We start from the raw sequence: 230,686 nt of genomic DNA, 5'->3' as shown, positions 1-230,686 counted from the left end.
GATGACCTCGTCGAGGTGGTCGAGCGCGATGAGCAACCCTTCTAAGATATGGGCTCTTTTTTCCGCTTCCGCCAGTTCAAACCTGGTGCGGCGCACAACAACTTCGTGGCGATGTTCCACAAAGTGATAGATCATATCTTTGAGGTTGAGCAACATCGGACGCCCATGCACGAGTGCAATGTTATTCACACTGAATGAAGTCTGTAGCGCCGTATACTTGTATAGATTATTTAACACGATAGACGCATTCGCATCCCGCTTGATGTCGTAAACAATGCGCATGCCGTGTCGATCGGATTCATCACGGATTTCGGATATTCCTTCCAATTTTTTCTCATTGACCAGGTCGGCTGTACGCTTGATCATGTCCGACTTGTTCACTTGGTACGGGATCTCCGTGACGATGATTTGTTCGCGGCCGCTTTTTGTGGTTTCGATTTCCGCTTTTGCCCGCATGACAATACGCCCGCGACCGGTTTGGAACGCCTCCTGAACACCCGCATGGCCGTAGATAATCGCGCCCGTCGGAAAATCAGGAGCTTTGATATACTGCATTAATTCAGCTATCTCAATATCACGATTATCGATATAAGCAACGATGCCATCCACCACTTCGGATAGGTTGTGCGGTGCCATGTTTGTGGCCATGCCGACAGCGATACCCGATGCTCCGTTGACCAGCAGGTTGGGGATGCGCGTAGGCAGCACCGTCGGCTCCTCGAGCGAGTCGTCAAAGTTGAGCTGGTAATCGATGGTATCTTTATTAATGTCTGAGAGCAGCTCTTCGGCAATTTTTTTCAGCCGGGCCTCCGTATAACGCATGGCCGCCGGGGGATCACCGTCAACAGACCCGTAATTTCCTTGTCCATCAACCAACGGATACCGCAAGCTCCATTCCTGCGCCATACGTACCATCGTGTCATATACCGATGAATCGCCATGTGGGTGGTACTTACCCAGTACATCACCGACGATACGTGCTGATTTTTTGTATGGTTTGCCGCTGGTTACACCCAGATCGAGCATGCCATACAGCACGCGGCGGTGTACGGGCTTCAACCCATCCCGCACATCAGGCAAGGCGCGGGAGACGATGACAGACATTGAATAATCAATGTATGCCGACTTCATTTGATCTTCGATATTAATGGGAATGATCCGGTCGTCTGCCGGAAGGAGGTTGTTGTCGTTTTCTGTTTCTTCAGCCATTATACGTTTCCAATTCTAGAATCACTAAGCGCAACAAGAATAAGCAGATTAGCTTATTGCGCATGCGAAATTAAGAATTTTTTGGCGAAACCGGCACGATAAAAATAATCATTGCCCTGGACGTACAGCGAAAACTTTAATCAGCGGAGATTTGACGTGCGCACTCCGGAAGGGACTTGTCGTCACTGTTTACATGTTTAATTTTAATGTATTGATAATAAAGTTTTTATGTTATGAGTCAAAATCGATAGTTTGTTTGTCAGCGGTAGCTGGCCACTGCTTGTTGGCAGCAATACCGTTTTTGAAAACCGGCAGGAATGCTTAGCTTTGCCGCCGTTTTCTTTTTGTTGCAATCCGGAAGTTTTATTTAATTTAAGCTGAAATGGAAATGGATACTATCGCCAATTCTTCAAACATGATTTACCAATGGACATATGAGAAGCTACTTGCGTGGGGAGTTCCCGACGCACAAGCTAACCTGATCAATCTATTTTTACTGCTTACGTTGCTACTGATTTTTCTGGGGATTGTTGATTTTGTTGTCCGTAAAGTTTTGGTTAATGTGTTAACGAAGGCTGCGAGCCGATCGGCCACGAAGTTTGATGATTATCTGGTGCGCAACAAGGCGTTGGTTCACTTTGCGCGGCTTATTCCGCTCATCGTGTCCATAAACTTCATCCCGGTGGTGTTTTCCGGTTTTCCGACATGGATTGATCCGGTGCGGAAATTTGTCGATATCCTGCTCGTCATCGGCTGGGTGATGTTGCTTCGGGCGCTGTTTCGTTCCGTGCGCGACCATCTGCGTACTAAGCGGGGCTTTCACGATAAACCGCTGGACAGCTACCTGCAGGTGATCAACATCTTTATGTTTTTCATTGCGGGTATTATTATATTTTCGATGGTAACGGGAAAATCTCCATGGGCTTTTTTGGGCGCCTTGGGTGCAGCCTCAGCCATTTTGATGTTGGTATTCAAAGATACTATCCTTGGATTTGTGGCAAGTATACAGGTCTCCACCAATGATATGGTGCGTGTAGGCGACTGGATTGAGATGCCCAAATATGGGGCGGACGGCGATGTGATCGAAATCAACCTGAATACGGTAAAAGTCCAGAACTGGGACAAGACCATTACCACCATTCCGACCTATTATTTAATTACCGATTCGTTCAAAAATTGGCGGGGCATGCAAAATGCAGGCGGGCGGCGCATCAAACGTGCCATCAACGTCAAGATATCGTCCATTCGTTATCTTACGTCCGATGAAATCGACCGGTTAAAGAAAATCCAGTTATTGAAGCCCTACATTGAGGAGAGGCAGGAAGAAATCGATCGATACAACGAGCAGACCCAAGCTGATCGTACGATGCCCGTAAATGGCCGTAATATGACGAATGTGGGACTGTTTCGCCAATATATCAATCGGTATACCCAAAGTCATCCACAAATACGCCAGGATATGACACTGCTTGTGCGCCAATTGCAGCCTACGGAGCACGGCCTGCCGATAGAGTTGTACATGTTTACAGCAGATACGCGCTGGGCGATTTACGAGGGCATTATGTCGGATATTTTCGACCACTTGCTGGCGGCGATTAAGTACTTTGAGCTGGAAGTGTTCGAAGCGCCGGCATCTGATGACATTCGCAGTCTGCGGCTTTCGGCATTAGCGCCTTACAACGGCGATACGCCGGCCTGATCGTTCAGCGGTCGCGTGCGTCGTTGATGACACGTATTACCTCATCGATCACGGATTTTGCAGTCTCCCGCATCTTTGGATTGCCGTCAAAATCGGCGTCTAACGTTACCGTCTTGCTTTTTTCCTTATAGTTAAACTGGAGGTAAAACCGTGGCACAGGCCTTTCTGTATTGTTTTGCGGCGATTGCGATACCGGGGACGTCATATCTTCCGGGAGATTCCAGAATCCCAACTGGGCCGCCTTGCCATGAAGGTGGCGCATGTCGTCTTCCCGGAGCCGTACCGTGTCTGTCACCAATGAATCGCTTCTATTTAGGTATTGATAAACTCCTGATTGTGAGTCAAAGCGATTGACGAGGCTGTCACCTTCGCCATATTTAAGCACGATGGATTCAAAATCGGAAAACCGATAGGGTGCATTCCGGATCATCTGGCTGTAGTAGACATAACAATATAACGCGAAGGGCACGATGATGCATATAGCGAGAAAAATCCGTTTATTATGTTCGCTCATGGAAATTGAATATGGCGGCAAAAGTACATAAAAATCCGTTATTCCACTAATCCCGCCCGTTTGAGCAATGCGTCAGGTACAGGCTTGCGCCCCCTGAACTGGATATAAAGCGTCATGGGATCGATTGTACCGCCGCTGCTGAGCAACGCCTTGAATTTAGCCGCCGTTTCGGGGTTGAAGATACCGGTTTCCTTGAAGTATGAAAACGCGTCGGCATCGAGCACTTCAGCCCATTTGTAGGAATAATAACCAGCGGAATATCCCCCAGCAAAGATGTGGGAAAAAGATGTGCTTTGTGCGGTGCCGGGGACATCCGGATAAAGTAGGGTGTCGCGTACGGTATCTTTCTCGAATCGCTCGATCGGCGTATCGTTGTCGAGTTTACCGGTATGGTAAGCCATGTCCAGCAAGCCGAAACCGAGTTGGCGTACAGTCTGGTAGCCTTCCATGAAGTTCGCGGCGGCCACGATTTTGTCAATTTCTTGCTCCGGCAGTGGATCGCCGGTTTGGTAATGACGGGCAAAGGAGCGAAGGAAGTCCTTTTCGTAGCAATAGTTTTCCATAAATTGCGAAGGCAGTTCCACGAAATCCCAGTAGACGTTGGTACCCGAGAGGCTTTCAAAGGTCGTGTCGGCAAGTATGCCATGCAGTGCATGCCCGAATTCGTGGAAGAGCGTAGTCACCTCGCTGAAGGTAAGCAAGGACGGCACTTCGCCCACGGGGCGGGCGAAGTTGCATACTATGGAAATGTGCGGTCGCACCTGTTGGCCATTTTCTTTCCACTGGCCACGGAAGGCGGTCATCCAGGCGCCTGCGCGCTTGCCTTCCCGGGGATGCCAATCGGTATATAGCAGGGCCTTATGGAGGCCGTTTTCCAGCACTTCGTATACCGTCACTTCCGGGTGATACGTAGGGATGTCCGTGCGTAGTTCAAAGACCAGGCCGTACAGCCTGCTTGCCGCATCGAAGGCAGCCTCCAACACCTGCGGAAGCGGGAAGTACGGTTTCAGCGCCTCCTCCGATAGCTTAAACGTGGCTTCCCGTAATTTTTCGGCGTAATAGGCATGGTCGTAAGGCATGAGGGAGGAAATACCATCCGTTTCAGCCAGTGCTTGCAGTTTCGCTACCTCTTGCAGCGCCCGGGGTTTGGCTTTTTGCAGCAGATCTTGCAAAAAGTCCAGTACAAGGGCAGGAGAGGAAGCCATGCGTTCCTGGAGGACGAAGTCTGCATGGGTACCGAAGCCGAGCAGTTTGGCCCGGCGGTCGCGCAGTGTGACAATGTCGCGTACGATGCCCTCATTGTTATATTCGTTGGGTTTCAGCGCGCGGGTAGCCGAAGCCAAGTAAAGCTCCCGCCGAAGATCGCGGTTGGCTGCATATTTCATAAATGGCACGAAGCTGGGGAAATGGAGCGTGAATACCCACCCGTCAAGCCCGCGTTTTTCTGCATCCGATTTGGCAGCAGCCACAATGGAATCGGGCAACCCCGCCAGTTGCGCCTGATCCTGAATATGTAGCTGATACGCATTGGTCTCTTGCAGCACATGCTGCGAGAACTTCATGGTCAATGTCGCAAGCTGCTGATCGATTTCGCGCAGCTTTTCCTTATCTTCCGCCGATAATAGTGCACCATTGCGTGCAAAGCTCTTGTACGTTTTATCCAAAAGCCGAACTTCCTCCGGCGTTAATGTCGATTCGTCAGCCTCGTCATGCACCTGTTTCACGCGCTGGAACAGTCCGCTGTTGAGCATGATGTCGTTGCTATACGCGGCCAGTATGGGCGATAGCTCCTGTGCAAGTTGCTGGATGTCGTCATTGGTTTCCGCGGCATCAAGATTAAAAAACGTAGCTGACGCCACGTTAAGCCGCTTACCAGCGTATTCCATTGCGGCAATGGTGTTGGCAAAGTCCGGTGGCGCCGGGTTGCTGACGATGGCATCGATTTCCTGCTTGGCCTCTTCAATAAGCTGGAGGACAGCCGGCTTGAAATGTTCGGGTTTCAAGGATTCAAAGGGTACGCTATCGAAGGGAGTGCCGAAAGGCTTCAACAAAGGATTGTCCATGGAATCTTCAAATTTATGAAGCACCGGCTACGCCGGTGGCGATTATAGCAGCCAAACTTAGCGAAATTATCCTTTATATGCAACGCGATTAAATGGTAACCGTGTGAAGCCCCTTAACGCGTTGCATCTTTTGGCGTGGGCCTTTTTTTGGGAACGCCCTGTACGGCCTGTGCCGTTAAGGGATCCTCGGGCCAGGCATGCTTGGGGTAACGTCTTTTTAATTCCTTTCTTACTTCAAAGTAAGCAGTCTTCCAGAAACTGCGTAGATCGCCAGTGACCTGCACGGGTTTGAAGCCTGGCGATAAGAGATGCAGCACGACGGCGGTACGCCCATCATTTACTTTGGGCGTATCCATCATGCCGAACACCTCCTGCAACCGTACCGCCAATACAGGCGGCTCCCCAAGGGCCGAGTAACGCAGCTTAGCGGCTGAGCCGCTCGGCACGGTGATGCTGGTGGGGGTTAGGCGATCCAATGCCTGTTGTTGTTCGTATTCAAGGCTGTGGTGCAGCATGTGGAGTACGTCCAGCTTTTTCAGTTCGTCGGCTTTAAGGATACCCTGGAGATAAGGACTTAGCCATTGTTCGGGGCGGTGGAGCAGGCTTGCGGTGGATACATCCGGCCAGTCTTCGTGAGGTCGCCATTGGCGGAGGCTAAGCACGCGGTTTTGCCACTGCAGCACCGCGTCGGTCCAATTGAGTAGTTGTGTTCCTTCGCTGCGGATGGCATCGCAAAGTATGCTGGTCATGGACGCACTGTCGGCTACGGCTATGGGTGAGGAGGCCAGTGTAACGCTGCCGATTCGATGGTCGCGGGTGGCAATGATGCCTCCCTTTTGTGTATTCCAGAACATGCGTTCCGTTATTTGGGCGAAGGGGAATAGGTCAGCCGGATTGAGCGGGGACGCCAAAAATACTTTGCCCAATCCGTCGCGCGCATCGAGCAGCGCGATAGCGAGCCAAGGCTCAAGGGCCAAGTCGTCGCCCGATGGTATAACGGCCTGTTTGCCGTTGGCCAAATGATAAGTACCCTTGCCGTCATCCCTGGCCTTGGCAATGCGCTCGGGGTAGGCCCGCGCCAAAAGGATACCGGTATGATAGCTGTCTACGAGGCCATTATCTTCGTGAGTGCCGAGCAGTTTTCGATAAGAACGGGCGATCTTCTCGATATTATCCAGGCGTCTGCTTTGTTTGGTATACGCCCGGTGCTTGCGCAGCGTATCGATACGGAGGTTAATGTCGGTGCCGGCTTCGCGGCCAAGCGGATCACGCTCGTCGAGCAGTGCGGCGATATCGGTAGCGAGGCCGGACATGCCAAGGCGCTTGCCTTCAAGCAACATATGCGCAATGCGGGGATGGCACGGCAAGGCATGGACTGCCTTGCCGTGGAGGGTGACTTTCCCGCCGTCAATTGCACCCAATCCGTGCAGCAGATCACGCGCCTGGACGACGGCTGGCGGTGGCGGCGGCGTAAGCCAGTCGAGCTGATTAAGATCATGTACGCCCCATTGGGCGGTATCAAGCAAAAGAGACGTAAGGTCCGCTTCCAGAATTTCGGGTGTCCGGTAGGCGGCCATGCGCTGTTCGGTAGCTGCGGTCCACATGCGGTAACAGGTGCCCGGCCCCAGCCTGCCTGCACGGCCGGTACGCTGATTAGCCGCATCAACGGAAATACGTGCGGTCTTGAGGCGTGACAGCCCCGAAGGCGGGTCAAACACCATGGTACGCGTATAGCCACAGTCGACCACGACAGTGATACCTTCTATGGTTAGACTGGTCTCCGCAATGGCGGTGGCCAGCACAATTTTCCGTTTTCCGTTTCGGTTAGGTTGGATCGCCGCATGCTGTTCAGCCAATGAAAGTTGTCCGTAAAGCGGATGAATGGCTGCACCGACGGGGTTGGTGAGCAGCAACTGCTCACAGGCGCGGATCTCGGCTTCACCCGGCAGGAAAGCAAGGATGTCGCCCTGTTGCTCCCGAAGGGCACGGAGAATGGTGCGGGCACACTGGGTAGGTAGTTCACGTAAATCCGGCTCTTCCGTATGAATGATGTCAACGGGATAAAGCCGTCCCTGGCTTTCCACAACCGGTGCATGGAGGAGCGCAGCGAGTTGGCTGGTATCTAATGTCGCCGACATCACGAGCAATCGAAGATCCGCGCGAAGCACCTGCTGGCTTTCGCGGCAAAGTACCATGGACAGATCGGTGTGCAGTCTTCGCTCATGAAATTCATCGAAGATGACAATACCGACGTCCTCCAGCGCATTGTCCTGGTGCAGCATACGGGTGAGGATACCCTCGGTGACCACCTCGATGCGTGTGCGGGCAGACGTCTGGTTTTCGAAGCGCACACGGTAGCCTACGGTCTCACCGGCCTTTTCGCCCAATAAGGACGCCATACGGTGGGCGATGCTGCTCGCGGCTAGCCGGCGTGGTTCAAGCATGACGATTTTTCGTCCGGCTAACCAAGGTTCATCCAAAAGAGACAACGGTATAATGGTGCTTTTTCCCGCTCCCGGCGGTGTGCTGAGGATGAGGGTGTTCTGTGTAGCGAGGTGTTGCCTCACCTGCGGGATCGCCGCTACAATAGGGAGGTGGACCTGTGTCAAATCAAAACGTGCTGCCATGCCCGGCAAAGATAGGAAAAGGATATCTTTGCAGCATGCTTGAGTTCCAGGAGTCGCATGTTTTCACATTTCGCAATCAGCTGATGGATCAGCTTTCGGGAGGGACCGCAGCGTCAGTGATCGATCGCGGCCTTTGGACGGATTTTCCGGCGGCGCCTACGGTGCAGCCAAACATGTTGAACGTGGATGCTGGGACATTCACCTGCTGCATGGGCGACGGCCCGACGGCCACGGTGAAGGTTGTGCAAGAACATGGGCAGGTAACATTGTCCAGCGATACGACCGGTTTGCCCGACCGGTTGACCCCGGCGGAAGCTGCCGTGTTAATCACCATTCTGCGGAGGGAGGAATTTGGTGTGTTTTTCAGGCCGTTGCTCCGCCATCGAAAGCTGCGGCAGGCAGCCATTGCCTATGGACTGGAGCATGAACCGGATCTCGAGCGATACCTGATGCCGGTATTTTCAGACGGGCGGCTGATTATCCGGCCACGTTTAGCGGGATTGTTGCCGCTCACGTCGCCCAGGTTGCGGATGCTAAGTGACCAGGCGGAGCTGTACCAGCACCAACCCCACCGGCAGCCCGTCAGCACACCACCTGCCGACAGGCTCGCCGTCGTTATCAGTCGCCATAAATATTATCGGAATCCGATAGTGGAACTCATTGACACTGAACTAACCAAATCCGGCAGGCTAAAGTCTCCCTTTACTCGAATCGATCCACTCAAGCTGGCCACAGCCGCCACAAGTGCCGATGAAGCCAAATTCTATGCGGCGATAGCACAACTCCAGCAGGTACAGGAAGGGGTCCGTACAACATGGGATTTGAAGGCTCTGCAAATTATCGTTGAAAACGGCCGTAATTGCCGGTTTTATTACCATGACGAACAGTTTAGCGAGAATTTTTCTTCCAAATCACTTATGCCGGTGAAAACAGCGCTGTTGCACGGCGCAATGAGACTGTCAGTGCGGACCGAAGGTGTGTGCTACGCGCTGACGGGCGCCATAACCCTCGCAGAAAAATCATATCCCCTGCAAGCACTGCCGTTGAAGTTCAGCTATTTTCTTCAATCTGACGATAACATATTGTATCTATTGGACCATCCGCTCTTGTGCACTGTGACAGTGCTGCTGAAGGAAAGCGGAGGCAAACTGCTCATCCATGCCAGCAAATTCCGGGATTTCCAGCGATTGTTGGATAAGCTGGCTGACAGCATTTGCGTGGAATACCCCGACGTCAAACAAGGCACGGCGGAGCAACTTGCCGAAACTGGCCTCGGGGCACCGTTGGAACGGGTGATTTACCTGTCGGACTTCGGCGATCAGGTGATGGTTATCCCCGTTGTGCGCTACGGCGATGCGGAGGTGGCGATTCGTACCGAGAAACAGTTGAAGGCGATGGACGGGAAAGGGAATGATTTTTTGGTGCCGAGGGATAGCGATTTTGAACAGACCTTCATTGAGTTGCTGGTCAAGCAGCATCCGCATTTTGCCGAACAGCTGGATAATCAGCTTTATTATTTTTATTTGCATAAGAAATACTTTCTTGAAGAAGAATGGTTTCTGCCTGTATTCGACACGTGGTATGAAGCAGGAATCCAGGTTTTTGGATTTAATGAGTTGACAAACAATAAGCTAAACCCAAATAAAGTAACGGTTGATATCAAAATCATTAGCGGTTTAAATTGGTTCAATGCCACGCATCTGGTGCGTTTCGGAAAGAAAAAGGCGTCGCTAAAAAAAATTCAGGCGGCGCTGCGCAACAAGAGCAAATATGTGGCCCTGGATGACGGCACGGTGGGGATCCTGCCGAAGGAGTGGCAGGAAAAATTCAGGCAATATTTCCTTGCAGGGAAAGTAGTCGATGACGAAACCATCCGTTTTGCCAGCGCTAACTTCGAGACCGTGGCGACACTTTACGACACATCGATGTTTGACGAAAAAGCAAACGAGGAAATAAAGATGTTGCGTGAACGGATAGCCGATCTTGGATCGGCACAACCGGTGGCCGAGCCCCGTAGCTTGACCGTTCGTCTCCGTCCGTACCAACGACAAGGCCTGAATTGGCTCGGCTTTTTAGACAGCGTTAATTTCGGTGGTATACTGGCAGATGAAATGGGATTGGGCAAGACCGTGCAGGTTATTGCTTTTATGCTGTCACAGCGGGAAGCCGGCCGTATCGGCACGGACCTTGTTGTGGTCCCTGCGACGTTGATTTTCAATTGGCAGCGGGAGCTGGCCAATTTGGCACCTTCATTGACGTTGCTGACATTGTACGGCGCCGGCCGCGCCAAGTCAATCGAAGCTATCGGACGGCATGATGTGGTGCTGACGTCCTACACGACACTGTTGGCTGACATTCGTTTCTTGAAAAATTTCGCTTTCAACTCCATATACCTGGATGAATCACAGAACATCAAGAATCCCGATTCGCAACGGCATAAGGCCGCCAAGCTGTTGCAAGCGCGCAACCGGATAGCCATCAGTGGAACTCCATTTGAAAACAGCTCATTTGACCTGTATGGGCAATTATCATTTGCTTGTCCGGGGTTGTTGGGTGACAAGCGGTATTTTCGGGATGTATATGGCAAGCCTATAGACCAATTCAAGAACCAGAAACGCCGGAAGGAACTCCAGCGGAAAATACAGCCGTTTATCTTGCGGCGCACGAAACAGGACGTTGCGTCGGACCTGCCCGAGAAGGTCTCGGTGATACTGTACGCCGAAATGGGCGATCAACAACGCAAGATATATGATGCATATGAAAAGGAATTCCGGGACTTTGTATCAGCTCTTTCCGGAGAGGAACTGGATGTCAGCCCAATGCATGTGCTTCGCGGATTGACCCGGCTCCGCCAAATCTGTAATTCGCCGGCATTGTTGCCCGATGGGATGTTAAATACCGCTGTATCAGCCAAAATCGCAGTACTGAAAGAACAGATCCAAGACAAGGCCCCCTACCACAAAATAGTGGTTTTCTCACAGTTTGTGGCGATGCTGCACCTGATTGCGCGTATGCTGGATGATATCGGAGTACGTTATGTAAGCCTTACCGGTAGCACACGTATGCGTGAACAAGTCGTCAACGCGTTTCAAGAAGATCCAGCGATACGCGTTTTTCTCATAAGCCTTAAGGCCGGAGGAACAGGCTTAAACCTCACCGCTGCCGAAGTGGTGTATCTGGTGGATCCATGGTGGAATCCCGCCGTGGAAAACCAAGCCATCGATCGGGTGCACCGCATCGGACAAGATAAGAAGGTGACGGCCTATCGGCTGGTGACACCGGCGACAGTAGAGGAAAAGGTGCTGCAATTGCAAGCTACTAAACGTGCGTTGGCAGATGGCTTGGTAGGTAGCGATGCGCCATTTTTCAGGACATTGGATAAAGACCAGCTATTGGGACTGCTGTAGGTCATCGATAGCATGATCTCATGCGTGCGGCCCGGTAGGTGGCCGCCTTATCTACCGTACGGCTATCCGTTTATCGCGGAATACCAACAGAAACAACACGGCCAAAGCCAAGGCGTAACCCGAAAATGTGAACCAGATACTTGGCCAGTCTCGTATTCCTTCCGTGGTAAAGTGGTCGACTACCCAGCCGCTACCATATCCGCCGACGATAGCGCCGAAGCCATTGGTCATAATCATAAATACCCCCTGTGCGCTGGAACGGATTTTCGGTTCGGCGACTTTCTCGACATACAGCGAACCGGAAATGTTGAAGAAATCAAAAGCCATCCCATAGATAATCATCGATAATATCAGGAGATAAAGCTTGTCATCGGGATTGCCGAGGCCGAAAAGGGCGAAGCGGAGTACCCAGGCGAAGATGCTAAACAGAATCACGTTCCGGATACCAAACCGCGTCAAAAAGAAGGGGATCAGCAAAATAAAAAATGTTTCGGAAATCTGGGATATAGACAACAAAAGGTTGGGATGCTGTACGCCAAACGAATCGGGATAGGTGGTCTTAAAATCATCGAGGAACGGGCCGCCGAAGGCGTTGGTTATTTGTAACGCTGCGCCGAGCAACAGCGAAAAAATAAAAAACAAGGCTGTATCCCTGTGTTTAAACAAGACAAACGCATCCAGGCCCAGTGAAGATGCGAGCGATTTTTTACGGGTCTCATCAAGGAAAGGTGGGGACGGCGGTACGGTGAATGCATAGCAGCCTAAAAAAATGCCTGCACCTGCAGCTTGATAGAGCTGGAACGTGCTTTTGGTCCAGCCCATGAAATCGACCGTCCACATGGCTACAATAAACCCTACCGTGCCCCATACACGGATGGGAGGGAAGGCTTTGACCACATCGTATCCCTTGCGGGTCAAAACGTTGTAACATACGGAGTTGGACAAGGCGAGGGTAGGCATGTAAAACAGCGAGTTGACCAGCATTAAGGAATAGAACATTTGAAAATCGGTCACACGGGTGGCCGCAATGAGCGCCCCTGCGCTGATGAAATGCGAAACAGCAAATACGCGCTCGGCATTGATCCATCGGTCGGCCACGATGCCCAGCAACCCCGGCATGAACACAGACGCAATACCCATCGTTGAATAAACTGACCCGATTTGCAGACCGGAGAATCCCAATTGGGTACTCATATAGCCACCGAGGGAAATGAGCCAAGAACCCCATACAAAGAATTGCAGGAAGTTCATGACGATGAGTCGGATTTTTATTGACATGTCATTGTTAGGTTAACGACGACTGAGGACAAGAAACCTCGTCGTGTTAAGACGATTTCCTTCGGGTGATTTCATCCCGGATACGGGCTGCCTTTTCATACATTTCCTCTGCCAATGCCTTCGATAGCGTTTCTTGCAGTTGATCATCGGTCATCGATGCAAACGAAGAGGTTTCTTTCGAAGCCATGATCTCCGGATCATTGGCACCCGATGACTCAATATTTTCAAGGAATACAAAATCATTGCCCTCGATGACGATGCCTGCAGAAGCCAGGATGAATTCGTAGGTATATACCGGTGCCTTGAACCGCACGGCCAATGCGATTGCATCCGATGTCCGAGCGTCTATCTCAGTTTGCTTATGGCCGTCATTGAAGATGATTTTGGCATAAAAGATGCCATCCACTAAGTTGTAGATAATCACTTCATCGATACGGATGTGATAGGTTTCGGCAAATGTTTTGAATAGATCGTGGGTTAATGGCCTGCTGGGCGTCATCTTTTCGATTTCGATGGCGATGGCTTGTGCTTCAAATCCACCGATGATGATTGGTAGACGGCGGCGGCCCGAGACTTCTCCCAAAACCAATGCATAGGCTCCCGATTGGGTTTGACTGTAGGATAAACCGACGATATCTAATTTAATCTTTTTCATGCCTGATTCGATGCACAATCACAAAGATGCGAATTGTTATTGAAAAATTCCGCTTCCTTTATTCATTTCTGCTATAAAATTAGCGGTATCCATGGCAAATCCCATCCATTAATGGCCTTTATAAGCCTTGATGGCCGCTGTAAGCTTGGGTATCACCTCAAAGGCATCGCCGACGATGCCGTAATCAGCTACTTTGAAGAACGGCGCCTCGGGGTCCTTGTTGATGACTACGATGGTCTTTGAAGCACTGATCCCTGCTAAATGCTGAATGGCGCCAGATATCCCGATGGCGATATACAGATTGGGGCTTACTGTGATGCCGGTTTGGCCGACATGCTCCGAATGGGGGCGCCAACCGGCGTCCGACACCGGTTTCGAGCAGGCGGTGGCGGCACCAAGTGCGTCTGCAAGTTCCTCGATCATCCCCCAGTTTTCGGGGCCTTTGAGACCACGGCCTGCGGAGACCACGATTTCGGCCTCGGGCAGTGATACTTTATCCGTGATGCGGACAATTTCTTCGACGATAGTCGCCAAGTCGCGTTCCTCGATAGGTGGGCTAAACGTCTCGATCTGGGGGGTGCCCCCTGTTTCCCGTGCCTCGAAAGCATTGATATTGAGTGAAATAACCTTTTTATCGGAAATCAGCTCGGTAAAGGCGAAAGCTTTACCTGAAAAAGCAGTTTTCTTAACCGTCAGTTTATTTTCTTCGACAACGGGCAGTTCCACTGCCCCGTCAGCTAACCCGGCACCGAGCTTGGCAGCTATCCGGGGTGCTAAGCCTTTTCCGCTGAAAGAATTGGAAACAATCACCAGGTCCGCATTGGCGTGATTGGCGGCTGCTGCTACGACGGACGCGTATGCTTGATTGATAAATCGGTTGAGTTGCTCTGACGACACATGCAACACGGTCGTTGCGCCGTAATGACCAAGAGACGCCAGCTCGGATGTGGATATATCACCGATGGTTACCGCTGTAACCAATGTATTCGTGATATCAGCAATGGCCTTGGCGTAGGAGACTGCTTCGTATGCAGATTTTTTGAATGTGCCATTGGCATGTTCGGCATATACTAAAATTGACATGTTCGCTATATTCGTGTTCTACAAGTTCATACAATGGTTAAATCACCCGGGCTTTGTGACGAAGCAGATCAACCAGTTTGTCGATGTCTCCAGCGTCCACCCATGTAACCGTACCCCTGGGCTCAGGAGTCTCGTACCGGACAATGCTCGACAGCACAGGGACATCCACCGGTTCGACGATTGCCAATGGCTTGGTGCGGGCGCTCATGATACCGCGCATGTTTGGGATACGGGGCTCGGCAACGCCTTCGGCCGTGCCCGCAATCAGGGGAAGCGGGATAGACAGCACTTCTTTGCCGCCTTCGATTTCCTGTTCGACGGTGGCCATACCGCCGTTTATCTCAATTTTCTTCGCTATGGACACCGAGGGTATACCCAGGAGCTCCCCGACAAATGCGGTTACCTGTGCGCCGTTGTAGTCGATGGATTCGCTGCCGGTCAGAATCAGATCGAACGATCTGCTTTTGGCATAACTGGCTATTTGATGAGCTACAAACCACCCGTCACGGGGTGCGGCATCGATACGGACAGCCTCATCCGCACCGGTGGCCAGCGCTTTTCTGATGGTTGCTTCGGTACCCGCTTCGCCAACATTGAGAACGGTCACCGTGCCTTTACCCCCTTCGGCCAGGCCGATCGCTTTCGATAACGCGATCTCATCATACGGATTGATGATATATTGAATTCCGCTCGTGTTGAGTGAGGTATTGCCGTCGGAAAAGGTAATTTTCGAGGTCGTATCCGGAACGTTACTGATGCATACTAATATGTTCATAACACTGGTTTTCTACAAACATCGACAAACTTTTGCTTTTATACAAGCGGAAGGATGGCGCTCCACACGGGAAGTACCGTGAAAAGTCGTAAGTTTGTGGCTTAAATAGTACGTTGATGAGCGAACGATTACAGCAGTTGATTGGTTTCCTCGTGGAGAGTCCGTCTGATCCTTTCCTTAAATATGCGCTGGCCACTGAATATCTAAAATTGGGGCAAGTCGATAATGCACTTTGGTATTATGAGGAGTTGCTGGACAAACATCCCGATTATGTGGGAACCTACTACCATTTAGCTAAATTATATGAGGCCTTGGAAAGAAAAGCAGATGCCATAGCCGTCTATGAAAAGGGCATGCAGGCGGCGGAAAGTAAGCGCGACCTGCATGCCCTGTCCGAATTGCGGGCTGCTTTTCATGCTGCAACCGGTATGGATGACGGTGACGACGAATAACTACACCGTTCCAGGGTTGCTAACGTCCGCCGGGGAATCATGTTTTCTTTTGTGATTGCGATCGGCAAAGCTTTCTTTGTCCATGTCGATTACCTGTTCGGCTTCTGCCACCACTTCGTTTTCATCCTTTGCCTTTTTTGCTGATGGCTTGTCGTTCCTGTTGTTGCTTGGAACGTTCTCCGTTACTTGATTTTTCCTATCCATGATTGCTCTCCTTTCTATGTTTTATTACTAAAAGGACAACAGCCGGTAGCTGCCAATGTTTGGAGAAATTGGGAATTATCTGACGTACGAAGCCGGACGCCGTTATGCTTTTTCCAGGCAGAGTTCGCGTAGTTTGCCCACCACGAAATCAATTTCCTGACGGGTGTTGTTTTTGCAGAACGAGAACCGGACGCAGGGCCGTTTGGCGTCAGACCCTATAGCGTTGAGCACATGCGAACCGATGTCCGAACCCGAACTGCACGCGCTTCCGCCGGAGGCGGAAATACCCGAAATGTCGAGGTTGAATAACATCATATCCGCAATGTCGGTACAGGGAAATGAAACGTTAAGCACCGTATACAGACTGTTTTGGGGACTGATGTCTCCATTGAAACGAATGTCCGGAATGGACGCTTTCAGCTGAGCGATCATGTAATCCTTTAATCCTTGAATGTATTGGCGGTGTTCGTCGATGTGTGCATAGGCGAGCTCAAGCGCTTTGGCCAATCCGACGATGCCATAGACATTTTCGGTGCCTCCACGCATATTGCGTTCTTGTGCCCCGCCATAAATGAAAGGCTTGATTTTCGTGTTGTGATTTACATAAAGAAATCCGACACCTTTCGGGCCATGGAATTTATGCGCAGCGCCCGTCACGAAATCGATCTGCAACTTCGCCAGGTCATGCACATAGTGCCCCATGGTTTGCACCGTATCCGAATGGAAAAGCGCATTGTATTGTTTACAGAGTGCCGACACGTACTCGATGTCTGTCAAGGTGCCAATTTCGTTATTGGCATGCATCAACGATACAAATGAACGCGGGCTTTCGCTCAATAATTTTTCCAATTGGTGGAGGTCTACACGCCCTTGCTGATCAACGTTAAGCAGGGTGAGGCGGATAACGCCGCTTTTTTGCAATTCTTCCAGTGTGTGTAATACCGCATGATGCTCCAACGGGGAGGTGATGGCGTGGGTGATGCCATGATCGATAATGCCGCGTACGATGGCCGTATTGTCGGCCTCGGTGCCTCCTGATGTGAAAAAAATCTCGGCGGGGGCCACGTTTAGCAATCTTGCTACCGTCTTACGTGCCTGTTCGACGATGGCCTTTACCTGCCTGCCATGCGCATGGATGGACGAAGGATTACCATAATACTTTTCCATCGTTTCCACCATGGCGCTGAGGACTTCAGGGTCGAGCGCCGTGGTGGCTGCATTGTCTAAATATACTTGCATGGTGCAAAGGTAAGCAACAAAAGTAAAATTTTTTGAAATGTTTTCATGACCTATTCGTCTATATAAACAGACAGCGAGAAGCTATTACGGTAATGTGCCGAAAATGACTCAGGAAAAACAAAGCAAAATCACAGCGACCATAACGTCCCATCGAAACGGGTTGCTTGGCTTTATCCGGAAATATGTAAATAATGACGCTGATGCAGAGGACATCTTGCAGGACGTGTGGTATCAGCTGAGTGCGGTAATTAACACGCGGCCGGTTGAACAAATGGGGGCGTGGCTTTACCGCGTAGCAAGAAATAAAATTATCGATAAACGGCGAAAAAAATCGGAAGTGCCGCTGAAATACCAAGCGAATGGGGAAGAGGATGCCGTGCAGGCTGTGGGTTCCATGGTTACCGATAGCAATCCGGAGACCGCTTATCGCGAACGTGTGATCTGGCAGCGGTTTTATGCCGCCTTGGATGAGTTGCCTCCGGCACAACGGGATGTATTCGTGTGGCATGAACTGGAGTGTATTCCTTTCGCGGAGATCGCCGAATTCACCGGCGAACCCGTTGGCAAACTGGTGTCGCGGAAGCACCACGCGGTGTTGCACTTGAGGAAACAGCTGAAAATTTTTTATGATGAATTAATTGATTGATAAGTAAACATGGAAAAGTTATTTAAAAGTAAAATGCGGTTTGTATTGATCCCGATTATGGCTGCTGCGTTCGTGATATTGGTGGGTTATTTGGTGATGATGTTATGGAACTATACGTTGCCTGCCTTATTGGGGGTAAACACGATAACATTTTGGCAGGCCGTGGCCTTGTTTTTCCTCTGTAAAATTTTATTCGGCTTCGGCGGAGACGGGGCGAAGGGGGGGAGAGGCCGATGGAAGAAAAAGGACGATCACGGCGCTTTCAGTCCGATGACCGAGGCAGATAAAAGCCGCTTTGGGGCATATATGCGCTGGAAAGCATGTGGCTGGAAGCATGAGGCCGATGAGCAGGAACAAAAGGGCGACGTGTAACGCCATAACTAAACAGGAATACGATGAATGAAGTATTTATTTTCAAAACCAGTGTGGACACCCCTGCGCATGTGGAGCGAGTTGCGTCATTATTCCGGTCGATCGATGCCATCAGGCAATGGAGTTTTGACCTGGAAGACTGTGATCGGATTCTTCGTGTGGTGGCCTTAGATTTTGAGCCCGAGGCGGTTGTGCAACTGCTGATGACCGCAGGCATAAGCTGCGAGCATATGGAATACGAATTATAGCGGAGTAACTAACGCGGCAGCATGGGGGTAGAATCGGAAATAATGTTTACCTTTGCGTCGCAATGGAAATCAAACAACCGGAGAAAGAAGATTATAGTTTTTGGACACGGTATAAACGTTTTGCCGGAAATGAAATTCTGCTATATGTGATCATGGTGGTTGGTATTCTGTTGGGTATTATGCTATTTAACTGATTTCAATTAATCACTTGTCTATACCTAAAAGCACTCCGCAAAACAACTTTATCATGAATCTCAAATTAAACCGTCCACTGGCATTTTTTGACTTGGAGACAACGGGCGTCAATGTGTCTGCAGACCGCATTGTGGAAATCTCCATCCTCAAGGTTTTTCCAGATGGCAGTGAAGAGGTAAAAACGCTTAAAATTAATCCCGGAATTCCTATACCGATGGAATCGTCTTTGTTTCACGGTATTTATGATAAAGATATCCAGGACGCCCCGGTTTTTAAGGAAGTGGCTCAAGAATTAGCCGACTTTATCGGAGACTCGGATTTGGCAGGATACAACTCCAATAAGTTTGACATTCCGATGCTCATGGAAGAGTTTATCCGCGCGGGCGTTGATTTTTCATTGGAGGGACGGCACTTCGTCGACGTGCAAAACATCTTCCATCAAATGGAGCAGCGCACGTTGAAGGCGGCTTACCGCTTCTATTGCAATTGTGAACTGAATAATGCCCACAGTGCCGAAAACGATGTAAAGGCTACCTACGAAGTGTTGAAATCACAATTGGATCGATACCAAGGCATGGAATGGGAAGATAAGCTTGGCAATAAATGCGTACCGGTGGTCAACGATGTCGAAGCGCTGCACCGGTTTACGAACCTAACCCGACCAGTGGATTTTGCGGGACGGATGGTCTTCAATGAACAAGGTGAAGAAGTGTTCAACTTCGGCAAACACAAAGGGCGCACCGTCGAAGAGGTATTCGCCATTGAACCCAGTTATTATTCATGGATGATGCAGGGCGATTTTCCATTGTATACAAAAAAATGTTTGGATGCGATATGGCAGCGATTTCGGGCAAAGCAAAAGGAACAACGTGCTGTCACAAATAAATCGGAGAACCAACCGAAGCCCGCTCCCGGTACCGCACAGCCTAAGCAGGAGAAACGTGACCATGCACAACAGCATCATCAACGCCCTAAACAAAAGCCTGGCCCCATAACCGCTGACATGTTGAAAAGCCTGCAAGAGAAGTTTGGGAAATGACAAACGCATGTTGAATTAGCCGGGATAAACCTGTATTTTTGCATGTCAAAAAAACGACCATGTTACAAGAAAACGAATACATAAAATGCCTAATTATCGGTTCGGGCCCTGCGGGATATACAGCGGCTATTTATGCTGCCCGAGCTGATCTGAAACCTGTTCTCTATACGGGTATAGTGCCGGGCGGCCAGCTTACGCAAACGACTGACGTGGAAAACTTCCCCGGTTATCCCGATGGCGTACAAGGTACCCAAATGATGGAAGATTTCAGGAAACAAGCCGAGCGCTTTGGTACCGATATACGTTTTGGATACATTACGTCCGTGGAGTTTTCGAATGATGTACACCGCGTGGTGGTCGATGGAGAAAAAACCGTAACGGCGGAAACCGTTATCATCGCTACGGGCGCTACGGCCAAGTGGTTGGGGCTTGAAAGTGAACAAAAATACAACGGCTTTGGTGTATCGGCCTGTGCGGTCTGTGATGGGTTCTTTTTCCGGGGACAGGACGTCGCCATTGTAGGGGCCGGAGACACCGCGGCCGAGGAAGCGACTTATTTGGCGAAGCTTGCCAATAAGGTACATATGCTCGTGCGCAGAGATGAATTCCGGGCTTCAAAAGCTATGCAGCATCGCGTCTTGAACACGCCAAATATCGAAATACATTACAACACCGAGGCGAAGGAAATCATCGGAGATGGCCAGAGCGTCACTGGTGTACTGGTATATCATAACCAAACATTGGAAGAGCGGCTGCTTCCGGTAACCGGGTTCTTTGTAGCCATCGGCCATAAACCGAATACCGAACTCTTTAAGGGAATCCTGGATATGGATACCAATGGTTACCTGATCACCCAACCGGGTAGTACACGAACGAATATCGAGGGCGTATTCGCTTGCGGCGATGTACAGGATCACATCTATCGCCAAGCGGTCACAGCTGCGGGAACAGGCTGTATGGCTGCACTGGAAGCTGAACGCTACCTTGCGGCCAAAGAACATGCCATCGTATAGCCTGTAGCCTATCGCGCATTAATGTATGCGTGTTCCATATTCAAGCCACTTGGACCAGCTGGGCTCATATATGTGAATTTTGGTGGTTTGTACATTATTCCTGTTGTACACCGGATTGCGCTGGTTTACCCATTCGTATATGCCGCCGAATAGGTTATATACATGCTGGTACCCCGCTTTTCTTAGCTTTTCGCCGATACGCTCGCCGCGATTGCCGATTGCGCAATAAACAACGATGGTGTCGGTCTTTGGAATATTATATATTTTGCGCATATCGAACCATACGTAACCGACATGCTGCGCATGCCTCATATGGCTCACCTCGTACTCTTCCTGCTCCCGTGCATCCAGGATAACGATACCTTGTTTCATCATTGCCTTTAGCTCGCTTACCGTCACTGTCGGAACGGTATGCCGATAAACACGGTTCAGCTGATCGGCAAATCCCGGATTAGCTGTTGAATCCTGCTGCACATTTCCGACGATCAGCCCCGCCCAGGTAACGAACTGCCAGATCATTTTCCAGGAGAAAAATCCAGAATAGCTGTACTCATATCCTGTATAACCGTATCGGCCAACGTAGCCGCAAGGATACTTGAACCGATTGCCGATCGATATCCTCCCGCGCAATGCACGACAATAGGGCGGGTAGCCGGGATAAGATGGGCTTGCGAGCGAAGTTCGTTCAAGGGTATATTAATGGATTCATTAAAAATCGGATTGGACGACACCTCATGGCGATTGCGGATATCCACAATGGTGTAATCCTGTTGGTGGTCTATAAAATGCTCCTTGTTAAACGGGGTGGTCTGCGCTGCTCCATCGGTAATTGCCAGTAGTCCCTTCACCTGCTGCTCGTAACCAATCTTGGCAACCTTCTCGAGAAGCGTCCGCAGCTGCTGGCGGTCCCCACCCAATAAGTAAAACACTTCATTTGGTTGGACAATCGTGCCCAGCCATGTTTCAAATCGCAGTCCGTCCGGTATGTTGATGCTACCGGGTAAATGCCCGGCACGGTATTGATCCTGCGGCCGGCCGTCAACGATAAGGATACCCGCGCTAATTTCAGCAGGGCTGTTGAGCAAGGGAGCCGCTTCAATGCTTGCCTCGAATGCAGGAGCACCTTTCTTGTTGAGCATCACGTCGTATTCAAAGTAGCCCGGAACGAACGGCTGCTGTTCGATAATTAATGCTACAAACTCATCTTCACTCATCGGTTGCAGGGCATAGTTGTGATGGATCTCCCGCCCAACGGAACTGGTCAGATCGTCGCCCATATTTTTGCCGCAAAGGGAGCCGGGGCCATGCGCTGGGTAAACCAGCACGTCAGCCGGCAGCGTCATCAGCTTCTCCCGAGTGGAACGGTATAGCTGTTTGGCCAATGCCACCGCTTTCGCAGTGATGTTTCCCACATTTTCTCGTAAATCAGGCCGCCCTACGTCGCCGACGAATAGCGTATCGCCCGTAAATATTGCGTGAGGTTTATCATTTTCGTCAACGAGCAAAATGCAAATGCTGTCGGGCGAATGCCCAGGTGTATTGATGGCCCGTAATACTAACTTGCCAAGCGCAAGCTGGTCGCCGTCGTCAAAAGGAACGTGCGGATACTCCGCGCCGACTAGCTTGCTGGTATAAAGGGTTGCTCCCGTGAGTTGATGCAGTTCCAGATGTCCACTGACAAAATCAGCATGCGGATGGGTTTCAATGACGGCAACGATTGTTGCTTGATGCTCCGCGGCATAATCCAAATAGGACTTTGGGTTGCGTGCCGGGTCGATTAAAGCCATCTGACCCTCGCTTATGATGGCATAAGAAGCTTGTGCCAACCCTTTGTCGTAAAATTGATGTATATGCATAAGGCATAAATTAGGCTACAAAGATAGGGAAAATGTTTTGGCAGAAAATTAATTCGTAACTTGGCATCATGCGGCAGATCATTTATGTATGCTATGCCTTGGTTGTATGCAGCTTGCTGACGAATCATACAAACGGGCAGGAGAGGGGCGCATTCGGCGAGCGGGAAGCCAAAGGTAGTCTCAGCTATGACGAGATCAAGGAGGCTTCCGGGCTCGTCGCTTCGGTACGGAATCCGGGGAATTTCTGGACCCACAATGACAGCGGCGATCATGCAAGGATATTCCTCATAAACGATTCGGCACAGCTTAAGAAGACATGCTACCTGAAAGGCGTTGTGGCCCGCGACTGGGAGGATATCGGCATCATGAGACGGCATGGAACGAATTATATCATCGTCGGCGATATCGGCGATAATAAAGCGCAATATCCTTACGTTGCCGTACATATCTTTGAAGAACCCAAGGTGACGGTCCGTTCGCCGGTGGTGGATACGATACCGCCAACAGGTATATGCTCCATCATACTGAAATACGAAGACGGTCCACGAGACGCCGAATCGTTATTTTTTGATCCTCAAGACGAACGCCTGTACATTATCAGTAAACGGGAGCTTTCCGTAGGTGTCTATTATACGGATCTGCCATCCGGCCCTGTAGATACACTGGTACTGAAGAAGGCAGGTAACTTGCCACTCACCTTTGCCACTTCGGCTGCCATCAGTGCAGACGGGCAGGAACTTTTGGTCAAAAATCTGGTGGCGGTATTTTATTGGAAACGAAAACCCGGTGAGACCATACCGGACATGTTGAAGAGGCCTGCGGTAACGTTGCCGTATATTCCTGAACCACAAGGTGAGGCCATCGCGTTTTCCCGCGAAGGAGACGGTTACTATACGTTGAGCGAAAGACCTTTGGGCATGGCCGCAATCTTATATTTTTATAAACGGTTATAGCAATCAAACAGGAATCTTGTTTTTGCTAATGTGTTGGTTTAGATATTCTTATAATATATTTTTAAAAAAATATGACTTTTCCGAATAAATTAATTGGCAAGTTAGGCCATTTTCCATATTTTTATGGCGCAAACTGACTCGTTATAAACTTAAAAAAAGTCCTGATTGTTCAACAATCGGGACTTTTACGTTTATAAATCGTGTCGTCGTCATGCAGGCTGCGCCAGGTCTGCTTGTCTGGAACCGATATCACCCCTACGTATTTCGGTTACCGGTTAACTCCTGCTGCTGCCTCAATTGGTTGACGTTGTTTTTTGCCGCAAAGTCATCCGTTTTTTCTGCAAAGCTGTTCAGTAATTCGGTAATTGCGTCCGAATTTTCGGCCGTGCGTTGATAAATATCGGGTAGTACCCTTTCGAGGCGGCTATCTCCCAATTCGATGTTGTCAACCTCTATCTTGCCTATTTTTTCCAAAACCGCCTGTTGGCTTCGTTTTAAATCTTCCAACTCGCGGACAATTTTCTCCATCAGTTCAAATTTTTTCAACTTATCCATCATGTCTTTTTTATGATATTAAACAGGGGAAAATGAAAAAAGTTTTGATTAAACTAACTAATTAGTTATATTGCAAAGGTTTTAGTTATAGAAATCCGAGCGATTGAGTCGTCGGAAGGTTTATTAGTTAACGAATGTATCTGATGAGAAGTACCACCCATGTTGTTGCGGCAATTGGCATCTGGCTGTTGGGAATGATGGAAACGGCCGTTGGTCAGCAGTTGGATAATAACAAATTGGTTGAGTTCTATCAAGCTCGCCGATATGCTGATGCTGCTGAATACCTGCTAAGTTTTTATCCGGACAGCATCGCTGAACCTGCTGTATTAAGTCGGTTGGGCTATTGCTACCTTATGGCCGGAGACTACATCCATGCGGAACGGTATTATCGGCAGTTGCACATGTTGGATAGCCTGGATGTTTCGGTATTGCTGAATTTAGCCGCTATCAATGTGCAGCGGGGACAATACCCCTCGGCGGTTGGCTATTACGATCGTGTTGTAGCGATAGATACCAATCATGTAGGGGCTTATCATGCGCTCGCTGGCCTGATGAGGAGGCAAGGAAATTTCGATTTGACCTATGCGAATCTCAAGCGGGCAAATCAGATACAACCGGCGAACAGTGATATTGCCTACGATTTCGCCAGATTGTGTATGGATTTGGAGCGCTATCATGAAGCCGATACGGTTTTGCAGGAAGCGCTGAAGGCCGACCCGCAGCATGGTACGCTGTTACTTGGCAAGCTGCTGGTGGCTGATAAGCTCAAGCGATACGGGGAGATGGTGGAGCTGGGAAAACAGCTGGTGGCCCTCGGTGATGAAAGCCAGCAAGTGCTGGGCCTGTTGGCTAAGGGGTATTTCCATCGGGACGATTTTAATGGCTGTATTGAAACCTATAACCGGTTGCTTGCGCTTCACGATCGGATGGGCGAAATTGATTATTATTACCTGGCCATGGCGCATAAGGCCTTGAAACACTATAAGGAGGCGTTGGCGTGTATGGATAACGTATTGGAACTCGCCATTTCGCCCAACACGGCATTTTATTATGGACGCAAGGCCGACCTACACGATTTGGCCAACCAGCCGTCTGCATCCGCATCGAGCTACCTGCGCAGCTTTCACTTTAGCGTCATTCCTATACATTATTACAGCCTTGCGGTGCTTTATGATCGTAAGCTCAACGATACGCGCAATGCGCTGCGGTACTACCGCCTATACCTGAAACAGAACCCGCCCCCAGAAGAAAGCCGGTATGTAGATTATGTACAAAAAAGACTTGAAGAGCTGGCGCAAAAAAGGACGCAATGACGTCAAAGTACCGGCGTGACTGCCAACATGGCCATCGACAGGCTCCGTTCGTAACAATACGGTCACGGTTTGCATAAGTTCGCCGTTACTGTTATATTTGATTTCACGTATCAAATAAAGCGGTGCCGACTCATTAACTTCCTGCTTATGAAACTCCACATAAATGGCAATGAATATGATATCGATACGCCGGAGAATACCAGTTTACTGGATGTCTTACGGATACACCTGAAACTTACGGGCAGTAAATATGGCTGCGGAGAGGGAATATGCGGGGCGTGCCGGGTGCTCATTGATGGGCATGCTACGGCGTCATGTATTACGCCCGTCGGTAGCGTTCAGCACAAAGAAGTGGTCACGATCGAAGGGTTGGCGAAAGACGGCCGGCTCCATCCGGTGCAGCAAGCTTTCCTGGATGAAGACGCCTTTCAATGTGCTTATTGTACGTCCGGAATGATTATTTCGGCAGTCGCTTTAACCAATAAAAATCCTAAGCCAAGCCGGCAGGAGATTATTGATGCCATGCAAATAAACATCTGCCGTTGCTGCGCTTATCCGCGCATCATCGAGGCCATAAGTAACGTTTAGCAAAAGAAGATCCCATGGACAAATTGACCATGACAACCATGGAAAACTCCATACGATATCCGGAAGAAACGCCGGACCGGTTAAGGATAGCCACTTCCAGTAAGGTCGTTACCAGGCGAAATTTTTTTCGTCTGCTTGGTGGTGGCATCGCGGTCGCCCTATCCCAGTCATGCGTATACGGTCGGTCGGACGCGCCACCGGTGAGCGAGCAGTTGGCCGCAGATGAAAACACCATTGCTGCCTGGATACATATCCATGAAGATGGCAGCGTGTCCGTGTTTACCGGCAAAGTAGAGGTGGGCCAGAATATCCGGACGTCGTTGGCGCAGGTGGTGGCCGAAGAACTCGCTGTACCTATACAACACATAGCGCTCATTATGGGCGATACATCACTGACACCTTACGATGCCGGCACCTTCGGCAGTCGCACGACACCCTATATGGGCCCGCAACTGCGCAAAGCCGCCGCGTCCCTCCGGGAAGCGCTGCTGGAAAAAGCAGCAAAAGCATTGAAAGTGCCCGCCACGGCATTGCGGGCGGAAGCCGGAAAAATTGTGGATGGCTCATCGGGCAAAACGTTGGCGTATGGGACCCTCACCCGTGGGGAGAAGTTGCTGATACCGATAAATGAAGCGGTAACGCTGACCGCAGCTGAGCAATGGACAGTGGCAGGCACGTCGATCCCTAAAATAAACGGGCGGGACTTCGTTACGGGCAAACACCAATATACGTCGGATATGGTACTGCCCGATATGGTCTATGGGAAAATACTCCGACCTCCCGCCTATGGGGCGACGCTGGCTGCCGTGGATGTAACAAAGGCAAAAGCGATGCCCGATGTAACGGTTGTCCAAACAGCTGATTTTATTGGCGTGACAGCCCCGGATCCGCAAACCGCAGCCAATGCATTAGCCCGTATAGCAGCGCAATGGAATACCACGCCGCAACCGTCAAAAGCGGAACTCTTCGCTTACCTCAAAGACAATGCACGGCACGGTGGGGGGGATGAAGACGATCGACAGGAGGCCCGCCGTTTATTTGAGGCTTCAACACACCGGTTGGAACATCGGGTGGAAGTGCAGTATATCGCGCATGTACCCTTGGAACCCCGGGCCGCCATAGCGGAATGGAACGACGGCCAGTTGACGGTATGGACTGGCACACAACGGCCTTTTGGGGTACAGGAAGAGCTTGCAGGGGCGTTTTCCCTGGCCAAGGAACAGGTGCGGGTGATTATGCCTGATACGGGTTCGGCTTATGGTGGCAAGCATAGTGGTGAGGCCGCCCTGGAAGCGGCACGGCTGGCCAAAGTAGTAGGCAAACCGGTGAAAATCGTTTGGACCCGCGAAGAGGAGTTCAAGTGGGCCTATTTCCGGCCGGCTGGGCTCATCGAGGTGGCTGCCGCATTGAAGGACGATGGCACCATTGCTTCATGGGAATTCCATAATTATAATTCAGGCAACGCAGGCATCGATCTCCCTTATGAGGCGGGCGTGAAGCACATCCGGTACCATCCATCGCGGACGCCGCTTAGGCAGGGGTCATATCGGGCATTGGCCGCTACGGCCAATGTATTTGCCATCGAATGCATGGTGGATGACTTGGCAAGGCTATTGCAACGCGATCCACTGGAGTTCCGGTTAAGTCAATTGACCGATGTACGCATGCGCGGCGTATTGACGGCGGCTGCGGATCGATTTGGCTGGGGAGGGAAGAAGGCTCCGGGACATGGTTTCGGCATAGCTTGCGGCTTCGTCAAAAATTCTTATATCGCTACGTGTGCGGAAGTGGCCTATGGACAGGCCAACGGACAATTGGAGGTCGTACGGTTGGTGGCTGCCTATGACTGCGGAGCCATCGTCAATCCCAAACACCTCGAAAATCAGGTGCTTGGCGCCATTTTGCAGGGACTTGGCGGTGCATTGTTCGAAGCCATCGATTTTAAGGATGGTCGCATCTTGAACCCGACATTGTCTACTTATCGCGTGCCGCGCTTTGCTGATATTCCTCCGCTGGATATTGTGCTGATTGATCAAAAAGACATTCCGTCGGCGGGGGCGGGCGAGACGCCTATCGTCGGGACTGCGCCTGCTATACGTAATGCCATCGCCGACGCAACGGGCGTCAGGCTGCATCAGCTGCCCTTGATTCCCCAAGGATTAAAAATGAACTAACTAAACAACTCATATGACAACAATACAGTTAACCGTCAACAGAAAGGCATACGAAGTGGATGTAGACCCGCAAATGCCGTTACTGTGGGTACTTCGGGACGTCATCGGTCTTACGGGAACAAAGTTCGGATGTGGTATCGCGCAATGCGGCGCCTGCACGGTACATATCGACGATGCAGCGGTGCGTTCATGTGCTATCCCTGTAGAAAGTGCCGCTAATCAGTCGATTACGACCATCGAAGGTCTTTCAGCGGATGGCAGCCACCCCGTGCAGCGGGCATGGGAACAGATCGATGTCCCTCAATGTGGTTATTGCCAGGCGGGACAAATCATGACCGCGGTGGCGCTTTTGAAAAAAAATCCAAATCCAACAGATGAGGCGATCAATGAATCCATGACCAACATTTGCCGTTGCGGCACCTACAATCGCATCAAGAAAGCGATTAAATTGGCTGCCGAAGGGGCTTAATGCCGGAAGGACTCATGCAATTCATGGATTAACCATCACTAAACAGTATATAAAATGAATACGCAACAACATACCGTAAGTAGGAGGGATTTTATACGGATCAGTGCTTTTGCCGGGGGAGGGCTGGTATTGGGCTTTAAACTCTTTTCTTCGTGTGGGCCGCAGCAGGAAGCCGGCGTGATATACGAACTGAACGCATTTGTGAAAATAGACACCAATGGTGAGGTTACCCTGATGAACCCCAATCCGGAAATTGGCCAGGGGGTAAAGACCGCCTTGCCGATGCTGGTAGCTGAGGAGCTGGATGTCGATTGGCAGGGTGTCAAGGTCGAACAAGCCGGATTGGATACCGGCAAATATCGCCGGCAAATCGCCGGTGGCAGCGGCTCAGTCCGCGATAGCTGGGAGTCTTTCCGCAAAGCGGGAGCTACCGCGCGGCAGATGCTCATCAACGCGGCAGCGGCCACGTGGGATGTTGCACCCGGGGACTGCACGACCGAAAAGGGGCAGGTCATCCACCATGATTCGGGAAGGAAACTTGGCTATGGTGAGCTCGTGGAGCGGGCCGCGACGCTGGAAGTGCCGGAGGATGTACCTGTCAAACCTATCGCATCTTTTGCCATCATCGGCCAATGGATTCCGAATGTCGACAATAGCGCCATCGTGACCGGACAATACAAATATGGCATCGATACCAAACGCGAAGGGATGAGATACGCCGCACTGGTGCGGCCACCCGCTTTTGGCCAGACACTCAAAGCCTATGATGATACCGAAGCGTTGCAGCAGCAAGGTGTAGAGCGTGTACTTCGGATCGATAACAAGATAGCCGTATTGGGCCGGTCTACTTGGGAAGTGATGCAAGGAGCGAAGAAAATTAAGGCTGAATGGGAAGACGGCGAGCAGATGGAAAGCACGGCAGACTACCAACGCAAGTTCCGGGAAATCGTGGCAAGGCGCCCGGCCGGTGATCCCCAACGGAAGGATGGTGATGTGCAGCAAGCTTACAACAATGCGGCTAAGGTCTTCGAGGCGGTCTATGAAGCGCCGTTCCTTGCACACAACACCATGGAGCCGATGAATTTTTATGCTGACGTACGTGCCGATGGCGTGGAGCTTTACGGACCGATACAGACGCCGGAGCGGACACGGGCCACGGTGGCCAAGCTTGTGGATGTACCGGAAGAGAAGGTCACGGTGATGATGACCCGTATGGGAGGGGGATTCGGCCGGCGGCTCATGTCTGACTTTGTAGAAGAGGCTGCCCTGGTATCCAAAACGGCGGGGGTACCAGTAAACCTCATTTGGTCGCGGGAGGACGATATGGGGGGCGGCTATTACCGACCAATGTGTACATATCGGTATAAGGCCGCCGTGGATGCCGACGGCCGGCTTATTGCATGGCAACATCAGTCTGTCGGTACAACAGGTAACCCGGCCCGGGCAGGTAGCTTCCCCGCCGGCGCTGTACCTAACCTGCAGGTGGATGCGCAGGAGTATAAAACACCGGTGACCACTGCTCCTTGGCGAGGCCCCATCCATAACTTTATTGCCTTTTCGGAACAGTCATTTTTTGATGAAGTCGCCCATGCCATTGGGAAAGATCCGGTGACTTTCCGGCTGGAGGTGCTCGAACAGGCCAAGCAACAGCCTGCCGGTGAGCTGGAGTACGATCCGGACCGCTTTGCTGGCGTCATCAAAAAGGCAGCAGCGATGGCCGGGTGGGGTACACCTAAAGGACCGAACATATTCCAGGGCGTTGCAGCGCAATATTCGTTCAACTCCTACGTGGCACAGGTAGCCGAAGTGGAAAAACGTGACGATGGGAAGTTGAAGATCAAGAGAATATACTGTGCGGTCGATTGTGGCATTGTCGTCAATAAAAGCGGTGCTGAAAATGTGGTGGAAGGCGGTATCATAGACGGCATTGGCCATGCGATGTATCCCGAACTGACGCTGACACGGGGTAAGCCGGACCAGCTGAATTTCAATACCTATCGGATGATTCGCATGGCGGAGGTCCCGGAAATTGAGATCCAGTTTATCGAAAGTGACATCGATCCGACAGGATTGGGTGAGCCGGGATTGCCTCCGGCTGGACCCGCCGTTGCCAACGCGGCCTATGCCGCTACTGGCGTGCGCCTTCGGACGCAACCATTTGTCAAGAGTGGATTATTTGCCTGAAATGGGACGACGGCCTATATATTTGGATTACAACGCAACGACTCCTTGCGACCCACGAGTGGTGGAGGCCATGCTGCCCTACTTTACCGAGCAATACGGCAATGCTGCAAGTGCCGATCATCGCTATGGATGGCAGGCTAAGCAGGCCGTTGAAGATGCCCGGGAGCAAGTTGCCCGGCTGATTAGCGCCCGCCCGCAAGATCTGGTCTTTACCTCGGGAGCTACCGAGTCCATCAACTTGGCACTCAAAGGGATTGCCGAAGCGAATGCCGGGCGAGATAGTCACATTGTCACTTGTAAGACGGAGCATAAAGCAGTTTTGGATACGTGTGCGTACTTGGAGACAAAAGGCTGCCGGGTTACTTATCTTGAGGTGGATAGGCAGGGAAGAATCGATATCAAAGCGCTGGAAGCTTCCATCGGCGACGATACCATCTGTATCGCGCTCATGTATGCCAACAACGAGACAGGGGTTATTCATCCTGTTAAGCTTATCGGGGCCATTGCCCGGAAACATGGCGTGCCCTTTCTCTGCGATGCCACGCAAGCCGTCGGCAAAATACCGGTGCACGCCGGAGCGGATGCCATCGATCTCTTGGTTTGTTCGGCCCACAAGCTGTACGGACCTAAGGGGATCGGGGCGCTCGTCGTTCGGAACGCCGAACTGCGGGCACACGTCCTGCCCCAGCAGCATGGAGGCGACCATGAAGGGGGACTCCGCAGTGGCACGTTAAATATCCCCGGCATTGTTGGCTTTGGCAAGGCCGCTGAGCTATGCCGTTATGAAATGGCGGCGGCTGCTACGGCAATGCAACAACTTCGCGATAGGCTGGAATACAGGTTGCGGAACAATGTCCCGCACGTAATGATCAATGGGCATGCGGATCGATTGCCCCACGTAAGCAACCTGTTGTTGCCCCGGGGTGATGCAGAACAACTGTTGCTTTCCTTGTCTCCATACCTGGCTTTGAGCAGGGGAAGCGCCTGCTCCGGTCTGGTTCGGCGACCGTCACACGTGCTGAAAGCGATGGGGCTGAGCGATGGTGAGGCAAGTCGTACCATCCGCATTAGTTTGGGTCGGTTTACCGGTGCGGAAGAGGTAGACGAAGCCGCGGATCGGCTTGCCCACGCTGTCCTGGAGGCAGAAACGGTTGCCGATTAAAATTTTGGAGAAGGGTAGTAAGAGCGATGAAAGAAATCAAGCAGATTATAGCAGCCTTCGAAACGGCTTGTAAACAGCAACAAAAAGCAGCATTGGCAACTGTCGTGCATATCGAGGGTTCTTCCTACCGCAGTGCAGGTGCACGCATGTTGATTACCGAAGACGGTAGGCTTACCGGGGCGATTAGTGGAGGTTGCCTTGAAGGGGACGCGCTCCGCAAAGCATTGCTTGTGATGATGGATGAGCACCCCATGCTGGTCACTTATGACACTTCGGACGAAGGCGGCTCTGTGTTGGGCGTCGGACTGGGGTGCGATGGGATTATCCGGGTACTGATTGAGCCGCTAACCAGCCACATTGAAGAAACACCTATTTCGTTATTGAAGCGCGTGGCGGCAAGCCGCCAGCCATCGACCCTGGTCACGTTTTTTACGCCGGACGATAAAAGGAATGGCAGACAAGGCACTACCATCGCAGCGACCGAGAAAGGTATCCATACATCGGGCAGTACATCGCTCGTGCCATGCGAGCGCATAAGTAAGGATATGCAGTGCGTGCTGGCGGCACAACACACCGCTTTCATTGCCTATGAGTCCGAGCAAGAGGGGGGAACCGCTATTCTCGCCTGTATCGAATATGTGGCGCCGCCGCCAGCTTTAGTTATAGCCGGGGCGGGCAACGATGTGTTGCCGCTCGCCCGGTTGGCTGAACTTTTGGGATGGGAGCTTACTTTGACAGACGGCCGGCCTAATTATGCAAATACCGGTCGTTTTCCGGACTGCCAAGTCATCGTGTCGGGACCGGAGCAAGCGTTGCAGAACGTACGCATCGACGAGCGGACTGCTGTTGTGTTAATGTCGCACAATTATGCCTATGACAAAGCGATATTCAAGGCGGTGGTTGGCAGCCTTGCAGGCTACGTTGGGATATTAGGCCCTGTAAAAAAACGGCAACGGATGCTGGACGAGTTGGAAGAAGAAGGGATTGTCATTCCCCAAGACAGACGGACACAAGTCTACGGCCCGGTTGGATTGGATATCGGCGCGGAAACGTCCGAGGAAATCGCCCTGGCTGTGGTAGCGGAAATAAAGGCCGTATTCGCCGGCCGGCGTGGCAGCCATCTCCGGGATTTGACAGGCAGGATACACCAACGGCAATCCCGCATTAATCCGTCCTTGCAAACCTATGGTGTGCTCCTGCTGGCGGCTGGTGAATCTAAACGGATGGGAACACCCAAACAGCAATTGCGCTATCAAGAGCGCACGTTGCTGCAACATGCCGTCAGCGCAGCGTTGGAGGCCGGAGTAGGAAGCACAACTGTGGTTTTAGGATCCGAAGCGGCAGCAACGGCAAAACAGTTGGCGGATATCAGCGTAGACACCGTGGTAAATAACGACTACGCCGAGGGGATGGCTACCTCGCTGGTATGCGGTGTGCGACACGTCATGACCCACCATCCTCACGTGGCACATCTTATCGTTATGTTGTGCGACCAACCATATGTAGACGCAGCACATCTCCGAGCGTTGATAAACCAGCAGCGACTGACCGCGGCGCCGATTACGGCCAGCTACTACGAGGGAAGGAAAGGTGTTCCCGCGCTCTTTCATCAATCAGTCTTTCCGCTATTGTTGGCGCTTAACGGAGACACAGGAGCTAAACATGTGATTGAAAGCTTCGGCGATGAAGTGGCCATTGTGGCATTCCCGCTGGGGGCGGTGGATGTAGATACCCGGGACGCCTATAACAAACTATTTGCCAACGTATGATTAACTTACGCTGAATCATGATACTGGATACATACGATCGAAATCATACATACCTGCGTATATCACTCACTGATTTGTGTAATCTACGTTGTTTCTACTGCATGCCCGATGAAAATTACGATTTCATGCCAACGCGCCATCTCATGCAACCGGCGGAGATTGAAGCGATTGCTGCCGTATTTGTCGGTCTGGGGGTGACCAAAATTCGACTCACCGGTGGTGAGCCCTTGGCCAGACGCGATTTTGATGATATTTTGATGCGCCTTTCGTTATTGCCGGTTGAACTGACACTGACAACAAATGCTACACTGCTTCATCGGCACCTCGATACCTTGCAATTGGCTGGAGTGCGTAGTCTCAACATCAGTCTGGATACATTATCTGCCGAGCGGTTCTTTCAACTTACCCGTAGGGATAAATTCAGCCAGACGATGCGTAATATCCGGACGGCTATTGATCGCGGATTCCATGTAAAAATCAATACCGTGGTCATGAATGGCGTGAATGCCGATGAAGTACTTGGTTTTGTGGCATGGACGAAAGACGATCCGATCGATGTACGGTTCATTGAATTTATGCCGTTTGAAGGCAACAGATGGACCGGCGACCAGGTCTTTCCAAAACAGGAAATCATGAATCTCATCACCGAGCAGTATCATGCCGTACCTCTTCGCCACGACCCCCATGCAACAAGCCAACCTTACCAGGTACCGGGTCACCAGGGCACGTTTGCTATCATCAGTACAATGAGTGCACCTTTCTGCTCGGGGTGTAATCGCATGCGGCTCACTGCAGACGGCAAAATGAAAAACTGCTTATTTTCGAAAACCGAAAGCGATTTACTTTCGGCCTTACGTAGCGGCAAACCGCTGGAGCAATTCATACGCAAAAACATCTTAGGGAAAGCCGAGCGACTTGGCGGTCAATTTGGGGATATACCCTTCAAAGACTTGCCGGGTGACAAACTTGTCAACCGGAGTATGATTAGTATCGGGGGATAACGACAGACGATGAGCGATCAAATTATTTCAGTATCTGAGGCTAAGACCATCTTAGCACACCAAAACTTCCATGCAAAGACGGCATGCAAGGCGCTGCCTGAAGCCGTTGGGCGCGTGCTGGCGGAAAACGTTTGTGCACAAGTAGACGTGCCGGCCTTTGACCAGTCATCGATGGACGGCTACGCGTTTGCCTATAACGAATGGAAGCCCCGCGATCCGTTGGTTGTGATCCGTGAAGTGCCAGCCGGCATGGCCGACCGGATAGCGATAGGGCAGGGCCAGGCCGCACGCATCTTCACAGGTGCTCCGCTGCCGGAAGGCGCAGACACAGTGGTCATGCAGGAACGTGCCGAAGTGATCGGTGGTCAGCTGCATATTAATCAAGCGGATATAAAGCGGGGTGACCATGTCCGGATCCGAGGTGCCGAAATCAACGCGGGAGAAGTTGCATTGGCACACGGAACGCCGCTTAGCGCTGCAGCTGTGGGTTTCCTTGCGGGAGTGGGGTGCGATAGGGTAACTGTTTATGAACCACCGGTTGTTGCATTGATTATTACGGGTGACGAACTGAAACAACCGGGTGAAACCTTATCACATGGTCAAGTATACGAAGCATCTTCGTCGATGCTGCGGGCGGCACTGGCTCAGATGGGAATCACGGATGTATCAGTTCAGTATACGGCGGACACTTTTGAAGCGACAGCCGAAGCGCTGGCCATCGCTTTGCAGGTATCGGATGTGGTCTTGCTTACTGGCGGGGTGAGTGTAGGTGAATACGATTTTGTGGTGAGAGCGGCTAAGCACTGCGGTATAACACAATTGTTCCATCGCGTTAAACAACGGCCGGGGAAACCGCTTTTCGCGGGTCGGAAAAACAACAAACCGGTGTTTGGATTGCCGGGGAACCCATCGTCCGTATTGACCTGTTTCTATCAATACGTATGGCCGGTGCTGCGCAGGCTTACAGGGCATAACGATTTATTGACGGTTTTGCAAGTGCCGCTGGCCGCAGCGTATAAAAAAAACAACCAGCTTACGCATTTTCTCAAGGGCTTGTACCGAGATGGATATGTGGCCATCCTCCCAGCCCAGGAATCCTATCGGATGCGTACGTTTGCCGTTGCCAACTGCTTTGTCGTACTCGACGAAACGGAACGGCATTATGAAGCGAATGAGAAAGTCGATATACACCTGTTGCCCCATTATGGATAATATACTTTGGTTTTATCTATTGCTTTTTTGTGTAGCATTTTTGTATTCGTCTGTCGGTCACGGTGGTGCCAGCGGTTATTTAGCGCTTATGGCGTTGTTCGGTGCGACGCCGGAAATCATGAAACCTACTGCGTTATTACTTAATCTCTTTGTTTCGTTGACTTCGTTTATTTTTTATTACCGGGGGCATTACTTCAATCGCAAGCTGTTCATCCCGCTGGCACTGGCTTCCGTGCCAATGGCATTCGTGGGGGGGAGCCTGGCGCTACATTCGGATGCTTATAAGAAGATGCTTGGTATATTCCTGCTGATACCTGTTGTCCGCTTCTTGTTTTTTAGCGACATCAAGGTGGACGGTACGGCCAACCCCAAGACCGTATGGTTGTTGCTCGTCGGCGCCACAATCGGTTTGCTTTCAGGAATACTGGGTATCGGCGGTGGTATCATCCTGTCTCCTGTTTTGTTATTGCTGGCTTGGGCGGACCAGAAGCAAGCTGCAGCCATCAGCGCTTTGTTTATTTTCGCCAATTCGCTTTCGGGCCTGGCAGGACAGCTTAACCAAGGTGTTTCCTTCGATTCGGACATGGCGGCATATGTAGTGATTGCTTTTTCGGGTGGACTGTTGGGATCGTATTTCGGAGCCTTGCGTTTTCAGCAGCGAACGATAAAATTTTTATTGGCCATGGTATTGGCTGTGGCTTCATTTAAGTTATTTTTACCGAATGTATGGTGAGTAATACGTTATCAGTACAGTTTTTCGGGCAGCTGATCGAGCTTACGGGCTGTTCAAACGTGGGCGCACCACAGGTGGATGATACAGATGAGCTTTTGCGGTGGCTTTACACGCGATATCCGGCGCTCCAAAAGGCTACCTATGTAATCGCCGTGGACCGGAAAATCGTTCGCCAAAATACGCGGCTCGCTACGCACGCCGAGATAGCCTTCTTACCGCCTTTTTCGGGTGGTTAGGTTAGGAGAAGTGGCGCATGACGGCGCGTGCATCTTATCAAAGTAATGATATAACAACATGGGAGTAACTGCAAAACCGATTTTTGTGCAAGGCGCTATTCCGGCTACGATGGTTGCCCAATGCGTCCAACAATACGCCGCTGAAACGACGGTGGGGGCGTACTCCTGTTTTATCGGTCAGGTACGGGCAGACGTTGTTGGAGGGAAGTCGGTAACAGCCATTGAATATACAGCGTATACGGCTATGGTTGACGAGCAGCTGGAGGCGATTGCCGTTGACGTCTGCCAGCGCTATGCACTGAATGGAATCGTGGTGAAGCATAGCTTGGGCACCGTTTTGGCGGGTGAAATTTGTCTCTTTGTACTTGCGGCCGCGGGCCATCGCCGTCCGGCCATGGACGCGTGCGGGGAGCTTGTGGAGCGTATAAAGAGTGAACTGCCTATCTGGGGCAAAGAGCACTTTGCAGGCGAAGAATACCAATGGAAGACAAATCAATAACATGGTAAACATTACGCACAAAACGACGACGCTCCGCCAGGCAATTGCGCTGGCGACCGTGAAAGTCTCGAATGCGGAAACAATCCGGGCAGTACAGGAGCGAAGCGTACCGAAAGGAGATGTACTTGAATTTTCCCGTGCAGCCGGCCTGTTGGCTATCAAAAAAACCAGCGATGTGGTCCCTGATTGCCATCCGTTGCCCATTGAATATGCAGCTATCACCTACCGCATGGAGGACCAGTTGATAGAAATCCGGGTTGAAGTGCATACCATTTACAAAACAGGCGTGGAGGTCGAAGCTATGCATGGGGCAATGATAACAGCGCTTACGCTGTATGATATGCTGAAGCCCATTGATAAAGAACTGGAAATAAAGTCCGTAAGGCTTGAAAGTAAACGCGGGGGCAAGTCGGATCATAAGGTGGCCGTACTGCCTGGCTTCAAGTGTGCGGTGGTGATTTGCTCCGACCGCATTTCGGCGGGACTTGAAACCGATGTGTCGGGGAAGGTGCTGGTCGATATGCTGCAACAATGGGAGATAGCGCCCAGCGAATTTACCGTTGTGCCGGACGAAGTGAGCCAAATCCAGGAGACAGCAATGCGTCTACATGCGCAAGGATATGACCTTGTCCTTTTCAGTGGGGGGACAGGATTATCCGTCCGTGACGTCACTCCCGAAGCGATTAAGCCTTTGCTTGATCAAGAAATACCCGGCGTGATGGAAGCTGCCCGGCGTTATGGCCAAGAGCGCACGGCACTGGCCATGTTATCGCGGGGGATAGCTGGGTTTATGGGAGACACGTTGATTATCACCTTACCCGGTTCTCCGAAGGGCGTACGCGAAACCATGGACGCAATATTCCCGGCTATCTTGCATGTGTTCAAGATACGTAAGGGCGGAGGACATTGAAATATTCATTATTCCGTGTTGTGATATGCTGAAAAACTCTTACTTTTGCATCCCGGTATTACGGAGAGGTGTCAGAGTGGTCGAACGAGCACGCCTGGAAAGTGTGTATACGTGTTGAGCGTATCGCGGGTTCGAATCCCGCCCTCTCCGCAACAAAGGAATCCTTTCTATCAAAACCCTATAAACAGCGCGTTTATAGGGTTTTTTCTTTTATAAGCCTTCCTGATCATTCAATAATTCCCTGTTCTAGCGAGACCCTAAAAATGGTTGGTTTAGGGTCTCGCTAAGCGCGCGGACTATCTTCATCATCACAGGGATTTCAAAGACCTGATCATGATCGTCGATACTATCCGTCTTTCTTTGATGCTGCTCCCGGCATTAAAGAAGGGGTTTTACTTGAAGTCGGATATATCGTCTTGGGCGTTGAAAAAGGCGGATAACGCGTTTCGGAAAATCTTTGAGCAAGATTTGGAAAATAGCTGGCGCGGGCTTTTTCAGAAGAAGGCTTTAACAGGTCGGCCAAGCGTGCTTGAGCAAATCCCGTCAAGGCGTTCTTAAAATCTTTTCCATTTTCCGCCCTTTTGCCAGTTCATCCACTAGCTTGTCCAAATATCTCGTTTTTTTTGTCAATGGATTTTCGATTTCTTCTATTCGATAACCGCAGATTACACCTGTAATGAGATGAGCATTGGGATTCAATGTTGCTTGCTCAAAGAATGTTTCAAACGTTGCGTTCTCATCGATAAGCGCTTGTAGTTTTCTTTCTTCAAAACCTGTCAGCCATTCAATGACCTGATGCAGTTCTTCTTTGGTTCTGCCCTTACTTTCTACCTTTGTGACGTAATGCGGATACACGGATGCAAACGTCATTTTAGCTATACGCTCATTGTGTTTATCGCTTGTGTTCATTGCCTTTCTTATTAGGTGTTTGACCGTTATGCTGGCGGCCGGCATTTTCTCTGTATAGGTCGAGTGATATCTCCCTTAATGGGGTTCCTCCGTCAATAAATAGTTTTCCGTCTTCCTTCAGCGCTTTTGCAATATTTGTCAACGATTGCTTTTCAATTTCGGGGTGTCGCCCATCCAATGCTCCGACTCGTATTGCAACAGCTATGTGGAATAATTCTTCGTTGGGTTCAAGCTCAAACCTTTCTATGGCAACTCGCTTAAAGGAAAGTTTACCGGTTTCTATTTCAGCTTGAGAGCCTGTTATAGCTTGTTGTATAGCCTTTGCGGAGCGGTCAATGGCAAGAATATGTCCATTGCCGATTCGCCTTGAAATTTCCCTCGCCATTCCACCTGAGCCGCAACCGATTTCCAAAATCCTGATCTCGTCTGTCAAGGGCAATGCATCAACAATGCTGGCGAGCCGTCCGGATAATTTTGTCTTCATGCGTTTGCTTTGGGACACCTTGGATACTTATACAAAAGTAAAAAAGGATTAATGAATTATGCAATAAAAACGGTGTCATATACCTCGTTGATTTGCTTTATCCAATGTTCAAGCCGGGTATCCGTAGCACGGTCTGCTTTATCGAGGAAAAAATGCCGTTTAACTGTAAGCCCACAGTACGCGTATATACCGGTATCGGAGGTGAGAGACAGTGCTCTATCCATGCCAATGGCTTCATATTCAGCCTGCGACTTGCCGTGTGTGTTGATGATCACCGCAGCTTTTTCAGTAAGTAACCCTTTTTGAATGCCCTGGTCATAACGGTAAGCGAAACCATAGCTGAATACGCGATCGATGTAGCCCTTGATGATGGCCGGCAGGCCCGTCCACCAAATGGGGTGAATGATGGTGATACAATCAGCCCATTGAATAAATTCCTGCTCTTTTCTGACATCATCGGCCACCTTTCCTGCGCGTTGCCCTTCCATATCCTGTAGGGATAGCACCGGATTGAAATCTAGTCTGTACAAGTCCCTGACCTTAATATCGTGTCCGTTTTTCGACAGATGCAAAGCGAGTTTTTGTGTTAACCTCCCGTTTAAGCTCTGCGGATGGGGGTGGGCGTAAATGATTAAATGTCTCATAATGTTACTTATTTGTTTGAGACAAAGTTAGTGCGCCATTATCCGCGTAAATTGTAAGAAAACGAAATCAGCTCATTGGATTGCAAATATCCTGCTGGAATTCCAAGTACTTCACCGGGGTCATATTGAGGTAATACTTAAAGTCGTGAATCAGTTGACTTTGATCATAATAACCACATTCGTCGATGACTTCAAACCAATCCATTCTGGAGTGGTTCGTTGCAATCACTTGTATCCGTTCGATGACACTCAAAAATCGCCGATACCGGTTTAGTTCTTTAGCTGAATAGCCGAAATGCTTTTTATGGTGGAGCTGAATATTCCTTTCAGTCTGGGTTTGCTCATTGGCAACTGCTTTAATCGGGTCCAGGTTTTGTTTGTTGAAATTTGCTAACCGCTCGGCAATAATATTGCGCCGGCCCAGGTAAGGTTTACAAAAGTCAAGCATATAATCCACACGGCGCATTACTTCGGGTATTTGATTGAGTTCGGCCCATAGCGCCGTAAAACAGTTTTCCTCCAACAGCTCATCGGGATGCAACAATGGTCTTTCGCCGATTGAAGCGGTACCGAAGAAACGATAAAAACCGTCATGTTTAAAATTGGCGACTAATATGCTGGATTGCGGAAATAACGCGTAATCAAATGCCTTTTTTATCGGGCCCAAAACCAGGCATTTGTCCACTTCGAGCGGAGTGTTTTGCTGCGTTCGCAGCAATGCATTTTTGCCAAAACAGAAAACTAAAATAGTTTGATAGGATGGCAGCAACGTTCTGGCGACGACTTCATCCGTATTATTTTCGGCAAAATAAAAATGGGAAAACACGTCTGCATAGGCTGTCGGAACAGCGATTCTAACGCTGGAGTATGCCGCTTCAGTGTCCGCAATCCGTTGTTCAGCTTGATTTCTCATTATCCCAAATCTGATATACAAAAGTACGATTTGCAAATCCCAACCCCATAGCTTATCTTAACAACATTTCTCGGTTATCCCGTTATAACCGGATATGCTGCATTTTAATACAAAAACAATGTCATATCTATTGTATCTGCCGAAAAAGGGAAAGCCTGATACGCGAAAACAGCTGATCTTGGCTGCCGACATTGGTGGCACCAAGACGAGCTTGGGTTTGTTTGAAGTGCAACGCGAAAAGCTTTCGCTTTTGCGTGAGGCCACTTTCCCATCCGGGGAACATCTTACATTTGAAGCGCTTTTTGAAACATTCCGGGCCGATAGCCAGCGTGTACCGTCCATGTTATCCATCGGTGTTGCAGGTCCTGTTTTAGACAACAGGGTGAAGCTGACGAATTTGCAGTGGGAGCTCGACGGCAGCCGTTTGGAGCGCGATCTCGGCGTTGAGCGTGTTGTGCTTATCAACGACTTGGAAGCTACAGCCTATGGGTTGGCTGGATTGGCGCAAGAAGATATCGCTACGATATATGACAATGGATCGACGAATTCGGGCAATATGACCATTTTGGCTCCCGGCACCGGATTAGGGGAGGCGGGTATTTTCTGGGATGGCGAGGCGCACCGACCATTTGCAACGGAAGGCGGGCACTGCGAATTTGCGCCCCGAACGGAATTCGATATCGAACTGTGGACTCACCTGAAAGCGGAGCTCAATATCGTAAGTTGGGAGCACGTTGTGTCGGGTTCGGGTATTTACCGGATTTACCGCTTTCTGCGCGACATAAAGGGCCGTAAAGAACCTGCCTGGCTAACGGAAAATTTTAAGCATAACCGTGACCCGGCCGCTGTAATTAGTCATGCGGCTATGCGTGAGCTGGATGGTACTTGCATCATGGCAATGGAGTTATTTGTAGGCTATATGGCACGGGAAGCCGCTAACCTGGTGTTGAAGCATAAAGCAATGGGAGGACTCCTGCTGGGCGGCGGTATACCACCCAGGATCTACCCATTGCTGCGTAGAGAGCTGTTCCGGCAACAATTTATTCAGAATTCGCGCATGACTGAACTGTTACAAAGCGTATCCATAAAAACGATATTGAATAGCAAGGCTGCGCTAATCGGGGCAGCCTATTATGGTGCGTACGGATAACGCTTTCTACGTACAGTATACGCATCAAATACGCGTAATAAAACACGTTAATTTATCAAAACATCTGGGGGTAAATGTTGTTTATCGAAAAACACGGACCCGCTTCATCATACGCAAGTTATCTATGCTTATAAAAACCAAAGGTATACCATTCCGCTACATGTTTAATAAAGTTAAACTCGAAGTAGCGGTAGTCTTTATTGTCGGTTTGATCTTCAACACCTTTACCTACCTCTTGTCGGACCGTTTACCTGAGATGCCATTAGGTGTACCGGCGTTTTTGGGTACCGCGATCTCCATTTTACTTTCCTTCAAGATGAACCAGTCTTATGAACGGTGGTGGGAGGCGCGGAAAATCTGGGGATCCATCGTAAACGATTCGCGGACCTTGGTCATACAACTGCAGAGCTACTTGACCGCCGAGCATCAGGCTGTCATTACTGAAATCGGACACCGGCAAATCGCTTGGTGCTATGCATTGGGTGATTCGTTACGTGGGCTGAATCCATTGACACGCGATACCGGATGCCTGCGGCAAGAAGATATTGCAAAGCTATCAAACCACCAAAATAAAGCCCTTGCCCTTACACAGCAACAAGCATACGCTATCAAGGAACTGGCCAATCGAGGTGCACTGGATGTGTTTTGTCGTGTACAACTTGATAAGACACTCGTTCGCCTGGTAGATTCGATGGGACGAGCAGAGCGTATTAACACAACGGTATTCCCGGTCACATACCGGTTGTTCTTGCATGCGGCGATCTATCTCTTCCTCATCACCTTGTCGATTGCGATACAGGATGTCCACGCACTATTTGAGATTCCACTATTGGTATTGATTGCTGCCTTGTTTTTCCTGGCGGAAAAGACTGCATACAATCTACAAGATCCGTTCAGGAACCGTCCGAGCGATATTCCGATGACGGCAATTGCACGTACTATTGAAATCAATATCCGGCAGTTGCTTGGTGAGGATACATGGCCGGAACCGGCAAAACCCAAAACGTTTTTTATCCTTTAATTCCCATTCCTTAAGAATGCTCGTAATTGCGTATCAATAAAATTAGCCGAACTTGAAGATGAGTAAAGCCGATCTGTATCAAGGATACAGCGGCTAAACCACGGCAGGCATGGTGTCTTTACGTTCGCCGATCTGCTGTCGCCACATTGCGTAATACAATCCTTTTGCATCGAGCAGTCTGGCGTGGTTACCTGCTTCTATAATTTGCCCTTTTTCCAGTACAAAGATGCGATCGGCATGCATGATAGTCGATAAGCGGTGAGCAATCATAATCGTAATGTGCTGCCGCTCTGCCGTGATACGGCGTATGGTATTGGAAATTTCCTCCTCTGTGATGGAGTCAAGTGCCGAGGTCGCTTCGTCAAAAATCATGAGGTGAGGCCGCCGCAATAAGGCCCGTGCGATGGAGAGTCGCTGCCGTTCGCCGCCGGACAGCTTCAGCCCGCCCTCACCGATTACGGTATCCAACCCATTATCTGCCCGAGCGAGTATGTTTTGTCCCGCAGCTTTATGCATTACATCCATGATCTGCTCATCCGTAGCAGCCGGATTCACGAAGAGCAGGTTTTCCCGTATGGTGCCTGAAAATAACTGCGTATCCTGCGTCACTAGACCTATCTGGTGACGAAACTCATCAAAGTCTATGCGGTCGCCCCTAAAATCATTATAGAAAATATGGCCATTGCTGGGCTGATAAAGGCCCACCAATAATTTGACCAACGTCGTCTTGCCCGCGCCGGAGGGACCAACGAAAGCAATGGTTTCTCCCCGTTGCACCTCAAAAGAAATTCCCTCCAATGCCGATCGGTTGGCGGACTGGTGTTGAAAGTGCACGTTGTCAAACCGCAGACTGGTGATGGCGTTGATCTTTTCCGGATTCGTGGGCTGAAATTCCGGCTTTCGGCTGAATAGTTTTTGAAGGTTGTGCAGGGAGGCTTCTGCCTCGCGGTATGACAGGATAATGTTGCCAAGTTCCTGCAATGGGCCAAAAATGAAGAAGGAATAAAACTGCATCATCATCATTTGACCTACGGTGATTTGGTCCCTGAACACAAAAAACAATAAGGCAAACATGATGCATTGCTGTAGGAAATTTACAAAAGTGCCCTGCACAAAGCTGACGGCCCGTACGCTTTTCACCTTCCGTAGCTCCAGTTGTAGGATTTTCATGGTGGTGGTATTGAGCCGGCGAATTTCCTGTTGAGTAAGTCCTAAGCTTTTTACCAGCTCGATATTGCGCAGCGATTCGGTGGTCGAGCCAGCCAATGCGTTTGTCTCACTTAAGATATTTTTCTGGATAAATTTGATTTTCCTGCTTAGGTAGCTGGTAAGGAAAGCCAGGGTCACTGCGCCTATGAGGTAAATTAACGGTAGTGAAGGGCTCAGGCGAAAAGCGACAATAACTACGAAAACAATGCCCACCAGCGTAGCAAACAGTACATTTACAAAGTTGGTAATAAATTTTTCGCAATCTGCTCTTACTTTTTGTAATACGGATAATGTTTCGCCGCTACGCTGATCTTCGAAATCCTGGAAAGGCAGCCGCAACGCATGGCGCAGTCCGTCGGTATATAAGCGCGCGCCGAATTTTTGGATGATGACATTGACCACGTAATCCTGAAAAGCCTTGGCGATGCGCGAAACCATAGCAACGCCGATGATCAGGAGCAGCCCAATCGTTATACCGGAAAAAAACGCCGAATCGGCACCCTGTGCGCGGAAATCGGCCGCCTTATTGGCATAGGGGTCAATGATTAAGTTACCCAGGATATACGGGTTGAGTAAGGAAAAGACTTGGTTAATGGCGGCTAACAACAAGGCTAAGAAGATTAAACCTTTGTACCTGCTTAAATAGGATAGTAATAGTTTCATTGCTTATCATACCGGCGCGCAGCACGCAGCGTCCGTTTGATATGCCGTGCAATTTTGTAGCCATTTTTCCGGTTTGGCAGTCTAGATGGCCTGCTTGCGGTGGAAGCCGCTTCATTTTTACGGGCGTCAGACAAACAACGGCCGTTTTGTCACGTTGTGCGCACATATATAGGCCAATGTTGCGACGACATCTTTTGGTTCAGGGAATTTCAGATGTCACTTGCTTTGGTTCCAATAAATCTTCAGGTTGTGAGTTGAACGGCCAAATGCGATGATGTCCGGCTTGCCATCGCCGTCCATATCGGCAATTTGCAGGCCCTCGCAGGCGATACCGCCACGGTCTATCCAATAGACATCCATTGCTTCCCAATAGTGGTTGAATGGCACGTATAACTTGATCCCAAAATGGCCGTTCGCATTTGGTTTTCTCCATCCGACCACAACCTGGTCTCTTTTTAAATCCAAAAAGTCTGCCATTCCCAATCCGCGGCCTTCATTGATTTGCCGGTCGATTACTATCCGTCCTATTTTATTGTATACCAATACACTGTCGGTAAGCTTAGGGGTATACACCGTTGCCATACTTGCACAAAATGGTTCAATAGCGGCAAAGACATGCGTATTCCGGCTAGCCGTGCTACCGATGCGCACCCCACTAATCTGTCGTCCGCGCGCTAACCAATCAGCCGAGTTGCGCATCCAGCGTCCATCCTTAAAGGAAAATCCCATCATGCCACTATCGCCACAGACATAAAAGACCTCCCTGTCTCCATAGTCGTACACGTCCAAATGACTCGCTAAAGGCATGGGTTGCCAGATGGTCCGATGCCCCCATGACGTCGTTGGATCCGCTGGCTTTTGGTATGCCACAATATTTGCGGATCGGCCTTGGTTGTCCGTGCCGTCCCCGCCGTATATGGGCAACACGACCAACTGATAAGAGCTGTCACCCGTCTTAACCCAACTTATCCGGTTTGCAGAAGATCTATGGCAAAGCTTTAACGGAGACCATAACCGTGTCGGATCGCCTGGCCGGATTAGGTAATGCACAGCGCCTGAACTTACAGCCACGTCTACTTTTCCGTCCCCGTCTATATCACGGGCAGCAATACAGACGTTGTCGGATTGGATGATATCGTCCGCCATGACAAAGCGCTTCCAATCGCCATTGCGGTACCAGACCAACTGCGATTTGTCGGCCAGTAGGATATCTGGTCGGCCGTCGCCGTCTACATCGCCAACCGCTAAGCTAAGTCCAGCGTTGATCTGATCGTCGATAGTTTCAGCGGTAAAGTGGGGTTCTTTGTTGAATAAGAAAGAGACACTAAAAGCGGCAAGCAAAGAAGGATAAAAAAACATAACGGATGAATTTGATGTTCCATCATGCGCCATGCGGCACATCGATGTATCTCGCCATAAAAATAAAAAAAGCCAGCAATGGTTTCCGATCGAATTGTCGCGTAATGCGTTGAACCGGTTGGACTGATGCTCAATTTGACCTCGGGATAGGCAATATAATTTTTAGAAAAAGCGTAATTGCTCCTTATTTTCTTTCTATTTTAGCCGTCAAGTAAGCCAACGACTACGTTTATGACAAATTTTAAGAATGTGAGGGGCAGTTTGGTAACTATCGTATACCTGGTTGTATCTGCTTGGTCCGTCTTCGCACAAGACCAGGTAGGCCATGCCAAATACGAGCTGATCCGGGAAACGATTAACTTTTTGGCAACGGACAAAGCGGTTTCGCAAGATACCAGCTTCGACATATCCTGTGAGACCTTGGATTACGACTGCTTCACGGACCAGCTGGCCAGTAAACCCATAGCGGGCATTGAACGATGGTATGCGAGTTGGCGTGCCATGAGGGTCACTGATGAAGCTGGATTGGTAGCCTTGCGGGATCAGGTGTTTGCGGATATTTTTGAACGGCCCGGGAAAAGCTATCGGAAGCAGCTACCAGGCTATGAGGCATATGTGGCTCGGGTCGAGCGGTTGATGCATCCCGCCGTCGAAGAAACACCCATGGAGCAAATCGCCGTGGATACCAGTCAGGAATCACTCCCCGGTACTGACGAATTACTCCAAACCAATCCTGAGCAATTTGCCAGTCGTAACGACAACACTAAAACAGACAATAACATGATAGCTTACCTCGCCCTCGCTATTGGAATCATAGCATTGGTCATTGCTGCCTTATCCGTATTCAAGAAAAAAGATCAGCAATCGACCGCTGATTTTCGTGCATTACACGAGCGGCTGGATGCGTTAACCACAGAAATGAAACACTTGGAGCAAAAAGTAACGGACGCCCAGATTAAGGAAGCCGTGTCCAGTTTAACCGAGATCATGGAGGCGATAGAAAAACGAGTAGTCGACTTGGAAAATCGCCATAACCCTAAACCATAGCGGACGGTCGCGGCAACCAGGGGGGCTACATCAATAGATGTCAAGAAACCTAAAAATGCATTCGTTGTATACGCATAGCATTGCCAATAGCCAGTAATGCTACGCCTACGTCTGCAAAGACGGCTTCCCACATATTGGCGTGACCACCGGCACCGAGGATAAGTACAGCAGCTTTCACAGCGAAGGCCATCGTAATGTTTTGCCAGATAATGCGGCGCGTGGCTTTGCTAATGTGGACGGCTAACGGAATCTTGCCGGGCCGGTCGTCTTGAATGACCACGTCAGCAGTTTCGATCGCTGCGTCACTGCCAAGCCCGCCCATAGCTATACCTACATCGCTTAGTGCGATAGCGGGAGCATCGTTGATTCCATCACCGACAAAAGCGATACGGGAGTTGATCGATCGCATTTCATTGATTTTATTGACTTTATCTTCCGGCAACAAGTCGCCGTATGCAAGTATGTCCAATGTGCCGGCCACGGCTTGCACCACGCTGGAACGGTCTCCACTGAGCATGGTAAGCGTAATCCCAAGTGCTTTCAGCCGGTTGACCGCTTCCGTCGCATCGGGCTTAATTTCATCTGCGATGATAAGGTAACCAACGAAACGGCCATCATAGCCTATTGCCACGATGGTGTGGGGAATACCGCTCGTTTCAACCTCATGTACGATCCCGGCCCGGTCGAGCAGTCTTAAATTTCCCACGACGAGCTTCTTGCCCGCCACCATCGCCGTCAACCCATAGCCAGGAATTTCCACTACCTGCTCCAAAGGAATGGTGTGATCGGCCTCACCTACAAAGGCATGAATAGCCGTTGCTACGGGATGGGTACTATGGCTTTCCAACGCATTGACCAAGGCAAGGATTTCCTTGCGATCGTACCCATCAACGATGACTGCTTCTTGGACGCGGAATACCCCCTTAGTGAGCGTGCCCGTCTTATCCAGCACAACCTGTTTCACACCGGCCAGCGCATCAAGGACGTTGCCTCCTTTAAACAGGATGCCGTGCCGGCTTGCTGCCCCAATCCCGCCAAAATAGCCGAGCGGGATGGAGATAACGAGTGCGCAGGGACACGAAATAACGAGAAAGACCAGTGCGCGGTACAACCAATCGCTGAAGACATAATCGGCTACGAACAGCGCGGGAGCAACAGCAATAGAGGCAGCCAATACGACAACGATGGGCGTATATACTTTTGCAAATTTACGGATAAACAACTCGGTAGGAGCCTTCTGAGTTGCCGCATGCTGTACCAGCTCAATAATTTTGCTGAGCTTGCTGTCGGCATACGCAGTAGTGACACGGACTTGTGCCACGGTGTTTAGATTGATCATACCGGCCAATACAGCATCACCTTTAACCTTGGTGTCCGGTTTGCTTTCGCCGGTGAGTGCGATGGTATTGAAGGAAGCGTGTTGCGACAGCAACTGGCCGTCCAACGCGAGCTTTTCGCCCGGCTTCAGCTGAATCGTCTGCCCAACGGCCGTTTGCCGCGCCATGATGGTACGGGGGCGGCCGTCTTCAAGAATGGTCACCTGTTCCGGGCGCTGGTCAAGCAAAGCCTTGATGTTTCCCTTAGCCCGCCGCACGGCGAGGCTCTGTAAGTTTTCGCCAATGGTATAAAATAGCATGACTGCTACGCCCTCTGGATATTCGCCAATAGAGAAAGCGCCAATCGTAGCAATGGTCATTAAGGTGAATTCGGAGAAAAGCTCTTTTTTAACGAAGGCCTTGAACATTTCGATAATGACCGGGAGGCCAACAGGGAAGTAGGCAAGCGCATAATAAATCAATCGTATCCAACCATCAAAAAAACGAGGTGCCGGTATCCAGCTATTATCAAAGGCAAGCCCTAAGAGTAATAACACCAAGCTAACGATGGCCGGACGGAACATCATTATTACGTTCGAGATAGCAACATGCTGATCGCGGGCGAGTTCGTGTGTATGACCGTGGTCAGCGGCGACCGCAGTCTGCCTTTGTTCTTCCATCGTGCAGCAGGCCTTATGACCATGCTCATCATAAGTGTGCACATGGTTTGGATCGGTGTTAATCATTTGCTTACTTGCTCATACACGCTATATCATCAAAGATACGGAAAAACTGGTATTATGCTAGTAGTTGCGCGATAGTTTGGTACCCCATCCAAGCCATCAGGACGACCGTGGCTAGTCCAAAAACACTGAGCCATAGCGGCTGCTTGTACCCGCCCACAATCGCTGGGCGATAGGCTGCTATGAGCATCACAGCAAGTGATACCGGCAGAATCAAGCCGTTGAAAGCGCCCGCCACAATAAGTGTCTTGACCGGCTGGCCAACGGCGAGGTACACGGCGCAACAAACCACAATGAAAGCGATGATAATCAGTCTATTCCATTGCGTGATGCGCGGATGGAAGCTCCGAATAAAAGACACTGAGGTATAAGCAGAACCTACTACTGAGGTAATCGCGGCTGACCACATAACCAAGCCGAATAATTTATGGCCGACTTCGCCGCTCGCGAGCTTAAACACGGCAGCCGGCGGGTTGGTGGGATCCAGAACTGCACCAGCGTGAATGACCCCGAGTGTAGCGATAAATAACAAGATACGCATCAGCGAGGCAATGCCGATGGCACTGAGGGCTCCGCGGTTAACAGCCCGCAGATGGCGATCGCCCCCGATCCCCGCATCCAGAAGCCGATGGGCACCGGCAAACGTAATATAACCGCCCACTGTGCCGCCAACTATGGTCAGTAGAGCTTTAAAACTGAACGTCTTCGGAAAAATAGACTGAACCAACACTTCATGCATGGCCGGTCTACTTCGATAAGCAATATAGAGCGTTAGCGCGATCATCAGCATGCCCAGTAGTTTGGCTAGCCAGTCCATCGCTTTTCCGGCCTCTCGATAAATGAATATTGCAATCGCAATACCTGCACTAATGATGGAGCCATGTGCCACATCCAGTCCGAGGAGCACATTCAATCCCAGGCCAGCCCCCGCGACATTACCGATATTGAAGGCCATTCCGCCGAGAAATACGAGGATAGCTATCGCGTAGCCCAGCCCGGGCAATACCTGATTGGCAACCTGCTGGGCTGGTTGGTTGGCTACGGTAATGATTCGCCAGATATTCAGTTGGGCTGCGGCATCAATCAAGATGGACAGCAAGATGATGCAAGCAAAGCTTGCACCAAGCTGGGCAGTAAACACTGCGGTCTGCGTGAGGAATCCGGGGCCAATTGCCGAAGTAGCCATTAGGAAGGAGGCTCCCAATAAAACACTCCAATTGTATTTGCTCATGATACGAAAGGTGCTTTAACGGCAATACCATCCTGTAAGAACGCGTGATATACGACTCTGGCCAATGCGATGGCATGTGGTGTATCGCCATGAATGCAAAGGGTGTCTACTTTTTCGAGTAGCGTGAAGGCTTGTTTAAGGGCCTGTAGCGTATCTGTAATTAACGCACCGGGACGAGACCGCGGTGTAAGCAAACCATCAGCTTCGTATGTTCTATCCATAAAACCTTCCGTGGCCACGCGTATCCCTTTTGTCTGTGCTGCGTCTACCATTGCACTACCAGCGAGCGCATAAAGCACTAAATTACTGTCAAATTCATAGATAGCCGATACCAGTGCTTCAGCTAAATTTATGTCTCGTGCCGCCATGTTGTACAATGCACCGTGTGGTTTAACATGATGAAGGGTAGCTCCGGCCGCCTTAGTGAAGCCAGATAACGCGCCGATTTGGTAAAGGGTGATTTGATACACTTCATCGGGCGAAATAGGCCTTTCCTGCCTGCCAAAGTTATCGACGTCCGGCAATCCAGGATGGGCACCAATGGCCACGCCTCGCAGAAGCGCTTGTTGGACAGTCAACTGCATGCGTAATGGATCCCCGGCATGGAAACCGCAAGCGATATTCGCCGAGGAGGCATAAGCAAGCAACAATTCGTCCATCACGTTGGACTGGCTCCCCGGAGTTTCGCCTATGTCACAGTTTAAGTCTATCGTAGTCATTTGAATGCAACAGGTAGGTTGGCTGCCAGCGCAGCAGCCAACTTATTTAATTGATCCGCTTGGCGGATATATAGCTTCTCCGCTTCAGCGCGGCTGATTTCCCGAAAATAGATGGTGTCGCCGGGCTTCAGCTGGGCACACAGCGGCATATCCACCGCCGCCACCTGCGCAATTCGGGGGTATCCGCCAGATGTCTGGCAATCTGCCATCAATACGATCAGGTTGCCATCGCCGGTTACTTGGATGGTACCGGGGGCCACAGCTGAAGAAAGCAGTTCCCGGTCGACAAACCGTTGTATTGGCGGCCCGTTTAGCTGGTAACCCATCCGATTGCAAGCTGTGCTGACCGTGTAAGGAGCGGATAGGAAATCCACGACAGATTTTCCGCCGAACCAAGTAAATTCATGCGCGGGGACTACCCGCACGGTATGGCGATCTTTGGGTAATAACAGCGGGCGGGCGATAGCCCACTTGGGATAGTTGATGATCTGCCCTTCCAGCCTACGGTACAGTTCCACCGCAATGTCAGTAAGTTCACGGCGTGCTTCCAACGCGTCACCATTCCGTAGCAATCGTCCCTGGTAGCCACCAATGGCCGCTGTTATGTAGGTGCTCCTGCTTCCTAATACCTCCGGGACGTCCCATCCACCCGCTACGGCAAGATAGCTGCGGCAGCCATGGGCATCATTGATGAGACGAATGGTTGTACCCGATGGAACAAACAGGGGCCTATCTGCCGGCAACATTCCGGACCCCACTTTAAGGATAGCACCGCCGCCAGAATAGGCTAATAGTGCCGGTTGGTTGGTTTGGAATGCCGCATGTCCATAGGTAAACTCAATAACAGCCTCGTTTTCAAGATTGCCAACCGCTAAGTTGGCAATTCGGGCCGCCAACCGATCCATGGCCCCTGAAATGGGCACGCCCTGCGACAGGTATTCCCAGCGCCCCATGTCCTGTACGCTACTCATGATGCCAGCTTTAAGTATACGGATGCCCATAGTGTTTGTTGTAAAGTTTAAACTGGCGAGGCGTGATGGCTTGGAAAGCGACCGTGTCGCCTGCTTTCAACAAAGCGGGCGGCGTGCAATGGGCATCAAAAAGGCGAAGTGGCGTGCGGCCGATGATGTGCCAACCTCCCGGTGTGTCCAGTGAATATATGCCCGTTTGTTTTCCGGCGATACCTACGGATCCCGCAGGAACCATAGCGCGGGGAGTGGGTCTGCGGGGCGTTGCCAAACGCTCGGGCATTCCTCCCAAATAGGTGAACCCAGGCGTAAATCCTATCAGATGTACTTGATAGCTTGCCGTACAATGCAACTCGATGAGTTCTTCGGAAGTCATGCCATGCTGATTGGCTACCGCTTCCAAATCCGGGCCGTATACGCCTCCGTAACAAACCGGAATGCTGATTGGCTGGGATTTGGCCCGCACAGAATTATCCACCTCATCAGTGAGCTTGTTCAGGTAATCGGACACGCGCTCAAAACAATGAATACCGGCAAGATTGGGTGACCGAATAACCACCATGGGATCAAAAAAAACGCTTAATGTCGTGTAAGCAGGCACTGAGGCACGGAATCCATCGAATGGATTGCTGTGCAACAGCATGTTAAAGGCTGTGATGCGCGTTAAGTGGTCGGCCCGCAACTCTTCACCGAAATCAAGTGTAACCGCATATTCACTCAACGCGTAGATGAAGAACGCACTGGTTTTTTTTTGATATGCATCCATCCGTTCCTGATAAATTAATCAATAATAGGAAAAATTAATAAGCGGTCAAAGGGCAGTCGCCTTAAATCAATAAAATAAGCGTAGCTATTACCGTCAAGCAGATCATGAGTCGCTTAAATTGCTGTTCAGGTATTACCTTGACCATTTGGATACCGATGAAGCCGCCCAAAACAATGAAGGGTAATGCAGTCAAATCAAGCAAAAAGCCGGCGGTGGTGATGTTGTCCCAGACGAATAGCTGCAATGGGATTTTGAGGTAGTTCAATATCATGATGAACCATGCGCCCGTAGCGACAAAGGCGAATTTCGGCAGGCGCATAGCAAGCAGGTAGACGGTAAGTATAGGGCCTGCGGCATTGCCAATCATCGTGGAAAATCCAAGCGCAAGTCCAATAAAAGGAGCGAACCACCGTGAAGTCGTGAGGAGTTCGAGCTTTTCCGTGCGGCTGGACGCGAACATGGTGCCGATTCCCAGCAGAATGCATCCAGCCATCATTACCCGGAATCCCGATTCGGGGACAACATGCCCCAGCACCAATGCGGTCATCAAGCCCAGTAGTGCCCAGGGCATGGGTCCGAAAACCAATTCTCGATGGAATTTCTTGCGATAGTAAATGACGGCCAATAAGTCGGCCATGCACAACATCGGCAGTACGACTCCGGTCGAGTTTTTGGCGCCAAAAAGTAATGCGAAAACCGGCACTGTGAGCGTACCGATATTAGGTAGGCCTGTCTTGGACATGCCGATAAGCAGGGCGCAACAAAAAAAAACGACCCATTCCGGTCCTTGCAACAGGCCGGAAAAATCAGGCATGGCGGGGGGTCAGCAGTTGCTTGATGTGATCGATGCTGATATCGTGATAATCGCTGATATAATACCGGCAGGGGGGAAGTTGTTCCTTCGTATGCGAAGTGAGCACTCCAACCACATTGGCACCGGCATTGATAGCCGCGGATACGCCGGAAAAGGAATCCTCGAAAATGACGCAGTTTGCCGGCGATACGCCAAGGTTGCTGGCAGATTTCAAATAGATCTCAGGATCGGGTTTGTGTGCCGTGACATCCTCACTCGCTAATATTGATTCCATTTGGAATTCGAAGCCCAATCCGTCCATAATCAAATCGAGGTTGGCCCTTGGAGCCGATGTGGCTACACCTGTACGGAAGCCTTCGGCCTTAAGTGCTGCAAGGAACGTTAGGAATCCATCGATAGGTTTGACCTGAGTCTTGTAAATTTCACGGAAAAGCCCTTCTTTTTCTTGTTCCAAGCGGATAAATTCGTCACCTTCAATGACACGCTTGAAGAAGTAGTTCATGATATAGCTGTTGTGCTTGCCATACATATGATCTTCAAATTCCTGCTCGGTGTAAGGAACACGATATTTGTCAAAAAATTGCTTGAATGCCTCCGTGTGGTAAGGATTGGTATGGGCAATAACCCCATCCATGTCAAAAATGACCGCATAATTATCCATGCCGCAAAGGTAGGTTTTTAATATGTAAACGTCAATCCACCGCCTGTCGGCTTCTCCGTATAATGCAACGGCGAAGCCCAGCAGCAGAGCAACGCAAGGAATAATCCCGTTTTCATGATGGTCAATGAATTAAGCGGTCAGTGGCTCCGCCTTGAATCCTGCTTTGCCGACTGCCGCAATAATCACTTCTTCCGTTGCCGTATCCGCAGCTACAGTCAATACCTTATCAGGATTGTTGATGTCTACTTGCCATTTTCCTTCACCAACAGCTTGATTAAGGGATGGGGTCACGGCCGCCACGCAGCCTCCGCAGTGGATAGTTGTCTTGAATTTGAGTTGTTCGTTCATGATATGTGTTTTTTTGTGTTAACTCCATTTCAGCCGCAGGCTATTGCTCACCACGCTGACACTGCTGAGTGCCATGGCAGCCCCGGCAATCATCGGATCCAGCAAAAAACCATTGATAGGATAGAGGATCCCTGCAGCAATGGGAATACCGATGACATTATATATAAACGCCCAAAAGAGGTTTTGTTTGATCGTCCGTACCGTTTTTCGCGAAAGCTGAATAGCTTGCGATATCTTAGTGAGATCGTTGGATATGATAGTCATCTTGGCTACATCCATGGCGATATCACTTCCTTTACCCATAGCAATGCTTACATCGGCTTGTGCCAGGGCATTGCTGTCGTTGATGCCGTCGCCTACCATACCCACTACTTTGCCCTGGTTTTGCAGCTCCTTAACGAAATCAGCCTTTTCTGCAGGCAATACGTTTGCCCGGTAATTGGCGATGCCGATTTGCCGAGCTACCGCTTGTGCGGTTCGTTCATTGTCGCCAGTCAGCATATAAACGTCGATATCTGCCGCTTGCAGGCTGCGGACAGCTTCGCTGGAGGTGGTTTTTATGCTGTCGGCAATGGCAATCGCCGCGAGTAGCATGGTATTATCGGCAAAATAAATGACGGTATGGGCGAGTTCCAACTGTTTGTTTATCCACGGCTCGGCCTCCGGGCCGACGATGATTTCGCTCCGTTGCAGCAGCCCTATATTACCGATCGAATATGTTTTTCCCGCGTAAGTGCCATATACCCCTTGCCCTGGCATGTTCGTTATCCCTAAACCATTCAGAAATACCGCCTGCTCATGAAAAGCGGCAACCACAGCATCAGCTAAAGGGTGCTCCGATGACTTCTCGATGCTGTACAGAATATTGCGCAGTTCATCTGTTTCTTGCACAAACCATTGCTGCGCTATCACCTCTGGTTTGCCCTCGGTGATGGTGCCGGTCTTATCCAGTATGATGGCATCAAGCTTTTTGGCCTGCTCAAGGCTTTCGGCATCCTTGATTAAGATGCCTTGTTCCGCTCCCTTACCCATGCCCACCATAATGGCAGTAGGGGTAGCCAAGCCCAGCGCACATGGACATGCAATAACCAACACGGTGACCAATGCCAAAAGACCATGTGTGAAACCCTGTTGACCGTCGAGTATCATCCATAAGCCAAAGCTCAGGACAGCGATGCCAATCACAATAGGTACGAATATACCTGCTATCTGGTCGACCAGCTTTTGTACGGGAGCTTTACTGCCCTGCGCGTCCTGTACCAACTTAATAATTTGGCCAAGGAGTGTTTCACTACCTACCTTTTCGGTTTGAAACTGGAAGCTTCCTTTTTGATTGATGGTGCCGGCAAAGACGATGGATCCGGCTTGTTTGGCCACCGGAACCGGCTCGCCACTAATCATGCTTTCATCCACATAAGAGTAGCCGGAGATCACGGTGCCGTCTACAGCAATTTTTTCGCCGGGTTTCACCAAAAGGATGTCGCCGACCTTCACTGTAGCGAGGGGGACTTCCATTTGATGACCGCTATGGTGCACGACCGTTACCATTTTGGGCTGCAGCCCCATTAACTTCTTAATAGCTGATGACGTGTTTCCCTTGGCCCGATCTTCCAACAGTTTGCCAAGCAGGATAAAGGTAATGACCACTCCCGCTGTTTCATAATACGTATGCGCATGCAGCCCGCGGCTGTGCCAGAAATCGGGAAACAACATGTTAAACACACTGAATAGGTAGGCTACCCCTGTGCTTAGTGCCACCAATGTGTCCATGTTGGCGGATCGGTGCTTGGCCTGTCTGTAGGCTCCGACGAAAAACTGCCTTCCAAAAATAAAAACGATGGGCGTAGCCAGCAGCCACATTACATAAGTTGCCCATCCTTGATTCATCAGCACCGGTGTCATACCGATAATAGCCAAGGGAATGGCCAATATGACAGCACTGACTGTGCGCTTTTTCAGCGATTTGAAATGGGACAGCCGCAGCATCTCCAGCGTATCAACGACTTCCTCCGTTTTTTCCACCACCAAATCATAGCCAGCGGACTGCACGGCCGCTTTCAACTGCTGCTCATTTGTGACGCCGGGAATGTATTCTACTTGCGCGGTGGCGTTGGCATAGTTTACCGAAGCGGTAATCACGCCGGGCTGCGCAGCAAGGATGGTCTCCGTACTGTTGGCACAAGAAGCACAGGATAGATTAAGCACGGGAAATGTCTTTTTCGTTGACGGGACGCCGTAACCAAGATCCCGGATTTTCTTCACGGCTTGCGGTATCAAGGGCGCGACGTTGTCGGCAACGATGACCGCGCGCTTATTGTTCAACTCCACGTGATGGCGGTCGATATTCGGCAATTCGGCCAGACCATTGTCTACAATCATCGCGCAGTGCTCACTGCTGACGTCTTCCAGTGGTAAATATATGGTGTTTTTTGAGTTTTCCATGCTATTTATTGATGTAAACAAATATCGGCACGCGAAGCAGGATAAGGTTTACATAATGATGGAAAAAGTTTATACTTTAAGGTTTTATGAACAGTAGAGGCTTGATGTTAGCACCAATTAACAAATAACAATTGAATTAATGTTACATTTGGCATCGATGCTGTATCAAAACACAGCTTAACGTCATTGACATTAAAGTTTTTGTATATGTCTTTTTACCAACGATTTACCTATGCTGTGACGGTGTCATTGCTTTTGTCGCTTTCACAGGCTACCGCATTGGGCACATGCCAATTTTCGCCATCGGACAGTCTACGGCTGACGGATACGCTTCCTATGGACACCGGTGTCATACGAGGGGAACTTCCCAATGGCCTGGTATATTATATACGCCATAACGAAGAGCCCAAGGATCGCGTTGTCATGTATCTCGCTACCAGGGTCGGATCGATAGTCGAAAATGAGAACGAGCGGGGGTTAGCGCATTTCCTGGAGCATATGCAATTCAACGGAACCAAGCATTTTCCAAAAAATGAATTGATAGATTACCTACAACGGGCGGGCGTGCGCTTCGGGTCGGATCTGAATGCCTATACCTCGTTCGACGAAACGGTTTATCAATTGCCCATTCCTTCGGATGACCCAGAGCTACTTAAAAACGGATTACAGGTGATGCGCGACTGGGCACAGGATGCCCTGCTTGATGGGGAAGAGATAGACAAGGAACGTGGTGTGGTGCTTAATGAAATGCTGGGTGACCGGGGAGCACAGCAGCGCATGCGCGACCAGTATTTTCCGATGATTCTTAACCACTCGCGTTATGCCGAACGTCTACCTATAGGGACAAAAGAAATTATCGAGGGGTTTGATCACGAAACGTTGCGTGCTTTTCATCGGAAGTGGTACCGGCCCGAACTGCAAGCGTTGATCATCGTAGGTGATATCGATGTAGCAGTCATCGAAGCTCAAATCAAGACGTTGTTTAGCGATCTTAAAAATCCAGCGGATGCCCCTGAGCGTAGCGAGTATAGTATTCCACTTCGGGGAGAAAACCAATTCATGGCCGTGACGGACCCTGAAATGACGCAAACCGTAGTGCAAATTATTGTCAAGCACCCCGAAACCAAAGTGAAAACGGTGAACGACTACCGGACCCAACTCACCAAATCCCTTTTCAATCAGATGACAAGTGCACGTTTTGCAGAGCTCACCAGACAGGCCGACCCGCCATTCATACAGGGAGGGGGCAGCATAGGTGGGTTCCTGCGTGGGTTGGATGCCTTTACAATGTATGTCGCCTCCAAACCGGGCGAAGTTAAACGGGGTTTTGAGGCGGTGGTCACCGAGTTTGAGCGTATCAAGCGGCATGGATTCACCGCTACTGAATTGGAACGGGCAAAAAGTAATTTCGTGGCCAGTATTGAATCGGCTTATGCTGAACGAGATAAACGTAAATCCGAAAGCTATGTAGACAGCTATCTCAATCATTTCCTTGAAGGCGAGAACGTATTGAGCAATGAATACCGCTACCAATTAAGCAAGCAACTTATTGGTACCATCATGTTGGATGAGGTGAACCGGATAGGCAAGCTATATTATGTAGACCACAACCGCGACGTGCTTATTATGGCGCCGGATAAAGACAAAGACAGTCTGCCCGATGAGAAAGCGGTAGATAGCTGGTTTAATACGCTAAAAGCTAAGGATATCGCGCCCTATGACGACAATGTGCAGGATGAACCCTTGCTGGAACAGCAACCACAGGGCGGAACGGTGATTAAACGGGTGGACCGGCCTGACTTGGGTATGGTTGAGCTTACGTTGAGCAACGGTATAACCGTTGTGCTGAAACCCACGGATTTTAAAAATGACGAAATTCATTTCGCTGCTTTCAGTCCCGGCGGGACGGCCTTGTATAATGAAAAGGACTTCCTCTCGGCGACCTATGCCGCTACCATAGTAGGGGGAAGCGGTCTCGGACCGTATGATGCCACCCAGCTAATGAAGTTCCTTAGCGGCAAGAAAGTGTCCGTAAGACCATATATCGCCGAACGTTATGAAGGGTTCAATGCTTCAAGTGGAAAAAAGGACCTGCATACGGCCTTTGAGCTAATTTATGCCTATTTCACTGTACCCCGGCTGGACATCGACGTATTCCAAGGTTATATGCAGCGCATCAAGGCGTCGCTTGCCAATCGGCTGGATGATCCGGATGCGGTATTTGCCGATACGATAAACGCTGTTTTATACAATAATAATATCCGGCGGACCAGCATGACCGTTGAGCAGGTCGATCTGATTAATCCCGAAAGGGCGTATGAAATTTATAAAGAGCGTTTTGCCGATGCTTCGGACTTCACAGTCACTGTTGTGGGGAGCTTTACCGAAGATGAAATCGTACCTTTGGTATCACAATACCTGGGTGGGTTGCCGGCCATAAACAGAAAAGAGGAAGCTCCTGATTTAGGCATCTACCCACCGAAAAAAGGCTTACAACGTACCGTATACCGGGGTAAAGAGCCGAAGTCGAGTGTAAGGTTGTATTATTTCGGGAATTACGACTATTCGGAGGACGAGAACTTGCAGATGGACGCTTTGGAAAGTATCCTCAACGTCAAGCTGACCGAGCGACTCCGGGAAGCCGAAAGCGGCGTTTACGGTGTTTCTGTCAATGCCTCTTACGCCAAATCCCCCCGTTATCGATATTCATTCGGCATAGGTTACGGTACTAATCCGGATATGGTAGAACCACTGATGACTTCTGCCATGGATGAAATTAACACTATTAAACAATCGGGTCCAACACAGACGGATATTGATAAATTTGTCAGCGAACAGCGACGTGTGCTGGAGGTACAGTTGCGGGAAAACGGCTTTTGGTTAGGTCACTTGTCCGGTTCGTATCAAAACGGCGAAGACCCGGCGTATATTTTGAAGTACCTGGATGAGCTTCGTAAGGTGACGGTAGAAAGTGTGAAGGCCGTAGCCAACAAGTATCTCGTGGAGGACCACTTATTTAAGTTTGTGCTGATGCCGGAAGCGCAATGACCCGGAATACTTCAAAAAAGAAGCGCGTCCTGAGTTCAAGACGCGCTTCCTTATGCGGCAATTGATAAAAATCAAGTTAACCTAAGTAGGATTTTAGAATCCGGCTACGGGAGGTATGGCGGAGCCGTTGCAATGCTTTGTCTTTGATCTGGCGTACACGTTCGCGTGTCAGGTTAAATTTCTCACCAATTTCTTCCAATGAAAGCTGGTGATTGGAACCGAGGCCAAAAAACAGGACAATGATCTCACGTTCCCGTTCGGTCAGGGTGGCCAGCGATCGCTTGATTTCCTCAGAGAGCGATTCGTCAATCAGCGTACTGTCCGTATCCGGGTCGGTGTTTTCCAATACGTCGAGCAAGGTATTTTCCTCGCCCTGAACAAACGGAGCATCCATGGATACATGACGTCCGGAATTGCTCAGTGTATCCGACACTTTGTCTACCGTAGTTTCCAAAATATCTGCCAATTCTTCAGGTGACGGTTCGCGTTCATATTCCTGCTCCAATTTGGAGAATGCTTTGCTTATCTTGCTTAGCGACCCCACCTGATTCAAAGGCAAACGCACAATACGCGACTGCTCGGCAATAGCCTGTAAAATGGATTGTCTAATCCACCATACGGCATACGAGATGAATTTGAATCCCTTAGTCTCATCAAAGCGTTTAGCCGCTTTAATCAGGCCGAGATTGCCCTCGTTAATTAAGTCTCCAAGGGTAAGTCCCTGATTTTGGTATTGCTTGGCCACAGAGACCACAAAACGCAAGTTTGTTTTTGTCAGTCGCTCGAGAGCCGCTTGGTCACCTTCCCTGATTTTTTGGGCGAGGATAACCTCCTCCTCGGCTGTAATCAAGTCTACTTTACCAATTTCATGCAAGTACTTGTCCAGCGACTGGGACTCACGGTTGGTAATGGATTGTGTAATTTTGAGCTGTCTCATTAACTATTAAGTACCTTCCTTTCTAAAAAGTTTGCGAAAATACGATTTTCTAATCATATAAACTGATTTTTTTGGAAAAAGTTGTCTGATTTAGAGGAAATTATCGGATTTTCTTGCAGTAATTTTAGTAACAAAAAGTGTTCCAAACAAATGGATGTCTGCACAAGCTGACATCCATTTGTTTTCACATAAAATATTGGTTTTCTGAAATTTAAGTATTTGATTGTGTGTTTGAGGGTACAGATCACACCTCAATTATGAGATAATTGTGACAGAGGAAGGGCGATATCCCCGTAAAAAATCCACAACGTCCATTCTCTTCTTTCCTTCTATTTGGAGCTCCTGAATGGCGATATAGCCGTCATTACAAGCAAATTTCAAGAATGAGGTTCCATCGGTAACATAGGTTCCTGGCGGATGTGCTATTGCGGTTTTTTCCTTCGTTGCTTTGAAGACTTTTAATGCCTTTCCGTCCAAAAAGGTATAAGCTGCAGGATACGGACTAAGGCCCCTAATTAGGTTATACACGTCATCCACCGGCCGCCTCCAATCTATTTCGCAATCCCCCTTGAAAATCTTGGGGGCATGTTTAAGCTCGGTATCGGCAATCAGCGTATTTTGTGGCGTGGCGTTAGCTTTGCCACCGGCGATGGCTCTGACTGTTTTTGTCAACAATTCAGCACCAATGACCATCAATTTGTCATGCAGGTCTCCTGCGGTGTCATCCGGTGCGATGCGTACTTTCTCTTGAAACAGGATATGGCCGGTGTCAATTTCGTGTTGCAAAAGGAATGTACTGACTCCGCTTTCGGTCTCACCGTTAATAATCGCATGGTTAATAGGCGCCGCCCCGCGGTATTGGGGCAGTAGGGAGGCATGCAGGTTAATGGTGCCTAAGGGGGGCATAGCCCACACCACTTCAGGTAACATACGGAAGGCCACCACAACCTGTAAGTCGGCATTAAATTCGCGCAGTCCAGCCAAAAAATTCAAATCCCTGAGTTTTAAAGGCTGCAGAACAGGTATTCCGCGGGATTCGGCATAATGCTTCACAGCAGATTGTTGTAGTTTTTGCCCCCGGCCTGCCGGTTTATCCGGCGCCGTTACCACCGCTACGACATCTTCTCCGGCATTAAGCAATGCTTCGAGGGACGCTACCGCAAACTGCGGAGTACCCATAAATATGATGCGCATGAATTTTTGTTTTTAGTAATTTGTTATCTTTGCAAAAGTACAAATTATATCGAGAGCGGATTGAATTTCCCATATTTTTTAGCACGAAGAATTGCGATAAGCGGTAAACAGACCTTCTCAAAGCTTATTGTACGTGTGGCCATCGGGGCAATCGCTCTGGGCGTAGCGGCCATGATGCTGGCAATTGCTGTGCTGAAGGGATTTAAGGGCGAGGTGACGGCCAAACAACGTGGTTTCTTTGGGGACGTCACGTTGAGCAGATACGATTTGAATGTCTCTTATGAGCCTGCTCCATTCAGGCTTAGCGATGCCGAAACTCAGGCATTAAAGGCCATACCCGGCGTCTCTTCGCTTCAGTACTATGCGACCAAAGCCGGTATCATCAATGTTAACGATGAAGTTGAAGGCGTGCTGTTCAAAGGCATTGATGCCGTGTATGACCAAGGCTTTTTAAAGGATGTATTGGTAGCAGGGCGCGCCATCGACTTTGCAGACACCACCAAGGCAGTGGGCCAAATCATGATCTCACAGTATACGGCAGATAGGCTGCAATTGGCCGTGGGGGATGACTTCATCATGTACTTTATCCAAGAGCCTGTCAGGAAGCGGAAATTCCAGATAGTAGGTATTTTTCACACGGGCGTGGAGGAGCTGGACAAGACTTACGTGGTTGGCTCCCTTTCGCTAATCAGAAGGCTGAACAATTGGAGTGACGATGAGGTGGGCGGCTATGAGGTGTCCATTTCCGACTTTGATAGCTTATATGAGCTTACGGACAAAATACAGGATCTGCTGCCTATCCAAGTAGATGCAATCAATGTAAGGGATCAATTGCCGGAAATCTTCCAGTGGCTAGATTTACTGGATGTCAATACGGTGATTATTTTGATACTGATGATGGTGGTGGCCGTAGTCAATATGGTATCGGCGCTGTTGATCATCATCTTGGAACGTACACCGATGATAGGCATTTTAAAGGCGCTGGGATATACCAACGGTGGCATCCGGAAAGTCTTTTTGTACCAAGCTGCCTATTTGATAGGGGTGGGGCTTTTTATCGGCAATGCGCTGGGTGGCGGCTTGTATTTCTTTCAGCAGCAAACCCGTTATTTTAAGTTGGATGAGGCCTCTTATTATGTATCCTACATTCCCCTTAGGATCGATGCGCTCGAAATCATTGTGCTGAATATAGGCATCGTCGTTATCGCGTTGGCTGTTTTGCTTATTCCTTCCTATCTTATCAGCAGAATCAGTCCGATAAAAGCAATCCAATTCCAATAAATGAAAGTGTGCCTGTTAAACATGGCCGATTTTATTATCTTTGAGGCTGATTTAACAGAACGACGAGACATAATGATGTGCTAAAATCTAATCTATGGCTAAAAACTTTTTCGATCATTTAAGCCATGTATTTGAGACACCGTTGAGCAACCCGGTGCTTATTTTTGCCCTTATCCTTTTTATTATCCTGTTGTCGCCCATTTTGCTGCGCTGGATTAAGGTCCCCGGTATTATCGGCCTTATTCTTTCGGGCGTGGCAATCGGCCCGCATGGCTTAAATTTGCTCGAAAAAAACTCTGCGGTTGATCTATTTTCAACCATCGGTCTCCTGTATATCATGTTTATCGCCGGTCTTGAGCTGGACATGAACGAGTTCCGGAAGACCCGACATAAAAGTGTCTTGTTTGGCCTTTTTACTTTCGCGATCCCCATTGCCATCGGTTATCCGGTATGTTATTACATCCTTGAATATGATATGCTAGCCAGCATCATGATATCCAGCATGTTTGCTACACATACATTAGTTGCTTATCCGGTTGTAAATAGTTATGGCATATCAAAAAACGAGGCAGTAGCTATCACTATCGGAGGCACGATTCTTACCGATACCGCCGTGTTGATTATCCTTGCAGTCATCATTGGCGCATCCCAGGGACAGCTTGACAGGCAATTCTGGATGACGTTGGGCGTCTCGTTTGCGATTTTCCTGCTGATTATGTTTGGAATCATACCCCGCGTAGCCAAGTGGTTTTTCCAGAAAGTGGAGGGTGAAAAGACAGCCCATTATATCTTCGTGCTTTCTGTGGTGTTCTTTGCGGCTTTCTTAGCCGAAATCGCGGGGCTGGAACATATTATCGGGGCGTTTGTGGCTGGCCTGGCACTCAACAAACTCATTCCTCATTCGTCGGCATTAATGAATAGGATTGAATTTATCGGCAACGCTATATTCATACCCTTTTTTTTAATCAGTGTGGGCATGATCGTAGATGTAAGTGTACTGCTCAATGGGCCAGCGGCATTGTTCATTGCCGCGACGCTGACCATAGTAGCCATTTTCAGCAAATGGATTGCGGCATGGTTTACGCAACTTGTCTTCGGCTACACACCATCTCAACGACAGGTTATTTTTGGGCTCAGCAGTGCGCATGCTGCGGCTACTTTGGCAGTCATCATGGTAGGCTTCCGGTATGAAATTATTGATGAAAATGTACTCAATGGGACTATCGTGCTCATTTTGATTACGTGCATCGTGGCTTCGCTGGCGACGGAGTCTGCGTCTAAGAAAGTGGTACTTGCAGGCGATCAGGATGAGGTAACTAATGAAAAAAACATCGCAAGAGAAGAACAGCTGATGTTGCCGATCGCAAATCTGAACAACATGGAATCCTTGCTGGACTTCGCTACGCTTATTAAGAGCAACTATTCGCCGCATCCCATCACGGTATTAACCGTTGTACCTAGTAACGATATGGCCGAACAGAATCTGCAACGTGCAAGAAAAAACCTGGATTCGACGGCAAAATATGCCTCGGGAAGCGAAACAGAAGTAAACATGATGGCTACCATCGACCACAACGTTGCTAATGGTATCAGCAGGGCTGCCCGTGAAATAGGGGCCGACGGGATTTTATTGGGATGGCCCAGTAAACCGGGTATTATCGAAAAGATGGTTGGTGAAAAGACCGAAAGCATTCTTAACCAAACCGATACCAACTTGTTTATGTGCCATTTGGACAAACCAATGGTTACACAAAAGCGAATCTTGGCTTTTTGTCCGCCTCTCTCCGAATCGGAGCTTGGCTTTGATTACTGCATGGAGAAAGTACTCCTCCTTTCGCAAGAGCTTACGATCCCCATTCTTTACGTCTGTGATGAGCGTACGCAGCATGCCATTGCTGAGTATATAAAACGAAACAAAAATAGCACTCGGGTGTTGTTTTCTGATTACGATGAATGGGATAATCTCTCCGGGCTGAGGAAGTTTGTCAAAGAAAATGATATCATTGTGTTTTTTTCGGCAAGACAGGGAGAGATGTCTTATCGTCATTCATTTGACGGAATTCCGAAAAAATTGGGCAAGGTATATGCGCAGTATAACCGTATATTAGTATTCCCGAGCAGGCGAGCGGGGTATTCGCTTGACGAGTATGAAGATGTGGCCACAGCCCCATTACTACAGCGAATCGGAAGGGGTATTGGCAACATGTTTACGAAAGACTAAGATTTGATGCCATGACGGAACGCAAAATCACAAAAAACGCTGATGGGACGCTCCGCGTGCCAGACGAGGTCGTCATACCGTTTATCGTGGGGGATGGCATCGAACCCGATATCTGGCGTGCCGCGGTAAGGGTATTCGATGCTGCCGTGGAAAAAGCTTATCACGGTGTACGCCGCATAACCTGGAAAGAAGTGTTGGCAGGTGAAAAAGCCTTTCAGCTTACGGGCGAATGGTTGCCGCAGGAAACTATCAACACGCTCCAGGAATACCTGGTAGGTATAAAAGGCCCTTTAACCACGCCAATTGGGGGCGGTATACGTTCGCTCAATGTGGCAATACGAAAAGCGCTAGATCTTTACGTATGCCAACGGCCGACCCGCTGGTTTGAAGGGGTGCCTTCTCCCGTAAGATACCCTGAATATGTGAATATGGTGATCTTCAGGGAGAATACCGAAGATATTTACACCGGAATCGAATTTCCGGCGCACTCGGAAGAAGGAACGCGCCTAAAAGAGTTTCTTCAGCGTGAAATGGCTGTGGATTATGATCTCACGCCCGATACCGCCATTGGGATAAAAACGGTTTCTGAAAACGGTTCAAAGCGATTGGTCAGGGCAGCAATTGAACATGCAATCCGCAACGACCTCCCATCCGTCACTTTGGTTCATAAGGGAAATATTATGAAATATACCGAGGGCGCGTTTAAAAGCTGGGGTTATGACGTGGCTGAAACTGAGTTTGCAGCCCGGACTTACACGTGGAGGCAATGGGAAAAAACGAAGGCAGCCAACGGCGAGCATGAAGCCAATGACGAATTGAAGCATGCCGAAAGGAAGGGGAAGGTCATCATAAAAGACATCATCGCCGATAATTTTTTACAGCAAATTTTATTAAATCCAAGAGATTATGCCGTAATTGCTACCTTAAATCTGAACGGTGATTATATTTCGGATGCATTAGCAGCCATCGTGGGAGGAATTGGCATTGCGCCGGGTGCAAACATTAATTATCAAACTGGCCATGCGGTATTTGAAGCGACGCATGGCACCGCCCCCCGCTTTGCGGACACAGATAGCTTGAACCCCTCTTCGGTGATACTCAGCGGTGCAATGTTATTCGAATACATCGGCTGGAATGAAGTGGCTTCATTGATTACCGATGCCTTACAGATGACCATATTACAGCAAACGGTCACCGTAGATTTTTTTGATCATATGACAGCGGGAAAGCTACTAAAAACGAGTGAGTTTGCGACAGCAATCATTGATAAAATAAAATCGGGCTTTGACCGTTCGATATACTAAGGTACTAAGACAAGACATTCAACTTTTTAATCATTTGCTCCATGGCCAATATTTTGTTGGTAGAAGATGATACCACATTTGCTGCTATACTTGAAAATTTCTTGAAGAAAAAAGGATTTGAGGTGGTGGTAAAGTATAGCGTAAAAAGTGGCATCGAGGCACTTAAGCACGATTCGTTCCATTTGATCTTATTGGACTACCGATTGGGTGATGGCATCGGGTTAGATGTCGTGGAGGCACTCCACGCAGAAGGAAAGATCATTCCCTCCATAATCATGACCAGCTTCAATGATGTACGGACTGCTGTAAAGGCTATTCGCCAGGGGGTTTTTGACTACATCACCAAGCCGGTCAACCCTGACGAACTGCTGATGGTGGTAAATGAGGCGCTGGAAGGCAAATCCACTGAAAAAGAACCTGCTGTTATGCGAAGCCGGATAGCAGGCATCACCGGCAATACGATGGCCGATTTCGTGGAAGGCACCAGCGCTGCCGCCCGAAAGCTCCATGAATACATTGCCCTGGTGGCACCAACCGACATGTCTGTACTGATTCGTGGGGAAAGTGGTACTGGGAAAGAATATGTAGCACGGTCCATTCACCAACGGAGCATGAGGGCCGACAAGCCGTTTATCTCCATTGATTGTGGCACGCTTTCCAAAGAACTGGCTTCCAGCGAACTTTTTGGTCACATTAAGGGATCGTTTACCGGTGCGCTGAATGACAAAACTGGCCAGTTTGTGGAGGCGTCAGGAGGCACACTGTTTCTAGACGAAATAGGCAATCTGTCCTATGATGTACAGGTCAAGTTGCTTCGCGCTCTCCAAGAAAAGGTTATACAGCCGGTGGGCGCAAATAAAACAATCAATGTAGACGTCCGGGTTATAGCGGCAACGAATGAAGACTTGCTCGGGTCAGGCAAATTCCGGGAAGATCTGTACCACCGGATCAATGAATTTGAAATTATTGTCCCCGCCCTTCGGGATCGCCGGGCTGATTTTCAGCAATTTGTGGACTTTTTTATCAAAAAAGCAAATGAAGAGCTTGGCAGGGGGGTGGTGGAACTGTCTGAAGAAGTGAAGGATATTTTTCATAATTACGATTGGCCCGGAAACCTCCGGGAATTAAAAAATGTGATTAAACGCATGGTGCTGCTTTCGCCAGGAGCGAAAGCAGAAGTAGCTGCACTGCCCGAAGAAATGGTATTCGCCATAAAAAATCCGGCTGTATCAACGGAGACGATACCTACAACCGACACCCCGGACCTCCGCTTACATAGCGAAGCACACGAGCGCAAATTAATTTTGGATGTACTGCAGAAAGCGAAATACAACAAAAGCAAAGCTGCCCAGATGCTCAATATCGACCGCAAAACCTTGTATAACAAGATGGAAAAGTATGGAATCGAATAATGCCGTGTGATGGTGTAGATTCGGTCATACGGTTCAGCCCTGTTGAATTATTCGCAATTATTCCAAGAATATATTGAATGAATTTCAATAAATAATTATTATTTTTGCGGCCAATTAAATAAGAAACCTTTCAATTTAGCTAAAAATGAAACATAATTTTGGAGCGGGACCATGCATATTGCCGCAGGAGGTTTTCCAAGAGGCCTCCCAGGCAATATTGAACTTCAACGATACCGGATTATCCATTTTGGAAATATCACATCGCAGCAAGGAATTTGAAGCCGTGGTAGCCGAAACCGAACGGTTGGTGCGCGAACTGCTTGCTGTACCGCAAGGCTACTCCATCCTTTTTTTGCAGGGAGGAGCGAGCATGCAATTTGCCATGGTGCCGCTAAACCTGTTGCCTGAAGGAGGCAAGGCGGCTTATTTGGATACCGGAACTTGGGCAAGTAAGGCTATTAAAGAGGCAAAAAAGGTAGGTGATGTTGCTGTTGTCGCCTCGTCAGCAGATGCTAATTACAACTACATTCCCAAGGCGTACGAGATACCCGTCGATGCCGCTTATTTTCACTATACGTCGAACAACACAATTTTCGGAACGGAAATTTTCGAAACACCAATAAGTACGGCACCGCTCGTATGTGATATGTCTTCGGATATCCTTAGCCGGAAAATAAACGTCGCCGACTATGGCCTCATTTATGCAGGTGCCCAGAAAAATATGGGACCGGCAGGGGTGACCCTAGTGATCGTGAAAGACGACTTGTTGGGTAAAACAGGGCGTACCTTACCGACTATTTTTGATTACCAACCTCATATCGCTGCGGGCTCCATGTATAATACGCCCCCCGTATTCTCGATTTATGTATCTATGCTCAACCTGCGTTGGCTGAAAAGCAAGGGAGGGGTCGAAGTGATCGAACAGGAGAACATCATTAAGGCACGTACGCTTTATGACGAAATTGACCGGAATCCGTTGTTTAGGGGAACGGCTGTACCGGAAGATCGCTCACGGATGAATGTCACGTTTGTAATGGAGGACAAGGTACATGAAGACGCATTCTTAGCGTTGGCTAAAGAACGCGGCTTAGTAGGGCTTAAAGGTCACCGGAGCGTTGGCGGTTTCCGGGCTTCCATATACAACGCGTTGAGTATCACTGGTGTTAATGCACTGGTCGATGCCATGCAGGAATTTGAAGAAAAAAATAAATAGTTGTAACTGTAAGCTATCGCCCGCCGCTTATCGTAGGCAGGCGAGCTTCGTCGCGGATAAAAAAGCAAATATATAGATGAAAATACTAGCAAACGACGGAATAGACCCCCTTGGCAAGCTACTGCTTGAAAAGGCAGGGTTCACCGTAGATACGAATCATATACCACAAGAGGAGCTCCCTTTAAAACTACCTGCATACGACGCTATTACGGTACGCAGTGCAACGAAAGTGCGCCAAGCGCTAATTGATGTGTGTCCAAACCTGAAATTGATTGGAAGGGGAGGAGTAGGGATGGACAATATCGATGTCGATTATGCCCTTGCCAAGGGAATTGCCGTGGTGAATACGCCAGCGGCCTCCTCATTGTCCGTGGCCGAATTGGTGTTTGCGCATTTATTGGGCGGTGTGCGGTTCCTTTATGATGCACAGCGCAAAATGCCTCTTGAGGGAGATACCAATTTTGGTGGGCTTAAAAAGGCGTATGCGAAAGGTGTCGAACTGCGCGGAAAAACGTTGGGTATCGTTGGGTTCGGACGAATCGGCAAAGAGACAGCCAAGGTCGGACTGGGATTGGGAATGGACGTGATGGTAAGTGACCTGTTTGAAGTTCCTGCGGCGCTCCCGCTAACCTTGTCTGGAGGCATTACCGTGGACGTGCCTATCAAACAGGTTGCACTTGCCGAGTTATTGCAAAATGCTGATTTCATTTCATTGCATGTGCCCTTCACCGATAAACCGATTATTGGAAAGGACGAATTTGAGCTGTTGAAGCCCGGGGTCGGCCTTGTCAATGCTTCACGCGGCGGTGTGATCGACGAGTTGGCACTTATCGATGCGCTCAATAGTGGAAAAGTAGCCTTTGCAGGCTTGGATGTGTTCGAAAACGAGCCCACACCCCGTAAGGAATTATTGACAAATCCCCGGGTATCGCTGACCCCCCATATCGGGGCAGCAACTAATGAGGCGCAGGAGCGTATTGGCGAGGAATTGGCCAACTTAATCATCCAGACCCTAAAAAAATAATTTCAAAGCGTTATGGTGGCATGAAGGGGCATTTAGCTATCTTTGTGCCTTTATTTTTTTATAATGAAAGTATTAAAATTCGGAGGAACATCTGTAGGGAGCGCCGAGCGCATGAAGGCACTCCTTGATATCATCGATACGCGGGAACGCCAAATCGTTGTGCTGTCGGCTGTTGCTGGCACCACCAATGCCTTGGTCGAAATAGCCCAAGCTTTCACAGCAGGCGATAAGAGTCAGGCCGCAGCGCTTATCCATGAACTCCGCAATAAATACAGTGCATTGATTTCCGAGCTTTTTACTACTGAAGAAGGGCTTCAAAACGGGAAAGAACTAATCGAATATCACTTTAACCTTATCGATTCTTTTTCCAGCCATCTGTTTACTCCCATTGAGGAGAAAATTATTCTGGCACAAGGCGAATTGATCTCGACGACACTTTTCCATTTTTACCTGACTGAACTCGGGATACGGTCAAAATTATTGCCGGCATTAGACTTCATGAAAATCGATGAAGACAACGAGCCGAGAATAGATTTCATCCGAGAGCAGTTGAACGAACTGTTACTCCAATCAAACGACCACAATTTCTTTATCACACAGGGTTATATATGCAGAAACTCTTTTGGCGAAATTGATAATCTCCGTAGGGGAGGGAGTGACTATACTGCTTCGCTTATAGGGGCGGCTATTCGTGCCGACGAAATCCAGATTTGGACAGATATCGATGGTATGCATAACAACGATCCCCGTATCGTGAAGGGGACCCAGCCGATTGCTAATCTCAGTTTTGATGAGGCCGCGGAGCTAGCTTACTTCGGAGCGAAGATATTGCATCCGCAGAGTGTCTTCCCCGCCCAACGTTATAATGTGCCGGTACGGTTATTGAATACCATGCAGCCACAGGCCCCGGGAACACTGATTAACAAGGAAGGTGCCGCAAAAGGTGTGGTGCGATCCGTCGCGGCGAAGGATGGTATTACGGCTATCCGTATCCATTCGTCGAGAATGTTACTCGCCTATGGCTTTTTACGCAGGGTCTTCGAAGTGTTCGAACGTTATAAAACGCCTATTGACATGATCACGACATCAGAAGTGGCCATATCACTGACGATAGACGATACCAAATACTTAACAGAGATTGAAAACGAACTTAAGGACTTCGGTTCGGTGGAAGTAGACAAGGACCAGACGATTGTATGCGTAGTCGGTGATTTCGGATTAGACACCCACGGCTACGCCTCGCGGGTGCTTGACGCCGTGAAACACATTCCCATTCGCATGATTTCTTATGGGGGAAGTAACTATAACATATCCATGCTGCTGCAAACAGCACACAAAGTTGAGGCTTTGCGGTCATTACACAACCGACTTTTTTAATTTACCAATGATCAATTATGTTTGACGCACAACGTATTGTTGCTTTTTCCCAGCAGGAAACCCCTTTTTATTTTTATGATTTAGCATTGTTGCAGCAGACGTTAGACGCTGCTAAACAAGCTGCCGATATCCACAATTTTCACGTGCATTATGCGCTTAAAGCGAATTTCAATGACAGGCTGTTGAACGCTATTTGCAAAGCCGGATTCGGAGCCGATTGTGTGAGTGGAAACGAAGTAAAAAAAGCCGTTGAAATTGGCTTCAGATCGACCGACATCGTGTTTGCCGGCGTCGGCAAATCTGATAGGGAAATCAAGTATGCGCTGACCCAGGACATTTTTAGCTTCAATGTCGAATCGGTTCAGGAGTTGTTGGTTATTGATGGGTTGGCGGCGGATCAAGGGAAAAAAGCCCGTGTAGCCCTCCGTATCAATCCGAATGTGGATGCCCAAACGCACCATTATATCACTACGGGCTTAGATGAAAATAAATTTGGTATTGCACAGTGGGAACTGCCCGAAGCCATCGAAACACTGAGGCAATGCCAACACATCGAGCTGATAGGCATACATTTCCATATTGGATCCCAGATTACTGATCTCAACGTGTTTAAGAGCCTTTGTGTAAAAGTTAATGAACTTAACAATTGGTTTGACGAACGTGGCTTCCGTCTGCGTGTGCTTAACGTGGGAGGCGGACTTGGTGTCGATTATCACCAACCTGACGCTTCATTGGTTCCGGATTTTCTTGGATATTTCTCGGTTTTTGCCAACTTTCTTGAACGCAAGCCCGGTCAGGAGGTTCATTTTGAGTTGGGCAGGGCATTGGTATCACAGTGTGGTAGCTTAGTCAGCCGGGTGCTGTATGTGAAAAATGGAATCAAGAAAAATTTTCTAATTCTGGATGCAGGTATGACCGAATTGATGCGGCCGGTGTTATATCAGGCATATCATCGCATCGAACGGCTCGACCAAACCGAGTCGGAGACGGAAATGCTGCATTACGATGTTGTTGGGCCGATTTGCGAAAGTAGCGACTGTTTTGGCAAGGAAGTGCTGCTTCCAAAATCAGAACGCGGAGACCTGATAGTCATACGCACGGCAGGTGCTTACGGTGAGGTCATGGCCTCGCACTATAACCTACGAAACGAAATACGGTACGTGTACAGCGACGACATTCAGCAATCCTGATCTACCCATTGATTAGTGTCAGCATTTCTGCGGTATTGCGTACATCCAGCTTGTGCAGGATATTTTTACGGTGTGTCATCACGGTATGGATGGATAAAAATAGAATATCCGCAATCTCCTGATTTGTATGCCCGTTGCTTACCAGCTTAATGATTTCGAGTTCGCGTTTGGAAAGCTTGAACTTATTCAAGAATTTATCTTCGAACAGCGCGTTTGCCACTATCGAGTTAGCCTTATCGGCTCGGTCATAATCATACCGATTCTCGCCGTTATGGATTGCTTTAATGGTATCGATGAGATGCTGGGCATTGGAATCTTTGCGTAAATATCCGTTGATATCCAATTCCCTGCACGTTGCATAAACATGCTCGTCGGCATACATGCTCAAAACAACGATTTTACTGGGGGTTTGATTTCTTTTCAAGGCGCGAATGGTATCAGGTCCGTTTAAGATCGGCATGTTTAAATCAATCAACACCACGTCGACGGTATGCGTTTCCAGAAAGTCTATAAGCTCTTTTCCATTGGTGCAGATCTTAGTTACCGTCAAACTCGGATCGGATTGCAAAATGGATGCAACACCTTCTGACATTAGCTTGTGATCATCAGCTATCGCAATCGTTATCATTGCTAAAAGACTATGGAAAGCAGTTACCCTTGCGGAATACGGAGTGTTATATTGGTTCCATTGCCGGGTGCAGAATTTATCCGGATATCTCCGCCGATGAGCTTCAAGCGATCATAGATATTAATGAATCCCGTTCCATTGCGAACAGTACTTGTCTCAAAGCCGACGCCGTCGTCAATAATGGATAATACACAACTTCCTTTTTCCGCCACTAACTTAACAAATATATGTTTAGCTTCCGCATGTTTTAAGATATTATTGATGCATTCCTGAAAAATGCGACTTATCATCACACGGTTCTGGATACTTGGAAGCTCGCATATTCCCTCGCTCTCGAATGATGTTTGCATCGTACCCGCCTTATGTACTTTATTAAGTTCCTGTTCGATAAAGTCGCCTAGCGAATATTGCTCGACACGATTGATATTAAGATCGTGGGACAAGACACGGATATCTGTAATAGCTTGGTCAATTAATTGAGTAACGGCTGTCTTTTGCTGCGTTTCCGGATGAGTAAGATACAGTTTGATCAAGGATAGAAGCTGGCCAACATTGTCATGGAGTTCCTGACCTACGTATTTCAACGTTTCTTCACGTATTTCCACTTTGGCTTTCAATGCAGCCTGCTCGTATTGCGCGATTAAGCGCTGGCGCTCCTCGATGGACCTGATTTTCCGCTTTTGATAAAAGATGACCATCATAAACATAAAAACGCCAATCAACGCGAGCATCAAACTTCCAAACAGGAATGCGATGATGATTTCATTACTGGAAGCGTCCATGTTTTCAGGTATTATCCCGTTTTATCAACGTATTTATTTATGCGGTTGGCTCCTTGTGTTCAGCTTTATGTAACATCATGCCGACAACATACATGGCGTAAAGCAAAAAACCGAATATTCTTGTCATCAACGGACCTATGATCGGATTGCTGGCGACTAAATAATCCCAAATAATGATGGTCAGTGTACTACAAAGGTAAAAGAAAAAGATGGCAGTGACAATCCAGAATGTGGCACTCCGGGTAGGGTTTACTTCATTTTCCGCGGCCGATGAGGTCAACATTTCATGAAAATAAAGCAACGAATAAATCACCAACGAAACGGCCAAGGCTGTACGGGAGTAAGTCATCAATGCGAAAAGGCCTTGAATAAAAGCCAGATTGATAACATAGAATAGCAAGTTTATTACGGTGGTGGAAACGATAAACTTCCGTTTTGCCGGATGTTTGACGATGTCATAGAACAAAGCACTAAAATATGCGATGTTGACTGGCATCGTGAGGTTGAATATAAAATAATTTGGTTCATGCTGAGTGAATACAAACGAATACAGCGCCGCCGCCAACTGGTAGAGGAATTGGAAAAGCAGGAAAAAGGAGAAAAATTTCAGGACGGAGGATCCCAAAATTTTTCTCTTATAGAAACTAAGAATTGCCGCCAATAAAACTAAGGACAATAAAGCGATGGTGATTGTATTCATCGATGTCTGGGGCACATAACCTTAAAGCAGCATGCCTTCCGACGGGGGCGGCGGACACATGTTTAAATCATCCGCTGGTAGGCCTGCATTCGTTGAACTGAGGGGCATTACTATCGGTCCGGCTTTCTCGTCAGATTTAACGGCAGTCTCGTCTTCCTTGGGGATATTTAAACAATCAACACTGTTTTCCATCGTTGGATCTTTCGGATCCTTGGATTTGGTAGCTACCATGACAAGCGTTTGTGCCAACTTATATTCTTGGTTCTTAAGCTTGGAATCCGGGTAATCATCCGCGACTGCGTAATAGAAGCGGATACCGTCTGCATTATTGATTTCCAGAAGCTCAAGGATGGCTTCCTTACTCACCCAAACGCAACGTGGTTCGTCTACCTTTCGGCCAAGGATTTTGCTGCGTTCCTTTGCTGCGGGTTGTCGTCTTTGGACGTCATAGGCATCAACCATTTCCTTGGCTAACTTGACTGAAATGAGGGTAAGTTTGCTTTTTTTTCGGCTGTTTGCATCTTCCATAATAAAGGTCTTTTATGTTTGCACTTAGATTCACAAACATCAAAAAAAAGACCATCAACGGCAATACACCAAAATGGGTATTTTATACATTGCCCGATTCGAAAACGGCATCTATTTTCCAGTTCAAGGAATTAAGCGAAGCTTGTACGGCAAGTTGGTCGCACCGTTCGTTCTCAGCATGACCCGCATGACCTTTTACCCAAACGAAGCGTACCTTATGTACTTTATAAACCTTGAGGAAACGCATCCACAAATCTTTGTTCTTCTTGCCTGCAAATCCTTTTCTTACCCATCCATGCACCCAGCCTTTTTCTACCGCATCAATGACATATTTCGAATCCGAATAAACAACGACATCTTGCCCCGGCTTCTTAAGTGCCTCCAAGCCCGTTATGACAGCCAAGAGTTCCATGCGGTTGTTGGTGGTCTTTCGGAAGCCTTCTGATATTTCTTTATAATGAGGACCTGACCGTAGGATAACTCCGTATCCGCCAGGACCGGGATTGCCGCTTGACGCGCCATCGGTATATAATTCAATCATGGCCAGCAAAGGTAGTTATTCGGAGGGAAACCCTTGCGAAAAAATAGCAGGTTGCCTAAGTTTGCACAAATGAAACACATCGTAGTATTTACCGGAGCTGGCATTTCCGCGGAAAGCGGGCTAAAAACTTTTAGGGGCGAAGACGGCCTGTGGGAAGGTTATAGGGTGGAGGATGTAGCCACGCCAGAAGCTTGGGCAAAAGACCCCGAAATGGTACAGCATTTTTACAATATCCGTCGCAAGGCCGTATTAGAAGCGGAACCAAATGCTGCACACCGCGCCTTGGTAACGTTGGAGGAAACCAATCGGGTAAGTATTATTACACAAAATATCGATGATCTGCACGAACGTGCGGGCTCAAGTACTGTACTGCACCTCCACGGACTTATTACACGTTCGCAGTCGAGTATCAATCCTAAGCTGACTTATCCGATAACGGGAAGCAAACTTCACATGGGAGACCGTTGCGAATTAGGAAGCCAGTTGCGACCGCACGTTGTTTGGTTCGGGGAACCGGTGCCTGCAATGGGGGAAGCTATCCGTATTTGCCAGACAGCAGATATATTCATCATAATTGGTACTTCACTCCAAGTTTATCCAGCTGCCGGCTTATTAAACGAGGTGCCAGCAACCGCGACGAAATATTTTGTTGACCAGCAGGCGTCGGAATTACTTAAGCGGACCGACGTTATCTGTGTTGATGAAAAAGCTACCGTTGGTGTGCCGTGGATCGTCGCACAGCTGACCACCTAAATCACTATTCATGCCGGTCGTAGGCACTGATAAATGACTTGCGCATGTCATTAAAACGCTCTGCAACAGAATGGTTAAATTCATCATCAATAAGCTGGAATACACCATCGACGCCGTTTGTGATCGCTGACTCGGCGATTTTGTAAACTTGTTCAAGTGAGCCCTGCTCAAACTTAATGATGAATTTCTGATTCATCGCGAAAATCGTAATCTTAAAGTCAGGGTGGGGGAGTTCGGCTACCGTTCTCATGCGTTTATTTTATACTAAGCCTTGCGATTTCATGGCTTCCGCAACTTTGATAAAACCGCCAATATTGGCGCCTTTCAGGTAATTGATCTTGCCATGTTTGTTTTTGCCGTAATGCACACAAGTGTCATGGATGTCATGCATAATCTTTTTGAGCTGATTATCCACGGCGTCTGCAGGCCACTGCTGACCAAGCCGATTCTGCGACATTTCAAGCCCTGATACCGCCACACCGCCTGCATTAGCAGCTTTACCCGGTGCATAAAGCATGTCCGACCTCAAAACAGCTTCTACAGCTTCTGCCGTGCAAGGCATATTTGCGCCTTCAGCTATACAGATGCAACCGTTTTTTAGCAGCAGCTCGGCATCCTGCTCGTTTAGCTCATTTTCGGTGGCGCAGGGGAGGGCGATATCGCACGTAAATTGCCAAGGTTTTTTACCCGCATGATATTCGCCAGCATAGCGTGCAGTATACGCTTCAAGGTTACGATTCAACGAATTCACGTAATCCAGCTTCTCCAGCGTAAATCCACTTTCATCATAGATTGTCCCGTTACTGTTCGAAATGGTAACCACTTTAGCGCCAAGCGCTATTGCTTTCAAAGCTGCATAATAAGCTACGTTACCGGCGCCGGAGATAGCCACCTTTTTTCCTTTCAATGAGTCACCATTTTCATAAAGCATTCGCTCGACAAAGTACAGTAATCCAAATCCAGTGGCTTCGGGCCGCATAAAGCTACCGCCCCAGGCCGGACCTTTGCCCGTTAAGACACCAGTAAAGTTGTTCTGGAGACGTTTATACTGGCCAAATAAATAACCGATTTCGCGTTGGCCGACACCAATATCACCCGCGGGCACGTCCGTGTCTGAACCGATATGCCGATAAAGTTCGGTCATAAAGCTTTGACAAAAACGCATAATTTCGTTGTCCGATCTGCCTTTGGGGTTGAAATCTGCGCCACCTTTGCCTGCACCAAGGGGCAACCCGGTGAGACTATTCTTGAATATTTGCTCAAATGCTAAAAATTTTAAGACACTTAGGTTAACCGTTGGAGCAAATCGTAGTCCGCCTTTATACGGACCAAGCGCACTGTTCATCTGTACACGATAACCCCGGTTTATTTGCACCTGCCGATTATCGTCAAGCCAGACAACCCGGAATGAAATTGTTCGCTCCGGCTCAACCATTCGTTCCAGCAATTTCAAATTGATAAGCTCAGGTGCATGTTCGTCGATGTAAGGAATGACATCGCTTGAGACTTCTTTGACGGCTTGTATAAATTCAGCTTGGTTTGGATTGCGTGCAGCTACGTAATCAATAAACGATTGGGAATATTCTGACATGTAAATTTAATATAGTGTCTGGAGCCACAAATTTAAAAATTTTTAATAATGATTGTGTTCTGTAAACTAATTTTTAAATGGGTCGGGCTATTTTTGGAAAGTCACTAAGTTGGGTAAATTATATAATTGACGTTATGTTAAATAGTGTTCGCCTCACCAACCCATTAGACCGTCCAAGCTGCATGAACGGCTACTGTACGAGTTAGTCCAGCTTTGTAATCATTAATGCAGCTACGGTCAAATTATTACGCGAATCGATAAGGATGGCACCGCCGTTGGCTTTGTTTGCCGTGTATGGATCCATGGCTAATGGATCCGCCGATTTGAACTGTATTTTACCGATATCATTTAGTCCGAATTCACTGCCGGACGATTTTTCCAGCGTTTGCATATCGATGCGATAAATAACATCTTGTACTTTCACTTTAGTTGTTTTGCCGTGATGTTGTAATAAGTAAATTTGGCTTGGGTCAAGCGATTTGGCATCCATCCAACAAATTTCGGCTTCGAATTGTCGGGATACCGCTGGCTGTTCACCTTGTTTTACCAGGATGTCGCCACGGCTGATATCGATATCGTCCGTCAAGTGGATAACCACAGAGGCGCCATTTTCGGCGACATTCAGGTCATCCGAGGCCAATTCGATGCGCTTGATGACACTGCCGAAGCCCGATGGCATCGCGACCACGGGATCCCCTACCCGGAATGAACCGCCGATAACCCGTCCCGCATATCCACGGTAGTCGTGCAATTCATCTGTCTGGGGTCTGATGACCCACTGCACGGGGAATCTCGCCTTTGCGGTTTCCACGGCTTGGCTGATCGGTATGGTTTCCAGGAATCTGAGCAATGGTGATCCTGTAAACCACGGCATATTGGCTGACCGATTGACGATATTATCACCTTTTAACGCGCTTACCGGAATATAGTCGACTTGCCGGATGTTCAGGCTTTCGGTTAGCCGTTCGTAATCATCCTTCACTTTATCGAAGACCGAATGGTCGTAGTCTACCATATCCATCTTATTGACGCAAACCAATACATTTGGAATAGCCAACAACGATACGATGAACGAATGCCTTCGCGTCTGCTCGACCACCCCTTTCCGGGCGTCAATCAAGATAATGGCTAAGTCGGCATTAGAGGCACCTGTTACCATGTTTCTTGTATATTGAATGTGCCCGGGAGTATCGGCTATGATAAATTTCCGTTCCTCGGTCTGAAAATATTTATAGGCTACATCAATAGTGATACCCTGCTCGCGCTCGGCTTTCAGCCCATCGGTTAGTATGGCTAAATCCAATGTACCGTCATTGTTCTTGCGATTGGCACGTCGGATGGCTTCGAGTTGGTCATCCAGCACGGAATTGGTATCGTACAACAACCTTCCGATCAGGGTACTTTTCCCGTCATCCACACTGCCCGCGGTGAAGAATTTGAGTATATCCATTTATTATTCAGGTTATGATTTCAGTCTTTCCTTGTGTTATTTGTCTTAAAAATACCCACTTTTCTTGCGGTCTTCCATGGCCGCTTCCGAAACCTTGTCATCCATCCGTGCTCCGCGTTCGCTGATGTTCGACAGACGAATCTCATCGATGATATCGTCGATGTGGTAAGCCTCAGACGGCACAGCTGCCGTGCAGGTCATATCCCCCACGGTACGGAAGCGCACCTTGCGGTACTCCACAACATCTTCATGGTCAATATTCAAGAATTCGGAGGCAGCCATCAACTGGCCATTCCGAGTAATCACGTCTCGTTCATGTGAAAAATAGATCGACGGAAGCTTAATGCCCTCCCTGCGAATGTAATTCCACACATCCAGCTCAGTCCAGTTGCTGATGGGAAATACCCGCACGTTTTCGCCCTTCTGGATCCGTCCGTTGTATATGTTCCAAAGTTCGGGACGTTGGCGCTTCGGATCCCATTGTCCGAATTCGTCGCGCACGGAAAATATCCGTTCTTTGGCTCGTGCTTTCTCCTCATCCCTTCTGGCACCGCCGATACAAGCGTCAAAGCCGTGCTCGGCAATCGTGTCGAGGAGGGTCACCGTTTGCAGGGCATTGCGGCTGGCATGCTTGCCCTTTTGCTCAACTACCTTACCGGCGTCTATGCTGTCTTGTACATAGCCCACAATCAGTTTTTCGCCCAAACCTGCGACTAATTGGTCACGGAAGGCTATGGTTTCTGGAAAGTTATGTCCGGTATCAATATGCACCAATGGAAAGGGAAATTTGCCGGGGCGGAAGGCTTTCTCAGCGAGGTGAACCAATGTAATTGAATCCTTTCCACCTGAAAACAATAATGCAGGCTTTTCAAATTGGCCTGCCACTTCCCGTAGGATGTAAATAGCCTCTGCCTCTAACTGATCTAAATAATCCATACTATTCTCTATTTTTCAAACTATGAGCTCGTTGCGTGCAATCCACACTCCTTTTTACTTTTGTCTTCCCACCACCAACGCCCGGCCCTGAAATCTTCTCCCGCTCGTACTGCACGGGTGCACGGTGCACAACCGATACTAGGGAATCCCTTGTCGTGAAGAGGATTATAGGGAATATTTTGGTTTTTGACAAACTGCCATACATCGTCAAGTGACCAGGTGTAGATTGGATGAAATTTAATAAGTTGATTGGTGTTATCCCACTCTACTTGTGACATGCCCTGCCTGTTGTCCGATTGGTCGGCCCTGATTCCCGTAATCCAGCATGCTGCGCCTTCGAGGGCCCGCTGTAATGGCTCAATCTTGCGAATCCGGCAACATTCCTTCCGGTTTTCGATGGATTCATAAAAGCTTGACGGCCCCTTTTGGCTGATTAATCGCTGCACTGCGCAAGTATCCGGAAAATAAGCTTCTATCTCTGCGGCATATGTTTCTAAGGTTCGGTTCCATACGTAGTAGGTTTCCGGAAATAGCCGACCGGTCTCAAGGGTGAAAACTCGGATGGGTAAATTATTGCTAAAAATAAAATGAGCAATAACCTGATCCTCAATACCAAAACTAGTGGAAAACACAACCTTTCCTGGAAATCGTTCGGTCAATATAGCCAACGCCTCCACTACGTGCCTATCGGCCAAACTTCTCTTTATTTCATCTACCAGTGTTTCCATGCGTCCGTTTTGACATCAGCAACGAAGCAGTGTGGGCGTTCAGTTCCCTCACTTTATCCGTAAAATCCCCTTTTAATAAATCGCGCAATTCACTCATGTATTGGAGCGTTTCGTCAATTTCATCGGGAATCGATTCATCCAATAACTCCTTGATGCGTTTGGCCATTGTGGGTGATTTGCCATTGGTGGATATACCTAGCTTGAGATTCCCCTTCTTGACGATTGAACCCAGGTAAAAGTCACATAGATCCGGTTTGTCCGCAACATTGATCAGAAGGTGCCGCTTACGGCTTTCCTGGCGGATATGAGCATTTAAAAAAGGGTTATTTGATGCCACGACCACCAAATCCGCATTATCCAAATCCGTATCGTCAAAAGCCCGTTCGAATACCTGAACCGAAGGATAGTCGCGTACAAATGCACGAACTTCAGGTATTAAGCGTTTCGCAACCACGGTAACGGACGCCTGTGGGCTGTTCCGGAGCAAGGCGGTAAGCTTTTCAAGTGCTACACCGCCCCCGCCGACAAGGAGTGTTCGTAAGTGATTCAATTGCAGAAAGATCGGGAATAACTGATTGTCCATTCTTGTTTTCTGTTATTTATATTGCCACCGCACGCCGTTGGCGTGATGTAAACCGTTCGTGTTTACCCACCACCTCTCCTATTATAATCACCGCGGGAGCCCCTATTTGTTGATCGCCGGCTTCAGCTTCAATGGTGTCCATTGTTCCTAATGCGATTTTTTCATCGGGCAAGGAACCATTCTGGATAATCGCCACGGGAAGATTACCTCTTCCCTCCTGCCTGTAGATTTCGGTGATCTCGGTTAACTTATTTAATCCCATCAGTACGACCACCGTCGCATCTGTCTTGGCAGCGGTATAAATATCCTTGGCTATTACACCTGTCGTCGTAGAGCCGGTGATTACCCAAAAACTCTCACTCACCCCCCTGTAGGTTAGCGGAATGCCCTGTAGCCCCGCTAAGGCTATGGAACTGGATATGCCTGGCACGACGGCGGTAGGTATAAAGTGTTTAGCTGCATATTCCAGCTCTTCCCCGCCTCTGCCAAATACGAACGGATCACCCCCTTTGAGACGGACGACGTGACCTTGGGACCGTGCGTAGGCAACCATCATTTCGTTAATTTCCTGTTGGCTGTACGCGTGGCGATTTGCCCGTTTGCCCACATATACCCGTAGTGCATGCGCTGGCGCATAGGTCAACAGTTCGTCATTTATCAATGCATCATAAAGGACCACGTTGGCCATAGCCAATGCCTTCAAGCCTTTGAGGCTAATCAAATCGGCATCGCCGGGCCCTGCCCCTACCAACGTTATTTTCGGGTAAAGTTTCATATGTCTGTCCGTTGGATATGATAGTCTTCAGGCCGTTAGACGTTGATCATGTCTTTGGCCTTTCGCTTTGCCTTCGTTGTTTCAAAGAAATCGATCGCCGCCGCCAAGTAATAGCTGGCAAAAGTTTCGGAAGGCTCATGTTTATTAATTTGCAAGACGTGTTCGGCAAAACCACCCGAAACAGTAAACTCCCCGGTTTCGACAAAGTGATTGTCGAAGTCCTTAAGAATGGCATGCTGCGAGCTGCTGTTGACCCCTTTATCGAGTAATAATGCCTTCGCGACGCTGACAAACACGCTATAGGCGTGGTATATGGCATCGGCATATCCCCCCGTTCGGTAACTTTCGTTCGCCCAGTCCAGCTTTTCCTCGGCCTCAAACAGCAAAGTAGCGACCAAATCGATTACTACACCCGCGCATTCGCCAACACCGATTGCCGTTTGAAATGTTTCTTCGTGGCCCCAATCCACAAACTCGTCATCCGTCAATGTGGTCAAATCGGCCAACGGCTTAAGTAAACGGTAGAAATAATCCTTGGTTTGCCGATCGTAGTAATCGTGAAATAGTTCGCCCTCCATGGCATAGGACGCATAGTCGTCTAAGATCAATCGTAAAACGTCGGTGACCCGTTTGGAAGGAACCTTGATTACGCGATCCGCCACCCTGCCGAGGCCATCGCCGAGTGTACCTCCACCCATCATAACCTGTGCTGCGGGGACCACCTTGCCGGCAGCTTTTAACGAACTGCCATGAAACCCGATGTGCGCCAATCCGTGCTGTCCACAAGAGTTCATGCAGCCACTGATTTTTATCTTTAGTTCGCGGTTGTAGACCAGATCTGCATACGCCTCGTAAATCAACTGTTCGAGCACCCGCGCCATCTCTGTGCTATTTGAAATCCCCAAATTACAGGTGTCCGTACCGGGACAGGTTGTCACGTCCGCCACGCTGTCGAAACCCGGCGCCGCAAGCCCGAGGCTGTTCAATATGTTAAAGACATGAGGCAATGACTGCTTCCTGACAAATTTAAATAGTAAGCCCTGATTTTGCGTGATGCGTATTTCATCGGCGATATGACCCTTTACGCCTTCGACGAGTTTACGGACCTTGGTCGTGCTGAGGTCGCCTGTCGGTACTTTCACATAGACTGCATAGAACCCTTCCTGTTTTTGGGGGAACACGTTGGTTTTTTCCCATACCTCGTAACGAAACAGGTCTATCGGCAGTTCCGCAACGACTGGGGATACCTCAGGCGGCTCCGGTTGGGGCACTGCATTTCGATCGACCATAAACGACTTCACTTTATTTGCTGTATGTTCTTCGTCAACCAATCGCAGCACTTCCTCAAGTCCTATTTTTTGAACAAGAAACTTAAATCGGGCTTTATTCCGGTTATTGCGTTCGCCATAACGGTCAAACACACGAATGACGCTTTCTGTATAAGGGATGAGTTGGTCCTCAGGCAAAAAGTCATGAACCACATGGGCAATCATCGGCTGTGCACCCAATCCGCCACCCAGCATGACCTTGAAACCTCGTTCATCAATGCCTGCTACGGTGCGGACTTTGGGAATGAAACCCAAATCATGGACATAACTGAACGCGGTATCCCGTTCACTGGATGAAAAAGCGACCTTAAATTTGCGCCCCATTTCCTGGCAAATCGGATTCCGGAGGAAGTAGGAAAACAAAGCTTGCGCATACGGCGATACGTCAAATGGCTCTTCCGGATCAATCCCCGCATTGGGCGACGCGGTCACATTCCGGACCGTATTGCCGCACGCCTCCCGCAAGGTAATATCGTCTTGCGCAAGTTTAGTCCACAATTCAGGTGTTTTGGCTAAGCTAACATAATGGATTTGGATATCCTGCCGGGTGGTCAAGTGCAAATTACTGCTCGCGTATTCATCCGATATATCAGCTATCCGAAGCAACTGCTTGAATGTTACTTTGCCAAATGGCAGCTTAATACGGACCATCTGCACACCGGGCTGCCGCTGGCCGTATACGCCTCTCGCCAGCCGGAGACTGCGGAACTTCTCTTCCGCAATCTTGCCTTCCTGGTACTCCCTGATTTTACGTTCGAGTTCGATAATCTCCTTTTCTACTATCGGGTTCTCGAGTTCTGTCCTAAAACTCTGCATGATGTTGTTTAGTTTTTAAGAACTACCTACACGGAGGGCGTTGTTTATACGTTGCACGATTTGCGCCATTTCAGACCATGCTTCGATGTGTATAGCCCACGCAGGCAAATATACGCAAGTATATAGAATAAGTAGTATAATTTTTATTCAACAACTAAAATTTACTGAATTATATAATGTCTACCTATTTTGTATATATTTGCCAACTCGAGTTTATGACGATATGAGGATTAACGGCATACTGTATTTATCACTTCGTATTTTAACAGTCATTTTTATCAGTGTACAGTGTGGCTGTGCTCCTAAAAATTCATCCAGTTTGGACGGCGGAAAGGAGCTGCGGGGAACGATCACTGTATCGGGCGCCTTTGCGCTCTATCCCCTTGTCGTATTATGGAGCGAACAATTCAAGGAGGTGCATCCTAATGTTCGCTTTAACATCTCTGCCGGGGGCGCCGGCAAAGGTATCGCTGATGCATTAAGTGGAATGGTAGACATCGGGTTAGTATCACGCGACATTCACCAGCAGGAATATGCGCGTGGCGCTTATGTCATCAATGTGGCGAAAGATGCAGTTGTTGGGACGTTCAGCGAGCACAATCCTAATCGGAATGCCATCTTGGAACGTGGATTAAAGCAACGAGAGTTGAGTGAGGTATTCGTAAAAGGCAACCGTTTAAAATGGAGTCAGTTGGATCCCACATTTTCTCCTGATGATTTGCATGTATATGTCCGATCGGACGCTGCGGGCGCCGCAGAGACCTGGGCAGCGTTCTTAGGGAGCTCGCAGGAAGAACTCAAAGGAGTGGGTATTTTCGGGGATCCTGGCATTGCGCAGGCTATCCAAAAAAATCCATTAGCCGTAGGGTTCAACAACATCAACTACGTTTATGATTTAAAAACACGGCAACAGACGGCGGGTATCCGGGTCATCCCGATAGATTTAAACGGAGACGGCAGGATTTCATCGGAGGAAAATTTCTATGATACCATCGATAGCCTTACCCAGGCAGTCGCACTCGGCCGGTATCCATCGCCTCCGTCGCGCAATCTCTCGTTTCTGTTGAAGGGCAAACCGGATGATGCTGTGGTGATTGAATTTATCCAATTTGTGTTGACTAAGGAGTCGCAGGCGATTCTGCTGGAAAACGGTTATATCCCACTACATGAAGAACTGCTAAAGGAAGAACTTGCTAAACTAAATTGATATTGTGAACTGGAGGATTATTAAAGATAAATTGATAGCCAACACGATGCTTATCCTATCAATTGCGTCGGTATCCTTTGTGTTTTTGATTGGCATTGGTTTATATTGGCGGGCCGCGCCTTTATTCGAAGAACAAACCCTGCTATCGCTCTTCAGTGCCAGTGAGTGGGCTCCCTCCAAAGGCCAGTTTGGTTTTTACCCGTTTATCATGGGTACATTGTGGGTTACACTGATTGCCATCGTAGTCGCGCTGCCTTTATGCTTACTTACTGCAATTTATCTTACTGAGTATGCCAAACCAGGTGTGCGTAGTGTTATCCTGCCGTTGGTCAATATCCTTGCAGGGATTCCTCCTGTGATTTATGGAGTATGGGGTATATTTTTTGTGGTACCCATCGTCCGTGAGTATATCGCCCCTCAGTTTACCGATTACTCAAGCGGTTATACGGTATTTACGGGCGGCGTGGTGTTGGCGGTGATGATATTTCCCATTCTGGTCAGCATTGTTTCTGAAGTGTTACGCACCATTCCTAAAGAACTCAAGGATGCATCCCTTTCTTTGGGGGCTACTAAATGGGAAACCATTAAAAAAGTCGTGCTTAAGCGGGCGTTATCTGGAATTGTTGCGGCAACCGTATTGGCAGTATCGCGAGCATTCGGTGAAACCATTGCCGTACTAATGGTCTGCGGGAATGTGCCGATTGCACCTACATCTGTTTTTGACGGCGGGTATCCCCTACCTGCACTTATTGCGAATAATTTTGGCGAAATGATGTCCATTCCGTTGTATGATTCCGCATTGATGTTTGCGGCGTTGCTGTTATTTGTTATCATCTTTTTGTTTAATCTCGTTTCGCGCATTGTTCTTCATCGTGTTGAATCAAAATACAGCGCCTCATGAGTATCAAAAAAAGAAAAGCTGAAGAAACCGTTTTTAAGGTATTGATGGTAGGCGCTTGTACCGTACTCAGTTCCAGCTTGTTTTTAATTGTTGGTACTATTGTGATCAAAGGATTGCCCTATCTTACTTGGGATATGGTATCTAAAGCCCCACAAGGCGGCTTTTATATAGGCAAAGAAGGCGGCGTGCTCAATGCAATCATCGGCTCGCTCTACTTGGCAGGAGGCGCCACCATATTGGGGCTGCTAGTCAGCATCCCGATTTCCATTTATCTGAATATCTACCTAAAGAGCGGAAGCTTATTGAACAAATCAGCCAAACTAGCCTATGATGTTCTGTTTGGCATCCCTTCTATCGTATATGGCGCTTTCGCCTTCAGTATTATGATTTGGCTGGGCGTTCGCGCTTCGTTGCTTGGCGGTGTCATTGCTGTCACGTTACTGATTATTCCTATTTTGGTACGTACGCTGGATGAGGTCATTACTACCGTACCCAAGGAACTTAAACATGCTGCGCTATCCTTGGGGGCTACGCGATGGGAAGCTGCCAAGGTGATCCTTCGTCAAATCAAACCTGGCATTTATACAGCCATCCTCCTTGCTTTTGGCCGCGGCATTGGCGACGTAGCTTCGGTACTCTTTACAGCAGGCTTCAGCGACAACATTCCGAAATACTTGGATGAACCCGCGGCTACGTTGCCCTTGGCAATATTTTTCCAATTGGGAAGCCCCATACCCGAGGTGCAGGGCCGTGCATATGCCTCCGCACTTATCCTTACTGTGATTATTTTAGCTATTGTTGTCGCTTCACATTTTCTTGCAGCAAAACAGACTAAACACAAAATATAGATGACGCAACATCCGCTCATACGTGTCAAGGATTTGAATGTTCACATTGGTGGCCATCATATTCTTAAACATGTCAATATCAATATTCCCGATAAAAGCGTGACGTCGATTATCGGCCCTTCGGGATGTGGCAAAACTACGTTGTTGAAGACTTTTAATCGATTGCTGGATGATACAGCCGACGTAAGGGTAACCGGAAGTGTATTGGTAGACGAGGAAGATATTTATGCACCCGCTGCCGAAGTGACGCATATCCGTAAGAAAATGGGGCTCCTGTCACAACGCCCTTATCCGTTACCTATGTCTATCTATGACAATGTCGCCTATGGACCAAGAATACACGGTATACGAAAAAAAACGGATTTGGACGACATCGTCGAAAAGCAGCTGAAAGACACCGGGCTTTGGGAAGAAGTAAAGGACCGCTTGCACACCTCTGCGGCCAAACTTTCTATTGGCCAACAACAACGGCTTTGCCTCGCCAGGGGGCTGGCTGTTGAGCCTGAAATCATCCTCGGCGACGAATCTACATCGGCGCTTGATCCCATTTCAACGCATAAGATAGAAGACCTGTTCGTACGGCTAAAAGAACAATATACCATCGTGTTGGTGACCCATATTTTGCGTCAAGCCCGACGGATATCGGATTACATCGTTTTTGTATACATGGGGGAAATTGTCGAGTTCGGACCTACGGAAGAGCTGTTGCTCAACCCCAAGGAGGAATTAACCAAGCAATATGTAAAAGGTTTTATTAGTTAATCTTCCACGCGGCATTGAACACGTACAGGCGCCGCATGTGGGATAGCTTATTGTATGGCGGCCCGTAGTTTCACCAATTTTTGTAGCAAGCCTTCCAACAAATCCAAGTGCAGCATATTCGCGCCGTCTGATTTCGCGTTGGCTGGGTCTGGGTGTGTCTCAATAAATAATCCGTCTGCCCCTACCGCGATAGCCGCCTTGGCAATGGTTTCAATAAGTGCCGGCTTTCCTCCGGTCACGCCGGACGCTTGATTGGGTTGTTGTAACGAGTGTGTACAATCCATTACTACCGGCACGCCAAAGCTCTTCATCTCGGGGATCCCCCTGAAATCTACGATTAAGTCTTGATAACCAAACGTATTGCCCCTGTCCGTGAGAATTACATTATCGTTGCCTCCATCCTTTACCTTGTCTACTGCAAACCGCATGGCCCCCGCCGAAAGGAACTGGCCTTTTTTTATGTTGACCGTTTTGCCCGTTTTTGCCGCAGCGATGAGCAAATCGGTTTGCCGGCAAAGGAATGCCGGTATTTGTAATACATCCACATACTCGGCGGCCATTTCCGCTTCACCGCTTTCATGTATATCGGTTATCGTCGGCACACCGAAAGTCGTTCCTACCTTGCGCAATATCTTCAGCGCCTTTTCGTCGCCAATACCGGTAAACGAATCTACCCGCGAGCGGTTTGCCTTACGATAAGAGCCCTTGAAAACATAAGGAATGGCCAGTTTGTCTGTAATCGCGACGATTCGTTCAGCAATCCGCAGCGCAATCTCTTCACCTTCGATGGCGCAGGGACCGGCCATCAGGAAAAAATTAGTAGAATCGGCATGTTTAATGCCCGGAATATTGTGTAGTGTCATTTTCTAAATCAATTCCCCAATTCGGACATAAACTTGATGCGCATTAATTGGATCTCTTCATACGTATAATCTTCCGGTCCTAAGTCACGGAGTGCCTGATCTATGGAGTCCACTTCCGCGCTTCGAAAGTAATCAAATACCTCATCCTGCCGTTCTTCATCGATGATTTCGTCGACAAAATAGCCCAGATTGAGTTTTGTACCTGAGTTGACGATAGACTCCACCTCTTTCAACAGATCTTCATAGCTAATGCCCTTCGAGTGCGCGATGTCTTCAAGGCCTATCTTGCGATCGATGTTCTGGATAATGGATACCTTCAATGCCGACTTGTTCGCCGTGCCTTTAATCACCAAATCCTGTGGGCGATCGATTTCGTTCTCCTCTACGTATTGCTTGATGAGCTCCACAAACTGAGCGCCGAATTTCATTGCTTTTCCCGCTCCAACGCCATGGATTTGCTTTAGCTCATCAATGGTCACAGGATAGTGGGTACACATTTCATCCAATGATGGATCCTGGAAAACAACAAATGGAGGTAAGCCCTTTTGTTTCGCTATCTTTTTTCGGAGATCCTTCAGCATTTTTAGCAACTGCGTGTCTACGGCTCCCCCACTTTGCTGTACAGTGTCATCAACGCCGTCTTCTGACGCCGCTTCCATCGGTTTGTTCAGGATAAATTTGATGCCATAAGGATTTTCGATATATCGTTTACCTGATTCGGTCAGCATCAATAACCCGTAATGGTCGATGTCCTTTGCTAAAAAATTGTTCAACACCGCCTGCCTGATCAACGACTTCCAATAAATAACCCCGTGTTCTTTTCCACTTCCGAACAACGGATGTGTATCATGTTTGTAAGAAGAAATCGGTTGATTGTTTTGGCCCATGAAAACGTTGATGATGTGGTGGTCGTCAAACTTCTCGCCTTGCTGTTGAATAAATTTCAGCACATTTAACAACGATTCTTCCGCATCAAACTGAACCTGTTGCGAGCTACAATTATCACACATGCTGTTACAGCCCGTCTCGTCAAAGTTTTCGCCGAAATAGTGGAGGATCTGTTTTCGCCGGCATACTGAAGACTCCGAATAATCGATGACTTCTTTTAGGATTTGCGTACCTATCTCACGTTCGGAGACCGGTTTGTCTTTCATGAATTTGGTCAGCTTCTCGATATCCTTCTCAGAATAAAATGCCAGGCAGTGCCCTTCTCCGCCGTCACGCCCTGCCCTGCCAGTTTCCTGGTAATAGCCTTCCATGCTCTTGGGAATATCATGGTGGATGACATAACGCACATCCGGTTTGTCAATACCCATACCGAAGGCTATTGTCGCTACAATAACCTCGACATCCTCCATGAGGAACTTGTCTTGCGTATCAGCTCTTGTTTTGGCGTCCAATCCGGCATGATAAGGCAGTGCCTTGATGCCGTTGATATTTAACACCTCGGCAATTTCTTCAACCTTCTTGCGGCTTAAACAATAAATAATGCCCGATTTCCCTGAATTATTTTTAATAAACCTAACGATTTCCTTGACGACATTGCGTTTTGGTCGCACCTCATAGTAGAGATTTGGCCTGTTGAATGACGACTTAAATAACGTCGCTTCATTCATTTGCAGATTTTTACGGATGTCCGACTGCACTTTAGGTGTAGCTGTAGCCGTAAGTGCTATCACAGGGATGTCATTGCCTATGGAGTTAATCACCGACCGAATTTTGCGGTATTCCGGCCGGAAGTCATGCCCCCATTCTGATATACAATGCGCTTCATCAACAGCTACAAACGACACTGTGATAAGCTTTAAGAATTCTACGTTCTCTGATTTGGCTAATGATTCGGGTGCGACATAAAGCAGCTTGGTTTTACCCGTAATAACATCTTGCCTTACGCGCATGACATCACTTTTATTCAAGGACGAGTTCAGAAAATGGGCGATGCTGTCATCGCCACCAAAGGATCGGAGCTGGTCCACTTGATTTTTCATTAACGCAATAAGCGGAGAGATAACAATGGCTGTGCCTTCACTCATCAGTGCTGGCAGTTGATAGCAAATGGACTTTCCCCCTCCGGTAGGCATGATCACGAAGGTGTCCCTTTTCTGCAAAATATTGGTGATTATTGCTTCCTGATCGCCTTTAAATGTATCAAAACCAAAAAATTCCTGTAAATTGTCAAATAATCTTTTCTCTATTTCCATTGCGCCTCTCGCAAAAATTTAGATAGACTGATAACCAAAGAATGCCCAAAATAACATATTTTTGCGCATATCAGTATCTAAAATTAGAAAATATATTTGTGAAAAGCAATTCCGAAATCAAAAATATCGCAATAAACGTTTTGACGCAAGAGGCAAATGCTTTAAACAAACTGACGGAACGAATTGACAGTGATTTTATTGCCGTTGTCGGGGCTATCTTGGAATTGAAGGGAAGAGTGATAGTTACAGGAGTCGGCAAGAGTGCTATCATCGCGCAAAAAATTGTAGCGACGCTAAACTCTACGGGTACGCCGGCAATATTTATGCATGCCGCGGACGCCATACACGGCGATTTGGGTATTATTCAGGAAGATGATCTCGTCGTTGTAGTTTCCAAAAGCGGTAATACGCCGGAAATAAAAGTATTGGTACCGTTACTGAGGCAAACACAAAACCTGCTGGTAGCCGTTGTGGGCAACATCCAATCTTATTTGGCGCACCAAGCCGACTATGTCTTGGATGCTACGGTAGAAAAAGAGGCCTGCCCGCATAACCTTGCTCCCACCACCAGCACGACAGCCCAATTAGCAATGGGCGATGCCTTGGCCATTTGTCTTTTGGAGTGCCGTCAGTTTACCGATCAGGATTTTGCCCGCTACCATCCCGGCGGCGCCTTGGGTAAGCGCCTGTACCTCAAGGTAGCCGATCTATCCACGCAAAATCCAAAGCCGTGGGTGACATCGGAAGCATCGGTGCGTGAAGTTATCGTGACCATAACCAAGCATCGCTTAGGCGCAGTAGCGGTAATCCGCGGAGACGATTTGATTGGAATCATTACGGATGGCGATATAAGACGGATGCTTGAAAATCATCCTCAAATCGATGGGTTGGCTGCAAAAGACATTATGGGCAGGTGTCCCAAAACCATCGATAAAAATGAGTTGGCGGTGCACGCGTTCGATATAATGCGTCAACATAATATTACACAGCTTTTGGTATTGAACGAACAATCATATGATGGAATCGTGCATTTACATGATTTATTGAAAGAAGGGATAATTTAGGCTGTTGGGTTTTAAATACTAAATTTAAATTTTTAGTTTTAACAAAATAAAGCTGCAGTAGGTATTGACCGCTGATTGGCCGACACAAAACAAGAACCAATGAAGAATTATTATGCCGTTATCATGGCCGGAGGTATCGGGAGCCGATTCTGGCCCGTAAGCCGCACCAAAATGCCAAAGCAATTCATCGATATGCTGGGCACCGGAAAAACACTCATCCAGGCGACATATGACCGTTTTCAGAAAATTGTCCCCCCAGAAAACATCTTTGTGGCCACGAACGAGTCCTACGCAGATTTGGTTCGTGAGCAATTGCCCGAGCTATCAGCCCGGCAATTGATTTTGGAACCCATTATGCGCAATACCGCACCATGCATCGCATACGCGAGCCACAAAATACTCCAACTGAATCCGAATGCCACGATGGTCATTGCTCCAGCCGACCATTTGATTCTCGAAACGGACGTTTTTGTAAGTGATATCACCAAAGGGCTCAAATGCGCGGAAAGCAATGATTGGCTGATTACCTTAGGCATCAAGCCCTCTCGCCCAGATACAGGCTATGGTTACATTCAGTATGGCAAAAGCGCAACAACACCGGGATTTAAGAAAGTCAAGACTTTTACAGAAAAGCCCAACCTTGAATTAGCCAAAACATTTTTGCAAAGTGGCGATTTCCTGTGGAATGCCGGCATATTTATCTGGTCTGCCAACTCCATTATCAGCGCGTTCCAAAAATATCAGACAGAGATGAATGAGGTGTTTAAGGAAGGAACCGACCTGTATAATTCCGACCACGAGACCAAATTTATTTCTGGCGCTTTTGTCCGGTGTGTCAATATTTCCATCGATTTCGCCATCATGGAAAAGGCGGATAATGTATATGTGCTTCCCGCAGACTTCGGTTGGTCTGACTTAGGCACCTGGGCATCTATCTATGAACTGGCCGAAAAGGACTACTTGGGCAACGTATCTTCTTCTGCGGAAAACGTCATTGTATATGACTCGTCCAACTGCATGATCCATACGCCTAAAGATAAGCTGGTCATCGTCAAAGGATTGCATAACTTTATCGTGGTCCAATCAGACGATACGTTGATGATCTGTCCGAAAGATCAAGAGCAAGGTGTGAAACAGATTGTCGCGGATGTTAAGGAAAAATCCGGGAATAAATTCGTTTGACGGCCTGACGCGCACAACGACTTCATGGACTCTGGATTCGTAAAAACAGCAATCGATACTTCAGGATTAGCCATAATCACCTTCGGCCATCCTGTTCATAACGCGTTGCCGTCGAACTTGCTCACGCAACTGCGTGAACATATTGAGACAGCGAGCGCCAGTATGGCAACTAAACTGATTCTCTTGCAAAGCAGTGGTGAAGGGGCCTTCTGCGCTGGTGCAAGTTTCGATGAACTACTGACTTTAGCAGATGAACAGGCCGGGACCGCTTTTTTTTCGCGTGTTGCCGATGTCATAAACGCCATACGGAAGTCGACCAAACTCGTCATTGGAAGAGTACAAGGTAAGGCTGTCGGCGGCGGAGTAGGCCTTATCGCGTCGTGCGATTACTGTTTTGCATCGGAGAAAGCTGCGGTTAAATTGAGCGAAATCAGCATCCATTTAGGTCCGTTTGTCATCGCACCGGCTTTGGCCCGCAAAATTGGCGTATCAGCCCTGACCGCGCTTTCCCTTAATCCGACGGTGTTTTTTGATGCGCAATGGGCATTGCAACATGGCCTTTTTCACACGGTGATGCCTTCTGTTGATGATCTTGACGACAAGGTTCATGGGTTTTGTATGTCCTTGCTCAATACAAACCAGGAAGCGCTCCTGGCACTCAAAAAGACGCTTTGGCGCGGGACTGAAGATTGGGATGAACTGCTTTACGAACAGGCAGCTATCAGTGGCAGGTTAGCAGTTGGTGCAGAAATTAAACAACAGCTGAACAGTATTAAAAAGAGCAAATAAGGTGCAAATCCATCTCGGCTAAGAAAAAAAACGATTACCTTAGCGTAGAAAACTGAGTCGATCCAATGCGAAAATCGTTGTATACCTTCCCGTTATGCGTCGTGCTGTTCTTTGTGACTGGCAGCGCGCAGGAACATTCCCTAAACCGAAGAGCCCAGCAAGCTTTCGAAAAGGCGGGTAGTCAACTAAAAAACAGGCAATACGCACTGGCTGTTGCGTCTTTGGAATCCGCCGTTGCACTTGACCCGGACTTCGCTGCAGCTCACCAGCAATTGGGCGATATTTATCGTAGACAACGCGACTATGAAAAGGCGATTCCCCACTATTCCCGTGTTATTCAACTGAACCCCGCTTTGACGCCGCTCACCTGGTTTGGCTTGGGCGAAAGTCTTTTGCATACCGGAAATTATCAGGAGGCGTTACCTGCACTGCGGAACTATGCGGCCATACCCGGACTGGATGCATCGGGTAAACGGCTCACAAATAAATATATAGCGGACTGCGAATTTAGCTTGTCTGCTCAACAACATCCACTGGATTTCCATCCTGTCAATCCCGGGCCTGCCATCAACACGGAATATGACGAGTACTTCCCCAAGCTTACCGCCGATCATCGGACCATTATCTTCACCCGTAAGGTAAATGAAAGGGAAAGTTTTTATGAGAGTTCCCTGGATAGCAATGGTAAATGGCAACCAGCACGGTTTCTGGAGGGAGATATCAATTCAGCACAATATAATGAAGGAGCACATTGTATCTCAGCTGACGGTAAATACCTGTTTTTCACCGGATGCAACCGCCCGAATGGATTAGGCAGTTGTGATATCTATGTGTCACGGCGGGAAGGCGACCGTTGGGGCGAGCCCTATAATTTAGGTGAGCCAATTAACAGCGCGGGCTGGGAGGCACAGCCAGCACTGGGGGCAGATGGAAAAACACTTTATTTCGTAAGCAACAGAAGTGGTGGCCAGGGCGGCTACGATATCTGGAAATCTACACTCCAAAGTAATGGGCAATGGGGTGACCCGCAGAATCTCGGTCCAGCTATCAACACTCCTTTTGACGAAAGTTCGCCGTATATCCACGCCGACAACCGTACCCTTTATTTCGTTTCAAATGGATGGCCGGGATTTGGGGATAAGGACATTTTCAAAAGCCAAATGGATGCTGATGGTCATTGGCCACAGCCAAATAACCTCGGCTATCCCATTAACGACCACCGTGAACAAAGCGCGCTGACCGTGAGCATGAATGGTCGGTATGCCTTCTTTTCCAGCCGCAGGCCGGATGCACTGGGCGGATTGGATATTTACTCGTTCGAATTGCCCGAAGCTAGCCGACCTAACCCGGTAGCTTACCTTAAGGGCGCCATCGTAGACTCGGACAGTGATGTGCCTATCCAAGCGGAAATAACGGTCACAGACATCTTGACCAATGAACCGCTATACCAAGAATCCGCAGACTACGAAGACGGTACATTCCTCGCACCCTTGCCATTCGGCAAGACCTATGCCCTTCACGTCAAACATCCGGGATATCTCTTTTTCTCCAAAAACTACCCTCTTGACGACAGCACAAAAATAAATGATGCCTACGAAATCCGTATTGCACTTTCGCCGATAAAAATAGGGAACAAAGAAACACTCAACAATATTTTCTTTGAGACAAACCAGTATGAGTTGTTGCCACAGTCCAAAAGTGACTTGGACAATTTGATCGATTTTCTGCAATTAAATAAAGAAGTACGAATAGAAATCGGCGGGCACACGGATGACACGGGAAGCGACGCCTATAACAGAACACTTTCGGAGAACCGTGCCAAAGCCGTACATGACTACCTGATTCATGCAGGCATCGCCGTGGGGCGGCTTCACTATAAAGGGTATGGACCATCGCAGCCCATCGCTGGAAATGATACTGAAGAGGGGCGCCAACTAAATCGTCGCACAGACTTTAAAATCATTAAATAAATTGCCATACACATGAAAAGAAAACTCCATCTACTTGCATTATTATCATTGGCATGCGGTTTAGAATGCACAGCGCAGGTCGTCGCACCCGCCGCTAAATTACAACTGGTGGCCGACGGGTTTGGCTTCACCGAAGGTCCGGCCATGGATGCGGAAGGGAACGTGTTCTTTACCGACCAACCCAATAACCGGATATGGAAATATGACACCAAGGGCAAGCTTTCCATTTTCATGGAACCCGCCGGGCGTGCTAATGGCCTCTATTTCGACAACGAGGGGTACCTGATTGCCTGTGCCGACGAACAGTATGAGCTATGGCGCATCGGTATGGATAAGCAGGTCGAAAAGCTTGCGGCAGGCTATGATGACTCGCTATTCAATGGTCCCAACGATGTATGGGTGTCCCCTTCAGGGCTCATTTATTTTACCGATCCTTACTACCAGCGCAACTACTGGAGCCGCACGGAGCCGGACATGCCGACGCAGGGCCTTTACCTTTACAAAAACGGCCAAGTCATTCGCTTGGACGATCAATTTAAAAAACCCAATGGCATTATCGGCACCCCGGATGGCAAAATGCTGTACGTAGCAGATATTGGTGACAGTAAAATATATCGGTATCGCGTTGAACGTGACGGTTCGCTCACGGATAAGCAGTTGTTTGCATCGCAAGGTTCGGATGGTATGACCATAGACAGCAAAGGGAATATTTACCTTACCGGCAAAGGCGTGGATGTCTATAACCCTCAAGGAGAGCGGATCGAACACATTGATGTGCCAGTCAACTGGACGGCTAATGTATGCTTCGGGGGCCGGGATCGCGATTATCTTTTTATTACCGCCACCGACAAGGTATTTATATTGAAAATGCAAGTAAAGGGGGGCTACTGACCCCCCTGGTTATTACCGCTAATTACCGCATGATACTAAGCATGCTGACCAGCATGTTTGCCCTCAGCAAACTCTTCAATAATCTTTTCGTTGAAATCGGGAAGGTCGTCGGGGGTACGGCTGGTCACCAACCCCTGGTCTACAACAACGGCGCTGTCCTCCCATAATGCCCCGGCGTTAATCAGATCCTTGCTGATGTTTTTGACTGAAGTCATTCGGCGTCCCTCCACCACTTCAGCGTCTATCAGCACCTGTGGACCGTGGCATATTGCTGCCACCGGTTTACCGGCGCTAAAAAAGGCCTTTACAAATTCCAATGCCTTTTCATCTACTCGGAGCGTGTCTGGGTTTATTACGCCCCCCGGTAGCAATAGGGCGTCATAGTCGTTTGGATTCGCCTTATCCAGGGACATATCCACATCGAAATCAAGACTCCATTCGTTGCCTTTTTTAGCTCGTACAACATCCTTACTTGGCGATACAATATGTGTGGTCGCACCTTCCAATTGCAATGCATCCCTGGGGCTGGTCAATTCAATTTCTTCAAACCCATCGGCCGTTAAAATAGCCACTTTTCGATTGCTCAATGTTTCAGCCATAATGCTATCCTCCTTTTTGTCATTACCATTCAATAGTAAGTTACAGGGAAACGGCGAAATTTGTTTTTGAAATGTCATCTTTCCGTTGGTATCCACTTCCACACTTCGTTTCCTGCTATTGGGTAAATGTTCGCGTCACGGAGGGGCTGAAGAAGATGGACTCCGGTCAAAGCGCCGAACGCGGGCAGTATTAGTGTTTGTCTATAGTGATAAAAGCAAGGTAGCCTGTAAGTTTGCCGCCCTTTCGTTGGGATAAGGCACCCCGGATGCACATGGCCAGCAATGTTGATTAGACCGGCCGCCACATGTTCCATCGGGTGGTGCGTACAGACGATATGTGGCGCTACCGGATAAGAGACAAAGACCTCGATAGCATTTTTTTTCAACAAATTATCCGGCAGAATGTCGTGATTGCCTCGAGTAAGGACAAACCGGACTGTGGTATTGGCGCTGCGGAACTGTTCAAAAGCCAGCCACTCACTATTCAAATCGCTATGAAACAGATCTCCCAAAAACACAACCGTGCGAATCGGATAGCCATCAAGCAACGACTGTAGGCGTGTCGTATCCTTATCATGCAGAACGGAGGGCATGAAGATGCCAGCCTTGCGAAAGTGTGCGGCCTTACCTAAGTGCCAATCTGCAACGACCAAGGTTTTTTGCGCAGGCAGGAGAAGCGCCCTTTCTGGAAGCAAGGCGAATGGCGTACCCATGATATCAATCGTTTTGCTCATGGCGTTAGGCCTCCAATTGTGTTTTCAGCTTCTCCAAGCGTGCTTGCCAATCTTCGTTGCTATATCGCTCGCGGAAAGATTCAGCAAACACAGGAAACGCAAAGGGGGTGAGGTGACCCGGACGTTGCAGCACAATGCGGTGTGTTTCTATGCGTTCAAACGCTTTATACATGCGCGATGCTTCCAATTGGAAATCATAGACCTCGTCATAGGCCTGCCGCAACAGCAGGTTGTCCGAATCGAATTCTTCGAATACAGAAAAGAACAAACCAGAGTTGGCTTGCAGATGTTTGGTTTTCATCGGTTTGCCGGGATATCCTTGGAATACCAAGCCCGCTATGCCAGCAATGTCCCGGAATTTTCGCCGTGCCATTTCACGGATGTTGATGCCGCTTTGGATATCATCAAACAGTTTTTCGGTTGAAAACAATCCCTTTTGCAGTGCTTCTTCTAAGGGTAGCGGATGGTCGCAGAGCAGCTCAAAGCCATATTCGTTGCTGGCAATGCTAAACGAAGCATTACGGATGCTACTTAGCCGGTAAGCCACCACGGCAGCCATACCTTCATGCACCAGCTTGCCTTCAAAAGGAAATACGAAGAGGTGATAACCATATCGTGTATGGATGTATTCCACTAACAATTCGTCCGCCGTGGGCAGCTCCGATACCTTACGCTGCTCATCAAATAAAGGTTGCAGGAAATCTAATTCCGCTGGATAGGTGTGCGGCTCGCCATGAAGCTCGGTAAAGGTATGTCGCAACGCCGCCCCGAAGTTGTCGGAGATGGGAAACCTGCCACCCATCCATGAAGGCACCGCCCCTTTCTTTCCTGCGGCGGGACGTACAATAGCGTGGATATCCTTTACACGCACCAATTCCAATAATCGACCCGAAAACCAGAAGGTATTGCCCGGCTGTAGGCGCGAAATAAACCATTCCTCGATGGTCCCCAAATATTTGCCGCTAAGAAATTTCACGCGCATCATCGTGTCGGATACAATGGCACCGATGCTCAACCGGTGGCGCATGGCCACCGGTTTACTCGTCACGCGGTAAACATCGTTTTCCAACACCACTTTATGGAATTCCTCATAGGTATCGAGCGTACGCCCTCCTTTTGTGATCATCAGCAGGCATTCATCAAACTCCTCGCGGCTGATGGACGCAAAACAATGGGTATTCTTTACTTCAGCGTACAATTCATCGGCGCGGAATCCATCGGACACGGCCAGCGTGACCATATACTGCACCAACACGTCGAAAGACCGAACGTACGGTAGGCGTTGTTCCAGCAGTCCGTTTTCCACAGCGTAACGGATAGCTGCTCCTTCCATGATTTCGAGCGAATGAGTTGGCAAAAAGTAGATCTTGCTAGTCTCACCGGGGCGGTGGCCGCTTCTTCCCGCACGTTGGATGAACCGGGCAACGCCCTTGGGCGAACCAATTTGTACTACACAATCTACTGGCCTGAAATCGACACCCAGATCGAGACTGCTTGTACAGACCACGGCTTTCAGTACGCCGCGATGCAGCGCATCCTCCACCCATTGGCGGAGCTCTTCGCTCAGCGATCCGTGGTGTATGGCTATCGCACCAGCCAGTTCCGGTGCTGCCGCTAATAGGTGGTGGTACCAAATTTCAGCTTGGGATCGAGTATTCGTAAATAACAAGGTCGATCGGTGGGCCTGGATAATGGGGAGTACTTTATTAACCATTTTGGTGCCCAGATGACCGGCCCAAGGAAACCGGTCCAACGTGTCAGGCAGTAGCGTTTCCATGTAGATAGCCTTCTTCAGATCGGCCTTCACGAGGCGCCCCCGATTATTCGCACCGAGTAAGATATCCATAGCTTCGCGTAAGTTGCCAATCGTCGCCGAAATACCCCATACGCATAAATTTGGACAAATTTTACGCAAGCGACTGAGTGCCAGCTCAACGAGCACTCCCCGCTTGCTGCCCACTAACTCGTGCCACTCATCCACTACTACAAACTCCAGCTGCCTGAAATAATCGTGATAGCCTTTGGAAGCGAGTAATAAATGAATGCTTTCTGGCGTGGTTATAAGCGCTTGCGGTGGTGTTTTGCGCTGGCGTTGCCGTTCGTTGGTGTCCGTATCTCCCGTGCGTAGTCCAATATTATAGTCGAGTTCCAGGTCTTCGCTTACTGTGCGGGTGGCCTGTAAAATTTCTGCCGAAAGTGCCCGAAGCGGCGTAATCCAAAGGCAATGAACGCCCTTCGGCTTCGTTTGACTACGGTAATACCGTTGCACTATGCCAAACCATACGGCGAAGGTCTTCCCGTATCCCGTAGGTGCATTGAGCAACCCCGATTGGCCATCTGCAATGGCTGACCAAGTCTCTTGCTGAAACCGGTGAGGTCGCCAGCCTTTATTGAAAAACCATGTATCTGCGAATACGTTCAACGATGTAATCCCTTCAACAAAGGTAAGGTTTTGCCAACGAATTTAAAGTTGTTATCTCTTCGCCCGAATAATGCACCCGCCCAGCTTGTTCGGCTTCACGCGTTCGCCGATTGGATCAGCTCCAGTAAATCAGCGTGGGTATTGGCCGACTCGGGCGACTTATCACGCCGCCAGCGCAGGATGCGCGGAAAGCGCAGCGCTACACCCGACTTATGCCTACTGCTCGCTTGAATGCCCTCGAAAGCAATTTCAAACACATGGTGAGGGGGCACGCTGCGAACCGGCCCAAAACGCTCCACCGTATGATGCTTTATCCACCTGTCCAGCTCGGCGATTTCCTTATCAGTCAATCCGGAGTAGGCTTTGGCGAATGGTACCAGCGTACCGTCATCGCCCCATACGGCAAACGTGTAGTCTGTATAAAGGTTGGCCCGTCGTCCATGGCCACTCTGGGCATAAATGAGCACTCCATCTACCGTCAGCGGATTAGTCTTCCATTTCCACCAATTGCCTCTTCTGCGGCCGCTGCCATACGTACTGCCTTTGCGTTTGAGCATGACACCTTCGCAATGGAAATCCCGGGCATGTTGTCTGAAAACCGCTACTTCTCCCCAGTGGTTAAAGGGCATTAATTCAGAGAGCAGCAATACATGGCGTAAGCCTGGCGACGACAACAAGGTCTCAAGCAGCTTCCGGCGGTAATGCATCGGAGTATCCCGCATGTCCTCCCCTTTCCATTCTAACAGGTCAAAACATACCATCACAAGCGGAGCTTCCTGAAGTATTTTCGGGGAGAGTGATTTCCTTCCAATACGCGTCTGCATCACTTGGAAGGATAACGGTCGTTCATCTTTCCATGGAATGATTTCACCATCGATGACCGTTCCATCGGGCAATAAATTCCCCAGTGGCGCAAACTCAGGAAACTTGTCGGTGAGTAGATCTTCTCCTCTACTCCATACAAACAACTGGCCGTTACGCACGATGATCTGCCCTCGAATCCCGTCCAGTTTCCTCTCGATATACCAATCACCGATATCGCCAAGTGATTCCGGGGGACTGTCCAACTGATAGGCGAGATAAAAGGGATACGGTTGAAAATCCCTCGCCCCCTTTTTAGATTCCGCAAACAGCGATGTCATGGTCTCTTTATCAGGCAGCCATTTACCCATCAAACGGTGAGCCACCGCAGCCTCATCAATTCCCAGGTGGATGGCCAGCGCTTTGATAACCAGCTGGCGAGATACGCCGATCCGGAAATTGCCAGTGATCAGTTTGGTAAATACAAATCGTTGATCGGTGTCCATGTCTCGCCAATACGTTGTGATAATTTCCCTTTTGCGGTCATCGCTCAGCCCATGAAGGCCGGCAAGCTGCCCAATAACATCGGGCAACCGATGTTCCTTTTCCGGAGCGTGCGGGGGCAACATCAAAGCGATTGCCTCGGCAAGGTCGCCTACGATGTGATAGGATTCTTCAAATAACCAATACGGGATTCCGCTTATATCGGCTGCCCAAAACTTGAGATCGCTGGTACGTACTGGACGTTTTGGCCGGTTGCCAATCAACAGTGCTATAGCATACAGTTTGCTCCGATCGTCTGCATGCTGCAGGTAGTTAACGATCGCGGCAACCTTATCATTTGTCTTGGTCGTCTGATCGACGGCGACAAATAGTTGGGTAAACAACTTCATAGCTCATCCTCCACAGTAGCAGCACCCCGCAAATGCACCTCAGACGCCTGCAGCCCGTGCTGGTCGCGTAGCCACCGGGCAAACGGCCCTTCGTAGCCGTGGGTAACGTATACGTCTCCAGCTCCGGTGGCTATTACCGCACGATTGAGCTGATCCCAGTCGGCGTGGTCGGAAAGTACAAACCCGCGGTCTACACCTTTGCGCCGCCGGGTACCACGAAGCTGCATCCAACCACTACACAACGCGATGCGGTACGGCATCAGTTTTCTTAGCCATGAAGTATTCAAGGCTGACGGCGGGGCTACGATTGCTGCACCCTTTACGGTTTGCCGTCCTGTCTCCGGTATAAGATAATCACCCGGAAATTGATATCCTGCGCTTGCCAGTACGGCATTGGCATTAGCCACAGCACCGTGTAAGAATATTGGACCGATCGATGTGTCCAAATGCCGAAGGATAACTTGAGATTTGCCGAGCGCATAGCCAAGGAGTACGGTATTGGTGCCCTCCGCTGCGTTTTGAGCCCACCACCCATTTATCTCCGAGAAGACAGCACCCGGTTGCGGAAATCGGTAAATAGGCAATCCAAAAGTAGATTCTGTAACAAAATGATGGCACGGTACCGGTTCGTATGGTATACTTACACCATCATTCACGCATTTATAGTCGCCGGATACCACCCATACTTCCCCTTTATATGCCAGCCGAACCTGTGCCGACCCAATGATATGCCCTGCCGGATGCAGGCTTATCCGTACGCCGTTGATGGAAACGGCTTGCTGGTACGCCAGTTCCTGTATGACAATATCTGCTCCCAAGCGTGACCGCAGAATAAGCGCGGTGTGTTGATGGCACAGATAGCGCCCCATCCCCCGTCGAGCATGGTCGCTATGCCCATGAGTGACGATAGCCCGTTCCACAGGCTCCCACGGATCAATATACACATCCGCTTGCGGACAGTAAACACCACGTTCAGTAAATTTCAGCATCGTGGATATTAAACAAAAATAGTGCGCCTTAGTTTATGCTAATATTACTATGTTTGGGTTATGAAGATGAAGAATGTATTTTATGAAGGACAAGTTATATGGGCTCAAATTGACGCCAATAGGCACCTACGGCATTCAGCATATGCCGATTTCTGCGCGCAGGCAAGAAGCAACATGCTTGAAAAAATAGGGCTTTCCCTTAGCCGGATTGCAGAAGACGGTATCGGGCCTGTACTTTTCCGCGAGGAGCTTGTGTATCTCAGGGAAATACACCTTAATGATGCCGTGGCCGTGACGGTGGAAATGACCAAATACAATGCGGCGAATTCCAGGTTCTCTTTCCGTCATGAGATTTACCGTTCGGATGGTACAAAATGTGCTGTGGTGACGGTAGACGGTGCCTGGATGGATCTGTTTAAACGGAAACTAACTGTTTTGCCATCCGAATGGCAGGCCTTGGTTGTGCAATTGCCGAAAAGCGACGATTATCAAGACGTGTCTGCATGAAGAGCGAAAGCCCACGGAACCCTTGATTCCGCGGGCTTTCACGTTAGCCACTGATTATCTACCGCTAATCTCGTTGGGTTATTTTACTTCAATCAAACGAGAAGCCACTTTGGCCTCTTCTTTTTTAGCAATATCCACTTTCAACACACCATCCTTGTAATTTGCGTCAATTCTGTTGTGGTCAATGCTGTCGGGCAATGTGAACGATCGGGTAAATGAGGTATAGCTGTATTCCCGCTTGCTGTATTTCTTGTTTCCGTCGGTTGTTTCCGATTTCTTTTCACCCGAAATGGTCAGCACGTCGCCATCCACATTGATTTTGAAATCGCCCTTTTCCAGTCCCGGAGCAGCCAGCTCGATGTGGTACGCTTCGTTTGTTTCCGCTACATTCACCGCCGGTACGCGGGAAATGAAACGATCAGACAAAAACGAATCATTAAAAACCGGGTTGAAAAAATCATTTACCCAACTGTCCACTCCCCTGTTTTTGTTTCCTTGAAATTTTACCAATGTCATTTTTAATCCCTCCTATAAATTTTGTTTAATTGCAAACTTTGGTAAACGTTATCCAAAAGATATACCAACCAAAAAAAGGAATTGTTTTAATGACTTTTTGTCATTATTATAGCACATTTAAATGACATTATGTCTCTTTCATTCATTTTGTTGCCACACAAGCGTAACCGTTGCATGCGCTTGGTCTCCACCAAAGGGCGGACGGCGCTTGGTGATGCTTATTTTAGCATCTTCGATAAAAGGAAATTTCTGTACGATACGGCTTAATATAGCTTCCGCGACGGTTTCAAGCAGCTTGCGGGGATGCTGCATTTCGCTTTTTGCGATGCCATACAATACTTCATAGTTGACGGTGTTAGCTAGGTTGTCATCGTCTTTTGGTGCGCCAGTAAAACCCACATACAACGCTACGGTAAACTCATTACCCAGCACTTGCTCTTCCGGATAGAAGCCATGGTAAGCAAAAAAGCGCAAATCGGTCAGCGCCACTTGTCGACGAACGTGTTCCATGTGGCAAACCTACTGATAATGCCTTAATTACACCAAATTAAATGCTTGCGCAAATTTAATCATGTCATAATGTGTTTTGGCTCCTAGTTTACGTTTGATATTCCTCCGATGCGTGTTTAGGGTCTTTTCCGAAATGTGATTTTGATTACTGATTTCAACAGTCTTCTTGCCAGAAGCGATGTATTGGAGCAGTTCCTTTTCGCGTTTAGTCAGTGACGCATAGCGCTGGTAATTGTCTTTGAGTAACAGGTTCTCGGTCATTAGCCGTTCGGCCTTTTCGGCTAAATGGTGATTAGGATCCAATTGGAGCGCAAAGGTGAGCGAAAGCAGCGGCCTATCTTCTTCATCGTAAATGAATGGTCGAGATGCACTCAAATACCATTCGAAAGACTGGTTTTGCCCAGTTGTCACTTGCTGGAAAAACGAAAACCACCTCGCAGCCGACTCTTTATTCCGCAACCGCTCGATAAATCTGGGCAGGTAAAACTGCACATCGTCCGGGTTAAAAAATTTAATAAAATACTCCTGCCCCATCCGTCTTACATCTTCGAGCGACGCTCCCAATAGTTGTAGCCCTTTTTGCGACAGATAGACCACTGAGAAGTCCCTTACGTCGTGGATGATATACACCGGCAGTTCATCGGCAACAGCCTCAAATGCCGCCAATTTTTGCACTATCTGTCTCCGGACGGAATCACTGCAGTCAAAATGAGGAGGTAAAAAGTCGTTCATAGGTACTCGGATACTATTGTTGTGGCTATACTAAATTAAATGCCTGTGCAAATTTGATGATATCATATTGCGTTTCGGCGCCTATCTTGCGCTTTATATTGCGCCGGTGCGTATTTATCGTTTTTTCAGAAATAAACACCTTCTTACTAATTTCGGCCGGTTTCTCGCCCGTAGCAATGTATCGTAGCAATTCCTTTTCCCGTCTGGTCAATAAGGCGAAGCGGTGATTATTAGCCTTAAGCATCAGGTTTTCGGTCATGAGCCGCTCCGCCTTCTCCGTGAGATGGTGGTTCGGGTCCAGTTGCAAGGCAAATGTTAGGTACAGCAATGGTGCCCCCGCTTCATCGTAAACAAAAATGCGGGATGCACTTAGGTACCATTCAAAAGTTCTAGCCTCTCCGGTTGCCACTTGCTGAAAATAAGAAAACCAACGGGAGGTATTCTCGTTTAACAGCGCTTCCCTCGACTTAGGTAAGTAAAACGCCACATCGTCCCGATTAAAAAATGTGGTATGATACGTTCGTCCTAAACGCCGCACCTCCTCCAAGGTAGTTCCGAGCAATCGGCATCCACTTTGCGACAGGTACACAACAGACAAATCGCGCACATCGACGATGATGTATACAGGCAGTTCATCAGCAATTGACTCAAACTCAGCCAGTTTACGCACGGCAACATCGCGCACCGCATCACTGCAATTAAACCCGGTAGGCAACAAATTGGTCATCAGTCTAAGCTTTTAGGTTTTATTTCAGTGGTAAAGATAAAAAAATACCCAAAAGTGGGTATTTTTTTAGCGGAGAATGTTCAGGATTTTAGTGAGCACAATTTGTTTTGTTTTTCAACACGTTAATAGACATGTTCGTCACATTCCGTTTGGGTTTGCCCAACCCGTTAAAATTATACAGGTTTTCCGTAATATCTATCGCTACGGAAAGTCCGGAAAGTCGTAAATATGCCATTAATGTAAAATTCCCAGATTTTGTACTTGGCACTGCAAAAGAGTATGATTTAGATATGAACTTTAAAGACCCGGTAGATGGGCTTACTGTAATGGACGATATTCAAAATGAAATTAAACATTATAAAAGAGATACTAATACGTACGAAAGGCAACTTATAGAGCTTGAAGCAGTATATGGGATTCTCCGATCCCGCGGAGTTAAACATGCGCATGAACTGGATTGATACAAAGTGTACGGTGCTATGCCTGCTCGTCGTTGCCTCCGCATCTTGCGCAGATACGAATGGCAACACCCATGGAAACCAGCCAAATACATTGGCACTGCTGGCAAGCCACATAGCCGCGCTGCAACAAGAAGCGAACAGAAGCCGGTATGGAGCGGGTGAAGACGAGATGCGTTTGCTATTCACCCGTGATAATTTCTGCATGACAGCAAATGGGAGATTCCGCTACCGGGCTATTTTCACTAAGCAAGGCGAGACGCCCGCAGTCATCGACAAGACGGTGAACTTTACCAATATCGCTTCGATTTATCCCCTGCCCGTTTCTAGGGGTGGGGTCGGTGCGCTCATGATATGCTACGGCACAGGCGATACGGTTTCTTTCTTTTACAAAAACAGCGGTACTAGCGACGGCAAATTACTGGGGGCTGTCTTGGACCTCGTGTATCACGTGAATAAGGCAAACGGAATAAACCTGGATGCGCTGTTTTTCGACTGGGAAATTTACGTAAAGAGGAAACAGACATACGATTCGATTTCGCAATTCATCGCCAAACACCCCGATAGCTTTCTTACGGCGTTTGCCTGGATGGTACGCGATAAAAAACAACGACAAAGAGATTAACCTATGACTACGCATTCCTATCCTTCATCGCCTGATACGCCTGTCTTGCAGATGGCCTATCGCAGCTATGCCGGCATGTACACGCTGCTACGGTTGTTCTCGATAGATCTACCGGAGCTACAACTCGAATTTTCCCCGGAAGATTTCGCGGCATTTTATGACGGATTCCGGGATCGGGAAACGGAAATCGATCACGCCGCCGGGGAAGAGCCGAAGCCGGAGTTTTACTGGATAAAGGGCAAAGACTGCTGGATACGTGTGTGCTTTGAAGCGCATGAAGGCTATTATGAGTGGAGTTGCTACACGACGGCGCCCAACGTTAACCGCATCCGGGTGTATTTTGGGGAAATGAATCGTAACTATCCCCATTAAAATACGTTATCCTTTTCTCACCCGGGCCTCCCTCCTGTCCTGTCACTGGGATATCCCACCATACGCTGGTAAAAACGCGAAAAGGCGGCGGTTTATCGGATAACCATCGGGAATTACCTATTCATTAAACCAGATTTTATCCCTATACTTGTATGCTAAATAAACGTTATGAGCCAATATCGGTCGCCAGATTATTACTTGCTGGACGAATTGATTAGCGAAGAATATTTGCTTATCCGTGATAGCGTACGGCAATGGGTCAACACACAGTTGTCGCCTATTATCGAGGATTATGCCCAACGGGCGGAATTTCCGCGCCAGTTGCTTCCGGGCATGGCCGAGCTGGGGCTGTTTGGCCCTACCATCCCCGAGGAGTATGGCGGTGCAGGGCTCGACTACCTGGCCTACGGCATCATGATGCAGGAGCTGGAACGCGGTGATTCGGGCATCCGCTCAACGGCTTCTGTGCAGGGGTCGCTGGTGATGTACCCCATCTATGCGTTTGGAAGCGCGGAGCAGAAACGCAACTATTTGCCCAAGCTGGCCAGTGGCGAACTGATGGGCTGCTTTGGCCTTACCGAACCTGACCACGGTTCTAATCCGTCAGCAATGATTTCACGGTTTGAGGACGATGGCGACCATGTCGTGCTCAACGGCACCAAGATGTGGATCTCCAATGCGCCGTTTGCTGACATCGCTGTGGTGTGGGCCAAAAACCCGGATGGAAAGGTGCAGGGGCTCATCGTGGAACGCGGCATGGAGGGATTCAGCACGCCGGAAACTCACAATAAGTGGAGCTTGCGGGCTTCGGCTACGGGCGAATTGGTGTTCGACAGTGTGCGTGTACCCAAAAGCCATATCCTACCGGGTGTTGCGGGGATGCGCGGGCCGCTGAGCTGCCTCAACCAGGCCCGCTATGGTATCGCATGGGGCGCGCTGGGCGCAGCAATGGATTGCTATGATACGGCACTGCGCTACGCCAGGGAACGGGAGCAGTTCGGCAAGCCTATCGGGGGATTTCAGCTGCAGCAGAAAAAACTGGCCGAGATGATCACGGAAATTACCAAGGGGCAATTGCTGGTATGGCGCTTAGCCACATTGAAGAATGAAGACCGCGCTACGCCGGCCCAGATATCCATGGCGAAGCGCAATAGCGTGGCCACGGCACTGCATGTCGCTCGCGAGGCCAGGCAGGTACTCGGCGCGATGGGCATCACCGGTGAATACCCCCTTATGCGGCACATGATGAACCTCGAATCGGTGGTGACCTACGAAGGCACACATGATATCCATTTGCTGATCACCGGCATGGATATCACGGGGATAAACGCGTTTAGTTAAGGTCGTCATCATGCAGGAATCGGACGTTAGAAGCAAGTTAAATTAATAAAATTAATATGATGTATATGAATATGAAGTCGTTTATTTCCGCTGGAATGGTCGCACTACTGACCGTTCCAGCATTCGCACAACAACAAAGAATGAAACCAGAAGAAACCGAAGTATGGGAGCCGGAACCGCGTGTGGTTACGACCTACCCCGATCGCGCGCCGTCAGATGCAATTGTCTTGTTTGACGGCACATCGCTCGACCAGTGGGTAAGCAAAAAAGATGGATCCTCACCTGCTGAATGGGAAGTGTCTGATGGGGCGTTTACCGTCGTGCGGGGTAAAGGTGATATCCAAACCAAACAGGAATTTTCAGATTATCAATTACATGTCGAATGGCGTAGCCCTACGGAAATCGTTGGGGAAAGCCAAGGCCGCGGCAACAGCGGCATCTTCATGCAGGGACTATATGAAGTGCAGGTATTGGATAGTTACAATAACCGCACCTATTCCAACGGGCAAGCCGCAAGTCTCTATAAACAACGTATCCCACTGGTGAATGCTACTAAGCCGCCGGGTGAATGGCAAACTTATGATATCATCTGGACAGCCCCACGATTCAACGCAGACGGCATCCTGATCAGTAAGGCCCGCGTAACGGTGATCCATAACGGCGTCCTGGTACAAAACAACGTCGAATTAGATGGGCCGACAGAGTATATCGGCATACCAAAATACAAGGCACACGGCCCTGGACCCATTGTTTTACAGGATCACGGCAATCCAGTAAGCTTCAGGAATATTTGGATAAGGCCACTTTAGCGGCGATCAATGTTTGACCACCTAAGTGACTGATATGACAATAGGCTGGAGTTAATATCCAGCCTATTGTATTTTTAAGCACTAAATTAATTTTATACCCTAGGATCGACCATCGAACTTCCCGTCATCGGTCATCAACCAAGATTATAGCGCTTCGGCTACCTTTGCCTTATCCTTTTCGTAGCTTTCATTGTGCACATTCGCTACAGCGCGGCCCGATGGATCATTTACATTTTGGAAAGAGGCATCCCACGCCAATGCTTCGGGTGTGCTACACGCCACCGATTTGACAGATGGCACCGTTAACGCCGCGGTGTTTGAAGGAAAATGCTCCGTGAAGATAGACCGATATAAGTACTCCTCTTTGTTTTGCGGTGGATTTATCGGAAAACGTTCAGCAGCGGCCGCAAGTTCTTCATCGCTGACGCGCAACGCAGCTTGTTCCTTCAACGTGTCAATCCAACTATAACCCACACCATCCGAAAATTGCTCTTTCTGCCGCCACGCAATACTTTCCGGCAAATAATCTTCGAAAGCTTTGCGTACCACCCACTTCTCCATACGTCCTTCTCTTATCATCTTATCTTCCGGGTTCAATCGCATAGCGATATCTATAAATTCTTTGTCGAGAAAAGGCACCCGCCCTTCTACGCCCCAAGCAGCCAACGATTTATTGGCGCGCAAACAGTCATAAAGGTGCAGCTTACTAAGTTTGCGTACGGTTTCCTCGTGGAATTCTTTCGCATTGGGCGCCTTGTGGAAATATAGGTATCCACCGAAAAGTTCGTCTGAGCCTTCTCCCGAAAGAACCATCTTGATACCCATCGATTTGATCACACGGGCAAGTAGGTACATCGGTGTAGACGCCCGTATAGTGGTCACATCGTAAGTTTCCAAATGGTAAATAACATCGCGAATCGCGTCCAAGCCCTCTTGGATAGTGAAATTGATTTCGTGATGTATCGTTCCAATGTGCTCAGCAGCTTTCTTTGCTGCCACTAAATCGGGCGACCCTTTCAATCCCACAGCAAATGAGTGCAGACGTGGATACCACGCTTTCTCCTGGTCGTTTGACTCTACCCGACGGGAAGCAAACTTTTTGGTCACCGCTGCAATGACTGACGAATCCAACCCGCCCGAAAGCAATACGCCATAGGGCACGTCAGACATGAGCTGCCGATGTACAGCATCTTCCAACCCTTTTCGCAACGTTTCGATATCCGTTACGTTGTCTTTTACGCTTTCATAGTGTTCCCAATCCCGTTTATACCACTTACGGGGTTCGTTGCTTTCTTTACTATAGAGGTAATGTCCCGGAGGAAAGCCTTCGATACGAGTGCAATAGCCTTCCAATGCTTTCAGTTCTGACGCTACATAAAATGTGCCCGCGCTGTCCCAACCGATATAGAGCGGAATGATCCCAATGTGATCCCGGGCAACTAAATAAGCATCCTGTTCAACATCGTATAACGCGAAGGCAAAAATACCGTTCAAGTCTTCAAGGAAGCCTGGTCCCTTCTGCTCATATAACGCCAATATCACCTCGCTGTCGCATTGCGTGGAAAATTCGTAGTTGGGTAATTGATTGCGCAAGTGCTGGTGATTATAAATCTCGCCGTTCACAGCAAGCACAACATTCCGATTGGGACTGTACAGGGGCTGCTGGCCGGACTTCGGATCAACAATTGCTAAACGTTCATGCGCCAGAATAGCTCGTTCTGAGCTATATATACCCGACCAATCCGGCCCACGGTGCCGAATTTTTTTCGACATCTTCAACACTTGGGGGCGCAATTCTTCTGACTTTACTTTTAGGTCAAAAGCACCAATGATTCCACACATAAATAAATCAATTAAATTTGATAGTTATTATAGAGTCACAAAGTAACGAATAAAAACATTAACATTTGCAACAATTAACACAATTTTTAATCATTTTTTCAATAAAATTGCATTTTTTGAGAAATAATATCAACAAATATAAGGTTATGCTTGTCACAATTTTAATATAAAGCGGTGTTGATCAACTGCGTTAATCTTTTCATTTCAACGGCAAACGACTCGGCCGCTACATCGATAGGTTGGACTTTTTGGTCGACTGCGTCATAAAGGCTACTTTTGCAAGCAAAAAGGGACACCGTCGCCGAAAGTAGTTTTCCTGCCCACGTGACGTATTAAGTTTGTTTTGTTTCGCAAACTTTTTTAAGTTTGGATACAATCGACAAAAACACATCATCAATCATCAAAACGTGAAGAAACGAATCGCTATTTTTGCCTCTGGATCCGGGTCGAATGCCCAAAAGATTATGGAGCATTTCAAGTACCACGATCAGGCCGAGGTATCGCTTGTACTAAGCAATAATCCTGACGCTTATGTATTGCAGCGCGCTGACAACTTTGAAGTACCCACGCATATTTTTGATCGACATGCATTTTATGAAACCGATGAGATTGTCAATCTATTGGATAAACTTAAAATTGATTTAATCGTATTGGCTGGCTTCCTATGGCTTGTGCCGCAAAACCTATTACGTCATTATCCAAATAAGATCATCAATATCCACCCGGCGCTGCTTCCTGCATACGGCGGTAAAGGCATGTATGGTGACCGCGTGCACCAAGCTATTCTGGATGCAAATGAGGAAGAGTCCGGCATCACCATCCATTTTGTCAACGAAAATTTCGATGAAGGCGAAATCATCTACCAGGCACGCTTCCGCATCGACCCCGGAGACAGCCTGGAAGTGGTTAAGTTCAAAGGGCAGCAATTGGAACACCTACACTATCCGAAAATTATTGAAAACCTGTTGAAGAAAATGTAATTCGCCCTGGCAAAACGCTGTTTCTACCGAAAGGTGCAGCCAACCAAACGTACTGATGAGTACGACCTCTGCGAATAATTTGCTTATATTTTCAGCAAATTTATCTAAGTTTGCGGCTCAAAAACACTAAATAGCTAGATATAAGCATGAGCCATCCGGTTAAAATAAAAAACGCACTCGTATCCGTATATTACAAAGACGGTCTTGATCCGTTAATTCACCTACTGCATAAACACGGCGTCACCTTTTATTCCACTGGTGGCACGGAAACATTTATTCGTGACTTGGGGTACGACGTCGTGCCGGTGGAAGACCTCACCGGATATCCCTCTATATTGGGAGGACGGGTAAAGACCCTTCACCCAAAGGTCTTTGGAGGTATCCTGTCCCGCAGGCCTTTGGAGTCTGATAAGCAACAACTTCAAGAATACGAAATACCAGAAATTGACTTAGTTATTGTAGACCTCTATCCGTTCGAGGAAACCGTGGCATCCGGAGCGCCGGAGCAGGATATTATAGAAAAGATTGACATTGGTGGCATATCGCTCATTCGCGCCGCTGCAAAAAACTTCAACGATGTGGTGATTATTGCTTCTAAGCATGATTACCAACAATTGGCTGACATCCTCTCCGAAAACGAAGGCTATACTTTTTTGCAACACCGTAAGGAATTCGCCAAGCGGGCATTCAACGTATCTTCCCATTACGATTCAGCCATTTTTAATTATTTCAATCAGGAGCAGCCATTGCCTGTGTTTAAACGGAGTGAGCAACAAGCACAGGTGCTGCGGTATGGAGAAAACCCACACCAACGAGGTGTGTTTTACGGCAATCTGGACAACCTGTTTGACAAGCTGAACGGCAAGGAGCTTTCGTATAATAACCTGGTAGACGTGGACGCCGCGGTGGCGCTGATTGATGAATTTGAAGTACCTACGTTTGCCATCCTGAAACATACGAATGCTTGTGGCGTGGCCTCACGTGCCGACCTACTAATGGCCTGGCAAGATGCATTGGCTTGTGATCCGGTTTCGGCATTCGGTGGCGTCATTATCGGCAATGGTGAAATCGATGAGGCTACCGCGACAGAAATCAATAAGCTTTTCTTCGAAGTACTTATCGCGCCGGCATATACTGACGGTGCACTGCACATCCTTACTGGCAAGAAAAACCGCATCATCCTACGGAGGAAAGATACCCCGCTGCCAGCCACACAATTCAAGACCCTGCTAAATGGCATCATTGAGCAGGATAAAGATGCTGTGATTGAAGGGGCTTCCCAAATGGAGACCGTCACAGCTAACAAACCTACCGACAGTGAACTGGCTGATCTCCTGTTTGCCAACAAAGTGGTCAAACACACCAAGTCAAACGCTATCGTGTTGGCCAAAGATGGACAACTGTCCGCTAGTGGTGTCGGCCAAACCTCACGGGTAGACGCCCTGCGCCAAGCAATCCAAAAAGCGAAGTCATTCGGTTTCGATCTCCGTGGTGCGGTATTGGCTTCAGATGCGTTCTTCCCCTTCTCGGATTGTGTGGAAATCGCTGCCGAAGCAGGTATTACAGCCATCACCCAACCCGGCGGTTCTATCCGCGATCAGGAATCCATAGCGATGGCAAACAAAAAAGGGGTGGCAATGGTCTTTACGGGAGTAAGGCATTTTAAACATTAGTTACAGTAGGCTATAAGTCTACGGCATCAAGCAAAAAAAAATGAAATTCGGAAGCGTAGATAATCCAGAAACGGTGGACTTCACCTTACCTCCCACTCATCCGGATACGATAACCCTACTTCGCAAGCACAAGAAGGACCAAGGTCTGGAAGTATTCGTTGGTTGTGCCAAGTGGAATAAACAGGACCTTAAGGGATTCTACCCCCGTGGTACCAAAGACGAACTGACTTACTATGCCACCCAGTTCAATAGCATCGAGCTGAATGGCACATTCTATAACTCTCCCGATAAGCAACAGGTAGAAACCTGGAAAGCCAAGACGCCTGCGGACTTCAAGTTTTTTCCCAAGGTGCCGCAGACTATCAGCCACTATGGCCGTTTGCTGAATGTCGACGAGAAGATGACCGCGTTTTGTGATGCCATTGTCCTGTTTGAAGAAAAATTGGGGATGAGCTTCCTTCAATTGCACGACAACTTCAAACCGAAAGACTTTGAACGGCTGGCCACCTTTGTTAAAAAATTTGCCGGAGCAGTACCACTTGCGGTGGAAGTTCGCAATGCGGAGTGGTTTGCCGATCAGGCTGCGCGCGAAAAGCTATATAGCCTGCTGGAGACCGAAAAAGTGGCAAACGTTATGGTGGATACTGCCGGACGACGAGACATGCTGCATATGCGCCTGACCACACCCACAGCCTTCGTGCGTTATGTGGGTGCAAACCATCCTACGGACAAAAGCCGGCTGGATGATTGGGTGGGACGCATCCAGGAATGGCGGGATGCGGGATTGCAATCTCTTTATTTTTTTGTCCATCAAAACGTTGAGATTGAATCGCCGCTACTGTCCACCTATTTCATTGAAGCGCTAAATAACGCATTGGGGCTCCAAATCCGTAGCCCCCAACACCAGTTGTTTACCTAGTATTCACCCTGGATGTATGCCGATCGAAGGGTTGTCCAATTGGCGGGGCGTATGCTAATGCGAGTGCCCTACCGTACCGGTTAATACTGCGTTGACAAAAAATGCGCCTTTCGTTACGATTTTGGCCTTGAGTGGAATCGGATTAACCGGGGTAACCGCCGTATAGCCCATTTCCGATGCCCCCTTTACTACCTCTACTTTTTCGAAGCTCATCCGATCTTCGGTGTGATGAGGAGGTTCCTCGCCATGGTCATGGCCGGTGTGGTCATGATGGTCATGGTCATGCTCGTGTCCATCCGTCACCACGAAAATATAGGCTTTCCCTTCCGCATCCACAATAGCGTCATTGGGTACGGCCGTAGACGACACTTCGGCGAGGCTGATTGCCGCCGTAATGTTCATTCCGTCTATCAAACCTGCTTTATTACCATCTACCGTACAGTGCACCGGCACGGTCTTGCTTTCGTCTTCAAATGATGCTCCTATACCAAATATGCGGGCATCATAGGTCTTACTTGGGTTGTTCGTCAGCCTAAAATGTATCCGCTGTCCTACATGAAGAAAGGGAAGATCCTTTTCAAAAACATGTAAATCCAAGTGAAGCTGATTGTTTTGCACAACCTCGGCCACCGGAGACGACGCATCCACATAGCTACCCAACTGCGCATATACGTGGCTGACAATGCCGCTTACCGGGCTGGTGACGGCCAACTCTGTTTGTAGGTTGTTGTACGTCACGGCGTCTGGATCGATTCCCATCAGTCGGAGCTGCTGAAAAAGTGACGCCCTTCGTGCGTGTTGTACGTTGAGCTCTGCCTCAGCTTGCTGAAGATTTTTCAGTGCACCAACATTGCCTGTGCTCAATGCGCGTTGCCGCTCCTGTTCCTGCTCGGCAAATGCTATCTTGCTGCCAATGGCGAGATATTCTTCCTGAAGTTGCACAAACTGTGGATGCACAATGGTAGCAATGACTGCATCCTGCTTTACGGAGGTGCCCACATCTACACGCAAGGTCTTGATCACTCCTCCATATAAAGCGGTAATACTTGCTTTATTGCTGTTGGGTACTTTCAAGCGGCCATTGGCCTTGATGATGGCGGTCAGTTCCTTTTGTTCAAAACTTCCCAACGTCAAATCGATAGACTGCATCTGTGCCTTCGTAAGCCTAGCGATAGTCCCGCCCTGCCCCTCCCCGCCACCATGTTCGTGGCTATGCATATCTCCATGATCATGCGCATCCCTTGTCTCATGGCCGTTACAGGCTGCAAACACAACGACCATAAGCATTAAAAGCCACCGTCCCGCCTGTTTACAACGCTCAAATACAAAATTGCTATTCATTTTGTTGCTATTTATTTATTAAAAAATTAATGTCGATCACTGCCTGATTGAGCGATTGGATAACTTCAAGACAATCCAGTTCTACATCGGTAGAGGTCTGCAACGCATACAGATACTCTACATAAGTGATTTCACCGGTTTGGTAACCCAATTGTGCCGCTTGGATAATACGTTCTGCATTAGGCAAAGCCTTTTTGACGAAATATTGGTAGCGTCTCCAACGAAGCTCGTATTGCTCATAAGCATTCAGCAGCCGCGCTTCCATCATGCGTACAGCTTGCTGGCTCACCGCTTCGGCTGCTTGTTGCTGGTATTCCATTGCGCGTATGCGGCCTTTGGTCGCTCCTAATGTAAGCGGGATGGCAATACCGACGTTGACAAAACCGAACCGTTTATCGCGTCCGAAATATTGCTCGCGGCCATTCATCAAATAGGTACCAACAAGGGATTGGTTCGTATATCCTACTGTCACGTCAGGTAGTGTCTGGGCGGTTTCAACTCTTTTGCGCTGTTCGGTAATAAAAGCACGTTGCTGAAGTTCGCGGATGATCGGATGGCGGATGACAGCTGCATTGTCAACAAGCGTAGTCAGCTCCACGGGTTCATAGGTAGCCCCAGGAGCTATTGATAGCATGCCATCCATATTTAATAACGCGCTAAAATCTCGATACGCATTACGCAGTTGTGTCCCGTTTTCCTCCAACAGCAGTTTGATTTCGCCTCGTTTCGTGTCAGCCATACTCATTTCCAGCTGGCTCGCCTCTCCCGTTTGGTAGCGCAGGAAAGCAGCTCTGGAAGCATCGGCATACAGGCTATCAAGGTAGGTCAATTTGTCCTGCCGGTGCAGAAGGTACTGAATGTAGTAAAACGATGTCCGCACTTGATTTTTGAGTGTATTGACGGTAATCTCCCGGTTAATCCGGCTCGCTTCCGCTTCAGCTTGATATAGTTTGCGCCGGGCACCAAACACCGTCGGAAAGGGTATGGCCTGGGTCAATTGAAAGGCATTGTCACGCGCCAAACTGTTGAAGCTTCCCGATTGCACGCCGACTTCTGCTTTGGGTAGCTCCGCCGTGGCCACAAGCATGCTTTCCGAGGCCTTAGCATGCAATTCAGCTGCCAGGACATCCTGGTTATTGGCGAGAGCCATCGATATGGCCTGTTCAATGGTAATCCCGTTGGTGCAGTCGGTAAGCTGTGCGCGGGAGGCCTGTGGTATTCCAGCCAACAACGTCAGGAAAACAACAAGCGGCGTTCTTTTTGCAGTACCTGCTACACCGGATCGTCGACGTTTGCCACCATCGAACACCACGTAAAGCAACGGCAAAATAAACAACGTCAGAAAGGTTGCGGTCAATAGCCCGCCAATTACCACCGTTGCCAAAGGGCGTTGCACTTCTGCGCCAGCCGTATTGCTCAATGCCATAGGCAGGAAGCCCAAGCTGGCCACGGCGGCGGTCATCAGCACCGGCCGTAACCGGATCTTCGTTCCCTCCAACACTCGCGCAACTACGTCAGTCCACCCTTCCTTTTCAAGTTGGTTGAATGTGCCGATCAATACAATTCCATTCAATACCGCGACGCCGAAGAGTGCAATAAAACCGATCCCCGCCGAGATGCTGAACGGCATGCCCCGCAACAGCAATGCGCATACGCCACCGATTGCACTCATCGGGATAGCCGTAAAGATCAATGCTGCGTGTCTGAACGTGTTGAACGTAAAAAAAAGCAGCATGAAAATCAACGCCAGCGATATAGGGACCACTACCATCAGGCGGTTTGAGGCCTTTTGTAGGTTCTCGAACATTCCTCCATAGGTATAATAGTATCCCGCGGGTAGTTGGACCTGTTGCTGGAGTTTTGCCTGTATTTCGGCTACTGCGCTAGCTACATCACGGCCGTCCAGATTGAATCCAATAACGATGCGCCTTTTTCCATCTTCGCGGCTTATCTGTGCCGGGCCAATCTTAAATGACACCTGTGCCAGTTGGGACAACGGCACCTGTTCTCCGGTCGGCAAGGGTACCCATAAGTTGGCGACATCCGCTATCGAACTCCGATATACACTGTCTAGCCGGACAACAAGCTCGAACCGCCGTTCATTTTCAAACACCAATCCAGCGGCCTTTCCGGCAAATGCCGTACTCAATATGTCATTCAGTGCCGAAACTGACAATCCGTAGTTAGCGATCCGCGCACGATCGTATACGACGTTGATCTGCGGTAGACCGGCTATCCGTTCTACCTGTGGTGCAGTGATACCTTCCACGCCTTGTATGATTCGGCTCACTTGGTTTGCGTAGACCAATAGCGAATCCAGGTTTTCCCCGAAGATCTTCACAGCTACATCCTGTCGGATACCCGTCATCAGCTCATTAAAACGCATTTGAATCGGTTGGTTTGACTCGAAGAAAACGCCTGGGATTACGGTCAGTTTTTCCATGATTTCATCGGCAAGTTGCTTATATGTTTTACGTACCGGCCACTCATCTTTGGGGTTAAGGATAATCATCAGGTCTGTAGCTTCGGGAGGCATTGGGTCAGTTGGCACCTCGGCAGCACCGGTTTTGCCGACGACCATTTTGACCTCGTCGAGTTGTTTGATGATACGCGATGCCAGCATGGAGGTTTCGACACTTTGGCTCAAGGACGTACCCTGCGGCAGGATACAATGGAACGCAAAATCGCCTTCTTCCAATTGTGGGATAAACTCTCCGCCCATTCTTGAAAAGACGATGAGGGATACAGCAAAAATCACCGCGGTAGTACCAATAAGCACGTATTTTATGCGCATTGCACCTTCCAGCAGCGGTCTGTAAACCTGTTGCAGGCGAGCCATCATCCGGTCTGAAAACGAAGTCTTTGCGGTCTTTACCTTTGGAAGGAACAAGGCACACATCATGGGGATGTAAGTAAGCGACAATATCAATGCCCCTAATATGGCAAAGCCCACGGTCATGGCCATGGGGCGGAACATTTTGCCCTCGATACCTACCAGTGTGAGGATCGGAATATAGACAATAAGGATGATGATTTCGCCGAATGCCGCGCTCGTGCGTATTTTTGAAGCCGACCGGTAAACTTCCTCATCCATTTCACGTTGGGTAAGGCGTTCGGTAGATTTTCGTATTCCCAAGTGGTGCAGGGCGGCCTCTACGACAATCACCGCGCCATCAACGATGAGTCCAAAATCAATCGCACCCAGGCTCATCAGGTTTGCGCTTACGCCAAAGACATTCATCATGCCCAGCGCGAAAAGCATTGCAAGGGGGATGGAAGAAGCGACAATGAGTCCCGCCCGAAGGTTCCCCAGAAAAACCACCAATACAAAAATGACGATTAGCGCCCCTTCAACAAGGTTCTTTTCCACTGTACCCATGGCTCGGCCCACCAGTTCGGTGCGGTCAAGGTAGGGCTCTATGACCACATCGTCCGGCAGCGATTGCTGTATCGTGGGTATCTTGGCTTTCACACGCTGGACAACTTCATTGCTGTTGTGTCCCTTAAGCATCATCACCACGCCTCCTACCGCATCCACCTCGCCGTTGTATGTGAGCGCCCCGTACCGTATCGCACTTCCATACCGCACTTCGGCAACATCCCTGATGAGTATCGGAACGCTGTTGGGGCGGCTTTTCACAACGATATTGCCGATATCTTCCAGTGAGTTGACCAGCCCGATCCCTCGGATGAAATACGCGTTTGGCTTTTTATCAATATACGCCCCGCCCGTATTTTGATTATTGACTTCCAGGGCGTCAAATATATCCGGGATACCGATATCCATGGATTTGAGCTTATCTGGATTGACCGAAACCTCGTATTGCTTGAGTTGACCGCCGAAGCTGTTGATCTCAGCTACGCCGGGCGTTCCCCGCAACTGACGGGCGACAATCCAATCCTGCATGGTACGCAGGTCCATGGCTGAATAATTGGCTTCGCTTCCCGGTTTGGGGTGCAAGATGTATTGGTACACTTCGCCCAGGCCGGTGCTTACTGGTGCCAATTCAGGTGTGCCGATACCAGCCGGTATCTGTTCAACGGCCTCCTGCAATCGTTCGTGGATGAGTTGGCGGGCGAAATAGATATCGACATTTTCGTGAAATACAGCCGTGACAACCGACAAACCGAACCGTGAAATACTCCTTATTTCGTCCAGGTTGGGCACATTTGCAATGCTTTGTTCAATCGGAAAGGTGACCAACTGTTCTACCTCTTGTCCGGCCAGTGTTGGACAGATGGTAATAATCTGTACTTGGTTGTCCGTAATATCGGGTACGGCATCAATGGGTAGTTTGCTAGCACTCCATATTCCCCAAATGATGAGGGATAGGGTCAGCAAACCAATAATAATCTTGTTTTTTATACTAAATTTTATGATAGCATCTAACATGACTTGACCGGTTAATTTCTTTGTAATCAACTTCGATCGCCGATACCGTCGCGGACAGCCATAGGCATGCCGACGCCGATCGACAGCGATTAGATAAAAACGTAAAGTAAGATTAAACGGTCGCCTGTGGGGGTTGCCAGATTTTGTTCAGAAACCAATTAGGGATAAGGTTGATATCGTAAAGAATGGCGCGGTCGCTCGTGAAAGGGAAATAAATGGGACCTTTTATCGGACCAATCCCCATCTGGAGTCCCCATACTGCCCCACAGCAGTTGCATACACAGAATGGACTGCATGAGTCGTGGGAATGATCGTCCGAATGGCTGGAGGCCGCATGTGTCAATGAACCATCAAACCCTAAAGCCGAGATATCATCATGACAGGGAATCAACGACAATACGCTGATGTACACCAGCAATATGACACGAAGTAACTTCACGGAGCCAAACTTAGTAAAATTGTATGGATATCCAATACGGCCAGGTCATTCAGTCATCGTATTTTTCCAACTGCCGGAGCAGCGTTGCAAAATCTTTCGGGTATGGGGCTTCGAAATGATAGGCTTGGTCGCCAACGGTCAATTGCAGCTCGCGTGCATGAAGGGCAAACCGCTTCATAATTGGGAGTTCTTCCTGTCCTTTACCCAAGGTAAACCCACGCTTCTTGATTTGCGAAAGAAAAACGGGTTTACCCCGGTAGAGGGTGTCTCCCACTATGGCCGCGTGCTGTGTAGCCAAATGTACACGGATTTGGTGCATGCGGCCCGTGATGGGGCGGCATTCCACCAACGTGTAATGCTTAAAATAGCGAAGTGACTTAAAATACGTTTCGGCACGTTTACCGTTGGCACGATCAATGGTTACATTCTTGTTGCCCAAGTTCAGAATCGGCAAATCCACCAATAGGTCTTCAAACACATGCGTACCTTCAATGATGGCATGATATATCTTGGATACCCGGCGGCGCTCAAATTCGATAGCAATCAAACGGTATGTCTCTGGATTTTTAGCAATCAGCAAAAGTCCCGAAGTCTCTTTATCCAACCGGTGACATATCTGGGCATCCGGATGGTATTTTTTTGCCAGGCGCAGCACACTGGCTTCTCCCCCTTCGCGTTCATCGAGTGATGCCAGAAACGGTGGTTTATTGATGACAATAAGGTTGTCATCTTCGTGGATAATCAAATCGGCAAACTGCAAGAATTTGGGCGTGCGCCCATCCAGGGTTTTCATGTTACAAAGGTACGCATTTCCTTGCGAGACGCAAAAACATCCAGGACTCGGCGGGTCAACCGCACGATCTCCTGTTGAGGGCTTAACTTAGGCAGGTGTCCCCCTACTCATAACGTAAGTCAGCCTTACCCCAAATTTACATAAAACGGTATATTCTTATGAATATAAGTTGTTTTTTCTTTTTAGTTTATTCGGTTAATAACCGAGCAAACTCCGAACATGATCCGAACAAATGCCGAATAAAATCCGAGTAAAAGGTAAAGTAAGTGTAAGGAAGTAGTACGAAAGAAGTACCTTAGGGTGCCATAGAACACCAGCATTTGTTGAATGCGATTGTCTTAGGGACTTTGGCGTTTTTCAGCCCGAAGGCTCCATCAATATCGGTAAAACCCCTGTCCGCTTTTACGGCCCAGCTTACCCGCGGCCACCATATTGACCAGCAGCGGACATGGTGCGTATTTGGGATTCCCGAAGCCGCTGTGGAGTACCCGCAGTATGGACAAACACACATCAAGTCCAATAAAATCAGCCAATTGCAGAGGCCCCATCGGGTGGGCCATGCCCAGTTTCATGACGGTATCAATCGCCTCGGCATCCGCTACACCCTCGTATAAGGCATAGATCGCTTCGTTAATCATGGGCATTAAAATGCGGTTAGCCACGAAGCCCGGATAGTCATTTGATTCCACGGGGACTTTATCCAACTGTTTTGAAAGGGCAATAATTGTGGTTATTGTATCCACTGATGTGGCATAGCCTTTTATCACTTCAACAAGCTTCATGACCGGCACGGGGTTCATAAAGTGCATTCCGATAACCTTGTCCGGCCTCGAAGTGGCTGACGCAATTTTGGTTATCGATATTGACGAAGTATTGCTGGTTAAGATCGTGTGGGCTGGACATAAACGATCCAGTTCGGCAAATAGGCCCAGCTTTACCGCCTCATTTTCGGTGGCCGCTTCCACGACGAAGTCCGCCGCCTTGACGCCGTCGGCTACACTCGAATATGTAGCGATGCGTCCAAGTGTGTGCAGTTTGTCACTATCGGTAATCGTTCCTTTTTTGATTTGACGATCAAGGTTGTCCGCAATCGTGAGCAGCGCTTTTGATAATGCATCCGGGTTGATGTCAACAAGGGAAACGTCAAAACCGAATTGAGCAAATGTATGGGCGATTCCATTTCCCATGGTGCCCGAACCAATGACACTGATATGCCGCATAATGGAATTGTATTGGTATGGCACAAACATAACAAACCTGCATGAGTTCCCATATCCGATACAGCATAAAACTCGTGCGAGATGCAAAAAAAAACGCCCATCCACCAAAGGCGGAATGGGCGTTCATCATCAAACTTAACCAAAAAAATATAGAACAATTAAACTACTTTACATTCGGGGTTACTTCTGACAGGGTGACCTGTGTGGTATCCGCCTTGGCGCCTCCCCTTTTATGGAAGTGTCTATCTCCTTTTCTAAACCGGTCGCCCCTAAATTTTCCTTCGTTGCGCCCTTTCCTCGCGGCTTTCATTTTTTCAGCGCGTTCCGCTTGTTGCTGTTTCAGCATTTCGCGCTGTTCTTCCGTCAGGATATCATTCAGCCGTTCCTGATCAGCTTTCATTTCCGAACGCAGTTCGGCCATCTTAGCTGCCCGTTCTTCGCGCGTAGCTTTCAATTTTTCCGCTTTTTCGAGATTCAGCGCATAAACTTCTTTTTGTTGTTCGTCGCTGAGCCCCAGATTTTCCGCCAGCCGGTCCGTCCGCATTTTGGCGATTTCTTCCGCGCTCCGCGGGTGCTCTGGCCGTGGCTGTTGAGCGACGGTTCCATAGGTCATTCCAGAAACTAAAAGCGTAATCAATAGTGCAATTTTCATGATAATCTCCTTTCGTTATTGTTGCTATCTGTTACTTGCTGCGTTTAATCATAAGAGGAGATTTAACCGGAAAAGTTTAACCCCGTCCTTTGTTAAAAAATGTTAAAACATGTAATGTAACAATATCGGAACTGCGGCGTCTCAACCGCATGAACCAATACACACATATGCTTGAAGTCAAAAACATCGTGAAGCAATACGCCAACCATCGAGCATTGGATGATGTTTCCACGCGTGTAGCAAAAGGCAGCATTTTTGGGCTGTTAGGCCCTAATGGAGCGGGGAAAACCTCACTGATTCGCATTATCAACCAAATCACTGCTCCCGACAGCGGCGAGGTGTATTTCGATGGCGAGCGGCTTAATCCCAACCATATCAGCCGTATCGGTTATTTGCCCGAAGAACGCGGCCTGTACAAAAAAATGGAAATCGGCGAACAAATGCTCTACCTTGCCCAACTCAAGGGACTTTCACGAAAAGAGGCAGTCGATCGCATCAAGCACTGGTTTGAAAAAATGGAGATGCAGAGCTGGTGGAATAAAAAAGTGGAAGATCTCAGCAAGGGAATGCAGCAAAAGGTTCAGTTTGTGGCCACGGTCATTCATCGACCCGATTTGATTATATTAGACGAACCGTTTACCGGCTTTGACCCCGTCAATGCAAATATCATCAAAGAAGAAATATTAGCGCTGAATCGCAGCGGTGCTACTATCATCTTTTCCACTCACCGCATGGAATCTGTCGAAGAGCTCTGCGATAGTATCGTGTTGATCAATAAATCCAAGAAAATATTGGATGGCAAAGTAAAAGAAATCAGAAATACCTATCGGACCAACACTTATCGCGTAGAACACCTTGCCCATGACGAGCCCATACCGGCGGTAGAAGGTTTGTTTTCCATTGAAAATTCGGTACACACCGGTGAAAACACCATACTAACCATCAAGGTGGCGGCAGGGAAAACGATCAATGACGTATTGACCTATTTAATCCCGCTGGTTCAAATCCAAGAACTTAAAGAGGTAATTCCCAGCATCCATGATATTTTTGTGCAACAGGTAACCGCACAAACTTCAAATACATTAATCGCAACATCCGAATGAACAAGATATTACTCATCATCAAGCGCGAATACCTTAGCCGGGTAAAGAAAAAGTCATTTTTACTGGTGACGTTCCTTGTGCCCTTGTTCCTGATAGGGATTTATGCGCTCACCATTTACCTTACCGCAAAGAGCTTCGAAGGTAATCAAGCAACCATATATGTCATTGATCAGAGCAGTCTTATTGAAGGAAAGCTGTCCAACACCAAAAACATCACGTTTATGGATGTGTCGGATGACATCGTTGCCGAAAAAGCACGGATTCTGAGCGAAAAAGAGAAAACACTCCTCCTCATCATTCCACCTGATGTAGCGACGTCATCCAACGTCGAGCTGTATGCCAAGGAAACGGCCAGTTTTGGCATACAGAACGAAGTAAGCCGCCAGCTGGAACAGGTATTGCGTGACATCGCGTTTGCCAATGCAGGGATTGATCGGGCAACCGTAGAGCGCATCAGTCCAAACGTAACCCTTTCCGCTAAGGAGATTTCCGCCGATGGGGAGAAGGATAGCAGTGCTGGGGCCGCGATGGGAATTGCAATTTCGCTTTCTATCCTGGTTTATATTTGCCTGTTTCTTTACGGCGCACAGGTGATGCGGGGTATTATCGAAGAAAAAAACAGTCGCATTGTGGAAGTCATCATCTCCTCGGTCAAGCCCTTTCAACTGATGATGGGCAAAATCATCGGCATCGGTTTGGTAGGGCTTACTCAGTTTATCCTGTGGATTGTCCTATCCTCTACATTGATGGGCGTAGCAAGTGCCGGAATCATGGACGGGCGGGATATCAAGGCACAAATCGAAAATCAGCAGCGTGTCTCGGGCGACGGGGTCACGCCAGCAACCAAATCTCAAGGCGGTTTATTCAGCAAAGCCACGCATGAATTGAGTAAAGTTGATTTTCAAACCATCGTCATTACCTTTTTGCTTTATTTCTTTGGGGGATATCTGCTTTACAGCGCTTTGTTTGCAGCTGTCGGTTCTGCGGTAGACAGCGAAACAGAAACCCAGCAGTTCATGTTTCCGATAACCATCCCGCTATTATTCACGTATATCCTGTCGTTCGGCATTTTGGTCAACGATCCCCACGGGCCGCTGGCCTTCTGGCTAAGCATGATCCCATTCACCTCCCCGATTGCGATGCTGGTGCGTATACCCTTCGGTGTACCCGTTTGGCAGATCGGCTTGTCTTTGACGCTGTTGGTCGGCGGGTTTGTCCTTACCACGTGGGTTGCAGCCCGCATATACCGGGTAGGTATTTTGATGTATGGCAAGAAAGCAAGTTACAAAGAACTGGCAAAATGGTTCCGGTATAAAGGTTAGTTTTTAGATTTAAGTAGTTGGTATGATGGCAAGTCCGGTCCCGCGCAGTAGTGGGACCGGATTTTGTCCTTTCAGGGCAGCGGGTCGACCACCCCGAGTTCACCTTTTGCGCCGAGTAGCTGAATGACTGCCCGGGCAGTGGGGCCGGCAGACAGTGGGTTTTGGCCGGTTACCAACATACCATCGGTCTCTACATGCTTGGTAAATGGAACCAGCGCAGCGTGGAAATCGGCACCAAGTTCTTTCAACGCCGATTCAAGGTTATACGGGATGTTGCCCGTGCGGGCGCTCAGCGTCTCTTCCATGTTGGTAAATGCTGTGACCCGCTTACCCCGCAACAGCCCAGGTTGCAATGCCGCCGCCTTGATGAGTGCGGCCGGTCCATGGCATACTGCACCGACGGGTTTGCCAGCTGCCATGAAATCCAGAATTAGCTGCCCACTGGTGGCATTCCTTGCCAAATCCCAAAGCGGCCCGTGTCCGCCTGGATAAAACAGCGCGTCGAAATTTACAGCCGTTAATGTATCCAGCGTCAACGTGTTACTAAACAGACGCTGCGCATCCGGGTCGTCATGAAACCGCCGGTTGGAAGCGGTGATATGCTCCGCCAATTTACTCATAGGATCCACGGGAGGCTCGCCACCCACCGGGCTTGCTAATACCACCGCGAAGCCATTGTCTATAAACTCGTAGTACGGCTCTGTAAACTCGCCGAGCCATACGCCCGTTTTACTATCCGTATTTTCCATATCCTGGTGGGAAGTGAGCACCATCAGCACTTTTCTCATAACGATACTGGTTTTTGTAAAACATCTGTGACTTACTTGCTATAGGGGTTAACAGGTTGACGACGGGATTGTTCTACCCAGGCTATTGGTTGTTTGTCGACCGGCAAAATCAGCGCGGGCAACAACTTACCCTAAATATGGGTATCAACGATGGCGGCTTTAGCTTGTTTACTTTATATCACGCCATGAAGCGGTCCACCCTTCGCTCCCATCGCATCCACACGTTTCTCTACTTGGGGATCTTTGATGAGCTCGGGGGCGTGATGGGGCTTTTTGCGTGCGTCAATAATTACCGGTCCATGGCATCCCCAATGCTTGTGCCTGGTGAAACTCCCCACGCCATGGATATCATGCGAAGGGTTGCTGCGGGTGAATGTAATCCACACCAGGTTATTGATGTTGGCAGCAGTAAATGCGGCATCATCACAAAGCACGATAAGCATGATGCCTGTAAAGTCAACTGCATGTACTGCAGCACTCCACCGCTCAATGCGGCCAGCCTCCGTGTCGTTGTCCGTGAATGGAGGGGCTTCGACGGCCAAAATGCCGGGCAGTGCGAGTTTGCACTCCTGAAACGGCTGGGGCAATGACAGACCGGCAGGCAGTTCGGTAGCCAGTTCGCGCCTTTTGCTGCCAGCGGCGGCAAAGACTACCTTCGAACCCGCATTCAATCCGTCGCCCGAATAGTCAAGGGTGTCAATGGTTGTTTGCGTATGAAAGTGCAAATCCCGCTGGAAGTCTATACGTTCGAGCACATGTTTCAAAAAAGCTGCTACGTCATGGATATCCAATTCGGGGTTATCCTGATATGCAGTTATAAAAAGGTATTTGGCAAGGCTCAATTGGTTTTTGCCAAGCACCTGATTAGCAATGGTAAGAATTTCCTGCGGCCGATCAGTTTCCAAATAAGGTGTGTAACGCTCGCTGCCGATGGCAAACAGCAGCGGGTGCACACCGGCAGCATCCACCGCGTGGACGGCATGGAGTCCGTTGATTTCCTGCGGAATAGCGGATCCGGTGATTTCGTGTATCAATGCCCCAAAGCTGGTGTCTTCCTGTGGCGGGCGTCCAACGACAGTAAACGACCAGATGGGGTCTTTCCGGTGATATACTTTATGTATACGCATCAGCGGGAATGGGTGCACCAGACTGTAATAGCCCAGATGGTCGCCAAAAGGCCCTTCTGGCTTATTCTCCCCCGGATAAACTGTACCAGTAATAACAAAATCAGCATCTGCAGAAACACAGAAACCTTCCTCATCATAGAAATACCGGAAACGTCTATTGCCCAGCGCTCCAGCAAACGTCAGTTCCGACAACCCTTCAGGCAACGGCATTACGGCGGATAACGGGTGCGACGGCGGGCCGCCCACGAAAATGCTTACCTTGAGCGGCTGCCCCATTGCATTCGCCTTTGTTTGATGCACCCCAATGCCTCGGTGAAGTTGGTAATGAAGACCTACTTCAGCATCACGTACGTAATCGTTGCCTGCCAGTTGGATACGATACATGCCAAGATTGGCATGCATGGGGCCAGGCTTGGCTACGTCCTCGGTATAAACCTGGGGCATCGTCACAAAAGGACCGCCATCCATGGGCCAATTCACGATTTGAGGCAATTGGCTGATTTGCGTGGTGCCATAGAGGATCGGGGCACCGCTTCGCTTTTTCCACGGCAACGCCGATAAAGCGGTCGTTGCTACATGCGCGTATTTCAAGGGATTTTTGAGTGCCCGCATAGGATCGGACTTGACGTCTACCAGCACTTTGATTTTGTCAAGTGTATCTCTGAACATAAAACGCGATCGCTCCAACGTGCCGAAGAGATTGGACACTGCCGGAAACTGGCTTCCCTTAATGTTTTCAAACAACAAGGCTGGTCCTTGAGCATCGTAGACGCGCATATGAATGGCAGCCATCTCCAGATACGGGTCGACCTCCTGTTTGATGCGAATCAGGTGGTTATGGCGTTCCAGGTCATCGATGCATGCAGCAAGGCTAGTATATCCCATGGGGCAATTAAGTTGTTTGTGGCAAAGATAGGCGATACTTGCGCTTAATCAATCCAATTTCTTAAATTCGCCCACGAATAATGAGGAGAATATCGGCATAGATGCAACTTACCAAGCTCGAAATAAAAGGCTTTAAAAGTTTCGGTGACAAAATTACCATTCATTTCAACGAAGGCGTGACGGCTATTGTAGGGCCTAATGGCTGCGGCAAATCCAATGTGGTGGATGCCATCCGTTGGGTACTCGGCGAACAGAGTACCCGTATGCTTCGTTCGGAAAAGATGGAAAACATCATCTTCAACGGCACCAAAAATCGCAAGCCTGCAAACCTTGCCGAGGTATCGCTTTCGTTTGATAACACGAAGAACATCCTACCCACGGAGTTTTCACAGGTAACTATCACCCGCAAGCTTTACCGCAATGGGGAAAGTGAATACCGGCTTAATGACGTGAAATGTCGTCTGAAAGACATCACCGATTTGTTTTTGGATACAGGTATCGGTGCCGATTCCTATTCCATCATCGAACTGAAGATGATTGATGAAATCATCAACAATAAAGAAAACTCACGCCGCAACCTTTTTGAGGAAGCTTCGGGCATCTCCAAATACAAAGTCCGCAAAAAGCAGACGCTTAATAAGCTGAAGGATACCGAAAGTGATTTAGCACGGGTCGAAGACCTGCTGTTTGAAATCGAGAAAAACCTCAAGACCCTGGAAAACCAGGCCAAAAAAGCAGAACGCTACCATCGGCTTAAAGCGCAGTACAAAACGCTAAGTGTGGCATTGGCCACTCACCGCATTACGCATTTCAGTGAGTCGCTGGCACGTTTAGACGAACAAGAATTGAGCCAGCGTACCGAACAGGCCCGCGTGAGCGCGGAAATAGCCAAGCTGGAGGCACAACTCCAGCAGTTGAAACAAGAAAGCCTGGCGAAAGAGAAAAACCTTTCCACCCAGCAGAAGGCCACGCATGAATATATCGCGAAAATACGTGCATACGAAAGCGAAAAAAAAGTAAAAAACGAACAGCTTCGCAACCTGCAGGATAAGGAAAAGCGGCTTAGCGAAGAACTTGCCCAAGATAAACAACAGCTCAATCATGCGCTGTATAATATCAAACGGCTAAACGAGGAGCATGCCGTAGAACAACAGAAACTCGATACCATCACCACCGCACTTAACCGGCAACGGACCGAGGTTGACGAACTGCGCGGGCAACAGCAAACGGCTAAGAACAAGCTCGACGCCATCACACGGCAACACAACGAGCTACAAAACGAAAGCTATAAGCTCGAAAAGGAAATTGCCGTATTGCATATCCAGCGCGATGCACTCGAGCAGGAAAGCCTACGAAATGTAACGGACGCCGCATCAAAGGCGGCCGAGCTCGATCAGTTCAACGCGTTGGTTGCTGAACTCGAGGACCAAACAACTACGTTGCAGCGGGAGTACGACCTCGCCGTTCAGTCAGAAGACGAATTGCAGCGGCAAATTACCGATACCGAGGCCGTTATCCAGTCGCTTAAGGATGCAATCATCAAGGACAACAGGCAACTTGATGCCAAACAAAACGAATATAACCTAACCAAATCCCTGGTTGACAATCTGGAAGGTTTCCCGGAGTCTATCCGATTCCTGCGTAAAAGCGCGGCTTGGAAAAAGCAATACCCGTTGTTTTCTGATATCCTCTTCTGCCAAGAAGATTACCGCATTGCGGTCGAAAATTACCTCGAACCGTACATGAATCACTACGTGGTGCAACACCACGGGGAGGCGGTGCAAGCGATACGTCTATTGAGCGATGCCGCACGTGGGCGGGCCAATTTCTTTGTGCTTGACGCCATCGACGGCCTGCGCGTGCCTGAGTCGCTGCCAGTGCCAGACAACCGTCTAATCTCGGCGCTCGATATAATCAGCGCGGACGAACGATATCTTCCATTGTGCAGGATGTTGTTGCATAACGTCTTCTTGCTTCAGGCAGACGACGAAAAGGCGCTGGAAGAACCACTACCGATGGAAGCGATCGTCGTGCTTCACAAAGGCGGCAAATTTGGCAAAAACCGATTTGGCATTTCTGGCGGTTCGGTGGGCCTCTTTGAGGGAAAACGCATCGGGCGGGCTAAAAACCTCGAAAACCTGTCCAAAGAGATCAAATCATTGGGGCAGCATATCGCTGCCCAGCAAGAACGACTGGATACGGCAATACAGCAGGTTGCAAGCTTAAAAAATAGCTCGCAAAAAGCGCGGATGGAAGAACTCAGCCAGCAACTCAACCGGCTCAACAACGAGCTGGTTTCGGTAAAGACCAAGCAGGAACAATACCAAGCGTTCATCACCACCAGTCAAAACCGAAAGCATGACATCGAACAGAAAATAACAGGTATCGTCGGTGAACTCCGGGAGGCTGAACCGCGGCTGGAACGATTGAAAGCCGAAAAAATGGAGCTTGATACGACCGTGCAGGAAATGCAGTTGGCTTTCCAAGAGCTGTCCGAAATACTCACCGAGCGGTCGTCGGCCTACAATCAGGAAAATATCCGCTTTCATCAGCAGCAAAACAAGGTGTCCAGCATCAATAAGGATCTCGAATACCGCGAAAGCCTACGAGATACGTACGAAACCCGCATCGCAAAAAACGCTACCGAATACGAGCAGGTGCAGGCCGATATCAAAGGGACGCTGCAGCACGTGGATGACTCGGATGAGGATCTCATCGCCATGTATGCGCAAAAGGAAGCATTCGAAAAAGGTCTGCAGGAGGTAGAAGAAGCGTATTATGCCGCTCGCGGAAAAATAAACGAGACGGAAGACCAAATCACCCAGCTGCGCAGGCAGAAAGAGCAGGTGGACTTTTTATTCGACGAGCTGCGTGATAAAAAGACCAGTCTCAAGCTCGATCTAAATGCGCTGAAGGAACGTCTTTCGGTGGAATTTTCGATCGATATCAATGAGCTGATGGCCGCAGCCTCCGAGAAGCCGGAGACTACAAATACCGAGCCAGCAGACGATGAGGAAACCCTACGCGAGAAAACAGACAAGCTGCGCAGGCAATTGGACGACTTCGGCAGCATCAATCCGATGGCTATGGAGGCCTACCAAGAAATGAATGAGCGTTACACATTCATCGTCAAAGAAAAACAAGATCTGCTGGACGCCAAAAATTCGCTGCTGGAAACGATTCAAGAAATCGACGACACTGCACGGGAAAAATTTATGGACGCGTTTACCCGGGTTCGGGAAAATTTCATCAATGTGTTCCGCTCGTTATTTAATGAAGAAGACACCTGCGATCTTATCTTAAGTGACCCCAATAATCCACTGGAATCTGATATCGACATCATGGCCCGCCCGAAAGGTAAGCGGCCGCTGTCCATCAATCAGCTTTCCGGCGGCGAAAAAACATTAACCTCCACCGCCCTTTTGTTTTCATTGTACTTGCTTAAGCCGGCACCTTTCTGTATTTTCGATGAGGTAGACGCACCGCTTGACGATACGAATATCGACAAGTTCAATAACATCATCCGTAAGTTTTCAAACCAATCGCAGTTTATCATCGTATCGCACAACAAGCGTACAATCGCAAGCACGGATATCATTTACGGCGTGACCATGGTCGAACAGGGGGTATCGCGTGTCGTGGCTGTGGATATGCGCGAGGTCGCCTAAAAATTACTGGCGATGGGTTTCCGTCGGCCAGGACTCGGCTTTGGGTAACCATCCGGCCAGCTTGCCACGGTAAGGGCTCAGTTTGTCCCAAAACCAACGATTGGGGTCTTTGCCTGCCTCCCCGCAGTCAATCACCTCGCATGAACGACGGAAGCGATCATATAAACCAAACAACAAGATTACACGAAGTAAACCACTGTATTTCAGCAATAAAAACTCAGCCAAAAGATGCCCCACAATCTCTACCGAAAACGAGTCGTCGCTAATGGCCAACGGTTTTCCATAGTTTGTGTGATAATCTTTCCTAATCAGGCGTACTAACAACGCAATCGGCTGTTCGGATCCCGCTGTCATGGCCCGTTTAGTGGATTCGCCGTTGGTGATGCGCACAAGGCCATCCTCGAAACGCACAGGCACCACACTATTCGCAATGTGATATTCTTTTTTCATTAACGCATCATGTAATCACCACAAATAGCTGATACAAAGATAAATAAAACAAATTTTAACTGTAAGTTAACCCCTCAAACCACCCACATCATCCGCACTGACAAAATTGCAGCACGTTCTTTATTTCTCTTTCAGCCCCAATTTTATTAATTTGGTCTTCGGTTTCGAAAACTCAATTTCATATTTGTTGTATTTGTTGTAACTAATTATTCAATTCAATATGGGAAAAGGAGATAAGAAAAGCAAACGTGGAAAAATCGTCAATGGATCGTATGGCAAAAGAAGGCCAAGCAAGAAGAAGAAAAAGGCACCTGAAGCCGCTGCTTCGGAAGAAAAAGATTAGGTAGCCCGTCGCTGCCTAATCACTTCGTACAAAGCTACTCCAGCTGACACGGATACATTGAGTGAAGCAATGGTGCCAACCATGGGTATTTTCGCCAAATGGTCTACGACGCGCAGCAGATCATCGGAAATGCCATGCTCTTCTGAGCCCAGCACCAAGGCTGTCGGCACTGAATAATCAAATTGATATAAATCGCTGTCTGTCTTTTCCGTACAAGCTACCACCTGAATCCCTGATTCTTGCAGAAAGCGGACGGTTTTGGCGAGACTATCTTCCCTGCACACGTTGATTTTGTAGAGTGCACCGGCGGACGTTTTAATGGCGTCGGGATTTATTTCGGCCGACCCCTTTTTGGGTACAATAAAGGCATGTACACCCGTACATGCCGCCGTGCGCGCTATGGCGCCAAGGTTTCGTACATCAGTAATACCGTCAAGGATAATCAGCAAGGGTACCTCACCTTTCTCGTATATCATCGGTACGACGTCTTCCGTACGTTGGTAGGTGATTGGCGAGATTACCGCGATGACACCTTGGTGGTTTTTGCGTGTCATCCGATTGAGCTTTTCGACAGGCACCTGCTGGTAGCTGATCCCCTGCTGCTTGAGCACTTGCTTCAATTCGAGGAACAGCGCCCCCCCTAACCCGCGTTGAACGAAGAGCGATTCGATTTCCTTGCCACTGTCTATGGCTTCGATGACCGCCCGTATCCCGTATATGTGCTGGTTCGTTTCCCGCTTTTCATTCCCGCTGCCGCGCCATTGCTGATATTGCATATCGTACGATTTTGGGCACGAAGTTACGCATTGTCGGGGCGAGATGCAATTTTATACTAAATCAGCCAACTTGGCGAGGCTCTTTTCAATAATAGACAAGCTATCGTCCAATTGTGTTTTATTGATGACCAAGGGCGGCGCAAAGCGAATTTTATCGCCATGTGTGGGCTTGGCCAGTAGCCCCTGGTCCTTCAACACGAGGCACAGGTGCCATGCCGCGTCGGGGTTAATGTGCTCGATAACAATGGCATTAAGAAGTCCTTTACCCCGGACTTGTTTGATGAACGGATGCTGGAGTTGTTGTATTCTCTGTCGGAAGTAAGCACCCAATTGCGCCGCGTTCTCGGCCAGTCCTTCTTCCCGGATGACTTCGAGAGCAGCTATCGCCACTTTGCAAGCCAATGGGTTACCGCCATAGGTAGAGCCATGTTCACCAGCCTTAATGCACAGCATCACGTCGTCATCAGCTAAAACAGCGGAAATAGGCAACGTGCCACCACTGAGCGCTTTACCTAAAATGAGGATGTCTGGACGGATATTTTCGTGGTCACAAGCCAAGAGCTTTCCTGTCCGTGCCAATCCCGTTTGGATTTCATCTCCTATGAACAAGACATTTGCCCGCTTACATAAATCATAAGCGGCCGCCAGGTACCCATCGTCCGGCACAAATACGCCGGCTTCGCCCTGTATGGGCTCTACCAGGAACCCTGCAACCTGGGGATCGTTCAAAGCCTCAGCCAACGCTTCCAAATCATTATAAGGGACTATTTCGTAGCCCGGCATGAACGGACCAAACCCGTCGCGTGAGGATGGATCGGTGCTGAAAGACACGACATTGAGCGTCCGGCCATGAAAATTCCCTTCGACGGCGACGATCTTAGCCTGATTGACCGGTATACCTTTCCGGTCATACCCCCAGCGCCGAGCCAGCTTTAATGCAGTTTCGACAGCCTCGACGCCGCTGTTCATGGGCAGTACTTTATCATACCCGAAATACGTGGTAATGTACTGGGCGTATTCACCTAATAAATCACTGTGGAAAGCCCTTGAAGTGAGCGTTAGCTTTTGTGCCTGCTCAATTAATGCGCCGACGATCTTCGGATGGCAATGCCCTTGATTTACCGCTGAATACCCTGACAGGAAATCATAATACCGTTTGCCGTCGACATCCCATAGAAAGACGCCCTCCCCCCTTTCCAAAACGACAGGCAAAGGGTGGTAATTATGGGCGCCATATTGCAATTCCCTTTCGATAAATTGCTGCGTACGAAAGCTCGTGTTGGTAGTAACTGACATGTGCCAAAGTTACTATACTTTCCCAAAATTGTTGCATCCGTCCTTAAACAAATCCCCCTATATTTGTTCATTCACAAAAACGACTACCATGAGTCATCCCAAATTCGCTGCTTTGTTTATCCGACTACCTATCGCTATGTCATTCTTTGGCCATGGGCTCGTTCGCCTGCCGAAGCTGCAAACTTTTGCCGCAGGCATGGCAGAGCAATTTGCCGGCACCCCATTACCATATGCAGTGGTTTCGGCATTCGGCTATGTACTTGTTTTCGTGGAACTCATTACAGGCATTTGGCTCTTCACTGGCCGATGGTTCAATGAAGCGCTGATGGTAGGACTCACCGTGATGACCACCTTGATTTTCGGGAGTGCTCTCATCGAAAACTGGAACGCTGTGTCCGTACAACTTGTACACAGCATCTACTTGGCCGGGCTGTTGATTTGGCAAACGACGAACACGATGAAATCAGAAAAGGGAGCGTTCCGCTGATGACCGGATTGAGCAAACGCACACTGTGGCTGATGACGGTAGGTGCCGGTCTCGTGGTGGCCAACAATTACTACAACCAACCGCTGCTTGCCCTGATTGCGCGGGACTTCCAGGTTTCGGAGGCCCAAGCTGGCAGCGTGGCGATGGTTACCCAAATCGGTTACGCTGCTGGACTGTTTTTTTTGGTCCCACTCGCTGATATGTTTCATCGAAAGCGGCTTATACTGACCATTTTTCCATTCATCGTGCTGTCATTGTTGCTGGCTACATTCAGCTATACGCTATCGTGGTTGGTCATCGCCAGTTTTTTTATCGGCCTTACCAGCATCATCCCGCAACTTTTTGTACCACTAGCTGCTACGCTGTCCAGCCCGGCGGAGAAAAGCAAGTCCATCGGGATGGTTATGAGCGGCTTGCTTATCGGGGTCTTGGCTTCACGTGTTATCAGCGGCTTCATTGGTGCACAGCTTGGATGGCGGTACATGTTTTTCATTGGCGCTACCATCATGTTTATTTATTGGGTACTGGTCATGAAAACCTTACCAGAGGTGAAGCCATCGTTTAAGGGTAGCTATGGCTCGCTAATGCGTTCGCTCGTCCACTATTTTAGGACTGATTCCGCCTTACGGCTTGCCGCCTGGCGGGGGGCTTGCAGTTTCGCTATTTTTACCACCTTTTGGACTACACTGGTCTTCCATCTCGAAGCACCGCCGTTCTATGCAAGCAGTGACGTGGCCGGTGCGTTCGGCATCCTTGGCATAGCGGGTGCACTCGTGCCGGCATTTCTCGGCAAGATGATCGACCGGATAGACCGTAATCAGCTGGTCATCGGGTTGTCAGTACTCACCTTGATTTCTTGGTGGCTTATCGGCATCCCCGGAGCAACGGGCTATGGAGCGCTGATAATTGGTGTATTACTCATTGATGCAGCGCTGCAGGGCATCCACCTGACCAATCAAGCGATCATCTTTGCCAAACATCCCGAAGCTACCAACCGGGTAAACACGGTCTACATGACCAGCTATTTCGTGGGGGGGTCTTTGGGCACTTTTGTAGCTTCTCTGGCATGGGAACATTTTCAGTGGACGGGTGTTACCTTAGTAGGCGTGGGTTTCGCGCTGCTCATGCTGGCAGGGCACTTATTGCTATATCGCTACGCAAACTGACAAGGAATTCAATAGGCTATGCTATATACTAAAATTATGAATGGCGTGTGGGGAATAACCGCATTGGTGTTGGGCGCAATGGCCCCCGCTGCCGCACAAAATGATTCGCCCATAGGTGCCAACCTCGAAACCATCGAATATCCTTTTCCGGTGAGTTACATATCGCTGCAAATCCAGGGAGAAACACTGAAGATGGCTTATATGGATGTAGTTCCGAAAGCGCCCAACGGCGAAACCATGGTGCTGCTCCATGGCAAGAACTTCAATGGTGCGTATTGGGAACAGACCGCAGCCGACTTGGCCCAGCAAGGCTATCGGGTCGTGATGCCAGACCAAATCGGATTTGGAAAGTCTTCGAAACCAATCCGCATTCAGTATTCCTTCCAGTTGCTGGCGCTGAATACACGAAAGTTGCTGGATAACCTCCAAATCGACAAAGCTCATATCCTCGGTCACTCCATGGGCGGCATGCTGGCCACCCGGTTTGCGTTGATGTATCCTGAACGAACTCAATCGCTCATTCTGGAAAACCCAATTGGATTGGAAGACTGGAAAACTATGGTGCCCTACCAAACAGTAGATGACTGGTATAAGAGCGAACTTGAGCAGACCTATGATAAAATCAAAAGTTACCAACTTGCCTTCTACTACGGCAATCAATGGCGCCCGGAGTATGACCGCTGGGTACATATGCTTGCCGGTTGGACCAACGATGTCGATTATCCGCGCATTGCCTGGAATTCGGCATTGTTATACGACATGATTTTTACGCAGCCCGTAGTCTATGAATTCGGCGACATCAAGGTCCCAACCCTGCTCATCATCGGACAACGCGACCGTACAGCGTTGGGTAAGGCCAATGCGCCTAAAGCTGTACAGGAAACGTTGGGCAATTATCCTCTTCTGGGCAAGAAAACTGCTGAGGCTATTCCAAACGCGCGACTCGTGGAAATCGCTGATATCGGTCACTTGCCACATATTGAAGCTTACGCACGGTTCATCGAACCGTTGAAGCAGTTTCTCGCCAAGCGTTAGCGCCGCCAAGTGGACGGTCATTTCAATGTATATTTTCGATTGGCACCCATATTAGTGTTTAAACATTGATTACCTTTGCATCCGTATATATTTCAACGAAAACAAGTTTTTGGGACTGACTATGCAATTATTAGATGCGCTAAACTGGCGTTACGCCACGAAGAAGATGAACGGCCAACCCGTTCCGCAGGAGAAGGTGGATAAAATACTGCAGGCAGCATACCTTGCTCCAACATCATCCGGATTGCAACCTTTTAAAATTATCGTAATTACCAATGCGGAACTCCGCCAGAAAATCCAGCCAATCGCTTATGGGCAGCGTCAAATTGTGGATGGGTCTCATGTGCTGGTTTTTGCGGCATGGGACAACTACACTGCTGAACGGATTGACCGTGTTTTCAGTCATACGGCAGCAGAACGGGGTCTTCCGGCTGATACGTTTGATGACTACAAGAATCGGCTAAAAAACATGTATCTTAGCAGACCTGCCAATGCCAACTTTGAACACGCGGCACGGCAGGCCTACATTGCCTTTGGCTTGGCGATCGCGGCCGCGGCGGAACTCCGCGTCGATGCCACCCCAATGGAAGGTTTTGACAACGCTGCTTTGGACGAATTACTGCAGTTGCCCGCACAGGGACTCAAAAGCGTAACCATCTTGCCCTTAGGTTATCGGGATTCGGAGAACGACTGGCTGGTCAACCAAAAGAAAGTACGCTCACCTAAAGATGAATTATTTTTGCAAATTGTATAGCTCCGCTATTTAAGGAATAATAACGATGAAAATCGAAGTATGGTCGGACATCGCTTGTCCATTTTGTTATATCGGCAAACATCACTTTGAAGCCGCGCTTGCGCGGTTTAGCGGGCGCCAAGCCGTGAGACTGGAGTGGAAGAGCTTTCAGTTGGACCCCGACCTACCCAAAGATACTATTTACACCGATACCTACCATTACCTCGCCGAACGGAAGGGATTGCCCATTGCACAGGCGAGGGATATGACCGTTCGGGTAGCGGCCATGGCGAAACACGCCGGCGTTGAGCTGAACTTTGAGCGGACGGTAGTAGCCAATACGTGGGATGCTCACCGGCTGCTGCACATGGCCCAATTGCGGGGTGTGGGCAATGCTATGAAAGAAATCTTATTCCGCGCCCATTTTACGGAAGGAAAAGATATCAGCGACCGCGAGACATTGGTGGCTCTGGGGGAATCCGCAGGACTGGAACAGGCGGCTATCACAGCAATGCTGAACAGCGATCAATATGGATATGACGTGGCCAGGGATATCCAGGAGGCGCGCAATATCGGCGCCCGTGGAGTACCCTTTTTTGTGTTCGATCGTAAATATGCCGTCTCCGGTGCGCAGCCTTCCGAAGTATTTTTGGAAACACTGGAAAAGGCATTCGAAACATGGAAGAAGGAAAACCCCAACAAACCACTTGACCTGGCGGGAGGCCTCACATGTCGTCCTGATGGCGATTGTGACTGAGTCTTCCCATCACATTAATCGATTCGTCCGTTTCATATCAATAAATCCATGGGATTTAGAAAACAAATTTTTACCTTTGGTTGTATTTAAGCTGTAAATCAAATCTCTTAACCGTTATGGCAACTACCAACAGAAGGAATTTTTTACGTACAACCATTGGCCTGACTGTTGCTTCCACTGCTTTGGGCGTGAGCCCGTTAAATACTTTGGTGGGATGCAGTTCACCCAATTCATCCGGCGAATCATCTGATGAATCGGGCGGCTCACTGGAATTTTCACAGGAACCTTTGGACTACGAATACAACGCATTGGAGCCCCACATTGATGCACGTACAATGGAAATCCATTATACGAAACATCATACGGCTTACATCAATGCGGTTAATGAGGCTATCAAAGCCGAAGAAATAACTTATACCACTCCTGAGGAGCTTTTCGCCAATATCTCGGGCCTCTCCGCAAAAATCCGTAATAATGGAGGTGGTGCCTGGAATCATACGTTTTTTTGGAAATCGCTCCGTGCGCCGGTAGACGGCAATGCGCCAACGGGCGCACTGTTGGATGCCATTAATGGAGCATTCGGATCTCTCGACCAATTTAAAGAGCAATTTGCTACGGCTGGAACCGGCCGTTTTGGATCGGGCTGGGCTTGGCTCGTACGTGATAACGGCTCATTAAAAATAGGCTCGACCCCTAACCAGGACAACCCATTAATGGATGATGCGGAGCTAAAAGGGAAGCCCCTGCTTGGCCTTGATGTATGGGAGCATGCCTATTATCTTCACTATCAAAATCGGAGGCCTGAATATATCAGCAATTGGTGGAACGTAGTCAATTGGGATTTTGTGGCTGAGCAATTCAACGGATAATGCATTGCCAATGCGATCAAAAAAGCCCCGACTTTAAAACGAAAAAGAGTCGGGGTTTTTCAATAAGCTAATATCTCATTGCTCATTTAATTGCCGCTTTCTGCAGCGCCTTGCGGAGATTGGTCACCTGTTCATCCACCAATTTTTGTAAGGGAGAAGCAGCTAACATCTTCATCATCACCGGTAAGTCTGCTTCAATGACCAGCTTGGCCACGGTCGAGTTGTCGCCCTGTGGCTTGACAGACCAACGCACAGATACATCGAACGGGGCTTTTTCAGACGGCACTAGCACCACTTCGCTCTTTTCCTGCCGACTATCCACCTTGAGCGCCAACTTAGCCATGTTTTGGATAGTAAACTGCGCCTCGTCCTGCGTGGATGACCAACTGTAAACCGATGAAGGCATCAATTGCTCGTGGTTATTGCAATCCGCCAGAAAAGCATACACTTCGGCAACCGGTTTATCGATGGAGACTTGATTCTGAATAATGGTCATATAGGCCTTATTACTCGGTTGGTGACCATTCGCCCGGATTCTTCCGCCACTGTCCGAGTATTTCGATATCGTTGTTTAAAATATAGTTGTGTTTAGCGGCGACCTCAATAAGGGTGTCATAATTACATAGACTTACGTACCTGCACCTTGCTTCTGCGAAATTCGCATCTGCCTCCGCAAAACCATACGTGAAGATGGATACCAGGCCGACAACGTTGCATTCAGCGTCGCGCAGTGCTTGCACAGCTCTCAAGCTGCTCTTACCTGTTGAGATTAAATCTTCAACAACCACCACACGCTGACCACCGACGACTTCGCCTTCAATCAGGTTTTGCCGGCCGTGATCTTTGGATCCACTGCGTACATATGTAAACGGCAACCCCAAGTCCTGTGCAACCAACACCCCCTGCGGAATACCAGCCGTGGCCACACCGGAAATCATTTCCACCGATCCGAACTCCTCCTGTATCAGCTCAGAAAGCTTCTGGCGAATATATGTTCGGATAGGCGGGTGTGATAAAGCTACCCGGTTATCGCAATAAATCGGCGACTTCCAACCCGATGCCCATGTAAAAGGTTTTTTGGGTTGTAATTTAATTGCTTTAATTTGCAACAATGATTCGGCAACTTTTTGTGCAACCTCATTCATATTATTCATGGCGCAAATCTATAAAATTTATATGAACCAATCGGCCCTCGTTTTGGCAGATTTTATCCCCGGTGACTTACCCAATTTTCAAACGATTGACGATCAAGATTTTGACTTCGAAAAACTTTTCAAAGAATCAAAGCATAATAAATTTTTTATTACATATTTCATACTAATAAAAAACCCCAAGGAGTTTTTGAGCCTCATTAAAAAAAGAATCAAAGTAATTAAAGCGTCAGGTGGATTAGTGAAAAATGGCGAAGGGGACTACCTTTTCATCCATCGGCTTGGGAAATGGGACCTGCCTAAGGGTAAAGTGGATGATGATGAGTCAATGAAACAAGCCGCCGTGCGGGAAGTAGAAGAGGAGTGCGGAATTAAAGTCGATTACCTTGGACAGAAGGTCATGACCACTTATCATGCTTACATGCTGAAAGGCGAATTGGTATTGAAAAAGACAAACTGGTATGAAATGGGAGTCAACAAAGTTCCAAAACTAAAACCCCAGCTGGAAGAGGACATTACCGAGGCGATATGGCTGGGACGGGATAAATTCAATAAAATAAGGAAAAATACCTATCCGCTTATTGAGGACATTTTGAATACGATTACGCCCAATTGATATCATTTACCATGTAATACCTTTAAAAAGTACCATGTAATACCTTTAAAAAGAACTACACATGAAGACTGCGGTTTTTCCCGGATCTTTTGATCCCATAACGAATGCACATGTGGATATTGTCGTAAGGGGCCGGCGGCTTTTCGACAAAATTTATGTGGCTATTGGAACGAACACGACAAAAAAAGGCTATTTCAATCATGACGAGCGCCTGGCTATCACGCAGGAAGTATTTTCATCACATGGAGACTGTGTGGAGGTCGTACAGTTTGACGGGCTTACGGTAGATTTTTGCCGCAAGGTCGGTGCGTATTATATTCTGCGCGGTATGCGCAATGCCGGTGATTTTGAATTTGAAAAGGCCATCGCGCTCAACAATACGGTGCTTGCTCCGGATATTGAGACGGTGTTTCTGGTAAGCAGTAGCGGGCTGTCTCACATTTCTTCGACGATTATCCGCGAGATCATCATAAACGGTGGGGACATTAGCCAATTCGTTCCAGAAGCGGTACTAAAGTCGATAAAACGAAAACGATGAATATCCGTATTTGCGTGTTTCTACCCAATGTGGACTGGTTTCAAGCTTCCGTGTAGATGCATGTTCTAAAATTAGCCAAGCGCCCGGTTTTAATAAGCCAGCGGCGAACACAAGATTGGGAATTTGCGGCAATTGCGGCAGGTCATATGGCGGATCCGCGAATACCAAGTCAAATTGGTCTTTGCAAGATGGTATAAATTTGAGGGCATCGGCCTTTACCGCTTTTATAGCGGTCATGTTCAATTTCTTGGCGACGGTATTGATATACTGGATGCATTTGAAATGGGCATCTACCGCCACAACACGGGCTACACCGCGGGAAGCGAACTCGAATGTGATATTTCCTGTTCCTGAAAAAAGATCCAACGCGCCCAGTCCACTGAAGTCTATCCGGTTTTCCAGTACATTGAATAGTGCTTCCTTGGCCATGTCCGTAGTGGGCCGTACAGGCAAAGTGGATGGAGGATGTAATCGCAGTCCGCCGTGACTGCCCCCGATTATTCGCATAGATATAGCCCTAAAAGCGTAAGGTATTGATGTTGCTCCAACTGCAATGCCTGGGGTAGGCTTACCCCAGTAAGCTGCCCGCTGTCGGCAAATACCACATGTTCACTGTATTTTGTCACCCGTCGATGAAATTCGCCGTCTTCCGCAATATCGCCGGACAAACAACAAACGGGCTGCTTACCGATCAGCTCACCATTTGTTAATACTGCGAGCAGGTAGTAATTTAGGTCGTCCGGACCGAAGACTTCAAAATCATTGGCATAAATAAACTTTCCCGAATCAAGCACAGCGATATTGACGCAGGAAGCTTGTTTGTTGATGCTGACGAATGGGCCCGCCGTCTGCCGCGCATGCCCCACCACCGCCGCCAGCAACGGTTGGACCACAGGATAAATGCCCAGATGAGAAAACCGTCCGACAAACGGTTCCAAGCCCAATTGGTTGACATGATGAAGCAACGTAATACCAAGCGCGGGCAAACTGGATATCACGGTATCGGCAAGGCCGTCACCGGGCAAGTACCGACGGTATATATCGAGAGCACTTTCACGAAATGCCTCGCCAGGTACAAACGAATATGAACCATCGGGCACAGCCAACTTCACACGCCCGAAATTGAGATTCAGTAAATCAGCCACCTCTTGCTTGGTATGGCGCGGGTCATAAGCGGTAATGACTTTCAGTTGTCCGGCATTGTCTAACACAGCCAAGGCATTCTCTTCATGTCCTATTCTCGCCAATAAAGTGTACTCGGCGGCATGTTGTTGGTCAAAATCTGCGGAAATATATGTCATCACCGTTTATATGTCGCGACAAACTTACTTAGATAAATCATTTTGAACAAACTTTTGGCTACCTTTGGTCGTGCAGATTGCTGAATTACTTTACAGCCGTTTCCCCTTACAGCCTACCGGACAGCAGTATGAAGCATTCCAAAGGTTAGCTATTTTTCTGGGGCAGGCTGGTCATCATTCATGTTTCGTCCTTAAGGGGTACGCAGGTACGGGAAAGACCACCATCATCAGCACACTGGTGAATGCACTCCCCGTTTTACAAATGCGCACGGTCCTTTTGGCCCCCACGGGGAGGGCAGCCAAAGTAATGCGCAGCTATTCCGGCAAAAAGGCTTCCACCATCCACAAGAAGATATACCGCAAAAAGGTGGCCCTGTCTCCCGACATGGCTTTCGGGCTAGCTAATAATCCGCATACGGATACGCTTTTTATCGTGGATGAAGCATCGATGATATCCAACGAACGTTTTTCCTTTAACAGCAAAAGTCTTCTGGAGGATCTAGTAGACTATGTAAATAGCGGTCAAAACTGCTGCTTGATGTTTGTCGGCGACACGGCCCAGCTTCCGCCGGTGGGGCTTTTGCAAAGCCCCGCACTCGACGCGCAATGGCTTGCCGGCACGTTTGGTATGCAAGTATTCACCTTTGAGCTTACGGAGGTAGTACGGCAGGAAAAGCATTCGGGCATCCTTCACAATGCGACAGCTATACGCCAGCAAATCCAATCGGCTACAAACCATGCAGCCATTACTTTTCCACGCATCCGTGTAGCAGGTTACGGCGATATCTACCGGATGACAGGCGAACGGCTTATCGATGGCTTGCACTATGCCTATGATAAATACGGCCTGGAGAATACCATGGTTATCTGCCGTTCGAATAAGAATGCTAACAGCTATAATCAAAATATCCGTCACCGCATTCTGTTTAGGGATGAGGAGCTGACCGGTGGCGACTACATCATGGTAGTACGTAACAACTACTATTGGCTTTCGGCTGATTCGAATCGGACAGGTTTTATTGCAAACGGCGACATGGCACAAGTACGCAGGGTACGCAATGTCCACGAACAGCACGGCTTCCGTTTCGCCGACGTGAGTTTGGCCTTTATCGATACTGACGAAATCGAACCCATCGATTGCCGGGTAATGCTTGATACGCTGCACACGGATTCTCCCAGCTTATCGCAGGCCGATCAACAGCGCCTGTTTGACGCCGTGATGCAGGATTACATAGACATCCCCGACAAAAAGGAACGGATGGCCGCGCTAAAAGCGGATCCGTATTATAATGCCCTGCAAATCAAGTTTGCGATGGCCATCACCTGCCACAAAGCGCAAGGCGGACAATGGCAGGCGGTCTTCGTAGACCAAGGCTATCTCACCGACGAACAGCTCGACGTGGAGTTTTTACGTTGGCTCTATACCGCCTGCACCCGCGCAACCAAAGAGCTGTTTTTGGTGAACTTTCACGACGGCTTTTTCGGTGAAGGAGGCTCGTGACCGATAACCGAGCGTAGGCCGAAGGTTACCTCACAAAAATATTACAGGACCTTTGGAAACAAAGCAGGTATCCGTTTGTATATAAACCGTACACCAATCGTAACGACCGTTATATGAAAGAGGAAAGCAAGGTGGTCAACGCCTTCACGACAACATCCAAAAATGGCCAAGCGACACCAACGTTGCCATATTCCGAAGTCCAAGAAGATAAAAACCCTCGACCTTTAATCCGGATTATTGACGCCATCACGATTATCGTAGGCATCGTGGTGGGCGCAGGGATTTTCCGTACCCCATCGATTGTTGCGGCTAACACGGGCAGCCCCGAATTGTTTCTTTCCGTGTGGCTACTCGGCGGACTGGTGTCGCTCATCGGCGCCCTTTGCTATGCGGAGCTGAGCACCACATTTCCGAATACCGGAGGCGACTACCATTTCCTGATGCGGGCATTTGGCAAACGTTTTGCCTTCTTATTTGCTTGGGCAAGGCTAAGTATAATACAAACCGGATCCATAGCACTACTCGCTTATATTATCGGTGATTACCTTTCGCAGCTCTACCCGATTGGCAGCTATTCGTCAGCGATTTTTGCGGCGCTGGTGGTGACGACGCTTACGCTCATCAATATACTCGGGGTAAATTTCGGCACGGGTATGCAGAAACTGCTGTTCGCCTTTGAGTTTATCGGCATATTATGCGTGATCGTTGTCGGCTTTTTTATCAGCCCTTCCCCTACTGCCTTATCTGCGCTGCCAGTCACATCCTTAGACAACTCGTCGGCAATCGGGCTGGCGATGGTATTTGTGCTGCTTACTTTCGGCGGCTGGAACGAGGCAGGCTATATTTCCGCCGAACTGAAAGCCGGGAGTCGGAAAATGGTGCAAGTGCTGGTCATCAGCATTTTAGCCATTACAGCGATTTATCTGCTTATCAATTGGGCGTTTTTACACGCGCTCGGCATCGAGCGGATAGCCGCTTCCGAAGCGGTGGGTATCGACTTAATGCGTGTTACGTTGGGTGAACCGGGTGTATTGCTTATCGGCGTAATTGTGGCTATGGCTGCACTTACGTCCATCAATGCCACCATCTTTACGGGCGCCCGCACTAATTATGCGCTGGGGCGGGATTTTGAGGTCTTTGGCCGCTTAGGCAAATGGAACAGCAAGACGTCGTCACCGGTAAATGCCCTGATATTGCAGGGCATGATCGCGCTCGCTTTGATAGTGCTGGGCGCTCTTACGCGCGATGGCTTCCAGTCGATGGTAGACTTTACCGCGCCGGTATTCTGGTTCTTTTTCCTTGCTACCGGCGTAGCCCTGTTTGTTCTGCGCGCGAAAGAACCCGGTGTTGTCCGCCCATTCAGCGTACCGTTCTATCCGGTAACGCCGCTCATATTCTGCGGTTCGTGTGCTTATTTGCTTTACTCAAGCTTAGCCTATACGGGCATCGGCGCGTTAGTGGGGGTAGCCGTACTGTTGCTGGGTATGTTGTTTTTCTTCACAGTTCGGTAGTTATCAGTAATACCGCAGACATGATGCAACGCAATTAACTTTAGGTATAACAATTAAAAATGAACACAATGAACACACTCAAAAATTGGCTGATGGTTCTGTTTGTTGCCGTATGCTCGGGTGCGTACGCCCAACAACCTGATCTGGATGTACCGTATGTACCCACCAAACAAGAGACGGTAGAAGAGATGCTCAAACTTGCCGGTGTCAAGCCCGGTGACGTCGTCTATGATCTGGGATGTGGTGATGGACGGATAGTCATCACAGCTGCCCAGAAATTTGGTGCCACCGGAGTTGGCGTAGACCTTAATCCGCAACGCATCAAAGAAGCGAATGCAAATGCCAAAGCGGCAGGCGTCACAGACAAAGTGCGGTTTGTCGAAGGAAACTTGTTTGATTTCGATTTCAGCAAAGCAAACGTCGTAACCATGTACCTCCTGCCGTCGGTCAACCTAAAGCTTAGGCCAAAGCTGCAGAAAGAATTGAAACCGGGCAGCCGTATCGTATCGCACGACTTCGATATGGGCGATTGGCCGGCCGAGAAGACGATAGAAGTAGGTAGTGACACTATCTATTTGTGGACGATAGGTAATTAGCGCCAGCAAAAGCATTGATATAGATTGAGCGGCCTTTCCGTTGGCCGTTCAATCTATGTTAACTTGCTATTTCACCGCCAACAATGCTGTTCCAACCGGGTTAACGCGAATATTACAATCTTAAACCTAAAGATATCGATCAAAAACTGATAATTTGCGCCTGCAAATAATGTAATACTTTTCCTTAACCCCTATGTACAGAAAATACAACTTGGTATTCTTCATGTTTTTGGTAGTAAACGTAGGAATCGCACAAGAAAACCGTGAACAAGTAAAGGCAAACTACCAGCTCGCCGCCCGATTCTCACCAGACAAGCTGAGGCGCTTGATTTTTTCCACTTCTGTAAGCCCCAACTGGCTGAAAAACTCCAACCGCTTTTGGTATGTATATGAAACGTCCCAAGGAAAAAATTGGTATATCGTGGATCCCTCTGCCCGAAAGAAAGACGTTCTTTTTGATAATGCACAGCTTGCCGCTCAGCTGACACGAATAGTCAAAGATCCTTTCGATGCGCAGCATATCGATATCCGAAACCTGAAATTTACGGAGGACGAGCGCCGCATCCGCTTTGAAGTAAACAGTACCAAAGACACATTGAAAACCAAAGAAGAACGTGAGAAAAGTACCAATAAAACGGATTCCCTCAAGAAAAAAGTGTTTTACCTCGAATATGACTTACAAACCCGGCAATTGGTCGAGCTGGCCGATTCGTTGAAGCCCAAGCCGCACCTTTCCTGGGCGTCCTTCTCGCCGGATACCAACGCTGTAGTGTTTGCCAAAAACTACAACCTGTACTGGATGGACCGCGAAAATTACGAAAAAGCCCGAAAAGATGAGAAAGACAGCACCATCGTAGAACACCAGATTACTACAGATGGAATTCAATATTATGCTTGGGGTGGGGATGACCGCAGCGTCACCACCGGCGATGAAAAGAAAGACGAAGATGAGAAAAACCAACGCCGGCGCGCCGGTATCATCTGGTCACCCGATGGGCGCTATTTCCTCGTGACCCGTAAGGACAACCGCCATCTCAACTCCCTTTGGGTTATCAACAACGTAGGGAGCAAGCGTCCTACGCTGGAAACCTACAAATACCAAATGCCCGGTGAGCCGGACAGTACGGAACAGGAACTTCACCTCTTTGAGTTTGCCACCAAGAAGCCCCGCCGCATTGACGTGGCAGCATTTAAAAACCAAACACTCGCGGTATACACCAAGCGTCAACCCCGCAACAACCGTCCGGACGACATCCGTGTGAATACCTGGTTAGGTACCAATGAACAATTTTTCTTTTCCCGGAGTAGCCGTGATCTCAAACGCATTGATATCGGTACCGCCGCCATTGATGGAAGCGTAAAGATACTTATCGAAGAACGATCAAACACCTACCTGGACGTACAGCCACCGGAATTGGTTGGCAACGGACCGGAATTTGTGGTGTGGTCAGAACGCGACGGTTGGGGACATTATTACCTATATGACGGCAACGGGAACCTAAAAAACCAGATTACTTCCGGCGAGTTTTATTGTTCGGAAATCACCGGATTGGATGAAAAAACTCGCACCTTATACTTCGTAGCCAACGGCCGTGAGGCAAACGAAGACCCCTACTATCAACATTTGTACAGTATAAACCTGAATGGTAGCGGAATGAAATTGCTAAATGCCGGCAACTTCGACCATCAGGCCCTCATGGACGAAAACAGCCAATTTTTTGTAAACAATTATTCTCGGGTGAATACTACTCCGGAATCAGCTCTTTACAATAATGCTGGACAGCAAATCCTGAAGTTGGAAACAGCCGATTTGTCGCAGCTATTTGCCGCGGGATATAAATTTCCCGAGCCCTTCAAAGTCAAGGCTGATGATGGTATCACGGATTTATATGGCGTGATGTATAAACCGTTTGACTTTGACTCGACCCAAACCTACCCCCTTATTGAATACGTGTATCCGGGTCCGCAAACCGAGTCGGTAAACAAAGCCTTTGGGCGAAGCATGGACCGTATAGACCGTTTGGCGCAATTTGGCTTTGTAGTCATAACTGTAGGCAACCGGGGCGGACATCCTGCCCGATCAAAATGGTATCACACCTATGGCTATGGCAATTTGCGCGACTATGGTTTAGCCGACAAAAAAGCGGCGGCTGAGCAGTTGGCTGACCGTCATCCATTCATCGACATCAACCGGGTGGGCATTACTGGGCATTCCGGCGGCGGGTTCATGTCCACTGCGGCCATGCTGGTTTACCCGGATCTTTTCAAGGTAGCTGTTTCGGGTGCAGGCAACCACGAAAACAATATTTACAACCGGTGGTGGAGCGAGCGGCATCATGGCGTGACCGAACGCATATCTGCCAAGGGAGATACAACGTTTTCCTACGCGATCGAGAAAAACACCGAGCTGGCCAAAAACCTCAAGGGGCGCCTATTGCTGGCCACAGGGGATATCGACAACAACGTACATCCTGCCAACACCATCCGCATGGCTGAAGCGCTCATCAAAGCCAATAAACGCTTTGATTTCCTTTTACTGCCCGGGCAGCGTCACGGCTTTGGTGACATGACCGAGTATTTCTTCTGGAAGATGGGCGATTATTTCTGTAAGCACCTATTGGGTAATCACCAAGACGACGTAGACATTACCGAAATGAACCGGGAAATACCACGCCGGCGATAAGTGCTATGACGAAAGTGGATATTGCGTGTGATATTCATTAGGTTATGCTCCAATTAAGTTAGTGACACGAGAGCAGGTAAAATTGACTAATTCATATAAATAAATTTGATTATTGCAATAAGCATCTTATTTTTGGCGACTCTTTGTTGAAACCTATTTAACAATGAAACGTTTTGTAAACAATAATCGATTATAAATGGAATTTTTACAAGCAAATCTGATTTACCTGATTCCACTATTGGGTTTGGTAGGCATCATTGTGATGATTGTCAAGTCAGCATGGGTAAGCCGACAGGATGCCGGTGACGAAAATATGCGCTCGTTGGCCGGCCATATCGCCGAAGGTGCAATGGCTTTTCTAAAAGCAGAATGGAAAGTACTCTCCTATTTTGTGGTGATAGCGGCCATTTTGTTAGCATGGTCCGGCACCTTGGTGGAGACCTCCAGTTGGGTTATTGCAGTCTCATTCGTCATCGGTGCGGTTACATCGGCATTCGCGGGCTATATCGGCATGAACATCGCCACGAAGGCCAATGTCCGAACCACACAAGCCGCGAGAAGCGGCCTTGCGAAAGCCCTCAAGGTTTCCTTCACGGGCGGTACTGTAATGGGGCTCGGGGTTGCAGGTCTGGCGGTTTTGGGTATGGGGGCTTTATTTATCGTTTTTTATCAGATTTACGTCGTGAGCACTGGCGCCAGCGTCAACGGCCTTGAAATGGAAAAAGCGCTGGAGGTGTTGGCCGGTTTCTCGCTTGGAGCCGAATCCATTGCGTTATTTGCCCGCGTAGGCGGCGGCATTTATACGAAGGCTGCCGATGTGGGGGCCGACCTGGTCGGAAAGGTTGAAGCCGGAATCCCAGAGGATGATGTACGCAATCCCGCAACCATTGCGGACAACGTGGGTGACAATGTGGGAGACGTTGCCGGTATGGGCGCCGATCTTTTCGGCTCATATGTAGCCACCATACTAGCCACCATGGTTTTAGGACGGGAAATTGTGTCGGCCGATAGTTTCGGCGGTATAGCTCCAGTGCTGCTGCCTATCCTCATCGCTGGCTTGGGACTGATTTTCTCGATTGTTGGTGCGGCACTGGTAAAAGTCAACGATGATCAAGGCAATGTGCAGCAGGCGCTGAATCTCGGAAACTGGTCTTCTATCTTGTTTACAGCCTTGGCATCATACTTCGTGGTCGGTTGGTTGCTACCCGATCAATTGGCGCTGCGCGGCGTATCCTTTACTTCTCTGGATGTTTTCTTTGCCATCGTCGTGGGCCTCATCGTGGGAGCACTGATGAGTATTGTTACTGAATATTATACCGCTATGGGCAAGCGTCCGGTCGGATCCATTGTCAAACAATCATCTACAGGGCATGCCACCAACATTATCGGCGGCCTTTCCGTCGGCATGGAATCAACTGCAGTCCCTACCATTATCCTGGCCGCCGGCATCATTACATCGTATGCCTTTGCAGGCTTATATGGTGTAGCCATCGCTGCCGCCGGCATGATGGCAACTACCGCTATGCAACTGGCTATTGATGCGTTCGGTCCGATCGCCGACAATGCCGGGGGCATTGCCGAAATGAGCGGATTGCCGAAAGAAGTACGTGAGCGCACGGATAAACTGGATGCCGTGGGTAATACCACCGCAGCCACTGGAAAAGGGTTTGCCATTGCCTCGGCGGCGTTGACGGCGCTGGCCTTGTTTGCGGCATTTGTCGGTATTGCGGGCATCGATTCCATCGACCTATATAAAGCACCCGTATTGGGAGCGCTCTTTATCGGTGCGATGATTCCCTTTATTTTCTCTTCGTTGGCGATCGCTGCGGTGGGCCGTGCAGCTATGTCGATGGTAGAAGAAGTGCGGCGGCAGTTCCGGGAGATACCCGGCATCATGGAATATAAGGCGAAGCCCGAGTATGACAAGTGTGTTGCCATATCCACGAAGGCTTCCATCCGCGAAATGATATTACCCGGTGCAATTGCGCTGATTGTGCCAATATTGGTAGGGTTTGGCTTTAAAGGCGTATTCGAAGATACCTCCTCGGCCGAGATTCTTGGCGGGCTACTTGCTGGTGTCACAGTATCCGGCGTGTTACTGGGAATGTTCCAGAATAACGCAGGGGGTGCATGGGACAATGCTAAAAAGTCGTTTGAAGCAGGTGTAGAAATCAATGGCAAGATTGAATACAAGGGTTCTGATGCGCATAAGGCCTCGGTAACCGGCGACACCGTGGGCGACCCATTCAAGGATACTTCCGGCCCTTCTATGAATATCCTGATCAAGCTGATGTCAATTGTGTCGCTGATCATCGCACCACATATCAGTGTGAATGGCGGTGGCAATCATGTCAACGTCGATCTGAAAAAGCACATAGAAACGGAGTTTACAAAGGCAGAACAAACGCAAGCGCGCCCCATCAATCCCTACATCTACTAAATCGTGTTTGTGGGATAAGAAAAGTTATATAAATAGAGGGATTTGCTAGTGCAAATCCCTTTTTTGCATTAAAAAGCACAGCCGATATCAACAAAATCATTACATAGCTGCAGTAAGAAAAAAAAAGCCTTTATTTAAAAATAAAAATTTGTAGGTTTGGCCCCAACTAGCTGGAATGGCCTGAATTGCCAAAACAAAAATTGTATGTTATTTAAAAAATCGATTCCTACGTTAATTGCCGAAGCAGCGGAAAGCGGTGAAGGTACACTTAAACGGACATTATCAAGTAGTGGTTTGGTAGCATTGGGCGTTGGTGCCATTATCGGCGCCGGTCTTTTTTCCCTTACCGGGATAACAGCTGCAGAAAACGCGGGCCCTGCGGTCACGCTTTCATTTATTGTAGCGGCTGTAGGCTGCGCGTTTGCGGGACTTTGTTATGCGGAATTTGCCGCCATGATTCCAGTGGCAGGCAGTGCTTACACCTATTCATATGCCACCATGGGCGAGTTTGTAGCCTGGATCATTGGTTGGGACCTCGTGCTTGAGTATGCATTAGGTGCTGCGACGGTAGCTTCCAGTTGGTCCCAGTATTTCAATCAATTTTTGCTGGAGTTTGGGATTCATATTCCGCACAATTTCCTTCATGGCCCCTGGGAAGGTGGTGTGGTCAACCTTCCAGCCATCTTCATTGTATGCCTGCTCTCATTGTTGTTGATGCGCGGCACCCAAGAATCGTCGCTAGTCAACAACATTCTCGTGGTAGTGAAGGTAGCGGTTGTGTTGATTTTTATCGCATTGGGATGGAGTTTCATCGATCCGATCAACCACCAGCCGTTCATTCCGGTGAATGAGGGTGAAGAACTGGTCAAGTCCGGTCAGCTGGGATTCTTTGAGTTTTTTAAGAGCGACTATTTTGGCCATTTTGGCATTAGCGGCATCATGCGCGGTGCGGGGGTTGTTTTCTTCGCTTTCATCGGGTTTGATGCGGTGAGCACAGCGGCCCAAGAGGCTAAAAACCCACAGAAAGGCATGCCTATTGGCATCATCGGCTCGCTGTTGGTTTGCACCGTATTGTATGTATTATTTTCCTACGTGCTGACCGGCCTGGAAAACTACAAATTGTTTGCCGGTGACGCAAAGCCAGTTGCTACAGCCTTTGCAAAAACGGGGTATACGTTTCTTAATACCGCGTTAATCATCGCCATCCTGACCGGATACACATCTGTGATTTTGGTAATGCTGCTTGGTCAAAGCCGGGTATTCTATACCATGAGCAAGGATGGCTTGCTTCCCCGCTTCTTTTCCGACTTATCAAAAAGACAAACCCCTTGGAAAACCAATATCATATTCATGATATTTGTCAGCATCTTCACCGGATTTGTGCCGGTATCCGATTTGGGCCACATGGTAAGTATCGGGACGTTGTTTGCTTTTACGTTGGTCTGCATCGGAGTAATGGTGCTGCGAAAGGTTAACCCCGAAGCACCGCGGCCTTTCCGTACCCCGCTGGTACCGCTTATACCCATTCTCGGTATTATCGTGTGCATCGCGATGATGGCCTCACTTCCTATCGAAAGCTGGGAACGGCTGGCCATCTGGATGGCACTTGGTATCGTGATTTACTTCCTTTATGGTAAGCGACACAGTAAGATCCGGGCTGAAGTGGAAGCGGGGAAGTCGCAGGGGCCTACCGTTTAAGTCCTTTAGTCATATCTGTATAAAACTAAAAGCACCGTCTGATGAACAGGCGGTGCTTTTTTGTTCAATCGGCTGTATTCATCGGCTGTATTCAATCGACCGTTTTAATTTATGCGCTCCCAAAGACAGTCTATTGTCAAGAGCTATTCGGCGGCTTATTGGTATTACCACCTAGTTTAACATTACCTATAACTTATATCGGGAATAAAGGACCTGCGCCGATGCGTTTTATCATAACTTTTACGGGAGGTCTTCACAAATATAAAAGCGTCGCCTACAGGATTAGGCGGTGTTTTTGATATCCGTCAACCAGTTTATGACACAACTATACTAAGTGCGTTTGATATACTAAGTGCTTTTGAATCGAACCGGCCAAAAATGTATTCTATATTCAAAAAATCGCCCCGTTGAGAACTTCAACGAGGCGATTTTTTAAGGTCCACTACAAAAACAACAACCTAATTGAACGTATACCTTAGACCAAACTGCATGTAATAGGTCGATGTAATCGTCTCATTGAACCGGTTACGCTCAGTAATGATATCACCATTTGCAGCTCCTAATTGAAACCTCGGCTTTTCTGCACCGTTGGGATTAAACGAATTCATGCCTTGAGGCACGAGCAAGCCATTATTATTAATATGGTAAACTCCCCAAGATGGGTTGAGTAAATTCCCGACATTAAAGATATCCCAGAAAAACTCAAGCGAGTGGTTTACTCCACCTATGCCGTTAAACAGCTGTTGAGAAAGCCGAAAATCAAACTGGTGCCTCCAAGGCATTATTGCTCCGTTCCGTTCAGCATATTTGCCCCTGTTCTTGCTTAGGTATGGATCGTTTTCCAATAGATTCATGAAAATCTCAGCTTGTTGAGCAGCCGTATAAGCATTACCACTATAAGCAGAAACACCGGCTGGTATATCGACAAACTCAATTTCACTCAGGTCGCGAGGTATGTAAATCAGGTCGTTAACCTGACCATCCCTATTAAAGTCATTGGTATAATAATAGGAATATCTGCCTTGCTGCGATCCGCTGTAGAACAACGTCATCGATGTATTCAAATTACCGATCCACTTGTTTGTATAAGTAAGGGTACCGACGATACGATCTGGTAGTACATTATCGGTATAACCCAAAGTAGGGGCATTTGGGTTCCCGGTGTTCTGATAGGGTATTGACCATAGGTTGATAATCTGGTCGCCAGATCCATCACCGAAGTTCCTGGCACCGCTTCGAGTATAGGCCACCATGGCAGAAAAGCCATTGTGGAACTGCTTATTCAACTGTGCCATGATGGACCAATAGTGACCACCTTTCGCATTGTCCATCACAATGGTTTGGAATGCCCCAGTAGCATCAGCTGTAACCAGCCCTGCGCTATTTAACTTGTTGATATATTTATCGGCGTTGGGTGCTGGATATATATACCGATTATCTGGATACCCTTGGATATTCATTTGAACAGGATCCGCCAAATTCACATTGCGTGCGACGACACCATGGATATCTTTATTGTAGATACCCTCCAATGTAGCGACAATGCCGTAAGGCAATTTGTAATCTACGCCCAAGCTCGATTTCCACGTTTGTGGAAATTTAAGGTCGGGCGACATGGCAGATATGCTGGAAGGGATGGAGGTTCCGGCAGCTGGCAATGTTGATGGATATTGTGCTCTTGGGTTCGGGTCAAAGTAAGGTGTATTTTCCTTACCCGAGTAGGTTTGTAGAAACTGAAGCATACCGGCGTCGCCAGATTGGGCGACAATCCACACAAATGGGATACGCCCTGTGAACAATCCCGAACCACCTCGCAACTGCAAAGAACGATCCCCCAACACATCGTAATTGAATCCGAAACGCGGCGACACCATGACTCTGGCCTTTGGAAGAACACCCGTGTTAACCGTTTCCCCATTTGCGAACGTAAGTTGTGCCACCAGCGGGTGAGTTTGCACTTCGTCCACATTTGGATATGATGGTAGTTCCAAACGAACACCGCCTGTAAGCTTTAGCTTATTACTAACCGTAAACTCATCTTGCAAGTACAACGACCATTGATTGAACTTAAAGCTTGGGAAAGCCTGTGACCCATCCGCTGTTAAAGGGAACGTAAGTGCATAGTTGATTGGTTTTTCGTTATTAACGAAATCGTCCCACGATTCGAATACGTAATAGCCCGTACCAAAGCGCTGGAACCCATTTTTGGTCGTGCTGGTCTCAAATTGCAGGCCTCCCGTTAAATTATGACTACCGGCAATAAAACTCGCGTCATAGTTAACCGTATATGTTTCAACGTCCCTTAGGTTGCCATAAGTGAAGGGCTCATATCCGAATGTGGTTAGTACGGCTTCGCCATCTAATATATCCACTAATGGGAATGCCGAGCTGTTGGAACTACGCGGGTCATTTTGGTGCACATAGCTTGCGCGGAGAGAATGATTTAGGTTGCCTAACTTGCCGTTATACTCCAATGTACCGGAATAAAGATTCGCTTCTTGGAAATAGTTGGAGTTTGCAAAATGTAACGCATTGATACTTTGCCGATTCGTCGATCCACCAAAGCTAATTCCCGAATTCGAAGTAGATGAACTTACCTGAAAAGGTGTCTTGCTCTCCACTTGGCTGTAACGAACATTCAACTTATGGTTTTCAGCAATATTCCAATCCAAACGAGCAAACAGCTTATCATTGTTGCTTTTGTTCGAATACCCTTGATAAGGACCTGTTTGATATCCATAATTATCCAAAAGGTACTGGCTTACGCCATCCAAAAATTCAGCAGTAGGACGTGCTATATTGGTCGCCGAATTAAACGGTGCCCCTGGAGTGGCTGCCACCTTATTCGGACCTGGTTCCGTGGTTTTATTCTGCTCGACATTTACAAAGAAAAACAGCTTGTTTTTAATAATTGGCCCCCCTAAGCTAACCCCAAATTGCTCTATCTTTAAGTCATTTATATTAGTGGTAACGTCATTGATCCTTACGCCTTGCTGTCTATCCGAACGTCCTGTATAAAATGCAGTGCCAAAAAAATCGTTCCTGCCTGACCGGGTAACCGCATTGATGGCTGCTCCTGTAAAGCCTGATTGGCGCACATCGTAAGGAGTGACATTAATGCTGATTTGCTCTAAAGCGTCCAGTGAGATAGGCGATCCGCCGGCCGGAACGTTCTGTCCAATACCGAACTGGTTATTGAAATTAGCACCATCCACCATAAAATTGTTTGACCGATAGTTTCCGCCGCCAATTGCTGTTCCGTTAGCCTGAGGGGTCAAGCGGGTTAAATCGTTAACACTTCGGTTGATAGAAGGTAGCCTATCGATGTCGGTTCTACCGACTGTCGTTGTAGCACCTGTGCGGTCACTATTCATCAATGCGCCACGCCCGGCCGTAACGGTTACCTCATCCAATGTCGTACTGCCATCCGAAAAAACGACATTCAACACGTAAGGCTGTCCCAATTGCAGGAAAATATCTTCGTAAATCTCCGGTGATTGCCCCACGTACGTCACTTCAACCCGATATGGTCCTCCTACCCGCATGTTTGCGAGGTTGAAACGGCCGCTTTCCGTTGAGGTACCCGTGTAAACCGTACCACTTGGCACGTGGGTTGCTTTTACAGTGGCACCAGCCGTTGGCTGACCGCCGACTTGGGACACCGAACCTGTCATACTACTGGTTGTTACTTGTGCATGCACAAAGGAAATAACAATCAGCATTAAGGACGTCATAAGTAAAGACTTCTTCATGTGATTTGTTTTTGGGTAAACAACTAATTGCTTTATTTTTAAGCAAAAGTAAAAAGCCTATCTTAATTTTAGCACACAATCATGTTAACAAAATATTAACATAACATACAAAAATATCCATGTTAACAATAAAGTAGAATAAAAACAGGAAAAATCGTTCAGAATACGTGAGTTTTGGCTAATTCACATAAAAAATAGGACGAGGTCCGCTTGTTAAGATTAAAACTCTGACAAAAAGAGCAGATTTAGCCACCATTTTTAGCCGCCGCGCTTAGCTGTTATGAATTATAATAAAATTCCTCCACATAACTGAGATTCATCATCTCATTGTTAAATTGCTGTAAGGTCTTCCGGTCGGCCGTGAGTTCAAACACTACGGACAACCTGCGCGCCCGCTTGCTGACCGTTTTACGTACATATTTAATACGATGCTTGTCCATTTGTCGTTTTAATTCTTCCAGGTTGTTGACGTCCATGTCTTGAAAGACGATAAACAGGGTACGGGTTAGAAACAGCCGTTCCATGGCCCCTTCCACTTTATTGAAAACCGAGAGCACGACAACCGTGATGACCGACAGCGAGAGTGAAAGCCCATAATATCCAATTCCGGCCGCCATACCAATACCCGCTACCATCCAAATTACCGCTGCTGTCGTCAGCCCCATGACGGAAAATTTGTCTTTAAAGATTACCCCGGCGCCGATAAAGCCAATACCGGTAATGATGTTTGCTGCAATCCTATCGTCGCTACCCACACCATAGCGCGATGCAATGGTAAAAGCTGTCGCCCCCAGGCAAATCAATACAATGGTACGAAAACCCGCGGACTTGTTTTTGTATTCCCGTTCCAGTCCAACCAAACTGCCGGAAAGTACGGAAACTCCAATAGCAACCAAATCGTTATTTTCAGGCAAAAATTCCATTTTGTGTTCGGTGAACCCGCTGTTAGACTAAATACGCATATGTAATTCCTTCACCTCCCCTATCCGGGTGTTCGTCCTCCATCCTCGTCACTTCGCCGTACTTGCGTAAATACTCCCGGATAAACTTGCGCAAAATCCCGTCGCCCTTACCATGCACGATTTTCAAGCTCGGGAAGCCCATCATTACCGCTTTATCTAAAAATTTTTCAATTTCGTATAGTGCTGCTTCCGTGCGCATGCCACGCACATCGACCTCAGGCCGGAAACTGGCCACGTCATCGGCAATCCTGGTTTGATGGGGCTGGCGCGAGCGTGTCGGTTCATCCTTCTTGGCTATGCGGATGACATTTGACCGCTTCTGTACGGTGCGCAATTCGCCCATGGCCAGTACCACGTTATTTTTAGCTATACTGATCACCTGTGCTTCATTGTCCGTGCCCAATATCTTCACCCAATCACCTACCTTGATAGCAACCGCTTCGACGGGATTTTGTTTGGCTTTAGGCTGTATGTTAGCCCTTTCAGTATGTTTGTGCAATTCTGCATCCAGTTGTTGGCGCAACGCCTTGGTTTTCGTTTTCTCCGCTTGGCTCTCCCTGATGCCTGATATTGTATTTTCGACCAGCTTATTGGCATTCCGGATAATGTCGCGCGCTTCTTCCCGTGCTTTGCTAATAATTGTCTTCTTGTTTTCTTCCAGATATGCCTGCAATTGCTCGTTCTCCGCCTTTAACCTGCTGAGTTGTTTTTCTTTTTGGGCAATAGCAATTTTCGCTTCATAGACTTCCTTTTTGTCGCGTTCTAAATCAACCAATAGTGTATCCACACGTTTTTGTTGGTCGCCTATTTTTTGCCTCGCAGCCTGCAAAATGGTTTCGCCCAATCCAATTTTCTGGGCGATTTCGAAGGCGTAAGAACTGCCGGGTTTGCCTGTTTGCAGAATGTACAGTGGTCGCATTGCTACATTGTCAAAAAGCATGGACGCATTTTCGATTCCTTCCGTATTACTGGCGAAAACCTTTAGGTTGGAATAATGGGTGGTCACTACCCCCCTTACTTTCTTCCGATTGAGCACTTCCAGTACGGCCTCCGCAATAGGTCCGCCGAAAAGCGGATCGGTGCCCGTGCCAAACTCATCGATGAGTACCAATGTTTTTGCATCAGCGTGTTCGGAGAAATATTTCATCTTTGACAGGTGAGCACTATACGTGCTAAGATCGCTTTCAATGGATTGATCATCCCCAATATCTGCAAACAGTTGCTTGAATATACCTACTTTGGAAGTGGCATCTGCGGGAATGAGTAACCCCGACTGAACCATCAACTGCAATAGTCCGATGGTTTTCATACATACGGACTTCCCGCCCGCATTCGGCCCCGACACGACAATGATGCGCTGCCGATCGTCTATATGTACATTGAGCGGCACGACCGATTGCTGGCTTTCGCGTAGCGTCAACAACAGCAGGGGGTGCCGCGCAGCAACAAGGGAAATAGAAGCATCTTTACCCAATTCGGGCATATGCCCATCGATATCAATGGCAAACAGTGCTTTGGCTCGCACAAAATCGACCTTGCTCAACAGGTTGTGATAGGCGATCAGTAGCGGCACGTGAGGCCGCAATTCATCCGTTAGCTCGGTTAATATACGAACAATCTCGCGCCGCTTGTCAAATTCAAGATCTCGCACCTTATTGTTCAGATGAAATACTTCTTCAGGCTCAATGTAAGCCGTTTGGCCAGTGGCTGACTCATCGTGTATCCAGCCCTTTATTTTGCGTTTGCTCTCGGCGAGGATGGGAATGCATAACCGGCCATCGCGAACAGTCAAATTGCCGTCTGCCGTCCATCCATTTTGCTGCGCCGTCCGGAATACCTGGTCGATGCGCTTCCGGGCCTCCTGTTCGGCCTTTGTAATGCCTGAAATAATTTCAGCGAGTATGGGCGAGGCATTAGGCTTGACCCTGCCTTTTGCGTCAATGACCTGCTCAATCGCTGACACGATGTTCTTCTCAATGGGCAAGTGTTCAAACAACGCTTCCAGATTGGGATACTGGCCACTTCGCTCATTGAAATACCGGATAACGGCAAAAACGGTCTTGAGAGAAAGCAATATCGCAAAAAACTCGTCTTCTGCCAAGAACGTACCGACAATCCTTGCTTTCTCTGCCAATGGTCGTATGGGATGGAGGTGATCCACAGGAAGTGGTGCGTCATTAATAAGCAGCTCTTTAAACTCATGAGCCTGTCTTAGAAACTTATCAACCTGATCAAATCGCGTTTGTGGCGATATCTTATTGACCATCTCCATCCCCGGTTCACTCAGGCATTTTGCTTTGATTAAAGCCTTTATATCGGCAAAACCAAGCTTCTCGATCGCATTATCTGGGTAAATCATGCTCATTTTATCTTTTCAATTGGCCGCAATACGGGCGAGGCCTCTGTTGATTTTGCCTGGGGCTGGGGAGGCCTTGGAGATTCGCCGCGTGGCATGACCTTATTTTGACCTTCAATGGCCATCTGGGACAAACCAATCGACTCCAATAGTCTATCGTGGAGCATTTCGTGAGTGATCGGATGGGGTGCTCCATAAATACTGTCCGGAGCGTGAAGGAAAAGCAGAAAGCGCTTGCGTTTAAAATCCAGTGAGTCTGAGGCTATTCGTTGCAAGCTATCCAATCGCCTGACATTAATGATTGAATCTGCCCGCCGCTGCAGGTTGTACTTTTCTTCCACCGCCTTCTGTTCAGCAAGGTTAAGTGCTTCCAATCTTTTTTCTACCGTTATATAAAGCTCATTCATTATACGCGGCCGCGTCGAATAATATTCAACACTCCGTCTAAACACGGCTGAATCGATTCCCCACCGGTCGAAAATCGCTTGGTAATAGGAGTCGCGATAGGCACGCGCTGAATCAATTGGCATGGCCATCAACTGCCCATCCGCCAAATGTACATCCAACAGTACATCGGGCATCCTTTTAGACGGAATGATTCCATCCGGGATTTTCTCCCCGCAGGAGATGCACAAAAACAAAATCGTAATTCCGGTAAGCAGCCGTTGCATTCTTTTTATTCTATCCCCTTCAACCTCCCTTTTGGTGGAAACCCACGGGTTTTGTAGTTTTGTGCAAACTTAGACAAATTGCCAATGAAAAGCAATTTGCCAATCACCCGTCAACCATTGAGGGAAAACGTTAAAGATAGCTAACAGAAACAAAAATAAAGCCGGATTCATGGATATCGCTGACCAGATAAAAACGATTCAAGAAGAACTCAAACGGTTAGATGTGGCACTCGTCGCCGTTTCAAAAACCAAAACACCTGAAGAAATATTGACAGCCTACCATGCGGGGCAACGGGCTTTCGGCGAAAACATGGTACAAGAGCTCGTTGCAAAATATGATGTGCTGCCCAAAGATATTGAGTGGCATCTTATTGGCCATCTACAAAGCAACAAGGTGAAATATGTAGCGCCTTTCATTACCTTGATTCACTCCGTAGACAGCCTGAAGCTTTTGAAGGAGATAAACAAGCAGGCTCAAAAATATAACCGTACCATTGGCTGTCTCTTGCAGGTACATATCGCAACGGAAGACACTAAATTTGGGCTTGACCACGTGGAGCTCATCGAGTTATTGCGATCGACGGAATTTGCGCAATTAACGCATATACGGATTAAAGGGTTGATGGGCATCGCTACAAATACGCCCAATCAGAAGGAAATCAAAGAAGAATTCCATGAGCTAAAGTCTTTGTTTGACGGCATAAAGGTAAGCTTTTTTAAAGACGACGCGCACTTTGATACCCTTTCGATGGGCATGTCGGCTGACTACAAACTTGCAATTGAGCAAGGCAGCACCATGGTGCGGTTAGGAAGTACAATCTTCGGTAACCGGTGATGAATGGCAGGGAAGCAGGCAAATAAAATGAACATCACGATACGCAAAGCCAACGCTGCTGACTGCCCGCAGATGCTGGAGCTCATCAAGGAGCTGGCAGCTTACGAAAACGCTCCGGACGAGGTGACCGTAAGTATGGAGGAATTTATCGATGCCGGCTTTGGTGACGTGCCCGTATGGGAAGCGTTTGTAGCCGATGTGGCGGGGCAATTGGTGGGCATGTCGCTTTTCTATGTCCGTTATTCTACCTGGAAAGGCCGCCGACTTTATCTTGAAGACATCATCGTCACGGCGCAGATGCGTGGCAAGGGTATCGGCGGGTTATTGTTTGATGCGACCAGAGAACTATGCCGCGCACGGCAATATTGCGGTATGGTATGGCAAGTACTAGAATGGAATGAACCCGCCATCAATTTCTATAAAAAATATGGTGCGTCTTTTGATGGAGAATGGGTCAATGTGTCACTGGAAGTAAACAATAATAATGGCAAAATCAATGAAGCTACGTAACTTATATCTACTCAGCACAGTGCTGTTGAGTGCATGCCAGAACCATACGGATACGAAGGGAACGACAGCCAATAGTGCCGCTTCCGACACGCTGGAATACGAATACGAACACTACATAAAATACAGTTCGAACCTGGTCAAGACCAGTGAAACAACGGATACAACGTATTTCACCGTGTCCTATCCCAGGTTTCAGGACTCCGTCGTCAACCGCTTCGTCCTGGCAGCGGTCTTAGGGAGCGACACGGCCACCGTAGAGGGGGCTGCTCAAACGTTCATCAGTGAATTTGACGATTTTCATGCCTCCGATCCCTTCCCCCGGGTATGGACTTCCGAATCGCATGCCAAAGTGTACCGGATCACACCGTCGTACTTAGAACTGATAATCAATGCTTCTAGTTATACAGGTGGTGCCCACGGCAATTATGCTACCGTCTTTGTTCATTATGACCTCACAGACCGCTCATTTCTGGGATTGGATGATGTTGTGGCCAAAACTTTCCAAAACGAATTGGCCGCGGTAGCCGAACGTTATTTCAGAAAACAGGAAAACCTGGACGTCAACCAATCGCTTGAAGACCGGTATTTTTTTGATCAAGGACGCTTCAGCCTGCCCGATAACTTTGCCTTAGAGCGGGACAGCATGCTGTTTCTCTACAATATCTATGAGATTAAGCCTTACGTGGATGGTCAAACGGAATTGCGCGTCCCCTATCGTGAAATCGAACGCCTTCTCACCAACCGGGCGAAGCGTATCATCGCTGAATTAAACATGCAAAATCATTAACCTTAAATGCAAGTATTCAAATTTGGAGGCGCATCTGTCAAAGACGCCGAAGGTGTAGTAAACTTGGGCCGCATCGTCGCCGCTTATCAACCGAGCAAGCTGCTTATTGTCGTCTCCGCCATGGGTAAGACCACGAACCTGCTGGAGCAATTAACCTTAAGTTATTTCAACAAACAAGACGACACATTCGGCCTGTTGGAACAAGCGAAGCAATATCATGCTTCGATTGTGCGGGCCTTGTTTACCGACACCAGTCATCCGGTCTACAATGAGGTCTCCAATCGTTTTGTGGAGATCGAATGGATATTGGAAGAAGCACCGGCGGATCCATATGATTACCTATATGACCAGATCGTGTCGGTAGGCGAGCTTGTTTCTACCACCATCGTCAGCCACTATTTAAATCACATCGGGATAGCAAACAAATGGCTGGATGCCCGTGACTACATCGCTACAGACAACACGCATCGCGAAGGGAAAGTAGACTGGCACGTCACCAGAGAACGCGTCCAACGGGACCTTCCACAGTTGCTTGAAAACCAGCTTGCTGTTACGCAAGGTTTTATCGGCTCAACTTCGGAAAACTTCACGACCACGTTGGGACGGGAAGGGTCGGATTATTCAGCGGCCATTTTTGCAGCGAGTCTCGAGGCCGAAAGTGTAACGATCTGGAAAGATGTACCAGGTGTACTAAACGCAGATCCCAAATGGTTCGACGAAACGCAGTTAATCCCCGAGCTTTCTTACCTGGACGCCATTGAATTGACTTATTACGGAGCCACCGTTATCCATCCAAAGACCATCAAGCCGTTACAAAACAAGAATATACCACTTTATGTCAAGTCGTTCATAGACATTGAAAACGGAGGCACACAGATATGTGGGACTGACGGCCCGCTGCCCGTACCATCATTTATTTTTAAGGTCAACCAGGTGTTGATTTCCATACTTCCGAAGGACTTTTCATTCATTGTTGAAGACAATTTGAGCGATATCTTCAGCCGCTTCCATCAACACAAAATCAAAGTCAACATGATGCACAACAGTGCCGTGAATTTCTCGGTAAGTGTGGATGACACGGGAGACAATGTCAACATGCTGTTGCATGATCTCAAAGCCCGATATGAAGTACAATGCCAGAACGGATTGGAACTGATTACCATTCGCCACTATAACCAAGAAACGATAGATCGGGTACTGGTCAACAAAGCGATTATCATGGAACTGAAAGACCGGTACACTTGTCAGCTTTTGGTTCGCAAACTGGACGGATAATCCTTACCTTTGCTGCTATGACTACGACGAAGAATACCATGATGACATTAACTGGAACACTGTTATTGCTGGCTATGCTTTCATGCGGAAACAGCACCAAGCCGATTGAAGCGCAAACAGAAGATACCCAAGCTGCCGCCTCCGCTGCGGCACATGCAACCGACGTCAATCCGGTATCGGCCGCCCCGCAACCGGCTACGCCATCCGCTTCGCCCCAGCCCGCACAGACCATTCCCGACTTTACGTTTTATATGCTCCGTAGCGGCATCCGCTTCACTAAGCAAGATCTCGCCAAGAAGGGGAATATCGTCTTTATCCTGTTCGATCCAACCTGTGGCCACTGCCAGCATGAAGCAAAGCATATTGGCGAACGTTATGATCAAGTGAAAGATGCAAATTTTTACTTTGTATCCATGAACGATCCGGCCTTGATGGCGTCCTTTCTGGAAACCCATGCAAAACCCTTGGTGGGAAAGGCCAATGTAGAATTGTTATATGACCGCAACGCAGATTTCATCAACAAATTTCATATTCCGTCACAGTACCCGGCCGTATATATATACGGAAATAACGGCCAGCTGAAAGACCATTGGGACGGTGAGCGCGATATTGACAAAGTGATTGCCGCTATCCGGAATTAAGCGTCGGTTCTTTCCTTCCTGCTGGCAAGGGTCAAGGGAATGGAAAGCAGCGCTATCGACAAACCAGACGCCATAATGCGTGTCTTGCTCCGGTGGATAAGCGAGCCCCAGAAACCGTATTTATTTGGCAACATAATGAGTAGGTCGGCATTGATATTAATCAATTCGTTTTGTATGGCTTTGATTACCGCATTGGACGCTACATCCTTATAATAATACGTCACGCCTTCCAACCCTTCCCCGAAGGCAGCTATTGTTTGATCGTCGATACCTTCGTCCTGAATCCTCCGGATTTGATTATTCACGTGAAAAATCTCCACCGATGCCTTCATGCCCAAAGCCAACGTTTTGACCTCCTGTAAGATCACCTGATGGACTCCCTGCAGGTTGTCGCAGGCAAACAGGATCCGATCGACACCCTTAAATTTTGCCCCGTATGGAACAGCCAATACCGGAAACTTAAACTGATGAATCAATGCCGTCGTCGTGTTTCCAAGCAAATCCTGCTCCAACGACTTTGCCGCCATTCCCATGACCAGTAAGCTGGCATCATAGGTGGCAAAGAGGTGCTCAATTTCCTCGCCCATGTCACCCATCACGCTAAGGTAACTCAATACTGGAATAGCATAGGCGTCGCTCAATGCCGCAGCGCGGCTGGCCAACCGTTCCTTGGTGCGGTTAGCGGATTGATCAAAAGCTTGCGGAGAAAGCCGCGCATTGGAGACGTGGATAGATGGTACGTATAGATTGAAAAGTACAATTTTGCCCCCTATTTGTTGGATTAATGCTGCTGCATAGTCCACGGCATTCTCGGCTTCCTTAGAAAAGTCAGTAGCTACGATAATGGTTTTCATGTATCAAAATGGAATTTCGGTAAAGGTAATTCCATTTGATAGAAAAACGAACGTCCAATGTCATTCCATTGTTAATTTCCAACGCTATGTTTTGGAGTTGTGCTTGGTTGGAGGTTGTTCGCTGTATTTCCTGGTTGTCGCTGGATTCGCCAAATCAGCTTCATCCTTGTCATAGCGTTTGTCTTCTGATCGTTTGACGACCTGTTTATCCTTTTTGAGATTCTGCTTTGAATCGCTCGGCTTTAGTTCTTCATGCTTTCCCATATGTCAGGAAAACAGCCGGAAGTAACGATTTGTTTTAGGGAATGATTGCTTATTGTGTAACTTTGGCAGCTCGTATATGCATAACATGACAACTATCGCCATCAATGGGTTTGGCCGTATCGGTCGAAATACGCTCCGGAACATTTTACTTAGAAAGGCAAGCAACCTGCATATCGCTGCCATCAACGACTTGGCCGATACCCAAACGCTCGCTCATCTTTTTAAATACGATTCCGTTCACGGGCCGTACGGGGGATCGGTGGATGCAACGTCCAATCAATTGCTGATTGACGGGCATACCATCCACGTTTTTAACGAACCTGTGCCGGCAAATCTTCCCTGGAAATCGCTGGGCATCGATGTTGTGATAGAGTCTACCGGTAAATTCGTGACCCGGGAAAAGGCTTCCCGGCACCTTGACGCCGGAGCAACACAAGTGATCATATCTGCGCCTTCGCCCGATAAGGAAGTGCCGACGGTAGTATTGGGGGTCAATGATACAGCTATCAGCCTGCGTACCCCTATCCTATCCAATGCGTCCTGTACAACCAATAATGTTGCACCGTTGGTAAAAGTACTGGACGAAAACTGGGGCATATTAGACGGTTACATCACGACGGTACACAGCATGACGAGCGACCAAAACCTGCATGACGCCCCACATCGGGATTTACGGAGGGCGCGTGCAGCGACTGCCTCTATCATACCGACTACTACCGGCGCTGCCAAAGCCATCACCAGCGTATTTCCGCACCTGGAAGGCAAGCTCGGCGGTGCTGGCATACGCGTACCGGTTTTAAATGGCTCATTGACAGATTTCACCTGTACTTTGAGACGCCAACCGAAGGTCGATGAAATCAATGCCGCGTTCAGACAGGCAGCCAACGCAGAATTGAACGGGATACTACAATACACCACCGATCCAATTGTATCCATAGACATTCTCAATAGCCCATATTCGTGTGTCTTTGACGCACAATTGACATCTGTAGTAGGCGGATTGGTCAAGGTAGTTGGCTGGTATGACAATGAATACGGTTATTCCAATCGCTTGGTCGACCTGTTGTTAAAAATAACTAACGATGATTAGATTCATCAATGCGCAGGAAACGCTCCCTTTGCGAAGTGCTGTACTGCGGGTTGGTGCACCGCTATCCGACTGTCATTTTCAAGGCGACAATCTCGAAACCACGTTCCACATGGGATATTTGTCAGGTGATGGCGACACGGTATGCATCCTGACCTGCCAGCTCGAAGCGCTGGAAGGGCACCCAGGAACCGGCTACCGGCTACGTGGTATGGCTACCCATCCCGACTGGCGAGGCAAGGGGATTGGAACCGAACTATTGAATGCGGCGATCAACCATTTGGCAACCGGTTTGATGGCTGATTACCTCTGGTGCAACGCGCGCCGGGTCGCTTATGATTTTTACCGGCAGTTGGGCTTTACGACACTATCGGCAGAATTTGAGATACCAGGTATCGGTCCGCACAGCGTGATGCACCTGGCCTTGAACTAAAAAAGGGAAGCCTGCCGGCCTCCCTCTTTCCTAACAAAATCAATATCGGGTTTAAACTCTATTTTACTGCATCAACTACTGCCTTGAATGCCTCCGGATTGTTCATGGCCAAATCAGCCAGTACCTTACGGTTCAATCCGATGTTTTTGGCATTCAGCTTTCCGATCAACTGGGAATATGAAATTCCGTGCTGACGGGCTCCAGCATTGATACGCTGTATCCATAAAGCCCTAAATTCCCTTTTTTTGGTCTTGCGGTCGCGGTAAGCGTACAACAATCCCTTTTCTACTGTATTCTTTGCAACGGTATAAACCTTGCTACGCGATCCATAATAGCCCTTGGCTAATTTGAGAATCTTTTTGCGTCGTCTTCTTGACGCTACTGCGTTAACCGAACGTGGCATAATCTTCTGATTTTTTGGTAGTGGGCGCCATGTCTCTCAATGAACTTACAACCCAATACCCGGTTATTTAACTTTTAACAATACACTTAAAATTTCGGACTTCCGACTCCGGACTCCGACTTATTTGCCGATGGTAAGCATCCGCTTAACGTTGCCCATATCGGCATCAGACACTAAACCGGTCTGCGTCAGGTTGCGTTTGCGCTTGGTGCTTTTCTTTGTCAGAATGTGACTTTTAAAAGCATGCTTACGCGCAACCTTACCTGTTCCAGTCAGCTTAAAACGCTTCTTTGCACTGGAATTGGTTTTCACTTTTGGCATGATTCACTATTTTTTATATCGATTTGTTAGTTTACTTACTTTTTAGGGGCCACGGTCAAAAACATCCGCTTGCCTTCCAATTTAGGAAGCAGCTCCACTTTGCCGTAATCTTCAAGCGCTTGGGCAAAGCGCAGCAGCAGGATTTCCCCTTGCTCCTTATAGACGATTGCGCGGCCCTTGAAATGAACATACGCGCGTACCTTCTCGCCCGCTTCCAAAAACTTAATCGCATGCTTAAGCTTGAATTCGAAGTCGTGGTCGCTTGTGTTCGGCCCGAAACGGATTTCCTTAATAACCGTCTGTTTCGCGTTTGCCTTAATCTCCTTCTGCTTCTTCTTCTGTTCGTAAATGAACTTACTGTAGTCAATGATCCTGCAGACCGGCGGGCTAGCGTTCGGTGAAATTTCCACTAAATCCAGTTCCAATTCATCAGCCAACTCCAATGCTTTGCGCGTGGGATAAACCCCTTGCTCTACATTGTCGCCCACTAATCGTACCTCAGGTACCCTAATATTCTCATTGATACGGTGCTCCGGCTCCTTCTTCTTGAATGGAGGTCTCGGGCCTCTGAATCCTGGTCTATTTAATGCCAAATGTCTAAAATAATTAAACGGTTATCTCTTTTATTAACTGTGCGCTAAACGACTCTAAACGCATCGTACCCAAATCCCCCTGGCCGTGTTTTCGAACAGAAATCGTGCCGTTTTCCACTTCTTTTTCACCGACTATAAGCATATAAGGGATTTTTTTCAACTCCGCGTCCCTGATTTTCCGACCTACCTTCTCATCTCGCAGGTCAATCAAGCCGCGAATATCGGAATTATTGAGCGATTCTAAAAGTTTTTTTGCATATTCTTCGTATTTTTCCGACACGGGAAGAATGATAAATTGCTCAGGTGCGAGCCACAGCGGAAACTGGCCCGCGCAGTGTTCTATCAGCACGGCAACAAAGCGTTCCAACGAACCAAACGGCGCACGGTGAATCATGACGGGACGATGTTTAGCGTTGTCACTGCCCGTATATTCCAAATCGAAACGCTCTGGCAGATTGTAGTCTACCTGAATCGTACCCAACTGCCATTTGCGGCCCAATGCATCCTTGACCATAAAATCCAGCTTAGGACCATAAAATGCCGCTTCACCATATTCTACTACCGTTTTTAATCCTTTTTCCGCTGCCGCTTCAATAATATCATGCTCGGCACGGTTCCAGTTATCTTCAGAACCAATATATTTGCTCTTATTTTCCGGATCGCGCAGCGAAATCTGGGCCGTGTAATCCTCAAAACCGAGCGCGCCAAACACATAGAGCACCAAATCAATCACCTTCTTAAACTCATCCTTTACCTGATCCGGACGACAAAATAAGTGTGCATCATCCTGTGTGAACCCCCGTACCCGGGTAAGGCCATGCAGCTCACCGCTTTGTTCATAACGGTACACGGTGCCGAATTCGGCATACCGGATAGGTAAGTCTTTGTACGACCGGGGCTTGGTCTTATATATTTCGCAGTGGTGGGGGCAATTCATGGGCTTCAGTAGAAACTCCTCCCCTTCCTGCGGCGTATGGATAGGCTGAAACGAATCCGCTCCATATTTCTCATAATGCCCGGATGTGACATATAAATTCTTATGCCCAATGTGCGGGGTTACAACAGGTTCATATCCTGCTTTGACCTGAGCCCTTTGCATAAAATCAATCAGCTTCTGCCGCAGCCGCGCCCCCTTAGGCAACCACAGCGGCAACCCCAGCCCTACTTTTTCTGAAAAGGCAAACAGCTCCAGCTCACGTCCCAACTTGCGATGATCACGCTTCTTGGCCTCCTCTATCATATGCAGGTAATCGGCCAGCTCACTCGCCTTGGGAAATGTGACTCCATAAATCCTGGTAAGTTGCTTGCGGGTTTCATCACCCCGCCAATATGCACCAGCCACATTAGTTAATTTAACCGCTTTGATAAATCCGGTGTTCGGTATATGCGGACCACGGCAGAGGTCAGTAAAATTTCCCTGCGTATAGAAGGTGATACTACCATCTGGCAGATCCTTAATCAGATCCAGCTTGTACTCGTCACCTTTCGCCGTAAAGTAAGCGACGGCCTCTGCTTTGCTTACCGGTTTACGCAGATATTCAGCCTTTGTACGAGCAAGTTCGACCATCTTATCTTCAATTTGCTTGAAGTCATCTGAGGAAAATTCACGGTCGCCAAAGTCGACATCGTAGTAGAATCCTGTTTCAATGGCGGGTCCAATACCGAATTGGATTCCGGGGTATAAGGCTTCCAATGCTTCGGCCATTAAGTGTGCCGAGGAATGCCAAAACGTCGCTTTTCCTTGGTTGTCGTTCCAAGTTAGCAAGCGTACAGTAGCGTCTTCCTCAATAGGGCGCGACGCATCCCATACCTCACCGTTAACCTCTGCAGCCAATACGTTTCGGGCTAAACCTTCTGAAATGGATTGTGCGATTTTCATCGCTGTGGTTCCTCGTGCAAACTGCCGTACCGAACCATCGGGTAGGGTAATGTTAATCACTTACAACTATGATTTTATGTTAATTAAAATAGCTCAACAAATCACAATACAAGGTGTGACTTCTTTTTCGGACACAAAGGTAACGAAATCGAACACGAAATACGAAACAAAAATTGGACGTCGCACCGGCATTTAAAATACCCCAACACCACCGCGCTCAATTTATCTCCATAATTTTCCGTAATTTTGCAACCTCTTTAAACAATATGGCGCATCAGGTACCAGAAGACGGCTCATTATTACCCCTAATGGAAGAGTTTTACACCATTCAGGGCGAAGGGTATCACACAGGTAAAGCGGCTTACTTCATTCGTTTAGGCGGATGCGATGTGGGGTGCCATTGGTGTGATGTTAAAGAAAGTTGGGATGCTGCATTACACCCCCTCACCGCTGCGGATACAATCATTGAACATGCCAAGCAGTATCCATCCAAAACGGTCGTGGTCACCGGGGGCGAACCTTTGCTTTACAACCTGGATTACCTGACACGGGGCTTACAAGCAGCAGGCATTAAGACATTCATTGAAACCTCCGGAGCCTATCCCTTGAGCGGCCATTGGGATTGGATTTGCCTTTCTCCAAAGAAATTCAAATGGCCATTGCCCGATGTTATTGCTGCAGCCGGCGAGTTAAAAGTCATCGTGTTTAACAAAAGCGATTTCGCTTGGGCAGAAAAGCACGCTTCGCTCGTGCCACCCGCCTGCCGACTATATTTGCAGCCAGAATGGTCCAAAGCAGCGGAGATCACCCCATTGATAGTAGATTATGTAAAGCAACATCCGAAGTGGGAGATTTCCCTTCAAACCCATAAATACCTGAATATTCCATAAACAGGTATGACCCGCTATCGCCCTCCAATGTAGCAAATTCGTTGCAAAGCCATCAGTTTTTGGAACATTTTTTGACCCTCTCATCTAAAACAGTAAATTTGTATACCATTTTCAATGTGTCATACTAAAACAAATAAACAATGATGAAAAAGATTACGACAATATGCATGCTGTTGGTTGCCTTTGTTGGTTCGGCTGCGTTGGCCCAGCAAAACAGTAAAGCGGAGTTTAAATTCGAAAAAGAAACCCATGATTTTGGGCAAGTTCCCCAGAATCAACCGGTTTCATACGAATTTACGTTTACCAATGTAGGCACTGAGCCGATTATCATCAGCGAGGTGAAGCCTTCTTGCGGTTGCTCGGTCGCTGAATTTACAAAGACACCTGTCAAACCCGGCGAAACAGGCTCCATTAAAGTGACCTATGACGCGAAAGTAAAGCAGCCATTTACCAAAAATTTTACGGTTCGCTCCAACACCAAAACCCCCGTAAAAACCCTTTACATCAAAGGAGAGGTAACCGGCTAACCGACAGCGCGTTGCAAAAATGCAGGAAAACCGCCAATTAACTGGCGGTTTTTTTTGTACATTTAAATCAAATGCTATGCTTAATATTGCAGCAAAATAGCACGAATCGTATGCCTTCAGTATCCAATAAGGGCCTTGAGATGCCTCCCTCACCTATCCGTAAGCTTACACCTTATGCCGATAAAGCTAAACAGGAGGGTAAACACATCTACCACTTAAATATCGGGCAGCCCGATATTGATACGCCCCAAATCATGCTTGATGCAATTAAAAATATCGATTTCAAGGTTTGGGCTTATACACCCTCGGAAGGAACCGCCTCATACCGAGGCAAATTGAGCAGTTATTACAACAAACTGGGGTATGCGATTACACCCAATGATATCCTGGTTACCAACGGCGGGTCCGAGGCCATTACTATCACCATGCAGGCGTGCATTAACCCCGGCGAGGAAATTATTATTCCCGAACCTTTTTATGCCAATTATAATGGTTTTGCCTGTTCGGCCGGCATTAAGATAAAGCCAATCCTTTCTTATATTGCCGATGGTTTTGCATTGCCGCCGATTTCTGAATTTGAAGCACTAATTACGAAGAACACCAAGGCTATCGCCATCTGCAATCCCAATAACCCAACTGGGTACCTTTATTCACGACAGGAGCTGGAAGCCCTTCGTGACCTATGCCTCAAATATGATCTGTTTTTGCTATCTGACGAGGCTTATCGGGAGTTTTGCTACGATGGACGGGAGTTTATCTCGCCGATGCATTTGGCGGGGCTCGAACAACATGTCATCGTGCTGGACACCGTATCCAAGCGATACAGTGCCTGTGGCGCAAGGCTAGGCTGTATGATTACCAAGAACAAGGAGGTTTGGCGCACGGCTTTGAAATTTGCCCAGGCGAGGCTCAGCCCACCTGCGGTGGCCCAAATCGCCGCGGAAGCAGCCATTGACACACCGCAAAGCTATTTTGACGCGGTGAAAGCAGAGTATACGGCCAGAAGGGATGTGTTGGTCGCTGGTCTTAACGGCATCAAAGGTGTCTATTGCCCCAATCCCGGTGGCGCATTTTATGTGGTGGCTCAGCTTCCGATTGATGATGCGGATTCGTTTTGCCAATGGATGCTGGAACATTTCGAATATCAAAACCAGACTGTCATGATGGCTCCCGCCAGTGGTTTTTACAGCACTTCGAATGCCGGACGGAATGAGGTAAGGCTGGCTTACGTTTTAAACGCCAACGATCTGAATAAGGCTTTGCTATGCCTCGAGAAAGGGTTGGAAGCATATCCCGGCAGGACGGCCACAGCATGATATAGCCCGGTTACACCATTAAAGCTTCACGCGGCATACGTCACCAAGTGGTTATCCTACAGTCTGTCGAGTACAAACTGCAGCTGCTCCTCTTCATTAAGGTCGGTATTGTCTAAGATAAGCGCGTCATTTGCACGCACCAGTGGACTTTCTTCCCGGGTAGTATCAATGTAATCACGGTGGGCCAAATTTTCAAATACCTCTTCCAGGGTTATATCTTCGCCTTTGTTTTTTAATTCCAGGTAACGGCGCTCCGCCCGCACTTTCGGATCAGCGGTCATGAAGATTTTCAGGTCCGCGTCCGGAAAAACGGTAGTACCGATATCGCGGCCGTCCATGACGATATTCTTGTTTCGGCCCATCCGCTGTTGCTGGGCTACCATTGCCGAGCGCACCGCCTTGACCGCACTCACCTCGCTGACGTAATCCGAGATAAACATCTGCCTGATCTCCTCCGAGACATCTTCACCGTTCAACGAAATGCACGTCTGGCCAGCGGCCGTATGGAAATCAATATGGATGGCCGCCAATGCCGCTGCAACCTTTTGTTCGTCATCAAGCGGAACAGCATGGCGAATAAAATACAAGGTTACGGCGCGATACATCGCCCCGCTGTCTATATAGAGGTAATGGAGTTTCTTAGCTAAGGCTTTGGCCAACGTACTTTTTCCGCAGGAAGAATAGCCGTCTATGGCAATGATCGTATTCGTTCTGGCCATTTGTGATTAATTGTTTCCACCAATCAAAACACCCGGTTTGTTCAATACCGGAATTTTGATAAGATTTTCGTCGATAATGCTCTCCGGAAGAAAAATATACTTCTTATCATATATCGTACCCTCGATATAATAACTAAGCCAGTACTCATTGGTCAATCCGAAAACCTGTTCATCTATGGCCTCTATCTTGGCGTAGTCATTCGGGTCTATATCGCCGATGAAATGCCGTAATGTGGTTGTCCGCACTTCCTTCTCATTCTTTAATCCGTATCCTTTAGAGCTCACCATCACATTCTTGATAGGTACCGTCTTTTCATTGATGAGGTATACATTCCACACTTTACCCGACGGCGAGTCACTTTCCAGTACTACCGCGATAGAAATATCTTGAACAATATTTTCAGGCAAATCTTTTTTCATATCATGCTGCTTTAGCTTAAAGTATAGGCTTTAAGCGCTATGCTATCAGCTTGGCCTACTTGCGCCCCCGTGCTTTTTTCTTTGGTTTCTTGTCATCTGCCTCTGCCCACTGGAGCACATTGTCGTAAGTGATAGATTGTATGTCGGTGCCTTTCGGTATCTTGATATTCTGCTTGCCGAAGCGGATGAAAGGTCCCCAACGACCATTTTCAATACGTGCCTCCGGATTCTCGTCAAATACTTTAATGACTTTCTCGCTGTCTTTCCGCCGTTTATCCTGAATGATTTGAATGGCCGACTCCGTTGTCACATTATGGGGATCCACATCTTTTGGCAAAGAATAAAACGCGTTGTCATGGCGAATGTAAGGGCCAAACCGGCCAATGGCCACGGTCATCTCCTTCCCTTCAAATTCGCCAACTTTTTTGGGCAGTTTAAATAAGTCCAGCGCTTCCTCGAATGTAATCGTCTCTATCATCTGTCCTGGCCTCAGGCTTGCAAAACGCGGTTTCTCTTCGTCATCCGCCGATCCGATTTGTACCATGGGTCCGAAGCGGCCGATGCGAACACTTACGCGTTTGCCTGTTTCGGGATCCGTACCCAACTCCCGTTCGTTGGTTGCCCGATCTGCCGTCTTGATAGTAGTTTCGACCTCATTGTGGAACGGCCCATAAAAACTATGCAGCATATCCGTCCACTCTTTCATTCCCTGGGCGATTTCATCGAATTCTTTTTCCACCTTTGCCGTGAAATTAAAGTCGACGATTCCTTTGAAGTGTTCTACAAGAAAATCGTTGACCACCACGCCAATATCGGTAGGAAATAACTTAGCCTTTTCGGCTCCCGTGATTTCGGTTTTGGTCTGCATCGTGAGCTTTCCTTCCGTAAGTTCCAGCACCCGATAATCCCGAGGTTTTCCATCCCGCTCTTCTTTGACGACATAACCGCGGTTTTGGATGGTCGATATCGTAGGCGCATAAGTCGAAGGACGGCCGATTCCCAGCTCTTCCAACTTTTTAACAAGACTTGCTTCTGTATACCGGGCCGGTGGTCGCGAAAAACGTTCGGTAGCGGTCATACGCTGCAATTTCACCTGCTGTTCCTGTTGTAACGGAGGCAACAATGTATTATCGCTATCACCGTCAAGATTAGGTTCCTGGTCTTCATCTGTCGACTCAAAATAAACTTTGAGAAATCCGTCAAAACGCATGACCTCGCCGCTGGCCACCAATTCTTCCGATCGGGTCGAAATCCCGATTTTTGCCGTAGTCTTTTCAAACTCTGCTTCACTCATTTGTGAAGCAATCGCCCGTTTCCATATCAGTTCATAAAGTCGCTTTTCAGCGTTATCACCATCGATGGTATGACGATCAAAATAGGTGGGCCTGATGGCTTCGTGGGCTTCTTGCGCTCCGGCAGACTTTGTACGGTATTGCCTACGCTTATGATATTTTTCGCCGTATGCGGTTTTAATCTCCTGTTCAGCTCCCTGCAATGCCGTATCACTTAAGTTGACCGAATCCGTACGCATATAGGTAATACGGCCAGCCTCATAGAGACGCTGTGCCACCGCCATGGTACGTGCCACGGAGAAGCCAAGCTTGCGGCTTGCTTCCTGCTGCAAGGTCGACGTGGTGAAGGGTGCCGCGGGGTTTCGCTTAGCGGGTTTGGTCTCTAAGCTGTTGACCACAAAGGTCGCATTGGTACAATCCGCAAGAAAGCGTTCGGCATCAGCGACAGTGGCAAAACGCTGCGGCAGCTCCGCCTTGAACAATTCTTTAGGATTGTCGGTGTGGAAAATGGCCACCACCTTGAACGCAGCCTCAGCCTTAAATCGGTTGATTTCCCGTTCCCTATCGACAATTAACCTTACAGCGACAGACTGAACCCGCCCTGCCGAAAGCGCCGGTTTCACTTTCTTCCACAGTACCGGAGAAAGCTCAAAGCCGACCAATCGGTCAAGTACACGCCGCGCCTGCTGTGCGTTCACCAGGTTAAAGTCAATTCCCCGTGGGGTTTCAATGGCCTTTAAGATAGCCGGCTTGGTAATTTCATGAAAAACTATCCGCTTGGTCTTGTCGTCGCGAAGCCCTAAAGTTTCATACAAATGCCACGATATCGCCTCCCCCTCCCGGTCTTCATCGGATGCGAGCCAAACGGTCTCCGCTTCTTTAGCTAACTTCTTTAACTCACTGACTACAGCTTTTTTATCAGCCGGCACTTCATATTTTTGTTTAAAATTATCTGCCGTATCTATTGCGTCGTCGGTCTTCACCAAATCACGAATATGACCATAACTGGATTTGACCAGGAAGTCCTTGCCTAAATATCCTTCTATCGTTTTCGCTTTCGCCGGTGACTCTACAATCAGTAAGTTTTTCGCCATTGATTTTTTAGATTTTTGCAAATAAAGGGATTTATTCAGGGAATGACAAAACGTTTTTTAAAACAATAGGCTCACCCACTTCCCGCATGCCAAACTAAAAAACCATGTCCAGCAGGAAAAAACAAGCGAACACTACCGAGGCGATACCATTTGTTGTCATAAAAGCCCGGTCTACCCTGCTCAAATCGGCCGGGCTCACGATCCGATGCTGATAAACAAGCAGCCCGCAATAGAAAGCGACTCCGAGAAGGTAAAACCAGCTCAACGGAACAAAAAACATGGGCAAGACAACAAAGATCGCCGAAAGGACGTGGCACGCTTCCGATACACGCAATGCTCTTCGTTTTCCCAACCATGCGGGAATAGAGTTGAGCTGATGCTGGCGGTCGAACTCCTCATCCTGCAGGGCATAAATGATGTCAAACCCACCTACCCAAAACAATACCGCTAAGGAGTAAAAGACAGGAACTACGTCAAATGCGCCGGTCACCACCAGGTAGGCACCCAGCGGTGCCAAACCAAGCCCTAATCCCAGCACTAAATGGCAAAGGGGAGTAAACCGTTTCATGTAACTATATCCCAATACCACGGCCAAGGCTACGGGAGCAAGGTAAAAGCATATACGGTTGATAAACCAGGTGGCAATAATGAATAATAGGCAGTTGACGATTGTAAACACCAATGCTTGACGGGGACTTACCCGCCCCGCCGGAATATCACGCATGGCGGTACGCGGATTTGCGGCATCAATATCGCGATCCAAATAACGATTGAACGCCATGGCAGCATTACGTGCAAAAACCATGCAGGCCAGCATGAGCGCCAGTTTAAACCAATCAAAGGGATACGGTGTAGTATTGATGGCCAGAAAAAAACCGATGATAGCAAAAGGAAGCGCAAAGACGCTGTGGGCAAACAGGACGAGTGAAAAATATTTCTTCATAACGTTATCAACGATTCATAGCTATGGGACGGAAATTGCGATTGATGTCATCAATCGTGTCCAACAACGGTTCGCATCCCATCCGTGTCTCAGCAGATGTAAGGAAATGCTGCGGCACTTCCTCAAACCATTGCAGCAATGCTTTCCGGAATTTATCGATGTTGGCATCCGACTTAGTCCGTGTTTGTTTATCTGCTTTAGTAAACACCAACATAAACGGAATGCCGTTTTCGCCGAGCCAGTAACAAAAATCCAAGTCGATTCGCTGCGGATCATGACGACTATCTATCAGTACAAACACACATTGCAGGCTTTCACGCTGTAATAGGTAGCGGCGGATAAACTTTTCCCAAGCCACGCGATTACTTTTGGATGTCTTTGCGAAACCATAGCCGGGCAGATCAACCAAATACCACGCATCATTAATCAGAAAGTGGTTAATCACCTGGGTTTTGCCGGGCGTCTGCGAAGTTTTAGCCAAATGACGACGTCCGGTAAGTGCATTGATAAGGGAAGACTTCCCAACATTAGAACGGCCGATAAAAGCATATTCCGGCATCTCCGGTGCAGGCAATTTATCGATACGGGTATTACTGCTAACAAACGTTGCCGTCTTGATGACCATGGTGCAAAGGTAATACAATTGGTTAGTTTTGTTGAACGAATCATTCAGAAACATCGTCGCTGTTCAGGAGTTACCTTCGTCAATTACAGGAGAAATGTTTAAATTAGTCGCGTAATTAAACTTTACCTAATGAACTATTTATACACACTAATACTTGTACTTGCCATGAATTCAATGGCTTTTGGCCAGGCACGTTACGTTATGGTTATTCATGGCGGCGCGGGTACCATCTTAAAAGAAAACATGACACCTGATCAGGAGCGTGCGTTCCGCGAGGCACTGACGCAAGCCCTGCAAGCCGGGTACAGCCAGCTCCAGGCAGGAAAAAGTAGTCTGGACGCCGTTGAAGCTGCGATTCTGGTCATGGAAGACAATCCGTTATTCAATGCAGGTAAAGGGGCTGTCTTTACTCATGAAGGCAAAAATGAGTTGGATGCTGCTGTAATGTGGGGGCCGACCCAAGCCGCTGGGGCAATTGCCGGGGTAACCACCATCCGCAATCCCATCAAAGCAGCGCGTGCTGTGATGGAACAATCTGAACACGTCATGCTGACGGGCAGAGGCGCCGAAGTTTTTGCCGCGTCCAAAGGGCTGGAAATCGTCGAACCAAGCTATTTTTGGACGAAAAGCCGTTGGAAGGCACTGGAACGTGTTTTGAGACGGGACTCCCTCAAAACTCAGCTTGATCACGATGGAAATAACCAATCGTCGAACATAGCACTCACCAATGACTATAAATACGGTACCGTAGGAGCCGTGGCGCTCGACAAGGCCGGCCGCCTCGCTGCCGGCACATCTACTGGCGGGATGACCAACAAGCAATACGGCCGCATCGGCGATGCGCCTATCATTGGTGCAGGCACTTATGCCAATCAACGGGTGGCCATCTCTTGTACAGGGTGGGGTGAGTTTTTCATCAGAGGGATAGCCGCATATGATGTGGCCGCCCAAATGGAGTACGGCAATACGCCTGTGGTTCAAGCAGCCTCTGCCGTAATCGAAAAAATTGGTAAAATGGGCGGAGATGGTGGAATGATAGCCTTGGACAGTGCTGGAAATATGGCCATGCCATTCAACACGGCGGGCATGTACCGGGGGGCCGTCACCGAATCCGGGGAAATCGAAATCGCCATCTATAAATGATTAGCTTGCCAATACCCTACAAAATATATACGCTGTTTTTCTTGACGTTGGGCATCTTCTTGCTTAGCGGATGCCTTACCCGCAAAAATGCGCTTCCTCCTGATAGGGTTATGACCGCGCCGCGAACTAAAAAGACACCGGGCAATACGATCCTTACCGATGCCTCGTCCGCCCCAAAAGACGTACGCACCGCAGGACGGTTGATTGACAGCTATGCGCAGGTACTTGGCGTCCGCCCCCATGAATTGCAGAACACTACGCTATATGCCTACATCGACGAATGGATGGGCATTCCCCATCGGCCCGGCGGGGCCGATAAACGTGGGCTTGATTGCTCGGCTTTCGTGGGGATGGTCATGCGCGATGTATATGGTAAGTCGGTGCCCCGGATATCAAGAGAGATGGCTGCACAAATCAAACGCAAATACGAACGCCAGTTGCAGGAAGGCGACCTCGTCTTTTTTTCCTTCGGCCGCAGGGATATTGACCACGTAGGAATCTACCTGCACAACAACAAATTTGTGCATGTATCCACCAGCAAAGGCGTGATCATCAGCGACCTTCATGACACTTGGTATTATAAATATTTCAAAAGAGCCGGAAGCGTAAGGTAAGTAATTATTGCGTTACCAAACGACAAGCTTAATGGCTATTTCTTTATTTTTACATTATGAAAACGGCATGGATATGTGCGTTTGCAATTGCTGTGCTTTCCACTGATTTGGCGACGGCGCAGGAACGGGTGCCCTTGGTTACCTTGGATGAGCTGGAAAAACGCCTGCAAAATGGCGGAGATACAACGTTCGTGGTCAATCTTTGGGCTACTTGGTGTGCACCTTGCGTTGCTGAAATGCCGCATTTCGAGCGATTACAAGCAGAATACCGATTAAAACCTTTGCGCGTTATTTTTGTTAGTTTAGATGCCGCCAAATATCATGACGCTGTGCGCAGGTTTGTCGATGCCAAGGGATTAAAAAACGAAGTGTGGATACTTGATGAAAAAAACGAACAGCATTTTATCCCCCGAATCAGCGAAGAATGGTCAGGAGCGATACCAGCAACGCTGTTCGTCAATACGAGCAAAGGAGTGCGGATTTTCAGCGAACAGGAGTTTGACTACCAACAATTAGAGCGTGATTATTTAGCCATTGTACAACAAAACCAATAAGCCATGAAAACAATCAGTTTACTGTGCATGGTGTTGTCCGTCGTCATAGCGGCCAATGCCCCTGTATTCAATGAAGGATACCAGATAGGCGATGTTGTGGAAGACTTCAGCCTCAAAAACGTCGATGGAAATAAGGTATCTTTAGCAGACTATAGCGACGCAAAAGGATTTATCCTGATTTTTACGTGCAATACATGTCCGGTCGCCAAAGGATATGAAGATCGGATCATCGCTTTAGACAAGAAATACAAAGCGCAAGGCTATCCGGTGATTGCCATCAATCCGAACGATGCCGGCGTTGAGCCTCGGGAGTCATTTGAACAAATGCAACAACGTGCAAAAGAAAAAGGATTTACATTTCCTTATCTCCTTGATCCTGATCACGTCGTGACCAAACGTTTCGCCGCAACGCACACGCCGCATACTTTTTTACTGCAAAAGACAAGCCAGGGCAACGTATTGCAGTATATTGGTGCTATAGACGACGATAGCCGGGGCGGAAATCCCCAAACGAAATTCGTAGAGGATGCCATCGCAGCATTGAACGGGGGGAGTACCCCCAATCCTAATATGACGAAGGCTATTGGTTGCACCATTAAATGGAAAAAAGCCTCGTGAGTAGGCTCTTTATTCACGCCTCATGCACCTGGCTGCTTACTTGCTTGGTTGTATTATCAATCCAAGGGCAAACCAAAAGCCCTCGCGAACTGGGAATTATGATAGGCGTCTTACCCACCGGTGCGTCCAATTCCATCACGGATGTATCCGGGGTGAAGGTCGGCCATACCACGGTGCTTAAGGGCGATTCGGTTAGGACGGGTGTAACGGCCATACTTCCGCATAGCGGCAATATATTCCAGCAAAAAGTTCCGGCAGCAGTGTTTGCCGGAAACGGCTTTGGCAAACTTGCCGGCAGCACCCAATTGACCGAATTAGGCAACCTGGAAACGCCCATCATTCTCACCAACACGCTTAGCGTCCCCACGGCTATGGACGCTGTAATCGACTATATACTGGCGCTGCCAGGCAACGAAAATGTCCAATCGGTCAACGCAGTCGTTGGTGAAACCAATGATGGTTACCTTAATGATATACGCGGGCGTCATGTTAAAAAGGAAGATGTACTGGCCGCGATCCACGGGGCAAGCGAACAACGGCCATTGGAGGGTAGCGTAGGCGCCGGCACAGGCACCGTGTGTTTCGGTTTCAAAGGCGGCATCGGCACAGCCTCCCGTCAGCTGCCCGTCCATCTCGGCGGTTATTCCATTGGTGTGCTCGTACAAACCAATTTTGGCGGCGTACTGCAAGTCAATGGCCTACAGGTAGGCAAGCATTTAGGGAAATTTGAATACAGTAACCAGTTGCTCAACAATGTAGATGGATCTTGCATGATTATTGTCGCAACGGACGCCCCCTTGGATAGCCGCAACTTGGAACGTTTGGCCAAACGCGCTTTCATGGGCCTGGCAAAAACGGGTGGCATCGCTTCCAACGGTAGTGGTGATTATGTCATTTCGTTTTCTACGGCTTCCCAGGTCCGTATCCCCTTCCGTGTGGATACCGCGTTGCATTCCATGGCGTTGGTGCCTAATGACCTGATGTCTCCCCTGTTCATGGCGGCCATTGAGGCGACCGAGGAAGCGATTATCAATTCCCTCTTCGCTGCCGAAACAATGGTCGGAAAAGCCGGACGGAAGATAGAAGCACTCCCGGTCGATCGAATCCTTCCCCTCCTCCACCCGGATGACTGAAAACCGCCTAACGCACCTACAACGCTTTCGTACGACCGGCAAAAGCAGTCTGTATACGGCGGGTAACCGGCCCTGCACTTCCACTTCCTATGACCAACCGCCTGTCGTCGCTCAAGAACGAGCCTATTGCGGTCACTTGCATGGTCGTGCCGGTCAGGAACGCCTCGGTTACGAGCCTCAGGTCGGCAACAGCGACAGCTTCTTCCCTAACGGCCATGCCCAGTTCGTCCGCAATGGAAAGCACGACATCCCGGGTGACACCAGGAAGAATGTAGGGGCCATTGGGGTGGGTGTATAAAATATTATCTTTCACAAAGAACACCGAGGTGTGCGAACCTTCGGTAATCCACCCTTGCCGATGGAGCACATTTTCGGTCTTATCAGCTTGGTACGCTGCTTGATTAGCCAGTATATTACCCATCAACGAGATGGACTTGATATCACAGCGGTGCCATCTGAAATCTTCCGAGAGAAGCACATGCGCCAGCTTTTGCTCAAACCCATCAAAACGAAATGGATACGCATAAAGCAATACGGTCGGCTCAGTGTCAGCCGGGAAGTGATGCTTACGTGGTGCAACACCGCGTGTCACCTGCATATATACCGCACCGTCCTCATAGTCGGAGCGGGCGATAGCTTCCGCTGTCCGCTCCCGAAGCTGGTCGGTGCCGTAATCAATACCTACCGACTCAAGTCCCTGCCGAAGCCGCTGTAAATGCTGTTCAAAAGCAAAAAGCTTACGCCGATAAAACGGAATCACTTCATAGATCCCATCCCCCAGCATGAATCCACGGTCGAATACCGATACGGTCGCCTGGGCAGCGGGCAGCCACTGCCCATTCAAAAATACTTCGTTTGGATATCCCGTTTTTCCAAGCATATTATTCAACATCTTTTAGCAGCTCTTCGATTGCCTTCTCCAACTGTTGGTCCTTTCCCTTGGCGATGACATCGGGCATATTTTTTACTTCAAACATAGGTTTGGTCTCGTTATTTTCGAGCCATTCACCGGCATTGTTTTTTGCACTGATGGGCACAGCGCCCCAACGAACCCCATCAGGCAGCATTTCCCAACCGGCGAAACTACACGTACCGGGCACCGGCATACCGACGGTTTTACCGATTTTCAAATCTGTATATCCACAAGAAAAACAATGACCGTCACTGTAGTTGGCTTCATTGAACATGGCCAACGTGGGTTTCGTCCAGCGGAACGTGGGCTCATATCCCACCGAACGATCCGCCGTCGCGTAATCCAAGAATTGCTCACCGGTGAAAAACATCGCTAAGTCTGCCACCAAATCGCCACCGCCGTTGAAGCGCGTGTCTACAATCACCCCTTTGCGATCGGCATATTTGCCCATCATTTCTTCATAAGTGTTGCGGTATTGCCCGTCGTTCATCCCCGAAATATGCACGTAACCCAGCTTCCCCCCGCTCAGGCTATCCACTTCTTCTTGATTCCGTTTCACCCAACGGCGGTAAAGCAATCTGTTTTCCTCCGCTAATGTCACAGGCTTGATGGTCAGCTGTTGGCGTTTGTTCGTAGCGGGATCAATGACCTCTATCAAAACGAATTTAGCCGCCTTCCGGTTCAGGTAACGCGCGACGTCTCGATTTGGCGCAATGGTATCCCCATCGATTTTTTCGATGATCATTCCCGCTTTTACATCAAGGTTTGCCTTATCGAGCGGTCCACCTTGAATAATTTCTGCGATGCGGATACCGTGGCCTTGGTGACCGTAGTCCATGAAGATGCCCAATGACGCCGTTTCGTCACCATTTTCCATATTGCTGCTGTAGCGAGCGCCCGCGTGCGAAACATTTAATTCGCCCAGTAATTCAGAAAGCATCTCGGCAAATTCATAGCTATTGCCGATGTGCGGAAGGTATTTTGCATAGCTTTCCCTTAGGCCGTCCCAATCCGCCCCGTGCATATCCGGCGTGTAAAACATCTTTTTGGTACGCAGCCATACATGCTCAAACATATGCTGCCGTTCGGCGGCGGCATCATACAGCATTTCACCCGCCACATTGATTTGTTCGCGCTTATTATTTTCAGGTGTGATTTTAGTAATCCGGCCACCGCTCAGCAGGTAGAGGTTTTTCATTGCTTTGTCCCACATGAGACTTCCTCCCGAGGCGTTGAGTGCTATCTCCATCTTCGTCTCCTTTGTCCGCAAATCAGTACTCCACAAGTTGGCGTCTTTTTCAAAGCGTGCCAAGTAATAAAGTTTTTCGCCGTCCTTGGAAAGCACCGCATCGCTCAGTGATGACGAATGGATGGTCAACCGCGCTTTCCGGTCGTGCAACCCCGCCCAATCCATCACCAGTGGCGTCGCGGGCGTAACTGTTTCGGCGTTATCCTTTCCCTCGTCCTTTTTATCTTTATCGTCTTTTTTGTTTGCCTTTTCCAGCTCTTTCAGCAGGTTGAAGTCATCCTTGTCCAGATTAAACCGATCCCACGCCTCTTTTGTAAAAAACAGGGCATACACATCCATCTGGGTAGCACCGCTTGTCGCATGGCTTTTTAATCCATCGCGGTTGCTGAACCATAATAATTGCTTGCCACCATTTACCCATTTCGGCGAACGATCGCTATATCCGCTTTGTGTAAGGTTCACCATCGGACGTTTTCCGTCGGTGTCCAGCAATACCACTTCACTATTCACCATGGTGGGACGATATGTTGCCAATAACCATTTACTATCCGGGCTCCAGGTGAAGTACTGGTCGCCATCCTGCATGTGAAACAATTGTTCCGGTGTAAGTAATGTCAGCGTATCCTTTGTATCCAAGCGGAGCACCCGGAGCGTCTTTCTATTCTCGATGAAAGCCAGTTTCTTGCCGTCGGGCGACAACTCCGGCAAATAATTATCATGCGCATTGCTGACCAACGGCGTCTCTTTCAGCAAGGTGGAAGCAAAGAAAAACGGCTCTTCGGGCCTGGCTTTCTTTGTTTGGAAGATCTGCCACCGGCCGTCGCGTTCGCTGGCGTAGAGCAGTGACTTCCCATCCGGCGCGAATTTAACGAATCGCTCCTGTTCAGGCGTGCTGGTCACGCGCTTGGTCAGTTTACCATCCACCGAAGACACAAAAACTTCGCCTCTTGCAATGAAGGCAACCTCTTTCCCATCGGGAGAAATATCCATCTCCCGCACGCCACCGTTGACCGCAATATAGCTATCATTGTTAGCTTGGTCTTGCGTGTACAAGGTTACGCCCACCTTACGCGGTTCTTCGCCTTCCTTCACGGTGTACAATTCACCATCGTACGAAAAGCTCATCAATCCATTATCGGCAATAGTCAGGGAACGCACAGGATGCGTCGCAAGCTTGGTCACCTGCACCTGCTGTGCAGGATTAGCGAGTGACAGCTTATGGATGTTGAATGTACCACTCGCCTCCGAAAGATAAAAGATACTCTCCCCATCTGCCGCAAACACCGGATTGCGATCTTCCCCGTAAAACGAGGTTACTTTGGTATGCTTGCCTGTTATTGCGTCATACGACCAAACATCACGGGCGATGGATGACTGGTGATGCTTGCGCCATTCATTCTCTCCACCTTTTTTATCGTGATATAGCCACATGCTGCCATCTTTGCTGACCTGCACATATTCAGCCGGCGTGGTCAACAGCAATTGCACGCGCCCCCCTGTTACCGGCACCGAGTAGAGCTCCGGTTGTGAGGCCGTGGGATACTGGCGATGGCTCGCTAAATCCTGTCTATTTCCGCCAAAGATAATAGCCGACCCATCAGCGCTGAATGTATATGGAAATTCATCATTGGAGTGATACGTCAGTCGCGAAGCTTCGCCGCCTTCAGCCGCCATTACAAACACGTCAAAATTGCCGTACCTATCGGATGCGAAAGCGATCTTTTGTCCATCTTTACTCCATACGGGCATAAAATCATGAGCGCTGTGAAATGTCAATTGCGTCGCTCTTCCACCCGAGGCAGGTACGCGGTACAGGTCGCCCTTATAGGTAAAAGCAATCATGCTCCCATCCGGAGAAATCGCGGGGTAACGTGCCCATTTGGGCGTTATTTGTGCATGGATAACCGGGGCTAAGAAAATACTAATGGTAAGCAGTAACAGTTGTCTCATGAGAATCAAGTTAACGTTTTTAAGGCCGCCAATATATCGTTTTTAAACATCACCTGTGCAGGGAAACCCACTTGTAGCCGGAAAATTACATCAAGTCACTGAAGGCAACAGCAGGCTGAACTTTGTACCCTTGCCCGGCTCGCTGTCGAACGATATGCTCCCATTTTGGGCCAGTGTGTACTCTTTGCATAAAAACAATCCCAAGCCTATTCCACGCTCGTTATTTGTACCATAGGTAGAACGCGTCTTCAAAGAAAACAGCTCGGCCTGTTGGTCCTTTGACATCCCAATACCATTGTCTGCTACTACAATCTTGCAATTCGCGCCGTTTTTATCCACCGATACACAGATACGTCCACCCGGCAATGTAAATTTAATGGCGTTGTTAATCAAATTGCGGACAATCAACTGCAACATATCGCGATCTACCAGGGCACGCAACGAATGATCAAGATGTGTTTCCAGCGAAATTCCTTTTTGAGCAGCGTAGATTTTTTGAATATCAATGACAGGTGTTAGTATTTCGCTGATATTATTCGGCAATAAATCAACATGAAGACCACGCAATTGGCTCTGAGACCAGACCAACATATTAGAAAGCATTTCCTGCGTGCCGTGCAACGCATTGGCCAACCCGCGTTCCACCTGTTTCCGTTCGTCGGCAGTAAGCCGCTCATTGGCTACGAGCCGGATATAGCTATGCAAAGAAGACAACGGAGCCTGTAAATCATGCGAAATTATCGAAAATAGCTTCAACTTCTCATCGTTCAATTGCGCTAATTCAATCGCTTTCTGGTCAGACGATTTCTTTTCCTTGTTATACGCTTCTTTCAAGTAAAACAAGCTGAAGAAGCTGACAATAATACCAGTACCGTATGTAAAAGCGATATCCACAAACAGCGCCTTGTCGTCTACATACGAAACCCGCACCGAAGCAGGAAAATAATATTCAATAGTGATCAGTCCGACGACGACAAGTAAGCAAAGCGGCACCCACAGCCAATAAAGTTTTTTGGGTGAAACAATAATAATGAGTATAAAAGTCAGCATGAAAGACAAGAGCGATGCACCCCTTATCCCTGCGCTGTAAAAATAGTTCACAGCAAATAACAAAATGACCAGTATGGATGATACGACTAAACTAAATACCAAACGCTTTTTGAACCGGGCTGCATAATAAATATAACTGAGAAAAGCCGTCAGGATAAAAAAAATTAAAGCCGTAACCTTCAACCCAGAAAAATAGTTGAAGGGAATATTAAAGACCATGATAAAAATAGCAATCAGACAAACGGAATTAAACAATTTGTTTTCCAAGGTCAGGGCGGTTCCGTCTCCGATTAAGAAACTTATGCATCGCTTGGTATAAATTTTAATTTTTTGAAAGAGCCCAACGGTCATAATACAAAAGTACATAAAGTACAGCGAAAATTTATTTATTTAATGGATATCAACCCCGCGTCACCAATCCACGGCACGATTTTATTTAGAAAGAATACAAATTGCAACCCTAACAAATTAATCCGTTAATCACCGGAACAGCATGTTTGCGAAACTGGTAACTTTAAGCATTTTTAAACAACCAACTGTTTATATCATGGATGATTTTATCGCTGCACGATCGCAAATGGCCGTATCCCTCGGATTCCATATCATATTTGCATGCGTTGGCATGGTTATGCCGTTTTTTATGGCCATATCACATTTCATCTACTTAAAGACGGGCAATGCGATTTACAAGGGGCTGACCAAAGCTTGGAGTAAGGGTGTAGCCATATTATTCGCTACGGGAGCGGTGTCCGGCACCATGCTTTCGTTTGAGCTGGGTTTACTCTGGCCTACCTTTATGGAACATGCAGGTCCGATATTCGGTATGCCGTTCTATTTGGAGGGCACGGCTTTTTTTATCGAAGCGATTGCGCTTGGCTTCTTTCTGTATGGTTGGGACCGGCTGAAGCCCTGGTTTCACTGGGTTACCGGTCTAATTGTCGGACTAAGTGGACTGGCCTCGGGGATATTGGTTGTCGCTGCCAACGCCTGGATGAATAGCCCCGCTGGTTTTGATTTCGTCGATGGCCAGTACTTAAATGTGGATCCCATACAAGCCATGTTTAATGATGCCTGGTTTTCACAGGCGTTGCACATGACCATAGCCGCGTTTGTAGCCACCGGGTTTGCCGTGTCAGGCATTCACGCCTTGATGATCCTTAAACAAAGAAATGTCATTTTCCACACGACAGCTTTTCGGATTACAGCATTAAGCGCCTGCGTCGCGGCACTTTTACAGCCCGTGAGCGGAGATATATCGGCCAAGGATGTCGCGCAGCGCCAACCGGCAAAACTTGCCGCGATGGAAGCGCATTTTGAAACCGAAGCCAACGCGTCATTTGTCATTGGCGGCATACCTGACGAGGATAAAAAAACGGTGAAACATGCAATCAAGATACCGGGCTTGTTGAGTTTCCTTGCCCATGGCGATCCCGAAAAGCCCGTCACGGGTCTGAATGACATCCCGAAAGAGCATTGGCCTCCGGTAGCCATCACGCACTATGCCTTCCAGCTCATGATTGGCTTAGGCATGCTTCTGGTGGTGCTAGCCCTGATTTATTTTGCGGCTCTTTTTACACGGAAGAAATGGCTCGATAGCAAATGGCTGCTTCGGTTATTTGTCATCGCCACGCCGATGGGCTATATCGCCTTAGAGGCGGGATGGGTTGTCACGGAAGTGGGCCGTCAGCCCTGGATCATCTATGGTATTATGCGCACTGCTGACGCCGTCACCCCTATGCCAGGTATCGTCTATTCGTTCTATTTATTTACTGCCGTGTTTATCTCCCTTTCTGCGATTGTTGTTTTCCTGCTTTATCGCCAAATGACGATGGTCGGCAGGCTTTATGACACGACTGATCCGGCTTATCAATCCAATTAATCGTTATTCTACTATCATGTTATACGTTGTCATCGTATTCCTTTGGGCTTCCATCTGTTTGTATCTTCTCCTTGGCGGAGCTGATTTCGGTGCGGGCATCGTCGAATTGCTTGTACGCCGTAAGCATAAATTGCGGGTACGGACCATCATGTCACATGCTATCGGCCCAATTTGGGAAGCCAACCACATGTGGCTGATCATTGCCATCGTTATTCTATTTGTCGGATTTCCTGCGATCTATACGACAATGTCGATTTATATGCATATTCCGCTGGTGGCCATGTTGTTGGGCATCATGGCGAGGGGCACCGCATTTGTTTTCCGCAGCTATGATGCCGTAGCCGATGAGTGGCAGCGCGTCTACACCTCCATTTACACGTGGTCCAGCGTTATTACGCCCTTTTTCCTAGGCATTATTGCCGCCGCCACGGTGGCCCGCACTATCGACGTCGAGGCCAATGACTTTATCGCTGCCTATGTAAACAGTTGGTTGAGTTGGTTTGGCGTAGCGATTGGCGTTTTTACGACGAGCATCTGCGGATACCTCGCGGCGACCTACGCCATCGGCGCTGTTGAAAATGAATACGACTGCACGCTGATGATTCACCTTGCCAGGCGGTTTATTTATCTCGTAGTCGGTTCGGGTGCACTGGTCTTCCTGTCGGCCTCTTTATCGGATATTCCGCTAATCGAATGGATATTCGGTGATTTTATTGGACGCGCGGCGATTTTTCTAGCAACGGTCTCTTTGATCTTGACCTTTATCGCCTTTAAAAAACGAAGGGCGATAGCCGCCCGCATATTGGCGGGCTTCCAAGTAACGATGATCCTATTGGCTGCCACGTACCAGCATTATCCCGAATTGGTGCTTTTCAAGAATGGCGGAGGGCTATCATTGATTGAGCACGCCGGAAATGCCAAAACCGTAACGTCGCTTGCTTGGGCACTACTATTGGGAAGCGTCTTTATCTTACCATTTTTATTTCACCTGATGCGCGTATTCAGCAAACGGTCGCCTTATCCATAAATATGACACCCGGCAAACGTTTGGCACTTTGTACAATGGAGTTATATTGCGATATTTGTATCTTGAAGTCGGATCGCTAACGTCTAAGAACATATGGTAACGGTAACAGAGAAAGCAAAACAACGTATCCTCAACATCATGCGCGAGGAAAATTACGACAACACCTATTTCGTTCGGGTAGCAGTGGAAAGTGGCGGCTGTTCAGGATTAAGCTACAAACTTGATTTCGACAACGAAGAAAAAAAAGGCGATCAGTTTTTCGAAGATAATGGTGTTAAAATCTGCCTTGACATTAAGTCCTACCTCTATCTGGCAGGTACGGAGCTCGATTATTCGGATGGCCTCTCGGGAAAAGGGTTTGAATTTCATAATCCAAACGCGTCGCGTACCTGTGCATGCGGCGAAAGCTTCGCCGTATAGCGCCGATGCATTGAAGCTATGCTGTTGAACCGGATTGAAACAATTCAACTTTAATCCGGTTCGACTACCTCAATGCAAACAAATCATCTACTCCCAGCAGTCTGCGGCATGTGAAACCTTCGGCATATTTGGCCCCGATATATTTGCCGTATTCTCTTGCCCTTCCTTCGATATATTCCAAGAAGTCAGGTCTCGAAATGTATGTTTCCGGTTCGTTGCTCGCGTATGTTTCATTATGAAACTGCGACCGGAAGGCTCTGATGGCATTGATTTTTCCTTCCCAATATTCACTGATATCCAATACGATATCTGGTTTGATGTAGTAGTCTTGGATAAGCTGGAGCAACAGCCTTGGGCGATGCGGCGCTTGTACTTCACCTGCATCGGTAGTCTCTATTTTACGCAAGCCTGCTAAAAAAACAGCGTCATTAATCAAATCTCCGGCTCTCCCGTGGTCAGGATGCCTATCAAACAGCGCATTGGCGATCACGATATCGGGACGATATTTACGGATGGTTTGCACCACCTGCAATTGATGGGACTCATCATTGCGGAAAAAACCATCGCGCATTCCGAGATTTTCGCGTATCGATAGCCCGAGCAGTTCGGCAGCACGGCGGGCTTCCGCAGCCCGTGATTCCGGTGTCCCCCTCGTACCCAGTTCACCGCGCGTCAAGTCAACGATTCCGACCTTTCTACCCATCGCTACGTGTTTGAGGATTGTGCCACCACAACCCAGTTCGGCATCGTCCGGATGTACCGCGACAACCAATATATCAAGCTTGTTGTTTTCTTCCATGTGCAGGTCTTTATAGGCACAAAGATAAAAAATGTATCGGATTTACGGTTGGCCGAGGCGCCAAGGCCGCGATTTGGGCCATATGCCGGCGCTTTGCCCTGGAACCGGCCAACGCCGTGCATATCAGAAATAACGGGCAGTTGCAACACCGGGCCGTTCTAAACTTCGGATGATGTTTTCAATCTCAAAATCTTCTTCCGGATGGTAGGTATTCTTAAGATTGTGTCCAAACACTTTTGCGATAGATTGGTAAAAGAATGCAGTAAAACCACCCCTTAGATCCTTCACTACATCATAACTGGAGCTCCCTGTTTGGCGATCAATCAGTTTAATGAGAATCTCACCTTGTGAAATGGTCAGTTTCTTGACCTCCCTATTGAACATATCCTTAATCTCTTTCTCACAGGCTTTTACCAGCCGTTTCTGCTCGCGCTTGCTATCCGTCAACGCCAAATCACGGTAAAGCTGCTGATATTTGCTTTGGGCATATTTGGCATAAGGTAAAACCTTCATTACATTGTACCGGAGCCGCATGTAACGGGCCTTATCCTCGGGGCTCTTAAATACCCGCCTACGGGTGACCTCCACTTCGGGGATGAGCATCCAAGGCATCCGCTCCCCGTCGATGATCGTGGTAAGCACCATACGGCCTTCGGGGCGAGAGCCCTTCCCCGGCGCCGAAGCCGTTGTATCCTGCTGGCCCACCGCCCTGCTTGCAAACGTTACAACACCTAAAAAAAATAATACACGCAGATAGCCCATGCCTAATCCCAAAAAATTTCCGTATATTTATACATTAAACGAAACGGTATCTATCCCGTCCAATATTCATTTACGGATATACAAATATAAAAATTCTTACAATAAAGCGTAAGGCAATATATATGAAAGAATTAGTGATCGATTTAGAAGCAGAAAGCAAAGAAATACGTAAACGGTATCGTGCGTTGCTCCGGGCTTGCAAGCCTACCTTGCAGCGCGGCGATAAACAAATGATACGCAAAGCGTTTGATATGGCCCTGGAAAGCCACAACGACATGCGCCGCAAATCAGGGGAGCCTTACATTTATCATCCGATAGCCGTTGCCCAGATCGCAGCAGAGGAAATAGGCTTGGGCACCACATCGATCGTTTGCGCCTTACTGCACGACGTCGTGGAGGATACGACCATTACGCTGGAAGACATCGAACGTGAATTTGGTAAAAAAGTAGCGCGCATTATCGACGGCCTTACCAAGATATCTGGCATATTTGATCCAAACAGTTCCATGCAGGCGGAGAATTTCCGCAAGATGCTGCTCACGCTTGCCGACGATGTCCGTGTTATTCTCATCAAGCTGGCCGACCGCTTGCACAACATGCGCACCATGGATTTCATGCCAAGGGATAAGCAGCTGAAAATTGCCTCGGAAACCTCTTACCTCTATGCGCCGCTCGCGCATCGCCTTGGCCTATACGCAATCAAGTCCGAATTGGAAGATCTTTCCATGAAGTATACAGACCCTGACACGTATAAATTCATTGCTCGGAAGTTGAACGAAAAAAAGGCTGAGCGAGAGCGTTTTATCCATAACTTCATCGAGCCTATCAAGGAGATACTGCATGAACAGGGCATCAAGGCACAGGTATTCGGCAGACCCAAATCGATCTATTCCATTTGGAATAAAATGCGCAAAAAGTCCATTCCCTTTGAAGAAGTATACGATCTGTTTGCCATCCGTATCATCATTGACACGGTCCAGGAAAACGAAAAGGCTGAATGCTGGAAAGCTTACTCGATCGTGACAGACCTGTACCGCCCTAATCCAGATAGGCTGCGCGATTGGGTTTCCTCGCCTAAAGCCAACGGATACGAGTCCCTGCACACCACGGTGATGGGACCTAAAGGCCAATGGGTAGAAGTGCAAATCCGAACAATACGGATGAATGAAATCGCCGAAAAAGGGTTTGCCGCCCACTGGAAATACAAGGAATCAAATTCGGACAGTGGGCTTGACCAATGGATACAGAAGGTCCGGGAAATATTGAGCAATCCTGAGCCAAATGCCATGGACTTTCTCGATGATTTCAAAATGAACCTGTTTTCGGACGAGATCTTTATCTTTACCCCTAAAGGGGCACTGATCCAGTTGCCGAACAATGCGACAGCACTTGATTTTGCATTTGAAATACACTCTGACCTCGGCGCCAGTTGTATCGGGGCCAAGGTGAATCATAAGTTGGTGCCGCTCAGCCATAAGCTACAAAACGGTGATCAGGTGGAAATCATCACTTCCAGTAAGCAAACCCCAAAAGAAGACTGGCTTAGTTTTGTGGTGACCGCCAAGGCCAAGTCGAAGATAAAATCTGCCCTGAAGGAAGAGAAGCGGCGTGTAGCAGAAGACGGAAAGGAAATCCTTGAGCGAAAGCTCAAATCGCTGAAAATCACGTATAATACCGAAAACATCAATAAGCTAACCTCGTTTTTTAAATTTCCTTCGTCGCAAGATTTGTTTTACAACGTGGCGAAAGGAGCCATTGACATTAAAAATTTAAAGGAGTTTGCGCTGAGCGAAAAAACTACCGAGCAGCAAAATGGACAGCAATTCAATTCGCACATCAGTGGCCTGGTTGACAAGATCAATAAAAAGGATTACGAAACGCTGCTGATTGGTGATGACCTGCAAAAGATCGATTATACGCTTTCGCCATGCTGCAACCCCATTCCGGGCGATGACGTTTTTGGCTTTATCACGATAAATGATGGCATCAAGATACACCGCACCAATTGCCCCAATGCCGCCAAACTCATGGCCAATTACGGATATCGCATCGTCAAAGCAAAATGGACATCCCAAAAAGAACTCGCGTTCCTTACAGGTTTGCACATCGTAGGCATAGATGACGTAGGGCTTGTCAATAAGATCACGAAAGTGATCTCCCATGACTTCAAGGTGAATATCCGTTCCATCACGATTTCAAGCAATGATGGCATCTTTGAAGGCTCCATTATGATTTTCGTCAACGACACGGCGCATCTTGAAAATCTCATCAAGCACCTTAAACAGATTAAAGGGATCACCGGTATTACACGGTTTGACTCAGCCAATTGAGATGCCATGCGATTTGTATTTCTACGCAATTTATTGTAAATTTGTACGTTTAACTTTCGGATGATGACTCAAACGGAAAACTACCAAACAGTAAAAAAAATTTTTGAGGCTTACCTCGAAAACAAAAGCCTCCGCAAGACGCCGGAGCGCTACGCTATTCTTGAAGAAATTTATTCCCGAAACGACCATTTCGATGTGGAATCGTTGTATATCCACATGAAAAATAAAAAGTACCGCGTTAGCCGCGCCACGGTATACAACACCTTGGAACTGCTGGTTTCCTGCGATTTGGTGACCAAACACCAATTTGGCAAAAACATGGCGCAGTTTGAAAAGTCGTACGGGTACAAGCAACATGACCATATCATTTGCATTGAGTGCGGCAAAGTTGTTGAGTTTTGCGACCCGCGTATCCATCAAATACAGAGCATGATGGGCGAACTGCTCAAATTCGACATCAAACATCATTCCCTGAATTTATACGGCGTATGCAGCGATTGTTCGGCCAAGAAAGCGGAATTACCCGAACCGTCCTTCTCCACAAAGAAAAGAGAATTAGCCGAGACCCATTGAACTTGATTTGCGCCAGCATTTATTTTCAAGAGCAGCGACAAGCGGATACCGCCCGCCTTTTCGATTTTAAAGTCGGAGAATATCAAAATTATGTTAGATTTGCCACGAAATTGATGTTCCGGCAATCCGCGTCGTCGGTTAATACGCTTACCATCTTTCACTGATTATTAAATGATTTCAATTTTTCAACGCTAATTAAACTATGCAAGTTGATGTGCTTTTGGGCCTGCAATGGGGCGACGAGGGTAAGGGCAAAATTGTGGATGTGCTCTGCCCCCAATATGACTTGATTGCCCGTTTCCAAGGGGGGCCGAATGCAGGACATACCTTGGAATTTGACAACCAGAAATATGTATTGAATACCATCCCTTCCGGAATTTTCAATAAAGACACGCTCAATCTCATTGGCAACGGGGTGGTGATAGACCCTATCATTCTCAAGCGGGAACTCGACACGTTGAAGAAAAGCGGCTTTGATCCGGTGTCAACAGGGAAATTGGTCATCGCCCGCAAAGCTCACCTCATTCTGCCTACTCATCAACTGTTGGATGCGGCCTCGGAGAGCAATATGGGTGCCGGTAAAATTGGTTCGACCCTCAAAGGTATCGGCCCTACATACATGGATAAAACTGGGCGCAATGGACTTCGTGTGGGTGATACGACCTTGCCTGATTTTATGGAGCGCTACCAGCGGCTTGTAGAAAAGCATAAATCGATTTTATCCCATTATGGCGAAATCCCTGATTTTAGCGAACGTGAGCAGGCTTTCATGGAGGCTATCGAGTTCCTGAAAACTATCCCGCATGTCGATAGTGAGCATTTGGTCAACCAATATTTAAGGGGAGGCAAACGCATACTTGCCGAAGGTGCACAAGGCACGCTGTTGGATATCGACTTCGGCTCTTATCCTTTTGTGACATCATCTACGACGACCACGGCCGGCGCCTGCACCGGTTTGGGTGTTGCTCCTGCCCGGATTGGCCAAGTTATCGGTATTTTTAAAGCTTACTGCACCCGTGTGGGGGGCGGCCCGTTCCCTACCGAACTCGATGATGAGACCGGAGAGCGGCTCCGCCAGTTGGGGCATGAATTTGGTGCAACCACCGGGCGTCCGCGCCGTACGGGGTGGATTGACCTGCCAGCGCTCAAATATGCCATTATGCTCAATGGCGTTACGGAACTGGTAATGACCAAGGCCGACGTATTGAGCGGGTTTGAGACCATCAACGTTTGTACCCATTACATCCAGGACGGCGAGAAAATCGATTACATGCCCTACGATATCGTGACCGTCAAACCGCAGCCGGTATATGAGCAACTCAAGGGATGGAACGCCGACTTATGCGGTATTACCCGTGAGGACCAAATTCCCGAGACGCTGCGAGCGTATATCCATTACCTGGAACAACATCTCGGCGTACCCATAAAGTACCTTTCCGTGGGGCCCGATCGTAAGCAGACTTTGGTATTGAGCTGATTTTGTTTTTTGTTTATGGTATCATTAGCATGTCATCTTGACGATAGTGATACATTCACTCAGCAGGCGTTACAGTGGGCCGCGCAGTTTGATAATGTGTGCTATCTCGATTCCAATGGGTATCGCGACAACTACGGCAACATTGATGTATTCATTGCCGTGGGGTGCGTCGAATCGTTTACATCAACTGGCGCAGATACGTTTGGAAGGCTGCAACGATTCATCGATCGCCATCCGAATACGTGGATTCCCGGCTATTTGGGGTATGACCTAAAAAACGAAATCGAGGATCTACATTCTACCCACCCGAATTACACCGACTTTCCCGATGCCTATTTTTTTGTTCCGCAATACACCTTGCTCATTGGTCAATATAACGCCGAAATCAAAGGCCCTGATCCGCAAGCTATCATCAAGCAAATCGAAGCGATCGAAATAAGCGAAGAGCCGTTGGAATTCAAAGGACACTTGAAATCCCGAATGAACCGGTCTGCTTATTTTTCTGCCTTTTCCGCCTTACAACGCTACATCCAGCAAGGCGATATTTATGAAGTAAACCTCTGCCAGGAGTTTTTTGCCGAAGAGGTGTCACTCAATCCGTTGAGTGCTTACAGAAGGCTCAATGAGGTTTCACCTACGCCGTTTTCATGCTTTTTCAAATTTGGGCAAAAATATATCCTTTCAGCCTCGCCGGAGCGGTTCCTGTCCAAAAGCGGCAACACCTTGTTATCCCAGCCCATTAAAGGTACCGCACCAAGGGGCAAAACCGCAGCTGAAGACGAACAGTTGAAAGCTACACTTGCTGCCAATCCCAAGGAAATCAGTGAGAACATCATGATTGTAGACTTGGTCAGGAACGATCTGACCAGGAGCGCCAAGCCGGGCACGGTGAAGGCTTCGGAGTTGTTGCAGATACACAGCTTCAAACAAGTGCATCAACTGATTTCAACCATCACGTGCCAGATACAGGAAAGAATGAACGCCACAGAAACTATCCGGAATACCTTCCCTCCCGGTTCGATGACCGGAGCACCAAAAATCAGTGCCATGAAGCTGATCGATCGCTATGAAAACAGTCGCCGGGGTGTATATTCCGGTGCGCTCGGATATTTCAGCCCCCAAGGCAATTATGATTTTAGTGTCGTTATCCGTACCCTACTATACAATGCGGAAAATGGTTACCTATCGTTCCATACCGGCGGGGCCATCACCCACCATGCCGATCCTGAAAAGGAATACAATGAGTGCCTACTGAAAGGGAAAGCATTGTTTGAAGTGCTTAAAAGCCAATAATTGCACCCTATTGCCAAAGTTGCCCGCATCAGCTTTCGTATTTCCCAACGATTACTTTGATCATATTCTGGTAATTCAGGTATGTGTTGGCCAGCCTCGCTATTTCTTCCGCCGTGATGCTATTGATGGTATCGGAATAGTAGTCGTAGTATTCCAAGCCGAGTCCTGAAAAATACACGGTCTTAAATTTATCGGCATGCGAAAATACATTTTCCAAGCTACCCAGCATCGAGCCCATCAGGTAATTCTTTACCAAGGCCAGTTCGGATTCCTCTACCGGCTCTTCCCGAAGCCGCTGAATCTCTTTTTCAATCTCGGCCAATGTGGCCTTGGTTACAGCAACCCCTACCTCGGAGCTGATGGTAAAAAAGGCACTATGGCGGAGTGATGCCAGCCCCGAACCGATGCTATAAGTATATCCCTTCTCTTCACGGATGTTTGTCATCAAGCGCGAGCCGAAATACCCCCCCAACAAGGTATTTAACACCTGCAGGCCGGGAAAGTCGGGGTGCGATCGCTGGATGCTCTGGCTCCCCAAGCGGATAGCCGATTGCAAAGCATCTTTTCGCTCGTCTACGACCAACAGCCCTTCCGTCGGCGCAAATTTTGGTGCCGGATCCACCGGTATTGCCTTATCCGCCAATTGCCAGCTGTCCCCAAACAATTGCCTCAATGCGTCAATGACCCCGTCGGTGACCTTACCGGAGACAATCAACGTGCAGTTGGCGGGCGTATATTGCTGCTTGAACAGCGCCAATAAGGCCTCCCGGGCAATGCGATCGTAGTCGGGCACATCAGGAATGTAACCATAGCGCGTCGGCCCGAACAATGTCTTGTTAAAAAGCCTACGCGCCACGAAACTATTTTTCTTCAACGATACCTGAAGCTTCTGTTTATTATTGCGGATATAGGTAGCCAATTCCCTTTCAGGAAAAATAGCGTCTGTAAGAATATTCTTGACCAAGGGCAACAACTGATCCAGGTGTTTGTTCAGCGAAAACAATGTCAAGGCTGATTGATCGTAGCCGTACTCTGGAACGAGGAATGCACCATGAAAATCCACCAATTCAGCAATCTGTTTGCTACTGTATTTGGTAGTCCCTTCGAGCAGGAGCTCGCTCGCGCAGCTATTCAACAACGACTGATCTTCCTGGGCAAACACATTCCCAAAAATCCACTCGATGCGTACAAGATCCTGGTCACCAGCATTGAACACGAAGGTTTGCACCCCATTCGGAAACGGGATGTGCAGAGGTTTGAGCAGTTTGAAGTCAGTTACTGGATGATATGCCGGCGGCAATGTTCTATCAAGCATGGGATTTGGCAATATAAATGAGCGTTGACGAATTTTCTTTTCTAAACAATTGTTGAGCCTGCTGCTGAATATCGGCAGCAGAAACAGCGAGGTAACGTTCGACTTCATGGTTGAACTTCTCCGCGTCGCCGAGCAACTCAAAATAAGCCAAATTCATTGCTTTTTCGAGAATAGCCAATTCTGCGGAAACCATCGTCGATTCTATCCGGTTTTTGACCTTATTCAATTCGTAAGGTTCTACCTGCTCCATCCTCAATCTATCCAATTCTGACCAGATGACCTGCTCGGCCGCCTCAATGGCAACATGCGGCAGCGGTTTTCCCTCGATGACAAACAGGTTGGCGTCCAAGCTTCCCGTTTGGTAAGCATTGATCTCGCTGAATAATTCCTCTTCTTTTACCAGCCGCCTGTATAACCGTGAAGAAGATCCACGCGATAGCATATCGGAAATCAAATCCATGGCATAATACCCTTCATCCAAGCGTGCCGGTCCATGAAACGCTATATAAATACTATTCAGCGGCACATCGGCCTTCACCACCTCCCGTCGGGCTTCCTCTTGTTTCGGTTCTGCCGGGAGATTGCGCACATAAACACGGCCTGCCGGGATGGGACCAAACCATTTCGTTGCCAACTCCTTTACCTGATCCGTCCCCACGTTGCCAGCCACCACCAGGATTGCATTGCCTGGATGGTAGTGTTTCGCAAAAAAAGCTTTGACATCTGCCATGTTCGCTTGCTCGATATGCGCAAGTTCCTTGCCGATCGTCGCCCAGCGATAGGGATGCACTTTATAAGCCAGCGGGCGTAGCCTCAGCCACGCATCGCCGTAAGGTTGATTAAGATAACGCTGCTTAAACTCTTCACACACGACGTTTCGTTGCACTTCCAGACTTTTTTCGCTAAATGCCAGCCCAAGCATCCGATCACTCTCCAGCCAGAAAGCCGTTTCGAGGTTAGCCGCAGGCAAGGTGATGTAGTAATTAGTAATATCGTTGCTCGTGAAAGCATTGTTCTGTGCACCCACAGCCTGCGATGGCGCGTCATAATTTGGGATGTGGATGGATCCGCCGAACATCAAGTGTTCAAATAAGTGCGCGAAGCCCGTCTGATCGGGATATTCGTCCCGTGCTCCCACATTGTACAATAAGTTGACCACAGCCATGGGGGTAGCCGCATCTTCGTGCACCAACACCCGCAACCCGTTAGCCAATGTGAATCGATTGAATGTAACCATTCTTACCTATATATAATCGTTGAATCCGTTATAGTGCCAGCCAGTCGATATCCTGCTTGAGCAAAGACAACGTTTGTGCTTCAGCGCTTCCTGGCTCAGGCCTGAAATCATACGCCCACTCCGCATGCGGCGGCAGGCTCATTAAAATGGACTCTATGCGGCCGTTGGTTTCCAAGCCGAACTTTGTCCCCGCATCGTATACGAGATTAAACTCCGCATACCGTCCCCGGCGAAGATGTTGCCAGCGCTTGTTGGCGGCAGTAAACTCCCGATGGCGGTTCCGGTTCATCAGTTCGGAGTATATGGGTACGAACGCGTGTCCCAACGCCGCGGAAAAGTCAAAAATGGTTTCCCAAGACACCTGTGTTTTTTCAGGCGTAAGCCGGTCATAAAAGATACCACCGATGCCGCGTGTTTCCTGCCGGTGTTTAATATAGAAATAACGATCTGCATGCGCTTTAAATTCCGGGTAAAACGCCGGACTGAACCGGTCGCAGATGTTTTTGAGCTGGCCGTGAAAATAGACGGCATCTTCCGTTTGAACATAATGCGGCGTAAGATCTATTCCCCCTCCGAACCATTTAACCCGGTCGTCCAACTCAAAATACCGGATATTCATGTGGATGATCGGCACAAACGGATTATTGGGATGGATAACAATGGAAACACCGGTAGCAAAAAAGTTGGTTTTGTCCACCTGAAACGCCTTTCTCACCGGTTCGGGCAATACACCGTGTACAGCCGAAAAATTGACTCCTCCCTTTTCGATGGCAGCACCTTGCTGGATAATCCGCGTACGGCCCCCACCGCCTCCCTCACGCTGCCAAAGCTCCTCCTGAAAAGTCGATTTTCCATCCAAAGCTTCCAACCCTCGGGTTATGATATCCTGAATGGATTTATACTGGTTGGCAATCTGTTGTTTATCCATCATTTTGTCCATTAATACCCCATTGCTAAATCATCACCCCGAGGATCGGCTCCCCCTTGCATGGCACCATCGGGCAACATCAGTATGGCATCCACACGGCCGATACTTGCTCGATCTACCAACTTATAACCTGTCGTGGATAGCGAATGGCGGACAACCTTACTTACTGCATCGCGTTCAAGTGCAACTTCATCCGGCAACCACTGATGATGAAACCTCGGCGCCGCAACAGCTTCTTGCATATCCATGCCGAAGTCCACAACATTGAGAATGGTTTGAAACACCGACGTCATAATGGTAGACCCTCCCGGTGTGCCCACGACCATAAACAACCGCCCCTCCTTCTCCAGTATGGTGGGAGTCATCGAACTGAGCATACGTTTCCCCGGCTCGATGGCGTTGGCAGTGCCGCCAATCAAACCGTACATATTGGGGGCGCCGGGTTTTACCGAAAAATCGTCCATCTCATTATTCAACAAGAAACCAGCCCCGGCAACCACCACATACGAACCGTATGAACCATTGATCGTCGTGGTGATGGCCACCGCATTTCCCGCTTTATCTACGATGGAAAAATGAGTAGTTTCCTCATGTTCGATTTTCGGCAAGCTGCCGGCATGAATATCGCTGCTGAACGAGGCATGACCAAAACTAAAATTGCGCATCCGTTCGGCATTATACGCCGAGTCAATCAACATCGCTTGCGGCACCTCATAATAGTCCGGGTCGCCGAGATGGGTCGCCCTGTCGGCATAAACCCGGCGCTCAGCCTCTATCATCACACGCATGGTCGAGTCCTTTTGGAACCCCCATTTCGACAGCGGATACGCCTCCACGGATTTCAGCATGGAAATCAATGCAATCCCGCCACTTGAGGGCGGCGGCATGGATACTATTTTGAGCCCACGGTAGGTCGACATCACGGGTTCCCGCCATTTTGCTTCATAATTTTTGAGATCGGCATAACTGATGATGCCGTTGCCGCTGGCCATTTCTGCGACGATACGGTCTGCTACCTCCCCCTCATAGAATCCAGCCCTCCCCTTCTGGCTAATCAACGACAACGTATGTGCCAATTCGGGCTGCACCAATGTATCTCCCGCCTTCCATTCTCCATCATTGATCAAAGCAGTCCCTTCAGGATTGTACTTCTGGAAACTCTCCCTCCTGTTATTGAGCTCCTTGGCCTGCATCTCCGTAAGCGGAAAGCCCTGCTTCGCCAAATGGATGGCCGGTTGCAGCAGTGCTTCCCAATCCAGCTTTCCAAACCTTGTATGCGCTTTGATCATACCATCTACCACACCTGGGACACCAGAAGCCAGTTGTCCGCGCAGGCTGAGCTCGGCAATGGGATTGCCTGTTTCATCCAGGAACATATCTCGCGTCGCTGCCGCAGGTGCAGCCTCCCTGAAGTCAAGCGCGGCAAAGTCGCCCTCAGCACTCCGATATACCATAAATCCGCCACCGCCGATATTCCCCGCATTGGGATATACCACCGCAAGAGCAAACTGTACGGCAACGGCCGCGTCAACGGCATTCCCGCCGGCTTTAAGAATTTGCAACCCCACCCCCGAAGCCTCCGGGTGGGCAGTCACGACCATGCCATTGCGATAAACGGGTGTTGGCCGTTCCTTCTTGAATGTACCGCATGAAACAGCCGTTGCTATCAAGAAAAAAGATAATAGATAAGTGATCCAGGTTCGTCTATTCATGTTATCAGGTTAATTTTTCCGCCAAAGCTTTCATTTCCGCAACTGGCGATCGGTGCTGGTAAAGCACGTTATACACCGCGTTACAAATCGGCAAGTCAATGGCATATTTCGTGCAAATTTGCTGGATGCAATTTGACGCATAGTACCCCTCGGCGATCATATTCATTTCCAGTTGGGCCGATCTGACCGAATAGCCCTTGCCAATCATATTTCCAAATGTACGATTGCGGCTAAACTGCGAATAGGCCGTCACCAGCAAATCGCCCAAATAGGCAGATTCCTTGATATCACGCTCAATCGGATGAACGGTATCCACAAAATAAGCCATTTCCCTAATAGCATTGGAGACCAAGACTGCCTGAAAATTATCCCCGAACCCGACGCCATGGCACATTCCTCCAGCGACAGCGTAAATGTTTTTCAATACCGCAGCATACTCCGTCCCGTATATATCGTCGGAAACGTTGGTTTTGATGTAACGGGTACCAATCAAAGAGGCCACCAATGCAGCCACATCCGTGTTTTTCGATGCCACGGTCAGGTACGATAGCTTCTCCAGCGATACTTCCTCTGCGTGGCAAGGCCCACTGATGACCGCGATATTTTCGATAGGTATCTGGTAATGTTCCTGAAGATAGTCGCCCACGATTTGGTTTTCATCCGGTATGATGCCTTTAATCGCAGATACAATTATTTTATTCCGAAAAGCCTCGGGGGGGACCTGAGCCAGCGCAGCCTTTAAAAACGCCGCGGGGGTGTTAAGGATAATGATATCGGCATGGTCAAACACCAAACGTACATCGGTATGAATATGACGTTTAGGGATTTTTATGGTCACCGCGCTCAAATAGTTCGGATTATGCCTGAACCGGCGAATGTAATCAGCCGTCTCGCGGTTGCGCACCCACCAAAACACGGATTTATTCGCATTATTGTCTTCCAGCATTTTTACGATCGCTGTCGCCCAGCTGCCGCTGCCCACCATTCCAACTGTTTGCTTAATCACGTTCATAACCTATATTTCACGATACCTATCACCCAATTGGTAAGTTAGCTTTTGCATGGTAAGCTAACAAAAAAGCCCCTCAATTTGAACATCAAGAGGCTCTTGGTACGCCCATTAGGATTCGAACCTAAGACCGACGGTTTAGAAAACCGTTGCTCTATCCAACTGAGCTATGGGCGCTCCCTTTTTTCGCTGCAAACTTAGCTAAAATTGTCCATATAAAAAACAATATTCATTCCCATTCCCTTTTTCTGGGATCCGTAAAAAATATTCAACTGAAAATGTTAGGCTTAACAAAAAAAGCATAATTGAATTTGCAAAATGTGGTAGAGTTTGTACTTTTGCGGCGGAGAGTTGGCAGAGTGGTCGAATGCGGCGGTCTTGAAAACCGTTGTCCTTAACCGGACCGGGGGTTCGAATCCCTCACTCTCCGCCAAGCAAATGAAGCCCCGCAATAGCGGGGTTTTTTCGTTTGCAGGCAAGCCAAGCTTGCTTGTGCGATGCAGCGATAAACGGAAAAAGGAATGAGCGAAGCGAATGGCTTCATTTGCTTGAGCAGCCCCCCCTCCAAGGGATCACCGAAACGAGATGAAGGTAATCCCTCACTCTCCGCTACAAAAGAATTTGTGTGCCTGTCTGCAACCTGCTGCGCTTATTGCAGCCAGCACGAGTCTGCAACAAGCGGGATACCAGTTTGGGCACAAAGGTCGAAATGGCTCCAAAAAAGGGAACGTTCTTCCCCCCCGTCATCCTTTATTTAATTCATTATTCAAACAAATCCGCACATAAACCGTTGTATTGAAAAAAACACCGTATGAGAGGATTCCTTTTTATATTAGCACTCATTCTGCTGGCTGTCTGGGGAATAGGCATATTTTTATACGCGTTGAAGGGCCTGTTTAATATTGTCATCATACTGGCCGCCATCGCGTTTATCATGGCTATTTTCAGCAAGCCCAAGCGGACTTAGGCCTGAGCCGTAGGCCCCCCGAAATTCATCGGAAAGGGCGGGTCGTCATGCGCATCGATATTGCCATTGACAGATTCATATTTGGCAATATTGTCATCAAGTGCACGCAATAGCCTTTTGGCATGTTCCGGCGTCAAGATTATCCTGGACTTCACTTTGGCCTTCGGAATGCCCGGCATAACGCGGATAAAATCGATTACAAATTCCGTGTTGGAATGGGTTATGATAGCCAAGTTGGAATAAATCCCTTCCGCTATGTCCTCCGTAAGCTCTATATTCAATTGGTTTTCGTTCTTTTCTACCATGCTCATGCCATCGTTTATAATGTAGCTTTAGACAAAAGTGCGAAGAATTTTCCAATAATGCATGAAAAACGAGAAACCATCGGCTTCAGCCTGTTTTCCGCGAAGCCGACGGTTCGTTATTGTGCGAAGGTACGGAAATCATGTGCTGATTTGATGGACAGCAACGTCTCGTAAATCAGGCGGATAACGTTGTCTACGTCTTCTTTATGAATCATTTCTACGGTCGTATGCATGTAGCGTAGCGGCAGCGACACCAATACCGAAGGTACCCCTTCATTTGAATACGCAAACGCATCCGTATCTGTGCCTGTCCACCGTGAAGAGGCCTGCCGTTGGAAAGGAATGTTTTTCTTCATCGCTGTGTCGATCAGGAGCCTATTGAAGTTTATCTGTACGGAAGGCGCATAGGAAACCACGGGGCCTTTACCACATGCGAGATCGCCTTGCGTGACCTTATTGATCATGGGTGTTTGGGTATCGTGGGTCACATCCGTGATGATAGCCAGGTTAGGCTTGATCCGATGGGCAATCATTTCCGCTCCACGCAAGCCAATTTCTTCCTGCACCGAATTAACGATGTACAAGCCGAAGGGAAGTTCCTTTTTGTTTTCCTTCAGCAAGCGGGCCACTTCTGCGATCATAAAGCCCCCCGCCCTGTTATCCAATGCTCGCCCCACATAGTAGCGGTCATTCAACACCATGAACTGATCTTCATAGGTCACCACACAGCCCACATGTATTCCAAGCGCTTCCACCTCTTCCTTGCTGGCACAGCCGCAGTCCAAAAAGATATTTTTCAATGTCGGGCTTTCTTCCTTTTCGCCCGATCGCGTATGGATAGCGGGCCACCCGAATACAGCCTTCACCACTCCCTTATCCGTATGGATATTTACCCGCTTCGACGGCGCAATCTGGTGATCTGAGCCGCCGTTGCGGATGACATAGATCAGCCCCTCTTTCGTAATGTAGTTGACAAACCACGATATCTCATCGGCATGTGCTTCGATAACCACCTTAAAATCCGCGTTGGGATTAATCACCCCCACCGCTGTCCCGTAATGATCCGTAAATGTCTCGTCGACGTAAGGCCTCAGATAATCCAGCCACAGGCGCTGGCCCTCCCATTCAAAACCAGTAGGCGATGGATTATTGATATACTGCTCAAAAAAATTCAACGATTTAGGCGTGACGACCGCGGTATGTTGTTTTGGTTCTTTTTTTGCTTTAGCCATACTATAGTTGGTTTTTATGTTACGGATAAATTAGCCGCCGCCAAATTTAGGAAATTATTATGGCCATGGCGACACAAATCAAAATACAAAGTTCTGAGGTATGAAAAAAAGCTTATTCAAGTTGCTTGTCAAGCTCAACAACGCATTGCTGCCCAAATACGCAGGCAAGGATCCTGCTATGCTTACCAAAGCCCAACGTGCGATTTTGGGATACCGTTATTGGGTGCTCATCAATTCACTTTGATTTCTCCTGGTGCAGCGGGTTTCGTATTTTTTTTCTGGGCCCGAAGGTTGAGGAACTCTACCAGCACGGAGAATGCCATTGCGAAATAGATGTATCCCTTCGGTATGTGCTGTTCAAAAGCTTCCGCCGTTAGTGACACCCCTATCAACAGCAGGAACGCCAGCGCAAGCATCTTTACTGTTGGATGCTGGTTTACAAAACGGCTGATCGATGCAGCGGAAAGCATCATAACCCCCACTGCTATAATTACTGCTGCAATCATGACTTCTATCCGATCGACCATCCCAACGGCTGTAATGACCGAATCCAAAGAAAACACAATGTCCAAAACGACAATCTGGGCAATCACATTGCCAAACGTGACGGGTTTCCCTTTCAGTTCATGGCGGTGCTCCTCGCCTTCCAATTTGGTATGTATTTCGGACGTCGCCTTATAAATCAAAAACAAACCGCCAAGCAATAAGATCAGATCCCGCCCCGAGAGGTTCAGGTAATGATTGATATTGCCGTTTTGAATGCCCAGCCACTCACCGATGGTCAGGAATGGTTCCGTCAATGACATGATCCACTTTATCGAAAACAACAGCCCCACCCGCATGATCAGCGCAAGAAAAAGGCCCAACTGGCGGGCTTTCTGCTGCTGCTCACCCGGCAGTTTACCACTTAAAATCGAGATAAAAACGATATTATCAATACCGAGGACGATTTCCAATACTGTAAGGGTCAGGAGGGATATCCAGACCTCCGGGTTTAAGAGCCATTCCATAGTAACCAATTAACATGCAAACGTACGCATTGTTTTTCATTGCCGATGCAGTCTTCCGTTTTTTTTGATATTCGGTTGGCCCGGCCTCAAGCTTTCAGCACTTCACGTGCAATGATTAGTTTCTGGATTTCCGAAGTACCTTCGCCGATGGTGCACAACTTGGCGTCCCGGTAGAATTTTTCCACTGGAAAATCCTTGGTATACCCGTATCCGCCGAAGATCTGCACAGCTTCCGTCGCACAGCGTACAGCCACCTCCGATGCATAGTACTTTGCCATTGCCGAGTTTTTGGTCACCTCCCTGCCCTGATTTTTCAGTTCGCAAGCCTTCCTGATGAGCAGCTCTGCCGCTTCGATATCCGTGGCCATATCCGCCAGTTTGAAAGATATACCCTGGAAATTCGCTATCGGCTGGCCGAATTGATGGCGTTCCTTTGCATACTTGGCGGCAGCTTCCAATGCACCTTTAGCAATGCCCAAGGCTAATGCCGCAATGGAAATGCGTCCGCCGTCCAGCACCGACATGGCTTGCCTGAAGCCTTCCCCCTCCGTACCGAGTAGGTTTTCCCGTGGTACCCGGCAATTATCAAAAATGAGTTCCGTGGTTTCCGACGCTCGCATACCCAGCTTATTCTCCTTTTTTCCCGAACTATAACCCGGTGTACCTTTCTCTACCACAAGCGCAGAAATGCCATGCGACCGGTCCTTTTCGCCGGTACGTACCATAACCACGGCAATGTCGCCGCTTTGGCCATGTGTTATCCAGTTTTTTGATCCATTTATCACATATTCATCTCCATCCAGCACCGCCGTCGTCCCCATGCGCAGGGCGTCCGACCCAGTATTGGCCTCGGTCAGTGCCCATGCGCCTAGCCATTCGCCTGCTGCCAGCTTGGGCAGCCAACGCTGCTTTTGACTATCGTTGCCAAAGGTCATGATGTGCCCGGTGCACAGCGAGTTATGCGCCGCGAACGAAAGGCCTATGCCCCCGCAGACCTTCGCTATCTCCACAATAATGTCTACATATTCATGGTAGCCTAAGCCTGCGCCTCCGTACTCAACGGGCACCAGGGTCCCCATGACGCCGAGCTCGCCCATTGCTTTAAAGGTGTCCACAGGAAAATACTGTCCTTCATCCCACTCCATCACATGCGGCTGGATGTGTTTCGCCACAAATTCGCGCACCATCTGGCGTACCATTTCACGGTTTTCTTCTTCGTGCATTGCGGATTGTCTATGCATATTCATTGGTTTAATGCGTTATCATAATGGGTTTTGCACAATGATAAACAATCTAAAAAGAAAAGCAAACCAAAGAAAATACGGTATAATATAGAATAAAATAGTTTCTGGTATGAATTTTTTATCCACTGGATTACCGAGATGGTTTATGACATGGCCCGACCATGATATATTTTTCAGAAAAAAACGGCAAGGGCAAACGGCACGCCGAAAGGACATAGTTTTGCAACTGCAAACCGCTAACTATACAAGATAAAATTAAAAAAAGAAATCACCATATGCGTCTCAGTTTTTATGTGATAACCGGAGGACCTGGAGTCGGAAAAACCACACTGGTGCAGGCATTGGAAAATGCAGATATCCGGCGGTTCCGGAAGCAGCGAGAATCATTATCCAGCAGCAAATGGCAATTAACGGCGACGGCTTACCTTGGAAAAACAAGGAAAAATATACAAATCTGATGCTGGAAGCCGCCATCCGAGATTATAAGCAAGCGGTCGAGAACCACACCGGCAGCATTTTTTTCGACCGAAGTGTTTTCGATGCCATCTGTTATGCAACGATGATTGGTTATACCATTGACGCATCCCTAATGAAAGCGGCCCTTTCCTGCCGATACAACAAGGTGGTGTTTATGCTACCGCCTTGGCCGGAAATTTATAAAACGGATAAAGAACGGAAACAATCATGGAAAGAAGCCGAATATACCTATTATCGGATGAAAAAAACCTATCATCAATACGGTTATGATGTGGTAGATGTGCCCAAAGGCGCTATTGACAAACGGAAGGAATTTGTGTTAAGCCATATAAAGGGGTGACCCGGTATTTTTTAAAAAAATAAACACAACGAACCTTCATAAAGTATACCTTTGAGGGAAACGCATATCATTAAAAAGAACACATTATGAAACATGCTGTCGCATTAGGCTTATTGGTAGCCTTTTTTACCACTGCCAAGGGATCCTCCGATCTACCATTACCCCAAAAAGAAGATGTGCTGCCGGATAACCGGGCATTGACATTAAAATTCAATCTCAAGCGAGGCGAGCAGTATTTTTTTTCGTCAGCAACCAAGCAAAACATTACACAAAGCTTCATGGGCCAGCAGATGGCCACCACACAGGATATCCTTTCCGAATACATCTATGATATCCAGTCGGTACAAAATGGCATCACTGCCATCAACGTGACCTTCAGCAGGATAAAAATGGATACAGACGTCGCTGGCATGCAAAGAATCACATTTGATTCCGAAAACCCTGAAGCAAGTTCAAACGAATTAAGCGCAATCTCCAATCTCGTCGGTAAGTCTTTTCAGATGTACATCAATGAAGAAGGAAACGTAGAAAAAGTGGAAGGTCTGGCCGACATCATCGATGCGGCCGGTGGGCAGCAGGCCGAACTGCTGAAGCAAAGCTTTGGCGATTCTTCCATGATTCTCAGCATGAATCAGATGACTAATATTTATCCAGCCAACCAAGTGGAAATCGGCGACAGCTGGGTCAAAGCATTCACAGGCCCTATTGCCGGCATGATGCAATCCGAAGCAACCTCCACGTTTGTCCTCTCCAAGACCGAAGGCAACGTGGCTACCCTGACGGTAGCCGGTCAGATGAATTTTTCAAAGCTGCAAAACGGCGGCAATCCCATGTTGCAAGGCGCCGAGTTCAAACTGAAGGGCACACAAGAAGGCACCTTGCAAGTAGATGTCGAGTCCGGACTCCCGATACAGACCAACCTCAAACAAGATATCGGTGGCGACATCGAAATACAGGGCATGCAGATACCGATGTCCATTGTTTCAGACATCACGATTACGGGTAAAAAATTATAGCTAATACGCCGCCAAGGAGACAACCTGCGTACTGTAATCAGCCAACCGTTCCTTACCCTTAAGGAAATCGAGGCTGATGATAAACGCATAACCCGCGACAAGTCCACCAAGCCGCTGTACGAGCTGGCTAGTCGCCGCCACCGTGCCGCCTGTGGCCAGCAGGTCATCGTGAATGAGTATCCGGGCGCCGGCATTGAAAGCATCTTCATGGACCTCAATCGTTGCCTCCCCGTATTCAAGGGCATATGACTGTGCAACAGTACGGTATGGCAGCTTCCCTTGCTTTCGGATAGGCACAAACGGCTTTCCCAACCGCTGGGCCAGCATCAGCCCAAACAGGAAGCCCCGGCTTTCAATACCGGCTACCACATCAATTGTATCCGCTTGCAATCGCGCTTCAAACGCATCCACTATTGCCTTGCAGAGCGCCGGGTCTTTGAGGATTGGGGTGATATCTTTAAAGACAATCCCCGGTTGGGGAAAGTCATTTACGTCGCGTACGACAGATTTCAGTCGTTGGTCAATCATTAGCTATGGTTAAATAAGGTACAATTTTACGGAAAATCTCTTCGTCAATAATGGCAATATCTAATAAATCCGTGAGCGTGCGATAAGGTCCATGCTGCTTTCTGTATTGGACAATGAGGTTTGCCAGCTTAGCCCCGATCAGGGGATGACTGCTCAGCTGTGCATAGTCCGCCATGTTAAGCGCTATTTTAGCCACTTTCGCGGTGTCCACAAAAACGTGGTCTTTCAGTCCGTCAAACCGGAGTGTGTCAAACCCATAAACGTCCATGAGCTGCGAGACCTGATGAAAACCACCCAGTCTGTCCCGAAACCGCACAATGCGCGAGGCGTACACCGGCCCGATGCCCGGCAATGCCTGCAATGCCAGTGAATCGGCCGTATTCAAGTCGAGGTACAGCGCTTCCGGGGCGGTTTTTTCAATGGGTATGGCAGGCCGCCCGGCAGTCGCAGGCCGCTCAGCAGTCGCGGGCCGGATATGGATATACGGCTCAAGGCGGGCATAGTCCGATTCACTGATGGCATAGATTTTTTTCAGGTCTTCTTTTTTACGAAATCGGCCGCCCTTCGCTTCGTAGTTCTTGATCATGCGTATCTGCCTGTCGGAAAGCCCCAATCGTTTCCATGCTACCACAGCCAAACCATTGGGATCGAACGGAAAGTAGTCTACTTCCGCCAGCTGATATGCAATTTCGGACGAAGCCGTTTCAGCCGGGCTGTCCGTTTCGGTGCGCCTATCTACCGACGCCAAAAAACGCTCAATCGTGTCTATATAAGCCGGAAACGTCTCATTTTCCCGGACCTCCCTGCTACGGTATATATGCGCGCCTACTCCCATGGCCAGAAGCAGCACGGCAAGTACACCTATTCCCCTTAATTCGCTACGACTGAAAGCAAAAAACTTTTCAAACCAGCTCGACATGACAACGTGTAAGGTTCCAGCACCGCAAGATAGCAAAAACAATAAAAAAGCCCGGCAAATTCGCTGATTTACCGGGCTTTTTGATATACGCGACGTATTTTATGCTACTCGCTCATCGATCAAAGACAGCAATGCCTTGTGATTACTCGCTTTGGTCCGCGTTTTAGTCTTATGTTTATTAATCTGCCTACGTAGCGATTCCACAGCCAAGTCAGTGGCCTCTTCGAAGGATTTCGCCTGTGCTTTAGCGAACAATTGGCTACCGGGGATATTGAGCTTGAACTCCGTAATTTTATTGGCTTCGTCTTCCACATTCTCCAATTTCAGGTAGCACTCCCCGTCAATAATCTGATCAAAGAACAGGTCCAACTTGTTTACCTTTTTTTGGATAAATTTGATTAACTTCCTGTCTGCATCAAACCGGATAGATTGCACAATAATATTCATATTTCCTCCTTTTTTTTAAGCCTTTGGATGGGCTTGTTTATAAATCGATTTAAGGCGTTCTACTGAATTGTGTGTATATACTTGCGTAGCAGCTAACCCCGCGTGTCCCAATAGTTCTTTAATTGCATTTAAATCCGCTCCGTTGTCAAGCAGCGCGGTGGCAAATGTATGCCGTAATACATGTGGACTCCTTTTTTGTTGCGAAGATATAGCGCTGAGGTAATGCGTTACGATGTCATAGATCAATTTGGGATAAGCATCCTTCCCTTCTTTAGTAACGATCAGACGGGATGAAATGTTATCAAAACGTTGCTTTTTTTTTACGTCAATGTAATGTTTAAGTAATGTACCTAATGTTTGGTTGAGCGGAACGAGCCGTTCCTTGTTCCGTTTACCAAAGATAAGGACATTCCTATTGTAGAAGTCGATATGTCCTTCGCAGATTTGCAACAGCTCAGCAAGCCGGATTCCCGTACCAAACAGCAGTTCCATGACGACCTTATCACGGAGCCCTTCAAAGGTATCGGCGAATACGCCTTCCGCATCCAGCAGTGCCGATAGCTTTTCCTTATCGACTACTACGGGTAGTTTCTTGGGCGTTTTAAGTGCCTTTATCAATGTAAAAGGGTTTTGCAATGCCAGCCCTTCGCGCATCAGGAATCTGTAATACGTGCGAAGCGCGGAAAGGCTTCTGTTGACGCTTACCGGGCTCTGGCCACTTTCCAGCAGGTTAGCCAAATAAGTCCTTGCCTGGCGGTTGGTCACCGCATTGACGTCGATGCCCGCTTCGCCGAGGTATTCGATATAACGATTGACTTCATGGTCATATGCAGTAAGTGTATGCGCCGAATAGCGCTTTTCATAGCGGAGGAATTTGGCAAAACGGTCTATAAACATCGAAAACTACCCTTATATTCTACATGCTGAATATACAGATAGTTTTCTGATGTTGCAAATAAATTGCTTTTTATCTATACCGGATAAAAATCCTTAGATGGTATCTTGGTTAAGGCTCTGCTTGTAAATAGCCTTTTTTATTTGCGTACGGCGGGCAACAGATTTTTTTTCATAAGCTTGACGGGCCCGCAGTTCGCGCAGCACACCGGTCTTTTCAAACTTCTTCTTAAAACGCTTCAACGCCCTATCAAGTGATTCACCTTCTTTTACATTTACTATAATCATGTCCTGTTATACCTCCTTTCGTACGAAAATTTGTGGATTGCAAAGGTAGTATAATTATTTGAAATATAAAATAAAACTGCATAGGTATCCCAATCGATGTGTCGAATGCGCATGCATCCCGAAACATAACAGCGACATGTTATCGCAGTTCCTTTTTTATTTTATTTGATAATAAAGGTAGCCGAATCCAAACTGGCAAGATTTTCAGAAACAGCCAGCTTAAGGGATTAACCATGATCACCGTGTCTCTTTTCGTTAGTTGACGAATGCAGTAGCGAGCCAGCTTGTCCGGATCCAGCGCGGTTAAATTCGCGAAGATTCCTTGCTCGTTGATTCGTTTAGTCGCGTCGGGGTTAGTACGCATAGGACCCGGGTTTACCACGCTAACGAAAACGCTGGTATCTTTAAGCTCTTGGTAAAGCCCGCGGGAAAAAGAATGGATAAACGCTTTCGATGCCGGGTACACCGTTTTGTAGGCAATGGGCGAAAATGCCGCAAGACTTGAAACATTCAACACGTATGATTTTTCTTGCCGTTTTAAATTCGGCAAAAGCTGATGCGTGAGTAATGTGGTGGCAAGTACGTTAAGTTGAATAATTTTTTCTATATATGCGGAAGAGGCTTCATCAAACCGTTTGGTACCACCGATCCCGGCATTATTGATCAACATTTGGACATCGAAATTCCCGTTTATCCAATCAGACGCCGCCATCACGTTTTCCTTTATGGCCAAGTCGGTTTCATAATAAAACGCACGTATGCCAAAAAGGCTATGGAGACGCTTGCTTATCGTTTGTAGATTCTCATCCGGCAGACTGATCAAGATCAGATTCCAACCGTTCTTTGCCAATTCGTAGGCAAAGGATTTGCCCAATCCCTGACTTGAACCCGTAATTACAGCATATTTTCCTTCCATCATCTGAAGTATCATTCTTGTGGTCAAAAGTGGCCCATTCGCAAAACCCTGATAACGCTCGGAGAATTGTTTATCACGTGATAGGGTGAAGATATGGCTTAGCCCCTACCGAGCCTCCGAGCGATGCCGTAAATCAATATGTAGACTTTCGGACAACCCTTTGATACGGCATAGGACGGTATCAACGTAGTATTTTATCTCATCCAACTTGTATTTTTCGCCGTGACGCCGAGTTAAGTCACCTACCATAATTTCCAACGAAACGCCGTTTTTATTTTCTGCCAGGCTAAAGACATAGTCTATATCATGTTCGATATCCCAATGCACAATTGATTTCAATCCGTCAGAAACATGAAGTTCCTTAAATGAATCAAATCCCTTTTCCCATTCTTTAATGTATTTGTATTGGATTAGTACCTGTTGAATGATAGTCACATCTGCTCCAATTGAAATCGAACCTTTAACGAAATCAGTCATTATAGCTACGTTTTGTTTTGTGAATGCTTTGCTCATCAGTCAAGCCCAGTACATTTTAATTTCCGCAACAAAACTAAAAGCAAAGCGCGTGTTAAACGCCCTCCATTATCAAGTCGAACAACCTTTCATCAAACAAATAAAGTACTACAAAACAAACACTTACACGTCCGCACTTATAAAGACGAACGAAAAGCATCTTGCCCTCGTGGCTATCGATCAGGCAAGGTCTAAGAATGAAAAAAATAGCATTTTGAATATACCAAGCTCCGTTTGATTCGATACATAATCAGGTCTGAATACGCTTCCTTCTATATTCTGAGGGCGTATAATCTGTCATTTTTTTGAACGTGGTGTTGAAAGATGTCTTCGAATTAAACCCTGATTCATACCCGATCACCAAGATATTGAAACGATCATACGCTGGGTTCTTCAACAATTCCTTAGCTTTACGGACCCTGTATCTATTAATGAAATTGAAGAAATTCTCCCCAAATGCCGTGTTTATTACGTAAGAAAGCTGGTGAGTAGATAAACCCATTTGCCCGGCCAACTTAACCAGGTTCAACTCGCTATTCAGATAGGGTTGTTCATTTTCCATCAGCTGGAGCAACCGCTCCTTCAGTATGTACAATTCCGAGTCTTCTACCACCTTGGTCTTAGGCGCATCTTGCGCTTTCTCGATAAGCGTATTTCCGCTGACCACGTCAGAAAGCTCCATTCCCCGGGGAAATATCTCCTTTTGTCGAAGCGAGTAAAATGCGACCAGGTAAACAACCGCAACAAAAAACAGATTGATGTAAATATTCAGTGGTTCCGCTTTCGTTAAAAAGTTGTATGCCGCAACCACAATCGCTGACCCGATAAAAGAATACGTAATGTATTTAATCCAACGCAAATCTATATTTTCAGTATAAGAATGAATGGACTTGATAATGCGTTGGTGTTTTAAAATTTTTATGTGAGCCCATATCGTATAAAAAATGGAATGTCCTAAGAAAAACATGATAGCACTGAGCTCGAACGATTCCGTTTTGATGCTTTCCGGAGATAAAAGAAACACTAAAAATACCACAGGCGCAACAGCTATCCACGCGTGCCTCCAAGCCAACCTCGTATCCGGTTCGGTATAAAACTTAACACTTAAGATAAACGATATAGGAACTAAAAACTGGAACAACCTGAATATGACGAACAAGGCATTTGTCGTGTTGAGGTATTCTGCAAACAAGAGCTCATCAAGCCAAAAAGTCGACCATTGAAATGTAAAAACACCAAACAATAGGTTAGCTCGCCGATTAACAGAGGTGACGTTCGTTAAATGTAGAAACGATAACAATAGTAGTCCTCCGACTATCAATACGGTGATAAAAAAATCTGTGTCCATAATCCTAAAGTTACACTAAAAAGGGACATCGCCAAATAACAACTCGCTCACCTATCCGATTTTGTCCTTTTCATTCCCGATACAGCTAATTGTACTATGCAAAATCAAACCCACTGCTCGCATTCAACAAAAATGCCAAGTGAATCCCATCCCACCGTTGCCAGTAAACGAAAAATGGCTTTTTCCTTACGAAAAAAGCCATTTTTGTTTCGTGCGCCCACCTGGGCTCGAACCAGGGACCAAAAGATTATGAGTCTTCTACTCTAACCAACTGAGCTATAGGCGCAGTACAAATCATTATTGTTTTGCGGGTGCAAATTTACATATTTGCATATACATCGCGAAATTTTTATGCAAAATATTAAGAACATCATCCTGGATTACGGCAACGTATTGTTTGATATTGACTTCGCTGTATTAAGGCAATCTTTTATTGATTTGGGCATCAAAGATGTCGATGAATTTTATGGCCATAGAGCACAGCATGCGCTTTTTGACGCGTTTGACAAGGGCATTATCACGGCCGCGCAGTTCCGTCATGAGATCCGAAAAGCTGCCCGAAACGAAACCTTGCCAGATGAAGCAATAGATGCCGCATGGAATAGCCTGCTCCTTGGTGTACGGCCCGGTCATCACGAATTGCTTCTTGAACTAAAAAAACAATACCGCACATTTTTGTTGAGCAACAACAACGAGATCCATTATCGCTGGATTATGGCTTATCTCAAACGCGAATTTGGACTTACAGACAATTCGGCATTTTTCGAAAAAGACTATTACTCCCACTTGCTTGGGATGCGCAAGCCAGACAAAGAAATTTTCGAATTTGTGCTACAAACCCATGGCCTGTTGCCAGCACAAACGCTTTTCATCGATGACAGCCCGCAGCACATCGACACCGCCAAGGCGCTTGGGATCCAGACGCACCTGCTCTTGCCGGGCGACACGCTACCTGCATTTTTGAGCCGAATGCGCTAAACAATCACATCGATAATACCGGGTCTTACCTCCACTTTGATGAGACGGCGGCGCTTTATCGTTATCAGCTCGTCATCGACATGGATCAACCGGTTGTCAGCGGTAATCGTGATTTCCTGACGGGCTTCTATCAATTGCAGGGGCAGGTTCAAACGTTTTCTACTGGTTGGCTTTTTCAAGGCGTGCAGGTACTTAAGGAATGCATCCCGATCAGCTTCCTTCAACAAAGCGACCTGAAACTTCCCGTCCGTAGGATCCGCTTGGGGCGCAAGCTCCAGGTTGGGCCCGACGGACTTGATGTTCAACACTTCCACGAGGAGGTAATCACCTTCATATAGTACACCATCGACGGTGATTCTCGCCCATTTCGGCGTGTATCGCTCCGTTATTTCGATTAACTTGTCCAACGCCACATCCAATTCGTCGTCCGCCGTCTCCACTTCGTTGTGGTCGGTTTCCTTCATTTCCTTGATCAGTTTGGGAAAAATCCCCATCCCGGCACCTTCCAGGAAAAAATTAGCATCAGGCACGTTGCTTATCGCCCCCACATCGATTTTCTTCACATTCCACTCAGCAATTGTGCGGCTCAGGCCTGCCAATGCCGGGGAAGCCCCTAATGTCTTCGCAAAATTATTTGCCGTACCGGCAGGCAAGATGGCCACGGTCAAACGTTTGTCCAATAGCCGGCGCGCGAGTAAGCGCTTCATCACCTGCCGTACCGTACCGTCACCCCCGGCAATGACCACCAGCGCCGTCTTAGCCTTCAAGCGCCCCCATTGCTTTTCCTTGGTGGAGCTGTATTGGCAGGTAAATCCACAGGACACTATCGTCTGCATCAATTCTTCTTTCATATGATCCCCGTCCCCAGCCTTGGGGTTATGCAACAAGTGTGCATGTCTGCTAACTTCCATGTTCGATAGTTCCTTCTCATTTTTGGACAAAACAAAAAATCGCGAAGACTTGTTTGTAACATAGCAACGTTCATATCGCACCACTTTGGTGCTTATTAATTCAATTACTTATGCGTATTTTAGTGACCAACGATGATGGCATTTACAGTCCGGGTATCAACACATTGGCAAAGATTGCGGCCAAATTCGGGGAAGTGGTCGTCGTGGCTCCCGATGTCGAGCAGTCGTCTATGGGCCACGCTGTGACCCATTCCCGACCGTTGTCCTACAAAAAGTCTCCCATTGATTTCCCGGGTATAGAGGCATACCGTGTCAACGGCACACCGGCCGACTGCGTAGCGTTGGGCACGCATTTGCGCAACAATATCCAAGTAGTACTGTCCGGCATCAACATGGGCCCGAATCTCGGCAATTCCATGTGGCATTCAGGCACATTGGCAGCCGCAAAACAAGCCGTGCTACTCGGCAAAAAAGGTATTGCGCTAAGCACCCCGGTAGGCAATACCGAGCCAAACTTTGAGCTCCTCACTCCCTATGTCGAAAAAACGCTGGACCGGCTGCTTCAAGATCCCACGGAAATCGCCCTGTACAACGTAAACTATCCGCCGGAGCCCACAGGCATCCGCTGGACGAGGCAATCCGTAAGGCTTTACGATGGTAAAATCGAGCCCGGCAAAGATCCCATGGGTCGGAAGCATTATTGGTTTACGGTAAGTCCGCTGGAACCGGCCGAAAAAGGCACCGATAGGTGGGCGGTAGAGAATGGATTTGTTTCCGTAACGCCATTGCGGCTCGATCTCACAGACGAAAACAAATTGACCAAATTGGTGGCAACAAACACATGGCCGTAAATTTAGATAAAACTTTTTTCACTACATTTACAGTATCATAAACAGATTAGCCATGTTCAACAAAAACATACCCCAGATAGCCAGTTTGCTGATATCAGAGCCTTTTATGCTCGATCCCAATTTTCAGCGGGCCGTCATCCTGCTGTGCGAACACAACGCCGAAGATGGAACCATCGGTTATGTGCTCAATCAGCCTGCCTCCGTACAGCTTAAAGATGTCATGGACGGTTTTCCCGAAGCAGATTTCCCGCTGTTTTTCGGAGGTCCGGTAGCCCAGGAAAGCATTCATTTTATCCACAAGTGCTACGACAAGCTGCACAGCGGTATAGGTTTGGGCAACGGCATCTATTGGGGGGGCAATTTCGAAAGCCTGCAAATCCTTATCCGCAATGGCGACATACAGCAAGATGAAATTAAGTTTTTTATCGGCTACTCAGGATGGAGCCCCGGCCAACTGGACGACGAGCTGAAAGAGAATGCATGGGTTATCAGCAACCACTATCATCCCGACATTACATTGGGCAACGACGGCGAAAACCTTTGGAAGGAAGCTATTGTCTCCCTTGGACCCAAGTATGCGCACGTCGCCAATTTCCCGCAAAACCCGATGTGGAACTAGATACGGGGCTGCCCGTAAGCCTTGATATCAAAAAAATCGTATCTTCGAGCCATGAATATTCAACGGCTCTCGGAGAAATTCAATATAAAATCCGAACAAGAAGATTTTGATATCATACACGACACCGTCGAGAAAGGGATCTATTTCAAAGGAACCAATCTCTGGATTCTCATCTTTGCCATCGTCATTGCCTGCGTTGGGCTAAACGTAAACTCTACCGCGGTAGTCATCGGAGCCATGTTGATTTCCCCGTTAATGGGGCCTATTTTAGGCGTCGGCTACAGCTTGGCCACCTATGATTTCCGGCTGTTACGTAGGTCGTTGACCAATTTCGGCTTTGCCGTCGGATCCAGTCTGGCCGCCTCCACGCTTTATTTCCTGGCCACGCCACTCAGCGAAGCCCACTCGGAGTTGCTTGCCCGCACGCAGCCCAACATCTATGACGTCGTCATCGCGCTGGTGGGCGGGCTGGCAGGTATCGTGGCACTCTCAAGCAAACAAAAAGGCAACGTCATACCCGGAGTGGCCATTGCCACGGCGTTGATGCCGCCACTGTGCACAGCAGGATACGGGCTGGCCACCGGCACGTGGAATTATTTTTTCGGTGCATTTTACCTATTTACCATTAATACGGTATTCATTGCAGTAGCGACGCTGATGACCGTCCGCTTTCTGAACTATCCCATTTGGCACGGTGTCGATGAAAGCACGAAGAAGATTGCCAACCGGTGGGTCAGCGTTATCGCTACCGTCACCATCCTTCCCAGTCTATATTTCTCGGCTACCTATTAGTCAAACAGGAGCGATTTACGCAGCAAGCCAACGCTTACATCCGCAACGAAACCTATATCGAAGGCGATTACCTGTTGAAGTCCGAGATCGATCCGGTTAAGCGGGGCATACGCCTCATCTATGGCGGCCGTCTTATCCCTGAGCGCACCAAGCAAGAAGTCATTGCAAAGGCAAGGCATTATGGCCTTGATGAGGAAAACATCATCATCCAGCAAGGCTTCTCATTAGCCGATGAAGAGGCCAGCGAAAACCTGCTGGCGCTCAATACCCAGCAGTCTGAGATCAATCGCTTACGGGCTGATCTGGCCAAAGCCCTGCACGCGCAAGACAGCGTCGTCCAGCGGCAACATTTAGGCCGGCAATTGCTGCAGGAGTTGAAGCCCCTATTCCCAGAAATTATTGCGTGCGGCACTGCCGACCAAGTGGTCTATGACGATTCGCTGCGTTCACGCAACTACCTGACGCTTTTCCTGGAAACGTCTGATAGAAAAAGAACAATTAACAACCAACCCAAGCTTGAAAACTGGCTTCGCTCACGATTGGCTACCGATTCTGTAAAAATTTATATCGACTAACCTCCGTTTACGCCCGGTTGATGTTGCATGGGCTGTGCAAATTAAACTTGCCGTAAAAAAAACGGGACAAAAGGACAATATTTCTTGCAAAAAACTATAGATTTGCGGGATGTCAGCAATCCCTTTGCCGAATTTAATCAGTAATTTTATTGGATGTACCATTCTTTCCATGTTTAATGCCACGGCTTTGCCCGTGTCGGCAGGCATCTACGGTCCAGTATTTCGGCACCTGCCGATTTTTCGACGGGAGCATGGAAAGCTTGCCGGTACGCCCCCGTTAAGACATCCGGCACAACGGTCTACCTAACTTCATGCAGATAAGATAAACAACAACAAGATACAAACCTTACCATACATGGAACAAGCGATAAACGCCATCAATAACATTATTTGGAGCAATGCTTTAGTACTATTATGCCTGGCAGCAGGCGTCTATTTTTCTTTTGCCACGGGATTTGTGCAAGTCAGGTATTTCAAAGACATGGTCAAGCTTCTGATTACTGGCGGGTCATCAACAAAAGGAGTTTCTTCATTCCAGGCCTTCGCCATCGCGCTGTCGGGGCGGATTGGCACCGGCAACATCGCCGGCGTCGCCACCGCTATCGCCATGGGCGGGCCCGGCGCAGTCTTCTGGATGTGGATCATTGCATTCCTTGGCAGTGCATCCGCTTATGTCGAAGCAACCCTTGGACAAATCTATAAAGAGGTAAAAGACGGCCAATACCGCGGCGGGCCTGCTTTCTATATTGAAAAAGGGCTTGGCGTCAAGTGGTATGCCATCGTATTCGCCGTGGCCACGATATTAAGCACCGCTTTATTTCTTCCCAGCGTGCAAAGCAACAGCATCGCATTAAGCAGCCTTACGGCATTTTCCATTCCCGTGGAATACACGGGCATAGCGTTGGTGCTGCTGCTCGGATTGATCATTATCGGCGGGGTCAAGCGTATCGCCAAAGTAGCTGAAGTTGTAGTACCGTTCATGGCCGGCGGATATATCCTACTTGCGCTCATCATCATTGCCTTTCATTTCAGGCAGGTGCCTGATGTACTCCTGTTGATTGTAGAATCCGCATTCAACCTTGAACCCGCATTTGCCGCAGTTATCGGTGCGGCGGTCGCATGGGGCGTCAAGCGGGGCATTTATTCCAATGAAGCCGGACAAGGCACAGCACCCCACGCGGCGGCGGCAGCGGAGGTAAGCCACCCGGCCAAGCAGGGGCTTGTGCAGGCATTTTCCGTATATGTGGATACCCTATTTGTCTGCACAGCGACGGCTTTCATGATTCTTTTCACAGGCCAATACAATGTCCAGCATCCCGATGGCGGATACCTTGTCGAAAACCTTCCCGGCGTAGAAATCGGCCCTGCATATACTCAGCATGCTATTGCAGCGCATTTCCCTACCATCGGCGGGCCTGCTGTGGCTATTGCGCTGCTGTTTTTTGCTTTTACCACCATCATGGCCTATTACTACATGGCCGAGACCAATTTGAGCTACCTGGATAGCAAAGGGCGCCATCGGTGGGCAATTTGGGTGCTACGCGTACTCATTTTATTTGCCACGTACTACGGCACCGTGAAAACCGCCGAAGCAGCCTGGACACTGGGCGATATCGGCGTAGGTCTCATGGCGTGGCTCAACCTTATCGCAATTCTATTGCTTCGCAAGCCCGCTTTACAGGCGTTGAAAGACTACCGTAAGCAGAAAAAAGCCGGCAAGGATCCCGTATTTAACGCGGCAGAACACGGCATTACCGGTGCCGAGCATTGGAATGAGAAGTAGTGGAAGCAGCGATTGCCGACACGGCAAACGGCTGCAGGATAGCGGCATGGGCTGCCTCACCTGCCACATCAGCCTCCTGCTGGGTCACCTGTTCAGGACGGTAGCGGTCCACCGGAGCCTGCTGGCCGAATAACGCTTCAAACCACGTGCATGCCGCAATAAACCGCCCGATATGCAGGTCAAGATGGTAGCCATCCCGTGTCAGATCATCGCCCAGGAAAGTCATGCGCGCATTCTGGATAGCCGTTCCACTGGGTATCAGCAAGTCAAACGGAATAAGCGCCTGTGCCTTTCGGGAAGCCTCCATGATAGCGCGGTACATCGTCTGTTGGTTTTTGCCGTAGGCAGCAAAGCCCTCGTGTGTCGAAGACGGTGCGTATGCCCAGGTCTGATGCCAGCTATATTTCACCGTGCCTTCGGACACACTGTCGATATACCGGTGCAGCGCATGGATAGGCTGCGCATAGGAGTCAAAGCGGCCGGAGAGCGGACTTGCCTGTTGCAGGGACACGTAGTCCCACGGCTCGTCACGCAGTGCAGTACGTATGCTCACCTGTTCGCGCGTGTGTTTCTTTCCGTTGGCATCGATTTTCCGGTAGCTGTACGCATCCTTGTCGCCTTGCGCATTTTCCCAATGGAGTGACAGCGGCGCCCCACCGATGTACATATTGCCGATCACTACCGGCTTACCGGCGGCCGCGGCCAGTTCATATAAATATTGTTCTACAGCGTCTTCCGAAAAACTGTTGCCGATAGCCAATACTCTCAACGTATCGGCTGCATTCATGGCCCATGCATGGACGCTACAGGCCACGGCCATGACCAACAATAACATCGCCCGATTAACTTTTCGCATCACCAATGATAACAAAAATCCGCGCATATTCAAAAAAGTAAAACAATCTCTCCTGTTTAGCGGGTTACGGATTCTATTTCCGATATTTATGGCTTTGGGACAAACAGCATGCGGATATTTTATTTCCTGGTATTTTTTGCAGGCACGGTATACTACGCCTTCACCGCTGTATACACGGGGCTGAAGGACATGGATGTGCCCACCCGGCATGTGCTGATAGCCGCCTACCTGTTGGTCAGTGCAGGCGCATTGGTCAGCCCGGTGATGTTCAGCCGCTGGTCGTCCATCGGCTGGCCCAGCGCTGCCCTCAAGCACACCGTACATGCGCTAATTGCAGTGCTTCTCGGGCAGATCGTCATGGCATCGGTGATGTTCATGAGTGATCTGCTCGTTGGCGTGAGGGCCGTATGGGTGGTGTTGCAAACTGCCTGGTCCGCTACGCCTTCCAGCGGGACCACCAACCTATCGCGCAGTCCCATTGCCGGCCAATTGGCCATGCTATCCGGCGGCATGCTGACCATCGGTTTGCTGTATGGCGTATCCCGGCGTTACCGTTATCAGGTACGAACTGTGAAAATACCCATCCGCGGTCTTCCGAAAGCATTCCATGGGCTGCGGATTGTGCAGCTGTCCGATATCCACTCGGGGAGTTATGACAATCCTGACGCGGTCAGCAAGGGAGTCGATATGGCCATGGCACTGCGGCCCGATCTCATCCTCTTCTCCGGTGACCTGGTTAACAACCGGGCAGCTGAGTTTAAGCCCTACCTCGACATTTTCGCCAGACTCCGCGCGCCTTTGGGCGTCTTTTCCGTCTTGGGCAATCACGACTACGGCGATTACGTCCGCTGGCCATCGCTCAGTGCCAAGCAGCACAACCTCCAGACGTTGCTGCATTACCAGCGTTTGGCCGGCTGGCGGGTGCTCTTGAATGAATCCGTGACCATCAAGAAAAATGGCGATGCACTCGTCGTCGCCGGAGTCGAAAACTGGAGCGGCCGGGCCGCCTTTTCCCGCTATGGGAACCTCGCCAAAGCCCTTTCGGGGATATCAGGCGAGCCGCCGGTCATCCTCCTCAGCCATGATCCCTCCCATTGGGAAGCCGAGGTGGTCGGCGCTTATCCGCAAATCGCGCTTACCCTCAGCGGGCATACGCACGGCATGCAATTCGGCATTGAGTCGAAGTGGCTCAGGTGGAGTCCAGTGCAATATTTTTACAAACAATGGGCTGGCCTTTACCAACGGGGGTCACAATACCTTTACGTCAACCGCGGATTCGGCTTTCTGGGCTACCTTGGCCGACTGGGGATGCCACCAGAGATAGCCTTGCTGGAACTGGTGGAAGCCTGATACCACGATCGTATTGCCCGATTCCGTACGCAAGCGGACAATCGATTGTCCGTTATCGAACAGCCCTCCATTTATGACAAAATTTATTTTACTGAATATCAACACATTGTGATTTTGGTACAGAAATATCATGTATTGGCACAGTACGGCGATGCCAAGCCGGGGAAAACACCCGGCGGTACAGAAGCCGGCAAAATCAGGAGAGAAAATAAAAATTGATAATCAAAAAAACAACATCATGAAAACATTAGCCATCATCACACTTTTTGCCACAGCAAATGCAGGAACCACATGCTTTGCCCATGCTGCCGACAAACCCGTGGCCATCCATCCCATTACAAACGAGGTCAGCGAACTCACCAAGCGGTTGGAAGCTTTCAAATCACAGGTCGCCTTCCATGAGCGCAACGTCAGCGTTCTATGGCAGCAATACGACTTAGCAGTACAGCGCATCCAAAACCAGACAGGCAGCCACGCCGACCTGGCGCGCGATGAAGCCTTTTTTGTAGGCGTATACCAGCAAGACATCGACAACGGCATCCGCGTGGAGGAAAGCCAAAAAGCCATCGCCGAAATCAAGGTGCGATACGCCCGCGCCCATGAGCAACGGACCGCCCAGGAAGCACGCCACATCGCAGTGCTGCAGACCCAGTTGAAGAAGGAACTCAAACGCGAGGCCAAAGCGCTCAAGAAAACGAAAGAAGCCCATGCCAGCCTTGCAAAGACGCTGCCCATGCTCACCGAGGTTGAACAGTACATCCACGAATCCATCAAGCGTGCCGATATGTTGCTGTCAGATACGCACAAAACCATTATCGCCACCCGATAATCCGTTGCCAAGGCCCGGACATCCATAGGCGTCATACCGACGCCGCACAATGCCCCACCTGATGCGTGGGGCATTGTCAGATCAGGAATATCGGGGCAGCCGCTTGCCGATGCCGCATCAATACCGTTGCAGATTCAAAACACCAGCCCCAGTTGTTTCAATCCTTTCATGGGCGACGTCGATTATACAAATGCCCAAAGATATCATTTTTCTGCGGGCATGCCGTACAGGCCTTGTATCTTGTATAGGCAGCGTATTTATAGCAACGCGCAAACCCGCGGACCTTAAAGCATCCCGATGATGCCGCCAAACCGGTAGCTCAGGCCGATTTCGTGGGTATTGTTGCTGATACGCCGGTTCAGCGGCTCGTTGCGCGTGCC

The 230,686-nt window shown here is 48.5% G+C and carries 215 protein-coding genes and 4 tRNA genes (1 of these 219 cut by a window edge); 108 read left to right on the top strand and 111 right to left on the bottom strand.

What is annotated here, in order from left to right:
* Positions 1–1,209: the 5' portion of a DNA gyrase subunit A gene (gene gyrA, locus JHJ32_RS10730; RefSeq protein ID WP_079715948.1), read on the bottom strand. The gene continues 1,353 nt to the left of window position 1, outside the view; only the first 1,209 of its 2,562 coding nucleotides appear in the window; it begins with the start codon at positions 1,207–1,209; the stop codon falls past the left edge of the window.
* Positions 1,210–1,591: 382 nt separating this feature from the next.
* Here gyrA and JHJ32_RS10725 point away from each other — a divergent pair, with 382 nt between their 5' ends.
* Positions 1,592–2,908, top strand: coding sequence for a mechanosensitive ion channel family protein (locus tag JHJ32_RS10725; protein ID WP_233632597.1), 1,317 nt, complete (start codon positions 1,592–1,594; stop codon positions 2,906–2,908).
* A 4-nt stretch (positions 2,909–2,912) separates the two neighbouring features.
* On the opposite strand, the gene JHJ32_RS10720 is transcribed toward JHJ32_RS10725, so the two are convergent.
* The 3 genes from JHJ32_RS10720 to hrpB form a co-directional block, all read right to left on the bottom strand.
* Positions 2,913–3,422, bottom strand: coding sequence for a hypothetical protein (locus JHJ32_RS10720; RefSeq protein WP_233632596.1), 510 nt, complete (start codon positions 3,420–3,422; stop codon positions 2,913–2,915).
* A gap of 38 nt (positions 3,423–3,460) precedes the next feature.
* The gene (locus JHJ32_RS10715; protein WP_200120955.1) at positions 3,461–5,485 is read right to left on the bottom strand and encodes a M3 family metallopeptidase; all 2,025 of its coding nucleotides are present in this window, start codon (positions 5,483–5,485) and stop codon (positions 3,461–3,463) included.
* A gap of 113 nt (positions 5,486–5,598) precedes the next feature.
* Positions 5,599–8,112 (bottom strand): ATP-dependent helicase HrpB, encoded by a 2,514-nt coding sequence (gene hrpB, locus JHJ32_RS10710; protein WP_200120954.1) that lies wholly within the window; start codon positions 8,110–8,112, stop codon positions 5,599–5,601.
* Between the two features lie 35 nt (positions 8,113–8,147).
* Here hrpB and JHJ32_RS10705 point away from each other — a divergent pair, with 35 nt between their 5' ends.
* The gene (locus JHJ32_RS10705) at positions 8,148–11,519 is read left to right on the top strand and encodes a DEAD/DEAH box helicase (RefSeq protein ID WP_200120953.1); all 3,372 of its coding nucleotides are present in this window, start codon (positions 8,148–8,150) and stop codon (positions 11,517–11,519) included.
* Between the two features lie 51 nt (positions 11,520–11,570).
* On the opposite strand, the gene JHJ32_RS10700 is transcribed toward JHJ32_RS10705, so the two are convergent.
* From JHJ32_RS10700 to JHJ32_RS10685, 4 genes are all read right to left on the bottom strand, one after another.
* Positions 11,571–12,797 carry a nucleoside permease gene (locus tag JHJ32_RS10700; RefSeq protein ID WP_079715945.1) on the bottom strand — a complete coding sequence of 409 codons (1,227 nt, stop codon included), beginning with the start codon at positions 12,795–12,797 and terminating at the stop codon, positions 11,571–11,573.
* Between the two features lie 46 nt (positions 12,798–12,843).
* Positions 12,844–13,452: a bifunctional nuclease family protein gene (locus tag JHJ32_RS10695; RefSeq protein WP_079715944.1), complete on the bottom strand. Its 609-nt coding sequence runs from the start codon at positions 13,450–13,452 to the stop codon at positions 12,844–12,846.
* A gap of 108 nt (positions 13,453–13,560) precedes the next feature.
* Entirely contained in the window at positions 13,561–14,535 is a 975-nt protein-coding gene (locus JHJ32_RS10690) for an electron transfer flavoprotein subunit alpha/FixB family protein (protein ID WP_200120952.1), read from the bottom strand.
* 37 nt (positions 14,536–14,572) lie between these two features.
* The gene (locus JHJ32_RS10685; RefSeq protein ID WP_200120951.1) at positions 14,573–15,310 is read right to left on the bottom strand and encodes an electron transfer flavoprotein subunit beta/FixA family protein; all 738 of its coding nucleotides are present in this window, start codon (positions 15,308–15,310) and stop codon (positions 14,573–14,575) included.
* Between the two features lie 116 nt (positions 15,311–15,426).
* Between JHJ32_RS10685 and JHJ32_RS10680 the strand changes: the two genes are divergently transcribed.
* Entirely contained in the window at positions 15,427–15,762 is a 336-nt protein-coding gene (locus JHJ32_RS10680) for a tetratricopeptide repeat protein (protein ID WP_200120950.1), read from the top strand.
* On the opposite strand, the gene JHJ32_RS10675 is transcribed toward JHJ32_RS10680, so the two are convergent.
* Both JHJ32_RS10675 and JHJ32_RS10670 read right to left on the bottom strand, forming a co-directional pair.
* Positions 15,763–15,966 carry a hypothetical protein gene (locus JHJ32_RS10675; RefSeq protein WP_200120949.1) on the bottom strand — a complete coding sequence of 68 codons (204 nt, stop codon included), beginning with the start codon at positions 15,964–15,966 and terminating at the stop codon, positions 15,763–15,765. It abuts the gene before it with no gap.
* Between the two features lie 102 nt (positions 15,967–16,068).
* The gene (locus JHJ32_RS10670; protein WP_079715939.1) at positions 16,069–17,205 is read right to left on the bottom strand and encodes a cysteine desulfurase family protein; all 1,137 of its coding nucleotides are present in this window, start codon (positions 17,203–17,205) and stop codon (positions 16,069–16,071) included.
* A gap of 103 nt (positions 17,206–17,308) precedes the next feature.
* Here JHJ32_RS10670 and JHJ32_RS10665 point away from each other — a divergent pair, with 103 nt between their 5' ends.
* The 6 genes from JHJ32_RS10665 (at position 17,309) to trxB (ending at position 20,718) form a co-directional block, all read left to right on the top strand.
* Positions 17,309–17,851, top strand: coding sequence for an RNA polymerase sigma factor (locus JHJ32_RS10665; protein ID WP_079715938.1), 543 nt, complete (start codon positions 17,309–17,311; stop codon positions 17,849–17,851).
* A gap of 9 nt (positions 17,852–17,860) precedes the next feature.
* A complete protein-coding gene (locus JHJ32_RS10660) occupies positions 17,861–18,223 on the top strand; it encodes a hypothetical protein (RefSeq protein WP_079715937.1) in 363 nt (120 codons plus the stop codon).
* A gap of 23 nt (positions 18,224–18,246) precedes the next feature.
* Positions 18,247–18,471, top strand: a complete 225-nt coding sequence (locus JHJ32_RS10655; RefSeq protein ID WP_079715936.1) for a hypothetical protein — start codon at positions 18,247–18,249, stop codon at positions 18,469–18,471.
* Between the two features lie 62 nt (positions 18,472–18,533).
* Positions 18,534–18,665, top strand: coding sequence for a hypothetical protein (locus tag JHJ32_RS23005; protein WP_255539743.1), 132 nt, complete (start codon positions 18,534–18,536; stop codon positions 18,663–18,665).
* A 53-nt stretch (positions 18,666–18,718) separates the two neighbouring features.
* Positions 18,719–19,705 (top strand): 3'-5' exonuclease, encoded by a 987-nt coding sequence (locus tag JHJ32_RS10650; RefSeq protein ID WP_079715935.1) that lies wholly within the window; start codon positions 18,719–18,721, stop codon positions 19,703–19,705.
* A 59-nt stretch (positions 19,706–19,764) separates the two neighbouring features.
* Entirely contained in the window at positions 19,765–20,718 is a 954-nt protein-coding gene (gene trxB, locus JHJ32_RS10645) for a thioredoxin-disulfide reductase (protein WP_200120948.1), read from the top strand.
* Between the two features lie 18 nt (positions 20,719–20,736).
* Here the strand turns inward: trxB and JHJ32_RS10640 are convergent, their stop codons facing one another.
* Both JHJ32_RS10640 and JHJ32_RS10635 read right to left on the bottom strand, forming a co-directional pair.
* Positions 20,737–21,237 carry a rhodanese-like domain-containing protein gene (locus JHJ32_RS10640; protein WP_079715933.1) on the bottom strand — a complete coding sequence of 167 codons (501 nt, stop codon included), beginning with the start codon at positions 21,235–21,237 and terminating at the stop codon, positions 20,737–20,739.
* Positions 21,234–22,574 carry an MBL fold metallo-hydrolase gene (locus JHJ32_RS10635; RefSeq protein WP_200120947.1) on the bottom strand — a complete coding sequence of 447 codons (1,341 nt, stop codon included), beginning with the start codon at positions 22,572–22,574 and terminating at the stop codon, positions 21,234–21,236. The genes JHJ32_RS10640 and JHJ32_RS10635 overlap by 4 nt, the downstream gene beginning before the upstream one ends.
* 68 nt (positions 22,575–22,642) lie before the next feature.
* On the opposite strand from JHJ32_RS10635, the gene JHJ32_RS10630 reads away from it, so the two are divergent.
* Positions 22,643–23,527 carry a hypothetical protein gene (locus JHJ32_RS10630; protein WP_200120946.1) on the top strand — a complete coding sequence of 295 codons (885 nt, stop codon included), beginning with the start codon at positions 22,643–22,645 and terminating at the stop codon, positions 23,525–23,527.
* Positions 23,528–23,782: 255 nt separating this feature from the next.
* Here JHJ32_RS10630 and JHJ32_RS10625 read toward each other — a convergent pair whose 3' ends face one another.
* Positions 23,783–24,082, bottom strand: a complete 300-nt coding sequence (locus JHJ32_RS10625) for a hypothetical protein (RefSeq protein WP_079716048.1) — start codon at positions 24,080–24,082, stop codon at positions 23,783–23,785.
* Between the two features lie 143 nt (positions 24,083–24,225).
* Here JHJ32_RS10625 and JHJ32_RS10620 point away from each other — a divergent pair, with 143 nt between their 5' ends.
* From JHJ32_RS10620 to JHJ32_RS10555, 14 genes are all read left to right on the top strand, one after another.
* A complete protein-coding gene (locus tag JHJ32_RS10620) occupies positions 24,226–25,395 on the top strand; it encodes a CDC27 family protein (RefSeq protein WP_200120945.1) in 1,170 nt (389 codons plus the stop codon).
* A gap of 147 nt (positions 25,396–25,542) precedes the next feature.
* The gene (locus tag JHJ32_RS10615; RefSeq protein ID WP_200120944.1) at positions 25,543–25,983 is read left to right on the top strand and encodes a (2Fe-2S)-binding protein; all 441 of its coding nucleotides are present in this window, start codon (positions 25,543–25,545) and stop codon (positions 25,981–25,983) included.
* Positions 25,984–25,997: 14 nt separating this feature from the next.
* On the top strand, positions 25,998–28,157 hold the full coding sequence (locus tag JHJ32_RS10610; protein WP_200120943.1) for a molybdopterin cofactor-binding domain-containing protein: 2,160 nt from the start codon (positions 25,998–26,000) through the stop codon (positions 28,155–28,157).
* Between the two features lie 13 nt (positions 28,158–28,170).
* A complete protein-coding gene (locus tag JHJ32_RS10605) occupies positions 28,171–28,626 on the top strand; it encodes a (2Fe-2S)-binding protein (protein WP_200120942.1) in 456 nt (151 codons plus the stop codon).
* Between the two features lie 54 nt (positions 28,627–28,680).
* Positions 28,681–30,810 (top strand): xanthine dehydrogenase family protein molybdopterin-binding subunit, encoded by a 2,130-nt coding sequence (locus JHJ32_RS10600; protein WP_200120941.1) that lies wholly within the window; start codon positions 28,681–28,683, stop codon positions 30,808–30,810.
* A gap of 1 nt (position 30,811) precedes the next feature.
* Positions 30,812–31,972 (top strand): cysteine desulfurase family protein, encoded by a 1,161-nt coding sequence (locus JHJ32_RS10595; RefSeq protein ID WP_200120940.1) that lies wholly within the window; start codon positions 30,812–30,814, stop codon positions 31,970–31,972.
* Positions 31,973–31,998: 26 nt separating this feature from the next.
* The gene (locus tag JHJ32_RS10590) at positions 31,999–33,741 is read left to right on the top strand and encodes an XdhC family protein (RefSeq protein WP_200120939.1); all 1,743 of its coding nucleotides are present in this window, start codon (positions 31,999–32,001) and stop codon (positions 33,739–33,741) included.
* Between the two features lie 17 nt (positions 33,742–33,758).
* Positions 33,759–34,742, top strand: a complete 984-nt coding sequence (gene moaA, locus JHJ32_RS10585) for a GTP 3',8-cyclase MoaA (RefSeq protein ID WP_200120938.1) — start codon at positions 33,759–33,761, stop codon at positions 34,740–34,742.
* Between the two features lie 9 nt (positions 34,743–34,751).
* Positions 34,752–35,954: a gephyrin-like molybdotransferase Glp gene (glp, locus tag JHJ32_RS10580; RefSeq protein ID WP_079715923.1), complete on the top strand. Its 1,203-nt coding sequence runs from the start codon at positions 34,752–34,754 to the stop codon at positions 35,952–35,954.
* Positions 35,947–36,687: a sulfite exporter TauE/SafE family protein gene (locus JHJ32_RS10575; protein WP_079715922.1), complete on the top strand. Its 741-nt coding sequence runs from the start codon at positions 35,947–35,949 to the stop codon at positions 36,685–36,687. The genes glp and JHJ32_RS10575 overlap by 8 nt, the downstream gene beginning before the upstream one ends.
* On the top strand, positions 36,681–36,923 hold the full coding sequence (locus tag JHJ32_RS10570) for a MoaD/ThiS family protein (RefSeq protein WP_079715921.1): 243 nt from the start codon (positions 36,681–36,683) through the stop codon (positions 36,921–36,923). The genes JHJ32_RS10575 and JHJ32_RS10570 overlap by 7 nt, the downstream gene beginning before the upstream one ends.
* A 58-nt stretch (positions 36,924–36,981) precedes the next feature.
* Positions 36,982–37,422 carry a molybdenum cofactor biosynthesis protein MoaE gene (locus JHJ32_RS10565; protein WP_200120937.1) on the top strand — a complete coding sequence of 147 codons (441 nt, stop codon included), beginning with the start codon at positions 36,982–36,984 and terminating at the stop codon, positions 37,420–37,422.
* 1 nt (position 37,423) lies between these two features.
* Positions 37,424–38,332, top strand: a complete 909-nt coding sequence (gene moaCB, locus JHJ32_RS10560) for a bifunctional molybdenum cofactor biosynthesis protein MoaC/MoaB (protein ID WP_079715919.1) — start codon at positions 37,424–37,426, stop codon at positions 38,330–38,332.
* A gap of 62 nt (positions 38,333–38,394) precedes the next feature.
* Positions 38,395–38,482: transfer RNA gene (locus tag JHJ32_RS10555), tRNA-Ser, on the top strand.
* Positions 38,483–38,875: 393 nt separating this feature from the next.
* Here the strand turns inward: JHJ32_RS10555 and JHJ32_RS10550 are convergent.
* The 4 genes from JHJ32_RS10550 to JHJ32_RS10535 all read right to left on the bottom strand — a co-directional run bounded on the left by JHJ32_RS10550 (position 38,876) and on the right by JHJ32_RS10535 (position 41,282).
* The gene (locus JHJ32_RS10550) at positions 38,876–39,241 is read right to left on the bottom strand and encodes a DUF2200 domain-containing protein (RefSeq protein WP_079715913.1); all 366 of its coding nucleotides are present in this window, start codon (positions 39,239–39,241) and stop codon (positions 38,876–38,878) included.
* Positions 39,225–39,725 carry a class I SAM-dependent methyltransferase gene (locus JHJ32_RS10545; RefSeq protein WP_200120936.1) on the bottom strand — a complete coding sequence of 167 codons (501 nt, stop codon included), beginning with the start codon at positions 39,723–39,725 and terminating at the stop codon, positions 39,225–39,227. The genes JHJ32_RS10550 and JHJ32_RS10545 overlap by 17 nt, the downstream gene beginning before the upstream one ends.
* 56 nt (positions 39,726–39,781) lie before the next feature.
* Positions 39,782–40,369, bottom strand: coding sequence for an NAD(P)H-dependent oxidoreductase (locus JHJ32_RS10540; protein WP_079715911.1), 588 nt, complete (start codon positions 40,367–40,369; stop codon positions 39,782–39,784).
* A 67-nt stretch (positions 40,370–40,436) separates the two neighbouring features.
* Positions 40,437–41,282 (bottom strand): AraC family transcriptional regulator, encoded by an 846-nt coding sequence (locus JHJ32_RS10535; protein ID WP_200120935.1) that lies wholly within the window; start codon positions 41,280–41,282, stop codon positions 40,437–40,439.
* Positions 41,283–41,400: 118 nt separating this feature from the next.
* Here JHJ32_RS10535 and glk point away from each other — a divergent pair, with 118 nt between their 5' ends.
* Both glk and JHJ32_RS10525 read left to right on the top strand, forming a co-directional pair.
* Positions 41,401–42,432, top strand: coding sequence for a glucokinase (glk, locus tag JHJ32_RS10530; protein WP_200120934.1), 1,032 nt, complete (start codon positions 41,401–41,403; stop codon positions 42,430–42,432).
* 160 nt (positions 42,433–42,592) lie between these two features.
* Positions 42,593–43,453 (top strand): bestrophin family protein, encoded by an 861-nt coding sequence (locus JHJ32_RS10525; RefSeq protein ID WP_233632595.1) that lies wholly within the window; start codon positions 42,593–42,595, stop codon positions 43,451–43,453.
* 93 nt (positions 43,454–43,546) lie between these two features.
* Here the strand turns inward: JHJ32_RS10525 and JHJ32_RS10520 are convergent, their stop codons facing one another.
* Both JHJ32_RS10520 and JHJ32_RS10515 read right to left on the bottom strand, forming a co-directional pair.
* Entirely contained in the window at positions 43,547–45,325 is a 1,779-nt protein-coding gene (locus JHJ32_RS10520) for an ABC transporter ATP-binding protein (protein ID WP_200120933.1), read from the bottom strand.
* Positions 45,326–45,541: 216 nt separating this feature from the next.
* Positions 45,542–46,684: a VCBS repeat-containing protein gene (locus JHJ32_RS10515; protein WP_200120932.1), complete on the bottom strand. Its 1,143-nt coding sequence runs from the start codon at positions 46,682–46,684 to the stop codon at positions 45,542–45,544.
* 231 nt (positions 46,685–46,915) lie between these two features.
* Here JHJ32_RS10515 and JHJ32_RS10510 point away from each other — a divergent pair, with 231 nt between their 5' ends.
* A complete protein-coding gene (locus tag JHJ32_RS10510; protein WP_200120931.1) occupies positions 46,916–47,731 on the top strand; it encodes a hypothetical protein in 816 nt (271 codons plus the stop codon).
* A 49-nt stretch (positions 47,732–47,780) separates the two neighbouring features.
* On the opposite strand, the gene JHJ32_RS10505 is transcribed toward JHJ32_RS10510, so the two are convergent.
* The 9 genes from JHJ32_RS10505 to JHJ32_RS10465 all read right to left on the bottom strand — a co-directional run bounded on the left by JHJ32_RS10505 (position 47,781) and on the right by JHJ32_RS10465 (position 57,739).
* A complete protein-coding gene (locus JHJ32_RS10505) occupies positions 47,781–49,727 on the bottom strand; it encodes a heavy metal translocating P-type ATPase (protein ID WP_233632594.1) in 1,947 nt (648 codons plus the stop codon).
* A gap of 118 nt (positions 49,728–49,845) precedes the next feature.
* Positions 49,846–51,021, bottom strand: coding sequence for an NRAMP family divalent metal transporter (locus tag JHJ32_RS10500; protein ID WP_233632593.1), 1,176 nt, complete (start codon positions 51,019–51,021; stop codon positions 49,846–49,848).
* A complete protein-coding gene (locus JHJ32_RS10495) occupies positions 51,018–51,740 on the bottom strand; it encodes a LamB/YcsF family protein (RefSeq protein ID WP_200120929.1) in 723 nt (240 codons plus the stop codon). The genes JHJ32_RS10500 and JHJ32_RS10495 overlap by 4 nt, the downstream gene beginning before the upstream one ends.
* The gene (locus JHJ32_RS10490) at positions 51,737–52,711 is read right to left on the bottom strand and encodes a biotin-dependent carboxyltransferase family protein (protein ID WP_233632592.1); all 975 of its coding nucleotides are present in this window, start codon (positions 52,709–52,711) and stop codon (positions 51,737–51,739) included. Before JHJ32_RS10490 ends, JHJ32_RS10495 begins: the two co-directional genes overlap by 4 nt.
* A gap of 10 nt (positions 52,712–52,721) precedes the next feature.
* On the bottom strand, positions 52,722–53,474 hold the full coding sequence (gene pxpB, locus JHJ32_RS10485) for a 5-oxoprolinase subunit PxpB (protein ID WP_200120927.1): 753 nt from the start codon (positions 53,472–53,474) through the stop codon (positions 52,722–52,724).
* Between the two features lie 61 nt (positions 53,475–53,535).
* Positions 53,536–54,288, bottom strand: a complete 753-nt coding sequence (locus JHJ32_RS10480) for a sulfite exporter TauE/SafE family protein (protein WP_079715901.1) — start codon at positions 54,286–54,288, stop codon at positions 53,536–53,538.
* Positions 54,281–54,949: an HAD family phosphatase gene (locus JHJ32_RS10475; protein ID WP_200120926.1), complete on the bottom strand. Its 669-nt coding sequence runs from the start codon at positions 54,947–54,949 to the stop codon at positions 54,281–54,283. The genes JHJ32_RS10480 and JHJ32_RS10475 overlap by 8 nt, the downstream gene beginning before the upstream one ends.
* A 129-nt stretch (positions 54,950–55,078) precedes the next feature.
* Entirely contained in the window at positions 55,079–55,297 is a 219-nt protein-coding gene (locus JHJ32_RS10470) for a heavy-metal-associated domain-containing protein (RefSeq protein ID WP_079715899.1), read from the bottom strand.
* Positions 55,298–55,315: 18 nt separating this feature from the next.
* Positions 55,316–57,739, bottom strand: coding sequence for a heavy metal translocating P-type ATPase (locus JHJ32_RS10465; protein ID WP_200120925.1), 2,424 nt, complete (start codon positions 57,737–57,739; stop codon positions 55,316–55,318).
* Positions 57,740–57,946: 207 nt separating this feature from the next.
* On the opposite strand from JHJ32_RS10465, the gene JHJ32_RS10460 reads away from it, so the two are divergent.
* Positions 57,947–60,787 carry a pitrilysin family protein gene (locus tag JHJ32_RS10460; protein ID WP_200120924.1) on the top strand — a complete coding sequence of 947 codons (2,841 nt, stop codon included), beginning with the start codon at positions 57,947–57,949 and terminating at the stop codon, positions 60,785–60,787.
* 76 nt (positions 60,788–60,863) lie between these two features.
* Here the strand turns inward: JHJ32_RS10460 and JHJ32_RS10455 are convergent, their stop codons facing one another.
* Both JHJ32_RS10455 and fmt read right to left on the bottom strand, forming a co-directional pair.
* Positions 60,864–61,724: an RNA polymerase sigma factor RpoD/SigA gene (locus JHJ32_RS10455; protein WP_079715896.1), complete on the bottom strand. Its 861-nt coding sequence runs from the start codon at positions 61,722–61,724 to the stop codon at positions 60,864–60,866.
* Between the two features lie 255 nt (positions 61,725–61,979).
* Entirely contained in the window at positions 61,980–62,918 is a 939-nt protein-coding gene (fmt, locus tag JHJ32_RS10450) for a methionyl-tRNA formyltransferase (RefSeq protein ID WP_200120923.1), read from the bottom strand.
* A gap of 135 nt (positions 62,919–63,053) precedes the next feature.
* Here fmt and JHJ32_RS10445 point away from each other — a divergent pair, with 135 nt between their 5' ends.
* The 8 genes from JHJ32_RS10445 to lysA all read left to right on the top strand — a co-directional run bounded on the left by JHJ32_RS10445 (position 63,054) and on the right by lysA (position 73,940).
* Positions 63,054–64,199 carry an ABC transporter permease gene (locus tag JHJ32_RS10445; RefSeq protein WP_370584499.1) on the top strand — a complete coding sequence of 382 codons (1,146 nt, stop codon included), beginning with the start codon at positions 63,054–63,056 and terminating at the stop codon, positions 64,197–64,199.
* A gap of 94 nt (positions 64,200–64,293) precedes the next feature.
* Positions 64,294–66,420, top strand: coding sequence for a cation:proton antiporter (locus JHJ32_RS10440; protein ID WP_079715893.1), 2,127 nt, complete (start codon positions 64,294–64,296; stop codon positions 66,418–66,420).
* 11 nt (positions 66,421–66,431) lie between these two features.
* The gene (gene icd, locus JHJ32_RS10435; RefSeq protein WP_200120921.1) at positions 66,432–67,724 is read left to right on the top strand and encodes an NADP-dependent isocitrate dehydrogenase; all 1,293 of its coding nucleotides are present in this window, start codon (positions 66,432–66,434) and stop codon (positions 67,722–67,724) included.
* A 41-nt stretch (positions 67,725–67,765) separates the two neighbouring features.
* On the top strand, positions 67,766–69,136 hold the full coding sequence (locus tag JHJ32_RS10430) for a sigma-54 dependent transcriptional regulator (RefSeq protein WP_079715892.1): 1,371 nt from the start codon (positions 67,766–67,768) through the stop codon (positions 69,134–69,136).
* Positions 69,137–69,281: 145 nt separating this feature from the next.
* Complete coding sequence (gene serC, locus JHJ32_RS10425) at positions 69,282–70,349, top strand: 3-phosphoserine/phosphohydroxythreonine transaminase (RefSeq protein WP_200120920.1); 1,068 nt, start codon at positions 69,282–69,284, stop codon at positions 70,347–70,349.
* 76 nt (positions 70,350–70,425) lie between these two features.
* Positions 70,426–71,373: a D-2-hydroxyacid dehydrogenase gene (locus tag JHJ32_RS10420; protein WP_200120919.1), complete on the top strand. Its 948-nt coding sequence runs from the start codon at positions 70,426–70,428 to the stop codon at positions 71,371–71,373.
* Between the two features lie 63 nt (positions 71,374–71,436).
* Positions 71,437–72,750, top strand: coding sequence for an aspartate kinase (locus tag JHJ32_RS10415; protein WP_079715889.1), 1,314 nt, complete (start codon positions 71,437–71,439; stop codon positions 72,748–72,750).
* Positions 72,751–72,767: 17 nt separating this feature from the next.
* Complete coding sequence (gene lysA, locus JHJ32_RS10410; RefSeq protein ID WP_200120918.1) at positions 72,768–73,940, top strand: diaminopimelate decarboxylase; 1,173 nt, start codon at positions 72,768–72,770, stop codon at positions 73,938–73,940.
* A gap of 1 nt (position 73,941) precedes the next feature.
* Here lysA and JHJ32_RS10405 read toward each other — a convergent pair whose 3' ends face one another.
* The 5 genes from JHJ32_RS10405 to rnhA all read right to left on the bottom strand — a co-directional run bounded on the left by JHJ32_RS10405 (position 73,942) and on the right by rnhA (position 77,119).
* Positions 73,942–74,568, bottom strand: a complete 627-nt coding sequence (locus JHJ32_RS10405; RefSeq protein ID WP_200120917.1) for a response regulator — start codon at positions 74,566–74,568, stop codon at positions 73,942–73,944.
* Between the two features lie 23 nt (positions 74,569–74,591).
* Entirely contained in the window at positions 74,592–75,350 is a 759-nt protein-coding gene (locus tag JHJ32_RS10400; RefSeq protein ID WP_079715886.1) for a sensor histidine kinase, read from the bottom strand.
* A 37-nt stretch (positions 75,351–75,387) separates the two neighbouring features.
* On the bottom strand, positions 75,388–75,975 hold the full coding sequence (locus tag JHJ32_RS10395; protein ID WP_200120916.1) for a hypothetical protein: 588 nt from the start codon (positions 75,973–75,975) through the stop codon (positions 75,388–75,390).
* A 96-nt stretch (positions 75,976–76,071) separates the two neighbouring features.
* Positions 76,072–76,578 carry a hypothetical protein gene (locus tag JHJ32_RS10390; protein ID WP_079715884.1) on the bottom strand — a complete coding sequence of 169 codons (507 nt, stop codon included), beginning with the start codon at positions 76,576–76,578 and terminating at the stop codon, positions 76,072–76,074.
* A gap of 82 nt (positions 76,579–76,660) precedes the next feature.
* Entirely contained in the window at positions 76,661–77,119 is a 459-nt protein-coding gene (rnhA, locus tag JHJ32_RS10385; protein ID WP_079715883.1) for a ribonuclease HI, read from the bottom strand.
* Between the two features lie 69 nt (positions 77,120–77,188).
* On the opposite strand from rnhA, the gene JHJ32_RS10380 reads away from it, so the two are divergent.
* Positions 77,189–77,872, top strand: a complete 684-nt coding sequence (locus tag JHJ32_RS10380; RefSeq protein ID WP_079715882.1) for a Sir2 family NAD-dependent protein deacetylase — start codon at positions 77,189–77,191, stop codon at positions 77,870–77,872.
* Positions 77,873–77,876: 4 nt separating this feature from the next.
* Here JHJ32_RS10380 and JHJ32_RS10375 read toward each other — a convergent pair whose 3' ends face one another.
* The 8 genes from JHJ32_RS10375 to JHJ32_RS10340 all read right to left on the bottom strand — a co-directional run bounded on the left by JHJ32_RS10375 (position 77,877) and on the right by JHJ32_RS10340 (position 86,079).
* Positions 77,877–78,122 carry a hypothetical protein gene (locus JHJ32_RS10375; protein WP_200120915.1) on the bottom strand — a complete coding sequence of 82 codons (246 nt, stop codon included), beginning with the start codon at positions 78,120–78,122 and terminating at the stop codon, positions 77,877–77,879.
* Positions 78,123–78,131: 9 nt separating this feature from the next.
* Positions 78,132–79,463 carry an NADP-specific glutamate dehydrogenase gene (gene gdhA, locus JHJ32_RS10370; protein WP_200120914.1) on the bottom strand — a complete coding sequence of 444 codons (1,332 nt, stop codon included), beginning with the start codon at positions 79,461–79,463 and terminating at the stop codon, positions 78,132–78,134.
* Positions 79,464–79,665: 202 nt separating this feature from the next.
* Positions 79,666–80,913, bottom strand: coding sequence for a sulfate adenylyltransferase subunit 1 (locus tag JHJ32_RS10365; protein ID WP_176146112.1), 1,248 nt, complete (start codon positions 80,911–80,913; stop codon positions 79,666–79,668).
* A 45-nt stretch (positions 80,914–80,958) separates the two neighbouring features.
* Positions 80,959–81,849 (bottom strand): sulfate adenylyltransferase subunit CysD, encoded by an 891-nt coding sequence (gene cysD / locus JHJ32_RS10360; RefSeq protein ID WP_079715879.1) that lies wholly within the window; start codon positions 81,847–81,849, stop codon positions 80,959–80,961.
* A 20-nt stretch (positions 81,850–81,869) separates the two neighbouring features.
* On the bottom strand, positions 81,870–82,577 hold the full coding sequence (locus JHJ32_RS10355) for a phosphoadenylyl-sulfate reductase (RefSeq protein WP_079715878.1): 708 nt from the start codon (positions 82,575–82,577) through the stop codon (positions 81,870–81,872).
* The gene (locus JHJ32_RS10350; protein ID WP_079715877.1) at positions 82,558–83,160 is read right to left on the bottom strand and encodes a bifunctional precorrin-2 dehydrogenase/sirohydrochlorin ferrochelatase; all 603 of its coding nucleotides are present in this window, start codon (positions 83,158–83,160) and stop codon (positions 82,558–82,560) included. The genes JHJ32_RS10355 and JHJ32_RS10350 overlap by 20 nt, the downstream gene beginning before the upstream one ends.
* A gap of 16 nt (positions 83,161–83,176) precedes the next feature.
* Complete coding sequence (gene cobA, locus JHJ32_RS10345) at positions 83,177–83,935, bottom strand: uroporphyrinogen-III C-methyltransferase (RefSeq protein ID WP_079715876.1); 759 nt, start codon at positions 83,933–83,935, stop codon at positions 83,177–83,179.
* A gap of 35 nt (positions 83,936–83,970) precedes the next feature.
* On the bottom strand, positions 83,971–86,079 hold the full coding sequence (locus JHJ32_RS10340) for a HEPN domain-containing protein (RefSeq protein WP_079715875.1): 2,109 nt from the start codon (positions 86,077–86,079) through the stop codon (positions 83,971–83,973).
* Positions 86,080–86,398: 319 nt separating this feature from the next.
* Here JHJ32_RS10340 and JHJ32_RS10335 point away from each other — a divergent pair, with 319 nt between their 5' ends.
* Genes JHJ32_RS10335 through JHJ32_RS10320 form a run of 4 tightly spaced genes read left to right on the top strand, consistent with a single transcriptional unit; the run spans position 86,399 to position 89,797 of the window.
* A complete protein-coding gene (locus JHJ32_RS10335) occupies positions 86,399–87,286 on the top strand; it encodes a PstS family phosphate ABC transporter substrate-binding protein (protein ID WP_233632590.1) in 888 nt (295 codons plus the stop codon).
* Between the two features lie 4 nt (positions 87,287–87,290).
* Entirely contained in the window at positions 87,291–88,187 is an 897-nt protein-coding gene (gene pstC, locus JHJ32_RS10330; RefSeq protein WP_262497464.1) for a phosphate ABC transporter permease subunit PstC, read from the top strand.
* Positions 88,184–89,035, top strand: a complete 852-nt coding sequence (locus JHJ32_RS10325; protein WP_233632589.1) for a PstA family ABC transporter permease — start codon at positions 88,184–88,186, stop codon at positions 89,033–89,035. The genes pstC and JHJ32_RS10325 overlap by 4 nt, the downstream gene beginning before the upstream one ends.
* Positions 89,036–89,797: a phosphate ABC transporter ATP-binding protein gene (locus JHJ32_RS10320; RefSeq protein ID WP_200120912.1), complete on the top strand. Its 762-nt coding sequence runs from the start codon at positions 89,036–89,038 to the stop codon at positions 89,795–89,797. It begins immediately after the preceding gene.
* Between the two features lie 47 nt (positions 89,798–89,844).
* On the opposite strand, the gene kdsA is transcribed toward JHJ32_RS10320, so the two are convergent.
* Together kdsA and recQ are read right to left on the bottom strand one after the other, a co-directional pair.
* The gene (gene kdsA, locus JHJ32_RS10315) at positions 89,845–90,660 is read right to left on the bottom strand and encodes a 3-deoxy-8-phosphooctulonate synthase (protein ID WP_200120911.1); all 816 of its coding nucleotides are present in this window, start codon (positions 90,658–90,660) and stop codon (positions 89,845–89,847) included.
* Between the two features lie 8 nt (positions 90,661–90,668).
* Positions 90,669–92,861 carry a DNA helicase RecQ gene (gene recQ / locus JHJ32_RS10310; RefSeq protein ID WP_079715870.1) on the bottom strand — a complete coding sequence of 731 codons (2,193 nt, stop codon included), beginning with the start codon at positions 92,859–92,861 and terminating at the stop codon, positions 90,669–90,671.
* 98 nt (positions 92,862–92,959) lie between these two features.
* On the opposite strand from recQ, the gene JHJ32_RS10305 reads away from it, so the two are divergent.
* The 5 genes from JHJ32_RS10305 (at position 92,960) to JHJ32_RS10285 (ending at position 98,757) form a co-directional block, all read left to right on the top strand.
* Complete coding sequence (locus tag JHJ32_RS10305; protein WP_200120910.1) at positions 92,960–93,925, top strand: KpsF/GutQ family sugar-phosphate isomerase; 966 nt, start codon at positions 92,960–92,962, stop codon at positions 93,923–93,925.
* Between the two features lie 99 nt (positions 93,926–94,024).
* Positions 94,025–95,107, top strand: a complete 1,083-nt coding sequence (locus JHJ32_RS10300) for a mannose-1-phosphate guanylyltransferase (protein ID WP_079715869.1) — start codon at positions 94,025–94,027, stop codon at positions 95,105–95,107.
* A 24-nt stretch (positions 95,108–95,131) separates the two neighbouring features.
* Entirely contained in the window at positions 95,132–95,896 is a 765-nt protein-coding gene (locus JHJ32_RS10295) for an enoyl-CoA hydratase/isomerase family protein (protein WP_079715868.1), read from the top strand.
* Between the two features lie 65 nt (positions 95,897–95,961).
* Positions 95,962–97,866: an OmpA family protein gene (locus tag JHJ32_RS10290; RefSeq protein WP_079715867.1), complete on the top strand. Its 1,905-nt coding sequence runs from the start codon at positions 95,962–95,964 to the stop codon at positions 97,864–97,866.
* A 12-nt stretch (positions 97,867–97,878) separates the two neighbouring features.
* Positions 97,879–98,757 (top strand): SMP-30/gluconolactonase/LRE family protein, encoded by an 879-nt coding sequence (locus JHJ32_RS10285; RefSeq protein WP_079715866.1) that lies wholly within the window; start codon positions 97,879–97,881, stop codon positions 98,755–98,757.
* Positions 98,758–98,792: 35 nt separating this feature from the next.
* On the opposite strand, the gene JHJ32_RS10280 is transcribed toward JHJ32_RS10285, so the two are convergent.
* From JHJ32_RS10280 to JHJ32_RS10260, 5 genes are all read right to left on the bottom strand, one after another.
* Positions 98,793–99,356, bottom strand: a complete 564-nt coding sequence (locus JHJ32_RS10280; RefSeq protein ID WP_079716041.1) for a type 1 glutamine amidotransferase domain-containing protein — start codon at positions 99,354–99,356, stop codon at positions 98,793–98,795.
* Between the two features lie 74 nt (positions 99,357–99,430).
* The gene (gene pdeM, locus JHJ32_RS10275; RefSeq protein ID WP_079715865.1) at positions 99,431–100,090 is read right to left on the bottom strand and encodes a ligase-associated DNA damage response endonuclease PdeM; all 660 of its coding nucleotides are present in this window, start codon (positions 100,088–100,090) and stop codon (positions 99,431–99,433) included.
* A 4-nt stretch (positions 100,091–100,094) separates the two neighbouring features.
* Positions 100,095–102,512 (bottom strand): ligase-associated DNA damage response DEXH box helicase, encoded by a 2,418-nt coding sequence (locus tag JHJ32_RS10270; protein WP_079715864.1) that lies wholly within the window; start codon positions 102,510–102,512, stop codon positions 100,095–100,097.
* A gap of 95 nt (positions 102,513–102,607) precedes the next feature.
* Complete coding sequence (locus JHJ32_RS10265) at positions 102,608–104,206, bottom strand: ATP-dependent DNA ligase (protein WP_200120909.1); 1,599 nt, start codon at positions 104,204–104,206, stop codon at positions 102,608–102,610.
* Entirely contained in the window at positions 104,203–105,195 is a 993-nt protein-coding gene (locus JHJ32_RS10260) for a ligase-associated DNA damage response exonuclease (RefSeq protein WP_200120908.1), read from the bottom strand. Before JHJ32_RS10260 ends, JHJ32_RS10265 begins: the two co-directional genes overlap by 4 nt.
* 60 nt (positions 105,196–105,255) lie before the next feature.
* Between JHJ32_RS10260 and JHJ32_RS10255 the strand changes: the two genes are divergently transcribed.
* Positions 105,256–105,702 carry a thioesterase family protein gene (locus JHJ32_RS10255; protein ID WP_200120907.1) on the top strand — a complete coding sequence of 149 codons (447 nt, stop codon included), beginning with the start codon at positions 105,256–105,258 and terminating at the stop codon, positions 105,700–105,702.
* A 78-nt stretch (positions 105,703–105,780) separates the two neighbouring features.
* On the opposite strand, the gene JHJ32_RS10250 is transcribed toward JHJ32_RS10255, so the two are convergent.
* The 4 genes from JHJ32_RS10250 to JHJ32_RS10235 all read right to left on the bottom strand — a co-directional run bounded on the left by JHJ32_RS10250 (position 105,781) and on the right by JHJ32_RS10235 (position 108,187).
* Positions 105,781–106,218, bottom strand: a complete 438-nt coding sequence (locus tag JHJ32_RS10250; RefSeq protein ID WP_200120906.1) for an Hsp20/alpha crystallin family protein — start codon at positions 106,216–106,218, stop codon at positions 105,781–105,783.
* A 138-nt stretch (positions 106,219–106,356) separates the two neighbouring features.
* Entirely contained in the window at positions 106,357–106,728 is a 372-nt protein-coding gene (gene folB, locus JHJ32_RS10245) for a dihydroneopterin aldolase (RefSeq protein WP_200120905.1), read from the bottom strand.
* Between the two features lie 27 nt (positions 106,729–106,755).
* The gene (locus tag JHJ32_RS10240) at positions 106,756–107,460 is read right to left on the bottom strand and encodes a helix-turn-helix transcriptional regulator (RefSeq protein WP_200120904.1); all 705 of its coding nucleotides are present in this window, start codon (positions 107,458–107,460) and stop codon (positions 106,756–106,758) included.
* A 25-nt stretch (positions 107,461–107,485) separates the two neighbouring features.
* Positions 107,486–108,187 carry a LuxR C-terminal-related transcriptional regulator gene (locus JHJ32_RS10235; protein ID WP_200120903.1) on the bottom strand — a complete coding sequence of 234 codons (702 nt, stop codon included), beginning with the start codon at positions 108,185–108,187 and terminating at the stop codon, positions 107,486–107,488.
* A 131-nt stretch (positions 108,188–108,318) separates the two neighbouring features.
* On the opposite strand from JHJ32_RS10235, the gene JHJ32_RS10230 reads away from it, so the two are divergent.
* The 5 genes from JHJ32_RS10230 to JHJ32_RS10210 all read left to right on the top strand — a co-directional run bounded on the left by JHJ32_RS10230 (position 108,319) and on the right by JHJ32_RS10210 (position 111,792).
* A complete protein-coding gene (locus tag JHJ32_RS10230) occupies positions 108,319–108,648 on the top strand; it encodes a hypothetical protein (protein ID WP_200120902.1) in 330 nt (109 codons plus the stop codon).
* Complete coding sequence (locus tag JHJ32_RS10225; RefSeq protein WP_200120901.1) at positions 108,635–109,270, top strand: hypothetical protein; 636 nt, start codon at positions 108,635–108,637, stop codon at positions 109,268–109,270. Before JHJ32_RS10230 ends, JHJ32_RS10225 begins: the two co-directional genes overlap by 14 nt.
* 3 nt (positions 109,271–109,273) lie before the next feature.
* Positions 109,274–109,642 (top strand): hypothetical protein, encoded by a 369-nt coding sequence (locus JHJ32_RS10220; RefSeq protein ID WP_200120900.1) that lies wholly within the window; start codon positions 109,274–109,276, stop codon positions 109,640–109,642.
* Positions 109,643–109,810: 168 nt separating this feature from the next.
* Positions 109,811–110,983 carry an acyl-CoA dehydrogenase family protein gene (locus JHJ32_RS10215; RefSeq protein ID WP_200120899.1) on the top strand — a complete coding sequence of 391 codons (1,173 nt, stop codon included), beginning with the start codon at positions 109,811–109,813 and terminating at the stop codon, positions 110,981–110,983.
* Positions 110,984–111,123: 140 nt separating this feature from the next.
* Positions 111,124–111,792, top strand: a complete 669-nt coding sequence (locus JHJ32_RS10210; protein WP_233632588.1) for a DUF1080 domain-containing protein — start codon at positions 111,124–111,126, stop codon at positions 111,790–111,792.
* Positions 111,793–111,936: 144 nt separating this feature from the next.
* Here the strand turns inward: JHJ32_RS10210 and asnB are convergent, their stop codons facing one another.
* The gene (asnB, locus tag JHJ32_RS10205) at positions 111,937–113,634 is read right to left on the bottom strand and encodes an asparagine synthase B (protein WP_200120898.1); all 1,698 of its coding nucleotides are present in this window, start codon (positions 113,632–113,634) and stop codon (positions 111,937–111,939) included.
* Between the two features lie 407 nt (positions 113,635–114,041).
* On the opposite strand from asnB, the gene purN reads away from it, so the two are divergent.
* The 3 genes from purN to JHJ32_RS10190 all read left to right on the top strand — a co-directional run bounded on the left by purN (position 114,042) and on the right by JHJ32_RS10190 (position 117,206).
* A complete protein-coding gene (purN, locus tag JHJ32_RS10200) occupies positions 114,042–114,614 on the top strand; it encodes a phosphoribosylglycinamide formyltransferase (RefSeq protein ID WP_079716039.1) in 573 nt (190 codons plus the stop codon).
* A gap of 146 nt (positions 114,615–114,760) precedes the next feature.
* Positions 114,761–116,287: a bifunctional phosphoribosylaminoimidazolecarboxamide formyltransferase/IMP cyclohydrolase gene (gene purH, locus JHJ32_RS10195; RefSeq protein WP_200120897.1), complete on the top strand. Its 1,527-nt coding sequence runs from the start codon at positions 114,761–114,763 to the stop codon at positions 116,285–116,287.
* A 40-nt stretch (positions 116,288–116,327) separates the two neighbouring features.
* Positions 116,328–117,206 carry a DUF72 domain-containing protein gene (locus JHJ32_RS10190; RefSeq protein WP_200120896.1) on the top strand — a complete coding sequence of 293 codons (879 nt, stop codon included), beginning with the start codon at positions 116,328–116,330 and terminating at the stop codon, positions 117,204–117,206.
* Between the two features lie 54 nt (positions 117,207–117,260).
* Here the strand turns inward: JHJ32_RS10190 and JHJ32_RS10185 are convergent, their stop codons facing one another.
* From JHJ32_RS10185 to JHJ32_RS10160, 6 genes are all read right to left on the bottom strand, one after another.
* Positions 117,261–118,547, bottom strand: coding sequence for an efflux RND transporter periplasmic adaptor subunit (locus tag JHJ32_RS10185; protein ID WP_200120895.1), 1,287 nt, complete (start codon positions 118,545–118,547; stop codon positions 117,261–117,263).
* A 7-nt stretch (positions 118,548–118,554) separates the two neighbouring features.
* A complete protein-coding gene (locus tag JHJ32_RS10180; protein ID WP_200120894.1) occupies positions 118,555–122,940 on the bottom strand; it encodes a CusA/CzcA family heavy metal efflux RND transporter in 4,386 nt (1,461 codons plus the stop codon).
* Between the two features lie 112 nt (positions 122,941–123,052).
* Positions 123,053–123,379 carry a DUF6660 family protein gene (locus tag JHJ32_RS10175; protein ID WP_200120893.1) on the bottom strand — a complete coding sequence of 109 codons (327 nt, stop codon included), beginning with the start codon at positions 123,377–123,379 and terminating at the stop codon, positions 123,053–123,055.
* Positions 123,380–123,428: 49 nt separating this feature from the next.
* Positions 123,429–124,172, bottom strand: coding sequence for an RluA family pseudouridine synthase (locus tag JHJ32_RS10170; protein WP_200120892.1), 744 nt, complete (start codon positions 124,170–124,172; stop codon positions 123,429–123,431).
* Between the two features lie 374 nt (positions 124,173–124,546).
* Positions 124,547–125,392 (bottom strand): 3-hydroxybutyryl-CoA dehydrogenase, encoded by an 846-nt coding sequence (locus tag JHJ32_RS10165; protein ID WP_200120891.1) that lies wholly within the window; start codon positions 125,390–125,392, stop codon positions 124,547–124,549.
* A 163-nt stretch (positions 125,393–125,555) separates the two neighbouring features.
* A complete protein-coding gene (locus JHJ32_RS10160; protein ID WP_139378549.1) occupies positions 125,556–126,044 on the bottom strand; it encodes a periplasmic heavy metal sensor in 489 nt (162 codons plus the stop codon).
* A 167-nt stretch (positions 126,045–126,211) separates the two neighbouring features.
* Here JHJ32_RS10160 and JHJ32_RS10155 point away from each other — a divergent pair, with 167 nt between their 5' ends.
* Positions 126,212–127,147 (top strand): ABC transporter ATP-binding protein, encoded by a 936-nt coding sequence (locus JHJ32_RS10155; protein ID WP_200120890.1) that lies wholly within the window; start codon positions 126,212–126,214, stop codon positions 127,145–127,147.
* The gene (locus tag JHJ32_RS10150) at positions 127,144–128,469 is read left to right on the top strand and encodes an ABC transporter permease (protein ID WP_200120889.1); all 1,326 of its coding nucleotides are present in this window, start codon (positions 127,144–127,146) and stop codon (positions 128,467–128,469) included. The genes JHJ32_RS10155 and JHJ32_RS10150 overlap by 4 nt, the downstream gene beginning before the upstream one ends.
* A gap of 71 nt (positions 128,470–128,540) precedes the next feature.
* On the opposite strand, the gene JHJ32_RS10145 is transcribed toward JHJ32_RS10150, so the two are convergent.
* Positions 128,541–129,257, bottom strand: a complete 717-nt coding sequence (locus JHJ32_RS10145; protein WP_233632587.1) for a type 1 glutamine amidotransferase domain-containing protein — start codon at positions 129,255–129,257, stop codon at positions 128,541–128,543.
* A 173-nt stretch (positions 129,258–129,430) separates the two neighbouring features.
* On the bottom strand, positions 129,431–131,269 hold the full coding sequence (locus JHJ32_RS10140; RefSeq protein ID WP_200120888.1) for a UbiD family decarboxylase: 1,839 nt from the start codon (positions 131,267–131,269) through the stop codon (positions 129,431–129,433).
* A gap of 101 nt (positions 131,270–131,370) precedes the next feature.
* On the opposite strand from JHJ32_RS10140, the gene smc reads away from it, so the two are divergent.
* Entirely contained in the window at positions 131,371–134,937 is a 3,567-nt protein-coding gene (gene smc, locus JHJ32_RS10135; protein ID WP_200120887.1) for a chromosome segregation protein SMC, read from the top strand.
* A gap of 3 nt (positions 134,938–134,940) precedes the next feature.
* Here the strand turns inward: smc and JHJ32_RS10130 are convergent, their stop codons facing one another.
* Positions 134,941–135,387 (bottom strand): hypothetical protein, encoded by a 447-nt coding sequence (locus tag JHJ32_RS10130; RefSeq protein ID WP_079715846.1) that lies wholly within the window; start codon positions 135,385–135,387, stop codon positions 134,941–134,943.
* 220 nt (positions 135,388–135,607) lie between these two features.
* On the opposite strand from JHJ32_RS10130, the gene JHJ32_RS10125 reads away from it, so the two are divergent.
* Entirely contained in the window at positions 135,608–135,730 is a 123-nt protein-coding gene (locus JHJ32_RS10125) for a 30S ribosomal protein THX (RefSeq protein WP_079715845.1), read from the top strand.
* Here JHJ32_RS10125 and rlmB read toward each other — a convergent pair.
* Together rlmB and rocD are read right to left on the bottom strand one after the other, a co-directional pair.
* Positions 135,727–136,506 (bottom strand): 23S rRNA (guanosine(2251)-2'-O)-methyltransferase RlmB, encoded by a 780-nt coding sequence (gene rlmB, locus JHJ32_RS10120; protein ID WP_079715844.1) that lies wholly within the window; start codon positions 136,504–136,506, stop codon positions 135,727–135,729. The two genes, JHJ32_RS10125 and rlmB, sit on opposite strands and share 4 nt — an antisense overlap.
* A gap of 51 nt (positions 136,507–136,557) precedes the next feature.
* Positions 136,558–137,802 (bottom strand): ornithine--oxo-acid transaminase, encoded by a 1,245-nt coding sequence (rocD, locus tag JHJ32_RS10115; protein WP_079715843.1) that lies wholly within the window; start codon positions 137,800–137,802, stop codon positions 136,558–136,560.
* An 88-nt stretch (positions 137,803–137,890) separates the two neighbouring features.
* Between rocD and JHJ32_RS10110 the strand changes: the two genes are divergently transcribed.
* From JHJ32_RS10110 to JHJ32_RS10085, 6 genes are all read left to right on the top strand, one after another.
* The gene (locus tag JHJ32_RS10110; protein ID WP_139378548.1) at positions 137,891–138,289 is read left to right on the top strand and encodes a DoxX family protein; all 399 of its coding nucleotides are present in this window, start codon (positions 137,891–137,893) and stop codon (positions 138,287–138,289) included.
* A complete protein-coding gene (locus JHJ32_RS10105; RefSeq protein WP_079715841.1) occupies positions 138,289–139,455 on the top strand; it encodes an MFS transporter in 1,167 nt (388 codons plus the stop codon). The genes JHJ32_RS10110 and JHJ32_RS10105 overlap by 1 nt, the downstream gene beginning before the upstream one ends.
* Positions 139,456–139,473: 18 nt before the next feature.
* Positions 139,474–140,490 carry an alpha/beta fold hydrolase gene (locus JHJ32_RS10100; RefSeq protein ID WP_304612944.1) on the top strand — a complete coding sequence of 339 codons (1,017 nt, stop codon included), beginning with the start codon at positions 139,474–139,476 and terminating at the stop codon, positions 140,488–140,490.
* A gap of 121 nt (positions 140,491–140,611) precedes the next feature.
* The gene (locus tag JHJ32_RS10095) at positions 140,612–141,244 is read left to right on the top strand and encodes a nitroreductase family protein (RefSeq protein WP_079715839.1); all 633 of its coding nucleotides are present in this window, start codon (positions 140,612–140,614) and stop codon (positions 141,242–141,244) included.
* A 25-nt stretch (positions 141,245–141,269) separates the two neighbouring features.
* Positions 141,270–141,980 (top strand): DsbA family oxidoreductase, encoded by a 711-nt coding sequence (locus JHJ32_RS10090; protein ID WP_200120886.1) that lies wholly within the window; start codon positions 141,270–141,272, stop codon positions 141,978–141,980.
* A gap of 116 nt (positions 141,981–142,096) precedes the next feature.
* Positions 142,097–142,849, top strand: coding sequence for a superoxide dismutase (locus JHJ32_RS10085; protein ID WP_200120885.1), 753 nt, complete (start codon positions 142,097–142,099; stop codon positions 142,847–142,849).
* An 82-nt stretch (positions 142,850–142,931) separates the two neighbouring features.
* Here JHJ32_RS10085 and JHJ32_RS10080 read toward each other — a convergent pair whose 3' ends face one another.
* Together JHJ32_RS10080 and pyrE are read right to left on the bottom strand one after the other, a co-directional pair.
* Entirely contained in the window at positions 142,932–143,345 is a 414-nt protein-coding gene (locus JHJ32_RS10080) for an SRPBCC family protein (RefSeq protein WP_079715836.1), read from the bottom strand.
* Between the two features lie 10 nt (positions 143,346–143,355).
* Positions 143,356–144,003: an orotate phosphoribosyltransferase gene (gene pyrE, locus JHJ32_RS10075; RefSeq protein ID WP_079715835.1), complete on the bottom strand. Its 648-nt coding sequence runs from the start codon at positions 144,001–144,003 to the stop codon at positions 143,356–143,358.
* 187 nt (positions 144,004–144,190) lie between these two features.
* Here pyrE and JHJ32_RS10070 point away from each other — a divergent pair, with 187 nt between their 5' ends.
* Together JHJ32_RS10070 and coaD are read left to right on the top strand one after the other, a co-directional pair.
* A complete protein-coding gene (locus JHJ32_RS10070; RefSeq protein WP_233632586.1) occupies positions 144,191–144,616 on the top strand; it encodes an NUDIX hydrolase in 426 nt (141 codons plus the stop codon).
* Positions 144,617–144,677: 61 nt separating this feature from the next.
* Positions 144,678–145,154 (top strand): pantetheine-phosphate adenylyltransferase, encoded by a 477-nt coding sequence (coaD, locus tag JHJ32_RS10065; protein WP_079715833.1) that lies wholly within the window; start codon positions 144,678–144,680, stop codon positions 145,152–145,154.
* Here the strand turns inward: coaD and JHJ32_RS10060 are convergent.
* Together JHJ32_RS10060 and JHJ32_RS10055 are read right to left on the bottom strand one after the other, a co-directional pair.
* On the bottom strand, positions 145,128–145,661 hold the full coding sequence (locus JHJ32_RS10060; RefSeq protein ID WP_079715832.1) for an RsmD family RNA methyltransferase: 534 nt from the start codon (positions 145,659–145,661) through the stop codon (positions 145,128–145,130). The genes coaD and JHJ32_RS10060 overlap by 27 nt on opposite strands.
* A complete protein-coding gene (locus JHJ32_RS10055) occupies positions 145,652–146,455 on the bottom strand; it encodes a DUF3822 family protein (protein ID WP_079715831.1) in 804 nt (267 codons plus the stop codon). The genes JHJ32_RS10060 and JHJ32_RS10055 overlap by 10 nt, the downstream gene beginning before the upstream one ends.
* A gap of 70 nt (positions 146,456–146,525) precedes the next feature.
* On the opposite strand from JHJ32_RS10055, the gene JHJ32_RS10050 reads away from it, so the two are divergent.
* The 6 genes from JHJ32_RS10050 to JHJ32_RS10025 all read left to right on the top strand — a co-directional run bounded on the left by JHJ32_RS10050 (position 146,526) and on the right by JHJ32_RS10025 (position 156,884).
* On the top strand, positions 146,526–147,956 hold the full coding sequence (locus tag JHJ32_RS10050) for an AAA family ATPase (RefSeq protein ID WP_200120990.1): 1,431 nt from the start codon (positions 146,526–146,528) through the stop codon (positions 147,954–147,956).
* 113 nt (positions 147,957–148,069) lie between these two features.
* Positions 148,070–149,467 carry an APC family permease gene (locus JHJ32_RS10045; protein WP_079715830.1) on the top strand — a complete coding sequence of 466 codons (1,398 nt, stop codon included), beginning with the start codon at positions 148,070–148,072 and terminating at the stop codon, positions 149,465–149,467.
* A gap of 68 nt (positions 149,468–149,535) precedes the next feature.
* Positions 149,536–150,063 carry a cyclopropane-fatty-acyl-phospholipid synthase family protein gene (locus tag JHJ32_RS10040; protein ID WP_233632584.1) on the top strand — a complete coding sequence of 176 codons (528 nt, stop codon included), beginning with the start codon at positions 149,536–149,538 and terminating at the stop codon, positions 150,061–150,063.
* Between the two features lie 193 nt (positions 150,064–150,256).
* Positions 150,257–152,746 (top strand): DPP IV N-terminal domain-containing protein, encoded by a 2,490-nt coding sequence (locus tag JHJ32_RS10035; protein ID WP_200120884.1) that lies wholly within the window; start codon positions 150,257–150,259, stop codon positions 152,744–152,746.
* A 196-nt stretch (positions 152,747–152,942) separates the two neighbouring features.
* Positions 152,943–155,186, top strand: coding sequence for a sodium-translocating pyrophosphatase (locus tag JHJ32_RS10030; protein WP_079715827.1), 2,244 nt, complete (start codon positions 152,943–152,945; stop codon positions 155,184–155,186).
* Positions 155,187–155,390: 204 nt separating this feature from the next.
* Positions 155,391–156,884 (top strand): amino acid permease, encoded by a 1,494-nt coding sequence (locus JHJ32_RS10025; protein ID WP_200120883.1) that lies wholly within the window; start codon positions 155,391–155,393, stop codon positions 156,882–156,884.
* A 458-nt stretch (positions 156,885–157,342) separates the two neighbouring features.
* Here the strand turns inward: JHJ32_RS10025 and JHJ32_RS10020 are convergent, their stop codons facing one another.
* The 4 genes from JHJ32_RS10020 to JHJ32_RS10005 form a co-directional block, all read right to left on the bottom strand.
* Positions 157,343–160,636, bottom strand: coding sequence for a carboxypeptidase regulatory-like domain-containing protein (locus JHJ32_RS10020; RefSeq protein WP_200120882.1), 3,294 nt, complete (start codon positions 160,634–160,636; stop codon positions 157,343–157,345).
* A gap of 278 nt (positions 160,637–160,914) precedes the next feature.
* Positions 160,915–161,550: an MgtC/SapB family protein gene (locus JHJ32_RS10015; RefSeq protein WP_176146109.1), complete on the bottom strand. Its 636-nt coding sequence runs from the start codon at positions 161,548–161,550 to the stop codon at positions 160,915–160,917.
* Between the two features lie 31 nt (positions 161,551–161,581).
* The gene (locus JHJ32_RS10010) at positions 161,582–163,957 is read right to left on the bottom strand and encodes an endonuclease MutS2 (protein ID WP_200120989.1); all 2,376 of its coding nucleotides are present in this window, start codon (positions 163,955–163,957) and stop codon (positions 161,582–161,584) included.
* A gap of 2 nt (positions 163,958–163,959) precedes the next feature.
* Positions 163,960–164,625, bottom strand: coding sequence for a DUF4296 domain-containing protein (locus tag JHJ32_RS10005; protein ID WP_200120881.1), 666 nt, complete (start codon positions 164,623–164,625; stop codon positions 163,960–163,962).
* Positions 164,626–164,794: 169 nt separating this feature from the next.
* Between JHJ32_RS10005 and JHJ32_RS10000 the strand changes: the two genes are divergently transcribed.
* Genes JHJ32_RS10000 through JHJ32_RS09980 form a run of 5 tightly spaced genes read left to right on the top strand, consistent with a single transcriptional unit; the run spans position 164,795 to position 168,673 of the window.
* Positions 164,795–165,460, top strand: a complete 666-nt coding sequence (locus JHJ32_RS10000; protein WP_079715821.1) for a YggS family pyridoxal phosphate-dependent enzyme — start codon at positions 164,795–164,797, stop codon at positions 165,458–165,460.
* Between the two features lie 27 nt (positions 165,461–165,487).
* A complete protein-coding gene (locus tag JHJ32_RS09995) occupies positions 165,488–165,970 on the top strand; it encodes a GNAT family N-acetyltransferase (protein ID WP_079716032.1) in 483 nt (160 codons plus the stop codon).
* A complete protein-coding gene (locus JHJ32_RS09990; RefSeq protein WP_200120880.1) occupies positions 165,957–166,757 on the top strand; it encodes a DUF3298 and DUF4163 domain-containing protein in 801 nt (266 codons plus the stop codon). The genes JHJ32_RS09995 and JHJ32_RS09990 overlap by 14 nt, the downstream gene beginning before the upstream one ends.
* A 6-nt stretch (positions 166,758–166,763) precedes the next feature.
* Positions 166,764–168,032 carry an aspartate kinase gene (locus tag JHJ32_RS09985; RefSeq protein WP_200120879.1) on the top strand — a complete coding sequence of 423 codons (1,269 nt, stop codon included), beginning with the start codon at positions 166,764–166,766 and terminating at the stop codon, positions 168,030–168,032.
* Between the two features lie 17 nt (positions 168,033–168,049).
* The gene (locus JHJ32_RS09980) at positions 168,050–168,673 is read left to right on the top strand and encodes a redoxin domain-containing protein (RefSeq protein WP_233632583.1); all 624 of its coding nucleotides are present in this window, start codon (positions 168,050–168,052) and stop codon (positions 168,671–168,673) included.
* On the opposite strand, the gene JHJ32_RS09975 is transcribed toward JHJ32_RS09980, so the two are convergent.
* Complete coding sequence (locus JHJ32_RS09975) at positions 168,670–169,527, bottom strand: universal stress protein (protein ID WP_079715817.1); 858 nt, start codon at positions 169,525–169,527, stop codon at positions 168,670–168,672. The genes JHJ32_RS09980 and JHJ32_RS09975 overlap by 4 nt on opposite strands.
* An 84-nt stretch (positions 169,528–169,611) precedes the next feature.
* Positions 169,612–169,791 carry a hypothetical protein gene (locus JHJ32_RS09970; protein WP_200120878.1) on the bottom strand — a complete coding sequence of 60 codons (180 nt, stop codon included), beginning with the start codon at positions 169,789–169,791 and terminating at the stop codon, positions 169,612–169,614.
* Positions 169,792–169,876: 85 nt separating this feature from the next.
* On the opposite strand from JHJ32_RS09970, the gene gap reads away from it, so the two are divergent.
* Together gap and JHJ32_RS09960 are read left to right on the top strand one after the other, a co-directional pair.
* The gene (gene gap, locus JHJ32_RS09965; protein WP_200120988.1) at positions 169,877–170,881 is read left to right on the top strand and encodes a type I glyceraldehyde-3-phosphate dehydrogenase; all 1,005 of its coding nucleotides are present in this window, start codon (positions 169,877–169,879) and stop codon (positions 170,879–170,881) included.
* Positions 170,874–171,311, top strand: a complete 438-nt coding sequence (locus JHJ32_RS09960; protein ID WP_200120877.1) for a GNAT family N-acetyltransferase — start codon at positions 170,874–170,876, stop codon at positions 171,309–171,311. Before gap ends, JHJ32_RS09960 begins: the two co-directional genes overlap by 8 nt.
* Positions 171,312–171,369: 58 nt before the next feature.
* Here JHJ32_RS09960 and rplT read toward each other — a convergent pair whose 3' ends face one another.
* From rplT to thrS, 4 genes are all read right to left on the bottom strand, one after another.
* A complete protein-coding gene (gene rplT, locus JHJ32_RS09955; RefSeq protein ID WP_079715813.1) occupies positions 171,370–171,714 on the bottom strand; it encodes a 50S ribosomal protein L20 in 345 nt (114 codons plus the stop codon).
* A gap of 120 nt (positions 171,715–171,834) precedes the next feature.
* Positions 171,835–172,035, bottom strand: a complete 201-nt coding sequence (rpmI, locus tag JHJ32_RS09950) for a 50S ribosomal protein L35 (RefSeq protein ID WP_079715812.1) — start codon at positions 172,033–172,035, stop codon at positions 171,835–171,837.
* 35 nt (positions 172,036–172,070) lie between these two features.
* Positions 172,071–172,628 (bottom strand): translation initiation factor IF-3, encoded by a 558-nt coding sequence (gene infC / locus JHJ32_RS09945; RefSeq protein WP_079715811.1) that lies wholly within the window; start codon positions 172,626–172,628, stop codon positions 172,071–172,073.
* Between the two features lie 13 nt (positions 172,629–172,641).
* Positions 172,642–174,567 (bottom strand): threonine--tRNA ligase, encoded by a 1,926-nt coding sequence (gene thrS / locus JHJ32_RS09940; protein ID WP_200120876.1) that lies wholly within the window; start codon positions 174,565–174,567, stop codon positions 172,642–172,644.
* Positions 174,568–174,773: 206 nt separating this feature from the next.
* On the opposite strand from thrS, the gene JHJ32_RS09935 reads away from it, so the two are divergent.
* From JHJ32_RS09935 to JHJ32_RS09925, 3 genes are all read left to right on the top strand, one after another.
* A complete protein-coding gene (locus JHJ32_RS09935) occupies positions 174,774–175,397 on the top strand; it encodes a 7-carboxy-7-deazaguanine synthase QueE (protein ID WP_079715809.1) in 624 nt (207 codons plus the stop codon).
* Positions 175,398–175,540: 143 nt separating this feature from the next.
* A complete protein-coding gene (locus JHJ32_RS09930; protein ID WP_079716031.1) occupies positions 175,541–175,924 on the top strand; it encodes a DUF1573 domain-containing protein in 384 nt (127 codons plus the stop codon).
* Between the two features lie 110 nt (positions 175,925–176,034).
* Positions 176,035–177,240, top strand: coding sequence for a pyridoxal phosphate-dependent aminotransferase (locus tag JHJ32_RS09925; RefSeq protein WP_200120875.1), 1,206 nt, complete (start codon positions 176,035–176,037; stop codon positions 177,238–177,240).
* 56 nt (positions 177,241–177,296) lie between these two features.
* Here JHJ32_RS09925 and cmk read toward each other — a convergent pair whose 3' ends face one another.
* The 5 genes from cmk to yihA form a co-directional block, all read right to left on the bottom strand.
* Positions 177,297–177,959 carry a (d)CMP kinase gene (gene cmk / locus JHJ32_RS09920; protein ID WP_079715807.1) on the bottom strand — a complete coding sequence of 221 codons (663 nt, stop codon included), beginning with the start codon at positions 177,957–177,959 and terminating at the stop codon, positions 177,297–177,299.
* A gap of 6 nt (positions 177,960–177,965) precedes the next feature.
* Positions 177,966–178,379, bottom strand: coding sequence for a hypothetical protein (locus JHJ32_RS09915; RefSeq protein WP_079715806.1), 414 nt, complete (start codon positions 178,377–178,379; stop codon positions 177,966–177,968).
* 55 nt (positions 178,380–178,434) lie between these two features.
* The gene (gene topA / locus JHJ32_RS09910) at positions 178,435–180,765 is read right to left on the bottom strand and encodes a type I DNA topoisomerase (RefSeq protein ID WP_200120874.1); all 2,331 of its coding nucleotides are present in this window, start codon (positions 180,763–180,765) and stop codon (positions 178,435–178,437) included.
* 94 nt (positions 180,766–180,859) lie between these two features.
* Entirely contained in the window at positions 180,860–181,708 is an 849-nt protein-coding gene (locus tag JHJ32_RS09905) for a UbiA-like polyprenyltransferase (RefSeq protein ID WP_200120873.1), read from the bottom strand.
* Positions 181,709–181,715: 7 nt separating this feature from the next.
* Positions 181,716–182,333 carry a ribosome biogenesis GTP-binding protein YihA/YsxC gene (gene yihA, locus JHJ32_RS09900; protein WP_079715803.1) on the bottom strand — a complete coding sequence of 206 codons (618 nt, stop codon included), beginning with the start codon at positions 182,331–182,333 and terminating at the stop codon, positions 181,716–181,718.
* Positions 182,334–182,462: 129 nt separating this feature from the next.
* Between yihA and JHJ32_RS09895 the strand changes: the two genes are divergently transcribed.
* From JHJ32_RS09895 to JHJ32_RS09875, 5 genes are all read left to right on the top strand, one after another.
* Positions 182,463–183,476 carry an isoaspartyl peptidase/L-asparaginase family protein gene (locus tag JHJ32_RS09895; RefSeq protein ID WP_200120872.1) on the top strand — a complete coding sequence of 338 codons (1,014 nt, stop codon included), beginning with the start codon at positions 182,463–182,465 and terminating at the stop codon, positions 183,474–183,476.
* Positions 183,473–184,090 (top strand): C40 family peptidase, encoded by a 618-nt coding sequence (locus tag JHJ32_RS09890; RefSeq protein WP_233632582.1) that lies wholly within the window; start codon positions 183,473–183,475, stop codon positions 184,088–184,090. The genes JHJ32_RS09895 and JHJ32_RS09890 overlap by 4 nt, the downstream gene beginning before the upstream one ends.
* Positions 184,091–184,146: 56 nt before the next feature.
* A complete protein-coding gene (locus tag JHJ32_RS09885; RefSeq protein WP_200120871.1) occupies positions 184,147–184,644 on the top strand; it encodes a TlpA disulfide reductase family protein in 498 nt (165 codons plus the stop codon).
* A gap of 3 nt (positions 184,645–184,647) precedes the next feature.
* Positions 184,648–185,262, top strand: a complete 615-nt coding sequence (locus tag JHJ32_RS09880) for a thioredoxin family protein (RefSeq protein WP_079715800.1) — start codon at positions 184,648–184,650, stop codon at positions 185,260–185,262.
* A 98-nt stretch (positions 185,263–185,360) separates the two neighbouring features.
* Positions 185,361–186,395 (top strand): P1 family peptidase, encoded by a 1,035-nt coding sequence (locus tag JHJ32_RS09875; protein ID WP_233632581.1) that lies wholly within the window; start codon positions 185,361–185,363, stop codon positions 186,393–186,395.
* 16 nt (positions 186,396–186,411) lie between these two features.
* Here the strand turns inward: JHJ32_RS09875 and JHJ32_RS09870 are convergent, their stop codons facing one another.
* From JHJ32_RS09870 to JHJ32_RS23180, 3 genes are all read right to left on the bottom strand, one after another.
* A complete protein-coding gene (locus JHJ32_RS09870; RefSeq protein ID WP_200120870.1) occupies positions 186,412–187,275 on the bottom strand; it encodes an aminotransferase class IV in 864 nt (287 codons plus the stop codon).
* A 1-nt stretch (position 187,276) separates the two neighbouring features.
* On the bottom strand, positions 187,277–190,507 hold the full coding sequence (locus JHJ32_RS09865; protein ID WP_200120869.1) for a S41 family peptidase: 3,231 nt from the start codon (positions 190,505–190,507) through the stop codon (positions 187,277–187,279).
* A gap of 90 nt (positions 190,508–190,597) precedes the next feature.
* Positions 190,598–191,608, bottom strand: a complete 1,011-nt coding sequence (locus tag JHJ32_RS23180; RefSeq protein ID WP_200120868.1) for a HAMP domain-containing sensor histidine kinase — start codon at positions 191,606–191,608, stop codon at positions 190,598–190,600.
* A 496-nt stretch (positions 191,609–192,104) separates the two neighbouring features.
* Here JHJ32_RS23180 and JHJ32_RS09855 point away from each other — a divergent pair, with 496 nt between their 5' ends.
* The 3 genes from JHJ32_RS09855 to JHJ32_RS09845 all read left to right on the top strand — a co-directional run bounded on the left by JHJ32_RS09855 (position 192,105) and on the right by JHJ32_RS09845 (position 194,883).
* A complete protein-coding gene (locus tag JHJ32_RS09855; RefSeq protein WP_200120867.1) occupies positions 192,105–193,436 on the top strand; it encodes a cytochrome ubiquinol oxidase subunit I in 1,332 nt (443 codons plus the stop codon).
* A gap of 16 nt (positions 193,437–193,452) precedes the next feature.
* Positions 193,453–194,463, top strand: a complete 1,011-nt coding sequence (locus JHJ32_RS09850) for a cytochrome d ubiquinol oxidase subunit II (protein ID WP_079716028.1) — start codon at positions 193,453–193,455, stop codon at positions 194,461–194,463.
* Between the two features lie 93 nt (positions 194,464–194,556).
* Complete coding sequence (locus JHJ32_RS09845) at positions 194,557–194,883, top strand: iron-sulfur cluster assembly accessory protein (RefSeq protein WP_079715795.1); 327 nt, start codon at positions 194,557–194,559, stop codon at positions 194,881–194,883.
* Between the two features lie 64 nt (positions 194,884–194,947).
* Here JHJ32_RS09845 and bshB1 read toward each other — a convergent pair whose 3' ends face one another.
* Both bshB1 and JHJ32_RS09835 read right to left on the bottom strand, forming a co-directional pair.
* The gene (gene bshB1, locus JHJ32_RS09840; RefSeq protein ID WP_079715794.1) at positions 194,948–195,682 is read right to left on the bottom strand and encodes a bacillithiol biosynthesis deacetylase BshB1; all 735 of its coding nucleotides are present in this window, start codon (positions 195,680–195,682) and stop codon (positions 194,948–194,950) included.
* A 123-nt stretch (positions 195,683–195,805) separates the two neighbouring features.
* Positions 195,806–196,444: a DUF4294 domain-containing protein gene (locus tag JHJ32_RS09835; RefSeq protein WP_200120866.1), complete on the bottom strand. Its 639-nt coding sequence runs from the start codon at positions 196,442–196,444 to the stop codon at positions 195,806–195,808.
* A 122-nt stretch (positions 196,445–196,566) separates the two neighbouring features.
* Between JHJ32_RS09835 and JHJ32_RS09830 the strand changes: the two genes are divergently transcribed.
* The 4 genes from JHJ32_RS09830 (at position 196,567) to JHJ32_RS09815 (ending at position 202,117) form a co-directional block, all read left to right on the top strand.
* Positions 196,567–198,774: a bifunctional (p)ppGpp synthetase/guanosine-3',5'-bis(diphosphate) 3'-pyrophosphohydrolase gene (locus JHJ32_RS09830; protein ID WP_200120865.1), complete on the top strand. Its 2,208-nt coding sequence runs from the start codon at positions 196,567–196,569 to the stop codon at positions 198,772–198,774.
* 63 nt (positions 198,775–198,837) lie between these two features.
* The gene (locus JHJ32_RS09825) at positions 198,838–199,347 is read left to right on the top strand and encodes a Fur family transcriptional regulator (RefSeq protein ID WP_079715791.1); all 510 of its coding nucleotides are present in this window, start codon (positions 198,838–198,840) and stop codon (positions 199,345–199,347) included.
* A gap of 202 nt (positions 199,348–199,549) precedes the next feature.
* Positions 199,550–200,824, top strand: coding sequence for an adenylosuccinate synthase (locus tag JHJ32_RS09820; RefSeq protein WP_079715790.1), 1,275 nt, complete (start codon positions 199,550–199,552; stop codon positions 200,822–200,824).
* Between the two features lie 15 nt (positions 200,825–200,839).
* Positions 200,840–202,117, top strand: coding sequence for an anthranilate synthase component I family protein (locus tag JHJ32_RS09815; protein WP_079715789.1), 1,278 nt, complete (start codon positions 200,840–200,842; stop codon positions 202,115–202,117).
* Positions 202,118–202,145: 28 nt separating this feature from the next.
* Here JHJ32_RS09815 and JHJ32_RS09810 read toward each other — a convergent pair whose 3' ends face one another.
* The 6 genes from JHJ32_RS09810 to JHJ32_RS09785 form a co-directional block, all read right to left on the bottom strand.
* A complete protein-coding gene (locus JHJ32_RS09810; protein WP_079715788.1) occupies positions 202,146–203,432 on the bottom strand; it encodes a pitrilysin family protein in 1,287 nt (428 codons plus the stop codon).
* Positions 203,425–204,669, bottom strand: coding sequence for a pitrilysin family protein (locus tag JHJ32_RS09805; protein WP_200120864.1), 1,245 nt, complete (start codon positions 204,667–204,669; stop codon positions 203,425–203,427). The genes JHJ32_RS09810 and JHJ32_RS09805 overlap by 8 nt, the downstream gene beginning before the upstream one ends.
* Positions 204,670–204,697: 28 nt before the next feature.
* A complete protein-coding gene (gene hemF, locus JHJ32_RS09800) occupies positions 204,698–205,600 on the bottom strand; it encodes an oxygen-dependent coproporphyrinogen oxidase (RefSeq protein ID WP_200120863.1) in 903 nt (300 codons plus the stop codon).
* An 8-nt stretch (positions 205,601–205,608) separates the two neighbouring features.
* The gene (ggt, locus tag JHJ32_RS09795) at positions 205,609–207,309 is read right to left on the bottom strand and encodes a gamma-glutamyltransferase (protein ID WP_200120862.1); all 1,701 of its coding nucleotides are present in this window, start codon (positions 207,307–207,309) and stop codon (positions 205,609–205,611) included.
* A 4-nt stretch (positions 207,310–207,313) separates the two neighbouring features.
* Positions 207,314–208,321 (bottom strand): NAD(P)H-dependent glycerol-3-phosphate dehydrogenase, encoded by a 1,008-nt coding sequence (locus tag JHJ32_RS09790; RefSeq protein WP_079715785.1) that lies wholly within the window; start codon positions 208,319–208,321, stop codon positions 207,314–207,316.
* 97 nt (positions 208,322–208,418) lie between these two features.
* Positions 208,419–208,495: transfer RNA gene (locus JHJ32_RS09785), tRNA-Arg, on the bottom strand.
* Between the two features lie 168 nt (positions 208,496–208,663).
* On the opposite strand from JHJ32_RS09785, the gene JHJ32_RS09780 reads away from it, so the two are divergent.
* Together JHJ32_RS09780 and JHJ32_RS09775 are read left to right on the top strand one after the other, a co-directional pair.
* Positions 208,664–208,751 (top strand) — tRNA-Ser (locus JHJ32_RS09780).
* Between the two features lie 378 nt (positions 208,752–209,129).
* Positions 209,130–209,285, top strand: a complete 156-nt coding sequence (locus JHJ32_RS09775) for a DUF5670 family protein (RefSeq protein WP_176146106.1) — start codon at positions 209,130–209,132, stop codon at positions 209,283–209,285.
* Here the strand turns inward: JHJ32_RS09775 and JHJ32_RS09770 are convergent.
* Positions 209,282–209,590 carry a DUF3467 domain-containing protein gene (locus JHJ32_RS09770; protein ID WP_079716026.1) on the bottom strand — a complete coding sequence of 103 codons (309 nt, stop codon included), beginning with the start codon at positions 209,588–209,590 and terminating at the stop codon, positions 209,282–209,284. The two genes, JHJ32_RS09775 and JHJ32_RS09770, sit on opposite strands and share 4 nt — an antisense overlap.
* Before the next feature lie 116 nt (positions 209,591–209,706).
* On the bottom strand, positions 209,707–210,822 hold the full coding sequence (locus tag JHJ32_RS09765; RefSeq protein ID WP_200120861.1) for a M42 family metallopeptidase: 1,116 nt from the start codon (positions 210,820–210,822) through the stop codon (positions 209,707–209,709).
* Positions 210,823–210,922: 100 nt separating this feature from the next.
* On the opposite strand from JHJ32_RS09765, the gene JHJ32_RS09760 reads away from it, so the two are divergent.
* A complete protein-coding gene (locus tag JHJ32_RS09760; protein WP_176146105.1) occupies positions 210,923–211,066 on the top strand; it encodes a hypothetical protein in 144 nt (47 codons plus the stop codon).
* Here the strand turns inward: JHJ32_RS09760 and JHJ32_RS09755 are convergent.
* Both JHJ32_RS09755 and JHJ32_RS09750 read right to left on the bottom strand, forming a co-directional pair.
* Entirely contained in the window at positions 211,053–211,832 is a 780-nt protein-coding gene (locus JHJ32_RS09755; protein WP_079715783.1) for a TerC family protein, read from the bottom strand. The genes JHJ32_RS09760 and JHJ32_RS09755 overlap by 14 nt on opposite strands.
* A gap of 86 nt (positions 211,833–211,918) precedes the next feature.
* On the bottom strand, positions 211,919–213,079 hold the full coding sequence (locus tag JHJ32_RS09750; RefSeq protein ID WP_304612943.1) for an acyl-CoA dehydrogenase family protein: 1,161 nt from the start codon (positions 213,077–213,079) through the stop codon (positions 211,919–211,921).
* Positions 213,080–213,416: 337 nt separating this feature from the next.
* On the opposite strand from JHJ32_RS09750, the gene JHJ32_RS09745 reads away from it, so the two are divergent.
* Positions 213,417–213,893: an AAA family ATPase gene (locus JHJ32_RS09745; protein ID WP_200120985.1), complete on the top strand. Its 477-nt coding sequence runs from the start codon at positions 213,417–213,419 to the stop codon at positions 213,891–213,893.
* 86 nt (positions 213,894–213,979) lie between these two features.
* The gene (locus tag JHJ32_RS09740; protein WP_200120860.1) at positions 213,980–214,909 is read left to right on the top strand and encodes a DUF6263 family protein; all 930 of its coding nucleotides are present in this window, start codon (positions 213,980–213,982) and stop codon (positions 214,907–214,909) included.
* Here JHJ32_RS09740 and JHJ32_RS09735 read toward each other — a convergent pair whose 3' ends face one another.
* The 9 genes from JHJ32_RS09735 to JHJ32_RS09695 all read right to left on the bottom strand — a co-directional run bounded on the left by JHJ32_RS09735 (position 214,910) and on the right by JHJ32_RS09695 (position 221,048).
* Positions 214,910–215,437: an adenine phosphoribosyltransferase gene (locus tag JHJ32_RS09735; protein WP_200120859.1), complete on the bottom strand. Its 528-nt coding sequence runs from the start codon at positions 215,435–215,437 to the stop codon at positions 214,910–214,912. It abuts the gene before it with no gap.
* Positions 215,430–216,356: a helix-hairpin-helix domain-containing protein gene (locus tag JHJ32_RS09730; RefSeq protein ID WP_079715777.1), complete on the bottom strand. Its 927-nt coding sequence runs from the start codon at positions 216,354–216,356 to the stop codon at positions 215,430–215,432. The genes JHJ32_RS09735 and JHJ32_RS09730 overlap by 8 nt, the downstream gene beginning before the upstream one ends.
* 99 nt (positions 216,357–216,455) lie before the next feature.
* Positions 216,456–216,803: a ribosome hibernation-promoting factor, HPF/YfiA family gene (hpf, locus tag JHJ32_RS09725; RefSeq protein WP_079715776.1), complete on the bottom strand. Its 348-nt coding sequence runs from the start codon at positions 216,801–216,803 to the stop codon at positions 216,456–216,458.
* A 15-nt stretch (positions 216,804–216,818) separates the two neighbouring features.
* A complete protein-coding gene (locus JHJ32_RS09720) occupies positions 216,819–217,700 on the bottom strand; it encodes a tyrosine-type recombinase/integrase (protein ID WP_200120858.1) in 882 nt (293 codons plus the stop codon).
* Between the two features lie 93 nt (positions 217,701–217,793).
* On the bottom strand, positions 217,794–217,985 hold the full coding sequence (rpsU, locus tag JHJ32_RS09715) for a 30S ribosomal protein S21 (RefSeq protein WP_079715774.1): 192 nt from the start codon (positions 217,983–217,985) through the stop codon (positions 217,794–217,796).
* Positions 217,986–218,124: 139 nt separating this feature from the next.
* Positions 218,125–218,901, bottom strand: coding sequence for an SDR family oxidoreductase (locus JHJ32_RS09710; RefSeq protein WP_233632598.1), 777 nt, complete (start codon positions 218,899–218,901; stop codon positions 218,125–218,127).
* Positions 218,902–219,006: 105 nt separating this feature from the next.
* Positions 219,007–219,414, bottom strand: coding sequence for a hypothetical protein (locus tag JHJ32_RS09705; protein WP_079715773.1), 408 nt, complete (start codon positions 219,412–219,414; stop codon positions 219,007–219,009).
* Positions 219,415–219,664: 250 nt separating this feature from the next.
* Positions 219,665–220,762, bottom strand: a complete 1,098-nt coding sequence (locus JHJ32_RS09700) for an AraC family transcriptional regulator (RefSeq protein ID WP_200120856.1) — start codon at positions 220,760–220,762, stop codon at positions 219,665–219,667.
* Between the two features lie 212 nt (positions 220,763–220,974).
* A tRNA-Ile gene (locus JHJ32_RS09695) sits at positions 220,975–221,048 on the bottom strand.
* 65 nt (positions 221,049–221,113) lie between these two features.
* Here JHJ32_RS09695 and JHJ32_RS09690 point away from each other — a divergent pair.
* Entirely contained in the window at positions 221,114–221,740 is a 627-nt protein-coding gene (locus JHJ32_RS09690; RefSeq protein WP_200120855.1) for an HAD family phosphatase, read from the top strand.
* Here JHJ32_RS09690 and JHJ32_RS09685 read toward each other — a convergent pair.
* Entirely contained in the window at positions 221,737–222,651 is a 915-nt protein-coding gene (locus JHJ32_RS09685) for a diacylglycerol kinase family protein (protein WP_200120854.1), read from the bottom strand. The genes JHJ32_RS09690 and JHJ32_RS09685 overlap by 4 nt on opposite strands.
* A 110-nt stretch (positions 222,652–222,761) precedes the next feature.
* Between JHJ32_RS09685 and surE the strand changes: the two genes are divergently transcribed.
* From surE to JHJ32_RS09660, 5 genes are all read left to right on the top strand, one after another.
* The gene (surE, locus tag JHJ32_RS09680; RefSeq protein WP_079715768.1) at positions 222,762–223,502 is read left to right on the top strand and encodes a 5'/3'-nucleotidase SurE; all 741 of its coding nucleotides are present in this window, start codon (positions 222,762–222,764) and stop codon (positions 223,500–223,502) included.
* Positions 223,503–223,554: 52 nt separating this feature from the next.
* The gene (locus tag JHJ32_RS09675; RefSeq protein WP_079715767.1) at positions 223,555–224,121 is read left to right on the top strand and encodes a YqgE/AlgH family protein; all 567 of its coding nucleotides are present in this window, start codon (positions 223,555–223,557) and stop codon (positions 224,119–224,121) included.
* A 51-nt stretch (positions 224,122–224,172) separates the two neighbouring features.
* The gene (locus JHJ32_RS09670; protein ID WP_200120853.1) at positions 224,173–224,913 is read left to right on the top strand and encodes a TIGR00341 family protein; all 741 of its coding nucleotides are present in this window, start codon (positions 224,173–224,175) and stop codon (positions 224,911–224,913) included.
* A complete protein-coding gene (locus JHJ32_RS09665) occupies positions 224,850–225,488 on the top strand; it encodes a hypothetical protein (protein WP_200120852.1) in 639 nt (212 codons plus the stop codon). Before JHJ32_RS09670 ends, JHJ32_RS09665 begins: the two co-directional genes overlap by 64 nt.
* Positions 225,489–225,843: 355 nt before the next feature.
* Entirely contained in the window at positions 225,844–227,271 is a 1,428-nt protein-coding gene (locus JHJ32_RS09660) for a sodium:alanine symporter family protein (protein ID WP_200120851.1), read from the top strand.
* Here the strand turns inward: JHJ32_RS09660 and JHJ32_RS09655 are convergent.
* Complete coding sequence (locus JHJ32_RS09655; RefSeq protein ID WP_079716024.1) at positions 227,240–228,127, bottom strand: DUF4886 domain-containing protein; 888 nt, start codon at positions 228,125–228,127, stop codon at positions 227,240–227,242. The two genes, JHJ32_RS09660 and JHJ32_RS09655, sit on opposite strands and share 32 nt — an antisense overlap.
* Positions 228,128–228,235: 108 nt before the next feature.
* Between JHJ32_RS09655 and JHJ32_RS09650 the strand changes: the two genes are divergently transcribed.
* The gene (locus tag JHJ32_RS09650) at positions 228,236–229,477 is read left to right on the top strand and encodes a metallophosphoesterase (RefSeq protein ID WP_200120850.1); all 1,242 of its coding nucleotides are present in this window, start codon (positions 228,236–228,238) and stop codon (positions 229,475–229,477) included.
* A 238-nt stretch (positions 229,478–229,715) separates the two neighbouring features.
* The gene (locus JHJ32_RS09645) at positions 229,716–230,306 is read left to right on the top strand and encodes a hypothetical protein (RefSeq protein ID WP_139378544.1); all 591 of its coding nucleotides are present in this window, start codon (positions 229,716–229,718) and stop codon (positions 230,304–230,306) included.
* The last annotated feature ends 380 nt before the right edge of the window (positions 230,307–230,686 follow it).

Source organism: Parapedobacter sp. ISTM3, from assembly GCF_016533505.1.
Lineage (GTDB): Bacteria > Bacteroidota > Bacteroidia > Sphingobacteriales > Sphingobacteriaceae > Parapedobacter > Parapedobacter luteus.
Note: the sequence above shows the minus strand (reverse complement) of the source record. Positions and strands in the feature narration are given on the sequence as shown.

What these genes read in the sequence shown, in the direction of transcription:
- JHJ32_RS10140 (WP_200120888.1), bottom strand. Translation starts at nt 131,269, where the DNA reads ATGGGATATACTAGCCTTGCTGCATGCATCGATGACCTGGAACGCCAT.
- JHJ32_RS09830 (WP_200120865.1), top strand. Translation starts at nt 196,567, where the DNA reads ATGAAAGAATTAGTGATCGATTTAGAAGCAGAAAGCAAAGAAATACGT.
- JHJ32_RS10285 (WP_079715866.1), top strand. Translation starts at nt 97,879, where the DNA reads ATGAAAAGAAAACTCCATCTACTTGCATTATTATCATTGGCATGCGGT.
- JHJ32_RS09810 (WP_079715788.1), bottom strand. Translation starts at nt 203,432, where the DNA reads ATGCTTGATAGAACATTGCCGCCGGCATATCATCCAGTAACTGACTTC.
- JHJ32_RS09655 (WP_079716024.1), bottom strand. Translation starts at nt 228,127, where the DNA reads ATGCGAAAAGTTAATCGGGCGATGTTATTGTTGGTCATGGCCGTGGCC.
- JHJ32_RS09735 (WP_200120859.1), bottom strand. Translation starts at nt 215,437, where the DNA reads ATGATTGACCAACGACTGAAATCTGTCGTACGCGACGTAAATGACTTT.
- JHJ32_RS10675 (WP_200120949.1), bottom strand. Translation starts at nt 15,966, where the DNA reads ATGGATAGGAAAAATCAAGTAACGGAGAACGTTCCAAGCAACAACAGG.
- hemF (WP_200120863.1), bottom strand. Translation starts at nt 205,600, where the DNA reads ATGATGGATAAACAACAGATTGCCAACCAGTATAAATCCATTCAGGAT.
- rpsU (WP_079715774.1), bottom strand. Translation starts at nt 217,985, where the DNA reads ATGATTATAGTAAATGTAAAAGAAGGTGAATCACTTGATAGGGCGTTG.
- glp (WP_079715923.1), top strand. Translation starts at nt 34,752, where the DNA reads ATGAGCGATCAAATTATTTCAGTATCTGAGGCTAAGACCATCTTAGCA.
- JHJ32_RS10660 (WP_079715937.1), top strand. Translation starts at nt 17,861, where the DNA reads ATGGAAAAGTTATTTAAAAGTAAAATGCGGTTTGTATTGATCCCGATT.
- JHJ32_RS09645 (WP_139378544.1), top strand. Translation starts at nt 229,716, where the DNA reads ATGAAAACATTAGCCATCATCACACTTTTTGCCACAGCAAATGCAGGA.
- JHJ32_RS10440 (WP_079715893.1), top strand. Translation starts at nt 64,294, where the DNA reads ATGGCTAAAAACTTTTTCGATCATTTAAGCCATGTATTTGAGACACCG.
- bshB1 (WP_079715794.1), bottom strand. Translation starts at nt 195,682, where the DNA reads ATGGAAGAAAACAACAAGCTTGATATATTGGTTGTCGCGGTACATCCG.
- JHJ32_RS10515 (WP_200120932.1), bottom strand. Translation starts at nt 46,684, where the DNA reads ATGTTTTTTTATCCTTCTTTGCTTGCCGCTTTTAGTGTCTCTTTCTTA.
- JHJ32_RS10350 (WP_079715877.1), bottom strand. Translation starts at nt 83,160, where the DNA reads ATGGACAATCAGTTATTCCCGATCTTTCTGCAATTGAATCACTTACGA.
- JHJ32_RS10260 (WP_200120908.1), bottom strand. Translation starts at nt 105,195, where the DNA reads ATGCTGAAATTTACTGAACGTGGTGTTTACTGTCCGCAAGCGGATGTG.
- hrpB (WP_200120954.1), bottom strand. Translation starts at nt 8,112, where the DNA reads ATGGCAGCACGTTTTGATTTGACACAGGTCCACCTCCCTATTGTAGCG.
- JHJ32_RS09765 (WP_200120861.1), bottom strand. Translation starts at nt 210,822, where the DNA reads ATGGCTAAAGCAAAAAAAGAACCAAAACAACATACCGCGGTCGTCACG.
- pxpB (WP_200120927.1), bottom strand. Translation starts at nt 53,474, where the DNA reads ATGGATGCATATCAAAAAAAAACCAGTGCGTTCTTCATCTACGCGTTG.
- JHJ32_RS10010 (WP_200120989.1), bottom strand. Translation starts at nt 163,957, where the DNA reads ATGATTTACCCAGATAATGCGATCGAGAAGCTTGGTTTTGCCGATATA.
- JHJ32_RS09905 (WP_200120873.1), bottom strand. Translation starts at nt 181,708, where the DNA reads ATGAAGAAATATTTTTCACTCGTCCTGTTTGCCCACAGCGTCTTTGCG.
- JHJ32_RS09650 (WP_200120850.1), top strand. Translation starts at nt 228,236, where the DNA reads ATGCGGATATTTTATTTCCTGGTATTTTTTGCAGGCACGGTATACTAC.
- kdsA (WP_200120911.1), bottom strand. Translation starts at nt 90,660, where the DNA reads ATGACACTACACAATATTCCGGGCATTAAACATGCCGATTCTACTAAT.
- JHJ32_RS09770 (WP_079716026.1), bottom strand. Translation starts at nt 209,590, where the DNA reads ATGGTAGAAAAGAACGAAAACCAATTGAATATAGAGCTTACGGAGGAC.
- JHJ32_RS09885 (WP_200120871.1), top strand. Translation starts at nt 184,147, where the DNA reads ATGAAAACGGCATGGATATGTGCGTTTGCAATTGCTGTGCTTTCCACT.
- JHJ32_RS10005 (WP_200120881.1), bottom strand. Translation starts at nt 164,625, where the DNA reads ATGCAACGGCTGCTTACCGGAATTACGATTTTGTTTTTGTGCATCTCC.
- asnB (WP_200120898.1), bottom strand. Translation starts at nt 113,634, where the DNA reads ATGTGTGGAATCATTGGTGCTTTTGACCTAAAAGTAAAGTCAGAAGAA.
- JHJ32_RS10595 (WP_200120940.1), top strand. Translation starts at nt 30,812, where the DNA reads ATGGGACGACGGCCTATATATTTGGATTACAACGCAACGACTCCTTGC.
- JHJ32_RS09850 (WP_079716028.1), top strand. Translation starts at nt 193,453, where the DNA reads ATGTTATACGTTGTCATCGTATTCCTTTGGGCTTCCATCTGTTTGTAT.
- JHJ32_RS09985 (WP_200120879.1), top strand. Translation starts at nt 166,764, where the DNA reads ATGCAAGTATTCAAATTTGGAGGCGCATCTGTCAAAGACGCCGAAGGT.
- moaCB (WP_079715919.1), top strand. Translation starts at nt 37,424, where the DNA reads ATGGTAAACATTACGCACAAAACGACGACGCTCCGCCAGGCAATTGCG.
- JHJ32_RS10575 (WP_079715922.1), top strand. Translation starts at nt 35,947, where the DNA reads ATGGATAATATACTTTGGTTTTATCTATTGCTTTTTTGTGTAGCATTT.
- gap (WP_200120988.1), top strand. Translation starts at nt 169,877, where the DNA reads ATGACAACTATCGCCATCAATGGGTTTGGCCGTATCGGTCGAAATACG.
- JHJ32_RS09755 (WP_079715783.1), bottom strand. Translation starts at nt 211,832, where the DNA reads ATGGAATGGCTCTTAAACCCGGAGGTCTGGATATCCCTCCTGACCCTT.
- JHJ32_RS10490 (WP_233632592.1), bottom strand. Translation starts at nt 52,711, where the DNA reads ATGAGTAGCGTACAGGACATGGGGCGCTGGGAATACCTGTCGCAGGGC.
- lysA (WP_200120918.1), top strand. Translation starts at nt 72,768, where the DNA reads ATGTTTGACGCACAACGTATTGTTGCTTTTTCCCAGCAGGAAACCCCT.
- JHJ32_RS10605 (WP_200120942.1), top strand. Translation starts at nt 28,171, where the DNA reads ATGACAACAATACAGTTAACCGTCAACAGAAAGGCATACGAAGTGGAT.
- JHJ32_RS09980 (WP_233632583.1), top strand. Translation starts at nt 168,050, where the DNA reads ATGACTACGACGAAGAATACCATGATGACATTAACTGGAACACTGTTA.
- JHJ32_RS09960 (WP_200120877.1), top strand. Translation starts at nt 170,874, where the DNA reads ATGATTAGATTCATCAATGCGCAGGAAACGCTCCCTTTGCGAAGTGCT.
- JHJ32_RS09865 (WP_200120869.1), bottom strand. Translation starts at nt 190,507, where the DNA reads ATGAGACAACTGTTACTGCTTACCATTAGTATTTTCTTAGCCCCGGTT.
- JHJ32_RS10045 (WP_079715830.1), top strand. Translation starts at nt 148,070, where the DNA reads ATGAAAGAGGAAAGCAAGGTGGTCAACGCCTTCACGACAACATCCAAA.
- JHJ32_RS10375 (WP_200120915.1), bottom strand. Translation starts at nt 78,122, where the DNA reads ATGAGAACGGTAGCCGAACTCCCCCACCCTGACTTTAAGATTACGATT.
- recQ (WP_079715870.1), bottom strand. Translation starts at nt 92,861, where the DNA reads ATGGAAATAGAGAAAAGATTATTTGACAATTTACAGGAATTTTTTGGT.
- JHJ32_RS10625 (WP_079716048.1), bottom strand. Translation starts at nt 24,082, where the DNA reads ATGGATAAGTTGAAAAAATTTGAACTGATGGAGAAAATTGTCCGCGAG.
- JHJ32_RS10500 (WP_233632593.1), bottom strand. Translation starts at nt 51,021, where the DNA reads ATGAGCAAATACAATTGGAGTGTTTTATTGGGAGCCTCCTTCCTAATG.
- JHJ32_RS10220 (WP_200120900.1), top strand. Translation starts at nt 109,274, where the DNA reads ATGACTACGCATTCCTATCCTTCATCGCCTGATACGCCTGTCTTGCAG.
- JHJ32_RS10465 (WP_200120925.1), bottom strand. Translation starts at nt 57,739, where the DNA reads ATGGAAAACTCAAAAAACACCATATATTTACCACTGGAAGACGTCAGC.
- JHJ32_RS10035 (WP_200120884.1), top strand. Translation starts at nt 150,257, where the DNA reads ATGTACAGAAAATACAACTTGGTATTCTTCATGTTTTTGGTAGTAAAC.
- moaA (WP_200120938.1), top strand. Translation starts at nt 33,759, where the DNA reads ATGATACTGGATACATACGATCGAAATCATACATACCTGCGTATATCA.
- JHJ32_RS09790 (WP_079715785.1), bottom strand. Translation starts at nt 208,321, where the DNA reads ATGAACGTGATTAAGCAAACAGTTGGAATGGTGGGCAGCGGCAGCTGG.
- JHJ32_RS09740 (WP_200120860.1), top strand. Translation starts at nt 213,980, where the DNA reads ATGAAACATGCTGTCGCATTAGGCTTATTGGTAGCCTTTTTTACCACT.
- JHJ32_RS10380 (WP_079715882.1), top strand. Translation starts at nt 77,189, where the DNA reads ATGAAACACATCGTAGTATTTACCGGAGCTGGCATTTCCGCGGAAAGC.
- JHJ32_RS10520 (WP_200120933.1), bottom strand. Translation starts at nt 45,325, where the DNA reads ATGAAACTATTACTATCCTATTTAAGCAGGTACAAAGGTTTAATCTTC.
- JHJ32_RS09935 (WP_079715809.1), top strand. Translation starts at nt 174,774, where the DNA reads ATGGCGCATCAGGTACCAGAAGACGGCTCATTATTACCCCTAATGGAA.
- JHJ32_RS09995 (WP_079716032.1), top strand. Translation starts at nt 165,488, where the DNA reads ATGAACATCACGATACGCAAAGCCAACGCTGCTGACTGCCCGCAGATG.
- JHJ32_RS09775 (WP_176146106.1), top strand. Translation starts at nt 209,130, where the DNA reads ATGAGAGGATTCCTTTTTATATTAGCACTCATTCTGCTGGCTGTCTGG.
- JHJ32_RS10180 (WP_200120894.1), bottom strand. Translation starts at nt 122,940, where the DNA reads ATGTTAGATGCTATCATAAAATTTAGTATAAAAAACAAGATTATTATT.
- JHJ32_RS10480 (WP_079715901.1), bottom strand. Translation starts at nt 54,288, where the DNA reads ATGCCTGATTTTTCCGGCCTGTTGCAAGGACCGGAATGGGTCGTTTTT.
- JHJ32_RS09820 (WP_079715790.1), top strand. Translation starts at nt 199,550, where the DNA reads ATGCAAGTTGATGTGCTTTTGGGCCTGCAATGGGGCGACGAGGGTAAG.
- rlmB (WP_079715844.1), bottom strand. Translation starts at nt 136,506, where the DNA reads ATGCAATATCAGCAATGGCGCGGCAGCGGGAATGAAAAGCGGGAAACG.
- JHJ32_RS10060 (WP_079715832.1), bottom strand. Translation starts at nt 145,661, where the DNA reads ATGCGAATAATCGGGGGCAGTCACGGCGGACTGCGATTACATCCTCCA.
- JHJ32_RS10390 (WP_079715884.1), bottom strand. Translation starts at nt 76,578, where the DNA reads ATGGAAGATGCAAACAGCCGAAAAAAAAGCAAACTTACCCTCATTTCA.
- JHJ32_RS10525 (WP_233632595.1), top strand. Translation starts at nt 42,593, where the DNA reads ATGTTTAATAAAGTTAAACTCGAAGTAGCGGTAGTCTTTATTGTCGGT.
- coaD (WP_079715833.1), top strand. Translation starts at nt 144,678, where the DNA reads ATGAAGACTGCGGTTTTTCCCGGATCTTTTGATCCCATAACGAATGCA.
- JHJ32_RS09670 (WP_200120853.1), top strand. Translation starts at nt 224,173, where the DNA reads ATGAATATTCAACGGCTCTCGGAGAAATTCAATATAAAATCCGAACAA.
- JHJ32_RS10570 (WP_079715921.1), top strand. Translation starts at nt 36,681, where the DNA reads ATGGTGAGTAATACGTTATCAGTACAGTTTTTCGGGCAGCTGATCGAG.
- ggt (WP_200120862.1), bottom strand. Translation starts at nt 207,309, where the DNA reads ATGAATAGACGAACCTGGATCACTTATCTATTATCTTTTTTCTTGATA.
- JHJ32_RS10725 (WP_233632597.1), top strand. Translation starts at nt 1,592, where the DNA reads ATGGAAATGGATACTATCGCCAATTCTTCAAACATGATTTACCAATGG.
- JHJ32_RS10130 (WP_079715846.1), bottom strand. Translation starts at nt 135,387, where the DNA reads ATGAAAAAAGAATATCACATTGCGAATAGTGTGGTGCCTGTGCGTTTC.
- JHJ32_RS10640 (WP_079715933.1), bottom strand. Translation starts at nt 21,237, where the DNA reads ATGATCTGGCAGTTCGTTACCTGGGCGGGGCTGATCGTCGGAAATGTG.
- JHJ32_RS09915 (WP_079715806.1), bottom strand. Translation starts at nt 178,379, where the DNA reads ATGAAAAAAGATTTGCCTGAAAATATTGTTCAAGATATTTCTATCGCG.
- JHJ32_RS10165 (WP_200120891.1), bottom strand. Translation starts at nt 125,392, where the DNA reads ATGCGGCATATCAGTGTCATTGGTTCGGGCACCATGGGAAATGGAATC.
- JHJ32_RS10665 (WP_079715938.1), top strand. Translation starts at nt 17,309, where the DNA reads ATGACTCAGGAAAAACAAAGCAAAATCACAGCGACCATAACGTCCCAT.
- JHJ32_RS10610 (WP_200120943.1), top strand. Translation starts at nt 25,998, where the DNA reads ATGGACAAATTGACCATGACAACCATGGAAAACTCCATACGATATCCG.
- pyrE (WP_079715835.1), bottom strand. Translation starts at nt 144,003, where the DNA reads ATGAATAATATGAATGAGGTTGCACAAAAAGTTGCCGAATCATTGTTG.
- JHJ32_RS10505 (WP_233632594.1), bottom strand. Translation starts at nt 49,727, where the DNA reads ATGGAAGAACAAAGGCAGACTGCGGTCGCCGCTGACCACGGTCATACA.
- JHJ32_RS10635 (WP_200120947.1), bottom strand. Translation starts at nt 22,574, where the DNA reads ATGCATATACATCAATTTTACGACAAAGGGTTGGCACAAGCTTCTTAT.
- trxB (WP_200120948.1), top strand. Translation starts at nt 19,765, where the DNA reads ATGTTACAAGAAAACGAATACATAAAATGCCTAATTATCGGTTCGGGC.
- JHJ32_RS10685 (WP_200120951.1), bottom strand. Translation starts at nt 15,310, where the DNA reads ATGAACATATTAGTATGCATCAGTAACGTTCCGGATACGACCTCGAAA.
- folB (WP_200120905.1), bottom strand. Translation starts at nt 106,728, where the DNA reads ATGGAACACGTTCGTCGACAAGTGGCGCTGACCGATTTGCGCTTTTTT.
- JHJ32_RS10535 (WP_200120935.1), bottom strand. Translation starts at nt 41,282, where the DNA reads ATGAGAAATCAAGCTGAACAACGGATTGCGGACACTGAAGCGGCATAC.
- JHJ32_RS10670 (WP_079715939.1), bottom strand. Translation starts at nt 17,205, where the DNA reads ATGCAAGTATATTTAGACAATGCAGCCACCACGGCGCTCGACCCTGAA.
- rocD (WP_079715843.1), bottom strand. Translation starts at nt 137,802, where the DNA reads ATGTCAGTTACTACCAACACGAGCTTTCGTACGCAGCAATTTATCGAA.
- JHJ32_RS09845 (WP_079715795.1), top strand. Translation starts at nt 194,557, where the DNA reads ATGGTAACGGTAACAGAGAAAGCAAAACAACGTATCCTCAACATCATG.
- JHJ32_RS10415 (WP_079715889.1), top strand. Translation starts at nt 71,437, where the DNA reads ATGAAAGTATTAAAATTCGGAGGAACATCTGTAGGGAGCGCCGAGCGC.
- JHJ32_RS10365 (WP_176146112.1), bottom strand. Translation starts at nt 80,913, where the DNA reads ATGGATATACTCAAATTCTTCACCGCGGGCAGTGTGGATGACGGGAAA.
- JHJ32_RS10540 (WP_079715911.1), bottom strand. Translation starts at nt 40,369, where the DNA reads ATGAGACATTTAATCATTTACGCCCACCCCCATCCGCAGAGCTTAAAC.
- JHJ32_RS09825 (WP_079715791.1), top strand. Translation starts at nt 198,838, where the DNA reads ATGACTCAAACGGAAAACTACCAAACAGTAAAAAAAATTTTTGAGGCT.
- JHJ32_RS10230 (WP_200120902.1), top strand. Translation starts at nt 108,319, where the DNA reads ATGTTCGTCACATTCCGTTTGGGTTTGCCCAACCCGTTAAAATTATAC.
- JHJ32_RS09685 (WP_200120854.1), bottom strand. Translation starts at nt 222,651, where the DNA reads ATGGAAGTTAGCAGACATGCACACTTGTTGCATAACCCCAAGGCTGGG.
- JHJ32_RS09855 (WP_200120867.1), top strand. Translation starts at nt 192,105, where the DNA reads ATGGATGATTTTATCGCTGCACGATCGCAAATGGCCGTATCCCTCGGA.
- JHJ32_RS10155 (WP_200120890.1), top strand. Translation starts at nt 126,212, where the DNA reads ATGCTTGAAGTCAAAAACATCGTGAAGCAATACGCCAACCATCGAGCA.
- JHJ32_RS10295 (WP_079715868.1), top strand. Translation starts at nt 95,132, where the DNA reads ATGGACTCTGGATTCGTAAAAACAGCAATCGATACTTCAGGATTAGCC.
- JHJ32_RS10655 (WP_079715936.1), top strand. Translation starts at nt 18,247, where the DNA reads ATGAATGAAGTATTTATTTTCAAAACCAGTGTGGACACCCCTGCGCAT.
- JHJ32_RS09700 (WP_200120856.1), bottom strand. Translation starts at nt 220,762, where the DNA reads ATGGACACAGATTTTTTTATCACCGTATTGATAGTCGGAGGACTACTA.
- purH (WP_200120897.1), top strand. Translation starts at nt 114,761, where the DNA reads ATGAGCCATCCGGTTAAAATAAAAAACGCACTCGTATCCGTATATTAC.
- JHJ32_RS09880 (WP_079715800.1), top strand. Translation starts at nt 184,648, where the DNA reads ATGAAAACAATCAGTTTACTGTGCATGGTGTTGTCCGTCGTCATAGCG.
- JHJ32_RS10240 (WP_200120904.1), bottom strand. Translation starts at nt 107,460, where the DNA reads ATGAACGACTTTTTACCTCCTCATTTTGACTGCAGTGATTCCGTCCGG.
- JHJ32_RS10420 (WP_200120919.1), top strand. Translation starts at nt 70,426, where the DNA reads ATGAAAATACTAGCAAACGACGGAATAGACCCCCTTGGCAAGCTACTG.
- JHJ32_RS10000 (WP_079715821.1), top strand. Translation starts at nt 164,795, where the DNA reads ATGGATATCGCTGACCAGATAAAAACGATTCAAGAAGAACTCAAACGG.
- JHJ32_RS09690 (WP_200120855.1), top strand. Translation starts at nt 221,114, where the DNA reads ATGCAAAATATTAAGAACATCATCCTGGATTACGGCAACGTATTGTTT.
- JHJ32_RS10085 (WP_200120885.1), top strand. Translation starts at nt 142,097, where the DNA reads ATGGCAACTACCAACAGAAGGAATTTTTTACGTACAACCATTGGCCTG.
- JHJ32_RS10300 (WP_079715869.1), top strand. Translation starts at nt 94,025, where the DNA reads ATGAAGAATTATTATGCCGTTATCATGGCCGGAGGTATCGGGAGCCGA.
- fmt (WP_200120923.1), bottom strand. Translation starts at nt 62,918, where the DNA reads ATGCGCATCATATTTATGGGTACTCCGCAGTTTGCGGTAGCGTCCCTC.
- JHJ32_RS10160 (WP_139378549.1), bottom strand. Translation starts at nt 126,044, where the DNA reads ATGAAAATTGCACTATTGATTACGCTTTTAGTTTCTGGAATGACCTAT.
- JHJ32_RS09975 (WP_079715817.1), bottom strand. Translation starts at nt 169,527, where the DNA reads ATGAAAACCATTATCGTAGCTACTGACTTTTCTAAGGAAGCCGAGAAT.
- JHJ32_RS10145 (WP_233632587.1), bottom strand. Translation starts at nt 129,257, where the DNA reads ATGAGAAAAGTGCTGATGGTGCTCACTTCCCACCAGGATATGGAAAAT.
- JHJ32_RS10705 (WP_200120953.1), top strand. Translation starts at nt 8,148, where the DNA reads ATGCTTGAGTTCCAGGAGTCGCATGTTTTCACATTTCGCAATCAGCTG.
- pdeM (WP_079715865.1), bottom strand. Translation starts at nt 100,090, where the DNA reads ATGAGCAAAACGATTGATATCATGGGTACGCCATTCGCCTTGCTTCCA.
- JHJ32_RS10590 (WP_200120939.1), top strand. Translation starts at nt 31,999, where the DNA reads ATGAAAGAAATCAAGCAGATTATAGCAGCCTTCGAAACGGCTTGTAAA.
- JHJ32_RS10020 (WP_200120882.1), bottom strand. Translation starts at nt 160,636, where the DNA reads ATGAAGAAGTCTTTACTTATGACGTCCTTAATGCTGATTGTTATTTCC.
- JHJ32_RS10150 (WP_200120889.1), top strand. Translation starts at nt 127,144, where the DNA reads ATGAACAAGATATTACTCATCATCAAGCGCGAATACCTTAGCCGGGTA.
- rnhA (WP_079715883.1), bottom strand. Translation starts at nt 77,119, where the DNA reads ATGATTGAATTATATACCGATGGCGCGTCAAGCGGCAATCCCGGTCCT.
- JHJ32_RS10715 (WP_200120955.1), bottom strand. Translation starts at nt 5,485, where the DNA reads ATGGACAATCCTTTGTTGAAGCCTTTCGGCACTCCCTTCGATAGCGTA.
- JHJ32_RS09805 (WP_200120864.1), bottom strand. Translation starts at nt 204,669, where the DNA reads ATGGTTACATTCAATCGATTCACATTGGCTAACGGGTTGCGGGTGTTG.
- icd (WP_200120921.1), top strand. Translation starts at nt 66,432, where the DNA reads ATGACGGAACGCAAAATCACAAAAAACGCTGATGGGACGCTCCGCGTG.
- JHJ32_RS10235 (WP_200120903.1), bottom strand. Translation starts at nt 108,187, where the DNA reads ATGACCAATTTGTTGCCTACCGGGTTTAATTGCAGTGATGCGGTGCGC.
- JHJ32_RS10510 (WP_200120931.1), top strand. Translation starts at nt 46,916, where the DNA reads ATGACAAATTTTAAGAATGTGAGGGGCAGTTTGGTAACTATCGTATAC.
- JHJ32_RS10095 (WP_079715839.1), top strand. Translation starts at nt 140,612, where the DNA reads ATGCAATTATTAGATGCGCTAAACTGGCGTTACGCCACGAAGAAGATG.
- JHJ32_RS10215 (WP_200120899.1), top strand. Translation starts at nt 109,811, where the DNA reads ATGAGCCAATATCGGTCGCCAGATTATTACTTGCTGGACGAATTGATT.
- JHJ32_RS09870 (WP_200120870.1), bottom strand. Translation starts at nt 187,275, where the DNA reads ATGCTTGGAAAAACGGGATATCCAAACGAAGTATTTTTGAATGGGCAG.
- JHJ32_RS10265 (WP_200120909.1), bottom strand. Translation starts at nt 104,206, where the DNA reads ATGAAGTTGTTTACCCAACTATTTGTCGCCGTCGATCAGACGACCAAG.
- JHJ32_RS09760 (WP_176146105.1), top strand. Translation starts at nt 210,923, where the DNA reads ATGAAAAAAAGCTTATTCAAGTTGCTTGTCAAGCTCAACAACGCATTG.
- JHJ32_RS10170 (WP_200120892.1), bottom strand. Translation starts at nt 124,172, where the DNA reads ATGAAAACCCTGGATGGGCGCACGCCCAAATTCTTGCAGTTTGCCGAT.
- JHJ32_RS10105 (WP_079715841.1), top strand. Translation starts at nt 138,289, where the DNA reads ATGACCGGATTGAGCAAACGCACACTGTGGCTGATGACGGTAGGTGCC.
- JHJ32_RS10340 (WP_079715875.1), bottom strand. Translation starts at nt 86,079, where the DNA reads ATGCAGAGTTTTAGGACAGAACTCGAGAACCCGATAGTAGAAAAGGAG.
- JHJ32_RS10650 (WP_079715935.1), top strand. Translation starts at nt 18,719, where the DNA reads ATGAATCTCAAATTAAACCGTCCACTGGCATTTTTTGACTTGGAGACA.
- glk (WP_200120934.1), top strand. Translation starts at nt 41,401, where the DNA reads ATGTCATATCTATTGTATCTGCCGAAAAAGGGAAAGCCTGATACGCGA.
- cysD (WP_079715879.1), bottom strand. Translation starts at nt 81,849, where the DNA reads ATGGATTATTTAGATCAGTTAGAGGCAGAGGCTATTTACATCCTACGG.
- JHJ32_RS10680 (WP_200120950.1), top strand. Translation starts at nt 15,427, where the DNA reads ATGAGCGAACGATTACAGCAGTTGATTGGTTTCCTCGTGGAGAGTCCG.
- JHJ32_RS10615 (WP_200120944.1), top strand. Translation starts at nt 25,543, where the DNA reads ATGAAACTCCACATAAATGGCAATGAATATGATATCGATACGCCGGAG.
- JHJ32_RS09705 (WP_079715773.1), bottom strand. Translation starts at nt 219,414, where the DNA reads ATGAGCAAAGCATTCACAAAACAAAACGTAGCTATAATGACTGATTTC.
- JHJ32_RS10185 (WP_200120895.1), bottom strand. Translation starts at nt 118,547, where the DNA reads ATGAATAGCAATTTTGTATTTGAGCGTTGTAAACAGGCGGGACGGTGG.
- yihA (WP_079715803.1), bottom strand. Translation starts at nt 182,333, where the DNA reads ATGGTCATCAAGACGGCAACGTTTGTTAGCAGTAATACCCGTATCGAT.
- JHJ32_RS10405 (WP_200120917.1), bottom strand. Translation starts at nt 74,568, where the DNA reads ATGATAACGATTGCGATAGCTGATGATCACAAGCTAATGTCAGAAGGT.
- JHJ32_RS10255 (WP_200120907.1), top strand. Translation starts at nt 105,256, where the DNA reads ATGAAGATGAAGAATGTATTTTATGAAGGACAAGTTATATGGGCTCAA.
- JHJ32_RS10470 (WP_079715899.1), bottom strand. Translation starts at nt 55,297, where the DNA reads ATGAACGAACAACTCAAATTCAAGACAACTATCCACTGCGGAGGCTGC.
- JHJ32_RS10040 (WP_233632584.1), top strand. Translation starts at nt 149,536, where the DNA reads ATGAACACACTCAAAAATTGGCTGATGGTTCTGTTTGTTGCCGTATGC.
- JHJ32_RS09835 (WP_200120866.1), bottom strand. Translation starts at nt 196,444, where the DNA reads ATGGGCTATCTGCGTGTATTATTTTTTTTAGGTGTTGTAACGTTTGCA.
- hpf (WP_079715776.1), bottom strand. Translation starts at nt 216,803, where the DNA reads ATGAATATTATTGTGCAATCTATCCGGTTTGATGCAGACAGGAAGTTA.
- JHJ32_RS10225 (WP_200120901.1), top strand. Translation starts at nt 108,635, where the DNA reads ATGAACTGGATTGATACAAAGTGTACGGTGCTATGCCTGCTCGTCGTT.
- surE (WP_079715768.1), top strand. Translation starts at nt 222,762, where the DNA reads ATGCGTATTTTAGTGACCAACGATGATGGCATTTACAGTCCGGGTATC.
- JHJ32_RS09815 (WP_079715789.1), top strand. Translation starts at nt 200,840, where the DNA reads ATGGTATCATTAGCATGTCATCTTGACGATAGTGATACATTCACTCAG.
- JHJ32_RS09890 (WP_233632582.1), top strand. Translation starts at nt 183,473, where the DNA reads ATGATTAGCTTGCCAATACCCTACAAAATATATACGCTGTTTTTCTTG.
- JHJ32_RS10250 (WP_200120906.1), bottom strand. Translation starts at nt 106,218, where the DNA reads ATGACATTGGTAAAATTTCAAGGAAACAAAAACAGGGGAGTGGACAGT.
- JHJ32_RS10055 (WP_079715831.1), bottom strand. Translation starts at nt 146,455, where the DNA reads ATGACATATATTTCCGCAGATTTTGACCAACAACATGCCGCCGAGTAC.
- JHJ32_RS23005 (WP_255539743.1), top strand. Translation starts at nt 18,534, where the DNA reads ATGGAAATCAAACAACCGGAGAAAGAAGATTATAGTTTTTGGACACGG.
- JHJ32_RS10080 (WP_079715836.1), bottom strand. Translation starts at nt 143,345, where the DNA reads ATGACCATTATTCAGAATCAAGTCTCCATCGATAAACCGGTTGCCGAA.
- JHJ32_RS09730 (WP_079715777.1), bottom strand. Translation starts at nt 216,356, where the DNA reads ATGTCGAGCTGGTTTGAAAAGTTTTTTGCTTTCAGTCGTAGCGAATTA.
- topA (WP_200120874.1), bottom strand. Translation starts at nt 180,765, where the DNA reads ATGGCGAAAAACTTACTGATTGTAGAGTCACCGGCGAAAGCGAAAACG.
- rplT (WP_079715813.1), bottom strand. Translation starts at nt 171,714, where the DNA reads ATGCCACGTTCGGTTAACGCAGTAGCGTCAAGAAGACGACGCAAAAAG.
- JHJ32_RS09875 (WP_233632581.1), top strand. Translation starts at nt 185,361, where the DNA reads ATGATAGGCGTCTTACCCACCGGTGCGTCCAATTCCATCACGGATGTA.
- JHJ32_RS10325 (WP_233632589.1), top strand. Translation starts at nt 88,184, where the DNA reads ATGAGTATCAAAAAAAGAAAAGCTGAAGAAACCGTTTTTAAGGTATTG.
- JHJ32_RS09750 (WP_304612943.1), bottom strand. Translation starts at nt 213,079, where the DNA reads ATGAATATGCATAGACAATCCGCAATGCACGAAGAAGAAAACCGTGAA.
- JHJ32_RS10550 (WP_079715913.1), bottom strand. Translation starts at nt 39,241, where the DNA reads ATGAACACAAGCGATAAACACAATGAGCGTATAGCTAAAATGACGTTT.
- JHJ32_RS09710 (WP_233632598.1), bottom strand. Translation starts at nt 218,901, where the DNA reads ATGGAAGGAAAATATGCTGTAATTACGGGTTCAAGTCAGGGATTGGGC.
- JHJ32_RS10700 (WP_079715945.1), bottom strand. Translation starts at nt 12,797, where the DNA reads ATGTCAATAAAAATCCGACTCATCGTCATGAACTTCCTGCAATTCTTT.
- serC (WP_200120920.1), top strand. Translation starts at nt 69,282, where the DNA reads ATGAAACATAATTTTGGAGCGGGACCATGCATATTGCCGCAGGAGGTT.
- JHJ32_RS10695 (WP_079715944.1), bottom strand. Translation starts at nt 13,452, where the DNA reads ATGAAAAAGATTAAATTAGATATCGTCGGTTTATCCTACAGTCAAACC.
- cmk (WP_079715807.1), bottom strand. Translation starts at nt 177,959, where the DNA reads ATGGCCAGAACGAATACGATCATTGCCATAGACGGCTATTCTTCCTGC.
- JHJ32_RS10355 (WP_079715878.1), bottom strand. Translation starts at nt 82,577, where the DNA reads ATGGAAACACTGGTAGATGAAATAAAGAGAAGTTTGGCCGATAGGCAC.
- JHJ32_RS10690 (WP_200120952.1), bottom strand. Translation starts at nt 14,535, where the DNA reads ATGTCAATTTTAGTATATGCCGAACATGCCAATGGCACATTCAAAAAA.
- JHJ32_RS09990 (WP_200120880.1), top strand. Translation starts at nt 165,957, where the DNA reads ATGAAGCTACGTAACTTATATCTACTCAGCACAGTGCTGTTGAGTGCA.
- JHJ32_RS09675 (WP_079715767.1), top strand. Translation starts at nt 223,555, where the DNA reads ATGTTCAACAAAAACATACCCCAGATAGCCAGTTTGCTGATATCAGAG.
- JHJ32_RS09930 (WP_079716031.1), top strand. Translation starts at nt 175,541, where the DNA reads ATGAAAAAGATTACGACAATATGCATGCTGTTGGTTGCCTTTGTTGGT.
- JHJ32_RS10090 (WP_200120886.1), top strand. Translation starts at nt 141,270, where the DNA reads ATGAAAATCGAAGTATGGTCGGACATCGCTTGTCCATTTTGTTATATC.
- JHJ32_RS09660 (WP_200120851.1), top strand. Translation starts at nt 225,844, where the DNA reads ATGGAACAAGCGATAAACGCCATCAATAACATTATTTGGAGCAATGCT.
- JHJ32_RS10025 (WP_200120883.1), top strand. Translation starts at nt 155,391, where the DNA reads ATGTTATTTAAAAAATCGATTCCTACGTTAATTGCCGAAGCAGCGGAA.
- smc (WP_200120887.1), top strand. Translation starts at nt 131,371, where the DNA reads ATGCAACTTACCAAGCTCGAAATAAAAGGCTTTAAAAGTTTCGGTGAC.
- JHJ32_RS10110 (WP_139378548.1), top strand. Translation starts at nt 137,891, where the DNA reads ATGAGTCATCCCAAATTCGCTGCTTTGTTTATCCGACTACCTATCGCT.
- JHJ32_RS10475 (WP_200120926.1), bottom strand. Translation starts at nt 54,949, where the DNA reads ATGGATAATTATGCGGTCATTTTTGACATGGATGGGGTTATTGCCCAT.
- JHJ32_RS10290 (WP_079715867.1), top strand. Translation starts at nt 95,962, where the DNA reads ATGCGAAAATCGTTGTATACCTTCCCGTTATGCGTCGTGCTGTTCTTT.
- JHJ32_RS09720 (WP_200120858.1), bottom strand. Translation starts at nt 217,700, where the DNA reads ATGTTTATAGACCGTTTTGCCAAATTCCTCCGCTATGAAAAGCGCTAT.
- JHJ32_RS10280 (WP_079716041.1), bottom strand. Translation starts at nt 99,356, where the DNA reads ATGGCTGAAACATTGAGCAATCGAAAAGTGGCTATTTTAACGGCCGAT.
- JHJ32_RS09970 (WP_200120878.1), bottom strand. Translation starts at nt 169,791, where the DNA reads ATGGGAAAGCATGAAGAACTAAAGCCGAGCGATTCAAAGCAGAATCTC.
- JHJ32_RS10455 (WP_079715896.1), bottom strand. Translation starts at nt 61,724, where the DNA reads ATGAGACAGCTCAAAATTACACAATCCATTACCAACCGTGAGTCCCAG.
- JHJ32_RS10125 (WP_079715845.1), top strand. Translation starts at nt 135,608, where the DNA reads ATGGGAAAAGGAGATAAGAAAAGCAAACGTGGAAAAATCGTCAATGGA.
- JHJ32_RS10720 (WP_233632596.1), bottom strand. Translation starts at nt 3,422, where the DNA reads ATGAGCGAACATAATAAACGGATTTTTCTCGCTATATGCATCATCGTG.
- JHJ32_RS10565 (WP_200120937.1), top strand. Translation starts at nt 36,982, where the DNA reads ATGGGAGTAACTGCAAAACCGATTTTTGTGCAAGGCGCTATTCCGGCT.
- JHJ32_RS10190 (WP_200120896.1), top strand. Translation starts at nt 116,328, where the DNA reads ATGAAATTCGGAAGCGTAGATAATCCAGAAACGGTGGACTTCACCTTA.
- JHJ32_RS10030 (WP_079715827.1), top strand. Translation starts at nt 152,943, where the DNA reads ATGGAATTTTTACAAGCAAATCTGATTTACCTGATTCCACTATTGGGT.
- JHJ32_RS10495 (WP_200120929.1), bottom strand. Translation starts at nt 51,740, where the DNA reads ATGACTACGATAGACTTAAACTGTGACATAGGCGAAACTCCGGGGAGC.
- JHJ32_RS09925 (WP_200120875.1), top strand. Translation starts at nt 176,035, where the DNA reads ATGCCTTCAGTATCCAATAAGGGCCTTGAGATGCCTCCCTCACCTATC.
- JHJ32_RS10630 (WP_200120946.1), top strand. Translation starts at nt 22,643, where the DNA reads ATGCGGCAGATCATTTATGTATGCTATGCCTTGGTTGTATGCAGCTTG.
- JHJ32_RS10620 (WP_200120945.1), top strand. Translation starts at nt 24,226, where the DNA reads ATGAGAAGTACCACCCATGTTGTTGCGGCAATTGGCATCTGGCTGTTG.
- JHJ32_RS10430 (WP_079715892.1), top strand. Translation starts at nt 67,766, where the DNA reads ATGGCCAATATTTTGTTGGTAGAAGATGATACCACATTTGCTGCTATA.
- JHJ32_RS10210 (WP_233632588.1), top strand. Translation starts at nt 111,124, where the DNA reads ATGAAACCAGAAGAAACCGAAGTATGGGAGCCGGAACCGCGTGTGGTT.
- JHJ32_RS10400 (WP_079715886.1), bottom strand. Translation starts at nt 75,350, where the DNA reads ATGGACGCTTCCAGTAATGAAATCATCATCGCATTCCTGTTTGGAAGT.
- JHJ32_RS09895 (WP_200120872.1), top strand. Translation starts at nt 182,463, where the DNA reads ATGAACTATTTATACACACTAATACTTGTACTTGCCATGAATTCAATG.
- cobA (WP_079715876.1), bottom strand. Translation starts at nt 83,935, where the DNA reads ATGAAACTTTACCCGAAAATAACGTTGGTAGGGGCAGGGCCCGGCGAT.
- JHJ32_RS10545 (WP_200120936.1), bottom strand. Translation starts at nt 39,725, where the DNA reads ATGAAGACAAAATTATCCGGACGGCTCGCCAGCATTGTTGATGCATTG.
- JHJ32_RS10600 (WP_200120941.1), top strand. Translation starts at nt 28,681, where the DNA reads ATGAATACGCAACAACATACCGTAAGTAGGAGGGATTTTATACGGATC.
- JHJ32_RS10100 (WP_304612944.1), top strand. Translation starts at nt 139,474, where the DNA reads ATGCTATATACTAAAATTATGAATGGCGTGTGGGGAATAACCGCATTG.
- rpmI (WP_079715812.1), bottom strand. Translation starts at nt 172,035, where the DNA reads ATGCCAAAAGTGAAAACCAATTCCAGTGCAAAGAAGCGTTTTAAGCTG.
- JHJ32_RS10460 (WP_200120924.1), top strand. Translation starts at nt 57,947, where the DNA reads ATGTCTTTTTACCAACGATTTACCTATGCTGTGACGGTGTCATTGCTT.
- gdhA (WP_200120914.1), bottom strand. Translation starts at nt 79,463, where the DNA reads ATGTCAGAATATTCCCAATCGTTTATTGATTACGTAGCTGCACGCAAT.
- JHJ32_RS10320 (WP_200120912.1), top strand. Translation starts at nt 89,036, where the DNA reads ATGACGCAACATCCGCTCATACGTGTCAAGGATTTGAATGTTCACATT.